The 228580-nt window shown below is 60.6% G+C and carries 201 protein-coding genes, 4 pseudogenes and 1 riboswitch (2 of these 206 cut by a window edge); of the genes and pseudogenes, 100 read left to right on the top strand and 105 right to left on the bottom strand.

Going from position 1 to position 228580, the window contains the following annotated elements; genetic code table 11:
• Window positions 1–840, bottom strand: the 5' portion of a protein-coding gene (ggt, locus tag ACP3TA_RS18230) for a gamma-glutamyltransferase (protein ID WP_164119996.1). 834 nt of this gene lie to the left of the window's left edge; the window shows 840 of its 1674 coding nt (coding positions 1–840); its start codon is at window positions 838–840; its stop codon lies off the left edge, out of view.
• 161 nt (window positions 841–1001) lie between these two features.
• Complete coding sequence (locus ACP3TA_RS18225; RefSeq protein WP_033643128.1) at window positions 1002–1865, bottom strand: LysR substrate-binding domain-containing protein; 864 nt, start codon at window positions 1863–1865, stop codon at window positions 1002–1004.
• A gap of 143 nt (window positions 1866–2008) precedes the next feature.
• Here ACP3TA_RS18225 and ACP3TA_RS18220 point away from each other — a divergent pair, with 143 nt between their 5' ends.
• The 7 genes from ACP3TA_RS18220 (at window position 2009) to ACP3TA_RS18190 (ending at window position 10972) form a co-directional block, all read left to right on the top strand.
• Complete coding sequence (locus ACP3TA_RS18220; RefSeq protein WP_033643127.1) at window positions 2009–3145, top strand: agmatine deiminase family protein; 1137 nt, start codon at window positions 2009–2011, stop codon at window positions 3143–3145.
• A gap of 79 nt (window positions 3146–3224) precedes the next feature.
• The gene (locus tag ACP3TA_RS18215) at window positions 3225–3905 is read left to right on the top strand and encodes a class I SAM-dependent methyltransferase (RefSeq protein WP_033643126.1); all 681 of its coding nucleotides are present in this window, start codon (window positions 3225–3227) and stop codon (window positions 3903–3905) included.
• A 43-nt stretch (window positions 3906–3948) separates the two neighbouring features.
• Window positions 3949–4611, top strand: coding sequence for a hypothetical protein (locus tag ACP3TA_RS18210; protein WP_127897185.1), 663 nt, complete (start codon window positions 3949–3951; stop codon window positions 4609–4611).
• A 124-nt stretch (window positions 4612–4735) separates the two neighbouring features.
• A complete protein-coding gene (locus tag ACP3TA_RS18205; RefSeq protein ID WP_047575160.1) occupies window positions 4736–5878 on the top strand; it encodes an efflux RND transporter periplasmic adaptor subunit in 1143 nt (380 codons plus the stop codon).
• Between the two features lies 1 nt (window position 5879).
• Window positions 5880–9017, top strand: a complete 3138-nt coding sequence (locus ACP3TA_RS18200) for an efflux RND transporter permease subunit (protein ID WP_164119995.1) — start codon at window positions 5880–5882, stop codon at window positions 9015–9017.
• A 1-nt stretch (window position 9018) separates the two neighbouring features.
• Complete coding sequence (locus tag ACP3TA_RS18195) at window positions 9019–10461, top strand: efflux transporter outer membrane subunit (protein WP_060660701.1); 1443 nt, start codon at window positions 9019–9021, stop codon at window positions 10459–10461.
• 157 nt (window positions 10462–10618) lie between these two features.
• Window positions 10619–10972, top strand: a complete 354-nt coding sequence (locus ACP3TA_RS18190) for a DUF1493 family protein (protein ID WP_033643122.1) — start codon at window positions 10619–10621, stop codon at window positions 10970–10972.
• Window positions 10973–10979: 7 nt separating this feature from the next.
• Here ACP3TA_RS18190 and ACP3TA_RS18185 read toward each other — a convergent pair whose 3' ends face one another.
• The gene (locus tag ACP3TA_RS18185) at window positions 10980–11549 is read right to left on the bottom strand and encodes a DJ-1/PfpI family protein (protein WP_033643121.1); all 570 of its coding nucleotides are present in this window, start codon (window positions 11547–11549) and stop codon (window positions 10980–10982) included.
• A gap of 133 nt (window positions 11550–11682) precedes the next feature.
• Between ACP3TA_RS18185 and ACP3TA_RS18180 the strand changes: the two are divergent.
• Together ACP3TA_RS18180 and ACP3TA_RS18175 are read left to right on the top strand one after the other, a co-directional pair.
• Window positions 11683–12807 (top strand): annotated as a pseudogene (locus tag ACP3TA_RS18180) (AMP-binding protein); the annotation flags it as partial.
• Window positions 12805–13221 carry an AMP-binding enzyme gene (locus ACP3TA_RS18175; protein WP_426784645.1) on the top strand — a complete coding sequence of 139 codons (417 nt, stop codon included), beginning with the start codon at window positions 12805–12807 and terminating at the stop codon, window positions 13219–13221. The pseudogene ACP3TA_RS18180 and the gene ACP3TA_RS18175, both read left to right, overlap by 3 nt.
• Before the next feature lie 39 nt (window positions 13222–13260).
• Here ACP3TA_RS18175 and ACP3TA_RS18170 read toward each other — a convergent pair whose 3' ends face one another.
• Together ACP3TA_RS18170 and ACP3TA_RS18165 are read right to left on the bottom strand one after the other, a co-directional pair.
• Window positions 13261–14535 carry a Glu/Leu/Phe/Val family dehydrogenase gene (locus ACP3TA_RS18170; protein ID WP_033643119.1) on the bottom strand — a complete coding sequence of 425 codons (1275 nt, stop codon included), beginning with the start codon at window positions 14533–14535 and terminating at the stop codon, window positions 13261–13263.
• Window positions 14536–15077: 542 nt separating this feature from the next.
• Complete coding sequence (locus ACP3TA_RS18165) at window positions 15078–15425, bottom strand: antibiotic biosynthesis monooxygenase family protein (protein WP_047575172.1); 348 nt, start codon at window positions 15423–15425, stop codon at window positions 15078–15080.
• A gap of 513 nt (window positions 15426–15938) precedes the next feature.
• Here ACP3TA_RS18165 and ACP3TA_RS18160 point away from each other — a divergent pair.
• Window positions 15939–16559, top strand: coding sequence for a helix-turn-helix transcriptional regulator (locus ACP3TA_RS18160; RefSeq protein ID WP_042784528.1), 621 nt, complete (start codon window positions 15939–15941; stop codon window positions 16557–16559).
• A gap of 50 nt (window positions 16560–16609) precedes the next feature.
• On the opposite strand, the gene ACP3TA_RS18155 is transcribed toward ACP3TA_RS18160, so the two are convergent.
• Window positions 16610–18799 carry a TonB-dependent siderophore receptor gene (locus ACP3TA_RS18155; protein WP_042784526.1) on the bottom strand — a complete coding sequence of 730 codons (2190 nt, stop codon included), beginning with the start codon at window positions 18797–18799 and terminating at the stop codon, window positions 16610–16612.
• 202 nt (window positions 18800–19001) lie between these two features.
• Here ACP3TA_RS18155 and fes point away from each other — a divergent pair, with 202 nt between their 5' ends.
• The 4 genes from fes to entS are packed head-to-tail and all read left to right on the top strand — an operon-like array spanning window position 19002 to window position 30467.
• Entirely contained in the window at window positions 19002–20309 is a 1308-nt protein-coding gene (gene fes / locus ACP3TA_RS18150) for an enterochelin esterase (RefSeq protein ID WP_426784390.1), read from the top strand.
• A gap of 29 nt (window positions 20310–20338) precedes the next feature.
• Complete coding sequence (locus tag ACP3TA_RS18145; protein WP_033643114.1) at window positions 20339–20563, top strand: MbtH family protein; 225 nt, start codon at window positions 20339–20341, stop codon at window positions 20561–20563.
• 51 nt (window positions 20564–20614) lie between these two features.
• Complete coding sequence (locus tag ACP3TA_RS18140) at window positions 20615–29125, top strand: amino acid adenylation domain-containing protein (RefSeq protein WP_164119991.1); 8511 nt, start codon at window positions 20615–20617, stop codon at window positions 29123–29125.
• A gap of 58 nt (window positions 29126–29183) precedes the next feature.
• On the top strand, window positions 29184–30467 hold the full coding sequence (gene entS, locus ACP3TA_RS18135; RefSeq protein WP_033650373.1) for an enterobactin transporter EntS: 1284 nt from the start codon (window positions 29184–29186) through the stop codon (window positions 30465–30467).
• 4 nt (window positions 30468–30471) lie between these two features.
• Here the strand turns inward: entS and ACP3TA_RS18130 are convergent, their stop codons facing one another.
• Window positions 30472–30831 carry a winged helix-turn-helix transcriptional regulator gene (locus ACP3TA_RS18130; RefSeq protein WP_033643111.1) on the bottom strand — a complete coding sequence of 120 codons (360 nt, stop codon included), beginning with the start codon at window positions 30829–30831 and terminating at the stop codon, window positions 30472–30474.
• Between the two features lie 101 nt (window positions 30832–30932).
• Between ACP3TA_RS18130 and ACP3TA_RS18125 the strand changes: the two genes are divergently transcribed.
• On the top strand, window positions 30933–31487 hold the full coding sequence (locus tag ACP3TA_RS18125) for an NAD(P)H-dependent oxidoreductase (protein ID WP_033643110.1): 555 nt from the start codon (window positions 30933–30935) through the stop codon (window positions 31485–31487).
• A gap of 37 nt (window positions 31488–31524) precedes the next feature.
• Here ACP3TA_RS18125 and ACP3TA_RS18120 read toward each other — a convergent pair whose 3' ends face one another.
• The gene (locus ACP3TA_RS18120) at window positions 31525–32301 is read right to left on the bottom strand and encodes an NAD(P)H-dependent oxidoreductase (protein WP_033643109.1); all 777 of its coding nucleotides are present in this window, start codon (window positions 32299–32301) and stop codon (window positions 31525–31527) included.
• Window positions 32302–32385: 84 nt separating this feature from the next.
• Between ACP3TA_RS18120 and ACP3TA_RS18115 the strand changes: the two genes are divergently transcribed.
• Window positions 32386–33279 (top strand): LysR family transcriptional regulator, encoded by an 894-nt coding sequence (locus ACP3TA_RS18115; RefSeq protein ID WP_033643108.1) that lies wholly within the window; start codon window positions 32386–32388, stop codon window positions 33277–33279.
• A 13-nt stretch (window positions 33280–33292) separates the two neighbouring features.
• On the opposite strand, the gene ACP3TA_RS18110 is transcribed toward ACP3TA_RS18115, so the two are convergent.
• From ACP3TA_RS18110 to ACP3TA_RS18085, 6 genes are all read right to left on the bottom strand, one after another.
• On the bottom strand, window positions 33293–33772 hold the full coding sequence (locus ACP3TA_RS18110) for a GNAT family N-acetyltransferase (RefSeq protein WP_033643107.1): 480 nt from the start codon (window positions 33770–33772) through the stop codon (window positions 33293–33295).
• Window positions 33773–33882: 110 nt separating this feature from the next.
• Window positions 33883–34044: a hypothetical protein gene (locus ACP3TA_RS18105; RefSeq protein ID WP_162997437.1), complete on the bottom strand. Its 162-nt coding sequence runs from the start codon at window positions 34042–34044 to the stop codon at window positions 33883–33885.
• A 141-nt stretch (window positions 34045–34185) separates the two neighbouring features.
• Window positions 34186–36252, bottom strand: a complete 2067-nt coding sequence (locus ACP3TA_RS18100; RefSeq protein ID WP_169539590.1) for a TonB-dependent copper receptor — start codon at window positions 36250–36252, stop codon at window positions 34186–34188.
• Window positions 36253–36475: 223 nt separating this feature from the next.
• The gene (locus tag ACP3TA_RS18095; protein ID WP_072627642.1) at window positions 36476–36883 is read right to left on the bottom strand and encodes a DUF2946 domain-containing protein; all 408 of its coding nucleotides are present in this window, start codon (window positions 36881–36883) and stop codon (window positions 36476–36478) included.
• 338 nt (window positions 36884–37221) lie between these two features.
• Window positions 37222–38523: a PQQ-dependent sugar dehydrogenase gene (locus ACP3TA_RS18090; protein WP_169539589.1), complete on the bottom strand. Its 1302-nt coding sequence runs from the start codon at window positions 38521–38523 to the stop codon at window positions 37222–37224.
• A gap of 10 nt (window positions 38524–38533) precedes the next feature.
• Window positions 38534–38959, bottom strand: coding sequence for a DUF2231 domain-containing protein (locus tag ACP3TA_RS18085; RefSeq protein WP_164119989.1), 426 nt, complete (start codon window positions 38957–38959; stop codon window positions 38534–38536).
• Between the two features lie 168 nt (window positions 38960–39127).
• Here ACP3TA_RS18085 and ACP3TA_RS18080 point away from each other — a divergent pair, with 168 nt between their 5' ends.
• Window positions 39128–39586: a YbaK/EbsC family protein gene (locus ACP3TA_RS18080; RefSeq protein ID WP_164119988.1), complete on the top strand. Its 459-nt coding sequence runs from the start codon at window positions 39128–39130 to the stop codon at window positions 39584–39586.
• Between the two features lie 80 nt (window positions 39587–39666).
• Here ACP3TA_RS18080 and ACP3TA_RS18075 read toward each other — a convergent pair whose 3' ends face one another.
• Window positions 39667–40044 carry a VOC family protein gene (locus tag ACP3TA_RS18075; protein ID WP_033643102.1) on the bottom strand — a complete coding sequence of 126 codons (378 nt, stop codon included), beginning with the start codon at window positions 40042–40044 and terminating at the stop codon, window positions 39667–39669.
• A gap of 24 nt (window positions 40045–40068) precedes the next feature.
• Here ACP3TA_RS18075 and ACP3TA_RS18070 point away from each other — a divergent pair, with 24 nt between their 5' ends.
• Window positions 40069–40284: a hypothetical protein gene (locus ACP3TA_RS18070; protein ID WP_116286841.1), complete on the top strand. Its 216-nt coding sequence runs from the start codon at window positions 40069–40071 to the stop codon at window positions 40282–40284.
• 240 nt (window positions 40285–40524) lie between these two features.
• Here the strand turns inward: ACP3TA_RS18070 and ACP3TA_RS18065 are convergent, their stop codons facing one another.
• The 3 genes from ACP3TA_RS18065 to ACP3TA_RS18055 all read right to left on the bottom strand — a co-directional run bounded on the left by ACP3TA_RS18065 (window position 40525) and on the right by ACP3TA_RS18055 (window position 42541).
• Window positions 40525–40914 carry a hypothetical protein gene (locus tag ACP3TA_RS18065; RefSeq protein WP_426784389.1) on the bottom strand — a complete coding sequence of 130 codons (390 nt, stop codon included), beginning with the start codon at window positions 40912–40914 and terminating at the stop codon, window positions 40525–40527.
• A gap of 6 nt (window positions 40915–40920) precedes the next feature.
• A complete protein-coding gene (locus tag ACP3TA_RS18060) occupies window positions 40921–41301 on the bottom strand; it encodes a DUF4440 domain-containing protein (RefSeq protein WP_033643099.1) in 381 nt (126 codons plus the stop codon).
• A 229-nt stretch (window positions 41302–41530) separates the two neighbouring features.
• Window positions 41531–42541, bottom strand: a complete 1011-nt coding sequence (locus ACP3TA_RS18055) for a LacI family DNA-binding transcriptional regulator (RefSeq protein WP_069100158.1) — start codon at window positions 42539–42541, stop codon at window positions 41531–41533.
• A 316-nt stretch (window positions 42542–42857) separates the two neighbouring features.
• Between ACP3TA_RS18055 and ACP3TA_RS18050 the strand changes: the two genes are divergently transcribed.
• From ACP3TA_RS18050 to ACP3TA_RS18040, 3 genes are all read left to right on the top strand, one after another.
• Entirely contained in the window at window positions 42858–43781 is a 924-nt protein-coding gene (locus ACP3TA_RS18050; RefSeq protein ID WP_033650386.1) for a substrate-binding domain-containing protein, read from the top strand.
• A gap of 67 nt (window positions 43782–43848) precedes the next feature.
• On the top strand, window positions 43849–45024 hold the full coding sequence (locus tag ACP3TA_RS18045; protein ID WP_169539587.1) for a Gfo/Idh/MocA family protein: 1176 nt from the start codon (window positions 43849–43851) through the stop codon (window positions 45022–45024).
• Window positions 45025–45034: 10 nt separating this feature from the next.
• Window positions 45035–45976: a sugar phosphate isomerase/epimerase family protein gene (locus ACP3TA_RS18040; RefSeq protein ID WP_033643095.1), complete on the top strand. Its 942-nt coding sequence runs from the start codon at window positions 45035–45037 to the stop codon at window positions 45974–45976.
• A gap of 53 nt (window positions 45977–46029) precedes the next feature.
• Here the strand turns inward: ACP3TA_RS18040 and ACP3TA_RS18035 are convergent, their stop codons facing one another.
• The 9 genes from ACP3TA_RS18035 to ACP3TA_RS17995 form a co-directional block, all read right to left on the bottom strand.
• Window positions 46030–47127 (bottom strand): hypothetical protein, encoded by a 1098-nt coding sequence (locus tag ACP3TA_RS18035; protein WP_101453019.1) that lies wholly within the window; start codon window positions 47125–47127, stop codon window positions 46030–46032.
• Between the two features lie 61 nt (window positions 47128–47188).
• A complete protein-coding gene (locus tag ACP3TA_RS18030; protein WP_033643093.1) occupies window positions 47189–48226 on the bottom strand; it encodes a Glu/Leu/Phe/Val dehydrogenase dimerization domain-containing protein in 1038 nt (345 codons plus the stop codon).
• Window positions 48227–48242: 16 nt separating this feature from the next.
• Window positions 48243–51122: a type I polyketide synthase gene (locus tag ACP3TA_RS18025; RefSeq protein WP_206195998.1), complete on the bottom strand. Its 2880-nt coding sequence runs from the start codon at window positions 51120–51122 to the stop codon at window positions 48243–48245.
• A 13-nt stretch (window positions 51123–51135) separates the two neighbouring features.
• Window positions 51136–52311 (bottom strand): NAD(P)/FAD-dependent oxidoreductase, encoded by a 1176-nt coding sequence (locus ACP3TA_RS18020; RefSeq protein ID WP_033643091.1) that lies wholly within the window; start codon window positions 52309–52311, stop codon window positions 51136–51138.
• Window positions 52312–52351: 40 nt separating this feature from the next.
• Entirely contained in the window at window positions 52352–52909 is a 558-nt protein-coding gene (locus ACP3TA_RS18015; protein ID WP_050440105.1) for an allene oxide cyclase barrel-like domain-containing protein, read from the bottom strand.
• Between the two features lie 22 nt (window positions 52910–52931).
• Window positions 52932–53960 (bottom strand): PLP-dependent cysteine synthase family protein, encoded by a 1029-nt coding sequence (locus tag ACP3TA_RS18010; RefSeq protein ID WP_033643090.1) that lies wholly within the window; start codon window positions 53958–53960, stop codon window positions 52932–52934.
• A gap of 42 nt (window positions 53961–54002) precedes the next feature.
• Window positions 54003–54731 carry a thioesterase II family protein gene (locus ACP3TA_RS18005; RefSeq protein ID WP_033643089.1) on the bottom strand — a complete coding sequence of 243 codons (729 nt, stop codon included), beginning with the start codon at window positions 54729–54731 and terminating at the stop codon, window positions 54003–54005.
• Window positions 54728–56332, bottom strand: coding sequence for an AMP-binding protein (locus tag ACP3TA_RS18000; protein WP_170853061.1), 1605 nt, complete (start codon window positions 56330–56332; stop codon window positions 54728–54730). The genes ACP3TA_RS18005 and ACP3TA_RS18000 overlap by 4 nt, the downstream gene beginning before the upstream one ends.
• 300 nt (window positions 56333–56632) lie before the next feature.
• Window positions 56633–56857 (bottom strand): hypothetical protein, encoded by a 225-nt coding sequence (locus tag ACP3TA_RS17995; RefSeq protein WP_033643087.1) that lies wholly within the window; start codon window positions 56855–56857, stop codon window positions 56633–56635.
• 137 nt (window positions 56858–56994) lie between these two features.
• On the opposite strand from ACP3TA_RS17995, the gene ACP3TA_RS17990 reads away from it, so the two are divergent.
• Together ACP3TA_RS17990 and ACP3TA_RS17985 are read left to right on the top strand one after the other, a co-directional pair.
• Complete coding sequence (locus ACP3TA_RS17990) at window positions 56995–59136, top strand: TonB-dependent siderophore receptor (RefSeq protein ID WP_206195999.1); 2142 nt, start codon at window positions 56995–56997, stop codon at window positions 59134–59136.
• A complete protein-coding gene (locus tag ACP3TA_RS17985; protein ID WP_033643086.1) occupies window positions 59136–60275 on the top strand; it encodes an ABC transporter substrate-binding protein in 1140 nt (379 codons plus the stop codon). The genes ACP3TA_RS17990 and ACP3TA_RS17985 overlap by 1 nt, the downstream gene beginning before the upstream one ends.
• 4 nt (window positions 60276–60279) lie before the next feature.
• Here the strand turns inward: ACP3TA_RS17985 and ACP3TA_RS17980 are convergent, their stop codons facing one another.
• Entirely contained in the window at window positions 60280–60939 is a 660-nt protein-coding gene (locus tag ACP3TA_RS17980) for a TetR/AcrR family transcriptional regulator (protein WP_228287377.1), read from the bottom strand.
• A 70-nt stretch (window positions 60940–61009) separates the two neighbouring features.
• Between ACP3TA_RS17980 and ACP3TA_RS17975 the strand changes: the two genes are divergently transcribed.
• Window positions 61010–62608: an MFS transporter gene (locus ACP3TA_RS17975; protein ID WP_426784388.1), complete on the top strand. Its 1599-nt coding sequence runs from the start codon at window positions 61010–61012 to the stop codon at window positions 62606–62608.
• Window positions 62609–62610: 2 nt separating this feature from the next.
• Window positions 62611–63996: an MmgE/PrpD family protein gene (locus ACP3TA_RS17970; protein ID WP_206196001.1), complete on the top strand. Its 1386-nt coding sequence runs from the start codon at window positions 62611–62613 to the stop codon at window positions 63994–63996.
• 45 nt (window positions 63997–64041) lie between these two features.
• On the opposite strand, the gene ACP3TA_RS17965 is transcribed toward ACP3TA_RS17970, so the two are convergent.
• Window positions 64042–64356, bottom strand: coding sequence for an ArsR/SmtB family transcription factor (locus ACP3TA_RS17965; RefSeq protein ID WP_206196002.1), 315 nt, complete (start codon window positions 64354–64356; stop codon window positions 64042–64044).
• 186 nt (window positions 64357–64542) lie between these two features.
• On the opposite strand from ACP3TA_RS17965, the gene ACP3TA_RS17960 reads away from it, so the two are divergent.
• Window positions 64543–64965 (top strand): MAPEG family protein, encoded by a 423-nt coding sequence (locus ACP3TA_RS17960; RefSeq protein ID WP_047026108.1) that lies wholly within the window; start codon window positions 64543–64545, stop codon window positions 64963–64965.
• Window positions 64962–65318: a thioredoxin family protein gene (locus ACP3TA_RS17955; protein WP_050594418.1), complete on the top strand. Its 357-nt coding sequence runs from the start codon at window positions 64962–64964 to the stop codon at window positions 65316–65318. The genes ACP3TA_RS17960 and ACP3TA_RS17955 overlap by 4 nt, the downstream gene beginning before the upstream one ends.
• Here ACP3TA_RS17955 and ACP3TA_RS17950 read toward each other — a convergent pair.
• From ACP3TA_RS17950 to ACP3TA_RS17930, 5 genes are all read right to left on the bottom strand, one after another.
• Window positions 65299–66834, bottom strand: coding sequence for a phospholipase D family protein (locus tag ACP3TA_RS17950; RefSeq protein WP_160204300.1), 1536 nt, complete (start codon window positions 66832–66834; stop codon window positions 65299–65301). The genes ACP3TA_RS17955 and ACP3TA_RS17950 overlap by 20 nt on opposite strands.
• Before the next feature lie 86 nt (window positions 66835–66920).
• Window positions 66921–67712, bottom strand: coding sequence for an AraC family transcriptional regulator (locus ACP3TA_RS17945; protein ID WP_149542430.1), 792 nt, complete (start codon window positions 67710–67712; stop codon window positions 66921–66923).
• A 357-nt stretch (window positions 67713–68069) separates the two neighbouring features.
• Window positions 68070–68387: a cupin domain-containing protein gene (locus ACP3TA_RS17940; RefSeq protein ID WP_033643078.1), complete on the bottom strand. Its 318-nt coding sequence runs from the start codon at window positions 68385–68387 to the stop codon at window positions 68070–68072.
• Between the two features lie 233 nt (window positions 68388–68620).
• Window positions 68621–70591 carry an FAD-dependent oxidoreductase gene (locus tag ACP3TA_RS17935; protein WP_147880506.1) on the bottom strand — a complete coding sequence of 657 codons (1971 nt, stop codon included), beginning with the start codon at window positions 70589–70591 and terminating at the stop codon, window positions 68621–68623.
• A 17-nt stretch (window positions 70592–70608) separates the two neighbouring features.
• Entirely contained in the window at window positions 70609–71781 is a 1173-nt protein-coding gene (locus ACP3TA_RS17930; protein ID WP_241016106.1) for an MFS transporter, read from the bottom strand.
• Between the two features lie 181 nt (window positions 71782–71962).
• Here ACP3TA_RS17930 and ACP3TA_RS17925 point away from each other — a divergent pair, with 181 nt between their 5' ends.
• On the top strand, window positions 71963–72832 hold the full coding sequence (locus ACP3TA_RS17925) for a LysR substrate-binding domain-containing protein (protein WP_033643077.1): 870 nt from the start codon (window positions 71963–71965) through the stop codon (window positions 72830–72832).
• A 90-nt stretch (window positions 72833–72922) separates the two neighbouring features.
• On the opposite strand, the gene ACP3TA_RS17920 is transcribed toward ACP3TA_RS17925, so the two are convergent.
• Both ACP3TA_RS17920 and ACP3TA_RS17915 read right to left on the bottom strand, forming a co-directional pair.
• Entirely contained in the window at window positions 72923–74701 is a 1779-nt protein-coding gene (locus ACP3TA_RS17920; protein WP_122003830.1) for a bifunctional diguanylate cyclase/phosphodiesterase, read from the bottom strand.
• A 4-nt stretch (window positions 74702–74705) separates the two neighbouring features.
• Window positions 74706–76586, bottom strand: coding sequence for a diguanylate cyclase domain-containing protein (locus ACP3TA_RS17915; RefSeq protein WP_196018310.1), 1881 nt, complete (start codon window positions 76584–76586; stop codon window positions 74706–74708).
• 180 nt (window positions 76587–76766) lie between these two features.
• A riboswitch (Fluoride riboswitch) is annotated at window positions 76767–76842 on the top strand.
• 40 nt (window positions 76843–76882) lie between these two features.
• Between ACP3TA_RS17915 and ACP3TA_RS17910 the strand changes: the two genes are divergently transcribed.
• Genes ACP3TA_RS17910 through eno form a run of 3 tightly spaced genes read left to right on the top strand, consistent with a single transcriptional unit; the run spans window position 76883 to window position 79580 of the window.
• Window positions 76883–77848 (top strand): DHH family phosphoesterase, encoded by a 966-nt coding sequence (locus ACP3TA_RS17910; protein WP_123061692.1) that lies wholly within the window; start codon window positions 76883–76885, stop codon window positions 77846–77848.
• A gap of 3 nt (window positions 77849–77851) precedes the next feature.
• Window positions 77852–78280, top strand: a complete 429-nt coding sequence (locus ACP3TA_RS17905; protein WP_197822890.1) for a universal stress protein — start codon at window positions 77852–77854, stop codon at window positions 78278–78280.
• A gap of 16 nt (window positions 78281–78296) precedes the next feature.
• On the top strand, window positions 78297–79580 hold the full coding sequence (eno, locus tag ACP3TA_RS17900; RefSeq protein ID WP_122016583.1) for a phosphopyruvate hydratase: 1284 nt from the start codon (window positions 78297–78299) through the stop codon (window positions 79578–79580).
• Here eno and ACP3TA_RS17895 read toward each other — a convergent pair.
• A complete protein-coding gene (locus ACP3TA_RS17895; RefSeq protein ID WP_033643072.1) occupies window positions 79577–79984 on the bottom strand; it encodes a MerR family transcriptional regulator in 408 nt (135 codons plus the stop codon). The two genes, eno and ACP3TA_RS17895, sit on opposite strands and share 4 nt — an antisense overlap.
• A 70-nt stretch (window positions 79985–80054) precedes the next feature.
• Here ACP3TA_RS17895 and ACP3TA_RS17890 point away from each other — a divergent pair, with 70 nt between their 5' ends.
• The 3 genes from ACP3TA_RS17890 to ACP3TA_RS17880 all read left to right on the top strand — a co-directional run bounded on the left by ACP3TA_RS17890 (window position 80055) and on the right by ACP3TA_RS17880 (window position 84651).
• On the top strand, window positions 80055–81275 hold the full coding sequence (locus ACP3TA_RS17890; protein ID WP_197749825.1) for an NADH:flavin oxidoreductase/NADH oxidase family protein: 1221 nt from the start codon (window positions 80055–80057) through the stop codon (window positions 81273–81275).
• 505 nt (window positions 81276–81780) lie between these two features.
• Window positions 81781–83163 (top strand): diaminobutyrate--2-oxoglutarate transaminase, encoded by a 1383-nt coding sequence (locus ACP3TA_RS17885; RefSeq protein WP_206196004.1) that lies wholly within the window; start codon window positions 81781–81783, stop codon window positions 83161–83163.
• Between the two features lie 18 nt (window positions 83164–83181).
• Entirely contained in the window at window positions 83182–84651 is a 1470-nt protein-coding gene (locus ACP3TA_RS17880; RefSeq protein WP_122016638.1) for a pyridoxal phosphate-dependent decarboxylase family protein, read from the top strand.
• A gap of 76 nt (window positions 84652–84727) precedes the next feature.
• Here ACP3TA_RS17880 and ACP3TA_RS17875 read toward each other — a convergent pair whose 3' ends face one another.
• Together ACP3TA_RS17875 and ACP3TA_RS17870 are read right to left on the bottom strand one after the other, a co-directional pair.
• Window positions 84728–85255, bottom strand: coding sequence for a carboxymuconolactone decarboxylase family protein (locus tag ACP3TA_RS17875; RefSeq protein WP_046687042.1), 528 nt, complete (start codon window positions 85253–85255; stop codon window positions 84728–84730).
• A gap of 3 nt (window positions 85256–85258) precedes the next feature.
• Window positions 85259–86296, bottom strand: a complete 1038-nt coding sequence (locus tag ACP3TA_RS17870) for a cyclase family protein (protein ID WP_228287379.1) — start codon at window positions 86294–86296, stop codon at window positions 85259–85261.
• Between ACP3TA_RS17870 and ACP3TA_RS17865 the strand changes: the two genes are divergently transcribed.
• The gene (locus ACP3TA_RS17865) at window positions 86286–86981 is read left to right on the top strand and encodes a helix-turn-helix domain-containing protein (protein WP_241016107.1); all 696 of its coding nucleotides are present in this window, start codon (window positions 86286–86288) and stop codon (window positions 86979–86981) included. The genes ACP3TA_RS17870 and ACP3TA_RS17865 overlap by 11 nt on opposite strands.
• 68 nt (window positions 86982–87049) lie before the next feature.
• Complete coding sequence (locus tag ACP3TA_RS17860) at window positions 87050–87955, top strand: LysR family transcriptional regulator (protein WP_089194743.1); 906 nt, start codon at window positions 87050–87052, stop codon at window positions 87953–87955.
• 37 nt (window positions 87956–87992) lie between these two features.
• Here ACP3TA_RS17860 and ACP3TA_RS17855 read toward each other — a convergent pair whose 3' ends face one another.
• Window positions 87993–88634, bottom strand: coding sequence for a TetR family transcriptional regulator (locus ACP3TA_RS17855; RefSeq protein ID WP_033643065.1), 642 nt, complete (start codon window positions 88632–88634; stop codon window positions 87993–87995).
• Window positions 88635–88727: 93 nt separating this feature from the next.
• Here ACP3TA_RS17855 and ACP3TA_RS17850 point away from each other — a divergent pair, with 93 nt between their 5' ends.
• From ACP3TA_RS17850 to ACP3TA_RS17810, 9 genes are all read left to right on the top strand, one after another.
• Window positions 88728–89390: an O-methyltransferase gene (locus ACP3TA_RS17850; RefSeq protein WP_206196006.1), complete on the top strand. Its 663-nt coding sequence runs from the start codon at window positions 88728–88730 to the stop codon at window positions 89388–89390.
• A gap of 81 nt (window positions 89391–89471) precedes the next feature.
• Window positions 89472–90521, top strand: a complete 1050-nt coding sequence (locus ACP3TA_RS17845; RefSeq protein ID WP_099783079.1) for a dipeptidase — start codon at window positions 89472–89474, stop codon at window positions 90519–90521.
• Between the two features lie 117 nt (window positions 90522–90638).
• On the top strand, window positions 90639–90716 hold the full coding sequence (gene pqqA, locus ACP3TA_RS17840) for a pyrroloquinoline quinone precursor peptide PqqA (protein WP_004937827.1): 78 nt from the start codon (window positions 90639–90641) through the stop codon (window positions 90714–90716).
• A gap of 58 nt (window positions 90717–90774) precedes the next feature.
• Window positions 90775–91686, top strand: coding sequence for a pyrroloquinoline quinone biosynthesis protein PqqB (pqqB, locus tag ACP3TA_RS17835; RefSeq protein WP_033643061.1), 912 nt, complete (start codon window positions 90775–90777; stop codon window positions 91684–91686).
• A gap of 9 nt (window positions 91687–91695) precedes the next feature.
• Complete coding sequence (pqqC, locus tag ACP3TA_RS17830; protein ID WP_089194742.1) at window positions 91696–92451, top strand: pyrroloquinoline-quinone synthase PqqC; 756 nt, start codon at window positions 91696–91698, stop codon at window positions 92449–92451.
• Window positions 92451–92729, top strand: coding sequence for a pyrroloquinoline quinone biosynthesis peptide chaperone PqqD (gene pqqD, locus ACP3TA_RS17825; protein WP_033643059.1), 279 nt, complete (start codon window positions 92451–92453; stop codon window positions 92727–92729). The genes pqqC and pqqD overlap by 1 nt, the downstream gene beginning before the upstream one ends.
• The gene (pqqE, locus tag ACP3TA_RS17820; RefSeq protein WP_033643058.1) at window positions 92722–93858 is read left to right on the top strand and encodes a pyrroloquinoline quinone biosynthesis protein PqqE; all 1137 of its coding nucleotides are present in this window, start codon (window positions 92722–92724) and stop codon (window positions 93856–93858) included. Before pqqD ends, pqqE begins: the two co-directional genes overlap by 8 nt.
• A 2-nt stretch (window positions 93859–93860) precedes the next feature.
• Entirely contained in the window at window positions 93861–96170 is a 2310-nt protein-coding gene (gene pqqF, locus ACP3TA_RS17815) for a pyrroloquinoline quinone biosynthesis protein PqqF (RefSeq protein ID WP_206196007.1), read from the top strand.
• A gap of 149 nt (window positions 96171–96319) precedes the next feature.
• Window positions 96320–98755 (top strand): glucose/quinate/shikimate family membrane-bound PQQ-dependent dehydrogenase, encoded by a 2436-nt coding sequence (locus tag ACP3TA_RS17810; protein WP_426784387.1) that lies wholly within the window; start codon window positions 96320–96322, stop codon window positions 98753–98755.
• 443 nt (window positions 98756–99198) lie between these two features.
• On the opposite strand, the gene ACP3TA_RS17805 is transcribed toward ACP3TA_RS17810, so the two are convergent.
• Window positions 99199–102129, bottom strand: a complete 2931-nt coding sequence (locus ACP3TA_RS17805) for an autotransporter domain-containing protein (protein WP_338402486.1) — start codon at window positions 102127–102129, stop codon at window positions 99199–99201.
• 1024 nt (window positions 102130–103153) lie between these two features.
• On the opposite strand from ACP3TA_RS17805, the gene ACP3TA_RS17800 reads away from it, so the two are divergent.
• From ACP3TA_RS17800 to ACP3TA_RS17770, 7 genes are all read left to right on the top strand, one after another.
• Window positions 103154–105259 (top strand): putative bifunctional diguanylate cyclase/phosphodiesterase, encoded by a 2106-nt coding sequence (locus tag ACP3TA_RS17800; RefSeq protein ID WP_169539577.1) that lies wholly within the window; start codon window positions 103154–103156, stop codon window positions 105257–105259.
• Window positions 105260–105536: 277 nt separating this feature from the next.
• On the top strand, window positions 105537–106913 hold the full coding sequence (locus ACP3TA_RS17795) for a glycosyl transferase family 2 (protein WP_089194737.1): 1377 nt from the start codon (window positions 105537–105539) through the stop codon (window positions 106911–106913).
• 76 nt (window positions 106914–106989) lie between these two features.
• Window positions 106990–108267 carry a glycosyltransferase family 2 protein gene (locus ACP3TA_RS17790; RefSeq protein ID WP_033650419.1) on the top strand — a complete coding sequence of 426 codons (1278 nt, stop codon included), beginning with the start codon at window positions 106990–106992 and terminating at the stop codon, window positions 108265–108267.
• A complete protein-coding gene (locus tag ACP3TA_RS17785; RefSeq protein WP_060660730.1) occupies window positions 108267–109715 on the top strand; it encodes a radical SAM protein in 1449 nt (482 codons plus the stop codon). The genes ACP3TA_RS17790 and ACP3TA_RS17785 overlap by 1 nt, the downstream gene beginning before the upstream one ends.
• Window positions 109716–109718: 3 nt before the next feature.
• On the top strand, window positions 109719–110528 hold the full coding sequence (locus ACP3TA_RS17780) for a hypothetical protein (protein WP_015377860.1): 810 nt from the start codon (window positions 109719–109721) through the stop codon (window positions 110526–110528).
• Window positions 110525–111697 (top strand): MFS transporter, encoded by a 1173-nt coding sequence (locus ACP3TA_RS17775; protein ID WP_089197039.1) that lies wholly within the window; start codon window positions 110525–110527, stop codon window positions 111695–111697. Before ACP3TA_RS17780 ends, ACP3TA_RS17775 begins: the two co-directional genes overlap by 4 nt.
• Window positions 111698–111719: 22 nt before the next feature.
• Window positions 111720–112532, top strand: coding sequence for a hypothetical protein (locus ACP3TA_RS17770; protein WP_069100349.1), 813 nt, complete (start codon window positions 111720–111722; stop codon window positions 112530–112532).
• 30 nt (window positions 112533–112562) lie between these two features.
• Here ACP3TA_RS17770 and ACP3TA_RS17765 read toward each other — a convergent pair whose 3' ends face one another.
• The gene (locus tag ACP3TA_RS17765; protein ID WP_069100348.1) at window positions 112563–113756 is read right to left on the bottom strand and encodes an MFS transporter; all 1194 of its coding nucleotides are present in this window, start codon (window positions 113754–113756) and stop codon (window positions 112563–112565) included.
• Between the two features lie 149 nt (window positions 113757–113905).
• On the opposite strand from ACP3TA_RS17765, the gene ACP3TA_RS17760 reads away from it, so the two are divergent.
• A complete protein-coding gene (locus tag ACP3TA_RS17760) occupies window positions 113906–114823 on the top strand; it encodes an ABC transporter substrate-binding protein (protein ID WP_089191740.1) in 918 nt (305 codons plus the stop codon).
• A gap of 57 nt (window positions 114824–114880) precedes the next feature.
• On the opposite strand, the gene ACP3TA_RS17755 is transcribed toward ACP3TA_RS17760, so the two are convergent.
• Entirely contained in the window at window positions 114881–116656 is a 1776-nt protein-coding gene (locus ACP3TA_RS17755) for a sigma-54-dependent Fis family transcriptional regulator (RefSeq protein WP_046687026.1), read from the bottom strand.
• Window positions 116657–116931: 275 nt separating this feature from the next.
• On the opposite strand from ACP3TA_RS17755, the gene exaC reads away from it, so the two are divergent.
• Window positions 116932–118452 (top strand): acetaldehyde dehydrogenase ExaC, encoded by a 1521-nt coding sequence (gene exaC, locus ACP3TA_RS17750; protein WP_033643043.1) that lies wholly within the window; start codon window positions 116932–116934, stop codon window positions 118450–118452.
• 60 nt (window positions 118453–118512) lie between these two features.
• Here the strand turns inward: exaC and adhP are convergent, their stop codons facing one another.
• The 3 genes from adhP to ACP3TA_RS17735 form a co-directional block, all read right to left on the bottom strand.
• Entirely contained in the window at window positions 118513–119529 is a 1017-nt protein-coding gene (adhP, locus tag ACP3TA_RS17745) for an alcohol dehydrogenase AdhP (RefSeq protein WP_033643042.1), read from the bottom strand.
• 197 nt (window positions 119530–119726) lie between these two features.
• Window positions 119727–121016 (bottom strand): bifunctional sulfur transferase/dioxygenase Blh, encoded by a 1290-nt coding sequence (gene blh / locus ACP3TA_RS17740; RefSeq protein WP_426784386.1) that lies wholly within the window; start codon window positions 121014–121016, stop codon window positions 119727–119729.
• Window positions 121017–121032: 16 nt separating this feature from the next.
• Window positions 121033–121818 carry a sulfite exporter TauE/SafE family protein gene (locus tag ACP3TA_RS17735; protein ID WP_083223808.1) on the bottom strand — a complete coding sequence of 262 codons (786 nt, stop codon included), beginning with the start codon at window positions 121816–121818 and terminating at the stop codon, window positions 121033–121035.
• A 191-nt stretch (window positions 121819–122009) separates the two neighbouring features.
• On the opposite strand from ACP3TA_RS17735, the gene ACP3TA_RS17730 reads away from it, so the two are divergent.
• Together ACP3TA_RS17730 and ACP3TA_RS17725 are read left to right on the top strand one after the other, a co-directional pair.
• The gene (locus ACP3TA_RS17730) at window positions 122010–123245 is read left to right on the top strand and encodes an NAD(P)/FAD-dependent oxidoreductase (protein ID WP_122003818.1); all 1236 of its coding nucleotides are present in this window, start codon (window positions 122010–122012) and stop codon (window positions 123243–123245) included.
• Between the two features lie 127 nt (window positions 123246–123372).
• The gene (locus ACP3TA_RS17725; protein WP_033643038.1) at window positions 123373–123666 is read left to right on the top strand and encodes a SelT/SelW/SelH family protein; all 294 of its coding nucleotides are present in this window, start codon (window positions 123373–123375) and stop codon (window positions 123664–123666) included.
• A gap of 6 nt (window positions 123667–123672) precedes the next feature.
• Here the strand turns inward: ACP3TA_RS17725 and ACP3TA_RS17720 are convergent, their stop codons facing one another.
• Window positions 123673–124614 (bottom strand): LysR family transcriptional regulator, encoded by a 942-nt coding sequence (locus tag ACP3TA_RS17720; protein ID WP_047575830.1) that lies wholly within the window; start codon window positions 124612–124614, stop codon window positions 123673–123675.
• 97 nt (window positions 124615–124711) lie between these two features.
• On the opposite strand from ACP3TA_RS17720, the gene ACP3TA_RS17715 reads away from it, so the two are divergent.
• The 7 genes from ACP3TA_RS17715 (at window position 124712) to ACP3TA_RS17685 (ending at window position 129327) form a co-directional block, all read left to right on the top strand.
• Window positions 124712–125911, top strand: a complete 1200-nt coding sequence (locus ACP3TA_RS17715) for an MFS transporter (protein WP_164120094.1) — start codon at window positions 124712–124714, stop codon at window positions 125909–125911.
• 94 nt (window positions 125912–126005) lie between these two features.
• Complete coding sequence (locus tag ACP3TA_RS17710; protein WP_025302805.1) at window positions 126006–126500, top strand: TIGR00645 family protein; 495 nt, start codon at window positions 126006–126008, stop codon at window positions 126498–126500.
• Between the two features lie 188 nt (window positions 126501–126688).
• On the top strand, window positions 126689–127144 hold the full coding sequence (gene fabZ, locus ACP3TA_RS17705) for a 3-hydroxyacyl-ACP dehydratase FabZ (RefSeq protein WP_033643035.1): 456 nt from the start codon (window positions 126689–126691) through the stop codon (window positions 127142–127144).
• 34 nt (window positions 127145–127178) lie between these two features.
• The gene (locus tag ACP3TA_RS17700; protein ID WP_033643034.1) at window positions 127179–127967 is read left to right on the top strand and encodes a spermidine synthase; all 789 of its coding nucleotides are present in this window, start codon (window positions 127179–127181) and stop codon (window positions 127965–127967) included.
• 80 nt (window positions 127968–128047) lie between these two features.
• Window positions 128048–128242, top strand: coding sequence for a ribbon-helix-helix protein, CopG family (locus ACP3TA_RS17695; protein ID WP_004928567.1), 195 nt, complete (start codon window positions 128048–128050; stop codon window positions 128240–128242).
• A 147-nt stretch (window positions 128243–128389) separates the two neighbouring features.
• Entirely contained in the window at window positions 128390–128791 is a 402-nt protein-coding gene (locus ACP3TA_RS17690; protein ID WP_015377846.1) for a VOC family protein, read from the top strand.
• Window positions 128791–129327: a dihydrofolate reductase family protein gene (locus tag ACP3TA_RS17685; protein WP_169539571.1), complete on the top strand. Its 537-nt coding sequence runs from the start codon at window positions 128791–128793 to the stop codon at window positions 129325–129327. The genes ACP3TA_RS17690 and ACP3TA_RS17685 overlap by 1 nt, the downstream gene beginning before the upstream one ends.
• Here ACP3TA_RS17685 and ACP3TA_RS17680 read toward each other — a convergent pair.
• The 3 genes from ACP3TA_RS17680 to ACP3TA_RS17670 all read right to left on the bottom strand — a co-directional run bounded on the left by ACP3TA_RS17680 (window position 129312) and on the right by ACP3TA_RS17670 (window position 132649).
• Window positions 129312–130706 carry an MFS transporter gene (locus ACP3TA_RS17680; RefSeq protein WP_201911137.1) on the bottom strand — a complete coding sequence of 465 codons (1395 nt, stop codon included), beginning with the start codon at window positions 130704–130706 and terminating at the stop codon, window positions 129312–129314. The genes ACP3TA_RS17685 and ACP3TA_RS17680 overlap by 16 nt on opposite strands.
• A 113-nt stretch (window positions 130707–130819) precedes the next feature.
• Window positions 130820–131887: an oxidoreductase gene (locus ACP3TA_RS17675; protein WP_142002401.1), complete on the bottom strand. Its 1068-nt coding sequence runs from the start codon at window positions 131885–131887 to the stop codon at window positions 130820–130822.
• Between the two features lie 12 nt (window positions 131888–131899).
• Window positions 131900–132649 (bottom strand): DeoR/GlpR family DNA-binding transcription regulator, encoded by a 750-nt coding sequence (locus tag ACP3TA_RS17670; RefSeq protein WP_033650433.1) that lies wholly within the window; start codon window positions 132647–132649, stop codon window positions 131900–131902.
• Between the two features lie 150 nt (window positions 132650–132799).
• Here ACP3TA_RS17670 and ACP3TA_RS17665 point away from each other — a divergent pair, with 150 nt between their 5' ends.
• Window positions 132800–133678, top strand: coding sequence for an alpha/beta hydrolase (locus tag ACP3TA_RS17665; RefSeq protein WP_046687020.1), 879 nt, complete (start codon window positions 132800–132802; stop codon window positions 133676–133678).
• Window positions 133679–133738: 60 nt separating this feature from the next.
• Here the strand turns inward: ACP3TA_RS17665 and ACP3TA_RS17660 are convergent, their stop codons facing one another.
• From ACP3TA_RS17660 to ACP3TA_RS17650, 3 genes are all read right to left on the bottom strand, one after another.
• Window positions 133739–133873, bottom strand: a complete 135-nt coding sequence (locus ACP3TA_RS17660) for an AcrZ family multidrug efflux pump-associated protein (RefSeq protein ID WP_033643027.1) — start codon at window positions 133871–133873, stop codon at window positions 133739–133741.
• Between the two features lie 193 nt (window positions 133874–134066).
• Window positions 134067–134537 carry an Rrf2 family transcriptional regulator gene (locus ACP3TA_RS17655; RefSeq protein WP_033650438.1) on the bottom strand — a complete coding sequence of 157 codons (471 nt, stop codon included), beginning with the start codon at window positions 134535–134537 and terminating at the stop codon, window positions 134067–134069.
• A 131-nt stretch (window positions 134538–134668) separates the two neighbouring features.
• Complete coding sequence (locus ACP3TA_RS17650; protein ID WP_149542901.1) at window positions 134669–135064, bottom strand: DUF427 domain-containing protein; 396 nt, start codon at window positions 135062–135064, stop codon at window positions 134669–134671.
• A gap of 231 nt (window positions 135065–135295) precedes the next feature.
• Between ACP3TA_RS17650 and osmB the strand changes: the two genes are divergently transcribed.
• Window positions 135296–135508 (top strand): osmotically-inducible lipoprotein OsmB, encoded by a 213-nt coding sequence (osmB, locus tag ACP3TA_RS17645; protein ID WP_004940700.1) that lies wholly within the window; start codon window positions 135296–135298, stop codon window positions 135506–135508.
• 154 nt (window positions 135509–135662) lie between these two features.
• Here osmB and ACP3TA_RS17640 read toward each other — a convergent pair whose 3' ends face one another.
• From ACP3TA_RS17640 to mrdA, 3 genes are all read right to left on the bottom strand, one after another.
• Window positions 135663–137288, bottom strand: a complete 1626-nt coding sequence (locus tag ACP3TA_RS17640) for a methyl-accepting chemotaxis protein (protein WP_116286868.1) — start codon at window positions 137286–137288, stop codon at window positions 135663–135665.
• Between the two features lie 332 nt (window positions 137289–137620).
• A complete protein-coding gene (locus tag ACP3TA_RS17635; RefSeq protein WP_033643023.1) occupies window positions 137621–139339 on the bottom strand; it encodes a penicillin-binding transpeptidase domain-containing protein in 1719 nt (572 codons plus the stop codon).
• Between the two features lie 107 nt (window positions 139340–139446).
• Entirely contained in the window at window positions 139447–141372 is a 1926-nt protein-coding gene (gene mrdA / locus ACP3TA_RS17630; RefSeq protein ID WP_162997223.1) for a penicillin-binding protein 2, read from the bottom strand.
• Window positions 141373–141668: 296 nt separating this feature from the next.
• Here mrdA and ACP3TA_RS17625 point away from each other — a divergent pair, with 296 nt between their 5' ends.
• Window positions 141669–141950, top strand: coding sequence for a YjcB family protein (locus tag ACP3TA_RS17625; RefSeq protein ID WP_046898399.1), 282 nt, complete (start codon window positions 141669–141671; stop codon window positions 141948–141950).
• 36 nt (window positions 141951–141986) lie between these two features.
• Here the strand turns inward: ACP3TA_RS17625 and ACP3TA_RS17620 are convergent, their stop codons facing one another.
• Window positions 141987–142436, bottom strand: a complete 450-nt coding sequence (locus ACP3TA_RS17620) for a MarR family winged helix-turn-helix transcriptional regulator (protein ID WP_116286869.1) — start codon at window positions 142434–142436, stop codon at window positions 141987–141989.
• A 261-nt stretch (window positions 142437–142697) separates the two neighbouring features.
• On the opposite strand from ACP3TA_RS17620, the gene ACP3TA_RS17615 reads away from it, so the two are divergent.
• Window positions 142698–143897, top strand: a complete 1200-nt coding sequence (locus tag ACP3TA_RS17615) for a multidrug efflux MFS transporter (RefSeq protein ID WP_033650443.1) — start codon at window positions 142698–142700, stop codon at window positions 143895–143897.
• 172 nt (window positions 143898–144069) lie between these two features.
• Here the strand turns inward: ACP3TA_RS17615 and ACP3TA_RS17610 are convergent, their stop codons facing one another.
• The 4 genes from ACP3TA_RS17610 to ACP3TA_RS17595 form a co-directional block, all read right to left on the bottom strand.
• Window positions 144070–144561, bottom strand: coding sequence for a nuclear transport factor 2 family protein (locus ACP3TA_RS17610; protein ID WP_426784385.1), 492 nt, complete (start codon window positions 144559–144561; stop codon window positions 144070–144072).
• A gap of 9 nt (window positions 144562–144570) precedes the next feature.
• Window positions 144571–145023 (bottom strand): MoaF-related domain-containing protein, encoded by a 453-nt coding sequence (locus tag ACP3TA_RS17605; RefSeq protein WP_099783007.1) that lies wholly within the window; start codon window positions 145021–145023, stop codon window positions 144571–144573.
• A gap of 311 nt (window positions 145024–145334) precedes the next feature.
• A complete protein-coding gene (locus ACP3TA_RS17600) occupies window positions 145335–145769 on the bottom strand; it encodes a glyoxalase/bleomycin resistance/dioxygenase family protein (RefSeq protein ID WP_046687014.1) in 435 nt (144 codons plus the stop codon).
• 18 nt (window positions 145770–145787) lie between these two features.
• Window positions 145788–146657, bottom strand: coding sequence for a helix-turn-helix domain-containing protein (locus ACP3TA_RS17595; protein WP_206196010.1), 870 nt, complete (start codon window positions 146655–146657; stop codon window positions 145788–145790).
• 181 nt (window positions 146658–146838) lie between these two features.
• On the opposite strand from ACP3TA_RS17595, the gene ACP3TA_RS17590 reads away from it, so the two are divergent.
• Window positions 146839–147756 (top strand): DMT family transporter, encoded by a 918-nt coding sequence (locus ACP3TA_RS17590; RefSeq protein WP_046687012.1) that lies wholly within the window; start codon window positions 146839–146841, stop codon window positions 147754–147756.
• 54 nt (window positions 147757–147810) lie between these two features.
• Window positions 147811–148707: a PhzF family phenazine biosynthesis protein gene (locus ACP3TA_RS17585; RefSeq protein ID WP_426784384.1), complete on the top strand. Its 897-nt coding sequence runs from the start codon at window positions 147811–147813 to the stop codon at window positions 148705–148707.
• Between the two features lie 48 nt (window positions 148708–148755).
• Here ACP3TA_RS17585 and ACP3TA_RS17580 read toward each other — a convergent pair whose 3' ends face one another.
• The 8 genes and pseudogenes from ACP3TA_RS17580 to ACP3TA_RS17545 form a co-directional block, all read right to left on the bottom strand.
• Window positions 148756–149109, bottom strand: coding sequence for a hypothetical protein (locus ACP3TA_RS17580; protein WP_033643013.1), 354 nt, complete (start codon window positions 149107–149109; stop codon window positions 148756–148758).
• A gap of 192 nt (window positions 149110–149301) precedes the next feature.
• Window positions 149302–149484 (bottom strand): annotated as a pseudogene (locus ACP3TA_RS17575) (RHS repeat-associated core domain-containing protein); the annotation flags it as partial.
• An 87-nt stretch (window positions 149485–149571) separates the two neighbouring features.
• Window positions 149572–149838 carry an immunity protein TriTu family protein gene (locus ACP3TA_RS17570; RefSeq protein WP_071845145.1) on the bottom strand — a complete coding sequence of 89 codons (267 nt, stop codon included), beginning with the start codon at window positions 149836–149838 and terminating at the stop codon, window positions 149572–149574.
• A pseudogene (locus ACP3TA_RS17565) lies at window positions 149823–149885 on the bottom strand (hypothetical protein); the annotation flags it as partial. The gene ACP3TA_RS17570 and the pseudogene ACP3TA_RS17565, both read right to left, overlap by 16 nt.
• A gap of 47 nt (window positions 149886–149932) precedes the next feature.
• A pseudogene (locus ACP3TA_RS17560) lies at window positions 149933–150746 on the bottom strand (RHS repeat-associated core domain-containing protein); the annotation flags it as partial.
• A gap of 378 nt (window positions 150747–151124) precedes the next feature.
• Window positions 151125–151457 carry a barstar family protein gene (locus ACP3TA_RS17555; protein WP_016927806.1) on the bottom strand — a complete coding sequence of 111 codons (333 nt, stop codon included), beginning with the start codon at window positions 151455–151457 and terminating at the stop codon, window positions 151125–151127.
• Window positions 151454–155680 carry an RHS repeat-associated core domain-containing protein gene (locus ACP3TA_RS17550; RefSeq protein ID WP_206195896.1) on the bottom strand — a complete coding sequence of 1409 codons (4227 nt, stop codon included), beginning with the start codon at window positions 155678–155680 and terminating at the stop codon, window positions 151454–151456. Before ACP3TA_RS17550 ends, ACP3TA_RS17555 begins: the two co-directional genes overlap by 4 nt.
• A 31-nt stretch (window positions 155681–155711) precedes the next feature.
• Complete coding sequence (locus ACP3TA_RS17545) at window positions 155712–156143, bottom strand: DcrB-related protein (protein ID WP_033643010.1); 432 nt, start codon at window positions 156141–156143, stop codon at window positions 155712–155714.
• A 232-nt stretch (window positions 156144–156375) separates the two neighbouring features.
• On the opposite strand from ACP3TA_RS17545, the gene ACP3TA_RS17540 reads away from it, so the two are divergent.
• Window positions 156376–157380, top strand: a complete 1005-nt coding sequence (locus ACP3TA_RS17540; protein WP_160204276.1) for an alpha/beta fold hydrolase — start codon at window positions 156376–156378, stop codon at window positions 157378–157380.
• Window positions 157381–157449: 69 nt separating this feature from the next.
• Window positions 157450–158100, top strand: coding sequence for a dihydrofolate reductase family protein (locus ACP3TA_RS17535; RefSeq protein WP_042784450.1), 651 nt, complete (start codon window positions 157450–157452; stop codon window positions 158098–158100).
• 41 nt (window positions 158101–158141) lie between these two features.
• On the opposite strand, the gene ACP3TA_RS17530 is transcribed toward ACP3TA_RS17535, so the two are convergent.
• On the bottom strand, window positions 158142–159758 hold the full coding sequence (locus ACP3TA_RS17530; RefSeq protein ID WP_206195897.1) for a serralysin family metalloprotease: 1617 nt from the start codon (window positions 159756–159758) through the stop codon (window positions 158142–158144).
• 411 nt (window positions 159759–160169) lie between these two features.
• On the opposite strand from ACP3TA_RS17530, the gene ACP3TA_RS17525 reads away from it, so the two are divergent.
• On the top strand, window positions 160170–160523 hold the full coding sequence (locus ACP3TA_RS17525; RefSeq protein ID WP_033650455.1) for a protease inhibitor Inh/omp19 family protein: 354 nt from the start codon (window positions 160170–160172) through the stop codon (window positions 160521–160523).
• A gap of 4 nt (window positions 160524–160527) precedes the next feature.
• Here ACP3TA_RS17525 and ACP3TA_RS17520 read toward each other — a convergent pair whose 3' ends face one another.
• Window positions 160528–161049 carry a chromate transporter gene (locus ACP3TA_RS17520; protein ID WP_046688471.1) on the bottom strand — a complete coding sequence of 174 codons (522 nt, stop codon included), beginning with the start codon at window positions 161047–161049 and terminating at the stop codon, window positions 160528–160530.
• Entirely contained in the window at window positions 161046–161612 is a 567-nt protein-coding gene (locus ACP3TA_RS17515; protein WP_069100536.1) for a chromate transporter, read from the bottom strand. Before ACP3TA_RS17515 ends, ACP3TA_RS17520 begins: the two co-directional genes overlap by 4 nt.
• Before the next feature lie 103 nt (window positions 161613–161715).
• Between ACP3TA_RS17515 and ACP3TA_RS17510 the strand changes: the two genes are divergently transcribed.
• Both ACP3TA_RS17510 and ACP3TA_RS17505 read left to right on the top strand, forming a co-directional pair.
• Complete coding sequence (locus tag ACP3TA_RS17510; protein ID WP_033643004.1) at window positions 161716–162627, top strand: LysR family transcriptional regulator; 912 nt, start codon at window positions 161716–161718, stop codon at window positions 162625–162627.
• Window positions 162628–162917: 290 nt separating this feature from the next.
• Window positions 162918–164087, top strand: a complete 1170-nt coding sequence (locus ACP3TA_RS17505; RefSeq protein WP_042784444.1) for a cupin domain-containing protein — start codon at window positions 162918–162920, stop codon at window positions 164085–164087.
• Window positions 164088–164123: 36 nt separating this feature from the next.
• Here ACP3TA_RS17505 and ACP3TA_RS17500 read toward each other — a convergent pair whose 3' ends face one another.
• The 9 genes from ACP3TA_RS17500 to ACP3TA_RS17460 form a co-directional block, all read right to left on the bottom strand.
• A complete protein-coding gene (locus ACP3TA_RS17500; RefSeq protein ID WP_033643003.1) occupies window positions 164124–165428 on the bottom strand; it encodes a c-type cytochrome in 1305 nt (434 codons plus the stop codon).
• Between the two features lie 11 nt (window positions 165429–165439).
• The gene (locus tag ACP3TA_RS17495) at window positions 165440–165898 is read right to left on the bottom strand and encodes a (2Fe-2S)-binding protein (protein WP_206195899.1); all 459 of its coding nucleotides are present in this window, start codon (window positions 165896–165898) and stop codon (window positions 165440–165442) included.
• Window positions 165898–168120, bottom strand: a complete 2223-nt coding sequence (locus ACP3TA_RS17490) for a xanthine dehydrogenase family protein molybdopterin-binding subunit (protein ID WP_206195900.1) — start codon at window positions 168118–168120, stop codon at window positions 165898–165900. Before ACP3TA_RS17490 ends, ACP3TA_RS17495 begins: the two co-directional genes overlap by 1 nt.
• 201 nt (window positions 168121–168321) lie before the next feature.
• On the bottom strand, window positions 168322–169146 hold the full coding sequence (locus ACP3TA_RS17485; RefSeq protein ID WP_033643001.1) for a M55 family metallopeptidase: 825 nt from the start codon (window positions 169144–169146) through the stop codon (window positions 168322–168324).
• Between the two features lie 15 nt (window positions 169147–169161).
• On the bottom strand, window positions 169162–170217 hold the full coding sequence (locus tag ACP3TA_RS17480; RefSeq protein ID WP_033650461.1) for a P1 family peptidase: 1056 nt from the start codon (window positions 170215–170217) through the stop codon (window positions 169162–169164).
• A 172-nt stretch (window positions 170218–170389) separates the two neighbouring features.
• The gene (locus ACP3TA_RS17475; protein WP_103682008.1) at window positions 170390–172489 is read right to left on the bottom strand and encodes a peptidase domain-containing ABC transporter; all 2100 of its coding nucleotides are present in this window, start codon (window positions 172487–172489) and stop codon (window positions 170390–170392) included.
• On the bottom strand, window positions 172482–173756 hold the full coding sequence (locus ACP3TA_RS17470) for an HlyD family secretion protein (RefSeq protein ID WP_033642998.1): 1275 nt from the start codon (window positions 173754–173756) through the stop codon (window positions 172482–172484). The genes ACP3TA_RS17475 and ACP3TA_RS17470 overlap by 8 nt, the downstream gene beginning before the upstream one ends.
• A gap of 261 nt (window positions 173757–174017) precedes the next feature.
• A complete protein-coding gene (locus ACP3TA_RS17465) occupies window positions 174018–174341 on the bottom strand; it encodes a hypothetical protein (protein ID WP_084710323.1) in 324 nt (107 codons plus the stop codon).
• A gap of 268 nt (window positions 174342–174609) precedes the next feature.
• On the bottom strand, window positions 174610–175353 hold the full coding sequence (locus tag ACP3TA_RS17460; RefSeq protein WP_047026166.1) for a sulfite exporter TauE/SafE family protein: 744 nt from the start codon (window positions 175351–175353) through the stop codon (window positions 174610–174612).
• Between the two features lie 107 nt (window positions 175354–175460).
• Here ACP3TA_RS17460 and ACP3TA_RS17455 point away from each other — a divergent pair, with 107 nt between their 5' ends.
• Window positions 175461–176342 carry a LysR family transcriptional regulator gene (locus tag ACP3TA_RS17455; RefSeq protein WP_033642996.1) on the top strand — a complete coding sequence of 294 codons (882 nt, stop codon included), beginning with the start codon at window positions 175461–175463 and terminating at the stop codon, window positions 176340–176342.
• A 6-nt stretch (window positions 176343–176348) separates the two neighbouring features.
• Here ACP3TA_RS17455 and ACP3TA_RS17450 read toward each other — a convergent pair whose 3' ends face one another.
• The 4 genes from ACP3TA_RS17450 to ACP3TA_RS17435 all read right to left on the bottom strand — a co-directional run bounded on the left by ACP3TA_RS17450 (window position 176349) and on the right by ACP3TA_RS17435 (window position 182137).
• Window positions 176349–179918: a molybdopterin cofactor-binding domain-containing protein gene (locus tag ACP3TA_RS17450; RefSeq protein WP_198809395.1), complete on the bottom strand. Its 3570-nt coding sequence runs from the start codon at window positions 179916–179918 to the stop codon at window positions 176349–176351.
• Window positions 179911–180453 carry a (2Fe-2S)-binding protein gene (locus tag ACP3TA_RS17445; RefSeq protein ID WP_198809394.1) on the bottom strand — a complete coding sequence of 181 codons (543 nt, stop codon included), beginning with the start codon at window positions 180451–180453 and terminating at the stop codon, window positions 179911–179913. Before ACP3TA_RS17445 ends, ACP3TA_RS17450 begins: the two co-directional genes overlap by 8 nt.
• A gap of 85 nt (window positions 180454–180538) precedes the next feature.
• Window positions 180539–181012, bottom strand: a complete 474-nt coding sequence (locus ACP3TA_RS17440; RefSeq protein WP_089180871.1) for a MarR family winged helix-turn-helix transcriptional regulator — start codon at window positions 181010–181012, stop codon at window positions 180539–180541.
• Window positions 181013–181078: 66 nt separating this feature from the next.
• Window positions 181079–182137: a 2,5-dihydroxypyridine 5,6-dioxygenase gene (locus ACP3TA_RS17435; RefSeq protein ID WP_046686996.1), complete on the bottom strand. Its 1059-nt coding sequence runs from the start codon at window positions 182135–182137 to the stop codon at window positions 181079–181081.
• Between the two features lie 326 nt (window positions 182138–182463).
• Here ACP3TA_RS17435 and ACP3TA_RS17430 point away from each other — a divergent pair, with 326 nt between their 5' ends.
• The 5 genes from ACP3TA_RS17430 (at window position 182464) to ACP3TA_RS17410 (ending at window position 187266) form a co-directional block, all read left to right on the top strand.
• On the top strand, window positions 182464–183615 hold the full coding sequence (locus tag ACP3TA_RS17430) for an FAD-dependent monooxygenase (protein ID WP_033645813.1): 1152 nt from the start codon (window positions 182464–182466) through the stop codon (window positions 183613–183615).
• Window positions 183612–184406, top strand: coding sequence for an alpha/beta fold hydrolase (locus ACP3TA_RS17425; protein WP_046686995.1), 795 nt, complete (start codon window positions 183612–183614; stop codon window positions 184404–184406). Before ACP3TA_RS17430 ends, ACP3TA_RS17425 begins: the two co-directional genes overlap by 4 nt.
• 15 nt (window positions 184407–184421) lie before the next feature.
• On the top strand, window positions 184422–185174 hold the full coding sequence (locus ACP3TA_RS17420) for a maleate cis-trans isomerase family protein (RefSeq protein WP_016927838.1): 753 nt from the start codon (window positions 184422–184424) through the stop codon (window positions 185172–185174).
• Window positions 185175–185183: 9 nt separating this feature from the next.
• Complete coding sequence (locus ACP3TA_RS17415) at window positions 185184–185813, top strand: N-carbamoylsarcosine amidohydrolase (RefSeq protein WP_033634448.1); 630 nt, start codon at window positions 185184–185186, stop codon at window positions 185811–185813.
• Window positions 185814–185955: 142 nt separating this feature from the next.
• Window positions 185956–187266, top strand: coding sequence for an MFS transporter (locus ACP3TA_RS17410; protein WP_016927840.1), 1311 nt, complete (start codon window positions 185956–185958; stop codon window positions 187264–187266).
• Between the two features lie 71 nt (window positions 187267–187337).
• On the opposite strand, the gene dcp is transcribed toward ACP3TA_RS17410, so the two are convergent.
• The 4 genes from dcp to ACP3TA_RS17390 all read right to left on the bottom strand — a co-directional run bounded on the left by dcp (window position 187338) and on the right by ACP3TA_RS17390 (window position 192223).
• Entirely contained in the window at window positions 187338–189539 is a 2202-nt protein-coding gene (gene dcp, locus ACP3TA_RS17405) for a peptidyl-dipeptidase Dcp (RefSeq protein WP_206195902.1), read from the bottom strand.
• A gap of 166 nt (window positions 189540–189705) precedes the next feature.
• Window positions 189706–190176, bottom strand: a complete 471-nt coding sequence (locus ACP3TA_RS17400) for a hypothetical protein (RefSeq protein ID WP_144236176.1) — start codon at window positions 190174–190176, stop codon at window positions 189706–189708.
• Window positions 190177–190620: 444 nt separating this feature from the next.
• Entirely contained in the window at window positions 190621–191937 is a 1317-nt protein-coding gene (guaD, locus tag ACP3TA_RS17395; protein ID WP_103682011.1) for a guanine deaminase, read from the bottom strand.
• The gene (locus ACP3TA_RS17390) at window positions 191894–192223 is read right to left on the bottom strand and encodes a hypothetical protein (protein ID WP_129993111.1); all 330 of its coding nucleotides are present in this window, start codon (window positions 192221–192223) and stop codon (window positions 191894–191896) included. Before ACP3TA_RS17390 ends, guaD begins: the two co-directional genes overlap by 44 nt.
• Window positions 192224–192365: 142 nt before the next feature.
• Here ACP3TA_RS17390 and fecI point away from each other — a divergent pair, with 142 nt between their 5' ends.
• From fecI to ydfG, 5 genes are all read left to right on the top strand, one after another.
• Entirely contained in the window at window positions 192366–192890 is a 525-nt protein-coding gene (gene fecI / locus ACP3TA_RS17385) for a ferric citrate uptake sigma factor FecI (protein ID WP_046686988.1), read from the top strand.
• The gene (fecR, locus tag ACP3TA_RS17380; protein WP_089194710.1) at window positions 192887–193843 is read left to right on the top strand and encodes a ferric citrate uptake sigma factor regulator FecR; all 957 of its coding nucleotides are present in this window, start codon (window positions 192887–192889) and stop codon (window positions 193841–193843) included. The genes fecI and fecR overlap by 4 nt, the downstream gene beginning before the upstream one ends.
• A gap of 114 nt (window positions 193844–193957) precedes the next feature.
• Window positions 193958–196309 carry a TonB-dependent Fe(3+) dicitrate receptor FecA gene (gene fecA / locus ACP3TA_RS17375; RefSeq protein ID WP_089194709.1) on the top strand — a complete coding sequence of 784 codons (2352 nt, stop codon included), beginning with the start codon at window positions 193958–193960 and terminating at the stop codon, window positions 196307–196309.
• A 199-nt stretch (window positions 196310–196508) separates the two neighbouring features.
• Window positions 196509–197030, top strand: coding sequence for a GNAT family N-acetyltransferase (locus tag ACP3TA_RS17370; protein ID WP_060660756.1), 522 nt, complete (start codon window positions 196509–196511; stop codon window positions 197028–197030).
• A gap of 125 nt (window positions 197031–197155) precedes the next feature.
• Window positions 197156–197905 carry a bifunctional NADP-dependent 3-hydroxy acid dehydrogenase/3-hydroxypropionate dehydrogenase YdfG gene (gene ydfG, locus ACP3TA_RS17365; RefSeq protein WP_033642989.1) on the top strand — a complete coding sequence of 250 codons (750 nt, stop codon included), beginning with the start codon at window positions 197156–197158 and terminating at the stop codon, window positions 197903–197905.
• A 36-nt stretch (window positions 197906–197941) separates the two neighbouring features.
• Here the strand turns inward: ydfG and ACP3TA_RS17360 are convergent, their stop codons facing one another.
• Window positions 197942–198268 (bottom strand): YnfA family protein, encoded by a 327-nt coding sequence (locus ACP3TA_RS17360; RefSeq protein WP_033650474.1) that lies wholly within the window; start codon window positions 198266–198268, stop codon window positions 197942–197944.
• 148 nt (window positions 198269–198416) lie between these two features.
• Here ACP3TA_RS17360 and ACP3TA_RS17355 point away from each other — a divergent pair, with 148 nt between their 5' ends.
• The gene (locus ACP3TA_RS17355; RefSeq protein WP_033633135.1) at window positions 198417–198785 is read left to right on the top strand and encodes a DUF1283 family protein; all 369 of its coding nucleotides are present in this window, start codon (window positions 198417–198419) and stop codon (window positions 198783–198785) included.
• Between the two features lie 89 nt (window positions 198786–198874).
• Entirely contained in the window at window positions 198875–199174 is a 300-nt protein-coding gene (locus tag ACP3TA_RS17350; protein ID WP_033642988.1) for a DUF1161 domain-containing protein, read from the top strand.
• Window positions 199175–199224: 50 nt separating this feature from the next.
• Here the strand turns inward: ACP3TA_RS17350 and ACP3TA_RS17345 are convergent, their stop codons facing one another.
• Window positions 199225–200712, bottom strand: coding sequence for an MDR family MFS transporter (locus ACP3TA_RS17345; RefSeq protein WP_033642987.1), 1488 nt, complete (start codon window positions 200710–200712; stop codon window positions 199225–199227).
• Window positions 200713–201221: 509 nt separating this feature from the next.
• Here ACP3TA_RS17345 and ACP3TA_RS17340 point away from each other — a divergent pair.
• The 5 genes from ACP3TA_RS17340 (at window position 201222) to clcB (ending at window position 206082) form a co-directional block, all read left to right on the top strand.
• The gene (locus ACP3TA_RS17340; RefSeq protein ID WP_033642986.1) at window positions 201222–201938 is read left to right on the top strand and encodes an ABC transporter permease; all 717 of its coding nucleotides are present in this window, start codon (window positions 201222–201224) and stop codon (window positions 201936–201938) included.
• A gap of 64 nt (window positions 201939–202002) precedes the next feature.
• Complete coding sequence (locus ACP3TA_RS17335; protein WP_223524993.1) at window positions 202003–202860, top strand: glycine betaine ABC transporter substrate-binding protein; 858 nt, start codon at window positions 202003–202005, stop codon at window positions 202858–202860.
• A gap of 8 nt (window positions 202861–202868) precedes the next feature.
• Complete coding sequence (osmW, locus tag ACP3TA_RS17330; RefSeq protein WP_015377782.1) at window positions 202869–203519, top strand: osmoprotectant ABC transporter permease OsmW; 651 nt, start codon at window positions 202869–202871, stop codon at window positions 203517–203519.
• A complete protein-coding gene (gene osmV, locus ACP3TA_RS17325; RefSeq protein ID WP_206195903.1) occupies window positions 203516–204655 on the top strand; it encodes an osmoprotectant ABC transporter ATP-binding protein OsmV in 1140 nt (379 codons plus the stop codon). Before osmW ends, osmV begins: the two co-directional genes overlap by 4 nt.
• Window positions 204656–204780: 125 nt before the next feature.
• Window positions 204781–206082 carry a voltage-gated ClC-type chloride channel ClcB gene (gene clcB, locus ACP3TA_RS17320; protein ID WP_047026177.1) on the top strand — a complete coding sequence of 434 codons (1302 nt, stop codon included), beginning with the start codon at window positions 204781–204783 and terminating at the stop codon, window positions 206080–206082.
• On the opposite strand, the gene ACP3TA_RS17315 is transcribed toward clcB, so the two are convergent.
• On the bottom strand, window positions 206079–206471 hold the full coding sequence (locus ACP3TA_RS17315) for a helix-turn-helix domain-containing protein (protein ID WP_072627190.1): 393 nt from the start codon (window positions 206469–206471) through the stop codon (window positions 206079–206081). The genes clcB and ACP3TA_RS17315 overlap by 4 nt on opposite strands.
• Before the next feature lie 69 nt (window positions 206472–206540).
• Between ACP3TA_RS17315 and ACP3TA_RS17310 the strand changes: the two genes are divergently transcribed.
• Window positions 206541–207035 (top strand): DUF2938 family protein, encoded by a 495-nt coding sequence (locus ACP3TA_RS17310; protein ID WP_033642981.1) that lies wholly within the window; start codon window positions 206541–206543, stop codon window positions 207033–207035.
• Window positions 207036–207040: 5 nt separating this feature from the next.
• Here the strand turns inward: ACP3TA_RS17310 and bioD are convergent, their stop codons facing one another.
• From bioD to ACP3TA_RS17295, 3 genes are all read right to left on the bottom strand, one after another.
• On the bottom strand, window positions 207041–207706 hold the full coding sequence (gene bioD, locus ACP3TA_RS17305) for a dethiobiotin synthase (protein WP_033642979.1): 666 nt from the start codon (window positions 207704–207706) through the stop codon (window positions 207041–207043).
• Window positions 207707–207850: 144 nt separating this feature from the next.
• Window positions 207851–209068: a sugar metabolism global transcriptional regulator Mlc gene (gene mlc, locus ACP3TA_RS17300; protein WP_033642978.1), complete on the bottom strand. Its 1218-nt coding sequence runs from the start codon at window positions 209066–209068 to the stop codon at window positions 207851–207853.
• A gap of 159 nt (window positions 209069–209227) precedes the next feature.
• Entirely contained in the window at window positions 209228–210118 is an 891-nt protein-coding gene (locus tag ACP3TA_RS17295) for a LysR substrate-binding domain-containing protein (RefSeq protein ID WP_033650481.1), read from the bottom strand.
• A gap of 147 nt (window positions 210119–210265) precedes the next feature.
• Here ACP3TA_RS17295 and ACP3TA_RS17290 point away from each other — a divergent pair, with 147 nt between their 5' ends.
• Window positions 210266–211534 (top strand): MFS transporter, encoded by a 1269-nt coding sequence (locus tag ACP3TA_RS17290; protein WP_169539675.1) that lies wholly within the window; start codon window positions 210266–210268, stop codon window positions 211532–211534.
• Between the two features lie 50 nt (window positions 211535–211584).
• Here the strand turns inward: ACP3TA_RS17290 and ACP3TA_RS17285 are convergent, their stop codons facing one another.
• Together ACP3TA_RS17285 and ACP3TA_RS17280 are read right to left on the bottom strand one after the other, a co-directional pair.
• Entirely contained in the window at window positions 211585–212871 is a 1287-nt protein-coding gene (locus tag ACP3TA_RS17285; RefSeq protein WP_033642975.1) for a glycoside hydrolase family 10 protein, read from the bottom strand.
• 126 nt (window positions 212872–212997) lie between these two features.
• Window positions 212998–214794 carry a glycoside hydrolase family 3 N-terminal domain-containing protein gene (locus ACP3TA_RS17280; RefSeq protein WP_206195904.1) on the bottom strand — a complete coding sequence of 599 codons (1797 nt, stop codon included), beginning with the start codon at window positions 214792–214794 and terminating at the stop codon, window positions 212998–213000.
• 366 nt (window positions 214795–215160) lie between these two features.
• Between ACP3TA_RS17280 and tus the strand changes: the two genes are divergently transcribed.
• Window positions 215161–216099, top strand: coding sequence for a DNA replication terminus site-binding protein (gene tus, locus ACP3TA_RS17275; RefSeq protein ID WP_206195905.1), 939 nt, complete (start codon window positions 215161–215163; stop codon window positions 216097–216099).
• Here the strand turns inward: tus and ACP3TA_RS17270 are convergent.
• The 5 genes from ACP3TA_RS17270 to ACP3TA_RS17250 form a co-directional block, all read right to left on the bottom strand.
• On the bottom strand, window positions 216089–216457 hold the full coding sequence (locus ACP3TA_RS17270) for a VOC family protein (RefSeq protein ID WP_028128189.1): 369 nt from the start codon (window positions 216455–216457) through the stop codon (window positions 216089–216091). The genes tus and ACP3TA_RS17270 overlap by 11 nt on opposite strands.
• Window positions 216458–216547: 90 nt before the next feature.
• Window positions 216548–217237 carry a helix-turn-helix transcriptional regulator gene (locus tag ACP3TA_RS17265; RefSeq protein WP_033642971.1) on the bottom strand — a complete coding sequence of 230 codons (690 nt, stop codon included), beginning with the start codon at window positions 217235–217237 and terminating at the stop codon, window positions 216548–216550.
• A gap of 61 nt (window positions 217238–217298) precedes the next feature.
• Window positions 217299–218696 (bottom strand): class II fumarate hydratase, encoded by a 1398-nt coding sequence (gene fumC / locus ACP3TA_RS17260; protein WP_089197008.1) that lies wholly within the window; start codon window positions 218694–218696, stop codon window positions 217299–217301.
• Between the two features lie 228 nt (window positions 218697–218924).
• Window positions 218925–219257 (bottom strand): hypothetical protein, encoded by a 333-nt coding sequence (locus ACP3TA_RS17255; protein WP_033642969.1) that lies wholly within the window; start codon window positions 219255–219257, stop codon window positions 218925–218927.
• Window positions 219258–219290: 33 nt separating this feature from the next.
• Entirely contained in the window at window positions 219291–219557 is a 267-nt protein-coding gene (locus ACP3TA_RS17250) for a hypothetical protein (protein ID WP_145957723.1), read from the bottom strand.
• Between the two features lie 176 nt (window positions 219558–219733).
• Here ACP3TA_RS17250 and manA point away from each other — a divergent pair, with 176 nt between their 5' ends.
• Entirely contained in the window at window positions 219734–220912 is a 1179-nt protein-coding gene (gene manA / locus ACP3TA_RS17245; protein ID WP_033642968.1) for a mannose-6-phosphate isomerase, read from the top strand.
• Window positions 220913–221053: 141 nt separating this feature from the next.
• A complete protein-coding gene (locus ACP3TA_RS17240) occupies window positions 221054–222586 on the top strand; it encodes a YdgA family protein (RefSeq protein ID WP_033642967.1) in 1533 nt (510 codons plus the stop codon).
• 45 nt (window positions 222587–222631) lie between these two features.
• Here the strand turns inward: ACP3TA_RS17240 and ACP3TA_RS17235 are convergent, their stop codons facing one another.
• The gene (locus tag ACP3TA_RS17235) at window positions 222632–223786 is read right to left on the bottom strand and encodes a serine hydrolase domain-containing protein (RefSeq protein ID WP_426784383.1); all 1155 of its coding nucleotides are present in this window, start codon (window positions 223784–223786) and stop codon (window positions 222632–222634) included.
• A gap of 103 nt (window positions 223787–223889) precedes the next feature.
• On the opposite strand from ACP3TA_RS17235, the gene ACP3TA_RS17230 reads away from it, so the two are divergent.
• Window positions 223890–224795, top strand: coding sequence for a LysR family transcriptional regulator (locus tag ACP3TA_RS17230; RefSeq protein ID WP_033650491.1), 906 nt, complete (start codon window positions 223890–223892; stop codon window positions 224793–224795).
• Between the two features lie 30 nt (window positions 224796–224825).
• Here the strand turns inward: ACP3TA_RS17230 and blaSRT are convergent, their stop codons facing one another.
• Window positions 224826–225962 carry an SRT/SST family class C beta-lactamase gene (gene blaSRT / locus ACP3TA_RS17225; protein WP_069100787.1) on the bottom strand — a complete coding sequence of 379 codons (1137 nt, stop codon included), beginning with the start codon at window positions 225960–225962 and terminating at the stop codon, window positions 224826–224828.
• A gap of 206 nt (window positions 225963–226168) precedes the next feature.
• On the opposite strand from blaSRT, the gene ACP3TA_RS17220 reads away from it, so the two are divergent.
• The gene (locus tag ACP3TA_RS17220; RefSeq protein WP_033650493.1) at window positions 226169–227050 is read left to right on the top strand and encodes a LysR family transcriptional regulator; all 882 of its coding nucleotides are present in this window, start codon (window positions 226169–226171) and stop codon (window positions 227048–227050) included.
• Here ACP3TA_RS17220 and ACP3TA_RS17215 read toward each other — a convergent pair.
• Window positions 227047–228078 carry a Mal regulon transcriptional regulator MalI gene (locus ACP3TA_RS17215; RefSeq protein WP_033650494.1) on the bottom strand — a complete coding sequence of 344 codons (1032 nt, stop codon included), beginning with the start codon at window positions 228076–228078 and terminating at the stop codon, window positions 227047–227049. The two genes, ACP3TA_RS17220 and ACP3TA_RS17215, sit on opposite strands and share 4 nt — an antisense overlap.
• A 223-nt stretch (window positions 228079–228301) precedes the next feature.
• On the opposite strand from ACP3TA_RS17215, the gene malX reads away from it, so the two are divergent.
• Window positions 228302–228580: the start of a maltose/glucose-specific PTS transporter subunit IIBC gene (gene malX / locus ACP3TA_RS17210; RefSeq protein WP_197775802.1), read on the top strand. Its footprint extends 1341 nt past the window's final position; only the first 279 of its 1620 coding nucleotides appear in the window; the start codon lies at window positions 228302–228304; its stop codon lies off the right edge, out of view.

Below are 228580 nucleotides of genomic sequence, written 5' to 3'. Positions count from 1 at the left end.
CCCCAGCAGCTGCGCCAGCGCGATGCCGCCGGAGCTGGGCAGCGGGGCGGTATACACGGTGTTGCCGCGCCAGCTGATGCGCATCGGTTCACGCCATTTCACCCGATAGTCGGCCAAATCCGCCGCGCCGATCAGCCCGTTGTCACGCTGCATTTGCGCCACCAGCAGGCGGGCGGTTTCGCCGTGATAAAAATCGTCGGCGCCCGATTGGGCGATGCGCTCAAGGGTGGCAGCCAGCTCCGGCTGTTTGAACACCGTGCCGGGCTTCATGGCGCCGAAATAATCGCCAAAGTTGGTTTTGCCAGCGAACAGCTTGTTGGCGTCTTCGCGGTACTGATACTGCTGTTCCGCCACGGTAAAGCCTTGCCGGGCGTAGCCGATCGCCGGCGTCAGCAGTTCGGCCCAGGGCAGTTTGCCGAAGCGTTTATGGGCTTCCCACAACCCCAGCACGGTGCCCGGCACGCCGGCGGCGCGGCTGCCCACCAGGCTGAGATTTTCGATCACTTCACCTTTCTCGTTCAGGTATAGGGTTTTGCCGGCGGCCTTGGGGGCCACTTCGCGGTAGTCGAGAAAATAGGGCTTGCCGTCGACGTACAGCGTCATAAAGCCGCCGCCGCCGATATTGCCGGCTTCAGGGTAGGTGACCGCCAGGGTAAAGGCGGTGGCGACCGCCGCATCAACCGCGTTGCCGCCGGCCTGCAGAATGTGCGCGGCGACTTTTGCGCCATACTGATCCGGAGCGGCGACCGCGCCGGCGGTCAGATCGGCGGCAAAGGCGGCGGGAACGGTGCAGGCCAGGGCTACGCTCAGAGCTATCGTTTTCAATAAACCGGCAGACATAGAAGATCCTTTTAGCGATGTTCAATTATCAGGTGAATTCAACTAATTATTTTGAAACAGCAGGTTAGCGCGTTTTCTTCGGGCTATTGCGGCGCTTTATTGAAGGTAGCAGCGGTCAGGCGGGGCCGCCTGACCAGAGTAGCAAATCGTGATGTGGCGCGTTATGCGTCGGCCGGCAGCGTCGATTGCAGCCATTGGCAGAAGTGCCGGGCGAGCGGATTGTGTTCGCTGTCGCGATGCAGCAGCCACGCCCAGTTGGCGCCACGCACGCGTTGCTCGGTTAACGGATGCAGCAACCCGGCGTCACGCGCTTGCTGCGCCAACAGCTGACTGACCAACGCGATGCCCAGCCCCTGGCAGGCGGCATCCAGCAGCAGGCCGGGATCGGAGAAATTCAGCCCGCCGTCGCGCTGGCCGACGTGCGCGCCGCCCGCCACCGTCCAGTGGCTCCAGTCCATTTCGCGTTCGCCGTGCAGCGTGACGCGCTGCTCCGCCGCCAGCGCCAATAGGCTGGGGTGGCAGGCGGGATAAAGCCGGTCGGTGCAGAGAACCTTAAAGGTGCAGTCCGCCTGCGCGCTGAGATCGTCGCGGATCGCCAAGTCGATGCTGTCCGTCGCCATATCCGGTGGCTCGAAGCTGGTGAAGAGCCACAGATCTATCTGCGGATGCCGTTGGTTGAACTCGCCCAGCCGCGGCGTCAGCCAGTGGCGGGCAAAGGCCGGCGTCGTGTTGACGATCAACTGATTGGGTTTGCGGTACTGGTCCAGACGACGAATGCCGACGGCCAATTGTTGCAGCATTACCTGCGCGGTGCTGAACAGATCGTGGCCGGCATCGGTCAGAGTCACGCTGCGGCCGGTGCGGAAAAACAGCGGCTGTTCCAGAAAAGCCTCGAGGCTGCGGATCTGCTGGCTGATTGCCGACTGGGTAAGGTGCAGCTCTTCGGCGGCCTGATGAAAACTGCCCAGACGCGCCGCCGCTTCAAAACCGCGCAATGCGCTTAACGGGGGCCAGTGTTTTAACATTATCAATAAGCCTGTCTAATCAGATATCCACTAAATATATCGTTTGTCGCAGCGGCAGGGGAAGACTAGCATGAGATTCAATTCCCGGAGAGCGAAAAAACCGGTTAACCAGTTGAATTTAAATTAATTAAAAGGGGGCATTTATGTCAACGCGCCGCACCTTTATCAAGCAGCTTTCGGCGGTGGCCGGCGTCGGCTTGACGGCATCATTGGGTATTTCGTTACGCGGTCACGCAAAAGCTGTGCTTAATCCGGCCTGGCGCTTGCCGGATGAAGGGGAACCGCAACAGCGGGCGTTTATCGCGTTCGGCGCGCAGCGCGCGATTTGGGGCGACTTCACGGCGGACGTGCGGGCGGCGCAGGGGCGTATCGCCCGCGCCATCGCCGAATTTCAGCCGTTGACGGTTTTTTGCCGCGAGCGTGAACGGCAATTGGCCGAGGTCACCTGCGGCAGTCACAACGTCAGCTATGTCGTCACCGAGCTGGATGATATCTGGATGCGCGACATCGGCGCCAATTTCGTCGTCAATGATGCCGGCGAACTGGGCGCGGTGGATTTCAACTTCAACGGCTGGGGCGATAAGCAGCAGCATGCCAGGGATGCGCGTCTGGCAGGGTTTGCCGCCAGGCGATACGGCGTCGCTCAACCGCGCCGCAGCGCACTGGTAGGCGAAGGCGGCGGCATTGAGGTGGATGGGCGCGGCACCGGCATCATGACCGAGAGCAGTTGGGTGAATGCGAACCGCAACCCGGGCTGGAGCAGGGATCGGGTTGAGCAGGAGCTGAAGGCGATGCTCGGCCTGCGTAAAATTATCTGGCTGCCGGGCATTAAAGGCCGGGACATCACCGATGCCCACGTCGATTTTTACGCCCGTTTCGTGCGGCCGGGCGTGGTGGTGGCCAATCTGGACACCGACCCGGCCTCTTACGATCATGCGGTCACCCAGACGCATCTGGCGATCCTCAAGACGGCGACCGACGCCGACGGCCGCACGCTGCAGGTGCATACGCTCTCGCCGCCGCGGGCACCGCGCGACAGCCGTTTCAGCCGCCGCAATCCCGATTTCGCGGCGGGCTACATCAACTATTTCGTTATCAACGGCGCGGTGATCGCCCCGGAGTTTGGCGACCCGCAGGCGGACAAGGCGGCGTTTGAACTGCTGTCGGCGCTCTATCCGCAGCGCAAGGTGGTGCAGTTGGAGATCGACGCGATCGCCGCCGGCGGCGGCGGCATTCACTGCGTGACCAGCCAACTGCCGGCGCCTGGCAAACCAGACTAGTGAATGTTCAAAAAATGCGCACGCGGTTGTTTGTCGCCATAGGCTGTGGTTGGCTGAGTGGAAACAGAAGGAGGCCATAATGAACGACTCATCCTTGAGCATTCCCACCTGGTATCGCGATCCGCACGCAGAGCAGGCCATGGCCGAAGGCCATGCGCCCATCTGGCGGCATCTGCTGAGCCTGGTGCCGGAACGCGAACTGTCCGGCGTCAGGGTGCTGGACTTCGGCTGCAATCAGGGCGGTTTTTTGCGCCTGTTGCATCAAATTCGGCCATTTAGTGAGGGGATCGGCGTTGATATCGCCCGCCAATCCGTCGAACAAGCCAACCGCCTGAAAGGAAACCTGCCGATCGTTTATCAGACCGACACGCGGTTGACGGGTTATGAGAACCACTTCGATATCGCCTTCAGTCATGAAGTCATCTACCTGATTGAAGATATCGCGCAGCATGCCGCCGATATGCTGCGGGTGCTGAAGCCGGGCGGCGTTTATTATGCGGTGACCGGTTGCCACACCGACAACCCGCTGTGGCCGCAATGGCGCGAAAGGGTGGCTGAACAGACGCATACCGTGGTGCAGGATCGTTCTCTGGACGATTATGCGCGTATTTTCTCCGCCGCGGGGTTCCAGGTCTCTGCCCGCAGGCTGGGTTTTTCCGGCTTCGTTCCCTATGAGCCGGACGGCTGGATGCCGACTGTTTCGGCAGCGATCGACTACTATTGGCACACCAAAACGGTGTTTAGACTGGTTAAACCCTAAAAATCCCACGCGGCGCTCGGTACGCCGCCGCTGACGAGATAAGATGACGAAATTTATGATGGACCAAGACGCTAAAACAATGGACTTTCGTTTAATCACACGGTTGTCCCTGCTTATGGGGGCGCTCTTGACGCCTGTTGGAGGGGCCACTGCGGCCATGCTTACGCTCGAGAATCAGGATCCGGCGGCGGTGTACCTTATTCAGGATGCGAAGCTGATTCAGGAGCGTGAGGGGGTGAAGATCGCCGAGCGCTCATACCGTTATTTCGAACTTAAGCTCGCCGACAATCTCCAGTATGAAGGTTATATCACCCGCTGCGCCGACGACTATGCCGATAAATTGAATGAACAAGATCGGCGTGAATTAAACCGCTGCACTGAGCAGGTGATCGACGACCTGGATCGGTTGATGGAAAAGACCGCCAACGTGACGTTCTACGATGGCGGCACGCAAAACGTTTATCGGGGCGAAGAACATTCAACGCCTTATTATTACTATTCGTTCGCCCGCGTGGCCAATTATTATCAAACCGACGATGGGCGCCATCCCCTGTATGGCCTGGTTTATCGCTGCAAGCAGCCGGCGAGCGATGCTCATCGGGAGCAAGAGCCTGATACAACTGAAGCGGCGCCGCCCCCGGCTGAAGTGGAACGCTTTATTGCATTGGCTAAAAACCGCTGCGCCAATGTGCTGAAACCACGCTGAACGAGATTGCGCCACCGTTTACCGCTTCGAAAAGATTTTACGCAATCCTTACGCAACCCTTTCAGAAGCGCATTCCGGCATTCGATATATTGAGAATAGTCATTCTCAATAGGATCGTATTGCAATGCAGAGGAAAACGCTTTTGGCGCTGGGGCTTTCGCTGTCGCTGGCCGCCTGCGATGGGCAAAACGCCGGCGCGCCGACGGGCGCAGGCGGTGAACGGGAGGTCGGCGTCGTCACGCTGCGCGGCCAGTCTGTAACCCTGAGCAGCGAGTTGACCGGCCGGGTTAACGCCACCATGACCTCCGACGTGCGGCCGCAGGTCGACGGCATCATCAAGCAGCGGCTGTTTACCGAAGGGGCCGAGGTGAAAGCCGGGCAGGTCTTGTATCAAATTGACCCCGCCAGCTATCAGGCCAGCTACGATCAGGCCGCCGCCCAGCTGAAAAACGCTCAGGCCACGGTGCAATCCACCCGGCTCAAATCGCAGCGCTATGCGGCGCTGGTGAAAGAGAACGGCGTTTCCAAACAGGACGCAGACGACGCCAAAGCCGCGTATCTGCAGGCCGTGGCGTCGGTGGCGCAGTATCAGGCGGCGCTGGAAACGGCGCGCATCAATCTCGCCTATACCCAGGTGCGGGCGCCGATCGCCGGCCGCATCGGCATTTCGTCGGTGACGCCGGGCGCGCTGGTCACCGCCGGCCAGACTGATGCGTTGGCCACCATCCGTGCGTTGGATCCGATCTATGTCGATCTGACCCAGTCCAGCGCCCAGTTGCTTAAACTGCGCCGTCAGCAGGCCGCTTTGCAGCGCGGTGCGGTCACGCCGGTCGCCATCAAGCTGGAGGACGGCACGCCTTATGCCCACGCCGGCAAGCTGGAGTTGAGCGAGGTGGCGGTGGATGAGGCCACCGGTTCGGTCACGCTGCGCGCGGTGTTCCCCAACCCCGAACATGAGCTGTTACCCGGCATGTACGTCCACGCCACGGTGGATAACGGCGTCGATCCCAAAGCCATCCTGGCGCCGCAGCAGGGCATCACCCGCAACGCCAAAGGGGAAGCCACCGCGTTGGTGGTAAACGAGCAAAACAAAGTGGCGCAACGCACCGTCAGCGCCGAACGGGTGGTGGGCAGCAACTGGCTGATCGACAGCGGGCTGAACGACGGCGATCGCCTGATCGTCGAAGGCACCAGCAAGGTGACGATCGGCGCCGCGGTGAAGCCGGTAGACGTCTCGGTCGACAAAACCCAACGCGGGGAGCAATGATATGGCGCAGTTCTTTATCCGGCGTCCGGTATTCGCCTGGGTGATCGCCATCATCATCATGCTGTGCGGTCTGATGTCGATCAATTCATTGCCCGTCTCGCAGTACCCGGACGTCTCACCGCCGCAGATCGCCATCTCCGCCACCTACCCGGGCGCGGACGCGGAAACGCTGGAAAACAGCGTCACCCAGGTGATTGAGCAGCAGCTCACCGGCCTGGACGGCCTGCTGTATTTCTCGTCGACCAGCAGCGCCAGCGGCTCGGTCAGCATCAACGTCACCTTTGAGCAGGGCACCGATCCGGATATCGCTCAGGTGCAGGTGCAAAACAAGGTGCAGCAGGCGGAAAGTCGTCTGCCGAGCGCCGTTACCGCGCAGGGCGTGACGGTCAAAAAATCCCAGAGCAGCTTTCTGCTGATCGTCGGGCTGTATGACGAAAGCGACAAGGCGACGATGGCCGATATCTCCGACTATCTGGTCAGCAACCTGCAGGATCCGCTGTCGCGCATCGAGGGCGTCGGGGACGTGCAGGTGTTCGGCTCGGAATACGCGATGCGCATCTGGCTGGATCCGACCAAACTGGCGAGCTTTTCGCTGATGCCTTCCGACGTGCAGACGGCGATCGAGGCGCAAAACACCCAGGTGTCCGCCGGCAAGATAGGCGATCTGCCGGCCGCCGCCGACCAGCAGCTGACCGCCACGGTGAAGGCGCAGTCGCGGCTGCAAACGCCGGAACAGTTCCGCAATATCATCCTGAAAAGCGACAGCAGCGGGGCGCTGGTGCGGCTGGGCGACGTGGCACGGGTTGAGCTGGGCAACGAAGACTACTCCGCCAGCGCGCACCTCAACGGCCACCCGGCGGCGGGGATCGCGGTCAAGCTGGCGGCGGGCGCCAACGCCCTGAGCACCGCCAAGCTGGTAAAGGCAAAGGTGGCGGAATACCAAAGCGCCATGCCGCAGGGCTACAAGGTGGCCTACCCGAAAGACAGCACCGACTTCATCAACATCTCGATCGAAGAGGTGGTGAAAACGCTGTTTGAAGCGGTGGCGTTAGTGGTGGTGGTGATGTTCGTGTTCCTGCAAAACCTGCGCACCACGCTGATCCCGACCATCACCGTGCCGGTGGTGTTGCTGGGCACCTTCGGCGTGTTGGCGGCGTTCGGCTATTCGATCAATACCCTGACGCTGTTCGGCATGGTGTTGGCGATCGGGCTATTGGTGGACGATGCCATCGTGGTGGTGGAAAACGTCGAACGCGTGATGCGGGAGGATAAGCTGCCGCCGCGCGAGGCGACGGAGAAATCGATGCGCGAAATCACCGGCGCGCTGGTCGGCATCGCGCTGGTGCTGTCGGCGGTGTTTCTGCCGATGGCGTTCTTCGGCGGCTCCACCGGGGTGATCTACCGTCAATTCTCGATCACCGTCGTCTCCTCGATGGTGTTGTCGGTGGTGCTGGCGTTGACGCTGGCGCCGGCCTTGTGCGCCACGTTGCTGAAACCGGCGCACGATGCGCAGACCGACAAAGGCTTGCTGGGCAAATTCAACCGCGGCTATGACCGGCTGCAGGAGAAGTACGCCGACAAAGTCGGCGCAGTGATCCACCGGCCGACGCGTTATCTGCTGCTGTACGGCCTGCTGTTGATTGCCGCGGCCGTGATGTATCTACGCTTGCCGACCGGCTTTCTGCCCAACGAGGATCAGGGCACGGTGATGGTGCAGTACACCTTACCGGCCGGTGCCACCAACGCGCGCACCTCGGCGGTGAGCGAGGCGGTGACCGCCTATTTCCTCGACCAGGAAAAGGCCAACGTCAGCACCATTTTCACCATCAACGGTTTCGGCTTCAGCGGCAGCGGGCAAAACGCCGGCATGGCGTTCGTCAGCCTCAAGGACTGGAGCCAACGCAGCGGCAGCGAAAACACCGCCGACGCCATCGCCAAACGCGCCATGGCGCACTTCGCCTCGCTGCGCGACGCCCAGGTCTTCTCCATGAGCCCGCCGGCGATCGACGGCTTTGGCCAGTCCGACGGCTTTACCTTCGAGCTGCAGGCCAAAGGGGCGACCACCCGCGCCGAGCTGCAGGCGATGCGCGACCAGATCGTCGCCGCCGCCGGCAACAATCCGGCATTGCTGGCAGTGCGCGCCAACACCTTGCCGGACACCCCGCAGCTGCAGGTGGAGATCGACAACGGCAAGCTGCAGGCGCTCGGTCTGAGCGCCGCGGACGTCAACAGCACCCTCAGCAGCGCGTTCGGCAGCACCTACATCAACGACTTTATCGATCGCAACCGGGTGAAAAAAGTCTATATGCAGGGCGACGTGCAGTACCGCGCCAAGCCGGAAGACCTCGACCGCTGGTTTGTGCGCGGCACCAACGCATCGGGCGACAGCAGCATGACGCCGTTCTCCGCCTTTGCGTCTTCGCACTGGATCTACGGCCCGGAGAACCTGTCGCGTTATAACGGGCTGTCGTCGTTCGAGATCACCGGGCAGGGCGCCGCCGGTGTCAGTTCCGGTACGGCAATGAGCGAGATGGAGAAACTGGCGGCGAAATACTCCGCCGGCAGCAGCTACTCCTGGAGCGGGCTGTCCTATCAGGAACGGCTGACCAGCGGCCAGGCGTCGTCGCTGTACGCCATTTCGCTCATCGTGGTGTTCCTGTGCCTGGCGGCGCTGTATGAGAGCTGGTCGATTCCATTCGCGGTGATGTTGGTGGTGCCGATGGGCGTGGTGGGCTCACTGCTGGCGATCACGCTGCGCGGGCTGGAAAACGACATCTACTTCCAGGTGGCGCTGCTCACCATCATCGGGCTGTCGGCGAAAAATGCCATTTTGATCGTCGAGTTCGCCGAGGAGATGCACCAGCGGGGGGAAACGCTGATTGGCGCGGCGGTCCACGCGGCGCGCATGCGCCTGCGGCCGATCCTGATGACCTCGCTGGCGTTCACCGCCGGGGTGCTGCCGCTGGCGGTATCCAGCGGCGCCGGCGCCAACAGCCGAATTGCCATCGGCACCGGCATTATCGGCGGCACGATCACCGCCACCGCCTTGGCGATCTTTTTCGTACCGCTGTTTTATGTGTTGGTGCGCCGCATGTTTACCCGTCGGCCCACCAACTCGCCGTCGCAGGCAGGAGAATAACGTGTTGCAACGAGTCATGATGTTAACTTTACCGCTGCTGCTGAGCGGATGTCTGTCGCTGGATCCGCACTACCATCGCCCGGCGGCGCCGGTGCCCGCCAACCTGCCGCAGGGCGAGGCCGCCGGCAAACAGGCGTTGAGCTACCCGGACGTCGCCTGGCGCGACTATGTGCAGGACGCCAGGCTGCGGCAGGTGGTGGCTATGGGGCTGAACAGCAGCCGCGATCTGCGTGAGGCGATCGCCAATATCGCTTCGGCGCGCGCCCTGTACGGTGAGCAGCGCTCGGCGCTGTTCCCGACGATCACCGCCACCGCCGACGGCAGCCGCGGGCGTTCGCTGACCGGCAACGGCAATGCCACCGCCATCAGCCAGAGCTACGAAGCGCAGGGCGGCGTCAGCGCGTTCGAGCTGGATCTGTTCGGCAAGAACGCCAGCCTGTCGCGGGCGGCGTTCGAAACCTATCTGGCCAACTCGGAAGCGGCGAAAAGCACCCGTCTGACGCTGATCGCCGATATCGTCACCGACTGGGTGGCGGTGGCGGCCGAGCGCAGCAATCTGGCGATAGCGCAGCAGACGATGGAAAGCGCCAAACGTTCGCTGGACGTGACGCGCAACAATCAACAGCACGGTATTTCGTCGCTGGTCGACGTGGCGTCGGCGGAAACCGTTTATCAGCAGGCGCGTTCGGACGCCGCCAGCTACGCCACCCTCGCCGCGCAGGCGAAAAACGCGCTGGATTTGGCGGTGGGGCAAAGCGTGCCGGAAAACCTGCTGCCCGGCGGTATCGATGCGCTCGGCGAAATCATGCGCAATCTGCCGGCCGGGGTGTCTTCGCAGGTGCTGCTGACGCGGCCGGACGTGCTGCAGGCCGAGCATAATCTGAAATCCGCCAACGCCAACATCGGCTCGGCGCGGGCGGCGTTCTTCCCGTCGATCAGCCTGACCGCCAGCGGCGGCGTGGGCAGCGGTGAACTCTCGTCGCTGTTCAGCCACGGCGCCGGCGTCTGGTCGTTCGCCCCGAGCATCAGCCTGCCGATCTTCAGCGGCGGCTATAACACGGCTCAGCTCAACTACACCCAGGCGCAGAAAGACCTGTATGTCGCCACCTATGAGAAAGCGGTGCAGACGGCATTTCAGGAAACCGCCGACGCGCTGGCGCGCAAAGCCACGCTGCAGGAACAGCTGGCGGCACAGACCGGCTATGTGGCGGCGGCGCAGCAATATTATCGCCTGGCCGAACTGCGTTACCGCCAGGGCGTGGACAGCTACCTGACGCTGCTGGACGCGCAGCGCACGCTGTATACGGCGCAGCAGTCGCTGATCGCCGCACAGCAGACCGCGTACGACAATCAGGCGACCCTGTATAAAGTGTTGGGCGGCGGGGTTGCCGCCGAGCGGCAGGGGGACGGCGTCATCGCCGATAAGGCGGCGCTCAGCCGCTAACCGTCGACCGCGCGCGCCAGAAGTGTGGCTGCGCGCGGTTTACTTATGGAAAGTGTAAAGAAACGGAAAACCCGCGCGGCGGCCCGAACTCGCCGCGGCGGGCAGAGTCAGACAGATAATTGCATTCACCTTTTCTTCATATCGGCTCGAGGTCGTCATGGCAGAAGACATTCAGCAACAGGTCATCGCGCTTATCGCCGCATTCAACGCACCAGGGCGGCAGAAGAAGGGGGCGGTCATCACCCCGGAAACCGAGATTAACACCGCGCTCAACCTGTCGTTCAGCGACTCCAACACGCTGATGCGCCGCTACTTCGATACCTTCGGCGTCGACAGCAGCAACTACAACCACGAGCTGTATTTCCAGCCGCCGAGCAATACCGGGCGCTGGTTTTCTCCCTCCGCCTGTAAAGAACACACCCGGCCGCTGTGCGTATCGATGCTGGTGCGCTCGGCGCGCGCCAAACGCTGGCTGTACGACATCCATTTTCTTATCGAGCAATTGCGCTAGCGCCAGGTTACTGCTCCAGCAGCTCGGCGAATTTCGCCAGCCACTGCGGATGCGCCGGCCAGGCCGGGGCGGTGACCAGATTGCCGTCGACATGCGCCTGATCGATGCCGATCTCCGCATAATGGCCACCGCCGAGCCGCACCTCCGGGGCGCAAGCCGGGTAGGCGCTGCAGGTGCGGCCCTTCAACACCCCAGCCGCCGCCAGCAGCTGCGGGCCGTGGCAAACGGCAGCGATCGGTTTTTTGGCGGCGTCGAACGCCTGCACCAGCGCGATCACGTCGGGATTCAGCCGCAGGTATTCGGGCGCCCGACCGCCGGGGATCAACAACGCGTCATAGTGCTCTTCCTTGGCGGCGGCAAAGTCGGCGTTCAGGGTGAAACGATGACCGGGTTTCTCGCTGTAGGTCTGCGCGCCGTCAAAGTCGTGGATCGCGGTCTGGATGTAGTCGCCGACGGCTTTGTCGGGGCACACGGCATCCACCCAATGGCCAAGCATTTGCAATGCCTGAAACGGCACCATGGTTTCGTAATCTTCGGCGTAGTCGCCGACCAGCATCAGGATTTTTTTCTTGCTCATGATCACAACTCCAGCAGGAGGGGGAATGCCTAAGGTATAGCCCAGCGCCCCTGGGAATGCGAACCGTAAAGCGCCTATCTATACTCGTGATACTGCGGCGCTTTCTCGCCGCTCAACCCAGGGAGGATCCCCGATGCTGAATCTGGCTACCTTGCTTGAAGAAAGTGCGCGCACCTGGCCGGAACGGCCGGCGGTGATACAGGACGATATACTGCTCAGCTATCGGGCGCTGAATGAAATGGCCAACCGGGTGGCGAATTTGTTGGTCGCGCGCGGCGTGCGGCCCGGTGAACGGGTGGCGCTGGCCTGCACAAACCGGCCGGAGTTTCCGGCTATCTATTACGGCATTCTCAAAAGTGGCGCGGTGGTGGTGCCGCTGAATATTCTGCTTAAAAGCGCAGAATTCGACTATTACCTGGCGGATTCGGCGGCGGTGGCGCTGTTCTGTTTCGAGGGCAGCAGCGGCCTGCCGTTGGGGGAAGAGGCGCTGCGGGCGGCGGCGAAGGCGGAGCAATGCCGTGAGGTGTTTATCATCGGCGATCGGCTGCCGCTCGAAGGCGAACGTTTCAGCACGGCGATAGCCGCACAGGCCACCGAGTTCGCTTCGGCCGCGACGCTCGAAAGCGACACGGCGGTGGTGCTGTATACCAGCGGCACCACCGGCCGGGCCAAAGGGGCTGAGTTGACCCACGCCAACCTGGTGCTTAACGCGCTGGGATCGGTGAGGCTGTTCGACGGCTCGGAAACGGATCCCGATCGCCATCTGGTGACGTTGCCGCTGTTCCACACGTTTGGTTCGACGGTGCAGATGAATGCCGGATTTTCCGCCGCCGCCACCCTGGTGCTGGTCGAACGCTTCGACGCCGCGTAGGCCATCGCGCTGATGCAGCGGCACGGCATTACCTTTTTTGCCGGCGTGCCGACCATGTATTGGGCGTTGTTGAATGCGCTGGATGAGCATACGGATATCGAGCGCCTGCGCAGCACGCTGCGTATGGCGGTGTCCGGCGGGGCCAGCCTGCCGGTGCAGATCCTGGAGGATTTCTCGCGCCGCTTCGGCGTCAACATTCTCGAAGGGTATGGGCTGTCGGAAACCAGCCCGGTCGCCACCTTTAACCATCCGCACCGCGTGACCAAACCCGGCTCTATCGGCCAACCGATCTGGGGCGTGGAGGTTCGCTTGCTCGACGTCACCGGGCAACCGATCGACGGTGTCGATCAGGTGGGAGAGATCGCGGTGCGCGGCTACAACATCATGAAAGGCTATCTGAACCGTCCCGAGGCGACGGCGGAAGTGCTGGAAAACGGCTGGTTCCGCACCGGCGATCTGGCGCGCCGCGATGCCGACGGCTTCTATTTCATCGTCGATCGGGCCAAGGACATGATCATTCGCGGCGGGTTCAACGTCTATCCGCGCGAGATTGAAGAGGCACTGATTCGCCATCCGGCGGTGTCGTTGGTGGCGGTGATCGGTGTCGAGCATCCTTCGCTGGGTGAAGAGATCAAAGCGGTGGTGGTGTTGAAAGAGACGGAGGAGCCGATCGAGGAAGAGGCGCTGATCGCCTGGAGCCGGGAGAGGCTGGCGGCGTTCAAGTATCCGCGTATCGTCGAGTTTGTCGAACGCTTGCCGATGACCAGTACCGGTAAGGTGTTGAAACGCTGTTTGCGCTGAGGAAAATCCGGCCTGCCGGGGCAGGCCGGGAAACGGGTATCAACCTGGGTAGATGCCACGCTCTTTACGTGCGGTCAGGATGCGCTCACAAGCCACGATATAAGCGGCGGTGCGCAGGCTGCACTCTTTCTCTGCGGCCTTGTTCCAGACGTGGACCATCGCGTCGGTCATGATCTTGTCCATACGCTCGTTGATCTCGGACTCGCTCCAGAAGTAACTCGCCATGTCCTGCACCCACTCGAAGTAACTGACCGTTACGCCGCCGGCGTTACAGATAACGTCCGGAACCACGGTGATGTTACGGGAACGCAGAATGTCGTCCGCTTCTGGGAAGGTTGGGCCGTTAGCCCCTTCCAACACCAGCTTGGCGCTGAGGATTTCGGCGCGCTGACGGGTGATCTGGCCTTCCAGCGCCGCAGGGATCAGGATGTCCATGTCAACCGACCAGAACGCTTCGCTTTCGATCTCGCTGGCGCCTGGGAAACCGGCGATCTGCTTGTGCTTGGCCTGGTATTCGGTCAGCGCGGCCAGATCGATGCCGTTGGCGTTGAACAGGGTTGCGGAGTGGTCCTGGATGGTGACGACGCGAGCGCCGACGCCGACGAACAGGCGAGCCGCTTCGCTGCCCACGTTACCGAAGCCTTGCACCGCCACTTTGGCGCCTTCGATCTGCACGCCCAGACGCTTGGCCACTTCGCTGCCGGTCACGAACACGCCGCGGCCGGTCGCTTTCTCACGGCCCAGGGAGCCGCCGAGGTGGATTGGCTTACCGGTTACCACGCCGGTGATGGTGGTGCCGTGGTTCATGGAGTAGGTATCCATCATCCAGGCCATCACTTTGGCGTTGGTGCCGACGTCCGGCGCAGGAATGTCTTTCTGTGGCCCGATGATGAAGCCGATTTCGCTGGTGTAGCGGCGGGTCAGTCGCTCCAGTTCACCTTCAGACAGTTTGAACGGATCGACGCGGATGCCGCCCTTGGCGCCGCCGTACGGCAGGTTGACCGCGGCGCACTTGATGGTCATCCAGGCGGACAGGGCCATCACTTCGTTCAGATCGACGTCAGGGTGGAAGCGGATACCGCCTTTACCCGGCCCGCGCGACAGGTTGTGCTGTACGCGGAAGCCTTCGAAGTGACGGATGGTGCCATCGTCCATCTGCAGCGGGATATCGACAATCAAAGCGCGTTTAGGGTGACGCAGCGTATCAACCCAGCGTGAGAGGTCGCCGAGGTAAGGGGCGACGCGATCGATTTGTTGCAGATATGTAGCCCAAGCGGTGGTGCTGCTGTCTGAAGCGTAGGATAGCTTTTCCATAACCAACCTTTATATTTTAGAGGTATTTATTTCGTTTAACCGTGGATTAGCAAGCGCATAACACTTTGCGCCGCTAAATTTACCACTAATTATGCCGGTTGTTAGCCCCCCGCTCATCGGGCCAGCGGACGGTTTTTCGCCGCCTGCAGGGCGGTAAATGAATAGTTAATTACTTTTCGCCGGTCGTTAGCGGGCGCATGCATACTTTATGCATATAAAACGCATAAAAACCCTTTATATCTATTTTTCAGAAGCTTGAATGTGATCAAAAAGTTTCATTTTATTTAACTGCTATGTTGACAATGGCGTTTCCCCTCGGCAGCGTTAAAATCCTGTTAAAACGCCGTCTGCCGCCGCGTTTTGCCTTGGCAGCGAGAAGCATGATTCGGGGCTGTTTTACGGTATTGCGGCAGAAGAGTGGGCTGAAAAGCGTGTTCACCTGAAACGGACGGGTGACTGCGAGCGGCCGGCCACCCGTTCTGGTTTGGCGAATCAGCGTTTAAAGAAGACCGCGCCGCGGTGGCGTGGTCATCCGATACGCATTAGGCGCCGGTATGCTGATAGCGTTGTAATTCCACCGGTTCAGCGCCGATACTCGCCAGATATTCTTTGACGGACGCCGGCGCGGAAGCTTGCGTAAATTGGTAGATGTTTTCATCCGCATCCAACAGCGTCTCCCATTTTACAATGTTCACCCAACGAGGCTCATTGTCTACGCTGATGCCCGAGTCACGCGAAATAAACCCGTTTTGGTTCGAGATAAATTCCTCTTCAACGCGCTTGTCCAATACGGCAAACGCTTCAGGGCTGAGTGAGGCCGGCAGTTTAAAACTTGAAATTTCAATAATGTAGCTGTTGGCGAAACAGTCCGCCTTGGATTCATAATTCATAATAAAAGTCCTTTAAATTAAATTGCTTATACAACTCAAATTAAGCTGCATCCTTATTGCAGTACTGCAGGTTAAATTTATTCCTGATGTCTGAAATAAATAATTAGGAATAATCTGAATTGGCGCTTTGCTTTATGCAAAACATGATGATTTGTATGAGATTTTTCTTGCATAAGGGAGTTTGCTAATCAACTCACCAACGGCCTGAGGCAATAATTCAATAACGGTGGTGCGGTTATTAATGTCATTGGCAAGGGGGGCGGTTTTTAAATAAAAAACGGTAGGTGAACGGCGTGGTTAACCTATTTCCTTTTCCACTTTGAAGGGGCGTGCGTTATTTCGCCGGCGACCGGCAATGGCCAATCATGCCCCCCCGTCGGGATAAAAGGTCACTTGCGGCGCAGCCGGTAGTGAGGGGGGAACCAACGCCATCCGCTCGGCAAGCGGCGGCAACTGCGGTATGCTAAGCGGCTGAACAACAAACCAAACCGGGCTATACGGAGACACCCCAGCGTGGCGAATTCTTCTTCTCAACTTGAACTGTTGCGGTCGGTCGCCGACGGCATCGCGGCCCTGTTTTTCCCGAATGCGGAAGTGGTGATCCACGATTTGGCCGCCAACAAGATAGCCTACCTGGCGAACAACCTGTCGAAGCGCAAACCGGGCGACGACGCGGGGCTGGAAGATTTCACGTTTGATGGCGGCGCCAACGTGACCGGCCCCTACGAAAAGCTGAACTGGGACGGCAAAAAGATGCGCTCGGTGAGCATCGCCGCGCGCGACGAGCAGGGTAACCCCAGCTATCTGCTGTGCATCAACCTGAGCACCGCGATGTTCGAGGACGCCCGCAACGCGCTGGATATGTTCCTGTCGGTCACGCGATTGCAGCCGCAGCCGCAACAGCTGTTCAAAGACGACTGGCAAGAGAAGATCAATACCTTCCTGCATGACTGGCTGCGGCGCGAGAACGCTGCGCTCGGCGCGCTGAGCCGCGAACAGAAACGGCGGCTGGTCAGCGATCTCTATCATCAGGGGGCGTTCAAGGCCAAAAGCGCGGCGGACTATATCGCCAACGTGCTGTCGATGGGGCGTGCTACGGTGTACAAGCATCTGCGGGAATTGAAGCAAGAGTAAACGCGGCGGGAAAGGTGGAAGAAAGGGGCGGCGCTGGCCGCCCCTTTTCGTTACCAGCGGTAGTTCACCGAAGCGATGACGCTGCGGCCGCTGCCGTAGAAGCAGGCGTACTCGCCGCTGCAGGATGAAACGTATTTCTTGTCCGTCAGGTTCTGCACGTTGAGCTGCAGCGCCGCACCGCGCAGCGCCGGCGAGGCCTGGCCGAGATCATATTTCACCATGGCGTCGTACAGCGTGTAGTGCGGCACGTCGTACTGGCCGGTGGCGTCGGCCGGCGCATCGCCGATGTAACGCACGCCGCTGCCGACGGTCAGGCCATTGAGCGCACCGCTCAGGAAGCTGTAGCTGCCCCAGGCGGACGCCGCGTGGCGCGGAATGCCCGCCGGGCTGTGGCCGATTTCGTCCGCCGAGTTGGAGTCTTTGGTCACCACGTCGGTGTAGGTGTAGGCGGCGATCAGCTTGATCTCCGGCGTCGGCTGAGCGTGCACTTCCGCCTCAATCCCTTTGGATTTCACCTCACCGATCTGCTCGTAGGCGGAGGTGAGACGGTTGTAAGACGCCACATTGCGTTGGGTGATGTCGAACCAGGAAAGGGTCAGCAGGGTGTTGCCGCCCGGGATCTGGTACTTCACGCCCACCTCGGTTTGTTTGCCGGTGGTCGGCTTGAGCGGGTCGGCGCCCGGCGCGCTCGGGTACAGGTTAGGATCGAACGAGGTGCTGTAGCTGACGTACGGCGAAATGCCGTTGTCGAAGGCGTAGAGCAGGCCCGCACGGCCGGTGAACTGGGCATCGTTGTAGGTCTGCTCTTTGCCGCCGCTGGTGCGATCGCGGGTGTTGACCTGCGACCAGTCCTGACGGCCGGACAGCAGCAGGTTCCAGTTATTCCACGCCAGCTGGTCCTGCAGATACACCCCGACCTGATTCAGCGTCTTCAAATCGCTGGAAGCCAGCGCCAGCGTGCTGCCATCGATGCTGGGACGAACCGGGTTGGCCCAGTCGATCGGGTAATCGTTGCCGCGATCGCGATACATCTTCGAATCGATATGGCTGTAGCGGTAATCCAATCCGCCCAGCACCGTGTGCTTCACCTCGCCGGTGTCGAACAGGCCCTTCAGCTGGTTATCCACGCCAAACTCGTTGGTCATCTGCGTTTCATGTTGCGCCATGCGGGTGACGGTGTGGTCGTTGACCTTCGAGTTTACGTTATAAACCAGATATTTATAGTCCTCATCACGGTGGGTGAAACGCAGGTTCTGGGTAAACGACAGCGCATCGCTGAAGTTGTGCTCGAGGCTGTAGCCGATCGACGCCTGCTCGCGCCGCGACTTGTTGAAGCTGGGTTCGCTGATGTTGAAGTCATAGGGCACATAGCCCGCGCTGGTCGGGAACAGCGTGCCGGCACGCGGCAGGAAGTTGCGCGATCCGGCTTTCGGATCGTTCTGGTAGCTGGTCAGCAGCGTAAAGCTGGTGTCTTCGTTCGGCAGCCAGGTGAAGGCCGGGGCAATGGCCACCCGTTGCTGCTTGCTGTCTTTGACAAACTCATGTTCGGTTCTGGCGATACCGTTCAGGCGATAGAACAGGGTGTTGTCGTCGTTGAGTTTGCCGCCGAAGTCGAACGCCGTTTCCGCCAGATGACGGTTGCCGGTGCTGAATTTAACTTCGTGAATGCTCTGGGCGGTAGGGCGTTTGCTGGTCATCACCACCACGCCGCCGGGGCTGACCTGGCCGTAAAGCACGCCGGCCGGGCCGTGCACCATTTCCACGCGCTCCAGCAACCAGGGATCGATCTGCCCGGCGCCGCCGTTTTGGCTAGAGAGGCCAAAGTGCAGGCCGTCGAGCAGCTTGGGCGCGTAGCGGAAGCCGCGGCTGATCACTTCGTCATTGCGGTTGGAATTGCCGCGATAGGTGGTGATCACCCCGCTGGTGTAGTTCAAGGCGTCGGCGACCGACGCCGGTTCCTGGTCGTTCATTTGCTCGCGCGTCACCACCGAGATGGACTGCGGGGTTTTGCTCAGCGGGGCGGCGGTTTTGGTGCCGGCGGCGCTCTCTTTGGCGACGATCCCTTTGACGGGCGCGGTCACGCTGCTCTGCGCGTCGGCGGTCACCACCATCGTCTCGTCCGCCGCGGCAAAAGCGTTTTGCGCGAAGGGCAGTAGCGCCAGCGTCGCCCCCAGCAACAGCCGGTTGGCGGACATCGCCTCTGCACTATCGTTTTCTATCCCTTTGTTTCTAATATTCATTATCTCTCCTGCATGCCTACTTTTGTGTGTAATGCCACCCTGATAAACCCCGCAATGTCGATGAATACGCTTTCCCTCGTCGACGCGGAGACGTCGCGTTTGCACGACGGCAAAAATCCGACAAATAGTATTGAAAATGATAATGAGTATCAATACGATTGTCAGGTTTTGTAAAAGTCACGCACGTTATGTAAGGGGCGCTATGGAGTTTTTGCCGGAAAAGAGGCCAGAAAACGGTCGTGAGGGATTGGCGGCGCAGTGGCTGCGTGAAGAGGCGGCAGGGCAATCCGCGTGGTGGCAGAAGGTTGCCGCTCATGGCACGCCTGTCGTCGACGCGCACGATGAACAGCACGTCAGAATGACCTGGCTATGGCGCGATCCTGCCGGCGACGAGCGGCTCTCGCCGATATGTCGCGTCTATGCCGATATCAACGGCATTACCGACCATCACAGCACGACCCCCAGCAGCCTGAAAAGGCTCCCCGGCACCGACGTTTGGTACGGTGCGGCCGTTGTCGATCGCCGCTGGCGCGGCAGTTACAGCCTAATCCCGATTACAGCGCGGGATCTTCCTCCCGTCTTCAGCGACGACGAAACGTTGCGCGATCGCCAGCAGCGCGCCTGGTGGGTATCGCTGTTCCCGTTGGCGATCGCCGATCCGCTGAATCGCACCTCGCTGGGGCCGGCTTATCGCCCGCGCGCCGTTTCCCTGGCTCAGGGGCCGGACGCGGACGACCAAAGCGCCTGGCAGGCCGCCGATCGGCCGTTGGATGAAGCGCGGCTACAGCTTTTTCACTGGCACAGCGAACGGCTGGGCACCCGGCGGCGCGTATGGCTGTATGCCGGCGGCGAGGCGGCGGACAACGCGAACCGCCCGCTGGTGCTGCTGCTCGACGGCCAGAACTGGATCGAAAGGCACGCATTGCTGCCGGTGATTGAGAACGAGACCGCAAAAGGGCATCTGCCGCCCGCGTGCTGGCTGCTGATCGATGCGATCGATGGCGAACACCGGGAAAACGAGCTGCCTTGCAACGCCGCCTTTTGGCAGGCGGTGATCGACGAACTGCTGCCGCAGGCGCAGCGGCGCGAACCGTTCAGCGAAGAGGGGGCGCGCACCGTGGTCGCCGGCCAGAGCTACGGCGGACTGGCGGCGTTATACGCCGGCCTGCACTGGCCCGAGCGCTTCGGCCATGTGCTGAGCCAGTCCGGCTCCTTCTGGTGGCCCACGGTGCAATTCGTTACCCAGTTCGAAAAACGCCATGAGTTGGAGGAAGGCTGGTTGATACGCCAGGTTCGGCAGCGCGGCGCGACCGCGCCGACGCTCACCGTGATTCAGCAAGCCGGCGATCGAGAGGCGGACATCGAATTCGTCAATCGCCAGATGCACCAGGCGCTGACGGCGGCCGGGCATCGTGCCGACTACCGCGTGTATTCCGGCGGACATGACGCGCTCTGCTGGCGCGGCGGTCTGGTGGACGGCGTGCGCCGGCTGCTTTCCGCAATGAAGTAATTCCACATTTTGACAGACAGGTAAGGCAAATGACTCAGGAACAACAAAACCCGTTCGATGACGAAAGTCTCCGTTTCTCCGTGTTGGTCAACGCGCAACAGCAGTACTCGCTGTGGCCGCAGTTTGCCGATACGCCGCCGGGATGGCGCGTGTTGATGGGGCCGGCGTCGCGCGGTGAATGTATCGACTATATCGAAGCGCACTGGCAGGACATGCGGCCGGCGTCGTTGAAAGCGGCGGATGCGCCGCGTTAATCGCCGCACAGCCACATCGCTACATTCCGTTTGAGGAAAAGGACAGACACCATGTCAGAAACGCTTTCTTTGCCGGATACTCAGGTCGAGTATCGGGATTATCCGCTGGTTGCGGCGCAACCGGGGATCTGGATCGCCGACCAAATCGCGCTGCGGCGCAACAGCTTCGCCGTGGCGCACTACACCGAACTGCACGGCGATATCGATCGTTCGGCGCTGGAGCGCGCGATTCGCCAGGGGCTGGCGGAGGCGGATACGGTTCAGGCGCGCTTCTTTGAGGCGCAGGACGGCCAGCCGGTGCAACGTTTACCGCTGAACGCGGATCCCGCGCGGGTGCTGGCGCCGGAGTGGTTTGACTTCAGCGCGCGGCCAGACGCCGAACAGGCGGCGCTGGCGCTGATGCACGACGATCTGGCGCAGGATCTGCCCGCGGACGGCGAGCGCCCGCTCTATCGCCATGCGGTGATCCGCATCAGCGCCGATCGCTGGTTCTGGTACCAGCGCTTTCATCATCTGACCCTGGACGGCTTCAGCTTCGAGGCCATCACCCGCCGGATCGCCGATATCTACCGCGCGCTGCGCCACGGGCTGTCGCCGGCGGCCTCGCCGTTTACCCCGTTCGGCAAGGTGGTGGAAGAGTTTCAGCAATGGCAAACGTCGCCCGCACGCCAGCGGGCGGCCGAATTCTGGCGGCAGCATCTGCGCGATCTGCCGTCGCCGCTGTCATTGGCGACGGAAAACCGCGAGGTCGAACCGGGCGCTCGGCCGCTCAAACAGGCGCTGGTGCTGCCGGAGTCGCTGTTTGACGAAGCGCTGCGCGATGCGGCGCTGCAGTCGTTGCAACCGGCCGATATCGTCACGGCGGCACTGGCGATGTATCTGGCGCGCATGAGCGGCGAAACCCGGCTCTCCATCGGTTTTCCTTTCATGCGCCGCATGGGCTCGCAGGCGCTGGCGGCGATCGGCCCGGTGGTTAACGTGCTGCCGCTGCTGCTGAACGTGACGCCGGAGATGTCGCTGGCGGACGTCTGCCAGGCCACCGCGGCGCAAATCAAACAGGTGCGGCGCCATCAGCGCTATGAGGCGGAGCAGATCAAACGCGATCTCGGCCTGGTCGGCGGCCATCAGGAGCTGTACGGCCCGGTGGTCAACGTCAAGGTTTACCACAGCGCCTTGTCCTTCGACGGTCAAGCGGCCGTTACCCATACGCTGGCGATGGGGCCGGTCGACGACCTCGAGTTTGAGATCGGTTTTCGAAGCGGCGTGCTGACGCTGTCGTTGGTGGCCAACCCGGCCAAATACGCGCCGCGCACCTTGCAAGGCCATGCGGAGCGCATTGGCCATTGGCTGCAGCAACTGGCGCGGCGGCCGCATCAGCCGAACGGTCAACTGGCGCTGGTCAGCGAAGGGGAGCTGCGCCAACTCGCGGCCTGGGGGCGCGGCGCTGAGCTGACGCCGCCGGCGGGCATGGTGTCGATCATGGACGCTTTCCAGCGTCAGGTTGAGCGACAGCCCGAGGCGTTGGCGGTGACCTGCGGCGATGTGCGCCTCAGCTACCGTCAACTCAGTAAACGGGTGATGCAACTGGGGCGCGTGCTGATCGAAAGCGGCATCGGCGCCGAAGACGTGGTCGCCATCGGCATTCCGCGCTCGGTGGACACGCTGGTCGCGCTGTTTGGCGTGTTGGCCAGCGGCGCGGCCTATATGCCGCTCGATCTGGATTATCCGCGTGAACGTCTGGCGCTGATGTGCGACGACGCGCGGCCGGTGATGCTGCTGACCCACAGCGACACGCGGGCCAACATGCCGGATCTGCCGCAGATCATGTGCCTCGATGAGGCGCAATGCCGGGCGCGCTGCGCGGCCGCCGAGGCCGCGCCGATATCGGACGAAGAGCGGCGCGCGCCGCTGAACGAGGCGCATCTGGCCTACATGATTTACACCTCCGGTTCGACCGGCAAACCCAAAGGCGTGATGTCCACGCACCGCGGGCTGCTGAACCTGTTCTTGTCGCATCAGGCCTCTCTATTCGGCCCGGCGATTGAAAAATTCCAGGCTCGCCGCGGGCGGCGTCTGCGCGCCGGGCATACCGCTTCGTTCTCTTTCGACTCCTCCTGGGAGCCGCTGTTCTGCATGATGATGGGCAGCGAACTGGTTATCTTCGATGAAGAGCTGCGCCGCGACCCCTGGGCGTTGCTCGAACAGACCCAACAGACCCCGATCGATCTGCTGGATATCACGCCGTCGTTCCTCTCGCAGTTGGTGGATTGCGGCCTGCTGAAGGGACAGTTTCCGCTGCCGGCGTTTGTGATGATCGGCGGCGAGGCGGCGACACCGACGCTGTGGAACCTGATGCGGCAGCATCCGGAAGTCGAGATCCATAACTATTACGGCCCGTCCGAATACACCGTCGATACCCTCGGCGCGCCGGTCACGGCCGCAGACCAGCCGGTGATCGGGCGCCCCCTGGCCAATACCGAAGTCTGGCTGCTCGACAGTCGCCTGCAGCCGGTGCCGATCGGCGCGGCGGGGGAACTGTACATTTCAGGCAAGGGCATCGCGCGCGGTTACCTGCGCCGCCCGGATCTGACGGCGGCGCGCTTTGTCGCCAATCCGTTCGCCGACGGCGAGGTGATGTACCGCAGCGGCGATCTGATGCGTTGGAGCGCGGACGGCCAGCTGGTGTTCATTGGCCGTACCGATCACCAAATCAAGGTGCGCGGCTTCCGCGTCGAGCTGGGTGAAGTGGAGAGCGCGCTGGCTGCCTTGCCGGACGTGGGGCGGGCGGTGGTGATCGCCGAGCCGATCGGCGCTACCTATCGCCTGATCGGTTACTGCTCGGTGCAGGATGACGCGCGGCGCGCCTCACCCGCGCTGCAGAGCGAGCTGCTGGCGCAGTTGGCGCAGCGTCTGCCGGATTACATGGTGCCGGCGATCCTGGTGGTGATGCCGGAGCTGCCGCTTAACGTTAACGGCAAGATTGACCGTCAGGCGCTGCCCAAACCGCAGGAGACGCTGGCGCAAAGCCTGCGCGAGCCGGCCACCGAGCAGGAAAGGCTGATTTGCCGCGCCATGGCGCAGCTGTTGGGGATGGAGCGCGTCGGTGCCGACGACGATTTCTTCGCGCTCGGCGGCGACAGCATCTCGGCGATGGGGCTGGGCACCGCCCTGCGGCGCAACGGGTATCTGCTGCGGCCGCGTGAGATCTTCGCGCTGCACACCCCCGCGCGCATGGCGCAGGCGATGCAGCCGCTGGCCGTTGGATCTCAGGCCGCGCGCAGCGTGCAGCAAGGCCCGATCGACGGGCTGCCGATCCTGCACTGGTTTGCCGAGACGGGCGACATGCATCGTCTCTTCGCGCACGGCGTTTTCCTGCGCGTGCCTGCCGAATTGCAACCGGCACAGCTGCGTTATGCGTTGGAACAGCTGCGTACGGCACACCCGGCGCTGGGCGCGCGGATCCGCGACGGCCAGTTGGTGGTTGAAACCGCCGCCGCCGGTGAATTGATGCAGCGTCATCCCGTATCCGGCGATCTGGAAACCGCGGCGGAACAGGCGTTTGATGCCGCGCTGGCGCGCCTCAATCCGGCCGAGGGCAGCATGATGCAGGCCATCTTGTTACAGCGTGACGGGCAGAGCCTCGGGCTGGTGCTGGCGATCCACCACCTGGTGGTTGACGGCGTTTCCTGGCGCATCCTGCTCGACGAACTGCGGCAAGCGGCCGACAGCGCCATGCAGGGGCAGCCGATCGCGCTGCCGCCGGAGGAAACCTCGCTCTATGAGTGGTCCGCGCGTTTACGGGCCGACGCCAAACGCCGGGAAACCGAGCTGCCGTTCTGGCGGCAGATGCTGGCGGACGGCGTGCCGCGCTTGGGGCGCCGCGCGCTGGATCCGCAGACCGATCGTCTCGCTTCGGTGAGCGAACGGCGCACGCTGCTCGACAGCCGGCTGACCGCCGCGCTGCTGGGCGCCTTGCCGCAGGGATACCGCGCTCAGGTCGAAGAGATCATGCTGTGCGCGCTGGCGCTGGCCTGCCGGCGTCATTTCCAGGCCGCTTCGCTGCGCTTTTCGCTGGAGTCGCACGGCCGCGCCGAACTGGACGATAGCCTCGATCTGGCGCGCACCGTCGGCTGGCTGACGGCGGAGTACCCGCTGTGCATCGAACTGCATGACGCCGAACACCACGAGGCCGTGCGCGCGGTGAAACGGGTGACGCGCGCGGTGGCCGATCGCGGCATCGGCTATGGTCAACTGCGCTATTTACATCCGCAGCGTGACGAACTGGCCGCGCTGGCGCAGCGCAATGCGCCGGAGATTTTGTTCAACTACCTCGGGCGCTTCGGCCAGGATGAGGGACACTGGACGCCGCAGCGCAGCCGGACCCGTTTCCGCGACGCCTTCGCAGTGGCGCAGGATACGCAGCAGGCGCTGTGTTACGGGCTGGAAGTGAACATCTTTGTCGAAGAGCGGCGCGACGGCGCGTGTCTGGCGATCAACTGGAGCTGGCTGGAGGCCATCTTCAGCGCGAGCGACATCGAGGCGCTGCATAGGGGCATCGAGCAGGCCGTGCGTGCGCTGTGCGAGTTTGCTGAACGGCATCCCGAACGCGCAGCGGCAACGTTGACGGCGGCCGAGATCGCCCAACCGAACGTCGACGATGAAACGCTGCGCGCCTGGGAGCGGGAGTATGGGCCGTTGGCCGATGCGCTACCGCTGTTGCCCTTGCAGCACGGCTTGCTGTTCCATGCCCAGACGGCGCAGCAGGGCGGCAGTTATAACTCGCTGACGCGCCTGAGCCTCTGCGGCGAACTGGACGCGCCACGGCTCCAGCAGGCGCTGGATGCGGTGATCCGCCGCCATCCGCAGCTGGCCGCCCGGTTCAACCGCGAGGGCGAACCGCTGCAGCTGATACCGCAGGAAAGCCATTGGCCGCTGGACAGCCTCAGGCTGCCGCCGCTGTCCGCCGAACAAGAAATGCAGGCGCTGAATGAGCTGGAGCAGAAAGAGCTGCAGCGCGATCTGTTTAACCAGCCGGGCGCGATGCTGCATGCGCTGTGGGTCAAACACGGCGAGAGCGAACGCTGCACGCTGTTCCTCAATGCCCACCACCTGATCGTCGATGGCTGGTCGACGCCGGTGGTGCTCAACGATCTGATGCTCGCATTGCGTGAAGGGATAACGGCGTTGCCGCCGCTGCGTTCGAACTATGCCGATATCGTGCGCCGCCTGGCCGCGCGGGATGCCGACGCCTCGCGCCGCATCTGGCGCGAGACGCTGCAGGACGTGCGGCCAACGCTGCTGTTTGGCGAGGCTCAGGACGACCGCGTGTTTGAGCTGGAAATGACGCTGCCGCCGGCGGAGGAACAGCGTTTGCTGACCCTGTGCCGCGAACGCGGGCTGACGCTCAATACCGTGATGCAGGGCATCTGGGCGCTGCAGCTGGCCGGCTGTTGCGGCCATCAGGACGTGGTGTTCGGCTCGCCGGTTTCCGGGCGGTTTGGCCAGATCGACGGCGTGGAAGAGCACGTTGGCCTGTTCAGCAACACGCTGCCGGTACGCGTACGGCTGGAAAACGGCCGGCCGTTGACGGAACAGCTGACCGCTCTGCAACACCGGCAGATTGAACTGCTGGAGCACGACGATTTGGGATTGGGTGAGATCCAGCACCTGGCCGGCGCGGGCACGCTGTTCGATACGCTGTTGGTGGTGGAGAACTACCCGGACAACGATGCCTTGCTCGGCGGCACAGGTTCCCTGCGCTGCGACGCCATCCGCAACAAAGGCTATACCCACTATCCGCTGACGTTGCTGGTGCTGCCCGGCGAGCGTCTGCGTCTGCTGATGGAGTACCGTGACTCGGTGCCGCAGCCTGAACGCTTCGCCGCGCGGCTGATGGCGCTGCTGCAACAATGGATTGCGCAACCGGATCTGCCGTTGCCGCGCTGGCAATTGCAAACCCCGCAGGAACAGGCGTTGATCGCGGCGGTCAACCGCACCGCACAGGCGGTAGCGGACACCACCTTGCATCAGGCGATCGCCGATCAAGCTCGGCGCACGCCGGAACGCATCGCGTTGCAGGATGCCGGGCACACCCTCAGCTACCGTGACATGCAGCGCCAGGCCGCGCTGTTGGCCGAACAGCTGACGGCGGCGGGCATTCAGCCGGGCGATATCGTCGCGGTGGCGTTGCCGCGTTCCGTGCGCCTCAGCCTGGCGCTGACGGCGATTGTGCAAACCGGCGCCGCCTGGCTGCCGCTGGATACCGGTTACCCGGATGAGCGTCTGGCCTACATGGTGGCAGACGCCAAGCCACGGCTGATTATCACCGAGAGCGCCTTGGATGCCCGTTTTGCCGCGCTGGCGCCGACGTTGCGGTTCGATGCGCTGGACGACAGCGGGCGCGAACCGATGCAGCGCGCACCGGCGGGGAACGGCGATTATCCCGCCTACGTCCTGTATACCTCGGGCTCTACCGGGCGGCCGAAAGGGGTGGTGGTGAACCACCGGGCGATCGTCAACCGTCTGTTCTGGATGCAGCACGAGTATGCGCTCGATGCGCAGGACGTGGTATTGCAGAAAACGCCGTGCAGCTTCGACGTTTCCGTCTGGGAGTTCTTCTGGCCGCTGATGGTCGGCGCGCGTCTGGTGATGGCGCCGCCGGAGGCGCACCGCGATCCGCAGGCGCTGACGACGTTGATCGACGACTATGGCGTAACCACGCTGCATTTCGTTCCGTCCATGTTGGCTATCTGGGTTGAGGCGCTGAACGAACGTGCGCCGCAGCGCGCCGCCGCCAGCCTGAAACGCGTGTTCTGCAGCGGTGAGGCGTTGTCGTGTGAACTGGCATCCCGCTACCAGGCGTTGGTCGCCGCGCCGCTGCATAACCTGTATGGCCCGACGGAGGCGGCGGTTGATGTCACCTATCAACCGGCGTCCGGCGAGGCATTGGCGGCGGTGAGCGGCGCCGGCGTGCCGATCGGCAAACCGGTCTGGAACACCCAACTGAGCATTCTCGACGCCATGCTGCGGCCGGTGCCCGTCGGCTGCGCCGGCGATCTCTACCTGCGCGGCATTCAGCTGGCCGACGGCTATCTGCATCGGCCGGGATTGACGGCACAGCGGTTTGTCGCCGATCCCGCCGGCAACGGGGCGCGCATGTATCGCACCGGCGATATCGCCCGCTGGCTGGAAGACGGCAGCGTCGAGTATTTGGGGCGCAGCGACGATCAGCTGAAGATCCGCGGCCAGCGCATCGAACTGGGCGAAATCGAACAGGCGCTGCTGGCGCAGCCGGGAGTAGCGCAGGCGGCGGTGCACGCCATCGAACTGGGTGAGGGCGCGACGGGGCTGGGCGGCGCCGATATGCGGCAGTTGGTCGCCTGGCTGATCGCCCAGCCGGGCGTGACGCTGGATACCGCCGTCCTGCATCAGGCGCTGGAGGCGCGTTTGCCGGCGCACATGATGCCGGTCAGCTATGTCATGACCGACAGCTTCCCGCTCAGCGCCAGCGGCAAGCTGGATCGCAAGGCGTTGCCTCGGCCGCAGCTGAGCCCGCAGAGCGGCCGCGTGCCGCACAGCGACAGCGAGCGCCTGCTGGCGGCGCTGTTCAGCGAACTGCTGGGGCGCGAGACGGTGTATGCCGACGACGACTTCTTCGCGTTGGGCGGCCACTCGCTGCTGGCGATGCGCCTGGCGGCGGAGCTGCGTCGGCGCGTCACCCGGCCGTTGAGCGTCGGGCAGATCATGTTCGCCCGCAGTCTGGAGAAAATGGCGCACCTGCTCGATGATGCGCAGGCCGCCGGCTCGGCCGAGAGCCGCGGCGTCGGCGAGTGCCTGCAGCTGCGGGCGGGCCAAGGCCCGGCGCTGTTCTGCCTGCATCCGGCTTCCGGTTTCGCCTGGCAGTACTCGGGGCTGAGCCGGTATCTGCCGGGGAGTTACCCGATCATCGGTCTGCAGTCGCCAAGACCGGACGGCGTCATCGCCACCTGTGAGGACATTGAGCAGATGGTCGATCGTCATCTCGCCACTCTGCGCCGCCTGCAGCCGCAGGGGCCTTACTACCTGCTGGGCTATTCGCTCGGCGGCACGCTGGCGCATTCGATGGCCGCGCGTCTGCAGCAGCAGGGTGAAGAGGTGGCGTTCCTCGGCATGCTGGATACCTATCCGCCGGAAGGCCAGGACTGGACCGGCCCCACCGAGGAAGAGGCGCAGAAGGAGGTGGCGCAGGAACAGGCCGAGTTTATGGCGGAAGATCATGGCGATCCGACGCTGATGGCGGAGAAGGCGGCGATGTTCGACAGCATCGTCGCCAACTATCGTGACGCGGTGCGCCTTCTTTCTCAGGCGCGCAGTCAGCGTTTCCACGGCACGGCGACGCTGTTTGTCGCCGATCGGACGCTGCCGCCATTGATGGACATCAACGCCGTGTGGGCGCCGTATCTGGATCGGCTGATCTGTCATCACCAAGGTTGCGAGCACGCGGACATTCTGTCGCCGGCCTCGCTGGAGACGCTAGGGCCGCTATTGCATTCGCTGCTGACGCGGCAATACGGGTTGGTATAACGCAACCGGGCCGGGGCGTGCGCCACGGCCCGTACTAAAACATGATATGCAGGACACTATGGCCAGACCTTCTTTTTTTCTTGATTTCAGTTTGCTGAGAAGCAATGCGCATTTTCGTGCGATTTTCTGCGCCCGCATGCTGTCGGTGTTTTCACTCGGCATGCTGGCGGTGGGGGTGCCGATTCAGATCCAGGCGATGACCGGCTCCACGTTGCAGGTGGGCGTGGCGGTGGCGCTGGACGGCGTAGGCATGTTTATCGGCCTGATGTTGGGCGGGGTGCTCGCCGATCGCTACGATCGCCGCAAGCTGATCCTGTTCGCGCGCGGCACCTGCGGGCTGGGCTTTGTCGCCCTGAGTCTGAATGCCTTCGCGCCGGCCCCGTCGCTGTGGGCGCTCTATCTGCTGGCGGCGTGGGACGGGTTCTTCGGCGCGCTCGGCATGACGGCGCTGATGGCGGTGATCCCGCTGCTGGTCGGGCGCGAAAACCTGGCGGCGGCGGGGGCCTTGAGCATGGTGACGGTGCGCATCGGCGCGATCCTGGCGCCGGCGCTGGGGGGGATCATCATCGTGTTCGGCGGCGTCGGTCTCGCTTTCGCCGTCGCGGCGGCAGGGACGCTGGGCACCCTGGTCCCGCTGGTGCGCCTGCCGACGCTGCTGCCGCAGCAGCAGGAGCCGGAACACCCGCTGCGCGCGCTCGCTAGCGGCTTCCAGTTTGTCTGGCGCAATAAGGTGGTCGGCTCGGTGGTGTTGCTGGGGATGTTGATGAGCATCGTCGGCGCCGTCAGGGTACTGTTTCCGGCGCTGGCGCAGGACGCTTACCACGTCGGCGCGTCCTCTATTGGCCTGATGTACTCCGCAGTGCCGCTCGGTGCGATGCTGGGCGCGCTGACCAGCGGCTGGGTGGGGCGTTTCCCTCGCCCTGGGGTGCTGATCCTGATCGCCGCTATCGTCGCGTTCACCGCCATCGCGTCACTGGGGCTGTTCAGCCATCTGGCGCCGGCGCTGCTGGCGCTGGTGTGCTACGGCTACGCGAATGCCATCGCCTCGCTCTTGCAGTTCATGCTGATCCAGAGCAATACGCCGGATCATCTGCTGGGGCGGGTGAATAGCCTCGGCACCGCGCAGGACGTGACCGGCGATTCGATCGGCGCGCTGGGGCTCGGCGTACTGGGCAGGGTATTTACCCCGTTGATGAGCGTGCTGTCGTTTGGCGCATTCGCCGCCTTGCTGGGCGTGCTGGTGGCCTTCAGCGTGCGCACGCTGCGCCAGTGCCGGCCGGCGGACGCGTTGGTTGAGCACGATGAGCCGGCTCCGGCAACCTCAGCAGCGGCGGACAACTGACCCCTCACGGCGCCGGCTGTTCCGGCCGGTGCCGCTCCCCCCAGTCGCACATCATGTCGATCACCGGGATCAGCGAACGCCCGCGCTCGGACAGGCTGTACTCCACCTTGGGCGGGATCTGCGGATACTCCTTTCTCACCACCAGACGGTCTTTTTCCAGCTCTTTCAACGTCGAGCTCAGCGTCTTATACGAAATTGTGCCGATGCAGCGCTGCAGTTCGTTGAAGCGCAATACCGGCTTATACAACGCCAGCCAGTAGAGAATAATCATTTTGTATTTACCGTTGATCACCGACAGGGTGTAGCCATAACCGGTGTCTTCAAGGCTGATGCCCGTAGGGCTGCAGTGGGATTCGGCGGTCATTTACACTTTCTCCAGGGTAAGTATGTGTCGTGAGTGTGCGTATTTTACATTCTGTCAGCATACCCTAAGATGCGTCGAAACACCTGACTGGAGAGATCAGTATGAAAACGTTGGTGGTAGTGACACATCCCGATATGGCGAACTCGGTGGTCAACAAACGTTGGCTGGAGGAACTGCGGCGCTATCCGGCGCTGTATACCGTGCACGAACTGCATCAGGCCTATCCGGACTGGCAGATCGACGTCGCCAAAGAACAGCAGTTGATTGAAGCGCATGACAACATCGTGCTGCAGTTCCCGATTTACTGGTTCAGCAGCCCGCCGCTGCTGAAAAAATGGCTGGACGACGTGCTCACCTACGGCTGGGCCTACGGTTCTCGCAGTGGCTATAAGATGCAGAACAAGAAACTGGCGCTGGCGGTCACGGCGGGCGTGCGCGCAGAAGATTACGCGCGTGAAGGGCGTTATCGCTACTCGCTGGAGGAGATCTTCCGGCCGTTTGAAGTGACCGCCGATTATGTGCGGGCCGACTATGCTTCGTTCTTTGCCTTTTACGGCAAGGAAGCCGCTTCGGACGGGACGGCAGAGCAGGTTCAGCAACACGAGTTGGACAGCAGCGCGCAGGGCTATCGGGCATTTCTCGCCGCCCTGAATTAAGGGCACGCCCCGGATGCGCCCGGGCGTGCGCATCCGGCTACTCGATGTGAACGCCGAAACCGTCTTGCCCCGGCGCGAGATGCGCTTTCAGCGTCAGCTGCGGGATCAGATAGTCACCGGCGTTCTGCCGCCGGAAGCGGATTGGCTCGGCGTTCCACAGATTATCCAGCCGCTGCCCGAGCTGCTCGCACAGGGCGGCAAAGCGTGCCTCATCGGTTTTGCCGGCGCGGTAGGTGACGAACGGCGGCAGCACCTCGAACCCTGGGTAGTGCAGCATGCCGTGCTGGATCGGGAACAGGATATCGTCGATCGGCCCGTTGATGCCGCGCGGGGCGTAATGGGACTCCCAGCCGCCGGCGGTGACGATCAGCATCGCCCGTTTGCCCGCCAGCGTCCCCTCGCCGTAACGGTCACCCCAATGGGTGTCGGAATGCTCACCGACGCCGTAGGCAAAACCATAGGCATAGACACGCTCGAACCAGCCTTTGAGGATCGCCGGCATCGAGAACCACCACAGCGGAAACTGCAGCAGCACCACGTCCGCCCAGCGCAATTTTTGCTGCTCCCGTTCGATATCGGCGCTCTGCACGCCGTTAGCAAACGCGCGCTGCGAATCCAGCGAAGGATCGAAACGGGGCCCTGATGCGCCTTCCAGGCTGTCGTCGGCGTCAAGCGCCGCTTTCCACTTCATGGCGTACAGATCGGACACCTGTACCTGATGGCCGGCCTGCGCCAGGCGATCAACGGCGAAGTTTTTCAGTGAGCCGGTCAGCGACAGCGGCTCCGGGTGGGCGTAAACAATCAGCACATTCATAACAGCTCTCCTTGGTGTGAGAGCTGCAGGTTAGGGCGTTAGTCGGTATATTAGAAATGAATTACCGTTATCCCAGGTATAACCATGAATAATTTAAGGCGGCTGGATCTCAACCTGCTGGTGACGCTCGACGCGCTGCTGGCGGAGCACAACGTCACGCGCGCGGCGCAGCGGCTCAATTTCTCCCAGCCGGCGGTCAGCGTGCACCTCGCCAAACTGCGGGCGATCTTTGACGATCCGCTGCTGTTACCCGGCCCGCGCGGCATGCGCCCGACCGCCAGAGCGGAGCAGCTGCGGGAACCGTTACGTCAGGCATTGGCGGCGCTCGAGTTGGCGGTGACGCCGGCGACGCCGTTCGATCCCGCCGTGGCGACCGATACCTGGCGCGTGGCCGCCTTCGACTACGGCGAATCCACCATCGTGCTGCCGGCGCTGAACGGTTTGCGCACGGCGGCGCCGGGCACCCGGCTGGCGGTGCTGGAAATCCCGCCGTCACGCATCGCCAAACGGGCGGAACAGGGGGAGATCGATCTGGCGTTTCACACCCGCGAAGGGGCGCCGCCCGGTCTGCGTCAGCGCACGCTGTTCAGTGAACGCTATGTGCTGGTGGGCCGGGTCGGCCACCCCAAGCTGCATGCCAGGCTGACGCCGGCGCAATTTTGCCAATTGGAGCAGGTGATGGTCTCGCCGGACGGCGGCGGGTTCTATGGCATGACCGACAGGGCGTTGGCGGACGTGGGGCTGACGCGGCGGGTGGTGCTTTCCGTGCCACATTTTCTGTTCGTTATCTCGGTGCTGACGCAGTCCGATTTGGTGGCGATGCTGCCGGAGCGGCTGGTGCGCAACCAGCCTTTATTACAGCGGCTCGAGCCGCCGCTGGCGGTGCCGGGCTTTGAAATGACCATGCTGTGGCACGAACGATCGCACCGGGATCCCGCTCACCGGTGGCTGCGCGAACATATCGTGCGTTCAGTGTGAGCGGGTTGGCGGGTTAAAGGGAGAAGCGTTTTTTGACTCTGTCGATCGGCGTGCCATCGCTGAGCGGCACCTGCGGCAAACGGTCGTAATCGCGAAAGCCCATTTTGTGATAGTAGGCGAGGCCACCGACGTTATCCGCCCGAATGGTGGCGTTGATGTGCTTGAAACCGTGCGACTTCGCCGCCGCTAATGTGGCAGGGAACAACGCACTGCCGACGCCGCGCACCTTCGGCGACAGGCGGGAGAAGGTGGCAATATCTGCGGTATCGGGCGGCAGGGCATCATCTGCGCTCAGCGCCTGGAAGCCCACCAACAGCCCATCCACCTCCGCGACCTGGCAGCTCAGCGCATTGCTGCCGCTGATGAACCATTCGCTGAATTCGGCGGGGGTGAGGGGCGTTTCTATCGCCGTCGTGCCGCCGGCGCCGATCACGTCATTCAATAACTGCGTCAGGGCTTCAGCGTCTTGCGGGGTTACCGTTCTGATCTTCATTGCGTTGCTATCTCCTATGATGAATCGGCTGGAACCATCGAAAGAAGATAGACGCAGGCGTCCGATAATGAAATATCAGAACGTGCCGGACAAAAAGACAGTGAGGGGAATTACATGAACAGGAAGCGGTCGGCCAGCGGAACCCCACGTTCGAGGCGCGGCGGCAACGCGTCGTCGCGATCGTCAGGCCGAGCAGCCTGCGGCGCGGCGTCTTCGGCTTTTTCAATCATCAGCTCGCCGAGCAGGGCCAGAAAACGAGTGAGCTTTTGCATATTCCCTCCGGATCCTTGATTACATTGAGAGTGATACTAATCGCCGCTCAACCGAATGGGAAAAACTTAAAACTCATATCCTAAGAACCGGATCGCATATCGCCTGACCGGGCGACGGTTGCCCATCGCCCGGTGTACGGTTTAGAAGGTGACGTTAACCTTGGCCCACAGGGTGCGGCCCGGCTCATTCACCGCGCTGTTGGCCGAATACCCGAAGGCGCTGTTGCCCGCCAGGTTGAGGTGTTCGCTGTAGGTCTTGTTCAGGATGTTATCCAGACCGGCGCTCAGCTTGACGTTTTTATTCACCTTGTAGGCGGCGTTAGCGGAAAGCACGCCGAAGCCGGCGCTTTCGGCAAAGTCTTTGCCTACCACGTTGCCTTCGTTGATCGCCACGCGGTGTTGGCTGCTGACCAAACGCCACAGGCCGGTGCCGCTCCAGTCGCCGTACTCATAGGTCAGCCCCAAGCGTGCCTCCAGCGGCGGGATCTGAGGCAGCGGGCGGCCGTCGCTGGCGTTTTTCCCCCAGGAGTAGGCCAGGCTGGCGTCGGTTTTCCAGTGCTCGCTCAGTTGATAACCCATGCCCATTTCGCCGCCCATGATGTTGGCGTTGACGTTATCGGCCTGGCTGAGACGCGCATTGTGCGGATCGTATTTGAACAGGATGAAATCATCGACGCGGCCCACATAAGCGGAGACCCAACCGTTGAAGCGCTTGCCGTTGTACTGCGCGCCGATGTCGAGCTGCGTGGTTTTCTCGTTCTTGACGCTGGAGAACGGATCCTTGTTGCCGTTCGGGCCTAGCTTCGGCGAGAACAGCTCCCAGTAATCCGGGAAGCGCTCGGTATAGCCGACGCCGGCATACAGCATCAGCGGCAGCTCGGCCAGCGTATGCTCCAGGCGCATAAAGCCGCTCGGCAGGGTATCTGAACGTTCCACATCGCGGCCGCTGCGGAAGTTCTCCACCAGGGTGCGATCGAGACGCGCGCCGCCGATCAGCTTATCCTGATCGCTGGTGGACCACGTCAGCTCACCGAAGGCGCCGTAGCTGTTGAACTGGGCGTCTTTTTCCCAGCTACCGCGGCTCATGCTGCGGTGGGTATTGGTCTGCGTGTCCAGGCCGCTTTCAAGCTTCACGTCCTGCCACTGCCAGGTGCCCATCACGCGGCCGCCGACGGTGCGGCGATCGAGCTGCATCGTCATGCCGGAAGACATCATGTGCCCGCCGTGGCCCCCCATGTTCATGCCGCCATGCCCACCATGGCCGCCCATGCCGCCGCTGCCCGGCGAGCGCAGGGTCACGTTGTCCATCACGTGGTTGGCGTAGTTGTAGTAGACCTGCGCTTCCAACTTATCCAGCACCTCGTCGATGTTGGATTTCTCCACCCGCATGCCCAGGCTTTCGCGTTTGAACTGCGAACCGTCCATGCTGCGGCCGGCATAGCGCGCTTCGCCGTTGCCGCGCCCCATCGTCACTTCCAGCAGCGTGTCGGCATCCGGCGTCCAGCCGAGCGCCAGATCGCCGTTCCATTTGTCCCAGCGCGATGGCACGCGCGTATTCGTTCCGTCCTGGTAATCGTTGGCGCGCGACTTGTTGGCCATCACCCGCAGGTAACCTTGTTCGGCGCCGAGGCTGGCGTCGATATTCTCGTCCCAGCGGCCATTGGAGCCGGTCAGCACGCTGGCGTTGCCCTTGATGCCCGGTTTGTCGAAGCGCGGACGTTCACGTTCGAAACGCACCGTGCCCGCCGACGAACCCGGCCCCCACAGCACCGTCTGCGGCCCTTTGGTGATGGTCAGCAGATCGAAGCTTTCCGGCGAGATGTAAGAGGTGGGCGCATCCATTCTCGATGGGCAGGCGCCGAGCATCTCCGAACCGTCAGTGAGAATTTTCAGCCGCGAACCGAACATGCCGCGAAATACCGGATCGCCGTTGGTGCCGCCGTTGCGGATCTGCGAAAAACCGGGAATGGTTTTCAGATAGTCCGAACCGTCGCTGGCGGGCACCGGCTGACGCGGGGTTTTCGGTGATGTCACGATGGTCAGCGGAGAGTAGAGCGGTGCGGTGACGGTGATCACGTCGCCATCATTAACCTGTGCGTCGGTAGGGTGCTGATGCGCCTGCGCCGCGTGGCCGGCCAGCAGGAACAGCGGCATGGCGGTGGTGATTGCGCGGGTGACGGCGTTCTTTTTATAAGCGGGTTTAAACATCATCTTTCCTTAAGCTAACTTTTTTCCATTATTCTCCGGCGATTTATTCAGGCGTGGGGATGCCTGGCGAAAATCACCATCGGAAAATACGGGGGTTAATTCCCTCAACGTGGAAATAACCGGGCTAATAATGTCGTCTCAATGCATAACCATTGGGCGTATTAATTCCGCCATGTTGAAACGATCAACGGCAATACAGAAACGGCAATGGGGTATTGTTAAATCAGAGGAAAGAGACGGGCGGCGCGCGCGGCTGTAATTCGGTATGAACGACGTGGGCAAACAGGGGAACGAGATAATGAGTCGGCGGCGGGCGCGAGGCCAGAGATTGAGACCAGAACAGCGGGGCGTGGCTCACGTCCAGCAGCGGCGCGTGCAGCAACAGCACGCAGTAGCCGCAGGCGCTGTCGTCCATCATCATCGCCATGTTGTGGTGGCCGCCGCCGTGCTGCATCATCGGCGATGCGGCCTTTTCCGGCGCGGCCGGCGGCGAATGCATCTCATGATGCATCGGCTTCGGCATCGCCATGCCGCAGTCCGCCATGACGGTCGTTTCAGCACTTCCGGCGCGCGCATGCTCCAGGGATCGCGAGACCACCGGCGCAATGAACAACATCAGAATGGCGAACATCCCTAACCAGGCGGCGGCCCGGTTACGTGATGCAGGGGGCTGAATTAACGACACAATCAACCTAAAAAAGGGTTAACACAGGGGAGGGAATTGTACTGGTTTATGTCGAAATGTTAAAACCTTTTATTTCTGGTCAACGGTCTGTTGATGAATATATTATCGAATGAGCGCTTTAATTCTGACCAACGGCTATTTTTTTTGCGCCAATAACGTGACGGGGACAATATTAATGACGGAAAAACTGGCGAGCACGATTATTCCGTTTTATGACGATCTGGCTGGCGCAGAGGAGTGAGTGACAATGTCACGGGCGAGTTCACCGGAACCCGCCCGTAACCTTACTTCGCGCTGACGCGCCAGACAGTGTTACCGACGTCATCCGCAACCAGCAAAGCGCCGGTCTTATCGATAGCCAACCCCACCGGGGCGCCATAGAGTTCCTTCTCATCATCGGAGACAAAACCTGTCACCACGGCCTTGAGCTTGCCGACCGGTTTGCCTTGCTCAAACGCCACATAGCTGACCCGGTAGCCGTTCAGCGGCGAGCGATCCCAACTGCCGTGCTCGCTGATAAAAGCGCCGCCGCGATAGTCGGCCGGCAGAGCGCTCGCGGTGTAGAACAGCAGCCCCAGCGGCGCGACGTGTGAGCTGAGCGCGTAGTCCGGCTTGATGGCTTTCGCCACCAGGTCCGGCCGCGGCGGCTGTACCCGTCGATCGACGTGCTGGCCGAAATAGCTGTAAGGCCAGCCGTAGAAACCGCCGTCTTGCACCGAGGTCAGGTAATCCGGCACCAGATCGGCGCCGATTTCGTCACGCTCGTTGACAATCGCCCACAGCTTGCCGCTTTGCGGCTCCCACTGCAGCCCGGTCGGGTTGCGCAGGCCGCTGGCGAAGATGCGGCTGGCGCCGGAGGCGGTGTCCACTTCCAGCACGGCGGCGCGCCGGTACTCTACGGCCAGGCCGTTTTCGGTGATGTTGCTGTTGGAACCGATGCCGACATACAGCTTTTTCCCATCCGGGCTGGCCAGCAGGGCCTTGGTCCAGTGATGGTTGATGGTGTCCGGCAAATCGGCCAGTTCTTTGCCCGGATCGCTGATGCGCGTTTCGCCAGGCTGATAGGCGTACTGCATGATATTGCCGGTATTGGCCACGAACAGCGTATTGCCAATCAGCTGGACTCCGAACGGGGAATCGAGCCCCTCGAGGAACACGTGCTTTTCCCAGTTGCCGCCGGCGGTCGGGCGCAGCAGGGTGATGCGATTGCCCCCTTTGCCGCCTTTACCGGATTGGCCTTTCACCAGGCCGGCGATCAGCTGCTTGGGCGTGCTCACCGCTTCCGTGCCCGGCCCGTTGGCCTCCACGACCAACACATCGCCATTGGGCAGCGTGAGCAACTGACGCGGATGAAGCAAATCGTCTGCCACCTTATCGATTTTCAAGCCTTCCGCCACTTTCGGCGTCTGATCTTGTTGCCAGCCAACGCCCTTAGGCACCTGCATCGGCGGCATCAGAAAGTCTTGCGCCGCCGGCAACGTCGGATCCGGGCCCATTTGTTGCTCTGGCGAAATGACGGCGCTGTTATCGCAGCCGGCCAAGGCCAAAACGGCGGAAAGGGTGAGCGCCAGAGATGAGAGCTTCATGAAAACCTCCTTATTTTGCGCGGGCGCCAAGGGCCAGCAGAATATTCGCCAGGCTGAGCAGCGCGACCACGATCGCAGACAGCACCAGGCCTTGGGGCACCACGGCATACGCATCCCGGCTATGCACGAAAGCGTTGATAATGGCGAGAACGATGGCGATCAGATTCAGCCAGAAATGGAGCTTGACCGGTGAGCCCTGCAGCCGGCCGCTGCCGAACCACACCTGAACCAGGTTAATCAGGCGGGGAATGATGGCAAAAATCAGGCCGATGGCGATCAGCCAGCTGGCACCATTGACCCACTGAATATTAGCGGTACAGGCATAAATGATGTCGAAAATCAGCGCCGCGGTGAAAAATCCGTAAGGTATCGGGTTGAGCCATTCATAGACGGCCACTGCGGCCGCTGAGGGCCTTGCTGTCGTTTGCGTGGTCATGCAGGCATCTCCATGAAAAATGATAGGTAAAAAAGGCGTAGGCCCCTTAAAGCTTTGTTCAGATTCACCGATTTGAACAATTTTGATTCTCATTTTTAGCATGCGATGTTAAAACCTGAACCCTCACTGCGGCATTATCAATGGCTTAGCAACATCGGGAGAAAGGGCATGAGTATAGAGCGCGTTCAGCGATTTCTGGCCGAGCACGCCCCGGAAACGGCGGTGACGGTGCTGACAAAGAATACCGCCACGGTGGCGCTGGCGGCAGAAGCCTTTGGCGTGGAGAGCGGGCAGATCGCCAAGACGCTTTCGTTTCGCGTTAACGGCGATGTGGTGCTGCTGGTGATGGCGGGAACTGCCAGAATCGACAACAAGAAGTACAAGCAATTCTTCGGCGTGAAGGCGCGTATGCTGCCGGCGGAAGAGGTTGAAGCATTAACCGGCTATCCGCCCGGCGGCGTTTGTCCCTTTGCCGCACCGGAGGCGGTGAGGATCTACTGCGATCATAGCCTGCGCGTTTTCGATGAAGTGCTTCCGGCAGGCGGCAGCGATAACTCTGGCGTGAGAATTGCGCCACAGCGGCTGGCCGGCATCACGGGAGCGGAGTGGATTGACGTGACGGGGTAACTAATAGTGACGCCGTCACAATGCGTTATGTTAAATACAGAGTCTTTTCTCTGTATAATTATTTGTTTTTAAATGGAAAACTAGGCTATCGCATTGTGGCAAACCGCCTCGATATTATGACCATCCGGACCAATGACAAACGCCGCATAGTAGTGGGCATGATAATTGGGGCGTAAACCGGGCGCGCCATTGTCTTTGCCGCCGGCGCTTAACGCGGCGTGATAGAACGCATCGACCTGTTCACGGCTGCTTGCGGTAAATGCCAGGTGCAGATGCGCCGGTTTTTCATCGGTCTGAAACAGGCATAATGACACGTTACCCCGATCGGGACACAGCTCAACGCCATAATCGGGTTCACCTTCGGCAACGATCTTTACGCCCAGCGGCGCCAGCGCATTAAGGAAAAACGCTTTGCTCAGAGCAAAGTCGCTGACGCCAAATTTCACATGGTCAAACATGGGGATGTCCTGGAGTGTGGAAGAATGTTCCCATTCAGTATAGCCAACGCCATGAAGGCCACCGGAAACGGTGAAGACGAACGCCAGTACGCATTTGGCAGGCAGAAGTTGTTCATTTTTATGGCGCGTTTTGGTGAAATCTGCAGTGTCGCAGTAGCCATGTTTTATCAGATTTCACGTAGCGCGATCAAAAAAGCGGGGGGATTTTGCCTCAATATCCGCAGAGATGTGTCGCTATAAGCATGTCCGGTCATCATTAATGGCAGAACGCATTTATCTATGATCCTCAGTGGGTGGAACGTGATAAAGCTGAAACTTCGCGAGATATTGGCTGGCGTGTTAACGGCAGTCCATCACATCGGCAGAGTTGGCTGACGGCCAAACCAACGATTGATAATTTTGCTGGGAGGTTAAGCGGCGTTGGAATGCCAAGTGCCGAAATCCTGGGAAGCGGCAAGCGCACGCCTCACATGCATGCATTTACTGCAGGAAGTGAACAGGCGACAGGCATTGGGTGTTCAGAGATTTTTGCGCAAACATCATGGTGTCGCTCAGCAATAAGCGGCAATGGCAATGAAGCCTGCAGCGAAAACTCGACGGCTTAAGACCAGCTGAAAAACGAATTCGTTCAACGGTATGAGCAACGGGCGTTGAAATGGTTGGCCACAGGAGAAAACCCATCATCAAGCCAGGACGCCAGAATCCACGTATAACCACACTGGTGCGCATAATGTATATTATGTTAAATTGCATTATTGGATACGCACCGCCGTTAGCCTGGCCGTCCTTTCTCACCTCACCTTCAAGCCTTATCAGGCTGCTAACCTTTTTTATGTTTAAGCCCATCATCAGCCCGTTCAGTTTCAGCACCTCAGTTTAATCCTCGGTCGGTGTGCCCTGATGAAACCGCATCTGCCAACCGGCCTTTTCCGTCAGCATCCAAATCGACGACCGTTCTGTGCAACGAATGGCGTTGCCCTGCGCGTTGCGTTGAAAACTCTTATACGTCAGCAACACGGCGCCTTCACTGATTTTCGCCAGCGTAAAACCTTCGGCAACAATCTGCGGATGCTCAGTTTCCATTTCCAGCGCCGCAACGGTCTGGCGTTTGTCATAACGCAGACCTGAGCGAGCAATCTCTTCAAAGTCTTCATGCAGCAATGCCGCGACGCGCTGCGGATCGCGGCGCACCGATGGCTGATGCAGTTCAACCTCAAGCGTCTGGATTTGGCTAAACAACTTTGCAGAATGCGTCAAAATGCCCTCCTTTTTGATCGCGCTACGTGAAATCTGGCAAACTTCGGCAGTCAATATACAACAGAATGACACTCGTGAAACCTGACTTTGCCATGGCGCCCCCAGCGGTACTCGCCACCGCTGGCTATGGGGCATCTGAAGGTAACACTTTCTCTTCTATAGAGTTTTTTTTATCGCGACGAGTTCTCATTAAACCTCCAAAGTGACGACGTCACCAAAAGGAAAAACCTCACGCCTGTTTCTCTCCCAGGTGCGACCGCCGAACCCGCAATTCCCCATGCCGCCAGGCGCCGTCTGCCGTGGTGCGATTATCGAGCAGGCGATTCAAGGCTTCTTCGACCAGCCGGTCGATGCGTTGGCTGTAGCTGGTCAGCGCCCAGTTGGCTGATCCGGCCTCGTCGATATCGTCGAAACCTACCACGGCCATTGCAGACGACGGTGCCACTTGCCTGAGCGCTTCGAGCGCCCCCAGCGCCAACACGTCGTTCTCGCAGAACAGCGCCTCAACCCGCTCGCTTTCCGGCGTTGCCTGCAGGTATTCGCTCATCAGCTGGAAACCGCGTTGGCGATCGTAGTGGCCAGCCGTGAGCACCCGATCCAGCTGAAAGCCAGAGGTTATCAGCCTATCGCGGTAGCCTTCCATGCGCAGCAAATGGCTACTTTGCGTGTCTGGCCCCTTCATGTAGCCAAAGCGCCGATGCCCTTGTTCTATCAGCAACCCAGCGATCTCTTCGCCGGCGCGGTAACCGTCGATATTGACCACATCAATGTGTTCGCTTTCCGTATTGCGGCACACCTGCACCAGCGGGATCTGATGCAGATCTTGCGCGATCGCCGCCCACTCTTGGGTTAACACCGTCGCCAGGAACAAAATGCCATCGACCTGCAGCTGATCGGCCATCGCCATCACCGCCCGGTAGTTTTCCCCCGCGGTGATGTTCAACAGCAGCGCCATATAGCCGCGGGTTTGCAGTTGTTTGGTGACCATATCGAGCATCATCATCGAATGCGGGTTCTTCATTTCGTCGATGGCCACGCCGATGATGTGCGTGCGTTTTTGCGACAGGCTGCGCGCCAGCAGATTGGGTCGATAGCCCAGCTCGGCCGCCGCCGCCAGTACGCTTTCACGCGCGCTGTCTGAGATCGACGCACCGGGCGTAAAGGCGCGCGATACCGTCCATTTAGAGACGCCGGCCTTTTCGGCGACGTCGCTGGCGGTGGCTTTGTGGTGTTTCGTCATGGTTGCGTCGATCCCTGCTTCGGTGAAGTCACACTATACCCTGCTCGCTCAGATCCCCTAAGCGCCTGCCGGCATACCTGCTGCGATTATGTCCCGTTTTTGCACCCGATTGCAATTTGTTATGCAACCGGGTGCAAAACATAAAGAGTTTGTGATCGTCCGCGCTGTTTTCACCTTTCCCCTGTTGACCAAATTTTATCCATGGCCGACATTCACGGTGGCATTCAGAGACTCATCGCCGTTTTGTCTCCTGCTTTGCACCCGGTTGCAAAACACTGTTTTTACATAACACCTCTCTTCTCAACAGGATACCGTAATGAAAAAAACCAGACTGTTGTTGATGTTAGCCTGCTCGCTGTTTGTCGTGACCGCCCAGGCCAAGACCTACCAGGTCGGCGTGGCGCTGGCCAACTTCGATCTCAACTTCGTCTCTATCCTGCGCAGCCAAATGGCGCGGGAACTGGTTGCGCAGCAGCTGCAAGGCCAGTTCGTTGATGCCAAAGGCGATGTCGCCCTGCAGGTGCAGCAGGTAGACGATCTGATTAATCAGGGCGTGGACGCCATTATCCTCAACCCGGTCGATACGCAAGGCGTTCAGCCGATGATAGCGGCCGCCCAACGCGCCGCTATCCCCCTTATCTTCGTCAACCGCAAACCCGAAGTGCCGCTGAGCGGCGCGACGGCCTACGTCGGCTCCGATTCGGCGCTCAGCGGTCGCCTGCAGATGGAGGCTCTGGCGAAAAAAATGAATTACCGCGGCAACGTGGCGATCCTGATGGGCGCCCTCTCCAACGAAGAAACCCGCGAGCGCACCCGCGCGGTGGAGGCGGTGATCGCCAAACACAAAGAGCTGAAAGTGGTAGAGAAACAGACTGCGAAATGGCAACGCAATGAAGCGGTCGACGTGGTCTCCGGCTGGTTGCTGAACGGCGTACCGATCGATGCGATCGCCGCCAACAACGATGAGATGGCCATCGGCGCGATCATGGCGCTGAAGCAGGCCAAAAAGAACGGCGTACTGGTTGCCGGTATCGATGGCACGCCCGACGGCCTGCAATTTATCAAAAACGGCGACCTGGCGGTGACCATTTTCCAGGATGCCAAAGCCCAGGCGATCGGCGCGGTGCAAGTGACCCGAGCGATGTTGGATCACGCCAAAACCGAGTCTTACAACTGGGTGCCTTATGCCACCGTGACGCGAGAAAACTACCCGCAATTTGCGCAAATGAACCAGAAATAAACCGTTGCCACTCTCTTTTTCAACCCACTTTGCACCCGAGTGCAAAACCACAGTATCAGGAGTCAGCATGTTAAATGGTGAAAGAAGCATCCCTCGCCCGCTGCGCTGGGCGATGATCGGCGGCGGCCGCCTCAGTCAGGTGGGCTACAAGCACCGTTCCGGCGCACTGCGCGACAATACCGCCTATCGGCTGGTTGCCGGCGCTTTTGATATCGACGCGGCGCGCGGGCGTGAGTTTGGCGTCAATCTCGGCGTGCCCGCTGAACGCTGCTATGACGACTATCAGCAGTTGCTGAAACAAGAGGCCTACCGCGAAGATGGTGTTGAGGTGGTGACCATCGCCACCCCTAACGGCACCCACTATAAAATCACGCGCGCCGCGCTGAATGCCGGCCTGCATGTCATCTGCGAAAAACCGCTGTTCTTCACTACGGCGGAGGCGAGAGAAATCAAGGCGCTGGCGGCGGAGAAAGGCCTGATCGTCGGCGTAACCTACGGCTTCTCCGGGCATCCGCTGCTGATGCAGATGCGCGCCATGATCGCGAACGGCGACATCGGCGAAATACGCATGGTCGAATTGCAGTACACCCATGGCTTCAACGCCAACGAAAGCGCGGACACGTTCGAGGCGCAAAAGTGGCGCGTCGATCCGAAAATCGCCGGCCCCTCCTTTGTTCTGGGTGATATTTCTACCCACACCTTCTACATCTCACAGCTGGTGATGCCCGACATGAAAATTGCCTCCCTGCTGTGCGATCGCCAGAGCTTTATCCCTTCCCGCGCCCCGCTGGAAGACAATGCCATGGTGCTGATGCACTACGAAAACGGCGCCGTCGGCCGCATGTGGGCCTCCGCCATCAACGCGGGCGCGATGGACAGCCAAAGCATTCGCGTGGTGGGCGCACGCGCCAGCCTGCAATGGAGCGATTCCACGCCCGGCGAATTGCGCTATGAGATCCAGGGGCGGCCCAACCAAACGCTGCACCACGGCATGCCCTATCTGGACGACAGCGCGCTGGCCGAAGAGCGGCTCGGCGCGCTGCATACCGAAGGGCTGGCCGAATCCTGGGCCAATATTTACCTCAAGTTCGCCATCGCCATCAGCGCCAGCCAGCACGGCGATCGGCAAACGCTGGCCACGCTGATCTATCCGGATATCGATGCCGGGTTAGAAGGCGTGCGCTGGATTGAAAACTGCGTTCGTTCCGCCGACAACGGCGCCACCTGGGTCAATTACCGATAAGGAAAGCATCATGAAACTTTCATTCTGTACCGACAGCCTGGGCCATTTGCCCTTCGAGCCGATGCTGGATCGGTTGCTGGAGCTGGGGGTGCGCGGCGTGGAAATGACCACCGGCGGCTGGTCTCCGGCGCCCCATCTGGATACCGACGATCTGCTGGCCAACCCGGCCAAACGCCGGCAGCTGCAGCAGGCCCTGGCCAGCCGCGGCATGGAGATCGCCGCGCTCAATGTCTCCGGCAATCCGCTCGATCCGGGCGAGCTGGGGCAGCGCCATCTGCGCCAAACCGACAATACGCTGGAGCTGGCCGGCCTGCTGGGGGTGAAGAAGATCGTCATGATGAGCGGCCTGCCCCCGGCCAGCCCGCATGACACCATCCCCAACTGGATCACCTATACCGTCAGCTGGCCCCCTACGGTGAAAAACTGTCTGGACTATCAATGGAATGAGGTGGCGATCCCCTATTGGCAGGCGCTGGTCGCCCGAGCCAAAGCGTGCGGCGTCGAGCGCTTTGCGCTGGAAAACTTCAGCGCCATGCTGGTGTGGAACCCGGAAACGCTGTTCCGGCTGCGAGAGGCCGTTGGCCCGATGGTGGGTCTGAACCTCGATCCCAGCCACTTGATCTGGATGGGCGCAGATCCCATCGCGGTGGCCCGCGCCCTTGGCCCCGCGATTCACCATGTGCACGGCAAGGACGTGCGCCTGGAGCGCGGTGTCGTCGAAGTTAACGGACTGCTGGAAACCAAACCGATAGACGAGGTAGCTGACCGGGCCTGGAATTATGTCGCCGTCGGCTGCGGCCGGGATCTGCAGTGGTGGAAGGAATTCTTCTCGGTGGTGCGCATGATGGGTTACAACGACTGGGTGTCACTGGAAATGGAAGACTTGACCATGTCGGTTGATGCCGGCATCGCCTCTTCCGTTCAGGCGCTGCAGCAAACCCTCAGCCAATAAATATCCTGCGCAGCGGCCACGGCCGCTGCGCCACCCAGTGAATTGCCAACCGCTTACAAACACCATACCGGCCGGGCGCCCACCGTCGCACTGGCATGCCCAGCGCCATGGCTCAGGCACAGCGTTCTCAGCCCGGCACCCGCACCGGAATACCAGGCGCCGCCTCGCATCAGCATGCGTTCGCCGTAGTTGCGCAGATAAACCTGATCGCCGTCCGCACACCGGTGATGCGGTACAACGCCGAGGATTTTCAATATATCCGGCACCGACTCTCCACTTGCCGCACCAATACGCCCGAACTCATCATCCATCAAACCTGGCGGATACCCATTGTCTTGCGGATCGCCGTTGAAATGCCGGATACGGTCCGAAATGCGCGGCGTGCCGGCATTGCCGGTAAGACTCGGCGATGAAGCATCGAATTTTGCGGTTCCCGGGCTGCCGGGAGGTAGCCACTCGCCTGTTGCCAGCTCGACCGCGCGCCAGCGTTCGTCTTCATTATCGGTCATCGGCATCGCGGCGTCATTGTCCGGTAAAAGCAGGATTTCCCCCGCGACCAATTTCAGCCCGTGTTGCCATTCCCAAAGGTTGCCGCAGAGATCGCCAATACCGTGCGGCGTACCGTCATGATACCAGGCAGCCGGACCGGATGCGGTAAACGTTGTCGGATCGCCCTGCTCATCGCCCACGACACCGCCGTCACATCGCTTGCCATACTGGCGTCGATCGCGATGCGATCGCCCACTCTCGGTATTGCCTAATTCCGGCCAGCCATGATGACGGCACCAGAACATCAACGCGGCCCATTCGGCGTTGGTGCCAATGTGCCAGCCGCGTCCATTGCGAGCCGCCGCCTGTCGAAATGCGGCCAGGTCATGCCAGCTGGCCGGGGCCGTCTCAGGTTGACTGACCAGTTCGCCATGGATCAGCGTGCCGGGGTAACAGCCGTAGAAGAAAGCCTCTTTTCGCTGACCGTTGACGATAAACGCAGGATGAACCGCCTCGCCTAACCCTGATGTGACCTCTTGCAGCGTAAAACGAGGTATCACATGCATATAGCTGGGCTGCCCACTTGCGGTGTAAAGCACGGTGCGACGCCCTTGCGATTCGGCCTCTACTTTGCAACGCAAAGCGTCTTTTACAATAATCATGGAGTTATGTGCCCGTTAAAAATGCCGAGGCCGGGAAAGCGCAGGCTCCCCGGCCCATTTCTTACGCCACCATGGCGGCGGATTTGATCGGTTGCAACAATTGTCCAATATCGCAATTGAGCAGTTGAGCGCGCTGCAGCAACTCCTCCGTCTTGGCGCCAATCACGGAGTGAACATAGGCGTTGACCTGCTCCTGGTTCATTTGGTTATAACGGTCGGTAAACGCCATTTCGATGCTGTCGCAGATCACTGCGCCGGCGTTGCTGACGTAGTCCGGCAGATAGTGAATACCGCGCGCCAACAGCCGCTGTTCAGCCTGTGGCGTATTAAACGGTGAGTTGGCGCTGCTCACCACCCAGCGGGTATTCAGCTGTTCAATATTCTGTGCATTCAATACGTTGGACATCGACGCGATGCACAGCACCTCGCTGGGTTGCGCCCAAAGTTCCTCTTCGCTCACGCGGCGCACCCCCGCAGGAAATTGCGCTGCGGGGTTGATGTCATAGGCCGTCACCTCACAACCGAACAGCAGGCTTTGTTTCGCCACTTCAGTGCCGACCTTGCCCATACCGTGAATGGCAATGCGCGCGCGAGGCAAATGATTGAGCCTCAGCGTCAACACTTTTTTCATCGAACTCCAGACGCCGTAGCCGGTTGCCACCGATGTATCGACTTGTGGGCTGTCCATGGCATTCAGGATCCACGGCGTAAACTGCCGCAGATAGTCCATCTCTCGATTGCCGGTATTGATATCGCATCCCGTAAACATGGTGCCGCCATAGCGATTGAGCAGAGCGCCTATCGCTTCAAGCACTGCCGGTTGCTCTTGGGGAGAACGTTTGCTGTTCACCACGATTTTGCCGCCGCTGAAGCCGGTATTGTACAGCCCGTGCTTCAGCGACATGCGCTGCGCCAGCATGATCGCCTCCTCTTCCTGCTGCTGCCGGGACGCATAGTTTCGCCAACGGATACCGCCATTGGCCGGTAGCAGCTTGATCTGCGACGAGTAAGCCAGGGTGAATGACGTTTCGTCATCGATTACGACCGTTTCTATCTGGTATTGGTTATGTGTATTCAGCAATTCATTGTTAACTGACATAATTTGCCATCCTGTTTTAATGAGAATCTTGCTCGAATGCTCCAGCCTGGTCCAACTGTTGTTTAATGCCCCACGGCGTAGGCCGCTTAAGAAAATCGGCCATCCCTATTGCCTTGCCAAACTCTTGCTCCAACATCGCCAGCAGGCGCAGCGCCATCAGCGACTGCCCGCCGGCGTCAAAAAAGTCACAGTGGTTAGAATCGGGGTTCACGCCGGTCACATCCCCCCAAACGCGCCAGATACGCGCCATCTGGGGATCTGACTGGCTTGTTGCCGCCGGCGTTCGCTCGGCTTGCGGCCCCTGCCTGTCCCGTTCGCCCAACCACCAGTGCGCCGGATCGAAGGGATACATCGGCAATGCGATGCGCGAAGGCGGCAGTTGCCACAGGCGGCGCCAGTTAACGTTGACGCTGGCGCGCCAGATTTTTTGCAGCGCCTGGATCCATACGGCGCCTTCATTCTGCGCTTCGTCGCGACGCGGCAAGGTTCGCACCGCGGTCACAGAACCGGCGGATTTCAGCTGTGCAACCAACGCCGTGAGCGTCGAACCCGGCCCAACTTCGATAAACAACGTCTTGCCGCGCTGCGGTAGCTGCTGCAAGGCGCGGTGGTAATTGACCGGTTCACGGGCATGACGCGCCCAATAGCGGCCGTCAAGCGCCGAACATTCGACTTCGGTCGACAGCAAGGCGGAGACGTAACGTACCCCCGTCGCCGATTCACCCGGCGGCGGCGCAATATCGGCCAGCTCGTCAAGAATGGGATCCATCAGGGTCGAATGAAACGCATGTGAAACATTCAAGGCTTTGCATCGCACGCCTCGGTCTCGCATCTGGCGTTCGAAAGCGCGAATGGCTTCAGCGGTGCCGGACAGCACGCAGCCGTCATCACTGTTTTCTGCCGCCAGCGATAGCTGATGACTCAACCAGGGCTGAACCTGTTGAACGCTCAGCTCTACCGCCAACATCATCCCGGACGGCAACCCGGCCATCAGACGCCCACGATGAGCGGCGAAAACCAGCGCCTCTTGCACCGAGAACACCCCAGCGGCCCAGGCCGCCGCAATTTCGCCGAGGCTGTGCCCAATGACCCAATCCGGCTCGACGCCGTAATGCATCAGCAGTTCGGCCATGGAGATTTCGACGGCGATCAGCGCGGGCTGCGTCAACGCGGTATCGTTAATCGACTCGGGCGCGGCCTCTCCGGTAAATAACGCCGAGAGATCCAGTGCGGCTTGCGTTTGCACTATCTGCAGTTTGTCGTTCATCAGTTTTCTGAAGGTCGCATCCTGCGCCATCAAATCGCTGGCCATACCGATAAACTGGCTTCCCTGGCCAGGGAATTGGAAAACTACCGACAAGCGCCCTTTCCCCGTATCCATCATGTTTTCTTTCACGCTCAACGCGCCCCGATCGTCTATCTGCAAGGTGCCGCGATAGCGCAGCGACTTTCTTCCGCTTTGCGCGCTCCAGGCCAAGCGTTCGTCGTTTTCGCCGTGCGGTCGCTGCAGATAGCGTTTTACCAGCCGATGCCAGGCCTGTTCTGACTGTGCGCTGATCGGTACGACGGTGGAGCACAATGAGGCCGCTGTTCGCGCCGGCGGCATGACAGGCGGCTTCGCCAGTACGACATGCGCATTCGTACCGCCAATACCGAATGCGCTGACGCCGATGGCCTGGCGCGGATCCTCGCGATCCCACCGTTGAGCGGAACAGATAAACTCAAACGGACTCTCCGCCAATGCCATTTCCGGATTCGGTGAGCCAACGTTGATCTGCGGCGTGAGCCAGCCATGCTGAATTTGCAGGGCGGCCTTAATCAATCCCGCCATGCCGGCGCAGGTTTCCAGGTGCCCGACGTTAGCCTTGACTGCGCCGATGGCGCAGAACCCCCGTCGTGTCGTATGCTCTCGGAAAACGCCGTTCAGCGCCTCGAATTCGATGGGATCGCCGGCCAGAGTGCCCGTACCGTGGGCTTCGATGGCGCGAAAATCCTCAGGCGTCAACCGGGCATCGTCCATCGCCTGGCGCAGCAGGCGTTGCTGGCCATGCAAACTGGTGGTGGTAAAACTGACTTTGCGCGCGCCGTCATTATTCATCGCCACGCCTTTGATCACCGCGACGACGTTATCGCCGGCCGCCAGCGCATCACTCAGGCGCTTCAACACCACCACACCGACGCCGCTGCCGAATACCGTACCGCTGGCATCTGCGGAAAATGGCCGGCAGTGCCCATCGGTGGAAAACACCATGCCTTGCTGCGCAAAATAGCCGTCGTTTTGCGGGATCCTTAGGGTACAAGCGCCTGCTAACGCCAGGTTGCAACGGCCGCTGCGCAAGGCGTGGACCGCTTCGTATACCGCCACCAGCGAAGTGGCGCAGGCGGCTTGCACGTTGCACACCGGCCCCCCGATGCCCAGATGCCAGGCCACCCTGCTGGTGAGGTAATCTTTATCGCTCATTATTTGCCGCTCGAACGGCGAAGGATTGAGTTTATCGAGTAGCTCGGATCCTTGCGCCTGACGTAAATAGTCAGAGCTGCTACAGCCGGCGAACAGCCCGGTATCCTCAAGTTCCCCCGGTGTCACACCGGCGCTTTCCAGCGCGTGCCAGGCGCATTCCAAAAAGAGCCGCTGCTGGGGATCCATCAGCAGCGCATCGCGCGCGCTAATACCGAAGAATCCTGCATCAAAGCGAGATATGTCGCCGGCCACAGGCGCGGCGACGGGAATATATCCCTTGTCGACGGCATCATCCCGATCGTTATCGATGCGAACCAGGGATTCGACACCGTTGATCAAATTATGCCACCAGCTTTCGATGTCCTCGGCACCCGGGAAACGGCAGGCCATGCCAACCAGGGCGATATCCCGTTCATTGCTGTTCACCTGCTGCATGAAGGTTCTCCGCTCAGAAACGCAATGCGCTGATGTCCCAACGGGGCTCTCGTTCCGCCAGCAGATCGGCGCAAATTTGCCCCATCAGAGGCGTAAATTTGAATGCCCATCCCCCTGCCGAGACCACCAGATGTTCGCCGCCGTGGCAGCGGCCCTTGGCGCTGTCGAGATAGAATTGGCGCGCCGGATCGGTGGGCAACACGGCCAGACAGCTTGCAGCGGAATGCTGTTTATCCGGTTCGAGGAACGGCATATGCCGGCGGGCAAACTCCAACGCGCGCTCCACGTGCTGCGGGTTTGCCCTATAGCCAGGCGCATTGGCTTCGGTGATCGGATCCACTTCGAAATCGGTCCCCAGCCGATCAAACCCATTGACGGACCAAGGGTTAGGCGGGAAGCCATAAAACAGGTTGCTGTCGCTCTCCACCGGCGGTTGGAAAGCAAACCAGAAGGGATCGTTGGCTCCCAGGCGCTGGCTGCGCAGCATGCTGATGCAGGCCATCTCATAGGTAGAAAGCGCAAGTTCAATATCCAACTGGCGCAGCAGTTTCTTGCTGCCCGGCCCACTGGCAACCAGGACTTTACGGGCGCGATAACGGTTTTGCGTCGTCAGCACCGTTGCGCCCCGAGCATCGGGCTCCACGGCCTTCACGCATTGCTGGAACTGGAACTCCACGCCGGCTTCGCTGGCCAGCGAGTAAAGCGACGCCAGGGTGCCTTTAACGTCGATCACGCCGCCGTCTTGCTGCAAGAAACCTTCATAGTTGCTGTCCAAGCCGGTGAAACCATAGCGCCGTTCGATTTCACGCATCGTCAGACGTTCATAAGGCAACCTCATTTCATCCATTGAAAGCATGGTTTGGCGGATTTGCCCCTCATTGGTCCAGACATCCGCATCGCCGAACCATAGGCTGCCAATGCGGTGGATCAGTTTTCTGTCCGCCTGTTGTTCCAGCTGCCGCCACAATTTGTCGGCCTCCAGGGTAAGGCGGAATATTTCCAGCTCCGAATATTGCAAACGCCAATGGCGCTCCTCCCCGCTGGTGCCGGCCAGTTGCGTAAATAGCGCATGTTGTTCCAGGACCAAAACCTTATGGTCGCGATGCTCTCGCGCATAATTCCATGCGGCGGCCAGCCCGATGGGGCCAGCGCCGATAATAATGACATCCCAGTGTACCGACGTGTGCATACCTATCCCTCGTAATGGATATTGTGTGTGTTTGATAAAATTATTTTTTAATTAAGCTTTTAATCTGATCCAGCGGCAACAGGACGATCAGCGTCAGATATTTTTCTCGCGGAATATCCTGATAGAGCTGACGAACGCCGATCTTCCCCATGACATCCCCGCTAACGCCGGCGGCGAACAACGATTGCCATTGCCCCGCCCAAATCGCACTGGAATTCCAAATGCCGGCGGTTTCGATTCGCCCCAGCGGCGTCTCGGCCGTCTCGTGGTACCAGGAAACCACGCTGTCGTCCGGCAGTGAGGCGATTTTCCACCCCTGGCCCTTCATCGTGCCGATATCATGCCCCTGCTTATCCACCAACCGATCGATATGTGAATTGGCATCGCCAACGTTAGGGACATTATCCGCTTTTGCTTTAAAGGTAATATTTGCCATTTCGATAACGGAAAGCACGGTGGCATTGTTATAGCCGTCTTTCGTCGCCAAAATATGCTCAATATCGTTGGCCTCTTTACCTGAACTTATTAACTGGCGAACATAATCGCCAAGCGCGATCAGCTCAGACAATACATTATTATTGCCCTGTATAATTTCCATGAAATATTCCTTTTAGACGTTATTAAACGGTCAAGGCTTCAGATTGTTTGAACCACTCGCGCCCTTTTTCTCGATCGATATCGGAACCGGCGTCGGCAAAGAGTGTGACAACCCGTTGATCCGCACTCAGCGTTTCTGCCAGCTTACAGGCCGTTTTCCAGTTGGCGGCGGAAGATGCGCCGATTTTAACGCCGGTCAACTGATGGAATTCGTGCATCGCGCTGAGCGCTTCCCGATAGGAAACCGGATTGAAAGGCGGTTCCTGCGGCATCAACTTACTGATGAAAGGCTGACGGAAACCGAAGCCCAACCCGCCGGCTCCGGCAAATTTAGGTTCACCGTTCGGCGCAGACAGCGTACCGTAAGGCAGTTCGCGCGGCGTGCTGCCCCACACGATCAGCTGTGGGTTATCCTGCCGCAACGCGGCGGCCACCCCCGACAAGGTCCCGCCGGTCCCTACCGCCGATACCCAACCGTCGATGCGCTCACCCTCCAGCTGCCGGCGAATCTCTGCGCCCGTCGCATGCTGATGTACGGCGGTGTTGACCAGGTTAAGATGCTGAGAAAGCAGCGTCCAACTGCCATCTTCATGCGCAATCTGCTGGCTGCGTGCAATGACGCCGAGCAGGAACTGATTGCGATCGACCAGAGTAACGATGGCTTTATCGGCTTTTAACGTGTCGATAAGCGGTTGCGGAGATGAATCCGGGATCACCACTTGCACCGCTATCCCGCACATATTGCCAAGCTTGGCCAGGGCTTTCGCCATATTGCCCCCCGAGGAATCGAGCAACTTCAATTCACCAGCGGCGAAGTCGTGTTGATTGATGGCATCGCAAAACAGACCGAACGCGGTGCGGTCTTTCACCGAGCCAAACGGATTCTCAAACTCAAACTTGGCGTAAATCGACGCCTTTCCCTTTGGCGACGGCACTTCAACCAGCGGGGTATTGCCTAACGTCGCATAGAATTTTTTCAACTGGGGGAACAGAGCGAAGGCTTTCTCCGTATCCGGTGCGCAATCCTGTGGGTTAAACAGCTCAAAATTCATCAGAGGTTCCTTTAAAGCCATACGTTGACAAATAAGCCAGCGTTACCGGAGCAGCTGGCGGAGAAACGCAGCGGTGTCCTGCGCGAAATAAAAGTGATCGCCCGCGAGGAATTGCACCCGGCTGCCGGGGAGTTCTTTTTCCCACAGCGACAGCGCGGCGCGGCTAACCAACGGATCGTTATCGCCGCCCAAAATGCGTGGCTGCATGTCGGGCAAAGGTTCTGCGCTGAGCGCGCCCAACAGCTGTAGATCTTGCTGTATCAAGCGGGTGACAAGCGGGCGAGTGATCTCATCCAGCGACAGTGCGCCGCTGCTTTCACTGAATGTCAGGATGTCGCCCAACACCTCTTGCCGCAGGCTTTCCTGTTGAAGTATTTTCAGTTCAGAGGGGGCGCGCTGGGCCGACAACACGGCGTCGATGTTAAAACGCGACGCTTGTAATGCCGCGGCAACCTGCAGGGCAAACAGCGCGCCCATGCTATGACCGAAAATCACCACCGGCGCGATGCCCAGCGAAGAATGCAACGCATCAACGCAGCGCGTAATGGCTCGCTGCGCCGTTTCCCAAGCCGGCGCGTCTTGCGCGTCTTCTCGGCCGGGGTACTGCACGATGAACAGATCCACCTCGTCCGGCAGCAGATCACGCCAGTGCTGGTAGAACGCAACGCCGCCGCCGGCATGTGGAAATACGACCAATTGTTTGCTGACCGGTGAACTGCATGGGCGGCTGAGCCTCACCACGCAACCGAGAGACGTGCGCAATGGCGTCATGAGTTCAACCCCGCCGTATTTTTGACCGTCCGTTCCTGGCGCAGCATGTCGCGCAACGTCACGCGATCTATCTTGCCGATCCCTTTCATCGGAATGGTATCGATGACAATCAGCCGCTCCGGCGCCTTGAACGCCGCCAGCCCTTCTTTCTCAAAGAAGCGGCGCAATGCGCTGAGAGTCAGAGTGGTATCCGTGCTGGTGACAAACAGACAAGGCACCTCACCGTAGAGATCGTCCGGCATACCAACGCAGGCGGCTCGCACCACGGCAGGATGCTGTTCAGCCAACTCCTCTATCTCATTGGGACTGAATTTCTCTCCCCCGCGGTTGATCGAGTCGTTTACGCGGCCGTCGATGAAAATGTTGCCCGCGGCATCGACGTGCGCCAGGTCGCCGGTACGGTAGAAGCCGTCCGCCGTAAACGCGCTACGATTAGCCTGGGGATTTTGGTAATACTCGGTGAGCGTATAAGGGCCGCGGGTGATCAGTTCGCCTGATTTGCCCACGGGCAAAGGACGGCCGTTTTCGTCGACGATCAGCACTTCATCATGCGGGCTCAACGGCCGGCCCTGAGAGCTGAATCGCAGAGTGTCATCATCGTCAATCGAGTTAAAACACAGCAGCCCTTCGCTCATGCCATAGCACTGCTGCAGGGTAATGCCGAGGTTGCGGGAGGCGGAGGCCGCTAGCTCAGGCGTCACCCTGGCGCCACCCACCTGAACATGCCACAAAGACGTCAGGTCACGCGGCGTTTGCCGCTGCAGTTCGCTCCATTGAGACAGCAACGCAGGCACCAGCGTGGTGTGCGTCACGCCGCATTGCTCGATCACGTCCAACGCCGTTTCCGCCGACGGGGCGTCGGCGAGCGCAACGGCGCCGCCGCGGGAAAGCGTACCGAGTATACCGGGGCAATTGATGACAAACCCATGCGAAACCGGCATCGCGGCGAAATAGACCGAATGGCTGTCTAAAGCAAACACGTCACAGCCGCACTCGATCATATAGCTGTAGCCGCCATTTTTACGGGCAATCGCTTTAGGTAAACCGGTGGTGCCGCTCGAGAGCAACATGACGGCGGTATCCGACGGCGTCATGGTGGCGGCGTGAAGTGGCGGCGCGGGCGTCAAAGGCGAACAGAAATGTTGCAGGTTTAGGTAACGAGTGTCGTGCCCGGCGTCATCGTAGTCTTCGACCAATATCACATCGATATTGAGACCTTCGGCCAACAGCGTCTGCAAAGCGGCAAGTGGGTTATAGCGACGGGAACCTCGCTGCAGGGCAAATACTTTTGGCGCCGTCAGATGCAGAATGTGCCTCAGCTCTTTTTCTCGATAAGAGGGTAATATCGGCACCGGGATCGCACCGAGCATCAACGAAGAGAGCATGATGACAACCGCTTCACGGGTGTTGCGCAATTGATAGGCGATCCGATCGCCCTTCACCACGCCCAATTGACACAGCTTCAAAGCGGCTGAAGCCACCGCACCGTTCAGCCAGTCGTAAGTGTAAACCTCCCCGTGTTCAAAAAGCGCCGAGCGCTGTCCATGTTGTTGAAGGGCCAGCAATAAACGTTGGTTGATCGAATCCTCAACACTAACCATAGCGACTCCATAATGAGTTAACTCACTGTTTGACTGTTATCTTTCTCAATCACAATTCGTTAAACAAACAGCTTTCGGCACCTCGGTCAGGCGGCGCCATCACTTCTGTATTGGCTCAGAATGAAAAGCAAAACGGACTCAAAAACACTTCATTTTCTGGCCGACATCAAACACCATGACCGACCGTCAGTCAATTACCTTGGCGTTAATTATTTGTAGATCTTATGTTTCACCCCTATCATGTCGTTTTAATCTCCTTTATAAACAACACATTATAAATAATACTTTTTTTATACTTGCTTATGACATTTCAGAAATAAGCTGTTCTAATGAATAGTCTCGCCCTCCCCACAGCGATGGCGCGTTAACACAGCGGGCTTTCAGCAGGGCTTGCAATGCCACCGTTTCCGCCGAACTGAGTGCTAAATCTTGACGCAACTGCCAGCTGCCATCCGCCTCTTGCAGCACATCTTCAGGTACCCCCACCTCAGCCAACAGCGCCAACAAATCATCCAGAGTCTTCATAATGTTATCCAATCGTTAAATGGTATTGATAATTATTCATATTGACCGTCAGTCGGTCAATGAGTATTTTAACGCTTGCCTGAGATGACCAGACTCCCGCCCTCGCAGCGAGACTCTTACTTAAAGAGGGATTTTTTTTGAATAAATTCAACGGATTTCGCCTGCGGAAGGCTTATCTTTGCCCGTTATTGCTGGGCATGATGCCCTGCCTGACCCTGGCGGCCGATGAAGAGTCGATCTGGGTGGTCGCAGAGGGTTCCTCCTCAGACAATGCCCCACAGGGTTATGCCGCACAGCAAGCGACGGTGGCGACCAAAACCCGGTCACCGTTGGTCGACGTGCCGCAATTTGTCTCGGTGGTCAATCGCCAGCAAATGGACGTGCAGTCGGCCGACACGGTTAGCCAGGCGTTGCGCTACAGCGCCGGCGTTGCCGTGGAACGTTTCGGCGCTTTTTCCAGCGGCGTGGACTTCGCCAAAATGCGCGGTTTTGAGGCCGACTACTACCTGGATGGATTGCGCGTCATCGGCAATACCGGCATTTGGGGACCGCAAATTGAAACCTGGGGAGTGCAAAGCGTTGAAGTCTTGCATGGCCCTTCATCCTCGTTATACGGCCAGGGGGGCGCCGGCGGCGTAATTAATATGATTTCCCGACGCCCTTCCACCGCCGAGTCGAATCAGCTTAAATGGGATGTCGGCAATGACCGCTCGCACGCCCTCAGCCTCGATTCCACCGGCGCGCTGACCGATGACGAACGGTGGGTGTACCGCTTCGATGGCCTGGCGGCCACGCGCGGTTCGCAGATCGAAGACACCAGGCAAAAGCGCCTCTTTCTGGCGCCCGCAATCACCTGGCAACCCAATGATCGCACGCGCTGGACCGTGTTGGCTCACTATCTTCGCGAACCCCAATCAGGCTATTACAACACCCTTCCCGCCCAGGTTTTGGGGCTGTTGCCCAATCTGCACGGCAAGATAGATACCGATAGAAATTACAGCGATCCCGCGCACGAGCACTCGAGCCGTACGCAATACGATATGACCTCGCTGCTTGAATTCGAATTGAACGATCGCTGGCGCCTAAAGCAAAACCTGCGCTATTCCCACGTAGACTCGACGGTGCGGCGCGATTTTACGCGCGACATCACGCCGGACGAGGGACTTTTGACGGCGGTTTATCAGGACGCACCGAGTCAGGCGGACAGTATCGTGATGGATAATCAGGCCGAGACGTCATTCGTTACCGGCGCCATCGTCCATCAGGGGTTGGCCGGGATCGACTTTCAGGCCGGTAAATTGGATAAAGACTGGTGGGGATCGCAAACCGTGACGTTTGATCCCTGGTCCGAACAGTACCGCCCTTCATTCGAACCTATCCCGGTTTCACGCACGTCGACAACGCAACGCTTCCAGCGCACGGGCTTATACGGACAGGACGAAGCCAGCTGGCGCGGATGGCATTTGTTGTTGGGCGGCCGTCATGACTGGTCACGCATGCGTACCAGTGACAATCTGGCCCATACTCAAACGCAAACCAATGACGCAGCCTGGAGCTATCGCGCCGGGTTGAGCTACCCGTTCGACAATGGCCTGGCGCCGTGGGCCAGCGTCTCTACCGCCTTCGATCCGTTGACCGGCACAAACGCTCAAGGCACGCCGTTCAAGCCAACCCATTCCACTCAGTATGAGATGGGGATGAAACTGCAGCCTCCCGGCAGCGCAACGATGACCAGCCTGGCGGTCTACCAACTGACGCAGCGCGATGTGAACACCATCGATCCCCTTAATCCCAGTTATTACACCCAAACGGGTAAAGTGCGTTCTCGCGGCGTGGAGCTGGAATCACGGGCGGCGGTGACCGATAACCTTAATCTGATGCTGTCCTATGCCTGGGTCAACAACGTCGTGACGGAGGCTAACGATAGCACGCAGGGGAAACATCCGGTGGGGGTTCCGGCGCAGACCGGCTCGATGTGGCTGGACTATCGCTTTACTAAAGGGCCGCTGCAGGGGCTGCTGATCGGTGGCGGTACCCGCTACCTGGGGGCCAGTTGGGGAGATGGCGCCAACACCTTCAAAGTGCCCGCCGTTTGGCTCGGCGATATGACCGTCCGCTATACGCCGGGTGCCTGGGATCCTCGTCTGTATAATCTGGAGCTGGGATTGACGGTCAACAACCTGACCAACAAATCTTACATCGCCAGTTGCACCAGTGCGCCTTACTGCAGCATCGGCATCGAACGCCGCATCATCGGTTCGATAAGCTGGTATTTCTGATGCACAGACGACGTTTTCTTCAGGCGGCCGCTTTGCTGGCACTTTCTTCGCCTTCACGCTCTCTGCGCGCCCAGGCTGATACACAGATCGTGACCGATATCGTCGGGCGTACGGTGACTTTACGCTATCCTCTGCGGCGTATTTTCCTGGCGGAAGGCAACCTGTTTTATACCGTTGCGGCGCTCAACCCACGCGCGCCGATGGAAAAACTGGTGGGTTGGCGAGACAATTTCCGCACCGCCGACCTGGACAGCTACCGGCTGTATCTGCGCTATTTTCCCGAACTGGCCAAGCTGCCGGCCTTCGCCGGCGTGCAGCAAATGCAATTCGATCTGGAAAGGTTGATCGCTTTGCGGCCCGAAGCCATGTTGCTCAACGCGAATACGCGTTCTGTGCTGGAAACGAGCGGCCTGATGGCTAAGCTTACGGCGGCGAATATCCCCGTGGTGTTTGTCGATATGAGCATCGGCCTGATGAACAACAGCGCCAGAAGCATCGCCATCATGGGGCAGCTGTTTGATAATCCGCAAAGTGCACATAGCCTGATTCGCTTCCGCCAGCGTCATCTCGATACGATCCGCGACACGCTGATGAAACGGGCTCCGCCGCGCCCACGCATAATGATGGAGCGCGCCGCCGGATTATACGAGGATTGCTGCCTGTCTTGGGGCAATGGCAACTACGGCGAGATGGTGGATAGCGCAGGAGGATTCAATTTGGCTCAGACGCATATTCACGGCGTTTACGGCGCATTGAGTCAGGAAACGGTGATCGCTTCCCGGCCCGATAAGATCGTCGTGACCGGCAGCAACTGGAGTCATTACTCGCCCCACGGTGACTGGATCAACCTTGGGCCAGGCGCAGATTTGACGCTGGCAAAAACGCGGCTGGAAAAATTGATGCGACGCCCGGCTTATCGCACCCTGGCCGCGGCAAAGAACGGACAGGCGTACGCCATCTGGCACCCGTTTTACGATCACCCTTTTAATTTCGTCGCGATCGAACGTCTGGCCACTTGGTTCCATCCGTCGCTGTTCGCCGGCGTTGATCCCGAAGCGACTTTTGCTGAACTCTTCGCCCGCTTTCTTCCCATTCCGTATCAGCCCGGTTACTGGGTGTCGCTCAAGGCGGCGCCGTAAACGATCAGCGACATCCCAGCAAACGCATGAATTCCTGCGCCAGCGCGGGCCCCAGCCCTTGGCGGTCGGCGTCGGGGTTGACCATGACGTCATCCACGGCACCATGCATGCCGTGATACATCAAGATGGCGGTCAGATGCGGATTCTCCAGACGCCAGGCGCCCGCCGCTGCGCCATCGTTTAAAATCGTCAGGATCTGCTCCAGCACGGCATCACGATCCTGATTGCCTCGGGTATGATAATGATGATCGTGATACAACGCATCGTGCAGTTCCATGCCTTCAAAATAGGTCGCCACGCCGGCATCACACCAGGCTCTCAGACGCGCCAACCAGTCATCCGGCGCGCATTCATCGATAGCCAGCTGAATTTTTTCGATAAAGTGATTGGTGAAACGTATACGTAAAGCGGACAACATTTCATTTTTGGACGGAAAATAGTGGTAGAAGGTCCCTTTGGCGACGTTGGCGTCGCGGACGATATCGCTGATGGTGGTCGCTTCAAACCCTTTTTCGATAAACAGCTTCTGCGCCGCATCCATCAATTCATCCAAGCGCACTTCCGCCGGTTTGGTTCGAGGCTGTGTTTCTTTCATCTTCTCTTTTGTCTTCATATCAACATCCACTAGGAGTCCAGCGGCCATCGTAACCAATGTTGTTGCCATTGACCAGCCGGCCTATCTCAGTGAAATCAATATTTACGCTCCATTGACCGACGGTCAGTCATAATATAGGATGAGAATAGTTTTCACTTTCACCCCCATCTCAATAAGGAGCCCCACTATGTCCGGTATGCGCAGGATTTCGCTCGTTGCCGCCATCTGTCTGGGTACATTTATGGCGTCGCTTGATATCAGCATTGTCAATGTGGCGCTGCCCACGATGCTGGAATCGCTGCAAACCGACATGTCGGGCCTGCAGTGGGTCGTTGACGCCTATGCCCTTTGCCTTTCCGCGTTAATCCTTTCTTCCGGTCCGCTGGGCGATAGATTTGGCCGCAAGCGTATTTGGCTGTACGGCGTTGCATTGTTTACCGTCGGTTCGCTCGTTTGCGCATTCGCCTCCTCTCTCGGCATGCTGCTGACGGGCCGGGTGATACAAGGGATCGCCGGCGCAGCCGTTATCCCTGGGGCATTGTCGTTATTGACTCATGCTTTTCCGGAGGAACAGTTGCGCACCCGCGCGATCGGGATCTGGTCTTCGGTCAATGCCCTTTCGCTGGTGATTGGCCCGGTTTTGGGCGGCTTGCTGGTGCATACCACCGGTTGGCCAGGCATCTTCTGGATCAACATTCCGGTCGGGATCGTCGCGTTGATATTGGGCGGTTGGGGGCTGCGAGAAAGCTCGCATCCTGAGCACGCTGCGCTTGACCCGCTGGGGCAAGGGTTGAGCATCTTGTGGCTTGGCGCGCTGACCTACGGGCTGATTGCCGCCGGAGAATTCGGTTGGCACAGTGTGCAATCGCGTTTTCCGTTGTACGCCGCCCTGGCGCTGTTGGCGCTGTTTCTCTGGGTGGAAACGCGGGTCAAACGCCCCTTGCTGCAGCTGAGCCTGTTTCGCAACGCCGATTTTAGCGGCTATAACCTCGCCTCTTTTGTACTCGGTTTTTCCGCTTACAGCAGCGTCTTCTTCGTCTCGCTATTTCTGCAACAGGCCCAGGGCTGGAGCCCCGCCGACACCGGTTGGCGCATGGCGCCGGAATTTCTCGCCATGGCGCTGGCCGCTTCCGGTTTTGGCCGCCTGTCCGCCAAACTGAGCGTGAACTCGCTGATGATCGTCGGTTATGGCCTGATGGGCGTTGCCCTGCTGTTGCTGACGCAGCTGCACGCCGATTCGCCTTACGCTCTGGTGGCGCTCTATTTGGCCCTGCTCGGTTTCGGCATGGGGCTGTCCATGCCGGCGACAAGCGCCTTGGTGATGCGCACCGTTGCGCCGCAACGTTCCGGGATGGCGTCGGCAACGATGAACGCGCTGCGACAAACCGGCATGACGCTGGGCATCGCCTTGCTGGGCACGCTGATGAGCATGAAAGCGGTGACCACCTTGACTGCGGCTTTGCAAACGCAAGGCGTGGAACAGGCCGCCGCAATCGCCCGGACGGCGGTCATCGAACAACAGCAAACGGCCGTTGATGCATTGAGCGCGAGCCGCATGCAAGCGCTGACGCACAGCGCCTTCGCCGATGGTTTCGGGATCGCCATGCTGTGTGCCGGATTACTCAGCATCGTGATGACCGTGTGGCTGCTGATCATGCTGCATCCGCGTTTCCGTCTGCATCCTCAGGCCGGAAACGCCGTGCTGAACAAGTCACCTGAACGACTGAACGAGGAATGAACATGACAAAATTATCGGTCGACCCGATCGAAGAATTGATCGCTTTCGCTTCGCAGGTAGATGCGTGCATGATTCCCCCCGCCGTCCTGGCATTCCAGTGTAAACGGCTCATGGATAATCTTGGCTGTCTCGCCGCCGGCTACGATCAAAGCGGCGTTGACGCGGCGCTGTCGCTGGCCAGACGCTGGAGCGGCAACGCCGAAGCCAGCATTATCGGCAGCGAAGAGCGGCTCGCCGCGCCGCAGGCGGCGTTTGTCAACGCCGTACGCGCTCGCGCGCTCGATTATTGCGACGTGCTTTCTCCTGGCTGGCACCCCAGCTCCTCGGATATTCCTGTGGCCTTGGCGGCTGCGGAACTGTCGGGTGCTTCCGGCCTCGACACCTTGGCTGCGTTGGCCGTTGGGCAAGACTTCGCTCAACGCATCAACCTCGCCGCGCAGGCGAACGGCTTTTTCTACCGCGGATTCGACTCGAACATCCTCGGCCTATTTTCCGGCGCAGCGATCGCCGCCCGCCTGTTGCGCCTGGACCTGCACGCCTTTACCGACGCTATCGGCCTGGCTTTCGATTTTGGCATCGGCACCTTCCAACACTACCAGGACAAGACGCTGGCGGTACGTATCAGCCAGGGATTGGTGGCTCGCCATGCGCTGGAAGCGGTTTTAATGGCGCAGGCTGGAATAAGTGGCCCTAAACGCGTCCTGAGCGGCGAGAACGGATTTTTCAATCTCTATGCCCCGGGCGAACCCGACCTGGGATTGCTGACCCACCAATTGGGCTCCGCCTTTCTGGGTGAAGAAGCGACCTGTTTCAAACTCTACCCGCACTGCAGCATTCTGCTGGCGCTGACCGAAGCGCTGTTGAACGACGGCCCGCATCGGCAGTTGTCCAATCCCGCACGGGCGAAGATCACTCTGCATGCCTCGCCGACCATGCGCATGGTCTGCGGCGCGCCATACGAGCCGCAGAAAACGGCCGAAATCGATGCGCAGTTCAGCGCGCGTTACATCATCGCCAATGCGCTGCTGCGCGGCCAGGCCAGCGCACGTGAATTCAGCGCGGCTTCAGCGACAGAACCTACGGTCGTTGCTCTGGCGCAGCGTATCGAAGTTCATGAACAACATGCCTTCGATAGGTTTGACCGCTTCGAACTACACATCACGCCGGAGCAGGGTGATACGCTGCGGCTCGAGGCCGAGTTTGGCCGCGGCTGGCCGGAGAATCCGGCCGACATGCAGGATATTCGTGAGAAATTTCTTCACTGCTGTGCGCAATCACCCAGTGAGGGATTACGCCTCAATGCGCGAAAACTGATGGCCTGCATCGAGAATCTGGTCGAAGCGCCTTCGTTACAAGCCTTGTTGGCCGCAACGCGAGAAGTGCGCTAGTCCCGACGCACTCCGCCGGCGTCAAAGCGGCGATCGCCGGCCCCCTCACTTCGGCGCGTAAATCTCTCTGAGCGTGGCGATCACTTTCGCCACGTTTGGGTCATCGATGCGGTAAAACAGGGTTTGCGCTTCGCGTCGGTACATTACCAGACCTTCATTGCGCATTTTCGCCAGGTGCTGCGACAGCGCCGATTGGCTGAGCGGCACCAACTGTTGTAGCTCCCCCACGGCGATCTCATCGTGTTTCAATAGCAGGCAAAGCACCAGCAAACGGTGTTCGTTGCCTATCGCTTTCAACAGCCTGGCGGCTTCAATCGCCCCTTCATTCAAAAAGGGATCCTGCTTAGCTTTTGCATTCATGGTCAATCACGGCCCCGTCATCATTCAGCCGCATTATAGCGGCTTTCAGGCGCCGGCACAGCATTACATTAGCATCTATTAAATTAGATATTGCTAATTTATACAATTCTAATATAGCCTTGTATTCAAGCCGAGCGGCTCTCCCTGAGGCCGCAGGCTCTTTCCCAACACAAGTGAGAATGCGTTATGAATATGCCAACCCTGGTGTTGCTGGCGTTTGCCGGCTGGACATTATTGATTCTATTCGGCACCGTCGGCGTTTATCGCTGGTCCCGAATTTTAACCGGCCGCGCCACGGTCAGCGAATGGCAAGCGAACAAACCGCAGGGCAGCGATGGCTACCAGCGCGCCATTGCGGCGCATCGCAACTGCATTGAAAATTTGCCGGTTTATACCGCCCTCGTTGTGGCGATAGCCGTATTTCAGGTGGAAAGCACGACGCTGAATGTCTTGTCTCTGGTCCTGCTCGGCGCGCGCATGGCGCAGAGTCTGGTTCACATCGGTTTCGAGCAGACGGAGAAAGTCGCCACCTGGCGCTTCGCTTTCTTTTTCACGCAAATCGTCACGATGATTTGGATGGGGATAGAGATCGTCAGGAGCCTGCCATGACGATCACGAACCTGGCAGAGCCCCATGAGGTGACCCGTTTCCTCTATGACGCAGACAAACCCGAGGGGCAGCGGGCCATCCTCTACTTTTCCGCCTCCTGGTGCCGCCCTTGTCAGAATATGCAGGGGATCGTTGAACAGCTGCACCGTCACGCCAACGAGATCGCCTTCGGCCGCATTGACGTCGCGCAGGCGCCGACGGTCGCCCCTGCGTTCGGCATCAAGTCCGTGCCCTCCCTCGCCCTGTTTGAGGATGCGCGCCTCATCGCAATCATCGCGGGCGAGGTTCCCTTGCAACGGCTGTTACACCGGGTGGCGACAGCCTTCGCCGGCGTTACAGCATCCACTCGATAGGCAGCCAGCCGGCCACGGTAAGAACGATGCGTTTTACCCAGCCGGCGCCGGGTTCTTGCTGGTGCACCTGGGTGTGGCCGTCTTCGAAGGCTTCTTTCCACACCATTTTGCCTTCGGGTGTCAATACCGGCCGATAGGCGGCGTATTCGAGCGGGCCATCAAACAGTTGGCGGGTGTCGGCCGCCAGCGACGGGCTATCGATCAAGAATCCCATTTCGCAGTTCAGGTGCGCCGAGCGCGGATCGAAATTGAACGAGCCGATAAACACCCGTTTGTCATCGATGGCGAAGGTTTTAGCATGCAGCGCCGCACCGGACAGCCCCAGCGGCTTGAGTTCCTTGCGCCCCGTCGGTTGCCCGGCGCGCAGCTTCAGCTCGAACAGCTCGACGCCCGCCTGCAGCAGCTCACGCCGGTATTTGGCGTAGCCGGCGTGGACCACCAGCACGTCGGTGGTGTTCATCGCGTTGGTCAGTACGCGGATGGATTTTCCCTGCTTGGCAAGCGATTCAAAGAAGGTTGCCCCTTCCCGCCCCGGCACGAAATAGGCGGAGACCAGATCCAATTGCCGGCTGACGCCGCCGATGATCTTGCCCAGCTGCGTCACCATCAAGCGATCGCGCGACGCTTTGCCCAATCCCTTCGCCGGATCGTCGGCCACCAGCTCTACCTGGGTGAATTCCGGCTGCACGGCGCCATCACGAAAGCGCACCGCACTGGTTTCCAGCTGCACCGCCAATTTACGGGCGCGCTCGCTGGTTTCGGTTGCGGCAGCCTGCGTCAGGAATGCCGAGAGGTTGCCCTGGCCCCGGATAATTTGCTCAACGCCGAATACCGAGGCGCTGTTCCAGTAGCGATCGAAGACATCGGCGGTCTCCGCCACCACGCTGCCGACGCTCAACACGTCGAGATCGAGGAAATAGTTCTCGTCGCCGACCTGGAAATACTCATCGCCAATGTTGCGGCCGCCGATGATCGCCACGGCGCCGTCGACGATGTAGGACTTGTTATGCATACGCCGGTTCATGCGCATAAAGTCGAAGGCGTAACCGGCCAGCTTCGGCGTACGTACGGTAGACGGGTTGAACAGACGGATCTCGACGTTTTTCTGCGCGTTCAGCGCCGCCAGCGTCTCATCCATGGCGACGCCGTTATCGTCCAGCAGCAGCCGCACACGCACGCCGCGTTGGGCCGCGTCATACAGGGTTTTCAGCAGGATCTGCCCGGAGGTGTCGTTATGCCAGATATAGTACTGGGCATCGATCGACCTTTCCGCCATCCGCGCCAACGCCAGGCGGCTGGCGAACGCATCGTGGCCGCTGACCAGCGGCACCACACCGCTCAGGCCGGGATGCGCCGCCATCTGTTCGGCGGCCCGCGCCGGCAATAGCGCGGCAGGATCCGCCGGCAATGCCGCCTGCGGCAGACGCTGCGAAATATCCGGCAAACGAAAGATGACTCTTGCCGCAATAATGGCGATCGTCACGGCGATAATCAGGTACACGACAATTTTTATCACGGGAAGCGGCCTCGGAGGTTGACTGCTTTGCTTTATACGTCATTAGGTTGCTTCAATCTATAGGAGAAGCGCGCTCTGCAATACGGCTATAGCGTAAAGCGCGAAGGCGAAACGCCAAACAGTTTTTTAAACGCCACCGAATAGGCGCTGTGGCTCTCATAACCGCTTTCGAAAGCGGCGTGTATGATGGAGTGGCCGGCCAACAGCAGCGGAATGGACGACAGCAGCCGCAGACGCTGTTTCCACTGGCCAAAGGTGATGCCGGTTTGTTGAGTAAAGTGACGCTGGAAGGTTTTCGCGCTGATCGACAGTGAATCCGCCCAGATCTCAATGCCGCGATCGTCGGACGGCATGATAACCAACTGCCGGCAAATGTCGGCCATTCTCGCTTCCATCGGCCAGGGGAGATGCAGCGCCAGCTGCGGCTGCAGGCTCAGTTCCTCGAGGAACAGCGCTCTGAGCAGCGCGTGGCGTTTGGTTTCCTCGCCCTCGGGCGCCAGCGTCGCCAATTGGGCGATCAGCTCCCGCAGCAGCGGTGACACCTGCAAAACGCCGTCGCGCAACGGCAACCGCGCGGCGGTGAATTCATCGACAAAAATCCCGTAAACGCAGATATTGCTCTGCATGACCAGTTGATGCTCCACCCCCGGCCGCAGCCAGACTGCGGTGGTTGGCGGCACGATCCAGCGCCCGCTGCCCGCCTCGACCGCCATCACTCCCTGTTGCGAATAGAGCAAATGGCAACGTTTATGCGAGTGGAAAGGAACGACAAAGCCTGCCGGATAGTGTTTCACCAGCCCTGTCACCTCGAACGAGGAATTCTCGTGGCTGCTCAGGTTGATGCGTTTCGTTTCGGCGTTGTCGACTTCGAATCCCATGGTCGTTTGTCCCTTTTGATAACGCGAATGTCTTTTATTTGATAGAGAGGCCGCATGATCCTCCATATAGTGACGTTCTCGCAAGCCACACCAGGGGCCTTATGCGAATAAACTCACTATGACACCCACATTTCATCGTTCTGCGTGGTAACGGGGCGATGACATTGTGCATGCGCTGCACAATGGCGGCAACGTTGCGGGGGCGACGGAGGCCGAAAGTGATGGAAAGGGAAAGCGCGGTGGATTGAATCAGGAGGTTTATGCCTAGTCAGCAGGTAGCTTAGCCTGGGGGGCGGCTCAATGCTGAAGGGATAGGGAGAGCGCCTAGGCTCTCCGCTATCCCTTCTTGTCAATACGTCAACGGGCCAGTTCGGCGCCGTCCAGCTCGGAAATCGCCAGACAAATCACTTCCGTTATGGCCTCTACCGTATAGGCGGTATTGGCAGGAATGATTAACATCTCATGAGGTTGCAGCGTCTGATCGTCAACCTTCAGTTCACCGCTCAGCACCATCAGTTTCACCCATCCCGGATGAAAACGCGCCGGTTGTCGGCTGCCCGCATCCAACTTCAGCAACGCCGTATGGCCCGGCGTCTCCCGTTTCAAAATATGAAAGCGCACCCCATCGTAAGGCATGTTTTCGTAATGCAGTGACGCCAGTGTTCTCTTATGCATGGTAAGTGTCCTCGTGACCTGTGAGTAGCTGCTCCGCCTTCGGTCGCCGTAAAAACGTTTGGCGGCTGTCCCTACCGAAAGCACCGTCTCGCAGCCTCTTGGCGAACGGATTAACTGTCGTGCTTGCAGCGGCCCGTACGGCCACCGCTTCATGCCTAACCTGCCTCAGGCATGCTAATAAATATATAAGAGCCTCGCCAACGGCGCAAAAAACCACTGCAACGTTGAGCGCATTACGGTGTTAATCCGTAGTCGGAAAGATTATCCAGCAGCCCGATCAGAGAGAAGAACAGCGCCGTTTGCCGAGGATCGCGCCAGCCATCGGCAAAGTCCGCCATCAGCCACAGGACTTCATCGAGAAACAAATGCTCTACCGCCTGATGCCAGCTTTGCACTTCGCCGGCCGTCAACGCGACAGACTCACCGTACCCCGTCAAAAACAGCCGCCATTCCCGTACGGTGAACACGCGGTCGGGCGCCGAGTCCAGCGCGTTGTGGAACAGCAGCAGGACCAGCGCCAGATCGAACACGCGCGGCAAAAACAGCGCGTTATCGGGGTCGATCAGCACTGGCCTATCCTGCGCGACATAAATCAGATTATCGGCTTTAAAGTCATAGGGCGTTTCCACGCAAGGGAGATCCCGTGCGCTAAGCGCCGTCTGCCGCCCGGCAATCTGCAGCATACGCGTTTTTAGCGCCTCGATGTCGAGCGTCAGCCCCTGGCTTGCCGCATGACTGGCGATCTCGTCCAGATCCGCTGAGATATCGTCTTCAGTCAGTGCATACTCGTCATAAACCGCCAGCCCGGCGTTATTGTCTGCCGAAGATAACGCGTGGATCCTTCCCAACAGCCTGCCCGCCGCGATAATCTGCTCATCGCGGCCCGCATATTTTTCTCCCGCCACAAAGGGATAAACCACCCACATACTGCCCGCTATCTCTTGCGGACAGGCCGTCGGCGCCACGACGTCAACGCCCTGACGATGCAACGCGGTGAGATACGCCGCCAGCGCCTGGGCTTCGCCCGACGTCGGACGGGTGCGCTTCAGGACGTGCTCCCCTATCTTATAAACCGGCGCATAGGGATAAAGACTGAGCGGCGGCTGCGCGGTATCCAGCGCGAACCGACCGGCAATCGCGATGATATCCCCCCCTTCACCCCCATCATCAATAAATCGCGCCGGGCGGTAACCGTGAGGAATGGCGGGATTAACGCCGTGCAACAGCTCGTCGCTGACCAGCCGACCCAACGTCGGAGCGCACATCACGGCCGGATGCATCACCGCCACATAGAGACAGGTGGCGCCCAGCGGCCCGAGGATGGGATAACCGTCGCGCGGCCTGGGGCGCAGCCCCAGCGAACACGCCTGCAGTTGCAATGGCGCCGAGCCGTGCAGGCGGTTTTGAATCGCCGATCGCGCGTCCTCTTCCACGCGTTTGACATCGCCGCCCGCAGGATAATCCTCCGCCGCGAGCAGATCGCCATTTTGCGCATGACGCGCTTCGATGTCGTCGCCCGCAATCAGCGTGTTCACCGCCTGCGCCGCCGCGTGATAGCGCAACAAAATTGCCGGCGACGCCTCGATCGGCAACGAGAATTCGCTGCCGTCCAGCAGCGCCGAGATCCCCGTACCGCAGGCGAGCACTACCCGTTCGGCGGCGATCGCGCCCTCCCCGGTAACGATGCCGGTTATCTGACCACCGGCCTCGCGCAGAAATCCGCTGACCGCACGTCCCAGAAGCAACTCGCCGCCCAACGCGCCTACCCGTTCGAGCAGCCGCTGTGTCACTTCTTGCGGATCGACCGCGCCATCGCGCGCCGCAAAATAGGCCTGGCTATCGGGCAGCCCGAGCGCCGGCTCCAGCGCCATCACCTCGGCGGAGGACAGACGCCGATTGTCGGGGTTTTGCGTCGCCGGCGCCTGACCATAGCTGAGCGCGCCGGACCAATTCACCCACAATTCCGGGATCTCCTGCGTCAGCCGCACCCAGTCAGCCACGATCTCGCGCCGCAGAAACGCATCGGGAGCGCCCTCTGGCACGCCTTCGCTGATCCAGCCGAACGAGCTGCCTGTGGCCCCCGCCGCGGGATGCGCCTGCTCAACGACGATAACGCGCTGCCCCTGACGCGTGAGATGATAGGCGATCGATGCCCCGACAATCCCGGCGCCCACGATAACAATGCGTGATGATGTTCCATTCATTTAATGATGTCCGTACCTCATTTCAAATGTTGTCGCCAAAGCAAGCAGGCCGCCAGACAGGCTACCCCGCCGCCGCAGGCCAATACGGCATAAGACGCGCCCCAACTGTGGGTGGTATCCATCACCACGCCAAAGGAGAAAGGGGCGAACGAACCGATGCCGAACCCCAGCAACGATCGCCAGCCCATCACGCTGCCGAGCTGTTGCGGCGGTACGTTGTCCGCCATCGCGGCCGACAGCACGCCGGAGTCGCCGAGAATAAAGAAACTGCCGATGCTGACGAGCAGCAGCGTCCAGCCCGGCCCCCAGTTCGCCGACCCTCCCATCAGCAGCGAACCCAACGCGCCGGCGGCGCCCATAAACATCAGCACCGACGCGCGATTGAAATAGTCGGAAACGGTGCCGACAATCAGCGTGGCGATCATGCCGGCCAGGTGGATCACCGCCGCGACGATCAATCCGGCGCTGAGCGGATCCAGAGAGAAACCGCTCAACGCCTCGCTGACCAGGCTGGGCGCCCAGGCCCAGTTGCCGAGCAGTTCCCAGCTGTGGGCGATATACCCGATCAGCAACAGCAGGGTCGCATAGGTGATAGCATAGCTCTCACGTTTCGTCTTCCTCCCAAGCGTGCGCGGCTGCGGTTCCCGATAACCGACCAGGGCCAACGATCCCGCCAGCGCTCCCAGTAACGCACCGGCGGCGCACAGAGAAAACGCCACGCCGGCGCCCCAGCGCATGGCGCTCCAACCGGCGATGAAAACCGACAGAAAATACCCCAACGAACTGGCCGCCAGCACCATGCCGATGGCATAACCGCGCCGCGCCGGACCGTTCATCCCCATCGCCAACAGCAGCGCCGGCGTATAAGCCCCGCCCTGCGTCAAACCGACGAAGGCCATCAACACCAACGCGCTGAGATAAGAATGGGCAAATACGGCGAACAGCATCAACGCAGCGGCGCCCAGCCAGGAGAACAGCAGATAAACCCGGCGGGCGCCCAACGAATCACACCACCAGGAGGCCACCAGCAACGCCAGGGCGTTGGTCAGGCTGAACACCGTCTGCACTGTGCCGGCCGAAGCGGCGTCGAGCTGCCACTCGCTCCTGATGGTCGGCAGCGCGCCGGCGAACATCATGGTGCCCAGACACAGACCCGCCCGGCTCACGCAAAGCAGATAAAAAGTCCGCATTTCAGCGCCGCCTCCCTGCCAACCGCAGGGGGAGAATAACGCCATTAACACGCATGACCGATAGCCAAAAGATCCGCATCATAAACTCAGCAATCAGAAGGAGATGCCTCATCATAGTGAGCAAAATCAAAGGCTGACAAACGATCTTTCTTCCCCCATTTGGTTGAGCTAGACTCAACCTATGAAAAAAATCCACTCCCTGCCGCACCTGTCCGCTTTCGAAGCCGCCGCCCGTCTCGGCAGCTTCAGCGCCGCTGCGGATGAGCTGTTTCTCACCACCGGCGCGGTCAGCCGCCATATTCGCAGTCTCGAAGCACAGCTGGGGATCACGCTGTTTTATCGCGGACACAAATCCGTGCGGCTGACGCAGGCCGGTGAGAACTTTTCCCGCACCGCGTCCCGGGTCATCGGCGAACTGTTTGCTGCGGAGAGCGCGCTGAAAGCGAGCGCCGGCCAGCAGCGGCTGGTGGTGCACAGCCTGCCGACGTTCACCATGCACTGGCTGATGCCGAAGCTGGCGGCATTCAATGAGCGTCATCCGGGGGTCGCGATTGATATCACCACCGGCATCGGCGCCGTCGATCGCAATACGCCGTTTGACGTGGCGATCCGGCGCGATCCCGCGCACTTCTCCGGGCTGAAAGCGATCCCTTTCCTGCAGGAAGACAGCCTGCTGGTCTGCAGCCAGAGCTATCTGCACGCCAGACCGGTCATTGCGCCGGACACGCTTGGCGAGCATACCGCCATCCGCATCCGTGCACGGGAAGATTTGTGGCGCAGCTGGCTGAATGCTTATCCGACGGCGCTGGACGCTTCGCCGCCGCCGCTCACGCTCGATCATACCTTCGCCGCCATTCAGGCGGCTGAAGACGGCCTGGGGCTGGCCGTTGTGCCTTATTTGTTCTGCGCCAAACACCTGTCGTCCGGCCGACTGGTGTCGCCTTTCCCGACGCTGACCATCCGAACCGGCGTCTATTCTCTGCTGCTGCGCGACCGGGACGATGACGTCGTGAGAACATTCGCCGCCTGGCTGCGCACTTACCAGGCCTGACCGGGTGACGACATTGACGGACAGTCATGGCCTGCGCCTGGGTGAGAATCGCCGGCGATTTCCGGTTGGCGCGCCATGAGCGGCGCTGCCTCAGGCATTTCGCCGCTGCTGCCCGTGAATGTCGACGAGCGCGCACAGCTTTTCCAACGTCACCGCCGGTGAAAAATAGAAGCCCTGTACGACATCGCACCGATACTCGGTCAGGTAGTGGAGTGACTCCAGGTCTTCCACCCCTTCCGCCAAGACTTCATAGTTGAGTTTATGCAGCATATCGATGATGCTTTGCACGATGATGCGGCTTTCCGCATCGCTCTTCAGCAGTCTTATCAGGGAGGCGTCCAGTTTGACGACGTCGGCGGGGATATGGCGCAGATAGTTTAAATTGCTGTAGCCGGCGCCGAAATCATCCAGCGCGATGCGATGCCCGTTGGCCTTGAGCGCATGCAGACAGGCCAACGCCGCGCTGCTTTCCTGAATGCGTTGCGACTCCAGGCACTCTATCTCAATGTCCCCCGCCTGCAGCCCGCGCCGGGTGATGGCTTCATTCAACCGCGCCGCAAAGTGCCGCTCGGCCAGATTGCCGGCCGTCACGTTGATCGAGATGGGAAACGCGATCCCCGCTTCACGCATCAACAACAACTGTTCAATCGACTGCGCGATGACAAACTCGGTCAACGGTTTGATCAGCGAGGTATTTTCCACCAGCGGAATGAACTCCCCCGCCGGGATCGCCCCCCAACGTTCATGCAGCCAACGCAGCAATGCTTCCGCGCCGACGATCCTGCCGCTCGCCAAATCAATCTGCGGTTGGTATTCCAAAAATAGCCCGCGATTATTTTCCTTCAGACTCTGCGCCAACTCATTAAAAATATTGAAATTATGCTTGCGCGCCGCATCCTTCGGCTCGCTATAGAGGGAGACGGCTCGCCCCTCGTCGATCGAATCATGCAGCGCGCTGGTCGCCTGGCGCAAAATCTCGGGAGGATCGGCATGCGGCGCGGAAAACAACGCATAACCGGCATTAAGCTCCAGGCGCAGCGGCACGGCGCCTCTCACTTCGTGATGCAAACGGTCGGCGCAACGCAACAGATCGCGCTTCGCCTGCGGCATGTGCTGCGCCTCGATAATGACGGCGAAACGTCCGGGCGCGATGCTGTACAGCATGCGCTCACTGAGAAACGTCTCTTTCAGGAAATGGCTGATATCCCCCAGCAGTAACTCTACCGTAGACAGGCCGAAAGAACGCGCCATCTCGTAGGCGTATTGGATATCTATCGTATCGAACAGCAATAACGCGTATTTGCCCGTGTCCGGTAAATTGCCGAGTTCCCCCATCAGCCGTTGTCGATTGGGCAAGCGAGTGATGGCATCGACCAGGCCGATCTCACTCTGCGCTTCGATCAGCTCGCCGACGATGGTGGCCATGCTGCGCAGCAGTTCGACCTGACGGCGAGTCAGATGCTTTGGCTGCGAACCCACGAGGCAGAACGCGCCGATCGTATAGCCTTCGCGGGTGCACAGCGGGATGGCGGCGCAGTGGCGGATCGCCGCGGCGCCGTTGACCATGGGATCCGAGGCAAAGCGTTCATCCGCATGGGTGTCCGGACAAATCAACGCCTCGCCGCTCAGACGAACGAAATTGAACAAGGGGCTGACGAAATCGATCTCCTCGAACCCGACGTCAATGTGCTCGCGGATCCAAATCTTGCGCGTTCCGTGCAGGTAAATGAGGCAGCCCTCGGCCTGTAACAGCTTGCGGGTGATCGTCAGCACCTGATGGATCGCGTCGTCATGGCCGGCGCCCAACCCCGCCAGCGCATCGATGGCCGCCAGGCGCTCGTCTTCGTTCTTACTGAGATGTCGTAACATTGGCTCATAGCTCACAGATGGCGTAAGTGCCTTTGCCGGCGGATTTCGCCTGATACATCGCGCCGTCGGCGCTGGCCAGCAGCATTTCCGGCGTCACGTCCCCACTCGCAGAGATAGCGGCGCCAATGCTGGCGGACAGGCAGACCTTCTGCTGACCGATCTGCGAAATACCGGCCAGCTCCGCCAACACCTTTTCGCAAAACGCGCTGACCTCAGGCCGCGGCGCTGTCAGCGGCCACAGGATCACCGTGAACTCGTCGCCGGCCAGGCGCGAGACGCTGTGCCGTTCGTCGGCGCAAGCGCTGAGCAATTTGGCGAACGTCTTCAGGATCAGATCGCCAAAGTCATGGCCGTAACTGTCGTTCATGCCCTTAAAACCATCGAGATCGATGAACAACAGGGCCATCTGCCGCTGATGACAGCAGACTTGCAACGTGCCCGACAACCGGCGCAGAAATGCGCGTCGGTTGGTCAACCCGGTCAGCATGTCGTGCGTGGCGTCATATTCCAATCGTTGCTGCAGCCGCTTCAACTCGGTGATATCCATGGAGAGAATGTAAAAGCCCTGAGCCTCGCACGGCACCAGCGTGGTATGGATCATCAGCAGCCCCTGCTGGGTCTGCAATTCGTTTTCGAAGCTGACCATTTCGCCCGCCAAAGCCCGCGCGATCATCGGCCGGGCCATCTGATACACGCTTTCCCCCATGAACTCGCGCACCGTCATGCCCTGCAGGCTGGCCTCTTCCAGACCAAACCAGGTCTTATAGGCGCTATTGGCGAACAGGTAGCGTTCATTGGCGTCGATTTGGCTGATTAACGCCGGCATATTGTCGGTAATGGCGCGCAGGCGTTCTTTTTCCGCACTGAGCTGAGATTCGGCGAGCACCCGGGTTTCTATCTCTTCGTTGAGCTGTTTGACCACCGCGTTAAGCTCATGCGTACGAATTTCGACGCGTTCTTCCAGCTCATGCTGCAAGGCATACAGGTCGGCCTCCGCCGCCTTGCGCTCGCTGATGTCGACGATGACCGAGATGAAATGATCCGGCTTGCCGTTCGGCAGCCGATTGAGCGCCACCGTCAGTTCCACCCATACGATCGTGCCATCGGCGCGGAAATAGCGTTTCTCCAGCGAGTAGGTGTCGATCTCGTTTCTCAGCAACTGCTGCAGTTTTTCCAGATCGGTGTTGAGATCGAGCGGATAGGTAATGTCCTGAAAGGTGCGATCCATCAGCTCGCGCTCGGAGTATTGCAGCATTTCACAGATGCGCGGATTGACCCGCAGCCAATACCCCTGCAGCGAAACCAGCGCCATGCCCACCGCCGCCTGAGAGAAAGTCTGTTCGAATAACGCCTCCGTGCGCTGCAGATCGGATTTCAGGTTTTCGGTATAGACGTTGCGTTCGATGCTCTGCAGATACTCTTCCACCACCGCGGCGAAGTCACGCAGGTCGGCCAGTTTATCTTGAGGAAACGGCTGCGGGTGACTGTCGATAATGCATAGCGTGCCGAGCGGCAACCCGTCGAGGGACAGCAGCTGTTGCCCGACGTAGAAGCCGATGCGCGGGCCACCGACCACCAGTGGGTTATCGAAAAAGCGCGGATCCTGCGCGGTATCGGGCACCACCATCGCTTCGCGTTGCAGAATGGCATGGCCGCAGAACGAGATGTTGCGCGGCGTTTCCCGGACATCCAGGCCATAGCGTGATAAAAACCATTGACGATCGCGGTCGATCAGTGACACCAGCGCAATGGTGACGCCGAAATATTTCGCAGCTAGCCGCGTGATGCGATCCAGCTTTTCTACTGAGTTCGAATCCAGCACGTTCAGCGAATCCAATACCGACAGGCGTTCGGCTTCGTTTTCGGGGAAGCATGGCTCGAGCATGTTGACTCCCATTGTGACACCCACGGATCCGGTGCAGTCGGCCGGCGTGATTCCGTTCAGCCTATCCGTCGGTTAGCGGCAAATATCCTTGTCCATCATAGACTCACTCAGTATCAATCCGATTATGCATTCTCGCCAGCTTTGCCGGGCGTTGCGTTTGCCACCGCGCTGCGCTACAGTCGTTCACAAGGTGATGGTGTTCCACCTTTCCCAACCGCCGCGTTCGCTCGAACCGGATGATGACGCCTGATATACAACTTCGCTTTATTTTTTAGGCAGGTATGTCAGGAGTCGCTATGAATGAAATCTCACGTATTACCCCTTTTCCGTCCCAGCCTGATCTCGCCGTGCGGGAAATGCCGCTGTACGTTTTCGGCCATAAAAATCCCGACAGCGACAGTATCTGCAGCGCGCTGGTGGTCGCGGACTGGCTCAATCACCTCGGCAAACCGGCCGTCGCTTTCCGCCTTGGCGAATTGACGCCGGAAACCCGCTACATACTGGCCGCCGCCGGCGTACAAGCGCCTGCGCTGCTGACAGACGATCTCCGTGACCGCAAAGTCTGGCTGGTGGATTTTACCGACGTCGAACAAGGGCCGGCCTCATTGCCCGACAGCGATGTGGTCGGCGTTATCGATCATCACCGGCTGGGCACCTTGATCACCCGCAACCCGCCCGATGTCTGGATCCGCGCTGTTGGCTGTTGCGCCACCGTGATCCTGTCCATACTGACGTCAGATACGCCGATGCCGCTTTCTTCCGCCCAGGCCACGCTGCTGCTGGGCGCGATTTTGAGCGATACCGTTGCGCTGAGCGCACCGACCACCACCGAACAGGATCGGTTGGCGGTCGCGCGGTTATGCGCAATCTCTCACGTTGACTATGACGCCTTCACCGCCGGGCTGCTGGCTGCCAAAACCGATCTTTCGGGGCAATCCGCCCCGCAGTTGCTGCACCGCGACGCCAAGAATTACCGCATCCATAGCGTCTCGCTGCTGCTGTCGCAGATAGAAGTGCGGGCCATGAGCGATATCGATCCGTTGTTGCCCTCGCTGCAACAGGCGCTCGAGCAGGCTAAGCAGGAGGCCGGGCTGGAGATGGCCGCGCTGCTGGTGACCGATATCACCCGCCGCCGCTCCACCCTGTATTTCTCGTCGAACCGGGTGCTCGCCATTCGGCAGGTGTCGCTGCCCGGCATGACGAGCCGGAAAAAAGAGGTTTTACCGTGGTTAACCCTACAGATTGCTAACGCAGGGAGATAAGTCATGTCGCTCTATCAACATGCTTTACTGCTGGTGCAGGATGAACGCGACGGCCGGCTGCTGTTACGCCATGCCGAACGCCTCAATCAGCAGATGAATACGCGCATTACCGTGGCGCACATCAGCGCCGACTATGCCGAGCTGGACTACCTCAGCGATGCACAAACCAAAGATCGCCAGTCCAGCGAGGTGATCGCTGCCAAAGCCATGCTCAGCCGGCTGGTGGAAGACTGCACAATCCCCCTGGAGGTGCGCGCAATGGTCAGCATCCATCGCTTCAAAGACGTTGAAACCCTGATTGCCCGTGAAGGCGTCGATCTGTTGCTGCTCGGCCATCAGAACCGTCCGTTCGGCGTCTTTGCCTCCTTCGGCTTCGAGTTCATTAACCATTTGTCGATCGACGTGCTGATAAAGCACGTGCCTACTCCCTAGAATGAGGTGATCATCCATGAGCTATGAAATTGAAAACGTAACCGCCAGAGAGATCCTAGATTCGCGCGGCAATCCCACCGTCGAAGTTGAAATGACTGCGGCGGGCGTCGTAGCACGGGCTTCGGTTCCCTCCGGCGCCAGCACCGGTTCGCGCGAGGCAGTGGAACACCGCGACGGCGATCCGCACCGTTACGGCGGTAAAGGCGTGCAGGAAGCGGTGCAAAGCGTCAAAACGGCAATCAATGAGGCACTGCGTGGGGTGGATGTACGCCAACAAGAGGAGATTGACCGCCGGCTGATCGCGCTGGACGGCAGCGAGAACAAGAGCCGATTGGGAGCCAACGCCCTGCTTGGCGTTTCTTTGGCGGCCGCCCGCCTCGCGGCGAAATTGTCGCAGCTGCCGCTGTATCGTTATCTGGGCGGTATCGGCGCCAACCTGCTGCCGGTGCCCTGCATGAATATCATCAACGGCGGCGTGCATGCCCGCTGGCAAGGCGCGGACTTTCAGGAGTTTATGATAGCGCCCCTGGGCGCGCCGTCGCTGCGCGAGGCCGTGCGCTGGGGCAGTGAAGTTTATCAGGCGCTGCGCCAAATCCTGTTGGAAAAAGGCCTGTCGGTCGGCGTCGGCGACGAAGGTGGTTTCGCGCCGGCGGTCGCCTCAAACCGGCAACCGCTGGAGCTGATCGTGCAAGCGATAGAGAAAGCCGGTTATCAACCGGGTGACGATATCGCCATTTGCATGGATCCGGCCTCGAGTGAATTCTACGCCAACGGCAAATATCGCCTGCGCAGCGAAAACACCGAACTGGATGCCGAACAGATGACGGCCTATTACCAGCGGCTGGTGCAAGATTTTCCCATCGTGCTGATTGAAGACGGTTTGGCCGAGGACGACTGGGCGGGCTGGCGCATTCTCAGCGACGCCCTGGGCGATCAGGTGGAACTGGTCGGTGACGATCTGTTCGTCACCAACGTGAAATACATCCAGCGCGGGATTGATGAAAGATTGGCCAATGCGGCGCTGATCAAGCTGAACCAGATTGGCACGCTGAGCGAAACTTTCGCCGCCGTGCAGCTTTGCCAGGCAAATGGCTGGGGCGCCTTTATCTCACACCGCAGCGGCGAAACCGTCGACAGCTTTATCGCCGATATGACGGTTGCGATGCGAGCTGGCCATGTGAAAACCGGCGCGCCGTGCCGCGGCGAGCGGATCGAAAAATACAATCAGCTGATGCGCATCGAAGACCAATTGGGCAGCGCGGCGGTATATGCCGGGCGCGCCGCCTTTAAACACCGTTAATCTTTGCAGGCCGGCCACGCACCGGCCTGTTTTTCATTTTTTGCGCGGCACAACCCCGCCACGCCAGATTCCAACAGAATACGCCGCGTCGCCATCAACGTCTCACGCTGCTCGTTCAGCGTCGCCATCATCCGTTCGATTTCCGCCAGCCGGCTGTCGACGCCTTGCATCAACCCATCCTGATAGGCGCTGCCCTGCAGCGCCAATACCCCGCGGATCGCCTGCAGCGAGAACCCCAGATTCTGGCCGATTTGGATCAGGTGCAGCCGCTCCAGCGCGCTTTCGCTATACACCCGATATCCGTTAACGCCGCGCACCGCTTTGGGCAGCAGACCCTGCTGTTCGTAGTAACGTATCGCCGAGGCGGCCATGCCGGCGCGCTCCGCCAACTCTCCGATTTTCATGCCCTATTGACCTTAAAGTTAACTTTAAACCTAGTATAGCGCCATTCCCCCTGCGACAGGAACGTACCCGATGTTTACCCCGCTGATTCTGCCCAATGGCAGCCGCTTACCCAACCGTTTGGCCAAAGCCGCGTTGGAAGAAAATCTGGCCGATGAAGGCCAACTGCCCGGCCCCGCGCTATGGCGTCTGTATCGCCACTGGGGTATCGGCGGCGCCGGCCTCATCATCACCGGCAACGTGATGATCGACGGACGCGCCATGACCGGCCCCGGCGGCGTGGTGCTGGAACAGGATACGCCGCTCGAGGCGTTCAAAACCTGGGCGGCGGCCTCGCGCCAGGAAGGCGCGCAGGTATGGATGCAGCTCAGCCACCCGGGCCGTCAGGTGATGGCCAACATGGGCGGCAACGCCTGGGCGCCCTCCGCCATTCCGATGGCGATGGGCAAGTACAGCAAGGCGTTCGCGCAGCCGGAAGCCATGAGCGAAGCGCAGATTGCCGAGGTGATCGCCCGCTTCGCCGCCAGCGCGCACGCCGCCGAAAAGGCCGGGTTTACCGGCGTGCAGATCCACGCGGCGCACGGCTACCTGATCTCCCAGTTCTTGTCGCCGTTGGCCAACCGGCGCAGCGATCGTTGGGGGGGCGAACTGGCGAATCGCGCCCGTCTGCTGCTGGAGGTGGTGCGCGCGGTGCGCCAGCGTGTCTCGCCAGATTTTTGCGTGGCGGTGAAGCTCAATTCAGCCGATTTTCAGCGCGGCGGCTTTTCGCCGGACGAGGCCCGACAGGTGTTGTTGATGCTCAACGAACTGCCGGTCGATCTGGTGGAGTTGTCGGGCGGGAGTTATGAAAGCCCGGCGATGCAGGGGGAAGCCGCAGACGACAGCACCCTGGCGCGCGAAGCCTATTTTCTGACCTTCGCCCGCGATCTCGCCGCAGTAGCGCGCATGCCGGTGATGACCACCGGCGGCATCGCCCGCCCGTCGGTGGCGCAACGGGTGCTGAACAGCGGCGTCGCGGTGGTCGGCATCGCCACCGCCATGGCGGAAATTCCCGATCTGCCGCGCCGCTGGCAAACCGGCGAAGCCCCTCATGCGCTGCCCGAACCGGTAAAATGGCGCGACAAAACGCTGACGCTGCTCGCCCGCATGGCGCTGATCAAGCGCCGCATGCACGCCCTGAGCCGCGATCGGACGCGCAACGTGCATTACTCCCCGCTGTGGTCGCTGCTCATCGATCGGTGGCGCACCCGCCGCACTCTGCGGCGCTATCACGCCTGGTTACGGCAACGTTAATGACCGCGGCGCCGGCAGACACGCCGGCGCCGCACAAAAATCCCGCTTTTTTGATCGCGCTACGTAAAATCTGCAAGAAATCACCACTCTGGATACTGCGCTTTTAACGCTCGACTGCTTATATTCATCACAAATTTTGTGTATATAACCGCTATAGGACTTAAGGTGGTGAATAGATGAAAATAAGCCGCTATTTTCTATTTATGTTATTAATCGGAAATTCACCTTAATAATAAATGCATTAAAGAAGCAGCCAAAGGAAAGCAGAAAAGGATTTTTACGCAATGTTAAAGAAATGTTGTTTTTTGCCGGCAAAACCAACGGTCAACAAATCAACAACATATTGATGAGCCTAAGAAAAAACTAAACAATTCAAAACAAAATCGGCTATTGAGTCCCAGGCAAAAAAGCCATATATTGGTCGCGCTTTTCACAAGGCAGTTACTTTTCTAATTCATTAATTCAATCGTTGCGTTTTGAGACCTTCGGTTGTAGGAGAGATATGATGACGGATAAAGTCCGTATTGATACTTTAGTTGCAAACTCATTAAACGGAAACAATGAAACCTATTTGGCGCGTCAAGCCGAATTTGAGTCGAATGTTAGGAGTTATCCGCGCAAATTGCCGTTGGCAATTGCGAAAGCCCAGGGCGTTTGGATCACTGATGTTGAGAATAATCAATATCTTGATTGCCTGGCCGGGGCGGGAACGTTGGCTCTTGGACATAATCACCCCGACGTCCTGCAAAGCATCCAAAATGTCATTACCAGCGGCTTGCCGTTACATACTCTCGATCTCACGACCCCGTTGAAAGATCGTTTCTCCGACTACCTGCTCTCTCTGTTGCCGGGCGAAGGCAAAGGGTACTGCCTGCAGTTCTGCGGCCCGTCCGGCGCCGATGCGGTGGAAGCCGCGCTGAAGCTGGCGAAAAAACACACCGGCCGTTCCGGCGTGATCAGCTTCTCCGGCGGCTACCACGGCATGACCCACGGCGCGCTGTCGGTCACCGGCAACCTGTCGCCGAAAGCGGCCATCAACGGCATGATGCCGGAAGTGCAATTCATGCCTTATCCGCATGAATACCGCTGCCCGCTGGGCATCGGCGGCGAAGCCGGCGTCAAGGCGCTGACCTACTACTTCGATAATCTGATTAACGACGTGGAAAGCGGCGTGCGTAAACCGGCGGCGGTGATCCTGGAAGCCGTTCAGGGCGAAGGCGGGGTTAACCCGGCCCCGGCCGAGTGGCTGCAGCGCATTCGCAAAGTGACGCAGGAACACGGCATTCTGCTGATCATCGACGAAGTTCAGGCCGGTTTCGCCCGTACGGGCAAGCTGTTCGCCTTCGAACACGCCGGCATCGAGCCGGACATCATCGTGATGTCGAAAGCGGTCGGCGGCGGCTTGCCGCTCGCGGTGCTGGGCATCAAAAAAGAGTTCGATGCCTGGGAACCGGGCCACCACACCGGCACCTTCCGCGGCAACCAGCTGGCGATGGCCACCGGCCTGACCACCCTGCAGTACCTGAAGGAGCATAAGGTCGCCGACAAAGTGGCCGCTCAGGGCGAATGGCTCAAAGGCAAGCTGGCCGAGCTGCAGAAACGTTATCCGGTGATCGGGCACGTCCGCGGTCTGGGCCTGATGATCGGCATCGAGATCGTCAAGCCGAACGAAGCGCAGGATCACATGGGCTGCTACCCGGCCGATGGCGAGCTGTCCGCGCTGCTGCAGAAAAAATGCTTCGAATCCTGCTTGATCCTGGAGCGCGGCGGGCGCAACGGCTGTGTGCTCCGTCTGTTGCCTTCCCTGCTGATCACCAATGATGAGCTGGGTATTTTCCTGGATAAATTTGAGCAGGCGCTGTTGGCCGCCGGCGTCAAGCCAGTCTGATTGGAGCGAATGACCGCGATGTCCAAGTTAAACCCGATTCTGGCTTCCTCGGCGCACAGCGCCGAGGCTTACCGCCAGGCGATCGCACAGAGCAGTGAAGCCGTCGTGCAGTGGCTGCAACAGCCCGAGATGTATCAGGGCAAAAGCGTTGCCGAACTGCGCGAGCGCATCCAGCTCGACTTTACCCCGCAAGGCCTGGGCAACCAGGCGGCGATCGAGCGCGCCATCGAGTACTTTTTGAAAGACAGCCTGTCGGTGCACCACCCGCAGTGCGTGGCGCACCTGCACTGCCCGAGCCTGGTGATTAGCCAGGCCGCTGAAGTGCTGATCAACGCCACCAACCAGAGCATGGACTCCTGGGATCAGAGCCCGTCGGCCACGCTGATCGAAATGAAGCTGATCGAGTGGCTGCGCGCCCAGGTCGGTTACCAGCCCGGCGACGCCGGGGTGTTCACCAGCGGCGGCACCCAGAGCAACCTGATGGGGCTGATGCTGGCGCGCGATGCATTCTTCGCGCGTCAGGGCCACTCCGTGCAGCAGGACGGTCTGGTGGGCGATCTGCGCAAGCTGAAAGTGTTCTGTTCTGAAAACGCCCACTTCTCGGTGCAGAAGAACATGGCGCTGATGGGCCTCGGCTACCAGTCCGTCACGCTGGTGAAAACCGATCGCTTCGCCCGCATGGACGTGAACGATCTGGCGGAAAAACTGGCGCAGGCCAAGACTAACGGCGAGCAGGTGATGGCGATCGTCGCCACCGCCGGCACCACCGATGCCGGCGCGATCGACCCGCTGCGCGATATCGCGCGGCTGGCGGCGGAGCAGAAAATTTGGGTGCACGTGGATGCGGCCTGGGGCGGCGCGCTGCTGCTCTCCGAGCAGTACCGCGACTACCTGGACGGCCTGGAGCTGGTGGACTCCATCACTCTGGACTTCCATAAGCAGTTCTTCCAGACCATCAGCTGCGGCGCCTTCCTGCTGAAAGACGAGCGCCACTACGAGCTGATGCGCTATCAGGCTGCCTACCTGAACTCCGAATTCGACGAAGCGCAAGGCGTGCCGAATCTGGTCTCCAAATCGCTGCAGACCACCCGCCGCTTCGATGCGTTGAAGCTGTGGATGGGGCTGGAAGCGCTGGGGCAGAAGCAGTATGCCGAGATCATCGATCATGGCGTCTCGCTGGCGCAACAGGTGGCGCGTTACATCGCCGACCAGGAATCGCTGGAACTGGTGATGCAGCCGCAGCTGGCAAGCGTGCTGTTCCGCTACCGTCCGGCGCAGCTGGCGGCGAAAGGCGACGCGGCCGTCGCGCTGTTCAACCAGCGCATCGGTGATGCCTTGCTGGAGTCGGGCCGCGCCAACGTCGGCGTGACCGAGTTCGATGGCGTGACCTGCCTGAAGATGACGCTGCTGAACCCGATCGTGACGCTGGAAGACATCAAGCTGCTGCTGGCGCTGGTCGAGAAAACCGCGCAGCAGCTGCCGGCGTAACCCTCCGCCACTGCGCATTAAAGCCGATAACCCCCAGGTTATCGGCTTTTTTATCGCGCTCACGCCGTGCACGCACTCAATCCGTAGACATGTTTTCCCACGACGTTGCTTGCTCGTCCAGCTCGATTTCCAGCGTTTCCAAAAAACGCGCCGTCATCATGTAGTGCCCAATAATTAATGACAGCTCAGCAAGTTGAACCTCATCGTAATAGTGCCTGACCGCGTGAAATGTGTCGGCAGAAACCTTCACCCGCTTCACGCATTCATCGACAAAATGCAAGATGGCCGTCCCTCTGGCATCGACACCAACTCCCTGCTCTATTTTCTTGATATCGTCATCGTGCCACCCTGCAAGGATCGCCAGCGGATAGTGTTGCATACGCTCATAAGCGCTGTGGCTTAACGCGCCAACCCTTAATATGATCATTTCCCGATCTTTATCGCACAGTCGCCCGGCAGGAAAGGAAGCCCCCAGGGACAGATATCCCTGCGCCGAACGGCTGGTTTTCAACAGCCCCAGCGTAAGGTTGGCGGGGAAACGGGCATATTGCTGCTGCTGTTCAGCCGTTAATTCACTCACCGTCGGCAGTTTTATTCTGGCCATCGTTTATTCTCCTGCGCGTTCATCGATAAATGCAACCGGCCGTGCCCAGCCGGCGGATGCCTTATAAACCTTGACCGGCAGGCTGATCACGTTAAATCCACAGGGCGGCAGCAATTCAAGATTGCACAGTTTTTCAATCTGGCAATAAGGATATTGACTGCCGGCATAATGCCCTTCCCAAATAAGCGAAACATCGCCGCTTTGTTCAAATTTGGTGCGCGTATGGCTGAATGGCGCGTCCCAGCTCCAGGCATCGGTGCCGACCACCCTGACGCCGCGCTCGGTAAGATACAGCGTCGCTTCACGGCCCATGCCGCAACCGCGATGAATGAAATCTTCGCTGCCGTAACGCCCGCCGGCCGCCGTGTTGACCAGGACGATATCGCCGGCGGTGATATGATGGCCGATCTTCGCTAATTCACGCTCAATATCATGCGCAGTGGCCACATAACCGTCGGGAAAATGGCGAAAATCCAATTTGACGCCAGGGCCGATACACCATTCCAACGGTATTTCATCAATGGTTTTTGACGCCGATCCGTCATCCATATGTGAATGGTAGTGATAAGGGGCGTCCATATGCGTCCCCGCGTGGGTGCTCATGCGGACAAACTCCACCGCCCAGCCCTCCTGACGCGGCAGCTCCCGGGGATCCAGGCCGGGAAATGATTCCGCCAGCTGCAACGCTCCGCGCTTGTTATCAACATACTCGATTTCCGGCAGAAAACTTTCCGGATCGGAGGCGATCCCGCTCATCAGCGGCACCGAAAGATCAATGATTTTGCCGTACATAAGGTTACCTTTATCCAGGGGAATGACCTGCCCAGAGTAAGCTTTCCCCATAGAATAGAAATGCCGATTATCAGACAACTTATTGTTATAATAGGAAGGCGCAGCCATGAGCGGACAGGAAGGCGTCATGAAACCGTCAGAATTGACCGGGGAAGCCCCAATATCGATTTGGTTCAGAAATAAATCCTGGCCGGCAGGAGCGCAATTCCCTTTACAGGCGTTGCCCTGGGGAAAACTGATGTATTCCATGAAAGGGCTGGTGGAAATAAATATTGAGAGCAATATTTATTTATCCACGCCGGAATATGCCATTTGGCTTCCCGTTAATACCGAACATGAATCCGTCGCAAAGAGTGCAATTGATTATGTCATTCTTCATGTCAGTCCCCCACTATGCCAATTCTTACCGAACAAACCGCAAACCCTGCGGCTGAATAAGGTCGTCAAAGCGGTGCTGGCCGATTTTTCAGAAAGGCGTATTGGCTATCCGCGCACGCCTCAGGACCAGACGTTGGTTACCGCGTTGCTTGAGCAGTTGGCGCTGTCGGAGCGTTTTGACAGCTATCTGCCGCTCGGCAGCGACGACGTTATCAAGATCATGACGGAAAAGATGAGCGCCGCCTCGCACCATCTCAACACGCTGGCACAATGGTCGGGCATGCTGGGCTTGAGTGAGCGTACGCTGTCTCGGCGATTTCTCGCCGCTACCGGCATCTCTTTCAATGAATGGAAGCTGAGAAGCAAAACCCTGACGGCGATGAGGCTGTTGCAGGAAGGGAAAGCCGTCAAATATGTCGCCTCTACCCTGGGGTATAACGATCCTTCCGCCTTTATCGCCATGTTCAGACGACAAACGGGCCAGTCTCCCTCCGGTTTTTTAGCGGTAAGTCATGGCACATCGAAAACAGGCTCAGGCATAATGCATGGCGACTGATGCAGCATTAGCACGCACAAACTGCATCGAACGCCTTCCCCCTATTCAGCACGACAGGATGCGCACGCATGACAGACCCTGATTTCAACCTGCTGATCGCGCTCGACGCGCTGCTGACGGCGGGCAGCGTTGCCGGCGCGGCGCGACGTCTCGGTTTAAGCGCCTCGGCGATGAGCCGTACCCTCAGCCGACTGCGCACGGCGACCGGCGATCCCCTGCTGGTGCGTGCCGGCCGTCATATGGTGCTGACGCCCTACGCCGAAACGCTGCGCGAGCGGGCGCGGCACGCGGCGTTCGAAGCGCGCGCCGTGTTGCGTCCGGCGCAGGGGACATTGGATCCCGCCGCGCTGGATCGTACCTTCACGCTGCGCGCCAACGACGGCTTTGTCGAGGCCTTCGGCCCGGCGCTGATCGCCGCCGCCGCCGAACAGGCCCCGCGAGTGCGGCTGCGCTTTGCGCCCAAGCCGGAGAAAAGCGACCGCCCCCTGCGTGAAGGTCTGGTCGATCTGGAGATAGGCGTACTGGGTGACATGGGCCCGGAAATCCGCCTGCAGGCGCTGTTTCGCGATCGCTTCGTTGGCGTGATGAGAACCACGCATCCGCTGGCGCAACAGCCGGAGATCGGCGCCGCCGACTACGCCGCCTGCGGCCACGTGGTGGCCTCGCGCAGCGGGCGCATCCTCGGGCCGGTAGATGCCGCGCTGGCGGAGCTGGGGCTGACGCGCCAGATTGCCGCCGTGGTGCCGAGCTTCCCGGCCGCGCTGGCGGTGGCGCAGGCCTCGAACCTGCTGGCGCTGTTGCCCGCCTCCTTCCTGCAGGCCCAACCGGCCGACGGCCCGCTGCGCGTCTTCGAGCTGCCGGTGAAAACGCCGCCCATTACCGTCTCGCAAATGTGGCACCCGCGCCTGGACGCCGAGGCGGATCACCGTTGGCTGCGGCAGCTGGTGCTGGCCGTTTGTCGCCAACGGGTATAGGCACTGCGCGCAGTGGGTGACAATGTCACAAAGAACCTTACCGCGCCACACGCCCGTTTAAATCGGCTAAATACGCGCAGAACATGTCCGCCATCGCATCGGCATAAGACGCGATCTCGGTATCGGTTCGCGGCGTTTCGGAGAATTGCTTGCCCGCCGCCCCCAACGTGCCGACGATCAGATCGCCCGCCAACCGACGAGTGAACGGCGGCACATCAGGCAACGCTTCGCACATGAAAACCTGCACGATACCCTTGCCGGTCGCCTTCACCGCCTGTGCCTCCGGCGCATCTCGGTAAAGCGGCGCCGCATCATTCAACGCTACGCGCATCTGCGCTTCTTCACATTCCGAACGGATAAATGCCTGCGCCAGCAACCGCAGGCGCTCGTACGGCGTTTTCTCGCGGTCGGCCAAAATACGGCTCAGCATATCGGTGGTCTGTCGCCATTCGTCGCTCTGCAAACGAAACAGGATTGCCGCCTTGTTGGGGAAATACTGATAAAGCGACCCGACGCTGACGCCGGCACGTTCAGCCACTCTGGCGGTAGTGAAACGTGCCGCCCCCTCCTGCGCCAAAACCTGAATAGCAGCGGTCAGAATGGCGGAAACCAGTTCGGCAGATCGCGCCTGTTGTGGTTGTTTTCTCGAGGAAATTTGCTTACTGCGGCGTTCAGTCATAGCGGACGGCCAATGCGAATAGAGGAATACGAATAGTTCGTCATATTATAGCGGCATGCGCTAACGCGCTCCATTTACGACAGGAAATTAGCCATGAGTACCCTGACCACTGCCCCCTTAGCGCCGCTGCTAAGCCGCCTGTTTCAACAGGCATCCCGCCGCTCGCCGGCGCTTGCCGCCCTGTTCCGCGACGTGCCGGACGCAGAGCAAAGCCGGCTGATGCAGAGCAAAACCGAGTATCGCGAACTCTACCACCGCCTGAAGGATTTCCCGCTGGCCGTGTCGCCGGCAACCGGCGCATTGCTGTATATGTTGGCGCGCGGTTGCCGGGCGCAAAACATCGTCGAATTCGGCACGTCGTTCGGCATTTCTACTCTGCACCTGGCCGCCGCACTGCGCGATAATGGCGGCGGCCGATTGATTACCTGCGAGTTTGAACCGAGCAAAGCGGTGCAGGCGCGCAACAACCTGACTGAAGGCGGCGTCGTCGATCTGGTGGAGATCCGCGTCGGCGACGCCCTGGAAACGCTGCGCGACGATCTGCCGGCCACGGTCGATCTGCTGTTGCTCGACGGCGCCAAGGGACTTTACCCCGATATCCTCGCGCTGCTGGAAAATCGTCTGCGCCCCGGCGCGCTGATCGTCGCCGATAACGCCGATGACAGCCCAGATTATCTGGCGCGCGTGCGTTCTCCGGCGTCGGGTTATCTCTCCACGCCGTTCGCGGATGACGTCGAGCTGTCGATACGCCTTTAAATCCCTCATCGCGCGGGGGTTGTTCCCCCTCGCGCGATCGTACAACATAGCGTGCATGATGCCTGACACAGTGAAACGCCCATGACGCTTCCCCCCCTTTGGCCGGTGTTCGACGGCCATAACGACCTGCTGCTCAACCTGTGGCTGCAGCACGATGACGATCCGGTCACCGCCTTTTATTCGCACGTCACGCCGGGCCACCTCGACTTTCCACGCATGCGGCGCGGCGGATTCTGCGGCGGGCTGTTCGCGGTGTTTATTCCTCCGGTCAGCTATATCGCCCAAATGCGTAATCAAACGCTGGAGGAAGCGCAGGCCGCGTTCGATCCGCTGGCGATAGCCGAACGGCAGATAGCCATCCTGCACCAGTTGGAACGTGCCTCTCAGGGGCAGTTGCGTCTCTGCCGCACGGCTACCGAGATAGAACAGTGCCGCCTCGACGGGCAAATCGCCGCGGTGCTGCATATCGAAGGTGCCGGCATGATCGACGCGGCGCTGACGCAGCTGGCGGCCTTCTATCGGCTGGGCGTGCGCAGCATCGGGCCGTTCTGGAATCTGCCGAACGCCTTCGGTACCGGCGTCAGCGGGCCGTTCCCCGGATCACCCGATACCGGCCCCGGCCTGACGCCGGCCGGTGAAGCGCTGATCCGCGCCTGCAACCAGCGCCGCATCATGATTGACGTCTCACACATGAACGAGAAAACCTTCTGGCAAACCGCCGCGTTGAGCACCGCACCGCTGGTCGCCACCCATTCCAATGCCCACGCCCTCTGCCCGCAGCCGCGCAACCTGACCGACGCGCAGCTGGACGCTATCGCCCAGAGCGACGGTATGGTCGGCGTCAATTTCGGCACCGCCTTCCTGCGGGCTGACGGAAAACGTGACAGTGCAACGACCGGCTTAACAGAAATTGTTAAACACGTTGAGTATTTGATCGCTAAACTTGGTGAAGATCGCGTGGGATTTGGCTCTGATTTTGACGGGGTTAACGTACCGCAACCGTTGGAGGACGCCGCAGGCCTGCCGCGCCTGACGCAAGCGCTCAAGCAGGCGGGGTTTGACGACCGGCTGCTGGAGAAGCTGACCTGGCGCAACTGGCTGAACGTGCTCTCCGCCACCTGGGGTGAATAACCCGGTTACGCTTTAACGGTTGCGATCTCCGTCACATTTCGTCAACATTGAGCCAGCCGAATGCGAATTTTTCTCATTGGCTTCGAACTATCACGATGCATGCAAAGGAGCACCGCTATGACTACCTGGACCAAACCTGAGTTTGTTGACCTGCGTCTGGGGCTGGAAGTGACGCTGTACATTTCCAACCGTTAATCGCCTGTCTGCCCGCCTTTCGCGCGGGCATTTCTTTCCTTCTTTTTCTGGTTCAGACATGCAGATAAAAGTTCTCGGCTCGGCAGCGGGCGGCGGCTTTCCCCAGTGGAATTGCAACTGCGACAACTGCCGGGGCGTTCGCAGCCACAGCATCAACGCCACGCGCCGCACGCAGTCTTCCATCGCCGTCAGCGACGACGGTAAAAACTGGGTGCTGTGCAACGTTTCCCCGGACATTTGCCATCAGCTGCTGGCCTCGCCCGAATTGAACAATCCCGACGTGCTGCGCGGCACCGGCATCGGCGCGATCGTGCTGACCGACAGCCAGATCGATCACAGCGCGGGCTTGCTCAATTTGCGTGAGGGCTGCCCGCATCAGGTCTGGTGCACCCCCGAAGTGCACGACGATCTCAGCACCGGTTTCCCTGTGTTTCCCATGCTCTCTCACTGGAACGGCGGGTTAATCCATCACCCTGTGACGCCCGGCGAACCGTTCCACACGGCGGTCTGCCCAAACGTGCGCTTCACCGCCATTCCGCTGCTCAGCAACGCGCCGCCCTATTCGCCGTACCGCGATCGCCCGCTGCCGGGCCACAACGTGGCGCTGTTTATCGAAGATACCGCGCGCGGGGTCGGTCTGCTGTACGCGCCGGGCCTGGGTGAGCCGGACGAGGCTTTGATGCCCTGGCTGCGCCGGGCGGATTGCCTGCTGATCGACGGCACGCTCTGGCGCGACAACGAGCTAGCCAACGCCGGCGTGGGGCGCAATACCGGCAAAGACATGGGGCACCTGGCACTGGCGGAAGAGCACGGGCTGGCGGCCTTGCTCAGCACCTTGCCCGCCAAACGCAAGATCTTGATCCACATTAACAATACCAACCCGATCCTCAATGAAGACTCCGCGGAACGGCAGAGCCTGAGCGCCGCCGGCATCGAAGTGAGCTGGGACGGCATGAATATCGAACTGTAGGGAATCGCCATGACGCAACCACTCCCCCTGACTCCGCAGGCATTTGAAGCGGCGCTGCGCGCCAAAGGCGCTTATTATCATATCCACCACCCGTATCACATCGCGATGCACAACGGCGAAGCGACCCGTGAGCAGATCCAGGGCTGGGTGGCCAACCGTTTCTACTATCAGACCAGCATTCCGATCAAGGATGCGGCGATCATGGCCAACTGCCCGCAGCCGGAAACCCGTCGCAAATGGGTGCAGCGCATTCTGGATCACGACGGTTACGGCGGCAGCGAAGGCGGCATCGAGGCCTGGCTGCGCCTCGGCGAGGCGGTTGGGCTGCAGCGCGACGCCCTGCTATCCGAGCAACTGGTGCTGCCCGGCGTGCGTTTCGCGGTGGATGCCTACGTCAACTTCGCGCGCCGCGCCTGTTGGCAGGAAGCGGCCTGCAGCTCGCTGACCGAACTGTTCGCGCCGCAGATCCACCAGTCGCGCCTCGACAGCTGGCCGCAGCACTACCCGTGGATTGACGCCGCCGGCTACGACTATTTCCGCAGTCGCCTCGGCCAGGCCAACCGCGACGTGGAGCACGGGCTGGCGCTGGCGCTGGACTATTGCGATACCGTTGAAAAACAGCAGCGCATGCTGGAAATCCTGCAGTTCAAGCTGGATATTTTGTGGAGCATGCTGGACGCCATGAGCATGGCCTATACCCTGAACCGCCCGCCTTACCACAGCGTGACCGCCGCGCGGGTCTGGCACAATCAGAGGCTGGTGTAATGACACTGAATCCTGAACACACCCCCGTCTTCCGCCGCGGCTACCGCCTGCAATGGGAGCAGGTGCAAAACAGCCACGTGATCCTCTACCCGGAAGGCATGGCCAAACTGAACGACAGCGCCGCCGCTATCCTGCAGCTGGTTGACGGTAACACCACGCTGAACGGCATCATCGCGCAGCTGAACGCCCGCTTCCCCGGCGCCGAGGGGCTGGCGGACGACGTGCTGGCGTTTTTCCAGCGCGCCTACGAACAAAAATGGGTGACCTTCCGTGACTGAGCCACGCGCGCCGGCGGTAAATCCGCCGCTCTGGCTGCTGGCGGAGCTGACCTATCGCTGCCCGCTGCAGTGCCCCTATTGCTCCAACCCGCTCGACTTTGCCGCGCAGGAAAAAGAGCTGACGACCGAGCAATGGATCGCGGTGTTTCGCCAGGCGCGGGCGATGGGCAGCGTACAGCTCGGTTTCTCCGGCGGCGAGCCGTTGGTGCGTAAAGACCTGCCCGAGCTGATCGCCGCCGCGCGCGATCTCGGGTTTTACACCAACCTGATCACCTCCGGCATCGGCCTGACCGAGAAAAAGCTGCAGACTTTCGCCGATGCCGGGCTGGATCATATTCAGATCAGTTTTCAGGCCAGCGATGAAACGCTGAACGCCGCACTGGCGGGCTCCGCCAAGGCGTTTCAGCAGAAGCTGGCGATGGCCAAGGCGGTCAAGGCGCTCGGCTATCCGATGGTGCTCAACTTCGTCTTGCATCGCCATAATATCGGCCAGATCGACCGCATCATCGAACTGGCGATCCAGCTGGATGCCGACGACGTCGAGCTGGCGACCTGCCAGTTCTACGGCTGGGCGCACCTGAACCGTGAAGGCCTGCTGCCGACCCGCGAACAGATCGCCGATGCGGAAGCCGTGGTGAAACGCTATCGCGAGCGCATGGCTGCCGACGGCAAGCTGGCCAACCTGCTGTTCGTCACGCCGGATTACTATGAGGAACGCCCCAAAGGCTGCATGGGCGGTTGGGGGGCTATTTTCATGAGCGTGACGCCGGAAGGCATGGCGTTACCCTGTCACAGCGCCCGCCAGTTGCCGATCGCCTTTCCGTCGGTGCTGGAGCACGATCTGCAGCATATCTGGTATCACTCCTTCGGCTTTAACCGCTATCGCGGCTATGACTGGATGCCTGAGCCCTGCCGTTCCTGTTCGGAGAAAGAGAAAGACTACGGCGGCTGCCGCTGCCAGGCGTTCATGCTGACCGGCGACGCCGACAACGCCGATCCGGTGTGCGGCAAGTCGCCGCACCACGGCACCATTCTGGCGGCGCGTGAAGCGGCGAATCGCTCGCAGATCGGCATCGATCAGCTGCGTTTTCGCAATCAGACCAACTCCCGATTGATCTTCAAGGGCTGACGATGACACTCGCCGCCTCGTGGCAGCTCGATAACGGTTTGGCCGTCAGGGCGATTAGCACCCCTGACGCCGAGGCCGCCGCCGCGCTGGTGCGCATCGAGGCGGGCAGCTTTCAGGCGCCTGCCGCCTGGCCGGGCCTGGCGCATCTGCTGGAGCATATGCTGTTTCGCGGCAGCGTGAACTTTAGCGCGCAGGATGGGCTGATGGGCTGGACGCCGGCGGTCGGCGGCCGGTTAAACGCCACGACCCAGGCCACGCAAACCGCGTTTTTCTTTGAGGTGGGCGCCGAACAGCTGGCGGAGGGGTTGGCCAGGCTGATCGATATGCTCGCCGTCCCACAGCTGGCGGCTGAGGCAATCGCCCAGGAGATCGAGGTCATCGACGCCGAATATCGCCTGCTGCGCGCCGACGTTGAAACCCGCTGCGAAGCGGCGCAGCGGCAGATGTTCAGCGGCATTGACGCGTTGCACCGCTTTCATATCGGCAGCCGCGCCGCTTTCGGCAGCGATATTCCCGCGTTGCAGCGGGTGCTGCGGCAGTTTCACCACTACTATTACCGCGCGCCGAACATCACGCTGTGGCTGCAAGGCCCGCAATCGCTCGAGCAGTTGCATGCGCTGGCGCAGCGCTACGGCGGCGCCTTGCCGCCGGGCAGCGTCGCGCCGCCCGAGGCATTGCCGCCGCTGGCCGCCGGGCAAGATTACACGCTGTCTCTCCCCGGCGCGCCGCAGCTGCGGTTGGTGTTTGCCCTGCCGCACTCCCGTTCACGCGGCTGGCTGCGGCGGCTGGAGCGTTTATTGCTGGACGAAGCCCCTGGCGGGCTGCTGGCACGGCTGCGCGCTCACGCGTGGGCCGACGCCGTTAGGCTGGATTACGCCCGCTGCGCTGAAAACAGCGCCCTGCTGAGTTTTATTTTTACCGTCAATCACGGCTCGGCGTCTGAAGCCGCCCACATCGAAAGCGCCTTGCTGGCCTGGTTGCAGGCGCTTATCGCGCTGACACCGGCTCAGCTTGCGCATTTCGGGCAACTGGCAAACCGCGATTTCCACCGTTTGGCGCCGCTCGATCAGTTGCGCGCCAGAGCATTTGGGCTGCCGCCGGTGGAGCCGAACGACGATTGGCCACGGCATATTTCGGCGCTGATTAGCGCGCCGCATCGCCGTCTGGCCATGCTGCCTGAGGGAGGCGGTGAAACGCGTGAAATTCAAGGGCTGCCGTTGGCGCTCGCGCCCTTCGTCCGCACCGTGCCGACGCCCACAATAGATCCTTTCCGCTTTTTCTCCACCTCGGCGGCGCTGCCGATCCCGCCCCTGCCGGCCGGCCAGGCGCCGCTGCGGCATCTGCACCCCGACGAAGCGCAGCCGGTGCTGCTGCTGCGCCCATCGCCGCATGGCGCTCTCAGCGAAGAACAGGCCTGTGGTTTGCAGGCGGCATTGCGCCCTGGAGCGGCCGAGTTAGCCCATCGGGAGGGACATTTAAGCTTCGAGCGCCACCAGGGCGTGTGGTTGTTACAGCTGGCGGGCAGCGCAGCGCTGATCTGCCACGGTCTGAACGTCGTGAATCGAGCCCTGGCGGCGCTGCCGCCGGCCGTCATCAACGAGGCGGCGAGAAACCTGCGCCACGCGCAGCTCAAAGCGCAAAACGATATCGCCATTCGCCGCCTGTTAGCCCAATTGCCGGCGGCGTTGAGCGTATCAACGGCAACGGCCCCACTCTGGCATGCCACCCTGGTCGGCGGCGACGGCGAGTTAAAACGGCGGCTGTCGCATTTGCTGTATGACTTTCCTTTTCCCATAACCGACGAGGCTCAGCGGCCGGCGCCTCTGCATCACCACCCCGTCACCCTGACGGAAAGCGGCGCAGAACACGCCTTGCTGCAATTTTACCCGCTGCCGAACGACGAAGCCGAAGGGCGTTGGGCGCTGCGCGTGCTGGCCCGGCTTTACGCGCCGCGTTACTTCCAGCAGTTGCGCGTCGAGCGCAACGTGGGTTACGTGGTGCAATGCGCCTTTCATCGCAGCGCCGATGCCGAAGGCCTGCTGTTTGCACTGCAATCCCCGACGTTCGCCGTTGCGCAGCTGCGGCAGTTAACCGACGAATTCTTGCTGCAGATGTGCCATGAACTGGCGCACCTCGGCGCCGGCGAACTGGCGCTGGCGCAACAGGCGCTGCGGCAAAGCGTGCAGCGCCTCAGCGCCGAGCCGTTGCAACGCGCCCGGGAAATCGCCCTGGAAAATCGCCACCGGGTGGCGCAGGTTGCCTCTCTGCCTGCCGCGCAGCTCGTACACTGGCAGAAACGGATATTCCTCTAAGCCAAACCGAGGTTGTGCCGATAACGTCGGCTTTTCCCTCATAAATGCAGTTACATATCCTTAACAAGCGCACCTCCATCAATGTTACAATAGTCGCCAATAACGACCTTTTCACCTTTAAGAATCAGTATGTTATTGGAGATTATTCAATGTCAGATGCCAATGCACGTTCGGGCATAAAACTTACGCTGTGGTGTTGCCTGTTGGGCATCATCCTGGCCGCCACCGGCCTGTTCTTCACCGTCGCCGGCGGCAAACTGCTCTCGCTGGGCGGCAGCGCCTACTTCCTGATTGCCGGCCTCGTCATCCTGCTGTCGGCCATTCAGTTTTTCCGCCGCAAGTCCTCAGCGGTTTGGCTGTTCCTGGCGGTGTTCATCAGCACCGTCATTTGGGCGCCGTTGGACGCCGGTTTTGATTTCTGGCCGTTGATTTCCCGCCTGATGGTGCCGACCGGCCTGATGCTGCTGGCCTTCCTCACCTGGCCGGCGCTGCGCAAGCGCGAAGGCAAAGCGCCGTTGGCCAAGCCGGCTTACCTGCTCTCCGCCTTGCTGGCGGTCGGCATGGTCGGCGCCTTTATCCAAATGTTCCAGCCGCATCCCACCGTTGCCTTCAGCGGCCAGCCGCTGCCGCTGATCCCGGTTGATAAAGCGCAACAGCAGAAAGATTGGGATAACTACGGCAATACGCCGGGCGGCAGCCGTTTCGTCGCGCTGAATCAGATCACCCGCGATAACGTGCGGGAGCTGAAAGTCGCCTGGACGTTCCATACGGGTGACATCCCTATCAGTCCCGATGGCAACGGCGCGGAAGATCAGCAAACGCCGCTGCAAATCGGCAACCGCATTTTCCTGTGCACGCCGCATAACAATGTGATCGCCGTCGACGCCGACAGCGGCAAAGAAATTTGGCGGCGAGAAGTCAACGCCAAGTCGCAGGTATGGAACCGCTGTCGCGGCCTGGCCTACTTCGATATCAACAAGCCGTTGCCCGCGCCGAGCGTGCCGGGTTCAACCCCCGCCGCGCCCGTCGCGCTGGCGGCCGGCGACAGCTGCCAACGGCGCATATTGATGAACACCATCGACGCGCGCCTGATGGCGATTAACGCCGACAACGGCGAATTCTGCCAACACTTCGGCAACCAGGGCGTGGTGGACCTGAAGGCCGGTCTGGGCGACGCCGCCGATCCTAAATATCAACTGACGTCAGCGCCGACGCTGGCCGGCACCACCGTGGTGGTCGGCGGGCGCGTTGCCGATAACGTGCAAACCGATATGCCCGGCGGCGTGCTGCGCGGCTTCAACGTGATCACCGGCGAAATGCGCTGGGCGTTTGACCCGGGCAATCCGCAGCCGAACGCTGCCCTGAAACCGGATCAACACTTCGTGCGCAGCACCCCGAACTCCTGGGCGCCGATGTCGTACGATCCGGCGATGAACACGGTCTTCCTGCCGATGGGCAGCTCCTCCGTCGATCTGTGGGGCGCCAACCGCAACGCGCTGGATCACCGATACGGCGCCTCGGTGCTGGCGCTCGACGCGACCACCGGCAAAGAGAAATGGGTCTATCAGACCGTGCATAACGATCTGTGGGACTTCGATCTGCCGATGCAGCCCAGCCTGCTCGACTTCCCGATGCAGGACGGCACCACCCGCCCTGCGCTGGTTATCGGCACCAAAAGCGGGCAGATCTTTGTGCTGGATCGCCATACCGGCAAACCGCTGACCGAAGTGAAGGAACTGCCGGTGAAGACCCGCACCATTCCGGGCGAGCAATATTCCGCCACGCAGCCGTTCTCCGTCGGCATGCCGCAGATTGGCGCGCAGAAGCTCAGCGAGTCCGACATGTGGGGCGCTACGCCATTCGATCAATTGATGTGCCGCATCAGCTTTAAATCGATGCGTTATGACGGCCTGTTCACCGCGCCGGACACCGACGTTTCCCTCAGCTTCCCCGGCTCGCTGTGCGGCATGAACTGGGGCGGTCTCTCTACCGATCCGAACAACCGTTATATTTTCGCCAACGATATGCGTCTGGGCCTGTGGGTGCAGATGATCCCGCAGAAAGCCGACGCAGGCGCGCCGGCCGGCAACGGCGGTGAAGCCGTGAATACCGGCATGGGCGCGGTCCCGCTCAAAGGCACGCCGTATGCCGTCAATAAGAATCGCTTCATGTCGCCGCTGGGCATTCCTTGCCAAAAACCGCCGTTCGGCACCCTCTCCGCCATCGATTTGCAGACGCGCAAAGTGGTGTGGCAGGTTCCGGTAGGAACGGTGCAGGATACCGGGCCGTTCGGCATCAAAATGCGCGCGCAGATGCCGATCGGCATGCCGACGCTGGGCGGCACGCTGGCGACTCAAGGCGGCCTGGTGTTTATCGCCGGTACGCAGGATTATTATCTGCGCGCCTTTGACTCATCCACCGGGCAAGAGCTGTGGAAAGCGCGCTTGCCGGTCGGCAGCGGCGGCACGCCGATGAGTTACGTCTCGCCGACCACCGGTAAGCAGTATGTCGTCATTTCCGCCGGCGGCGCACGTCAGTCGCCGGATCGCGGTGATTACGTCATCGCCTACGCGCTGGATAAATAATCGCCGGAACGCCGGTTAAATAAAGCGGCGCACCGCGCTCAATGGGCATTTAGAGGGAGACGTTGCATGACGTCTCCTTTTTTTGGGTTTATTGCCTGAACAGCAGAATATTAACCATCCGTTTCATTTTCATGCCTTTTCTTTTATTTCTCTTACGGCGATACAGCGCGCGCCACCGGCGCCGGTGATACTCACAGGCAATTGATATGTATAAGGTAAAAAATAATAAAATGAAGAGAAATTCCATGTTTCGGCCTAAATCCTTTTAGTCATTTCAGATGATTATCATCAATTTTTCTAACCAAAAGAATTAGAAACATCCTGTTCTAACGCGCCTTTATCCTGTGAAGACACCGCCGCCCGGCCTGTCGCTTCCGCGCGCCCCATAAAAAACCCCCATCGTTGCGATGGGGGCTGAGTAGCGTGAAACGGATCAACGGCTATCAGAAGCGCCAGGTCAGACCGGCATTGACGCTGTTGTCCTGATGGTTGGACGACAATTGCCCGCCGTAACCGAGGGACAACACGGCGTTTTTGTTAACCCAAACATCGACGCCCGCCTTCAGAACCGCCCCGTCACGGGAAACGGGGACGCTGTTCACGTCGAACGCCGCATCGCTGCGTTTGAACATCAGCTGTATTTTACGCTCCAGCGTGCCGTACTGATGTTGCCAACCCAGCTCGCCGCGCAGCGCGATCGCCACGCTGTCGGTCTGCCATTGCGTATCGGCGCGCAGGCCCAGCGTCGAAGCGGTGGCGGACTGACTTTGCTTATCGCCGCGCAGCGCCGCCGCTCCGCCTTGCTCGTTGATCCCCTCGTTGCGATAGTGGGTGTACGCCAGGTTGGCGAACGGCTCAAGATTGACCACGTCGTTGCTCCAATCGTAACCGCTTTCGATAAACAGCTGACCGGTGCGCGCGTTATAGCGGGCCTTTTCGCGATCCGCCTGCGCGCCGTAGTTTACCGAGCGCGACGTGTCGATGCGATGCCAGGTATAGGTGCCGCCCGCTCGCAGCGCCAACGCGCCGAAACGTTTGTCGCCGTACAGCCCCAGATGGTAGTTGTCGCTGTGAGCATCTGACTGATAGCCGCCATCCAGCGACGTGCGGGTATACCCGGTCATCACGCCCAGCCGGCCGTCGTCAAACAGTTCACTGTCCAGACCCAACAGCACGCCATAGGTGGATGTCTGGTAACCGGTGGCGTTGTCGTTGCCGGAAGCATGCCCCCAGTTGCCCAGCAGTTTCGCCCAGGCGCCATTATCATCCGCTTTGATATCGGAAGCGGTGCGGCGGCCTTCAGCCTGGCGCAATCGCTCGGTGGCGGTATCGCGCAAATTACGGCTTTCGTTGATCTGGGCGGAAGCCATATCCGCGTGAATCTGGCCGGACAGTTGACGGGTCGCCTGCTGCAATTCTCTGGCCGAAGTGAAGCCGAGGAAGCTTTCATAAACCGGATGGCCGGCCACGGGGCTCGTCGCTTCGGTAACGGCTGTCGCCTCGCCTTCAACGCCCTGCAGTGCGGTTAGCGCTTCAGCGGTAGGCGCCGCGACGCTGCGTTTGGCCGTTTCCGTGACCGGTTCCGTGGCGTTGAGCGTTTCCACCGCGCGGGCGACCGCTTTCTCGTTCTCGGTGCTGGCCAGGCTGTCAAAACGGGCGGCGGTGCGCGTGATCCCAAGGCCAACGTCATTGCCCTGATAGTCCAGCGTCACGTTGACAAACGGATACGAAGGATTGGCGTTTTCGAAGCGGCCGGTCACGCCATCCGTCGTCGTCAGGATGGTGTATTTGTTGCCCAGCAGGCTTTGCGCCTCATTTTGCGACAGCAGGTTTTTGCTGTGCTCCAGGCTGACGTTCACACTGCCGCCGTAGAGGAAAGCGCGCCGCGCTTCGATTTTATCGCTGCGGCCATTGTCTGCGACCTCCACGTTATACTGCGAGCCGCGATCAAACACGGCGTCATGCAACACGTGCAGCGTACCGATGCCATTTCCCGGCGTCACGCTGCCGCCCCGAACCGCTCTGAACGCCCCCACCGTGCCGTCGCCGGCCAGCGTGCCGCTATTTTCGATATAGACATTGGACGCCACCGAACCGTTGATCGCCAGTACGCCCTGTTTCACCCAGGTGTCACCGCTGTAAGTATTATTGCCTAACAGCGCCAGCGTACCGGCGCCCGTTTTGGTCAACCCGCCGTGGCCGCGGATGTCATTGCTCCACGAATCGAAGTCGCATTCGCCCGACGTGCAACGCCGCTCAACCGGGGTTCCGGCTTCGACGATATTCCCCAGACCGGGGATATTCACCACAAACTGTTTTTCACTGTAGGAACCCGGCACATAGAATTCCTGCGGAATATCCTCTTGGGTGATAAACATCTTCGGCCCGTTGATCGCATCGCGTAAATTGACGCGGCCCCAGCCGAATAAATGATCAATGCCGGCCTCGCCTAAATCGGTGGCGGTGGTTTTGATGACCGCGGATATTTGAGCGGCGCTCATATAAGGGAAGCGCTGCATCAATACGGCGGCAAATCCGGTGACGTGCGGCGCCGCCATTGAGGTGCCCGACATATTTCCGTAATCGGGTTTAACCGTCAGCTCGCCCTTATTATAGGCTTCGCGGTTCACCGCCCCGCCGGTATTGGAAACCAGCTCCCCTACGCTGCTGTAAATACTGCTGCCTGGCGCTGACACGCAAAAACTGGCCGTATGTCCGCAGCTGGTTGAGGAAACGCTTAACTTATCGTTATTACTCAGATTGGTCACGATCAGATAATTGTTTAATACCTCAGGGAAAGCATAGGGAAGTGACTTTTGCGCCTCAGGAATATTGTAGTTATTGTAATTGCCTGCCGAGAAAACGATCAGTTTGCCATGCTTGGCGGCGCGCAGCAGCGTCGCCATGGCGCTGTGCCCGCCGGTGGGCACGGGTTGCTCGCTGCCCCATTCCAGGTTGGACTTATTGCGCATCACTTCATTGATGACGTCGGTTTTCACCCACGCCACATAGTCAGGCCGCCCGTTCGGCAGCCAAATGGTGTTGCCATTGGCATCCTTTCTGACCGCCGGTGGGATCCCCCAGCTGTTATTGATAACCCGGGCTGGGCTCTGGATCAGTTCTTCGCGGCCGTTGCGGTTGCCGAAGTCGTTCAACTTGGCGCCGATAATGTCCGCGTCGTAGGCGACGCCATGCATACCGGAGCCGTCTCTTTTGGCGGCTGCAATACCGGCGACATGCGTGCCATGCGTGCCGAATGACATATTATCTTGTTTATCATACGAGAAATTATAGCTGCCGTTATCCAGCCGCGTCAGTTTACCGGCAAATTCCGGATGAGAGAGAATGGCATCATCAATAACGCCAATCGTCACGCCTTTTCCGGTATAGCCTCTGGCATAGGCGAACTCGGCGGAAATAGCCTCAAGCCCCCATTGGCGATTAAATTCTGCGGTTTTCCAACTGTCGGGCGAACCTAATTGCCCTGGTTCCCGATAAGCAGCAAGAGATGAATGAAGAGATAAGCCATAACAACCCAGAAACACGCAATACGCTAACTTCAATTTTTTATTAAGTATCATTTTACGCTCCATGTTTATTTATACCCAGAAGAAAACTGACGTTTTAACTGCGCTGAAACCTCCTATGATCGTGAAACGACAGATAACGCATGCCTGCCCGACGCGGGCCGCATAAAACAGGCTGAGTGATAAAAATTCGGGCGTGCGGACATGAAGATGTCACCACGCCATACGCTTAGGGCGCAGAAGTGCAGACAGGTGGCGAATGTACGTTTGCCGGCGATAAACCCGGCGCCGTTATACCGGCACGGCTCGGCCATCCGGCCGAAGCGCGAGAATCAGGCTGTGAGTGCATCCCGCTCAATCATCCAGTTTTGTTAATGATTTTCATTCGCGAGGCTATCTTATACGTAAGCAAAGTGTCAACAGATGAAACAAAACATTTCTTGATTTGCATCATAACTTTCACCGCAAACGTCGGCGACAAGTGCGTCGGCCACCGCTGAGCCGGGCATAACATGGCGCTTTTTACCGCCCGGCATGCGGATTTTGTCAGTCATGATGCATAAGAGAGGCGGTATGACGAGTGAAAGAGCAGCAGAAAGACTGAACATTTCCTCAAAAAGAAACATCAGGTTTGATTACTTTTTTGCGATTATTAAACCGCCTGGTCGGAGCACTTATTTTTCGATGCAATATAAGAGGGGCTTATAAATAACAGGAGTATTCCTAATGCGTTCTTGCGTAATCTATTTCATGCTACCAGGCCGATTTTTAGCCGCGCCCGCTGGCTATTCCCATTTTCATTGGCAAGACTATATTGAAAGAGGCTCTGCTATAGAGCAAGAATATGGGTAATTTTCCGAGGAAATACCGCATGAGCCTGTTGCCCGAGCAGAAAAATAACAAAAATCCGATCGACCTCTACAGCGAAATCGTAGACGACTTGCCGGGTCTGATTTGCTTCGGCAACCGCCTTGGCGGTTACTTCAACAAGCAGTGGCGCGACTATACCGGCGCAATCGCCGGTGAGCACGGCGCCGCAGACTGGCTCGAGGCCCTGCACCCTGACGATCGCGAACGCCTGGCCGCGCAATGGCGCCAGGCCATCGTTGCCCTCTCCTCGTTCGCCGGCGAAGCCCGTCTGCGCGAGCGCAGCGGCGCCTACCGGTGGTTTATGCTGGCGTTTAACACCCGCCAGGACGGCAAGGCGCTGGAGCCCAGCTGGTACCTCACCGCCACCGACATCCATCCGCAAATGCTGCAACGCCAGCAAAACGTTCAGGCGCTCTCTATCCAGCAAGACATGCTGGACGCCAGCGTCGACTGCATCAAAGTGATCAATCGCGACGGCACGCTGCGCCACATGAACCGCTCCGGCAGCCTGGCGCTCGGCCTCGATCCGGCGCAAAAAGAGTTTGGCATGCCCTGGCTGGGGCTGTTGTCGCCCGAAGTTCGCCGCCGCGGCAGCAAAGCGTTGCGCAGCGTCAAAGCCGGTAAGAATGCGCGTTTCGCGGGATTGAGCGTGACGCCTCAGGGCAAAAAACAGCATTGGGACAACATCCTCTCTCCCGTCAGCGATGAGCACGGCGCCGTGGCCGAGATCTTGTGCGTCTCACGGGATGTGACGTCGCAGCGCGTGATGGAGCAACGCCTGCTGCTTGCCAGCGAGTATGACGAACTGACCGGCCTGCCCAACCGGCGCCTCTTCAAGAAAAAGCTGAAGCAAGAGATGAAGCGCGCCCTGCACGGCAACAAGTCGCTCGGGCTGATGCTGCTGGATCTTGACCATTTCAAACTGGTGAACGATACGCTGGGCCACGCGGCGGGCGATCATCTGCTGCGGGTGCTGGGCAAAAGGCTCAGCGCCTGCATGAATACCCATTCGTTCGTCTCTCGCCTCGGCGGCGACGAGTTCGCCGTCGTGATCAGCGACGTCGAAAACGAGCAGGATATTTTCCGCATCGCCAACAAGTTTCTGCTGCAGCTGGAGACGCCGATCACCCACGGCGGCAAGACGTTGCATTGCGGCATGAGCATCGGTGGCGCCATCTATCCCAAAGATGCCCGCGATGCGTCAGAGCTGATGAAGTGCGCCGATACCGCGCTGTATGAACTGAAAGAAGGCGGCCGCGGCGGCGTCTACATGTTCGACAGCAAGATGATGGACAAAGCCCGCGCCCGCGCCAGTCAGCTCAACTACGCGCGCCAGATCGTGCGCGATAATTGCATTCGCCCCAACTACCAGCCGAAGGTCAGCCTCGCCGATGGCAGCATCGTCGGCTTCGAAGCGCTGCTGCGCTGGCATTGCCCGCAAAACGGCATACAGCTGCCGGCGACGGTCAGCGAGGCCTTCAACGACTATGAACTGGCGACCAAAATCAGCGAAGCCATGCAGCTGAAAGTCTTCGCCGATATCGCCCGCTGGCGCGCGGCCGGCGTGGCAGTGCGGCCCGTTTCGCTGAACGTGTCGCCGATCGAGTTTTTACGCGACAACTACGCCGAAACCTTCCTGCAACGCCTGCTGAAGTTCCACATTCCCCACCACCTGATCGAACTGGAAGTGACCGAACACGCGTTCAACAAGCACGGTTCGAAATACGTACTGCGCGCGCTGCACATGCTCAAAGAGATGGGTATCCGTATCGCGCTGGACGACTTCGGCACCGGCCACTCCTCGTTCAGCCATATCATGGACTACCCGCTGGACTGCATTAAGCTGGACTGCGACTTCATTCAACGCATGAACACCGAACCGGCGATCCTGGCGATCGTGGAAAGCATCGGCATTCTCGGTCAAAAGCTGTCGATCGATATCATCGCCGAAGGCGTGGAAACCGAGCAGCAGCGCCAAACGCTGTGCGAAGCCGGTTTCCATATCGGCCAGGGGTTTTTGTTCAGCCCGGCGGTGGGATCCCAGCAGGTGCCGACGCTGCTGCAGGCGATACTTCAGCCAGCCGAAGGCGGCATGGCGAATCGTTAAATCGGCATCGCATGCCCCACATTCGGGGGGCTTGGTCCCCCCTCTTTTCCTCTGCTTGTTTCACGCCTCCCGCACCGGAATATTTGTGAGAGCCCTCACAAAGCATAAACGTATCTTTACATTTTTGAACGGTTAAGCTTCCGTTCTGTCAGATTTGAGTGTATTCCAGAGCGTCAAAACGATTCTTTTTCCACTCAATTGGGAACGTTACCGGAGACTTGTTAAGAAATAGTTAATTTAAATCAATGCACTACAAATAATAGCAGGAGGTACTGCGATGCACGAAAGGCAAGAGAAGAATGCAATGTTCATTTCGTTCGATGCCGTCTCGGTCTCGGGGATCACGGTGGAAGCAATGAAGATTGCCAAACGACTGCAAGCCTGTGGATTTCGCTCTTATCTTGATTTGGGATACGACATCAAGATTGATAAGGGAAACTTTAATAAACCCTATCAGCATGAGCATGACATCTACCGCGATGTCTTTACGCTGGTCCGCCTGGACGACATCACGTCGATTCCAGATTACCACCCCGCCTTTCTCGAGTACGCGCACGCGGCGTTGATCGGCCAGAAAACGCCCATTGACGAGCAAGAAAAAGCCGCTTTGTTGCATACCATCGCGTTGACGGCGCGGCAGCTGGCGGATCGCCTCATCGCCCAATGGGAAGCGCTCGCAATCAGCCATGTGGTGGTGGAAAACGGCACGCTGCCGGAAAACATCATCTATACCAAAGCGCTGTATCTGGCGATCGAAGATTATGGCCGACGTTATCGACTGACGCGTTTCGTCATCTGGCGCGATCATGACCTGATGTGGAACAGCGAAAAAAAGGTGCTCAAATACGGCCCGCCACCTTATTCTCACGCCATCAAACCTATCCCTTCAAAATACATTACCTATGTCACGCTCAATCACGATCTGAAGCAAAAGCTGGAGGCCTGGTGCAATCATGATGTCCATGTCGAGGTAAAGAAAAATACCTATGACTTCTCGGACAGTCACGAAAGAACGAATGTCAGAAAGCAGATGAATATTCGCGACAATGATCTTCTCATTGCCAGAACCACCCGCATCATCCCTCAGAAAAGATTGGACCGTGATATTATTCTGATCAGCCGGCTGAACGATTTATTTATCCGCGACCACAACACGCGACGCGCCTATTTGGCGATCGCCGGCAATGAATATGAAAATCCGTCATGTTATCTGCAACTCGCCAAATTGGCGCAGGAACTGAATGTTCTCCCCTATGTCAAATTCGTCGGCATGCTTCCTCATGTCGATATGCGCTCGGAAAACGACGCGTTTTGCATAGAGGACCTCTATCACTCTTGCGACCTGGTCTCTTTTCTCACCTCGTATGATTATGATAGCTATGGCAATCCTATCGGCGAAGCGATCAGTTGCCGCCGTTGCTATATCACCACTCGCTACGAATATTATCACGAAGTCTACGGCCGGCATGGGTTTGAAGCGCCCGTCATGCCGATCTCCGAGTTACAGGATGGGCCGCCGAACGACGAATTCATCCAGGAAGTCTACCGGTTCATTAATAACAAGGAGAAGATGAAGCGCGTGGCGGAAAAGAATTACGCGCTGGGCAAGCGGATTTTATCCAACAACGTCATGGAGTTCTTAAATATCAGCTAATCATCGAATGACGTGAAATTTAACTTTCAGACAAGCCATTTCTAACTGTGGACTTTCATTAGCTCTTGGAGGATCTATGCGTGATACTGTTTTTGTGTCTGTCGTACTGCCCGTTTATAATGAAAGCGACCGTATTGAGGCGGTTTTACTTTCGCTGTTCAATCAGCACACCAAGAATGAATTAATCACCCACGACACTTACGAACTGATTGTCGTTGATAACAACTCCACCGATGATTCCGTCGCTAAAATAAACGCGTTTAGTGAAAGGCATCCGGCTATGGCCATTCATGTTATCGCCGAAACGGTGCAGGGTGTCTCCTCGGCCAGAAAACGCGGCATGGACTATGCGTCGCTGCGTTCTAAAGCCCGCGACAGCCGGCTGGGAAATAAACGCAAGCACTATATCGTTTCCGCCGATGCCGATTGCACCGTGGATGCATTTTGGCTTTACGAGCTGGTGAATACCATGATCGAGCAACAAGGCGACCTGGGCACCTGCAACTATTACTACCCTCCCGCAGAGTTTGAGCACCGCCCCAACCTGTTCCGCGAGATCCAAAAAACGCTGCGTCTGCGCGAATTTTCGTTCTCCCTGTTCGGCGGCTTCCCCGACGGCAAAGGGTTCGGGGTGGAGCGCAGCCTGTATGACGCGGTAGGCGGCATCGAAATCTTCTACCAGCTCAACCATGGCCGCTTTGTGGAACACCTGTCCGACGACTGGGACTTCGGCATTAAGGTCATCGCCTACGGCGGCAAGCCGGTTTACGCTCGCCATGCTTACGTTGAGATCAACAGCCGCCGGGTGGACACCATTCTCGATGAGGTGATCAACGGCATCGCCTACGGCAAGGACGGCATCATTATCATGAAGGACGTCCGGCCGGACGTTGAGCGGCAGAAAACCGCGCTGGCGGACGCCACGCCGGCGGAGGCGAAACTGGCCTGGGACTACTCGGTCAAGGACTACACGCCAAAGAATATCTTACTGCCGGTGCTGCTCAATCCGTATCTGCTGTTGGAAAACAGCGAAGTGCGCGATTTCTTCTCCGGCCCGCTGGCCGACAGCCTCTACCGCCGCATTCACGAGCTGAAACACGAGATGCGCCTCATCGATTTCAAACCGATCCATGCCTATAAAACCCCCGCCTATCGGCTCTACCTCGAATTTCGCGATGCGCTGTTTGCCGCCATGCGGCGCGCCGTCGGTGACGATATCGGCTTCCCGCCCGCATTGCCGGCCTGCTTCGATACGGTCAAAGACGAGGATTTCACCCGCTTTGTTTATTACTTCTGTGAAGACCGCGAGTCCGGCGAAGCCCACAACTATTTCGGCAACGGGGGGGTCTTCTGATGAACGACGAAGCCTTGCACTCATTGCTGGATATCGATGAAAACTATCCCACGCCGCGGGTGAACGCGTTCCTGGCGCAACCGGAAAACCGGGCCTTTCTGGAGTACGTCCATAAGGATCCGTTCGGCTGTCACGTGTTCCCCGGCGATCTCGTCGACTACCCGCTGGCCGCGTTTTTTGCCGATATGGAGGCTGACATTCGCCAGGCGGGCAAAATCCACCTCTGGGCCTATATCCCGACCTGCCGCTATCGCTGCCATTTTTGTCAGTACCCCACGGTGATCCTCAATCCCAAGGCGCCCGCCTCTCAGGCGGTATTCCGCGATTTGGTCGATTTCAACATCAAGGAGGCGCAAATGTGGCTGGCGCGCGTGCCCAGCCTGGCCGAAGTGGAAATCGGTGAATTCAACGTCTTTGGCGGCACGCCGTCCTTGCTGCCGGAGCCGGAACTGCGCCGCATGATGGCCTTCTACTTCAGCCACTTTAACTTCACCAACGCCACCCTGCGCTTCGAAGGGGAGCCCGGCACCCTGAACAAAGCCTATCTGGCGCTGCTGAAAGAGCTCGGCTTCAGCAAAATCAGTTTCGGCACCCAATCCTTTAATGACGACATCATCACCGCCTGCGGGCGCATGCACTCGGCCGAAGAGTGCGTGGAGACCATTCATCATGCGCGCGCGCTCGGCATTGATTGGGTCAGCGTGGATCTCATTTACGGCATGCTGGGCCAAAGCGTGGACGACGTGAAATACGACATGGAAAAAACCCTCGAGCTGAATCTGTCGCACGTCGTCTGCACCAAGCTGCACATGGATGAGTTTATTAAAAATCGCACCGGCGTCTCGGGCGAGCGCGAAAGCCTGTGGCAGAAAAAGGGGCTGATCAGCATCAACAACCTGCGCTTCCCTGGGCTGGGCAAGCAGTACCAAATGCGCGAGCTGGTCGAGAACTACCTGAATGGCGGCTATACCGAACACCCCACCATGTACTTTCACCGCAATGATCAACAGCCGGAAAAGTGGAAATCGCTCATCACCGATCTCGACAAGCAGTATCCGGAAGTGGCGATCGGTTTGGGCGGCAGCTCCAAATCGACGCGATCCGAAGCCATCAACATCACCGGTTACAAGAAGTACAAGGAGGCGCTCAACCAAGACCGCCTGCCCATCGAGGAAAGCCGCGGTTTCTCCCCGATCCAGCGTGAAGTGAACGCCTTCAAAATGGCGCTCTCCACCTTGCTGCCGGTGGACGATCGGGTGTTTAAACGGCGCTTTGACGGCAACAGCCTGTTTGCTAACCCGGTCATCCGCCGCACGTTGAAAATCCTGGTAGATAAAGCGCTGGTCACCGTCGATGGTCCGTGCGTGACGCTCACGCCCATCGGCGTCACGCTGGTCGAAGCCATTATCAATACCCAATTTTCCGCCGCATTCGCCAATCAGGAGTGAAAGATGACGACGACAGTCTCCGATCCCAAACCGGTATTCAGCTTCTATTACATCGGCATCGATACCGAAGCCGGCGTCACGCCACAACAGTTTGAAACCTTCGTGCGCGAACAAGGCGTGCATATCCCCTGTTATCCCGGCTGGCGCTGGACGTTGCTGCGCGGCCTGCGCGGCGAACGCGTCGGGCAATACCTGATGCTGTACGAGATTGACAGCGCCGAGCAGCGCGATCGTTACGTCACCGCCACCGGGCAGCGAACGGCGCACGCGCACGAATTCTGGCGGCGGCATGCCGCCGCGCAGGAAATCCTCGCCGAGTGGCGAAAACTGGGCACCTACAGCCTGCTGCCGACGCTGTTCAGCGATTATCGCCTGCTGGCTGAGAACAGAAAAAGCGACGTGCCGCCCGGCCCGCGCTACCGGGAACGGCCGGGCGAACCGCCCGAGGCGCGCATTATCGGCATCCACAATCTGGCGCTGCGCGAAGGCGTGACCCCGGCGCAATTCGAACGCTTTATCGCCGAAAATCACCATCGCATTGAGGATTATCCGGGCTGGAAGTTTCACTTGCTGAAGGGAGAGCGCGGCAATCGGCTCGATCAGTACGCGGTGATGATGGAAATCGTCAGCCTGGCGGCGCTGGACGTGTTCTATCCGGAGCCCGATATCGCCACCGCCGAAGCGGCAACCTTCGCCAAAGCGCATCGCGACACCAAGCAAATGTATGAAGAGTGGAAGCAACTGGCGTCATTTTCCGGTTCACCGCAGATTTATACCGATTATCTGTCCGTCGCGCAGAGCCGATCGTCATGATGCTACCTTGGCTAACCGGCGAGGCCGCAGAGAATCATCGCCGGCAAATCGCCACCCGAGCGATCTTCTTCCTCGCCGGGTTGGGCATGGCCGCCTGGGCGCCGTTGATCCCTTTCGTGAAAGCGCGATTGGGCATCGATGACGGCGCGCTCGGTTTGCTGCTGTTTTGCCTCGCCGCCGGCTCCATGGCGATCATGCCCTTCGCCGGGTATCTGATCGCCAAACTGGGGTGCCGCGCCGTGTTGCTGGGCGCTGGCGCCTTGCTGTGCATCGACTTGCCGCTGTTGGCGTTACTCGATGCTCCGCTGTTGATGGGGGCGGCATTGGGGGTATTTGGCGCCGTCAACGGCATCATGGATGTGGCGATGAACTCACAGGCGATAATCGTCGAGCGGGAGAGCGGCCAGGCGAAAATGTCCGGTTTTCATGGCTTCTACAGCCTTGGCGGCATTGCCGGCGCCGGCGGCGTCAGTCTGTTGCTGCTGGCGGGCCTCGCCCCGGTCCAGGCCATCGGCCTGATCGCCCTCCTCATCGCGATCCTGCTGCTGATCGTCGCCGGCGATTTACTGGCGCACGGCGGCATCGGCGAGCGGCGACGGGGCGGCGCGCGGTGGGCGCTGGCCCACGGCAAGATCCTGTTTATCGCCCTGCTCTGTTTCTTCGTGTTCCTGACCGAGGGGGCGATGCTCGACTGGTCGGCATTATTCCTGCATGCCGAGCGCGGCGTGGCCAAATCGCAGGCGGGGATCGGGTTCACGCTGTACGCCGTCGCCGTGGCCTGCGGGCGGCTGTATGGCGACAGGCTGATCGGCGCCGTCGGGCGCTACCGCACTCTGCTGCTCGGCAGCCTGTGCGCCGCGGCAGGCGTGCTGTTGACCGTCACCGTCCCTCTGGCATCGGCCGCCTTTGGCGGGTTGATGCTCGCCGGCCTGGGCATCGCCAACATCGTTCCCATTCTGTTCAACGCCGTCGGCAATCAAAAACAGGTACCGCCCGGCCAGGCGTTTCCGGCCGTGACGCTGGTCGGCTATCTCGGCTTATTAACCGGCCCGGCGCTGATCGGTTTTATCGCCAATTACACCAGCCTGGCCCTGGCGTTCGGCTGCACGCTGCTGTGCCTGTTGCTGGTCAGCATCAGCGCCAAAGCCGTGACGAACACATCTCACTAACTTAACTTGCGAGGATCGTTTAATGCATGCATCAACCACGCCGGTTTTCTCCCTGCACTACGTGGGAATCAACCTGAAACGGGGCGTCGCCTCGGATCGTTTCGAAGCGTTCGTTCGCCGTAAAGGCGTCGCCATCCCGGCCTATCCCGGCTGGCGATGGACGCTGCTGCGCGGCCTGCGCGGCGAGCGTGAAAATCAGTACCTGATGGTTTATCAGGCTAAAGACGCCGCCACCTACGCGCGCTATATCGACGGCAACGGCGAGCTGACCGACGAGGCGCACGCCTTTTGGCGGCAGCGTCCGGAGGCCGCCGCGCTGATTGAGGAGTGGAAAACCTTCGCGACCTTCGCCGAACTGCCGACCCTTTACACCTGTTACCGTCTGGTGGCCGAGAATAGCCGCAGTTCATTGCCGCCCGGCCCCAATTACCGCAGCGAACCAGGTAAGGAAAGCATTCAGCGTGTCATCGGCATTCATAACCTGGCGCTTAAAGCGGGCGTCTCGCCCGAGCGGTTTGAACGGTTCATTACCGACAACATCCACCGCGTGGAAGACTACCCGGGCTGGAAGTTTCACCTGCTGAAGGGCCAGAGCGGCAATCGGCTGGACCAATACGCGGTGATGCTGATCATTGAAAGTCTGGCGTCGCTCAACGCGTTCCATCCGGAGCTCGATGTCTCAACCGAGCAAGCGCTCAGGTTCGTGGCCGAGCATCAGGACACCGAACGCATGTACGACGAGTGGAAAACACTGGCGTCGTTCTCCGGCGCGCCGCAAATCTACACGGATTACCTGGCGATTGGCGGCAACGAGAATGACGCCCATCCGGCGTAAACCGCGCGGCGGCGTTCAGCGCCGCCGCTTTCACGGCCGCCGTTCGCCGAACGGCGCCAGTTTCATGCCGATAAGCGTCACCACGCAGATGAGCGCCCCGGCGTAGAAGGTGGAGGCGGAACCGAACAGCTCCCACAGGGTTCCGGCCCCGAGACTCGCCAGCAGCAGCGCCACGCCGCTGATCAGATTGAACATGCCGAACGCGGTGCCGCGCAGGTGCGCCGGCGCGGTATGTGCCACCATCGCCGCCAGTAGCCCCTGGGTCATGCCCATGTGCACGCCCCACAGCGCGACGCCAAAAAGCACCCCGCCCCAATGATCGCTCAGCGCCAATACCAGGTCAGCGGCGATCAGCACCAGCAACCCGGCTTTCAGCAATCCTTCATGGCTCATGCGGTCGGACAGTTTTCCGAACGGATAGGCCGAGCAGGCGTAGACCAGATTCATGGCGACCATCACCAGCGGGATCAGCGCCAGCGGCGTGCCGCCCTGCTGCGCCTTCAACACCAGGAACGCTTCACTGAAGCGCGCCAGCGTGAAGATCGCGCCGATGCTCACCACCCACCAATAGCTGCGCCCCAGCAGCCGCAGGTTGGCGCGAGTGATCGGGTTGGTGCGCTTGTGGATTATCGCGGCGGCCGGCTCTTTCAGGCCGAAAAACAGCAGCGCAATCGCCAGCGCCGCCGGGATCGCCGCCACCCAGAAGATGGCGCGAAAATCGTTGTGCCACAGCAGCATCAGACCGACGGCCAGCAGCGGCCCTAAAAAGGCGCCGACGGTATCCAGCGACTGGCGCAGCCCGAAAGCCGCGCCGCGAATTTCCGGCGGCGTCACGTCGGCCACCAGGGCATCACGCGGCGCCCCGCGAATGCCTTTGCCCACGCGATCCAGCAGGCGCGCGCTCATCACCATGCCGGACGACGACGCGATGGCGAAAAACGGTTTGCTGATGGCGCCCAACCCGTAGCCCAGCAGCGCCAGCCCTTTACGTTTGCCGAGGTAATCGCTGAGCACGCCGGAGAACACCTTGACGATCAACGCCGTCGCCTCCGCCAGCCCTTCGATCAGACCGATGACAATCACGCTGGCGCCGAGCGTCGTCGCCATAAACAGCGGCAACAGGCTATGGATCATTTCCGAGGAAACGTCCATCAGCAGGCTCACGCCACCCAATACCCACACGCCGCGCGGTATGCGGCCCAACGTAGCGAAACGCGACGGCATGGTTCATCCTCGATCGATTCAGCGCCGCCAGAGGCGCCTCATGATTTTTCCAAGATTGGTTAGTTGATTTTGTTCGTTCACAGATCTGCAGCCTTTAGAGATAGTGCAACGACCGTGTGACATCCATAATAATGAAGGTAATTAACATAATGATATATAGCAAAAAGATGATAGTGATTGCGGCGCTGCTGAGTTTTTCCGCCGCCGCCGCACCGGGCGTGGATCTCGTCGCCAACGAAACGCCGATCCACACGGTGAAGAGCGCCGAAGCCGTGGCCAAAATCCCCGCCGGCTTCCGGTTCGTGGAACCCGGCACGCTGACGGTGGCCATTTCCCTGCTGGGCAGCGGCCCGCCGTTCGGCCTGTACGCCCGCGACAATAAAACGGTGATCGGCAGCGAGGCGGACATCGCGCGCCTGGTGGCCGATGGTTTGGGGCTGAAACTCAGGCTGGTGCCCACGTCGTGGGAAGACTGGCCGCTGGGGGTGGCCTCCGGCAAATATGACGCCGCGGTTTACAACATCACCGTGACCAACGAACGCAAGACTAAATTCGATTTCGCCACCTATCGGCAGGATACGCTGGGCTTCTACGTCAAGTCCGACAGTAAAATCACCCAGATCAAAACGGCGCCGGATATCGCCGGTAAAAAGATCATCGTCGATTCCGGCACCAATCAGGAAGCGGTACTGCTGGCCTGGGACAAGGAGAACCGCGCCAAGGGATTAGCGCCGCTGCAGCCGGTGTACGTCACCGATAAGGCCGCCTCCACGCTGGCCATTCAGTCCGGCCGCGCCGACGCCACCTTCGGGCCCAACGTCTCCGGCGCTTATCAGGCGCGGCTGACCGGTAAAACCCGGCTGGTGGGCATCGTGCCCGGCGGCTGGCCGAAGACCGCCAACATCGCCGTCACGCTGAAGAAAGGCAACGGCCTGGTGGACGCGGTGCAGGCTTCGCTCAACAGCGCCATCGCCAACGGCAGTTATCTGCAGGTGTTGGATCGCTGGGCGGAGAGCGACGAGAAGATTGCCCACTCCGAGATTAACCCGCCGGGACTGGGGGATTGAGAGAGCAACAAACAGGCCCCGCGCAGCGGGGCCTTATCGCCCGTCAATCGATAAGCGTCATTCCTCTGCCGCTCTTCGCCTCCCCAGCTTGCGGTACAGCGTGCTGCGCGAAACGCCGAGCGCCTTCGCCGCCCGGCTGAGATTGCCGCCCGCCCTGTCGATCGCCGCCTGCAGATCCTCGCCGCCGGCGTCGGCGCATGCCTGGCGCGGCGACAGTACCGCGATCGACTGCGGCAGATCGTCCAGGGTGATCACCGCGCGATCGTCCGCCAGCGCCAGCAGCACCTTGAGCGTACTTAACAATTGCCGCACGTTGCCGGGCCACGGATAGCGCGCCAGCATCGCCAGCACCTCCGGCAACAGGCGAATGTCGCGCCGTTCGCCGCCCAGCTCCCGCCACAGCTGCAGAATGAACGCCTCCAATTGCGCCCGCTCTCTGAGCGGCGGGATGCGCAGGCTGTATTCCTGTATGCGATACAATAAATCTTCGCGAAACGCCCCCGTTTGCACCTGCCGATGCAGATCGTGGTGCGTCGCGCAAACCAGCGCGAAATCGACCGCATAGGCGCTGCGGCTGCCGAGCGGCGTGACCGTTTTCTCCTGCAACACCCGCAGCAGGCGCGTTTGAAGGCCCGCCGGCATGTCGCCGATTTCATCGAGGAACAGCACGCCGCCGTCCGCCTCGCGGATCTTGCCGATATAGCCTTTGGGGTTGGCACCGGTAAACGCCCCCGGCGCATAGCCGAACAGTTCGGACTCGATCAGCGGTTCCGGCAGCGCCGCGCAGTTGATCGCCACAAAGTTGCCGTTGCGCCAGCGACTTTCCTGAAACAGGCGGCGGCTGAAGTGCTCCTTGCCGCAGCCGGTTTCGCCGGTCACGCACAGAGAAAGGCCGGCGTTGAGAATACGCAACGCTTTCTGATGCTGCTCGTCGTGCCGTTCCGCCGGCGGCGTCGAACGCAGAGCGCTAACGCGGCGTTGGGGCGCCTCGAGCAGCGAATAATAGTGCCGTTGATTGCCGGCCAGCGTCTGGCGCGGCGCGCCGGAGGGTTGCCGCAACAGATCGGGGAACAGCTGAGCGAATTCAAGCGAGCCGAATGCGGCCGGCGAGAGTTGGAACTCGACCATCGCCAGCCGATTGGCGGCGATCAGCACTTCGTCGTGAAACACCAGCAGCAGTTCCTGCGCGCTGCCCAGGCGCCCAGCGTCGGCGTGCAGGCGCAGCGTCCAGTGACGATCGGCGATCGCGCTTCTGACCCAGCGGTGTTCGATATGGCGCACCGCCTGCATGATCAGACGCTGCGCATCAGGATACGGGCGCTGGGCCGGGGCAGAGAGATCCAGTATGCCGGCAATATGGCCATCCGGCCGGTAGATCGGCGCGGCGGTGCAGTTCAATCCGGCGTTTTGGTTGAGAAAATGCTGATCGCCGCGCACTTCGCAGAAAGCGCCCAGCGCCAGCGCAGTGCCGATGGCGTTAGTGCCCCGCTCCGCTTCTCCCCACTGGTTGCCCGGCGCCAGCGCAAAGCGCGACGCCTTGTGCAGAAAATCGTGATTGCCACGGGTTTCCAACACCAGCCCGTCGGCGTCGGCGATCACCACGATGGCCGGTTGACGCGTAATTTGCGCGCCCAACTGTTCGATCAGCGGCTGTACCCGTTGCGGCACCCAGTCGTTGCGGCTGCGCAGTTCTTCGAGCAGACCGGCTTTGATAAACGGGATATGTTGATCGGCGCGCGTCAGGCCGTAACTGCGGCTGCGCTGCCAGGATTCCGCCAGCGGGTGGGTCAGCAAACTGGCGCTCTCAGTGAGCAAGCGATCGTCAGGCAACATGCGTTTCTCCCCCGGCTGCAAGTGTTGCAAATATGTATCATGGATGTGTATCAGGCGTTGCGACACGGAACACAAAAAATCATCGGCGGCAGCGGCATCGCTCGATTGGCTTACCCACATCAGTGCTTAACGTTTTAATAAATAGCCATTTTTTAAATAACGCTACGTCCGTCGCTAATCTGGCACGGGGCGTGCTTCTCTGTGCTGCGGCGACAGGCCGCACTCACAGGCGCAGCGCAATAGCGCCGGTTATCATCTGCAGAGAGGTGCTTCACATGAAATATGTTCACCCCGGTTTGCCTGGCTCGCTGGTTTCGTTCCGTCAACGCTATGGCAACTACATTGGCGGCAAATTTGTCGAACCGGTATCCGGCAACTACTTCACCAACACCTCGCCGGTGACCGGCCAGCCGATCGCCGAATTCCCGCGTTCCGACGCCAAAGACATCGAGCTGGCGCTTGACGCGGCGCATGCGGCGGCGGACGCCTGGGGTAAAACCAGCGTGCAGGAACGCGCCAATGTGCTGTTGGCCATCGCCGATCGCATCGAGTCGCGGCTGGAGATGCTGGCGCTGACCGAAACCTGGGACAACGGCAAACCGATCCGCGAAACCCTGAATGCCGATCTGCCGCTGGCGGTCGACCATTTCCGCTACTTCGCCGGCTGCCTGCGCGCGCAGGAAGGCACCGCGGCGGAGATCGACCAAAATACCGTGGCCTACCATATCTATGAACCGCTGGGCGTGGTCGGCCAGATTATCCCGTGGAACTTCCCGCTGCTGATGGCCGCCTGGAAACTGGCGCCGGCGCTGGCGGGCGGTAACTGCGTGGTGCTGAAACCGGCGGAACAGACGCCGCTCGGCATCAGCGTGCTGATGGAAGAGATCGGCGATCTGCTGCCGCCGGGGGTGCTCAACGTGGTGCAAGGTTTCGGCGCCGAGGCCGGCGAAGCGCTGGCGCGCAGCAAACGCATCGAAAAAATCGCCTTCACCGGCTCCACGCCGGTCGGCCGCCACATTCTCGCCTGTGCGGCGGAGAACATCATCCCCAGCACCGTCGAGCTGGGCGGCAAATCGCCGAACATTTATTTTGAAGACATCATGCAGGCGGAGCCGGCGTTTATCGACAAGGCGGTTGAGGGGTTGGTGCTGGGCTTTTTCAACCAGGGAGAGGTTTGCACCTGCCCTTCACGCGCGCTGATCCAGGAGTCCATCTACCCGCAGTTCATGGAGAAAGTGCTGGCGCGTATCGCCACCATCCGCCAGGGCGATCCCTTCGACACCGAGACCATGATCGGCGCCCAGGCGTCAAAACAGCAGTACGACAAGATCCTGTCCTACATCGACATCGCTAAAAACGAGGGCGGCAAAATCGTTGCGGGCGGCGAGCCCGCTCAGCGCGGCGACGAAGTGCAAAACGGTTTCTACCTGCAGCCGACGCTGATCACCGGCGACAACAGCATGCGTTTCTTCCGCGAGGAGATCTTCGGGCCGGTGATTGGCGTCACCACCTTCAAGGATGAGGCCGAAGCCCTGGCGCTGGCCAACGACACCGAGTTCGGGCTGGGCGCCGGGCTGTGGACCCGCGACATCAACCGCGCCTACCGCATGGGACGTGCGATCAAGGCCGGCCGCGTATGGACCAACTGCTACCACCTGTACCCTGCGCACGCCGCGTTCGGCGGCTACAAAAACTCCGGCATCGGGCGCGAGACCCACAAGGCGGCGCTGTCGCACTATCAGCAGGTGAAAAACCTGCTGGTCAGCTACGACGCCAAACCGCTGGGCCTGTTCTGAAGCCGGCGTAATGAGATAACAAGAAGGCCACCCGCAGGTGGCCTTCTTTTTTCGCGTGGCCTACTTCGCCATGCCGAGATCGATCACCATGCGACCGCGAATGGTGCCCGCCTTCATCTCCTCGAAGATGGCGTTGATATCGCCCAATGGCCGTTTGGTCACTTTCGGCGTCACTTTGCCTTCGGCGGCGAACTGGAACGCCTCTTTCAGATCTTCGCGCGTGCCCACCAGCGAACCCACCACCTGAATGCCGTCCAGCACCAGGCGCGGAATGCTCAGATCCATACTCTCCGGCGGCAGCCCCACGGCCACCACTTTACCGCCGGCGCGCACCGCATTGACCGCCGAGTTGAAGGCGGCTTTCGCCACCGCCGTCACCACCGCCGCGTGAGCGCCGCCGGTTTGCTGCTGAATGATCTCCTCCGCGTTTTGCGTTTTGGAGTTGATAGTCAGATCGGCGCCGATCTGTTTGGCGAACTCCAGCTGGCCATCATTGACGTCGATGGCGATCACTTTGGCGTTAAACACGTTCTTGGCGTACTGCAACGCCAGGTTGCCCAGCCCGCCCAGGCCATAGATGGCGATCCACTGCCCCGGCTTGATATCGGAAATCTTCACCGCCTTGTAGGTGGTGACGCCGGCGCAGGTGATGCTGCTGGCGGCGAAAGAATCGAGCCCGTCCGGCACTTTCACCGCGTAGTCCGCCACCACGATGCACTCTTCCGCCATGCCGCCGTCAACGCTGTAGCCGGCGTTTTTCACCGAGCGGCACAGGGTCTCGTTGCCGCTGACGCAGTATTCGCAGTGGCCGCAACCCTGGTAAAACCAGGCGACGCTGGCGCGGTCACCCACTTTTAACGAGGTGACGCCCTCACCGACGGCGGAGACCACGCCGATGCCCTCATGCCCCAACGTAATGCCCGGCACCTCGCCGAAATCGCCGTTTTTCACGTGCAAATCGGTGTGGCACACCCCGCAACACTCCATTTTCAACGCCGCTTCGCCGTGCTTCAGCGGGCGCAGCACTTTATCCTGAATGTCTACGGTATGGTTTTTCGTCACTACGGCAGCTTTCATGGTGTTTTCCTTAGCAGTGTGGGAAGTACAGTTGTTAATGTAGTGACTGTATTCGGCGAGGGCAAGCGCCGCGTGTTTTGTGTAAAAACAAATAATTAAATATGAATCAGTCTGATTATTTCATAAAAAACCATTAACAGACGGCGCGATCGCCTTGAGATTGGCAGCCGTGAACGATCGCGCCTCTCTGGCTTGATTTACCCCTTGAAGCTATTAACAGGGATTTTGAGGTAGTGCCGCCCATCATCTTCGCAATCAGGCAGAACGCCGCCGCGAATGTTGACCTGCAGCGCCATCAGCATCAATTCCGGATGCGGCAACGTGGCGTCTCGCTGCTTCCTTTGCGCGATAAATTGGGCTTTATCCATGTTGGCCACCCAGGGGTTGTTCTCGCGCTGCTCTCGCACGGTGCTTTCCCAGCGGGCCTCACGCCCCGCCGGGCGATAATCGTGGCCGGTAAACAGGCGGGTATCCGCTGGCAGGCTCAAGATCCGCTGCAACGAATCCCACAGGGCTTCCGCATTTCCGCCGGGGAAATCGGCCCTTGCGGTGCCGCTGTCAGGCATGAAAAACGTATCGTGAATAAACGCCGCATCGGCAATGTGATACGTGACGGAAGCCAGGGTGTGGCCAGGAGACAGCAAGACTTCAGCGCGCAGGTTGCCGATAAAAAAGACGTCCCCATCCGCAAACAGCGCATCCCACACGGTCTCGGCGGGAGGCAGTTCCTTCAAATTATAGATGTCTTGCCACAGCCCCTGCACGGCGGTGATTTTTTCGCCTATGCCGCTGAGGGCGCCGGTTTTCTGCGCCAGCCAGGTTGCGGCAGAAAAATGGTCGGCATGCGGGTGCGTATCCAGCACCCAGGCCACGCCCCATCCTTGCTGCCGGATAAAGCTCAAAATGGTGTGCGCCTGCTGATGCGATACCGTGCCCGATCGGCGGTCAAAATCCAGTACCGGGTCGATGATGGCGCAGCGACGCGCCTCGGGATCGGCGACGACATACTGCAGGCTGCCGCTTTCCGGCTCATAAAATGCGTGCACTTGCGCATGAGACTGAACGGACTGATGCCGGCGATACCAGCTGAGCGCCTTATCGGCATCCGCGCCATATTCTTCGCATTGGCTGCGGAATCGCGCTTCATCGATCCGCCCTTCGCGCAGCGCATGCAGCAGAGCAAGGCAGGCTGAGCGCGCCCCGCTCCGGCAGTGCGCCAGGGTCTTCTTGCCTCGCCGCAACAGGTAATGGAAGGTATAAACGGTCTCCCAGGTCAGCGTGTCGAACGTGTAAGGAAGATAGACGTAGTCTATGCCCATGCCTTCAGCCAGCGTTTTCTCTTGCTGATGGGATAGATGCTCCCCCGGTTCTTCATCTGGCCGGTTGTTGACAATAAGCCGGTAGCCTTGTTGATGCAGGGTAGCGAAATCACTCGCTGCGGGCGCCCCCGAAAAGGAGAGCTGATGATGGTATGTACGGATGCGCATATTTTTTCCTTCTGTCTTATAAGCTTTTAAAAAGCATATAAAGGGCCAGCACCAAGAGCATGGCGGCGTAGAGCACACGGATAATGTCCTCGCGTTTCTTCAGGCGCTCGGTGAGCGCAACCCCCACGACGCCCCCCAGAACACCGCCGACGATCAGCCAGCACGTGATGACGAGCGACACCTTGCCGGACAAGGCATAGCTTGCGCTCGTCGATAAACCCATGGCAGAAACCACCACCAGCGAGGTGGCCACCGCTTCAAGCAGCGAAAAGCGGAAAAACCAGAGCAGCGCCGGCACCACTAAAAATCCGCCGCCGATACCCAGAAAGCCGGCCACCGCGCCGAGCGCCAACACGCTGGGCCACACGATGGCGGGATGAAAGGTTGCATCCGGGGAAGCCAACCCGTTGCCGGCCCGGTGATTTTTTTTCAGCGTTAATCCGGCGACAATCAGCATCAGCAAAGCGAAAGGCAGGGTTAGATAGCGCCCGTCCGTGATTTTTCCCATCTGTGAACCTGCCAGCGTCCCGACCACCGCGACCAGTGACACGACAATGCCGGTTCGCCACCGGACGTTTCCTTTGGCGGCGTGCGCAAAAAGGTTGAGCAGCGCGCTGACGGCGACGGCCATGGCGCTGGTGCCTATCACCAAATGCGTATCCGGGATTTGCACCATATACAGCAGCAGCGGCACACAAACGATGGAGCCGCCTCCGCCTGTCAGGGCCAAGAGAAATCCGACTATTCCTCCGGTTATCACCAATAACATCAGGGTATAAAAAGTAAAATGGAAAAAATCCAATGCGTTAATTCCTGAACGGTGTTTGTGGCATTTATTAACGATCAGTTCGCATTGATTGTCAAATAACTTATTACATTTAGCTATTACATATAGCTAAATCGAATATGTGATTTTCAATATAACCATAAGTTCTATGAATTTCCTTTTAATCTGGGCATTAACCCCCTACTTTCTTATGAAAGGAGGCCTGCATGAAACCGGAAAAAATAAACACCCAGAAAAAAGTTGTTGTTATTGGCGGTGGTTCATCTGGAATAAGCGTCGTGGCAAGCATAAGGAAGCGAGTTAAAGGCATTGATATAACGGTAATTGAACCTGGCGACTGTCATTATTATCAACCGGCATGGACCTTGGTGGGCGGCGGGCTTTTTGATATCAATAAAACGCGGCGTTCCATGCGCGCCGTCATCCCCCCAGGAACCGCATGGATTCAGGATAGCGTGGTCAGAGTGGAGCCCGGCCAAAAATATGTCGAGACCCGCCAAGGGCAGAAAATAAACTACGACTTCCTTATTGTTGCCTGCGGCCTCGTTTTACGTTGGGATAAAATAGAGGGTCTTGAAGAAACGTTGGGAATGAATGGCGTCACCTCTAATTATCGTTTTGATCTTGCGGAATACACCTGGAAACTGGTTCGTGAAATGCAAGGCGGCGAGGCGATATTTTCTCAACCACCAATTCCGATAAAATGCGCCGGCGCGCCGCAAAAAGCCTTATACCTTTCATGCGATCACTGGCGGCGACAAGGTGTCCTTAATAATATTAACGTCAATTTTTGCCTGGCGGGCGCGGCGGTATTCGGCGTGCCGCAATTTGTTCCTCCGCTGACCGATTACTTGAAAAAATACCGCGCACAGGTCAACTTCCGGCATAATTTAGTTCGCGTTGATGGGCAGCGTCGGCAAGCGACCTTTTCTCTGGACGGTGATGAAGAAGGCAAACGCGAAGTGACACTGCCCTTCGATATGCTGCACGTAGTGCCGCCGCAATCTGCGCCGGCGTTCATTTCACAAAGTGGGTTGTCTGACGAGTCAGGTTGGTGCGACGTGGATAAATTCACCCTACGGCATAAGCAGTGGCAGACGATTTTTGCGGTTGGCGACTGTTGCGCCACGCCAAATGCCAAAACCCTGGCGGCGGCTCGCAAACAGGTGGTGGTGGTGGCAGAGAACATCGCGGCGCAGCTTAACGGCGCCCCTGATGCGGCACGGTATGATGGTTATGGCTCCTGCCCATTGACGGTAGAGAAAGGCAAGGTTGTTCTGGCGGAGTTTGGTTACGACAGTAAATTGCTCCCCACCTTTCCTCTGTTCGACAACACGCATCCCAGCCGTATGGCATGGTGGCTGAAGGCCTGGTTTTTACCCAAATTTTACTGGGCGGGCATGTTGCGCGGGGTCGAATGGTTTGCCAAAAGCAAGCCATAGCGACCGTCATCGTTATCCGCGCCTCGCGGCTTCCGCAGGCGCTTGACTATTTGGCGATACACAGCCACCATCGCTTGCGAGCCATCAGGCTGATTGCAAGCCGTCACCACTAACCGGTCGATCAACGATGAAAAATGCCCCCGCCGTTACGATTCACTACTGTTCACAATGCAATTGGTTGCTGCGCGCCGGCTGGATGGCGCAAGAGCTGCTCAATACCTTCGGCGACGATCTCGCCTCCGTCACCCTGATGCCGGGCACCGGCGGGGTGTATCAAATCAGCGTCGATGGCGTGATGATTTGGGATCGCAAAATTGACGGCGGCTTCCCCGATGCGGCGCAGTTAAAGCAGCGGCTGCGCGATCACAGCTTTCCCGAGCGTTCCCTCGGCCACAACGACGGCAAAAAAGCCCGGCACTGAACGGCGTCAGCCCGCCGCCGGCGGCCGCGCGCCGAGAATGCGCGGCATCACTTCTTTCATCATTTCCATGAACTTGCGCAGGCGAGCCGGGTAATAGCTGGCGTAGGGATACAGCAGGTAGATAGGCAGCGGCGCGGCGCGCCAGGCCGGCAACACGGTTTGCAGCGCCCCGTCGGCCACATCGTCCCGCACCAGCCAGGAGGAGACAATCGCGACGCCCAGCCCCTCCAGCGCCGCCTTGCGTACCGCGTACAGGCTGTCGGTGCTCAACCTCGGCGTGATATCGAACCGCCCCTGCTCGCCGCGCTCAACATGGGTCAGCACCACTTCATTGCGATAAAAACTGTTCAACGCCAGCCACGGCAACCGCGCCAAATCGTCAAGACAGCGAACCGGCTCTCGGCTCGTCAGCAGCGCCGGTGACGCTACCGTGCTGCGAGGCACCTCCGCCAGCAACACCGCCACGACCGACGGATCGGTCACCGCACCGACGTGAATGGCGCAATCCACGCCTTCGGGAATAAAGTCCGGAGAATGATCGTTCAGCGTCCACTCAACGTAAGTTTGCGGGTAGCGCCGCAAGTACTCGCCCAACGGACCGATCAGCTGATCCTGGCCGAAAGCGTGCGGCGCCCGCACGCGCAACACCCCGACCGGTTCGTCGCGCGCGCCGCCCAGCCCTTCTTCCAGGCTTTGCCATTGCTCGATCAGCCCCCGCGCCTGGCGGTAACAGCGCTCGCCGTCGTCGGTCAGTTTGAGGGCGTGAGTCGTCCGCTGGATCAGTTTGGCGCCCAGCAGCTGCTCCAACGCCTGCAGACGCCGACTGATCGTCGGTTGTGAGGTGCCCAGCTGCTGCGCCGCCGCCGACAGGCTGCCGCTTTCGACGATGCGCACCAGCGTATGCAGCAAAGTTATGCGGTCGCCGTTGGGTAAATTAATTTTATTCATACGTTAAGTGTATAACAGTTTTACCTGCGAGGGGGCTACAGCGGAATGAAGCAAGCGGTAAAAATGGCCGCACATTCACTTTGCAGGGATCTTTGCCATGAGCACCACCGCCACCAACGGCGCCCCGTCCACCAACGTCGTGTTTCTGCTGGCCGCCGGCGCCGGCCTCAGCGTCGCTTCAATCTATTACAGCCAGCCCATGCTCGGCATGATGGGCGCCGATTTCCACACCGGCGTCGCCGATGCCGGCATGGTGCCGACGCTGACCCAGTTGGGTTATGCGTTGGGCATTTTACTGTTGGCGCCGCTGGGCGACCGGTACGATCGCCGGCGGATCATTCTGATCAAAGGCGCGCTGCTGACGCTGACGCTGCTGTTTTGCGCGTTTGCCGCCTCATTCCCGCTGTTGTTGCTCAGCAGCCTGGCGATAGGCCTGACCGCCACCGTCGCCCAGGACATTATCCCCGCCGCCGCCACGCTGGCGCCGGAGGCCAGCCGCGGCAAAACCGTCGGCGCGGTGATGACCGGGCTATTGGCCGGTATTCTGCTGTCGCGCGTGTTCAGCGGTGCGCTCGCCGAGTTCGCCGGCTGGCGCAGCGTTTACGCGCTGGCGGCGCTGGGCGTTTTGCCGATCACGCTGGCTATCTGGCGCATGTTGCCGCGTCTTCGCCCCCATAACGCGCTGAGTTACCCCGTGCTGCTGCGCTCGCTGGGGCATCTGTGGGCCGCGTATCCCGAGCTGCAGCGTGCAACGCTGGCGCAAGGCTTTCTGTCATTGGGCTTCAGCGCTTTCTGGTCAACGCTGGCGTTGATGCTGGCGGAGCGCTACCAGATCGGCAGCACGGCGGCCGGCGCGTTTGGTCTGGCGGGGGCGGCGGGGGCGCTGGCGGCGCCGTTGGCGGGAAGCCTGGCCGATCGGCACGGCCCTGACGCCGTGACCCGCATCGGCGCGGCACTGGTCCTGGCCGCCTTCGCCCTGATGTTTCTGCTTCCGCTGTTGCCGCTCCCGGCGCAGCTGGCGCTCATTGCGCTGAGCACCGTCGGATTTGATCTGGGCATCCAGGCGACGCTGATCGCACACCAGACCATCGTCTACGGTCTTGATCCGGCGGCCCGCAGCCGCTTGAACGCCCTCTTGTTCACCGGCGTATTCATCGGCATGGCGACCGGCGCCGCCCTCGGCAGCCGCATTCTGGCAAGCGCGGGCTGGCCGGGCGTCGTGGCGCTGGCAACCGCGGCGGGGGCCGTGGCGCTGTGGATCCGCTGCGGGCGCAAAACGGCACGCGTAGCGGCCTGATATCGCCCTCTACTGGCGCAAGCGGTTGATTTCACCCAGGCCTCTTGCGCTATACTGAGCGCCCTTTTTGCTACGCATTCAAAACAATTTTATGATGGAACGCTTGCTAGAAAACGCGATGTACGCCTCCCGCTGGCTGCTCGCGCCGGTTTATTTCGGCCTTTCACTGGCCCTGGTCGCCCTGTCTATCAAATTTTTTCAGGAGATCCTGCACGTCCTGCCCAACATTTTCTCCGTCGCTGAAGCCGATCTGATCCTGACCCTGCTGTCGTTGGTCGACATGGCGCTGGTCGGCGGGCTGCTGGTGATGGTGATGTTCTCCGGGTACGAAAATTTCGTCTCGCAGTTGGATATCACCGAAGGAAAAGAAAAGCTGAGCTGGCTGGGCAAAATGGACGCCACCTCGCTGAAAAACAAAGTCGCCGCGTCTATCGTCGCCATCTCGTCCATCCATCTGCTGCGGGTGTTTATGGACGCCAAGAACGTGCCAGACAACAAGCTGATGTGGTATGTGATCATCCACCTCACCTTCGTGCTCTCCGCCTTCGTGATGGGTTATTTGGACAAGGTGACCCGCTCCAAGCACTAAACGCGCCGCCACGCCCGATCGTCAGGATCGGGTGTCTTCCCCTCCTTCGCTGTTTCCCAACCGTCGCCGCCATCATGTCTTTCATCTGGCACATCTGATGATAATTTTATTATAATGTCATTACACTCATTATGGACCGAACGCCGGCCATCGCGCCGGATTCGCCGCAGACAGGATCACGCTCCCCCATGCCATTACATGGTCACCCCCTGCAATTCCACGATATTCAGGCGATTCTGCCTCATCGCTATCCCTGTCTGTTGGTCGATCGCGTGCTGCCCGCCGGCACCTGCATCGCCGAAGGGCGACTGAGCGCCATCAAGAACATCACCGCCAATGAGCCGACGTTCTGGAGCGGCCATGCGCGCTTCGCCGGTTTTCCTGGCGTGCTGTTGGTGGAAGCGCTGGCGCAAAGCACCGGTCTGCTGGCGCATTACTATCTCGGGGCGCTTAACGAAGGGGAACATTACTACTTCGCTTCCATTCAGCGGGCGCGGTTTTATCGCGCCGCCCGTCCCGGCGACCAGGTGTTGATGGAGGTCGCCTTTGTACGCCGGCGCGGCGCGATCGCCCGCTTCACCGGCCGTGCCAGCATCGATGGCCGGCGCATTTGCACCGCCGATTTCATGTGCGCCCGTAAGTAAACAGGCCGCTTGCCAAAGGAGCCCTGCGAATACCATGTCTCTGGTTGACAGCTTACTCAGAACCCTCGATTTCTCCCCGCGTGGCCAGGTGATCGCTCGCGAAGCCGACGCCTGGGGCGAAATCATCGTTTCCGATCACAAGGACTACCGCACGCTGCGGTTTGACGGCATCTGCGAGCAAAGCAAGATGAGCCTCAGCAACCCCGCGCAGCCGATCCACAACTACATCAAAGCGATGCTGATGGCGGTGGCCTGGCAGCCGCCGACGTCGGCGTTGATCCTGGGGTTAGGCGGCGGCAGCCTGCTGCGTGCGCTGCACGCGCTCGATCCGGCTATGCGCCTGGAGGTCGTCGAGCTGCGCGCCGCGGTGATCGCGGTCGCGCGCCGCTATTTTACGCTGCCGGCCACCGACACCATCAGCCTGCGCACCGCCGACGCCATGGACTTCGTGCGCCCGCCCGCCGAAACGCGTTACGATCTGATTTTCTCCGATCTTTATTCGGCGTTCGCCATGGATCCGCAGCAAGGCACCCAGACATTCCTGGAGAACTGCGCCGCGCGGCTGAATGACGGGGGCTGGCTGGTGCTGAATTACCACGATCTGCCCGACGAAAACAGCCTGCTGTACCACAGCCTGCACCGGATATTCGCCACCGTGCTGTTTTGCATCGCCCCCAGCGGCAACGTGATCATTTATGCTACGCCGGCCCAGGTGTCGCTGCCGCTCAGCACGCTGCGCACGCTGGCCGCCGGCAGCGGCGAGCTGTTCAACTGCGAACTCGGCTACCTGTCACGCAAGATAGAGCGGCTGCATTTCCGCTAAAGACGAGCGGCGGCGCGGTCTGGCTGGCCGCTTCGCTCACATGGTATTATCATTCAGTCATCATTCTCTGGAGGATCCTGATGGAAAAGAAAACGGCGCGGCTAACGGTGCTGATTGACCCGGACAAAAAGAAAGCCCTGGAAGAGCTGTGCCTGCAGCAGGACGTCACCCCTTCCCAGGTGGTGCGCCAGCTGATACGCGATTATCTGCACAAGCATCAGGTGGATTATCCCAGCCAGCCGACCCACGCCAATCCTCGCGTCGAGAGCAATTGAGGCGGCCCGCCCCACAAACCGTGAAGCGCGCTTTGCCCCCCTGCGCGCGTCCCTAATCCGAATCCTCCACCGCGGTCTGTCCATCCTGCGCTATCGCTGCTACTGTTTTATCCGTTCATTATTCTCTCTTGGGAAAGGAAACGCGCCATGTTCAGCCATATTACCGTCGGCGTCAGCGATCTGGACGCCGCCGCCGCGTTCTACGACGCCATTTTGTTGCCATTGGGTTTACAACGGCGGGAAGTGACGCCGGACGGCGGCCCCGCCGCCCGCTGCTGGGTGATGCCGGGCCAAACGCTGCCGCGGTTTTATGCCTACCAACCCTTCGACAGACAGCCCGCCAGCGCCGGCAACGGCAGCATGTTGGCCTTTCTCGCCGCCGACGAGCTGGCGGTTAAACGCGCCTACGCCGCCGGCCTGCTGGCGGGTGGCAGCAGTGAAGGCGAACCCGGCGAGCGCGCGCACTACGGCAAAGGCTATTTCGGCGCTTACCTGCGCGATCCCGACGGCAACAAGGTCCATGTGGTTTACCGCGGAGATCTCGCCTGATGAAATGCTCGGTTTACATCGCCACCAGCGTAGACGGATTCATTGCCGGCCCCGACGGCGACATCGATTGGCTGCTGCGGCCCGAGTACGCGGTGTCGTTGCTCAATGGCCTGAGTTTTGAAGCGTTTATCGCCGACATCGACGCGCTGGTGATGGGCCGCCATACCTATGAAAAAGTCCGCGCCTTTCCCGAATGGCCCTATGGAGAACTGCCGGTGGTGGTACTGTCGACGCAATCCGCACCGCACGGCGCAGAGCCTGTCCGCTGGATGAGCGGCGAACCGGCCAGCGTCGTGGCGCGGTTGGCCGAGGCCGGCTGCCGTCACCTGTATATCGACGGCGGCCAGACCGTGCAGCGTTTCCTGCAGGCCGGGTTGATCGACGAATTGACGATTACGCGCGTGCCGCTGCTGCTGGGCGGCGGCATTCCCTTGTTCGGCGCCGATGCCCCTGAGCAGCGCCTGCGTCTGCTCGCCGTCACCCAGTCGGACAACGGTTTCGTGCAAGAACGCTACGCCGTTCAGCGCGCGTCATAACGCAGCGCCAGTCGGCGGCCGCCGAAGGCGATAAGCAATGCCGCCAACGCCAGCAACGCCGCCGCGCCGTAGGTGACGCGCATGCCGTAAGCCGCGGCCGCCGCGGCGCCCGCCACCCGCTGCGAGGCCAGATAAAACAGCGCCCCCATCGCCGACGCGCCGGTGATCGCCCCCAGATTGCGCGCCAGATTGACCATGCCGGCGATCAACCCGCGTCGTTCGGGAAACAGATCCTTCATCAGCACCGTGTTGTTGGCCACCTGAAACAGCGCATAACCGGCGGTCAACAGCGCGATCGGCGCGACATAGCCGAGTACGCCCCAGCGGCCCAGCAGCGACAGCAATCCCGCCCCGGCGGCCACTGCCGCCAGCCCAAGCTGGGCGATGCGTTGCGATCCAAAGCGATCCACCAGATAACCCGCCGGAATACCGGTCAGGATCGCCACCGCCGGCCCTGCCGACATCACCAGCCCCACCTGCGCGGCGCTTAACCCCAGCGCGCGCGCCAGATAAAACGGCCCGACCACCAGCGTGACGGTCATCACCGTCATGACCAACGCGCTGGCCGCCAGCCCCGCCGTCAGGGCCGGATGGCGGAACATCGTCGGCGCCAACAGCGGCGACACGGCGCGGCGCTCCACGCGGATAAACAACCCTGCCGCCAACAGAGCGCCCAACATCAACGCCAGGTTAAGCGCGCCGAAATCGCCGCGTCCCAGAGTCATCGCCAGCGAGTAGCAAAGCAATGCGCCGCCCAGCAGCAGCGTGCCGGCGCGGTCGAACGGTTCAGGGCGCGTCGCCGCCCGCGCCCCATTCGGCAAGTATCGCCAGGCGAGCCACAGCGCCAGCAGCCCCAGCGGCAGGTTGATCAGGAATATCGTTCGCCAGCCGAAGCCGGCGATCAGCGCGCCGCCCAACGACGGCCCCAGCGCGGTGCCCACGGCCGACATAGTGCCGAGCAGCCCCATCGCGCGGCCGATCTTTTCCGTGCCCAGCGCCTCGCCCGCCAGCGCCATGGTGATTGACATCATGACTGCGCCCCCCAGCCCCTGCGCCAGGCGCGCCGCCAGCAGCAGCCACAGCTGCGGAGCCAACGCACAAGCCAGCGAAGCGGCGGTAAACAGCGTGATGCCCGCCAGCAGCAGGCGGCGACGATTGAGGCTGTCGCCCAAGCGGCCGATGCCGATGATGCAGGTGGTGACGGCCAACAAATAGCAGAGCAGCACCCACTGCACTGCCTGGAACGAGGCATGGAATGCGTTGGCGAGCACCGGCAGCCCGACGTTGGCGATGCTGATGCCGAGCGATGACAGCAGCATACACAGAGAAAGTGCGGCCAGTATGCCGCGGACGCCCTGCGGCGAAGGATGGGATAACATGATAAGCACTCCTGACATAGACTGAGGCTTAGCCTATGTCAGGGGCTGGGATGGCGGAAGACGCATGCGATGCACTGTATCAATGCATCTGACGCCTTATCTGGCGCGATGCGTTACCAGGCGGCGATCTCCGCCTCGGTGAGCGGCAGCGTTTGGGTTACGCCGGTTTCCGCCGCCAGCGTGGCCGCTTCCAGCACCGCCATCACCGCCAACGCCTGCGATGCGGTGACCGGGTTGGCGCCGGCGCCGCGCAGCGCGTCACGCACCTGGACGTAATATTGGCGCTGATCGCCATCCGGCGTCGGCAACGTACGCACCGGTTCCGTGCCGATAAACAAGCTCATCGCGTCGTCGTCTTTACCCCACTCAGCCGAACCCGGCGTTACGCCGGTCAGCAGTTGGCTCTCCTGCCCGTCGGCGCGCGCTTTGACCACGCTGCCTTTATCGCCGTGCACGGTAAAGCGCGACACGCCGCCCGCCACCAGCATGCTGCCATGCAAAATCACGCGGTGCGTCGGGTAGTTCAGCACCACATGCGCCCAGTCATTGATCTGCGCATTGGCGCGCAGCGTGGCGATGTTGGCCTGCACGCTGTGCGGCAAACCGAACAGCTGCAGCGCCTGATCGACCATGTGCGGCCCCAGATCGAACCACAGCCCGCTGCCCGGCAGATTCTGCTCGCGCCAGCGCACCCGCACTTCTGGGCGGTAACGATCGATGTGCGACTCAAAGTGCGTCACCTTGCCGATCAGTCCCTGCTCGATCACCTGCTTCACGCCCAGGAAATCGCTGTCCCAGCGGCGATTCTGGAATACCGACAGCAGACGGCCGTGCTTCTCCGCCGCCGCAATCAGCGTGCGCGCCTGCGCCAAATCCAGCGTAAACGGCTTATCCACCACCACGTGCTTGCCCGCTTCCAGCGCAGCCAGCGCCAGCGGCGCATGGGTGGCGTTCGGCGAAGCAATCACCACCAGGTCCACTTCCGGCAAGCGGATCGCCTCCAGCGGGTCGGCGATCACGCGCACGTGCGGCAGATCGGCATGGACTTTGGCGGCATCGCGCGAAGCCACCACGCTCAGCGCCAGACCCGGCACCGCGTTAATCAGCGGCGCATGAAACGCCTTGCCGACAAAGCCGTAACCAATCAGCGCCACCTGCAACGGTTGAGCGTTATCGTTCATCAGTGTTCTCCTCTAGCGGTCGTCGGCGACGACACAAAGTTCAATCATTGATTGCTCGTCCAGGTTATCCCACGGGCGATCGGTAAACAGGCGTTGGATCTGCGCCAGATCCGCCACGTGATGCGGCTCGCAGCGATCCAGCTTCATATGGTCGGCCACCAGCCAGCGCTCGCCGCTGTTGGCCAGCATGGCGCGTTTGACCTCTGCATCGGCCTCTTCGCCGGCGCTCAGCCCCAGCTGAGAATGCACCGCACAGGCGCCCAGCAAAGCGATGTCCGCGCGGTAGCGTTCCAGCAACGCCAGCGTCGCGCTGCCGGCGAACAGCCGTTGGCGCGCGTCCCACTGGCCGCCGAGCAGGATCAGTTGGATCTCCGGCTTATCGCTCAGGCACTGCGCGATATCCAGCGAGGCGGTGATCACCGTCGCCGGGCCGCGCAACGCTTGCGCCACCGCCAACAGCGTACTGCCCGCATCCAGCATCAGGGTGCTGCCGGGCGGGATCTGTGCGGCCACCGCGCGGCCGAGCCGCTGCTTGACCTGCGGCAACAGCGCCGCGCGCGCCTGGCGCGGCATGCCGGACGGTTCGAGCGCTATCGCGCCGCCGTGATGTTTCTGCGCCAACCCCTGCCGCTCGAGATCGGCCAAGTCGCGGCGCACGGTATCGACCGAAACACCGATGGCGCTGGCCAATTCCGCCACCGCCGCCTGCCCGCGTTCGCTGAGCAAATCCAGTAAATGGCGCTGTCGTGCCGCTTTGTGCATGGGATTATTCCGCATTAAAAAAGCATAAAACAGCAATATACAGCAGATAACAGCATTGGAGAAGCCGCAATTGTGCGCACCGGAGATCAAACATCTTTTCCCCTGCGGGACGATGATGAAGACATAACGCATAACAATCCGGAGAAACGCATGAACATCGATCTGACGTTTGAAGACCTGAGCGCCCGCGCCGCGCAATACAACGCCCGCGCTTCGGTGGAGGATTTTGACGCCTGCATGGCGGACTATGCCGCGCTGGCGCAGCGCGCCAAAGCGCAGACGCCGGGCATTTACGATCTGCGCTACGGCATGAGCGCCGCCGAGCGTCTCGATCTGTTCCCGGCCAGCGCACAGCCCGCACCGCTGCTGATCTTTATTCATGGCGGCTACTGGCATTCACAGCGCAAAGAGGAAGCCTGCTCGATGGCCGCCGCGTTCGCCCGCCGCGGTGTGGCGGTCGCCACGCTGGAATATACGCTGGCGCCGGAAGCGACGCTGGCGGAGATCGTGCATGAGGTGCGCAGCGCCATCGCCTGGCTTTATCATCACGGGGCACCGTTCGGCATCGATCCGGCGCGCATTTTCGTCAGCGGCAGTTCGGCCGGCGGCCACCTGTGCGGCATGCTGATCGCCGACGGCTGGCAGCAACGCTATCGCCTGCCGCCCGATGCAATCAAAGGCGCGCTGGCGCTGAGCGGCCTCTACGATCTGCGCCCGCTGTGCGATATCTACATCAACGACTGGCTGCACCTGACGCCCGAACAGGCGCAAACTCTCAGCCCGCTGTTTTTGCTGCCGGCGAAAGCGCATGCGCCGCAGATCCTGCTCGACGTCGGCCACCGCGAAACCCAGGGGTTCAAAAACCAGACGCAGGCCTATTATGACGCCTGCCTGGCGCGCGGTCTCGACGTCCACCTGCTGGCCGACCGCCACTGCAATCACTTTACGCTGGTCAACGAGCTGGCCGATGCGGAAAGCGCGATGTTCCGGCAGGTGATGGCGATGATCGACGCAACGGCGCGTTCATAGAGAGAAAGGGGGAAATAAGGGAGTTATAGCCGGGGGCCGATAGCCCCCAAGCATACAGATTCAGCCGTTTTTGCGGCCGATAGCGGAAAAGACGTTGAACACTTCACCCAGGCCGTAAATCGCGCCGAGCAAGACGGCCACCATTACCGGCACCAGGACCACCACGGTGGCCAAGCTTTCAATCATTTCTAACATCGTTCTCTCCTGGTTTATAAGCACAGCGAATCTGCGCCGGAAGAAAAGGTTTCCGGCCAAACGGTCGATTATCGTGGGGAGGCAGTCTAAAACGTGAGCTACATCACACTTGATGCGAGCTAATGTAACTTACACAATTACATTAACGCAATGCAAAAAATGCTCTGCGCGGAACGGGGTTTGGCGTGATTTTTTATTGCGTATCTGCTTGATATTGCGGTGAACAAGGGACGAAGGGATAGCCGGCGCGCAGCTCAACCTGCCCGGCCATTTCGGCGATGCTGGTCTGTGCCAGGCTGGCTTCCAGCGCGTGGCCGACGCGCGCAAACTCTTGCTCCAGCACCGGGGTAATGGCGTGGCCGATATAGCACGCCTCGTTAGGCCGGGTGCGATGCAGCGTGAAATAAGGTTGATCCTCCACCGCGCGATACACGTCCAGCAAAGAAATCGCTTCCGCCGGCCGCGCCAACAGCGCCCCGCCGCCTTGCCCCATCTGCGAATAGGTCAGCCCCGCCTCCGCCAACGCCCCGAGAATGCGCCGCACCACCGTCGGATTGGTGTTGACGCTGCGGGCGATATCTTCGGAACGCACCGTCTGGCCGCGACACAGCGTGATGTTGGTCAGAATATGGATGGCAACGGCAAATCGCGTAGAGGTAGACACCTTGGCACCTGCTCAGAGTTTCGCTTATGTCGGATTGAAACATAAGGAAAGCGTATCAATTTCCGGTAATACACATAATGAGTAGGGATAAGTGGAATGTCAACCTGCCCCCGCCCGAAGGCGGCGGCGGCTCAGGCTTCGGTACGGATCGCCGTGACTTTGTCGGGATAAAATGCCAGATGATCCTTGATCGCCACCACGGCGTTGTAAGGCATTTCATAGCTCCAGGCCGCATTGTCCCCCTGCGGGCCGTTCAGCGTGAGGGAGAAATAACTGCAGTCGCCCTTATAAGGGCAGTAGCTCACGTGCGTGCTTTTATGCAGCAGCCGCATATTCACATCCTCACGCGGAAAGTAAAACACCGGCGGATAGTTGGCTTCCTGCAAGATGAGCACATGGCGGCTGTCGGCCAGGATTTGGCCGGCGCCGCGCACCACGACCCGCGTCGGATGGCGGGTCAGCGTAATCGGATGGTCCGGGCCGGGAATTTTCACCGGTTTGCCGGATGCGGAAACGAGCTCGGACATGGCGGCCTCCAGCGTGTGCGCCCCGCCCCTCATGAGGCGTCTTCCCAGTATAGCCGAACGGTTTTGCCGACGGCCGCACATTCGGCGAGCGATCGCTTTTCACCGCGCCAAAATTAAGAATTTTTACCTGTTCGATTTTCTTTCGGAGGAATACATTCATCCCAACTTCTACCGGCGAGTTAATCGGATTATTTTTAATCCATTAATTAGCCAATTTACCAGGAACTCATTATGAATATTAAACGTGCCGCGGGTGTGTTGGTGGTGGTAATGGCGACGCTTTCCGTTACCGCATGTGGGCATATGTCCAATCGCGATCGCAACACGGCGATCGGTGCGGGCGTCGGCGCCGTGGGCGGCGCGGTATTGACCGACGGCAGCACGCTGGGCACCCTCGGCGGCGCAGCGCTGGGCGGCATCATCGGCCACCAGACCAGCCGTTAATTCTCCCGCCAAAAATAACCTCCGCAGGCCGACGCTTTTTTAATCCACACGCGCCGGCCTGCTTTATTTACTCCGCTGAAATTCCTCAGGGAGCGAACCTAAATAAATAACGTTAAGCGTGGCTTTATTATTCATTAACCTGCGCCAGGGTTATTTATTGCGCCGGCAGCCTGAAACGCGCCATCGCTTTTTCCAATCGTTCCGATTCGCCCTGCAGCAACTGCGAAGCCTCGGTCACCGCGTTCACCACGGCGCCGGTTTGCCGCGCCACCTGATTCAGCCCGGCGATGCGCGCCGTCACGTCCTGAATGCTCTCCCCCTGATTGAGCGACGCCAGCGAGATCTCCCCCATCAGTGCGCTAAACGTGTTCACCAGATCAATAATTTGACGCAAATTGCCCGCCAGCAGATCCACCGCTTGCGACCCCTGATCGATTTGCTGCAACGAGCGGTTGATCAGCTGCTGAATATCGCGCGTAGAATGGCTGCTCTTCTGCGCCAGCAGGCCCACTTCTTTAGCGACAATGGCGAAACCGCGGCCGTGAACGCCGGCGTGCGCGGCCTCGATCGCCGCATTCAGCGCCAGAATATTGGTCTGAAACGCCACACTGTCGATCAGCGCCACAATGCCGCGCATCTCGGCCGATTGGTTGACGATCCCTTGCATCGAGACGTTGACGGTTTGCATCATCTTTTCACCGGCGCCGGCGCACTGCCTGGCCTGTTCGGTGCGTTGATTGGCCAGCTGCGCGTATTGGCCGTTTTCTTCCACCCGCGCCGCCAACTGCTGCACGTGCTCGGTCGCCAACTGCAATTCGCCGTCCTGCTTCGCCGACTGCGCCGTCAACTGTCGATTGCCGTCCGCCAGCCGCCCGACGCCGTTCAGGATCCCGCTCGCCGCATCGCGCACCTCACTCACCAGCCGCTGCAGGCCGTTTTGCATGTGGCCAATGCTGGTTTGCAACTGACGCATTTCGCGGTTAACCGCCCGTTCAGGCGGCAACGGCCGCGAAAGGTCGCCGGCGGCCAGCACGTTGAGATGGGCGATCGCCCTTTGCAACGGTGCAATCACCCAACGAGCAACGCCGAACCACACGCCCAAGGCGATCAGCGCCAACGCCGCGAGCGCGCCGAGCGCATAGGTTTTGGCCTGCTCCAGCGCCGCCAATTGCCGCACGTTGACGTCATCGCCGCGTCGTTCGTTCAGCGCCTGATAAGCGAGATACTTCTCGTTGAAATCCGCCTGAAAAGCCTGGATCGGCACGGCGAAAAACGCATCGATGCTGTCGCTGCGTTGCAGCCCTTGCGCCTGCTCCTTCAGACCGTCATAGAACAGGCGATAACTGCCTTTCAGGGCGTCAGCGGCCTCGGGCGCCGTCGCGCTCAGGCGCTCAAACCGGGCGAAGGCCTGCTCTGAAGCCTGCAACGCCGCCAGCGATTCATCCAGCAGGCTATGCCAGCTGCCGTCGGAGCCGGTGGCTTTATCCTGCAGATAGTAAATGCCCGCACGGTTCAGGGTATCGCTGGCCGTCAGCAGCGACAGCCTGGCGCGATCCATCGCCGCCTGCTGGCGATGCAAGGCGTCGCCCGTCACCAGGTTAATCTTGGCGTCGCGCAGAATATTGGAAATAAATACGGTGGAAAACAATTGCAGCAGAGAAAATAGCGCGATAACGCAAATTACGCCGCTTAATAACCCCATGCTTTTGCCGAAGCCAAACGCGCGCGGCAGCGCGGGCGCAGGTTTTGCCCCGCGGCCAAGTGTCAGTTTTATGTTCATGATTTTTAGTCGGTAATACCAGGATGCCGCGAGTCTAACGAGCATTGATGACACGACGATTACAGCCCCCATAGACGGGTGTTGCCGGGTTCGGAATGCGTTGAAATCATGTTAAGGCGTGAACGAAAGAGGGAATTGTCTTGGTGAGAAAATAAGCTTCTCTGCGAATCGCCAAATAAGAAATATTATTTTAGAAACAGAGAAATTCATTCAAGTCGAATATCAATCAATATTTCAAGGCATATCCATAATAAATACTGCCGTAGGTTAAACTCGTTGTATTGAAGCGTGGGTCAGACATTTTCTGACCCACTCACTTCCCGCTTAAATCCTCACCCTTTAACCGACGACACCACATTGAGCGGCTGGGCATCCGGCAGGATATTCATGTGCTCCAGCACCTGGGCCATGATCTTGCCGAACACCGGCCCGGCTACCGAGCCGCCGAAGTGCTTGCCGGCTTTCGGGTTGTTGACCATCACCACCAGCGCTACCTGCGGATCGCTGGCCGGCGCCACGCCGGCGGTATAGTTGATATAGCCGCCGTCGTATTTGCCGCTGGGGCCCATTTTCTCGGCGGTACCGGTTTTGATCGCCAAACGGTAGCCGGGCACCGCAGCGCTCACCCCACTGCCGCCCGGCAAGGCGTCGCTTTCCATCATATGCACCACGGACCTGACCGTATCGGCCGGCAAAATGCGTTGCCCCATCACCGGCGGCGTCACCTTAGTGATCGACAGCGGCCGATAAATGCCGAAGGAACCGATCGCGGCATACTCGCGCGCCATTTGCAGCGGCGTCACGCGCAGCCCATAGCCGAAGGAGAACGTGGCGCGTTCGATATCGGCCCAGCGCTCGCGATGCTGCGGCAGGTAGCCGCTGCTCTCGTTGCCGATGCCAAGCTCGGTCGGCCGCCCCAGGCCAAAGCTGCGGTAGACCGCCGGCAGCACCGTGGCCGGCAGCGCCAGCGCAATGTGCGATACCGCGATGTCGCTCGATTTTTGCAGCACGCCGGTGATGGTCAGCTTCGACCAGTGGCCGACGTCCTTAATCAGGTGACCGTTCACCCGATACGGCGTGGTGTCCAACACGGTATCCGGCCGAATCAGCTTATGTTCCAGCCCCACCATCACCACGACCGGTTTCACCGTCGAACCCGGTTCGAAGCTGTCGCTGCTGCACACGTTGCGGATATCTTTCGCCGGCGTGCTGCCATAGTTGTTCGGGTTGAACGACGGGTAGCTGGCCATGCCGAGGATTTCGCCGGTGTCGATTTTCACCAGCACCGCGCAGCCGGAGTCGGCCTGGTTAGCCACCACGCCGTCGCGGATCTGCGCATAGAGCACGTACTGGATAAATTTGTCGATGCTGAGCGTCACATTCGGCGGTGGAACCGGATCCACGCTTTTAATCACGCCGATCACCGCACCGCTGCCGTCCTTCTGGTAGACCCGCAGGCCGTTTTTACCCTGCAGCAACGGGTTGAAGCCCAGCTCGATGCCCTCCAGCCCCTGATTGTCCTGGCCGACGATGCCGATCAGGCCGGCCGCATCCTGGCCCATCGGATAGAAGCGGCTGAAATCCTGCTCGGTGCTGACGCCGGTCAGGTGCAGTTTGCTGATATAAGCGGCGTTGTCGTCCTCCACCTTGCGCGCCAGGTAGACAAAGCGTTTGTGCGCGTTGCTCTGGATCAGATGCTGCACGTCCGCCAGCGGGATCTTCAGCACGTTGGCCATGCTCTGCCAGCGTTCGTTGCCGGTATCAGTCTGGGTATCGAGAATATGCTTCGGATCCAGCACGATGTCTTTCGACGACACGCTGACCGCCAGCGCCTCATTGTTGCGATCGGTGATCATGGCGCGGTTGGTCGGCACTACCTGGGTGCGAATCGAGCGCTGATCTGCCTGGTTCGCCAACTGCTGGTGTTCCAGCAGTTGCAGGTAACCGACCCTGAACGCCAACAGAAAAAAACAGACCAGCATGCCGGCGCAAATCCAGCCGAAACGAACTGTGGAATAGGTTTTACCGCTCTTTTTGGTCGATGGCGCCACTGTTGTGTTAACCCTGCGTTTTTATTCGGTTTATCGTGTTATTTCAGTCTACCTTGCCGGAAATGGTCAGGAGATTGCAGTTTGTAAGAAAGTAAAAACAAACCGCATCACCGTTGCACATCCGCACTGTCGTTTAACTGCGGTTTAGTTTGCGCCGCGTCGCCGGGCTGGGGCGCGTTGGCCGGATCGAAAATGTGGTCGAGGATCGCGCGCGCGGTCGGCCCCGCCACCACGCCGTCGCCGCCGCCGTTTTCCAGGATCAGCGCCATCGCCACCCGGGGGTTTTTGTAGGGGGCGAACAGCGTATAAAAGATGTGATCGCGCAGCCGCACCGGAATCATTTTGGCGTTGTAAGTTTGGTTTTGCTTCAGGCTGAATACCTGCGAGGTGCCGGATTTAGCGGCAATCTGGTACGGCGCGGTATGGAACAGCTTGTATCCGGTGCCGTTCGGCAGGTTGGCCATGCCATACATGCCGTTGCGCACAATGCCCCAGTAAGGCGAACGGGGATCGCCAATCTGCAGCGCCTGCGTCGGCGGCTGATAACGCGTGACCCGGTTGCCCTGCTGCAGCGAATACAGCAGGTGCGGCGTTTTCACCTTACCGTTGTTGATCAGCGTAGTCAGCGCTTTCACCATCTGAATAGGCGTCGCCACCCAATATCCCTGGCCGATGCCGACCGATACCGTATCCCCCTGATACCAGACTTTTTTGTGCACCTTCAGCTTCCAGTCGCGGCTTGGCAGCACGCCGCGGTACTCTTCGTTCAGATCGATGCCGGTCGACTGGCCGTAACCAAACTGGCTCAGCCAATGGTGAATGCGATCGATGCCCATCTCATACGCCACCTGATAAAAGAAGGTATCGGCGGACTCTTCTATCGCTTTGGTGACGTTGAGCATGCCGTGACCGGTCTTCAGCCAGTCGCGATAGCGCCGCTCGGTGCCGGGCAGCGTCCAGGTCGGCGCGCCGAAAAAGGTGGTGGTGGGCGTGATCACCCCGGCAAACAGCGCCGAAACCGCCATGTAGGGCTTCACCGTCGACGCCGGCGGGTACAGCCCCTGGGTGACGCGGTTGATGAGCGGCAAATCCGGGTTGCGGAGCAGCGCCTTATAGGCCTGATAGCCGATGCCTTTGACGAAGGGATTGGGATCGTAACTGGGGCTGGAGACCATCGCCAGAATGCCGCCGTCGCGCGGATCTTCCACCACCACCGCGGCGCGTTGCCCCTTCAGCACCGATTCGATGTACTGCTGCAGCGGCAGATCCAGCGTCAGGTAGATGTTTTTGCCGGCCTGCGGCGGCTGCTCCTTCAGCAAGCGGATCACCCGCCCGTGGTTATCCACCTCCACCTCCTGATAGCCGGTGGTGCCGTGCAGCTCGGACTCGTAATAGGCCTCGATGCCCTGTTTGCCGATGTTGCGATCGGCGGCATAGTTCTCGCTCAACCCGGCCTTGTCCAGGCGCTTGAGATCGCTGTCGTTGATCTTCGACACGTAGCCCAGCACGTGCGCCAGCTGCGCGCCGTAAGGATATTCGCGCTGCTGATAGGTATCGATAGTCACCCCGTCGAAACGGTATTGATTGACGGCGAAACGCGCCACCTCGGTGTCGTTCAGCCCCGCTTTTAGCGTTATCGGCTTGTAGCGGCTGTTGTGGTGCATGTCGTCGCGAAACGCGCTGATATCTTCCGGCGTCAGATCGACGATCGGCGTCAACGCCTGCAGCAGCGCGGCCATGTCGGTGATTTTGCTGGGCGTGATCTCGATGCGATACAGTGTCACGTTTCGTACCAGCGGAATGCCGTTGCGATCGAAGATCAGCCCGCGGCTCGGGGCGATCGGCAACATCTTGATGTCATTCTGGTTGGAGCGCGTCTGGTAAAAGCCGTGCTGGCGAATTTGCAGCCGGTAGAGGTTGACGACCAGCGCGCCGAAACAGACCACCACCAGCGCCAGCGCCACGGCCGCCCGGCGGATAAACAGCATCTCTTCCGCGGAGTGGTCGCGAATTTTTTCTTTTAACAGGGCCATGCGGAGCCGATACCTTTTGCGTCACATTTCCCCGCAAAATCAGGGAACTGAAAAGCCGGCAAGCATAGCGTTATCGGGCGCGACGCCCCATGAAAAGGTTGCTAATGAAATGGCATAACTGTTTCAGCATATTGGAATGTTACCGGCGGCGATTTTTTCACCGCGCGCCCCATTGAGCCGCCGTTCCTCTCAATGCTACAATGTGATCCTTATCACACTATTACCGTTATTCTCCTCCGCATTTTCCTGTCGGCGCCCTGCCGGATGCGGCTTTTTGTTACATAGGATCGAGTTCGATGAGTACCATTGCCACCGGTTTAATCATGATGCGCTGGGAGTTGCTGAGCGCCGTGATGATGTTCTTCGCCAGCCAGTTAAACGTCGTTTGCCGTAAAACCAGCCGCAATGGCATGGCGTTCATGTTCAGCAGCCTGGGCCTGTTTACCGCCTGCTGGTTCGTGATGGGCCTGATGGGCATTCACTTCACCCTCGAAGCCTTCGCCCAATTCTGGTCATCGGCCTGGGATCGCTACGTGGACGTGGTCAGCACCATGCCGGTCGATTGGCCGATGCCGTAATCTCGCCGCAGGGGGCAACTCAGGCCGCCCCTGCAATCAGTCCGCTTCCGCAGACGGCGCCGCCGCCAGCCGCGCCATCAGCGCCCCCGCTTCGAGCAACAGCGCCTGCTCCCGCTCGGACAGACAGCTTTCCATCGCCGCCAGCAACCACGCCTCACGTCGGACGCGGCTTTGCTGCAGCAAACCCAGCCCGGCGGACGTCAGCCGCACCCGCACCCGGCGTTTGTCTTCGGCATCCGGCGTGCGCACCAGCAGCCCCTCGGCTTCCAGCTCGCGCAACGCGGCCGCCAGGTTTGAGGAGCGCATACGCTCCGACTCCGCCAGCAACGACGGCGTCGCCTCGCCGCCATGGCGATCGATAGCCCCCAACAGCATCAGCTGGGCCCAGGATTTTTCGTCGCTGCGCGACTCGCGCCGCATGCGGCGCACCAGCGACATTAACTGCGTGCGCAGCAGCGTCACGTCTTCAGGATGATCTTTTTTCATTGGCATCAGTCGATAACGTTCAGTTTGTCCCTACTTTCACATCGCCGGATCGCGCAGTCAATGGCGCCCCGTTCGGCCACCGCGCACTTCTGGCTTAACCCATTTATCTATGATAATATAGCTATTAATATATAGCAAAAAGACACTGCAGCCGGCAGGGTTACGTTTGCTCACGCATTTGCCCCCTCGCTGACTAATTTGCAGTGTTATTATTATTTTGCTTAACAAATCCCTCCTCATTCAACGTGGTACGATAAGCCGATGGAAGCGTGGAAAGTCAATCTGATCTCGGTCTGGCTCGGGTGTTTCTTCACCGGGCTGGCGATGAGCCAAATCCTCCCTTTTCTGCCGCTGTACGTCGAACAACTCGGCGTCAGCGATCATCAATCCCTCAGCCTGTGGTCCGGGCTGGTATTCAGCGGCACCTTTTTGGTCTCGGCGGTGGTGTCGCCGCTGTGGGGCAGCCTGGCCGACCGTAAAGGCCGTAAGCTGATGCTGCTGCGCGCTTCGCTGGGCATGGCGATCGTCATCGCGCTGCAGGGGCTGGCCACCAACGTGTGGCAGCTGTTCGCGCTGCGCGCCCTGATGGGGCTGACGTCCGGCTATATTCCCAACGCCATGGCGCTGGTCGCCTCGCAGGCGCCGCGCGATAAAAGCGGCTGGGCGCTGGGCACGCTCTCGACCGGGCAGATCTCCGGCGTGATCGCCGGGCCGCTGCTGGGCGGGCTGATGGCCGACCATCTGGGGTTGCGGGTGGTGTTTTTCGTCACTTCCGGGCTGATGTTCGTCAGCTTCCTGGTGACGCTGTTCCTGATTAAAGAGCGGCGCATCACGGTGAAAAAAGCGGATCAGCTGAGCGGCAAGGCGGTATTCCGGTCGCTGCCCTATCCGGCGCTGATCGTCACCCTGTTCGTTTGCACCCTGATGATCCAGCTGGCCAACTCCTCCATCAGCCCGATCCTGACGCTGTTCATTCGCGAACTGTCGGGCAACGTCAGCAATATCGCCTTCGTCAGCGGCATGATCGCCGCCGTGCCCGGCATCGCGGCGCTGATCTCCGCGCCGCGCCTCGGGCGGCTCGGCGATCGCATCGGCACCGCGCGCATTCTGATCGCCGCGCTGCTGTTCACCACCGGCCTGTTCGCCGTGATGGCCTGGGTGAATACGCCGCTGCAGCTGGGCATTCTGCGTTTTCTGCTGGGCTTCGCCGATGGCGCGCTGATGCCGGCGGTGCAGGCGCTGCTGCTGAAGTATTCCTCCGATCAGGTGACCGGGCGCATCTTCGGCTATAACCAGTCATTTATGTATCTGGGCAACGTGGTCGGCCCGCTGCTGGGTTCGGGCATTTCGGCGATGATGGGGTTCCGTTGGGTGTTCGCCGTGACGGCGGTATTGGTGCTGTTCAATGCGCTGCAGCTGCGCCATCAGTTCAAAAAAGTGCAGCCTAAACGCGCGGGATAGCGGGGAATGCGAGGGAAGCGCCTCAAGCAGTGGCGGGACAATGACGCCCATCAACCGTGCCGCCACTGCCAAAGGCGGCCGTAGCCTACTCGACGCGATGAACGTTTGGTATTTATGTAAGTAAATAAAGTGTTGCAGGCGCGTAGAGGGCCGCCGCAGCGGCCCTTTTGCATCAGAACATGGTGTTGTCGTTGGCCGATCTTTCCGGCACATCCTGATTGACGTCCCAATGCTCGGTGATTTTCCCCTGATCGTTCACCCGATAAATATCCACGCTGGCAGTGCCGCGATCCTGCGGGTTATTTTGATATTTGACGTGAACGTAGACCAGATCGCCGTTGACCGCGCTGCGGTATATTTTAGCGCTGTACTGCGGGTTGTCTTTGAAGGTCTGGCTGAAGAAATCGAGGAACGGCTTGATGCCGTCGCCGACGAACGGGTTATGCTGCTTGTAGTTTTCCACAATCAGCTTCCGCGCCACGCCGATGTCATGGCGGTTGAAGAAGCCCGCGTACAGATCTTCCACCACCTTCAGCTTTTGCTGAGCATGATGATAACCGCCCTTGCCGGCCGATTTGTAAGACGCCGCCTGATCCGTTGACAGCGCCGGGTAACTCGCCAGCAGGCCGCCGACGATCGCACAGGTGATCAATGCCTTTTTCATAACTGCTCCTTAGTTTCCTGAGTGACCTACAATTTTCAGCTGCCCTTTCAGATGGGTGAAGCTGCCGTCCTTGGCGGCGATGTTGGTGTACACCTCGCCGCGCTCGAAGTCCTCGATATGCGTCACGTTGTCACCGGACTGCGGCTCATGCCAGTAGACCATGTAGACCTTCGGCCGAATTTCCACCGCGGTGTACTGCACGGTATCGGTGATGCCCTGCGACGCCTCGCCGATGCCGGTGAAGGTCATGGTCTTGTCATCGGTAAAATCCAGCTTGAAGGCGAAATCGCCAAAGGTCACCTGCACCACTTTACCAACCGCAATAAACTGCCCGTGTTTTTCCGTCATCGTCGCCGCCTTACTGTTTGTCAGGGAGGTTTGCGCCGCCGTAGCGGCAGGCAATGCCAGGGGGAAAGTCAGGGCTATCGCCAGCGCGATACCCGTTCGCTTCACTGTTTTCATCGTTCCTTCTCCTTTCCGTGGTTGAAAACGAGAATCATTATTATTTCTTAACGGTTAGCGGAAATATAAGAATAATCTCTATTCCCATCAGGCACCTGACGACGCCAAAAGAGGGTGAAAAATCGCCGTGAAATGGCGTGGCAATAGCGCGTTCTGACCCTTGGTTTTTACGCAATGAACGGGATTACTGTTTTCAGGATGAGGGATAGCTCGGGGATTCGGTAGGTCTATAGCGCAGATAGCTTTAAGCTAATGCGAATTTGTTCTTAAGCCGCCCGCCGCAGGGAGAACGGCGGCGAACGGCGCGGCGTTTAACGCAGCCAGGGCGTATAGGTGACGCCAACCAGCAATCCTTCCGGGCTGAGCAACCGGGTAACGCTTTGCCCCCACGGCTCTTCACGGTTGGCGACCAGCAGCCGATAACCGCGATCGATTAGCCCTTGGGTGGCTATCGCCATGTCGGCCACGTCAAATTCGATCCACGCCTGCGGCGCCGCGAGATCCGCCGGCCAGCGCTCGTCGCCAAAGCAGGACTGCGCCGCCTGCGCCAGCGGCCACAGGGCGAAGTGTTTCACCCCGTCCAGCGCACCCTGCTCGGCCAGCAGATAGCTCTCGTTGCCCGGCATCGGCTTGAGCGGCAGCCCCAGCGCCTCGACATAAAACGCCTTGCTCGCGTCGCTCTCACGCGTGATGGGCCCGAATCCGGCGACAAACAACACGCCCAGGCCCGCAAATTGTTGTTCCATGCTTACACTCCCATCCGGTTAGCGCCCCTGCCGCATCTGCAGCGGAGCAAATCCATAGGCCGCCTTGAAGCGGTTGCTGAAATGGCTGGCGGAGCTGAAGCCGCACGCCAGCGCGATCTCGGTGATCGGCTGTTGGCTATGCCGCAACAGCTGTTCCGCCCGTTGCAGCCGCGCGCGCATCACGAACTGGTGCGGCGCCAGGCCGGTGGCGTGCTTGAACATGCGGGCGAAGTGGTACTCGCTCAATCCGGCCTGCGCCGCCAGATCGGCCAGCAGCAGCGGCCGATCGAGATGGCTTGCGATATATTCCCGCACCCGCCTGGCTACCGCGGGGGCCAGGCCGCCGCGCGCCTGCGGCAGCGTCCACTGCAGCTGGCTGTAGCGTTGGATCAGGTGCGACATCAGCAGGTTCGACGCGCTGCTGAGCGCCAGCAGATTGGCGCTGTCACGCCAGTCGCAGTTAAGCAAAAACTGGCGATACAGCAGCGTAATTTGCGGATCTTCGCCAAAGCTGCGCGGCTCTACGTTGATCGCCGCCGGGCTGCGATCCCAGGTTTGCTCCGCCAGCCGGCGCAAATGCCCGTCGGTGCAATACAGATGCACGAACGACAGATCGCTGCGCACATCCCAGGTAGATGCATACTGGCGCGGCATGATGCAGAACCGATCCGGCCCGCCGCCGTTGCGCCAGCCGCCCGGCACCTGCTGGTAGCACTCATAGCCATCGGCGACGTACAGGCTCAGGGTATGGTGGTCGGCGCTCTCCTGCGTGACGCGATCGTTACAGTTGGACCAGGCCGCCAGCTCCACGCCGGTGCCCAGCAGCACGCGGCCGTGCAACCGCGCTTTATGCTCACGCAGTGTTTCAAACGCCTGATAGTTGGACATCGCCGGCCCCGTTGTTCGACATGCCGACAGTGTAAAGAGTGGCGCCGCCGCATACCAGCCGCCGCCCCGCGCTTTTGGCAAAAAAAGCGCAAGAATATGCAACTGAGCGCAAAGCGCTGCAAGCGCCGCCGCGCGCCAAAGCGGATACTGCGCCATCGGTTTTTTCGGAGTAACAAATAGAATGAATGCGCTGTTGTACCTCGCCGTGGTGCTGATTTGGGGCACCACCTGGATTGCGATCACCCTGCAACAGGAAGGGCCGGTGGCCATTCCCGTCTCGATCGCTTACCGCTTCGCCATTTCCGCCGCGGTGATGTTCGTCGTCTTGGTGTTGCTGCGGCGTCTGCGCCGCATCGCCCCGCGCGATCATTTGTTCTGCGTGTTGCAGGGCTGCTGCGTGTTCGGTTTCAACTTCTTCTGCTTTTACCACGCGGCGGCTTATATCAGCAGCGGGCTGGAATCGGTGATCTTCTCGATGGCGGTGCTGTTCAATGCCCTCAACAGCCTGCTGTTTTTCCGCCAGCGCCCCAGCCCCAACCTGCTGCCGGCGGCGCTGCTGGGGTTGACCGGCATCGTGGCGCTGTTCTGGCAAGACCTGGCCGCCACCCGCATGGCGCCGGAGCTGCTCAAAGGCATCGGTCTGAGCGCGCTCGGCACCTACGGCTTCTCGCTGGGCAATATGATCAGCGCGCGTCATCAGCGCCGCGGGCTGGATATCTTTTCCACCAACACCTACGCCATGACCTACGGCGCGATGCTGATGGCGCTGATCGCCCTGGCGCAAGGCGCATCGTTCCAGATCGAATTCAGCAGCCGCTATATCGGCTCCCTGCTGTACCTGGCTGTCTTCGGATCGGTGATCGCCTTCGCCGCCTACTTCAGCCTGCTCGGCCGCATCGGCGCCGGCGCGGCGGCTTACAGCACCCTGCTGTTCCCGCTGGTGGCGCTGACCATCTCGACGATCTACGAAGGCTACCAGTGGCACTTCAACGCCGTGCTGGGGCTGTGCCTGATTCTGCTGGGCAACCTGGTGATGTTCGCCAAGCCGGGGCTGAGGTGGCGACGGGCTGGAATGCCAAAACAAAATTCAACCCTTTGAAGCCATTGGCGAATATCGTTATCATCAGGTTTTGTTGATAACGGATGATGGCCAATGCTCAGAAGCGATGATGTGACACCCCGCGCCTACAAACAGGTGGACGTTTTCACCGCCACGCCGCTGCTCGGCAATCCTGTGGCGGTGGTGCTGGAAGCCGAAGGGCTGAACGACGCGCAGATGCTGGCATTGGCCCGTTGGACCAACCTTTCGGAAACCACCTTTGTGCTTAAACCGACGCACCCGGCGGCGGATTATAAGGTGCGCATCTTCACTACCGAAAAAGAGCTGCCCTTCGCCGGCCACCCGACGCTGGGCACCGCACACGCCCTGCTGGAAGCCGGATTGGCGCCTAAACGCCCCGGAACGGTGATGCAGGAATGCGGCGTCGGCCTGGTGGCGATCAATATCCTGCCGGAAGGCGCATTGGCGTTCGCCGCGCCCGAAGTCAGTTTTCGCGCGATGGCGGTTGAGGAAACAGAACGGCTGATGGCCGCTTTACAGCCGGCGGTGATTGAAGCCGATACCCTGCCGGTTATTGTCGACATGGGCATCCGCTGGCTGATGATGCGCCTGCCGGATGCGCAATCTTGCCTGGCGGTGATGCCGGATCAGGCTATGATCGAACAGTTGCAAACCGCCTGTGATGTGGATGGCGTAGTGATTTATGGCGCCTGTTCTGCGGCCGAACCGGCAGATTACGAAATGCGCGCATTTATGGTGGAATGCGGCGCCTTGATCGAAGATCCGGTAACGGGCAGCGCCAACGCCTGCCTGGCGCGCTTACTGAAGGCCAACCGCTTCCCCGACGGCGATTGGACCGCGCATGGCTATCTGGTGCGCCAGGGCACCCAACTGAAGCGAGATGGCCGCGTGAGCGTGCGCTTTATTGACGGCGAGCCCTGGATCGGCGGGCAGTGCTGCACCCTGATTAACGGCACATTGGATATTTAGTATGCCTCCTACCGTTTCGAACTTTTTCTGCGGCACAAAATGCCGCCATTATTCATACAATATTTTAAAACTACCTGTAACATCGAAAACATGATCATAGGTACTTAACGCAACCCTTGCTTTTCCTGAACTGTATTCCTCCAGCAGGTCAAAGCTTGACTCTGAATACTTCTCATAAGGATAGTCATCGACTTTATAGATAGACATCCTTTCTATATCACTAAAAAAGAACTCTATTTTCACATCAGCCTCATTCAAAACCTCTAACTCGCATGCCGATGACGAAAGCAACGCTTTAATTTTAAATGTGAAAGGAGAAAGACTCACTTCATGTTCAGAGATAATCAAGGCATCTCGCCCTTGAATGATCCCATACTTAGTCTTTATTGCTTGCACCTTCATCTTTAGCTCACTCTCTACTTAAATGATAACTAAGAAAGACATTGCGCTGTATATTCCAGACAAGCTAGTCGTCATATCGGTTAATTTCAATACCGCACTTTTCAGAAGCATTTTATCCCCTGGGAGTTGGTCTCTTCTGCTACTCAATCCCAGCGGATCCACCCACATCCGCGGGTTCGTAGTAGCTGAACTGTAGTGCAGACCGCTTTCGTCGTCCTGATATTGCCCGGCGTAGCACAGCGGCTTCTGGTATTGCGCGCCCTGTCGCTTCGCCGCGTTGGTTACCTCCAGCGGCGCGCTATTCAGATCGGTTTGATACCAGTAAATATCCGCCGAGCGGCTGTCACCCGCCTGCTCCAACGCCGCCAGCGGGCTCTCCGCATCGTTATTTAAAAGTCCATCAGTGCATAAAGCCGAGCATTTAAAATTAGTATATCAAAATCAGATCAATAATCTTTATAACTAAGTTCTAAGCAACGATACAAACTCTTTAAATGCTTCTATTACAGTTTCCTCGTCTGATAATTCTCTTCGTTCATTAATTATATAGTTCCCGGTTTCAACATCAATGATCTCCAACATACAAGATGCATCATCCCACACCGTAAAACGCGCAATCTTCGTATCGTCATCTATATCAACAACCAGACTATCTGTAAAATCATTAGCATTGTACTTAACTTCATAATGGCTATTGGATAAGATACAATCACTTATTTTTTTGAGCATGTTGAAGTTCCCGTTGTGCTTTGCACAACCTTACCTGTGGAAACCTTTTTTTCATATTCTGCCGGTCCCATCCAGCGACCAACAGTAACCTCAGTCAACCCATACGGGTCCATCCACATCAGCGGGTTCGGCGCATACTGATACAGGTTCAACCCGCCGCGCAGCCCTATCGGATCCTGCGTGGTGAAACGCCCCACCTCGGGTTCGTAGTAACGGAACAGGTTGTAGTGCAGGCCGCTTTCGTCGTCCTGATATTGCCCGGCGTAGCGCAGCGGTTGCTGATATTTCGCGCCCTGCCGCTTCGCCGCGCCGGCCACCGTCTGGCCCTGCAGCTTGCCGAAGGTGTCGTATTGCCCGGACCAGCACAGGTTGCCCGCCGCGTCGGTCACCTCCAGCGGCGCGCTGTTCAGATCGGTGTGATACCAGTAAATATCCGCCGAGCGGCTGTCGCCCGCCTGCTCCAGCGCCGCCAGCGGGCTCCACGGGCTGGCCGGATCGTAGCTCCAGCTGCGGCGGCTGCCGTCGTCGCGCTGCTCCTGCAGCAACCGGTAGCCCTGCCACAGGAAACGGGTCGTCTGTTCGGTTCTGCCCTTGTAGCGCACCGCCTTGCGGCTGCGGCGGCCCAGCGCGTCGTAATGATACTGCGCCTCGAATTCGCCCTGCGGGCCGCGACCGTGCGCCTGCACCTGCCGGTTGTCGGCGTCGTAGCGGTAGTGCTGTTCGTACAGGCCGTTGCGCCGGCTGATCAGGCTGCCCCAGGCGTCGTAACGGTAAAACAGTTTTTGCCAGTGCGTCAGGCGGTTGTCGGCAATCGGCGCCAGCGGCAGGTGCGCGTCGATGTCGTTCTGCGGGCTGCGTTCGCCCAGCAGGTTATCCGCCAGATCGTACACCAGGGTTTTCCCTGATTGGGCTCACGGTGTTACAGCAGACTGCCTGCTCTACAATAAATACTTGGAATATTAATTTTCTATGATTCTTTATTTTTAAAGAGCTGAAGATTATCTATTCACATTTTAATTCTTTCATATAAACCAGGTATTATCTGAAAGCAGACCATTATAAAAAAGTTACTCATTAGCCACCGATAGACAACACTCAGCACAAAAAACCTTGATTTAGTGAATTCATTGCTTCCAATGAAAACCCGAAAAAAATGAGTGTGCGGTTGCGGCTAAACAGAGCGTCGCAATGGTCTGACATGCCAACTCACCTCTAAAGAACGCTCTATTTAAATTATTAAAAAAGCGTCCATTAATTCAAAGTCGAGCACCTTTTTAGTACATTTTTCATTTAACCAAAAGTAATAGAATCAATGCTTCGTCACCAAACGAGATAGCACCCCTATTGACAGCCTCTACCGCCAATAAAAAATTATATCTAATATCGTCAGGCAGCGAATTTATTCCATTGATTTTCATCAGCAAATACTCATCCTTATCTAAGTGTATGCTAGTCATCCCATCATCAGGAAATCTAAGACTATTTAAACAGTCAACAAAAGCGTTGAAGTTATTCCCATAAAAATCTGGAAAACCAAAAACCCTATTCATTTCATCATGAAATTCATCATCCGTATTTATTTCTGAAAAATCAACAACTACTCGTTTAAACTTCATCATTTCCACCCTGAAAGATCTATTTCTATAAAGGAATCGTAATGATCATGACTGTAGTAAGCTTTCCCTGTCGCTTTATCAACAACAATACGTCTTGTACCTCGATTACCAACACCAGGGGTCTTAACTGTCCATTCTCTATATGGCCCACTACCTGTATCTAGTCGTTGGCTATTCGGTGATATACGATAACTATTTTCAAATTCAATACCATCCCTTGCATAAGCTGGCCTATTCAATTTGATATTGTCTACCGTTTTATGTAACTCCTTCATTTCTTTAGGAGTCATATCGTGTCCCCATTTATCCTTTATAGCAGCGTGAGCCTGCTTAGGATTCTTAGCAGAATGGCTACATGTCAACCCAAACGGATCCACCCACATCAGCGGGTTCGGCGCATACTGATACAGGTTCAACCCGCCACGCAGTCCTATCGGATCCTGCGTGGTGAAACGCCCCACCTCGGGCTCGTAGTAGCGGAACAGGTTGTAGTGCAGGCCGCTTTCGTCGTCCTGATATTGCCCGGCGTAGCGCAGCGGCTGCTGGTATTGCGCACCCTGCCGCTTCGCCGCGCCGGCCACCGTCTGGCCCTGCAGCTTGCCGAAGGTGTCGTATTGCCCAGACCAGCACAGGTTGCCCGCCGCGTCGGTCACTTCCAGCGGCGCGCTGTTCAGATCGGTGTGATACCAGTAGATATCCGCCGAGCGGCTGTCGCCCGCCTGCTCCAGCGCCGCCAGCGGGCTCCACGGGCTGGCCGGATCGTAGCTCCAGCTGCGGCGGCTGCCGTCGTCGCGCTGCTCCTGCAGCAAGCGGTAACCCTGCCACAGGAAACGGGTCGTCTGTTCGGTTTTGCCCTTGTAGCGCACCGCCTTGCGGCTGCGGCGGCCCAGCGCATCGTAATGATACTGCGCCTCGAACTCGCCCTGCGGGCCGCGGCCGCGCGCCTGCACCAGCCGGTTGTCGGCGTCGTAGCGGTAGTGCTGTTCATACAGGCCGTTGCGCCGGCTGATCAGGTTGCCCCAGGCGTCGTAACGGTAAAACAGTTTTTGCCAGTGCGTCAGGCGGTTGTCGGCGATCGGCGCCAGCGGCAGGTGCGCGTCGATGTCGTTCTGCGGGCTGCGCTCACCCAGTAGGTTATCCGCCAGATCGTACACCAGCCGCGCGCCCGGTTTGCCCTGATTGGGTTCGCGGTGTTGCAGCAGGCGGCCCTCGGCGTCGTAACCGTAGTGCACTTCGCCGCGCAGCGCGTCGCTCACCCCGGCCAGCTCGCCGCGGCCGGTGTAACGATAGGCGCGCCACAGCACGCCGTCTTCCGGCCGGGTCAGTTTGTCGTGGCCGAAGGCGCTGCTCTGCCAGCTGCGGCGGCCCATGGCGTCGTAACGCCGCTGCTGCTGCAGCGCGCCCTGGCTGCGGCCGGTTTCCCGGTGCAGGCGATCGCGGGTGAATTCGCTCACCACCTGCTGGTTGAATTTAATGGCGCTGGCGTGGCCGGAGCCGTAATACAGCCACTGCAGGCGATCGCCCTGCGGCAGCGTCAGCGCCTGCAGGTTGGCCAGCGCATCCCACTGGTATTGCAGCTCGCCGTTCACGCCCTGCTCGCCGAGCAGCCGCCCGGCGGCGTCATAGCGCATCTGTACGCTGTCCGGCTCGATGCCCAGCGCCGCGCCGCTCGCCGTCGGCAGGCGGTTCAGCTCGCGCAGCCGCCCCATGGCGTCGAAGCGGTAATGCCATTCCGCGCTGGCGTTGCCGCGCCAGACCAGTTGCCCGGCCTCGTCGAAGCGGAAGCGCTGTTCGCGCTGCGTCAGCTCGCCCGCGCTGCCCGGCAATCCGACCTCACGGTGCTCCTCCAGCAGCCCGGCCGCGCCGTAGCGATAATAATGGCGGGTGTCGTCCGGGCGCTCTTCGGTCAGCACGCGGCCCACCGCATCGTAGCTGAAGCGGTAGTCGCCGCCGTTGCCGTTCTCCAGCCGCGTCAGCCAGCCCTGCGGGCTGTAGTGATAGCGCCGGGTGCGGTTGATGCGATCGGTGATGCTGACCGGTAGCCCCAGGGCGTTGTACTGCCAGCGGGTCAGGCTGCCCAGCGCGTCCTGATGTTCGGCCAGCTGGCCGTGCGCGTTCCAGTTAAAGCGCTCTTCGCCGCCGTCCGGGTGGATCAGGGTATGCAGGCGGCCGCCGTTATCCCACCGGTAGCGCGTCTGGTGGCCTTCGGCATCGGTCTGCGCCGTCAGTTGCCCCAGCGCATCGTAGGTATAAGCCGTGACGCTGCCGGAACAGTCGGTGTAGCGCGTCAGCTGGCCACGGGCGTCCCACTCCAGCTTCACTTCCCCGCCCAGCGCGTCGATCACGCTGGCCGGCAGGCTCTCTTCGTCATCCGGATAGCGGTACAGCGTGGCATTGCCCAGCGCATCGACATAGCGCGTCGGGCGCCCCAGCGTGTCCCAGTGCTGCGCTTCGCTGCTGCCGTCCGGGTATGCGACGGCGAACAGCCGGCCGCTGTTGCGCGAATATTGATAGCGCGTCACGCGGCCGAGCGGATCGGTCTCCGACAGCAGGCGGCCGTAAGGATCCCATTCGCTCCGGCGCTGCGCGCCGCCGGGCAGCAGCACGCTGCACAGTTCGCCGCGTTGGTAGATAAAGCCGTAGCGGCGCTGGTCGAAATCGGTGTACTGCGCCACGTTGTCGTCGTCATCCAGCCGCCACTCCGCCCGTTTGCCGTCGCCGCGCACCGCGCTGCGGCGCCCGCCGGCGAAGTCATAGCCGAACTCAAGGGATTCTCCGGCGCTGTTGCGATAGGCCGTCACGCGCGGCACGCCGTCGATCTCTTGCCATTGGTATTCGTTCAGCAGTCCGGCGGCGTCCTGGTGGCTGATCATCAGGCCGTCGCGCCAGCCAAAGCGGCGCGTCACCTCACCGGCGCGGTTGCTCACCGTCGTCAGTTGGCCCTGCTCATCGTAACCGTAGCGCGCCAGCGTCCGTTCGCCTTCGGCGGTTTGCAGCGCCACTTCGCACAGGCGGCCCTGCGCATAGCGGCACATCAGGCGCTGCCCGGCGCTGTCCACCAGTTCATTCAGCAGCCCCTCGTCGTCGTAGAACAGCGAGGTGGCGTTGCCGATGGCGTCGGTGATCATGCTGAGCCGGCTCGGCCGATCGCCCGCCAGCGGCGGATAGTGGAAAATCTGTTCGCCGACGTCAAACAGCTGCCAGCTGCCGTCGTCGTTGTGCATCAGCCAGCATTTTTCGGCTTCGCAATAGGTTTTGTGGCCGCGCGGCACCCTAGGGAAAGCGACGAAGTCGCCGGAAGGCGCGCGCCACACCAGGCCGTCCTGATACGGCTGCAGGCTGCTCTCCCAGAACAGGTTCCAGCCGCGGCCCAGCACGCCGTCGCCGGGGTTACCGCTGCGCCAATAGCGCTGCCAGGCGACCGGCAGGCGCGATGGCAGCACGAAATCGAGATCGTCTTCGCCGTCGAGGAATTTCTGGCCGCTGACGATATCCACCGGCCGGGCGATAATGCCGACCGCGGCGGTCGCGGTCATCAGGGTGCCGGCTCGGCAGGCGATGCGCGCCAGTTTGTTGATGCCGGGCAGTTTGCCCAGCAGTTTGCCGAGCGCCCCCAGCTTGCCGGCGGCGCCGCCCACGCCGCCCACCAGGCCTGCGAACAGCAGCGTCAGATCGGAGACCTTATACAGCCAATCCGGCACTTCGGGCTTGATCGGCAAGGTGGTGACGGTGCCGCCGCCGATAAACACGTTGGGCGAACCTTCCATCACCTGCGCGTCGCAGTTGGTTTTGTCCCCCACGCGCGAGGCGGGCTGGCCGTTGATGCTGACCTTGTCGGAGCCCTGCGCCATCTGCATGCTCGGGCCGTCGTCGCTGCAGGCCACCTGGCTGTTGGTGGCGAGCGCGGCGGGTTTGCCGTTGATGAAGACGTTGGGGGAGCCGGTGACGATATTGCCTTTGGGGGTCAGGCTACCGGCACCGGCGTCGGCAATGCCGTCGCGCGCCGCGCTGGCCGCCTCCCCGGTGAGATACCCCACAGCCAGGCTGGCGCCGATAAGCAGCACGCCGACGCCGATACAGGAAGCCGCCAGGCCGGCGACGAACAGCGCACCCGCCGCCAATGCGCCTGCGGCGGCGATCAGGCCGCCGACAAGGGTGCCGGCAATCATGCCGGCCAGGGCATGGGAGTGCCCGATGGTATCGCCGACGCGGGCCGCTTCGGTCATCGTAAGTTCCTTTTACGCAAAGAGTTCATCGTTAGGCCGCCCGGTAGCTGTTCAGCACCTGCTGCAGCAGCGCGTCATCTTGCGGCGTCAGCTTGCGCGCCATCGCCAGGGTGAACACCAGCACCCGGCCTTCCGCCAGCGCGAACACCGCCTGGTTCTGCCAGATGCGTTTGCCGTCGCGCAGGTAGCTGGCGCGTACCCACTCACCGGCGGCCAGCCCATCGCCCAGCGACGCCGGCTCGCGGCTTTTGAACGCCCAGCCTTTCAGCCCCTGCGCCAGCGCATCAAGCTGGCGAGTGACGTAGCTTTCCAGATTCTCCGCCGGCTGCAGCGCATCGCGGGAAATATTGACTGAGGGGGAAACATCATCACCGGCCAACAGCACGTTGACGGTGCGATCGGCATAGCCTTCCGGCAAAGCGACGCTGCCTTCGCTGAAAGCGCAGCGGGATAAAGCGGACATGCGAGGATCCTTTTGCATAAATAATGCTTAAGCATCGCATAACTTAGCCTTGAAATAAAACCATCAGATACTGCGAATGTTGCACGGCGTGACCCCGTTCACTGTGAAAAAGACCGTTGTCGGAATCTTGCCGGGAATCAAACCTTAATATTACAGAATTATCTGAAACCACTGGCGCGCCAGCGCGCCGATTGTGGCTATACTCGGCTATCGCCCTTTTCAGGAGATCAGGATGCTGAGATTAACCCGCCGCGCGCTGTTGTGCGCCACGTTGGCCGCGTTCACCGCCGGCGCTACCGAAACGCCGAAATTCGGCCCGGAGCTGCAGGGCTTTCACTACCCCTACCCGTTGCAACAATTCAGCTTCACCTCGCAGGGGCAGTCGTTAAAAATGGGCTATATGGACGTGCCGCCGGAAGGCGCCGCCAACGGCCGCACCGCGCTGCTGCTGCACGGTAAAAACTTCTGCGCCGCCACCTGGCAGGACACCATCAAGGCGCTGAGCAAGGCCGGTTACCGCGTCATCGCGCCCGATCAAATCGGCTTTTGCTCCTCCACCAAGCCGGCGCATTACCAGTACAGCTTCCAACAGCTGGCGCAAAATACCCACGGCCTGCTGCAGAATCTGAACATCAGCAAGGCCATCGTCATCGGCCACTCCACCGGCGGCATGCTGGCCACGCGCTATAGCCTGATGTATCCGCAGGCGGTGGAACGGCTGGTGATGGTCAACCCGATCGGTCTTGAGGACTGGAAGGCGAAAGGCGTACCGTGGCGCAGCGTCGATCGGTGGTTCGAGCGCGAGCTGAACACCACCGCCGAGGGCATCCGCAACTATGAGCAGCGCACCTACTACGGCGGCCGCTGGAAGCCGGAGTACGATCGCTGGGTGGATATGCTGGCCGGGCTGAACAACGGGCCGGGCCACCGCCTGGTGGCGTGGAACTCGGCGCTGATCTACGACATGATCTTCACCCAGCCGGTGTATTACGAGTTCAAGGATCTGCAAACGCCCACCACGCTGATGATCGGCACCGCCGACACCACCGCCATCGGCAGCGATATCGCCCCGCCGGCAGTCAAGGCCAAGATCGGGCACTACGCGGTGCTGGGCAAGCAGGCGGCGAAACTGATCCCGCACGCCACGCTGATCGAATTCGCCGGGCTGGGCCATGCGCCGCAAATGGAGGAGCCGGCGCGCTTCCATCAGGCGTTGCTCAAGGCGCTGCAACCCTGAGCGGCCGGTTGGCGCAGCCGGCGCGCGGCGGCTAAACTTTCAGCTGGCACTCAATTGCAGGAGACAGCCATGCGACAGATTATTGCCAGCGCGTTCGTCAGCCTCGACGGCGTGATGCAGGCGCCCGGCGGGCAGGACGAAGACCGCAGCGGCGGCTTTCGCTTCGGCGGTTGGACCGCCCCCTACTGGGATGACGCCGTCGCGGAAACGATGGGCGAACTTTTCTCTGCGCCTTTCGATCTGCTGCTCGGGCGGCGCACCTACGATATCTTCGCCGGCTACTGGCCGCATATCACCGACGAGGCCGACCCGTTTTCCGCCGACATCGCCCGCACGTTCAATCAGGCGGCCAAGTACGTCGCCACCCACCACGGCGAGACGCTGACGTGGGAGAACAGCCAGTGGCTGGGGCAAGACATCCTCGCCCGGCTGCGCGAGCTGAAGCGCACCCAGGGGCCGGTGCTGCTGGTGCAGGGCAGCAGCACGCTGATGCAACAGCTGCTGGCCAACGATCTGGTGGATGAACTGCGCTTGCTCACCTACCCGGTGCTGCTCGGCGGCGGCAAGCGGCTGTTCGATGACAACGCGGCGCCGGCGGCCTTCACGCTGACCCACTCGGTGGTCTCGCCCGGCGGCGTCATTGTGGCTCACTACCGCCGCGCCGGCGCGGTGAAAACCGGCTCTTTCGTGGCGGAAAGCGCCGCGGCGGCCCAGTCGTAAAAAAAGGGCCGGTCGGCCCTTTTCTCTTCCCCTTCCTCACCTCAGGCAAACAAAATATCGCTCTGCTCCACCTGCCCGACCACGTGGATCTTGAAGTCGGCGGCATAGCTGTTGCTCTGGGTGTTCATCAACAGATCGGTGGTGCCGTTGAAGGCGTCGAAGTTGAGCTGGATCTCGCCTTTCTGGCCGCTGAAGGCGCTGCCGCTGTCGATAAAGCGCAGCTCGCTCAGGCTATTGTTGAAGCGCAGGCCGGAGAGATCGATCTTGTCGATGCCGTGCTCAAAGTCTTCAATCACGTCGAACGCCGCCACCGTCGACTCTTTGGCGTTGAGATAGACGAAATAGTCGGTGAAGTTGTTGGCGTCTTTGCCGCCCCACAGATGGTCCGCCCCCCGCCCGCCGTACAGGATGTCGGAACCGGCGTTGCCCGCCAGCAGGTTGTCCTGATCGTTGCCGATGAGCAGATCGCGCCCGCTGCCGCCGATGGCGTTCTCGATGATCGCCCCGCGCGCGATGGCGACGTTCTGCGTGCCGCCGCCGACGCTGGAGAACGCGCCGTCGTTCAGGTTGATCATCTGCTGCTGGCTGTAGCCGGAGAAGTCCAGCGTGTCGTTGCCGCCGGCGTCCCACACCGCGAAGTTGACCGGTTTGCCGTTGTCCGCCGTGGCGGTCAGGAAATCACGGCCGGTGTTGGAGTTGAAGCCGTACACCGTGTCGCCGGTGCGGGTGTTCATGTTGGCGCCGTACAGCTTCTGGATCGCGGCGATGTCATCCACCATCGGCCCATAGCCATACACCCCTTTGGTGTCGGCGCCGGTGTAACCGGCGTTGAAATAGCTCATGATCGAGTATTGCAGCGAATCCTGATAATAAGCCGCGTCATTCTGATAACTCGGGTTGCCTAACGATGCGTCATAAGATCCCGGATGCGCCAGCCCCAGGGCGTGTCCCAGTTCGTGGGTGAAGGTCTGGCTGCTGAAGTCGCCGCTAACCGGCGCCTTATGGGTGGCGAAATTTTTGTTGAACCACACCGTGCCCACAAAGGCGTTATCGCTGCCCGATTTGGAACTCGGCGGGTAATAGGCGTAAGCGTTGATGGCATTCGGGCCGCTGCCGGCGGCGGTGCTGCCGTCGGCGCGCTGCGTGAAGTAGGCGAAGGTGATATCCGCGCGGTGGTTGATATCGGTGGACGCCGCCTCGGTGAAGGTTACGTTCGCCACGTCGGCCCACGCCTGCATCGATTTCAGCGCCTGAGCCTGCGCCGCCTGGGTCAACGGCTGCAGCCCCTTGTCGCCGTCACCGGTCTGGCCGATGCGGTTCAGCGCGCTTTGCGTCAGGAAGGAATAGGTCAGCGCGACCGGCTGGTGATACACCTGGTCGCCGTTGTGCGTCAGGCCCGGCCGCGTCAACTGATCGGCGGCGCGATCGAAGCTGAAGTTATCACGGATTTTACCCAAATTATTAATCGCCGCCCCGCCGCGCTGGTTACTGTACAGGTTAGCGTTGTCCAGCGTGAACAGCGCGCCGTAGCCCAATCCGTCATAGGGGCTGCCGGGCTGGTGATAGTAAAACTGATAGTTATGATCGTTGGGGGATGTGGCGGCCAGGCTGGTGAACTCATCGTCATCTTGCAAAATGTCGTTGTGGCGACTGCTCATTGCATTCTCCTTTTACACACTAGGAATCCACTCGATTTGTAAGACTATTCATCAGTCGTTCTTATCTAAGCCGAGGCTTAGGATTGACCAGTATAGTGACTCACTCCGGCGGCGCGAGCCCGCCCAGCCTGGCTTCACCGCGCCGGGCGTTAAGAAGGAGATAACCATAACAATTTGTATTCTCACTATATTAATGAGAAAAATAAGCGCAATAACAGGTTAATCACTCGTCTTTTCGCGCCTTTTAGCGACGGTTAGATCAGAATAATCGAGGATTAAAAAACCTAATCCTTGCCTCATCATCCCGCCGGGAACGTGCTAAGGTGTGAACGGACAGCCGAAAGGAGTGACCCGATGCCAACCCATTTCCTTATGCGCGCCTTGCGCCGCGCCAGCCTGACAGGAGTCGTTATGAGCGTATTGTGCAGCAGTGCCCTGGGCAGTTCACTGCCGTTGCTGGAACCCGCCGCGCTGAAGGGCGACTGGCAGCTCGCCGCCATCGGCGACGGTAAAGCCGTCTGCGAGGTGCAGCTGAGCGACGAAACGGTAGCCAACACCAACGCTTTCCGCTTCAGCGCCTCCGCCGAGTGCCTGCAGCCGCTGGCGCTGCACGCGCTGCCAGTCGCCTGGCGGCCGACGCCGGACGGCATGACGCTGACCGACGCTGAAGGGAGCATGGTGGCGTTTCTGGCCCTGACCGCGCCGAAGCGCTATGAGCTGATCGACCGCAACGGCCCTTCACGCTTTGTGCTGATCCCGCGCTAATCCTTCAGGCAAACAGCAGGCCGAGCAGCGCGCCGCCCGCCAGCACCCACAGCGGATGGAGGCGCTTGCTCATGCTTAATCCCGTCGCCAGCGCCACGATCGCCGCCAGCCGCCAATTGGGCGCGGAAGCCTCGGCGATCAAAAGGCCGCTGGCCACCACCAGCCCCACGGTCAGCGGCACCAGCCCGGCCTGCACGATGCGGCGCCACGGACGATCCTTAAAGCGCCGCCAGGCGCCCATCACCAATAGCGTAACGATGGAAGACGGCCCGAACTTGGCGATCGAAGAAACCAGCAGCCCCGCCCAGCCGGCCACGTGCCAACCGACCAGCGGTACGATCATCATGTTCGGCCCCGGCGCGGCCTGCGCCATGGCGAACAGCGCGCTGAACTCCTGGGCGCTCATCCACTGATGCACCTCTACCACTTGCCGCTGCATCTCCGGCAGAATGGTCATGCCACCGCCGAACGCCAATAAAGAGAGCTCGGTGAAGATCAGCGCCAACGCCATCAACACCCCGCTCATGACGGCCACCGCCACATCAGCAGAATGCTCAGCGGCGCCAGCACCAGCATGGTCGGCAACAGCGGCAGGCGCAGCCAGGCAATGGCGATCAGCGCCAGCGCGACGATCGCCAGCGCCGGCCATTTGCCGCGCAGCGGCAGCAGCATCTTGATCCCGGTCGAGAGCAGCAGCCCGGCGGCGGCGGCGGCCAGCCCGGCGAACACATGCTGCACATGGGGATCGTTTTGGAAGCGGGTGTACACCACGCCCAGTCCCACCACGATCGCCGTCGGCGCGCTGATGAGGCCCAGCAAGGCGCACAGCGCGCCGCGCAGCCCGCGAAATTCCATCCCCACCGCCACCGACAGGTTGATCACATTGCCGCCGGGCAAAAACTGGCACAGGCCGAGCAGCTCGGTGAACTGTTCCGCGTTCAGCCAGCGCCGGCGTTCCACCAACATGCTGCGCGCCATCGGCAGTACGCCGCCGAAGCCGATCAGCCCCAGCCACAGAAAGCCCAAAAACAGCGCCGCGTTGCCCGGCGCTACCGCCGGGTGCGGTTTTAACGTATTGATATCTGACATGACATTGCCGTTCCACATCGCTTGTTTTGATGTCTGGTATCATGCGCGTCGCCGTGCCATGATGTCTAATGCATTCCGGAACAAAGAAAGATACCTTTGAGGTATGGCTATGATTGAACTGCGTCGCCTGCGGGCGTTCGTCACCGTGGTGGAAGAAGGCAACATCACCCGCGCCGCCGAGCGGCTGTTTATCCAGCAGCCGCCGCTGACCCGCCTGTTGCAGGGGTTGGAAGACGAATTGGGCGTGAAGTTGTTACAGCGATTGCCGCGCGGCGTGCGCGTCACCGAAGCGGGCGGCGTGCTGTTCGAAGAAGCCCGCGCCCTGCTGGCGCGCGCCGAACGCCTGCGCGAAGCGGTGCAGCGCGCCGCCCGCGGCGAGCAGGGCCACATCGCCATCGGTTTCACCAGTTCCGCCGCGCTGCACCCGTTCGTGCCCAACCTGCTGCGCCGCTACCGCGACATCCTGCCGGGCATCACCACTCAACTGGAAGAAGCCGGCAGCGGCGAACTGATGGAGGCGTTGCTGGAACAGCGCCTCGACGCGGCCTTCGTGCGCTCGCCGGCCAACGGCATTCCCGGCCTGAGCGTCGAGCCGGTGCTCAGCGAGCCGATGATCGTCGCCCTGCCGCTGGGCCATCGGCTGGCGCAAGAAACGCAGCAACCGCTGCCGTTGGCCGAACTGGCCCACGAGGCGTTTATTCTCTATCGCCGCCCGGCCGGCCAGGGGCTGTACGACGCCATCCTGGCCGCCTGCCACCGCGCCGGTTTCAGCCCGCGCATCGTGCAGGAAGCGCCGCGCCTGCCGGCCACCCTCAGCCTGGTGGGCGCCGGATTAGGGGTGTCAATCGTGCCCGGTTCCATGCGGCGGCTGGGCGGCGACGGCATCGTCTACCGCACTCTCGCCGCAGAAGCGCAGCTCAGCGCCCCGCTTTACCTGGCGCTGCGCCGCAGCCCGGCTTCGCCGATCGTCGAGCGCTTTCGTCAGTTGGTGCTGGAGACCGTGGGGCAGTCATAAAAAGCCCGAACGGCCAATAAAAAATGACGTTCGTTTATTATTTATTTAAGCCTGTGAGCGGTGAAAATTAATTCCAATCCATGACTATTCAACTTCCGGTTAATTAATTAAACCCGCTCTCACTTAGTAACAAACGCAAACAAATAAGCGCCTACGCAATACATTCCAGCCGCTAGGATTTAAGGGTCACAGCCTATTCCCGCCGATGACAAAAAATCATTTCAATGGCGATCGCGCCTTCCCTGTCGCCTGCTGCTGCAGGCGCACGGTTTTATATTGGAGAAAACGCTATGCTATCACGTCGTGATATATTGAAAGTCTCCGCCGTCAGCGCGGCCGCCGCCGGCATGATCGGCGGCATCGCCAAAAATGCCGCTGCCGACGACCATCGCAATATCGTGCCCCCCAGCAGCTATCAGCCGCCTGCCGATGCGCAGCATCTCTATAAATACAAATTCACCGACAGCAAAAAGCGCAGCCTGCCCAACGGCTGGGCGCGCGAAGCCACCGTCGAGCAATTCCCGATCTCCGAAGGCGTGGCGGGCGTCGACATGACGCTGGAGCCGGGCGGCGTGCGCGAACTGCACTGGCACGCCATCGCCGCCGAATGGGCGTTTATGCTGGAAGGCCATGCGCGCATCACCATCCTCGATCCCGAAGGCAAATGTGAGGTGGCGGACTTCGGCCCCGGCGACGTCTGGTATTTCCCGAAAGGCTATGGCCATTCCATTCAGGCGCTGGCGGACGGCGCGCATTTTATTCTGGCGTTTGATAACGGCCACTTCTCCGAATTCGGCACCTTCAGCATTACCGATTGGGTGGCGCATATGCCGAAAGAAGTATTGGAAAAAAGCGTCGACATGCCGGCGGCGGTATTTTCCAAGGCCAAACAGGGCGAGGCTTATATTGTCGGCGGCGCCGTTCCGCCCACATTGCCATTGCCGAAAAGCGACGGCGGATTAAATAACGCCCCGCTGACCCACCGCTATGAATTAATGAAGCAAAAGCCGTTCTTTGAAAATGACGCCGGCAGCGTCCATTTGGTGTCGTCGAAAGAATTTCCCATTTCCACCACCATGACCGGCATCATCGAGATCGTGAAACCCGGCGCAATCCGGGAATTGCACTGGCACCCCAATGCCAACGAATGGCAATACTATATTGCCGGCAAAGGCCGCATGACGGTGTTCAGTTCGCACGGCCACGCGCAGACGGAAGAGTACGCCCCTTCGGACGTCGGTTACGTGCCGCAGGGCTTCGGCCATTACATCGAGAACATCGGCGATGAGGATTTGAAGGTACTGATCGTGATGGACAACGGTATTTATCAGGATATTTCGTTGTCCGACTGGCTGGCGAAAACCCCGGCCTACCTGCTGGCGGACAACTTCAATAATCAGGTTGAGGACTGGCAGGATAGACCGAAAGACAAACGGGTGATGTCGCGGCGCAGCCGCTGACGCCGCGGCGAGGGAGAATCTCCCTCGCCGCTTTCTTTACTGCTTGCGCTGCTCCGCCACCTGTTTGGCGGTGACCTTGCCCTGCTTGTCGCCGAAATGGCCGACCACAAAGTTGGCGACCGCCGCCACTTCCTCGTCGGAATACGCGCTGCCGAACGCCGGCATCATCTCATGCCGCTCGCCGACGCTGATGCTCGTCCCCTTCAGGATGGCCTGCACCACGCTGCGCCCCTGCGGATCGTTCACCGCCGTGCTGCCGACCAGCGACGCATACTCGCTCTGGCGGCCCGGCCCATTCCACTGGTGGCAGCCGCTGCAGTCGTTGGCGAACACCCGGCGCCCGAGCGAGCTGTCTTGCCCGCCCGGCAGGATCGGTGTGGAAGCCCCCGCGCCCTTCGGCTGCAAGTTCACCGCTGCGGCGCCGTCGCCGGCGATCGGCTCGATATCGCGCAGGTATTTCACCAGCGCCATATTATCTTCCGGCGTCAGGAACTGCAGGCTGTTTTCCACCGCTTCCGCCATCGGGCCGCCGGCGCTGCTGCGCCCCGGCGCATGACCGGTGGCCAGATATTGCGACAGCTGCTGGTCGCTCCAGCCGCCGATGCCGGTCTGTTTGTCCGGCGTGATGTTGGCGGCGAACCAGCCTTGCACCACTTCACCGCTCAGGTGCTTGCTCTGGTTGAGGCCGAACCCCAGATTGCGCGGCGTGTGACACTCGCCGCAGTGGCCCAGCGCCGTCGCCAGATAAGCGCCGCGGTTCCACTGCTCGTCCTTGTTGAGATCCGGCGCGAAGCGTTGCTCATGGAAGAACGCCAGGTTCCAGAATTTCATGCCCCAACGCTGGTTGAACGGGAACGACAGATCGTTTTGCGGGTTGGCCTGTTTCACCGGCGGCAGGCTGAACAGATAATCCTTGATCGCCAGCACGTCGTCGCGGCTCAGTTCGGTGTACGAGGTATAAGGCATCGCCGGATACAGGTTGCCCTGCGGGCCGATGCCCTCACGCACCGCGCGCACGAACTGATCGTCGCTCCAGTTGCCGATGCCGGTTTCCTTGTCGGCGGTGATGTTGGTGCCGTAAATGGTGCCGAACGGCAGCTTGAAAGCGAAACCGCCCGCATAAGGCGCGCCGCCCGGCGCGGTGTGGCACGCCACGCAGTCGGCGGCGCGCGCCAGGTACTCGCCGCGCGCCAGTTTGTCGGTCATGCCGGCCGGCGCCCCGGCGATCGGCGCCGCAGGCTCCGCGCCGGTGGGCCGCAGCAGCGAGTACAGCGCGTATCCTCCCGCCAACACCACCACGGCGATAATCAGCCATAACAGCCCTTTCAAGGCATTGCTCATCGCATCTCTCCCTAACCCAATGCCTTGGCGGCCTGGTGGATGGCGGCGCGAATGCGCACATAGGTGGCGCAGCGGCAGACGTTGCCGCCCATCGCCGCGTCGATGTCCGCATCGCTCGGGTTCTTGCTTTGCGCCAGCAGCGCGCTGGCGCTCATGATCTGGCCGGACTGGCAGTAGCCGCACTGCACCACGTCCAGGTTGAGCCAGGCCTCCTGCACCGCCTTGCCTTCCGGCGTGGCGCCCACGGCTTCGATGGTAGTGATTTTTTTGCCGACGGCGGCGGAGACCGGCGTCATGCACGAACGCACCGGTACGCCGTCCAGATGCACGGTGCAAGCGCCGCACATGGCGATGCCGCAGCCGAACTTGGTGCCGGTCAGGCCGGCTTCGTCACGCAGAAACCACAGCAGCGGCATGTGCGGATCACCCTCGAAGGTCAGCGGCTGATCGTTTACGGTTAAATGAATCATCAGGTTCTCTCCTTGTCAGACGCCGGATTCGCAGTGGGATTATGCAGTGGCAGGCTCAGCGAGCTACGCGGCCGCCCGAGCAGCGCCAGCGCGTTGCCGACCGCCGGAGCGATAGTCGGCACCCCCAGCTCGCCCACGCCGGTCGGTTTTTCGCTCGAGGGCACGATGATCACCTCGATCTCCGGCATCTCATCGATGCGCAGTGGGCGGAAGTTATTGAAGTTGGACTGTTCGACCACGCCGTCTTTCAGCGTGATATTGCCGTACAGCGCCAGGCTCAGGCCGTAGCCGATGCCGCCCTCGATCTGCGCGCGGATCACATCGGGATTCACCGCCACGCCGCAGTCCACCGCGCACCACACTTTATGCACTTTCGGGATGCCGCCTTCGCCGATCGATACCTCGGCCACCTGCGCCACATAGGTATCGAACGCCTTGGCGACGCCCACGCCGCGCGCGCGTCCGTCCACCACCTTGGCGCCCTGCCAATCAGCGGCTTTGGCCACCGCCCGCAACACGCCCGCCGCGCGCGGCGCGTCGCCCATCAGCGCCAGCCGCCCTTCGACCGGATCCTGCCCGGTTTCCTGCAGCAGTTGATCGATAAAGCTCTCCACCGCGTGGCCGGTGTGGGTGCTGGCGACCGACCGCAGCGAGGTGGTCGGCACCTTGCCGGGCACGATATGTGCATCGCAGCGGAAGGCTTCGAAGGTATAAGGCACCTCGCTGGCGCCCTCGACCATCATCTGATCGAGGCCGTTGACCACCAACGCATCCATCGCGCTGTGGCGCGTCCAGGAGTGGCCGACCACGGTATCGGTCCAGCCCACCACCTTGCCGCCGCGAATGGCGCCGCGCAGGCGGTGCAGGATCATCGGGCGATACCAGCCGTTGCGGATGTCGTCCTCGCGCGTCCACACCACTTTCACGCCGTGGCCGGGGCCGATGCCCTTGGCCGCCGCCGCCATGTCGGCCGCCAGATCCGGCCCCAGCGTCGGGTTGCCTAAATCGATGCGACGGCCGAAGCTGCCGCCCGCCAGAATGGTTTCAATCTGTACCTTGTCCGGCGGCAACTCGAACAGATCGCACAGCTGCTTATGGTCGAGCGTCTGAATTTGGCAGCCGTAGCGCGCCTTGACGCTCTCGCCGTCCCAGAACAGATAGCCGTCCAGCGGCTCCATCGGCGCGTGCGCGACGTAGGGGAAGGTGTATTCGGCCTCGATCACCTTATCGGCCTTGTCGAACACCTCGTCCGGCTTACCGAGACTCTTCGCCACTACGCCGGTTTTCTGCGCCACCTGGCGGAATTCGGCGTAGATTTCCTCGGTGTTGCGTCGCTCCGCCTGCGCATCGTCCCAGGTGACCCTAAGCCGATCCCGCCCCTGGATCGCCGCCCAGGTGTTTTTGGCGTAAACCGCCACGCCGGTGGCAACCTGTTTCACCGCCACCACGCCCGGCACCGCCAACGCACGTTCGGCGTCAAACGTCGCCACCTTGCCGCCGAAGCGCGGCGGTTTCTTGAGGGTGACGGTCAGCATGTCCGGCTCGTGGATATCCTGCGAGAACTGCGCGCTGCCGTTGGTTTTCGCCAGTGAATCGACGCGGTGCAGACCGCGCGTTTTGCCGATCAGGGTGAAATTGGCCGGATCCTTCAGCGCCAGGCTGGCGGGATCGGGCGGCGGCAGCGTGGCGGCCAACTCGGCGAACTCGCCGAAACCCGCTTCGCGCCCGCTGGCGGCATGGCGGATCTTGCCCGCCTGCACGGTGATTTCCTGCGCGGAGGTTTTCCAGCTCTGCGCGGCGGCCTGCACCAGCAGCGCGCGCGCCATGGCGCCCATGCGCCGCATCTGTTCATAGGCGTTGGCCACCGAGCTGGAACCGCCGGTGCCCTGGAATCCGAACGCCAGGTTCTTGTAGACGGCGGTGTCCACCGGCGCGGCCACGACCCGCACCTGCGCCCAGTCGGCGTCGAGCTCTTCGGCGACCAGCGTCGCCATGCCGGTATAGACCCCCTGGCCCACTTCGGTGTGTTTACTGATGACGGTGACGATGCCGTCGGCGCCGATCTGGACGAAGGCGTTGGCGTCAAACGCCGTCGCGCCGGCGGCGGCCGGGGCGTTCGAGCGCGCCAGCGCGCCGGTGGACGGCAGATAGGCGCCGATCACCAACGCCCCGGCGCCGACGATAAACCGCCGCCGCGAAAGCGGAACTTGGGATATGCTCATTGCTCATGACTCCAAAAAAACCGAAGGCGTCACTGCCTTCGGCGAAACAGCGCTAATTATGGGAATGGCTTGCCGCGCCGGTCAGGTGACATAGCACAACAGAGCAATAATTAGCGTAGCCTATTATCCAGTAGGCTTAATGTTGAAGAGGGATTTTCTATTGGAGAATCGTGCGGTGCGGGCGGGAACCCGCACCGGGGGTCAGCTCTGCGTCGTCGCCAGATAGGAGAAGACGCTGAGCAGGCGGATTGGCGCCGCCATGTTGTCGCTGTCGAAGGCCACGGTGAGCGCATCCTGGCGCTCCACGCCGGGCACCAGGCTGAACAGATCCGCCAGCACCGGTTTGGCCGCCATCAGCGTCAGCCGGTAAGGCGGCATAAAACGGCGCTCCACCGGCAGTCTGGCGCCCTGGCGCACCTGTTGCATCGCGCGCTCGCGGATCTCGGCGCGTGCCCGCTGTGGGCTGAGCGATTCGGCGGCGGTTTGCGAGAGGGCGCGTTTCACGCAAACATAGCCGGATTGCGGATAACGTTCAGCGATCCAGCGTTGCAGCTCGTCGTCACCGCTCACCAGCCACAGCGGCACGTTCAACTCGGCCGCCGCCGCCGCATACAGATCGCTTTCGCCTACCGCCTCGCCGTTCAGGCTGACGCGATAAAAGGCCCGGCCGTTGATGGTATGCGCCAGCACGCCGCGCTCGCCGGCGGCGCTGTGATAACCGATAAACATCAGGCCGTCGTAACGTTGATGCTGCAGCCCTTCCACCATCGACAGCCCGCGCGGTTTGCCCTGCACCAGGCGCGCCCGCGCATCGATGCGTTCGGCGCGCAGGTTCTGCATCATCGCGTGGCTGTCGGCCACCGTCACCTCGGTGGCGCCGCCGGCAAAAGCGCCGTCGATGGCGGCGTTGACCTCCTGCTCCATCAGCTCGCGCGCCGCCGCATAGTCGGCGTGGGCCGGGTTGCACTGCTCCGGCCGCATCACGCCGGCGATCCCCTCGATATCCGCAGAGATAAAGACTTTCACATCAGGCTCCTGTATTTAATTTGCCGCCAGCCGATCGAGCAGCGGGCCCAGCGCCACGCGCGCATGCTGCTCGAAGCCGCTGACGCCTTCGGCGCTGAGCAACGCATCCAGCACCGCGTATTCGGTGGCGTCCGCCGCCGCCGCGAACAGCGGCTCCAGCCGTTCGTCCGGCAGCGTCGCCCCCAGTAACCGAGTGGAGAACGCCAGCGCGATGTCGCCGGAGCCGTGCCCCCAATGGCTGCCCACCCGCCCCAGGCCCGCGCCCGCGCGGCGGGCGATGCGGTTCAGCTGGCGGCTGTCCAGCGCCCGATCGCAGGCGATGATGATGATGACCGAACCGGCGTCCACCTGCGGCGGCGGATCCGCCAACAGCTTGCCCAGCGCCTGGCCGACGCGCACGCCGCTCAGCGTCAGCGAGTCGAGGGTGCCGAAGTTGGCCAACACCAGCACGCCGAGCGTGGTGCCGAGCCCCGGGCAATAGCGCGAGGCGGTGCCGATGCCCCCTTTCAAGCCGAAACTGCTCATGCCGCGCCCGGCGCCGACGCTGCCGCGCGCAAAGCGGGTGGAATGGTTATCCAGCGCGCTGAAGACGTGTTCCTCACGCACCGCCATCGCCTGAATATCGTTGAGGTAGCCGTCGTTGCACTCCAGCACCAGCGGGTTGATGGTGGCGCTGCCGCGGCCGATCTGCGGGTAGCGCCGGCAGCTGCGCCGCACCATGGCGTTGAACAGCGTGCCGACCGCGAAGGTGTTGCTCAGCAGGATCGGCGTTTGCAGCACCCCCAGTTCGTTCAGCTGCACCAGCCCCAGCGGCTTGGCGAAGCCGTTGAGCACCGCGCTGCCGCACGGCAGCGGCTGGTTGAACAGATCGCCCGGCGGCACGATGGCGGTGACGCCGGTCTGACATTCGCCGTCGGCCAGCGTGTGATGCCCGACGCTGACGCCCGGCACGTCGCACAGGGTGTCGGTCGGGCCGGCCGGATAACGCGCGCCCGGCAGGCGGCGGTGGCGCCGCCAATAGCTCAGCAGATTATCGAGGCTTTGTTGTTCAAATGCCTGGCTGTCTGTCATGGTTCCCTCATCCGCCGTTAGCCCATCAGAAAACCAGAATATCGCGCAATGCGCCGCGCCGTAAATTGAAAGCGGAAGCGAGCAGTAAAAATAGCCTTGCCCCATCGCCACTTATTGGGTTTTTAGGGAGAAAAGCAATGTAAATGGCTTGTGGCGCGGGTGATATCCCCCCTTATCCAAGATGTATAACCCGATCTGCCGACGCAATGGTCGTTTCACGGTGGGCAATGATCAGCTTAGTGATATTGAGTCTCTTAATTGCCTGATTCACGGCAGCTTCGCTCTCCTTATCCAGCGCACTGGTGGCCTCATCCAGGAACAAAATAGCCGGTTTCTTGTAGATTGCCCGGGCTATGAATAGCCGTTGTTTTTGCCCGCCGGACAACCCTTCCCCCAACTCGCCGATCGGGGTTTCATACCCCATCGGCATGCGCATGATCACCTCATGCAGATAGCTGGCACGGGCACAGGCTTCCATCCAGGCATCATCCATCTTGTCCGCGAACCCGCAAATATTTTCGCGGATTGAGCCGGAGAACAGTTTGTCGTCCTGCATCACGCAGGCAATCATTTTGTGGTAGTTGTTGATGCCGAGCTGCCGGATATCGACGCCGTTCACCTCAACCCGCCCTGCAGCCGGGGTAAACAGTCCGCACAACACCTTCATCAGCGTGGTCTTGCCGGCACCGGACGAGCCCACGATAGCCACGCTTTCGCCCGGCGCAATACTGATGTCCAGGCCATCAAAGATAGCCGGTGACTGGCTGTCGTAACGATAGCTCAGGGCATGGGTCGTCAATCCCAAAGGTTGCAGGCCCGCCGTGTAAGGGTGATCGGGTTTACGCTCCTCCCGCGGATGCAGGGCAATATCGGCAATGCGCTCGTTATGCAGGCTCATCATGCGCAGCTGAAGCAAAAATTCCGTCAGCGACCCGATGCGGTCGGAGAACTGCCCCCGAAAGGCGCCGAACGCCACGAACATACCGAGGGTCATCTGGTTATCGATCACCAGGCTAGTTCCCAACCACAGAATGACGATCTGGTCACACGCCGCTATAAAGGTGTTGATCCCGCCAAACAGCATGTCCATTCGGGTGACGCGGATCCCCGTGTTGATGGTGTCGATTTCAAGGTTTAGCCAGTGAGCGATGCGGCGTTCTGCCATGCCCTGCATCTTGACGGTAGCGATACCGTACAGCGTTTCCATAAAATACGAGCCGGCCCGAGCCTCTCTCACCAGCGCCTCCTCGGACAGCTGACGGTAATAGCCGTAGGTCAGCAGTCGCATCAACACATAAAGCGCAGTGAAAGTGAGCACTACCCAGGTCAGCCAGCCGCCATACAGCGCCATCATCACCAGCACACCGATCACCATGATGCCGTCCATGATGGCGCCGACGATGCTGGTGGTGAAAGTGCTGCGCAGCGTATCCAGTGAACCGAAGCGTGACTGAATGTCCCCCAGCTTACGACGTTCAAAGTAACCGAGCGGCAGGCGCAGCAGATGGGTGAACAACCCGGACTGCCACTGAACGTTGATAAGCGTCGCCATGACCAATCCTGACCATGCCCGCACCATGCCGATGGCGGCCCGCAACAAGATAAACAGCATCAATCCGGCGCAGATGAGCGACAGTAACCCGCGATCTCCGGCAGGAATAGCATGATCCATCACCAGCTGCGTGCCGATGGGCATCACCAGGTTGATGGTTTCGAATACCAGAGACAGGCAAAAAATTTTGCCGAGCGCCCCCTTGAGGCCATGCACGCTGCCGATCAGCGTGCGAAGATGAATGCGATGGCGGACGCTGTCGGCGGTGAATTCGCTGCCGGGCCAGGCCTCAAGCGCTACGCCGGTGAAACTGTGCGACAGTTCCGTCAGGCTGACGGCCCGGCGCCCGCGCGCCGGATCATGCAGCACTGCGCGGTGGCCTTTGACGCTGACCAGCACCACAAAATGGTTGAATTCCCAGTGCAAAATGCAGGGCAGTTTTAGCGCGCCGAGTTCGTCCAGATCCAGCGACAGGGGACGGGTACTCAACCCCAATTGCTCGGCGATACCGGTCAGTCCAACCAGCGTTGCACCGCGGGTTGACAGGTTGAACTGCCGGCGCAGCGCGATCATGTCGATATTTTTGCCGTAATAACCGCAGATCATCGCCAGACAGGCCAGCCCGCATTCCGACGACTCGGTCTGGTGCACCATCGAAACCCGGTGGCGCAACCGCAGATCCAGTTGGCTGACCCGTTGTTTGAATGAGGTCCTACTCATTGACTGGCCCCGTCGCGCTGTGTTTCATGTCGTAGAACGGCGACAGCATCCATTGATAAATCTTCCTTTTTTCCAGAAACAGGGTGCTTTGCGCTTTCATGCCGTTTTCCAGGCTCAGACGTTTACCGTCATAGGCAATGGCCTGTTTCTCCGGCATGACGATCACCTTGTAGTACGGCACGGCGGCGGTCAGCGCCGCTTTGGGCGCTCCCTGATAGGTCAGCATTTCCTGCGGCGAGGCCGGGGCTTTGGAGATGACGGCCACCGTACCGGCAAACTGGCCAAATTTCTCCGCCGGAAAAGCGTCATAGCGCACATTGACCTTATCGCCGGCGACGATGTAGGGGATAGCGTCGTTGGGCACCCACAGTACCAGGGCATAGCGATCGATGTTTTGCGGGATAATCTGCAGCAGACTGTCGCCGACGTTGACCATTTGGCCAACCGTGACGCTCAGCGAATCGATACGGCCGCCGGCCAGCGCGCGAACGATAATATCGCCAGTGGCATCTATGTTTTGCCGCTCCTTTTGCAGCTCGTAGCGCTGCAGCTCCATCTGGTAAATCTGGTTGTCGAATTCGGCAGCCTGGATATGGATCTGGCTTTCCAGCGCGGTGATCTGCAGCGCATTCTGTTCGTTCTGGCCGGACAGGCCCAGCAGGTTGTTCTGCTGCTGGTAATACAGCGCCACCTGGTTGGTGAGCTGATCCTTATTGATCAGCCCTTTGGTCTGATAGTGCCGGTAGTTCTCCATGTTTTCCTTCATGATGCGAATCCCTTCCTGGGCGCGTTTGAGGATATCGGTGGAACGGGTGAATGCGGCGGTGTATTGCGCCTTCTGTTGTTCCAGCATGATAAGCGTGGCCTGCTTGCTGCTTTCCAGTCGGTTGATGATTTGCGCAATGCGTGCCAGCTGGCCATCGATATCCCGGCGCTGGTTGTCGCTGATCACACCGCTACGGGTACTCTTGCTGACGTCGATCTGGTAAATGGGGGCACCAGCGGCAATCACCTGCCCTTCGGTGACGAATTGCTTGACCACTATCCCCTGGACGGCGGAATAAACGTTGGCGGCGCGCGGATAAGTGCTGATCTCGCCGGTCACGTTGACCCGCCGGGTATAAGTACCGGCGATCGCGAAGGTGAGAAAAGCGATGAAGAAAAACAGGCAGAGCCCTGTCGTGCCCCAAACGGGAATACCGGGTAGCAGGAGCGCCCTGCCACGCCATTTCATTTTCTGATTCTCGATCGCTTCCTGGCGAAACATGAGCAGCGTCCCTTAGTGATAGCTAACATTCAAATTCACAGACTACTGTATTGACATTAAAATAAGCAGAAGGTCAGTTAATTTTGGTGAGAGGACATGAAACTATTAAAATAAACACCTTTAAATCTTCTGAGTGATCCTAACGCCAATAAATTTTTATGAACGTATGTTTCACCCAATGACAGCAACATATCCAGAGAAAAATCAGAGAGTTCCAGTTCGACAAGCCTTTTTGTTTTTTAAATCCTACAGCATCTACTTCTAACTCATTTTCATCGTGGCAAAATAGACGATCGTCATAACAATAACAAAAATAGAACAGAACAATAAATCACCTGAAAAATTTCTCAATGAATCCAAATAATCATTGCTGTTCTTATTTAATTTTTTAATGGCATCGCTTTCGTTCTCAGCCTCTACTTCAACATAATGCTTTCTGAACCCCTTCTGCTTCATGTCTTTAATTATTTCTCGCGTAACCACTTCCTTTCTTAGCACTTTTGATTCATCACTCTTTATAAAAACAACATATCTATTCATCATATACCCCATCTCCGTTATCAGACGCTCTTTTTCCACTCCCATCTCGATCCTGCCATCCACCCGACATCGCATAGAATTGGCTGCTTAAAATTTCCTTCATCAATGTTCCCCTATGCATTCACTGGGGTTATCCCATTTTAAAAGGGTTATAGTTGAAAAAGTAAAACACACTAATGACAATACATAACCACTCTGTATTTCATAAAAAATCCAATAAGAAAGTCCATTTTAAACATTGAAAACAATCATATTAGAATAAAACCAAGAATAATATACCGAACCTGATTACACGCACATGCTATCGATTCAATTAATTGAATCGCCAAATAATCTCAACGCCCAAGATTAATAGCCCAATAAAGAAGAGGCGGCGGAACAGCTGCGGGCGACAATGACGGCGCACCCTCTCCCCCAGCCACATGCCGCCCAACGCCGGCAACAGCGCCAACAGCGAACCGCCGAGCAGCGTGGCGGGCAGCGCCTGATGCCAGGCTAAACCGGCGGCCAGCGCCAGCGTCGAGACGGTGAACGACAGCCCCAGCGCCTGCACCAGATCGTCGCGCGCCAGGCCCAACGCATTCAGGTAAGGCACCGCCGGAATGACGAACACTCCGGTGGTGCCGGTCAGCGCACCGGTCACCAGGCCGCACAGCGGCCCCAACCAGGGTTCCGCCGCAGCGGAAACGCGCCAGTCGAAACGGGTAAAACCCAGCAGCGCATAACCGATCAGACACACGCCCAGCGCCAGCGGCGCCAGGCGGCCGTCGCCGGCAGTGAGCGCCCCCGCGCTCAACACCGTGCCAAGCGTGACGCACAGCATCATCGGCCAGAGCCGGCGGCACAGCGCCCCCAGCCGCGCCCCGCGCAGCAACTGCCACAGGTTGGTGATCAGCGAAGGCAGCAACAGCAACGCGGCGGCCTGACCCGGCGGCATCATCAGGCTGAGCAGCCCCATCGACACGGTCGGCAGCCCCAGACCGATCGCTCCTTTGACCGTGCCGGCCAGTGTAAAAATGCCCGTCAGGGCGATAATCTCGAGTAGCGTCAGCGACATGCGTCTATCCTTATGGCGAATCAACGGCTCGATTGTGGCCGGCGGTATGGCGCGGCACAATGCGGCAATGGCAGAGCCTGCCTGCGGCAAAGACAGAGGGAAAACGCATGCATTTTGACTTTATCGATCTGCGGCTGTTGGCGGCGGTGCTCGAGACCGGCAGCATCACCGCCGGCGCCGAGCGCGTTGGGCTGTCGCTGGCCGCCGCCAGCGCCCGCATGCGCGGGCTAGAGCAACAGGCCGGCGTAGCGCTGCTGACGCGCAATCCGCGCGGCGTCCAGGCGACGCCCGCCGGTGAGCGCCTGTTGCATCACGCGCGAGTGCTCTTACAGCAGCGTGAGCGGTTGCGCGGCGACCTGGCCGAGTTCGCGCCGGGCCAGCGCAGCCGACTGCGCATCGTCGCCAATACCGTCGCCGCCGACGCTTTTCTGCCGGAGCTGTTGGCGGATTTTCTGGTGCTGCACCCGCATACCGATATTGTACTGGAGGAGCTGCCCAGCCCGGCCATCGCGCAGGCGATCGCTGAACAGGCAGCGGATATCGGCATCGCGGCGGATCACGCCGATCTGCGTGGGCTGGCAAGCTACCCTTTTCGCCAGGATCGTCTGGTGCTGGCGTTGCCGCCGGGGCATGCGCTCAGCGGCCGCCGCACGCTCAGCTTTGCGGACGCCCTGCCTTTTGATTTCATCGGCCTGCCGGAAGAGAGTGCGCTGCAACAGCATCTGGAACAGCTGGCGATACGCAGCGGCGGCCCGATGCGGCTGCGGGCGCGCGCGGCTCATTTCGACGCCATCTGCCGCATGGTGCTGCGCGGTGCCGGGCTGGCGGTGGTGCCGGAAGAGAGCGCCCAACGCCATCCGCAAATTCGGCACAGCGCACTGACGTTGACAGACGAGTGGGCGACCCGGCGCCTGTCGATCGCGGTGCGTGACCTGGCGCAGCTGCCGCTGCCGGCGCAGCGGCTGGTGGCATTCCTGCGCCAAGCCTGAGGCGGCTCAGTGCGTGCCCGGCTCTGCGCGCAGCCGCGCCACCTGAGCCTCCACGTCGCGCCAGGCCGGTTTGTCGCCGGCATAGCGATGGCGCAGATAATTCACCAGCGCCGTCACCTGCCGATCGGAAAAGCTGTCCTTAAAGCCCGGCATAAAGCCCAATTCGGCGGTGGCCGGTTTGGGGATCCCTTGCAGGATCACCTTGATCAGGTTATCGGGACGATCGCTGAAGATATTGGTGTTATTGGCCAGATCCGGGCTGACGCCGAACAGCTGCGGCCCGCCGGCGGCGGCGCTGTGACAGGCCTGGCAAGCGCCCTGAAACAACCGCTCGCCCGCCAGTTGACCCGCAGGCAACGCGCGGGCCGCCAACTGCGCCTGCGGTTCCACATTCAGCGTCGCCTTGGCGCTCAGCGACATCACATAGTTGGCCATCGCCCGCAGATCGCTCTGCGGCAACGTCGCCAGTTCGCTGACCACCGGCCCCATCGGCCCGGCCGCCACGCCGTGCTCGGCGGAATGCCCGCTGCGGAAGTACTGAAACAGCTGTTCCTCGGTCCAGGGTTTGTCCGCGTTGGCCAATTGATTCAGCGCCGGCGCTTCCCACCCGTCCACCATCCCCCCCGCCAGGAAAGCCGCGCCGCCCTTTTCCGCCCCCAGCAGATTGCGTGGCGAATGGCAGGCGGCACAGTGACCAAGGCCGTTGACCAGATAGGCGCCGCGGTTCCACTGCGCGCTTTGTTGCGGATCGGGTTGATATTCCCCCTGGCGCAGGAACAGCGCGTTCCAGCCGGCCATCAGCGGCCGCAGGTTAAACGGGAAACGCATCTGATTGGCCGGATTGCTCTGGCGCACCGCCGGTTGCGACATCAGATAAGCGTACAGCGCCTGCATGTCGCCGTCGGTCATTTTACTGAAGGCGGTGTAAGGAAATGCCGGATACAGATGGCGGCCGTCGCGGGCGATGCCCTGGCGCATCGCCCGATCGAACGCGGTAAATGACCAGTTGCCGATGCCGGTTGCCACGTCCGGGGTAATGTTGGTGCTGTAGAGCGTGCCGAACGGCGTCGCCATCGCCAGCCCGCCGGCGTTGGTCGCCCCTTCCGACGCGGTATGGCAAACCGCGCAGTCTCCGGCGGCGGCCAGCTGGCGGCCGCGCTCCAGCGTGGTGGCCGACCAGGTGCCGGCGCCGGGCGTCGCCACCGGCGCGATCTCCGCCCGCCACGGCAAGGCACTGCCGGCGATGCCCAGCACCGCGCCGAACAGCCCCGCCGCGCCGCCGAACCACCATTTGCCGCGTTTCTTTTTCTTGGGCGGCGCGGCCTGCCGCTCGGCATCCGGCCCGTTCAGCGCCTCACGCAGCTTGTCCGAGGTGATCGGCAGCTCGCGAAAACGAATGCCGGTGGCGTCGAACACCGCGTTGGCGATGGCCGCCGCGCTGGGCACCGACGCCGACTCCCCGGCGCCCAGCGGCGGATCGTAAGGGCGCGGCATCATCACCACGTCCACCTCCGGCACTTCCGGGAAGGTCAGGATCGGGTAAGCCCCCCACTCTTTGGCGGAGACCGTCGATTCCTCAAAGGTCACGCGCTCTTTCAACACCCGGCTGGTCGATTGCAATACGTTGCCATGGATTTGGTGACGCACGCCGTCCGGGTTAACCATCATGCCCGCGTCGTGGCCGACCACGATGCGCGTCACCGCCACTTCGCCGCTGGCTTTGTCGATCGCCACGTCGGCCACCCAGGCGGCCCAGGCCGCGCCAAAGCCGGGAAACTTGCTGTGGATGTAACGGGCATAGGCAAAGCCGCGCCCGCGCAGCACACCGTCCTCCGCCGGGGTCTGCATCGGTTCGGTGTGCGGCGTCCAGCCGGCGCGTTCTGCGGTGCTGCGCATCAGTTCACTGGCGCGTTCATCATGGATGTAGCGCAGCCGATACTCCAGCGGATCGACGCCGGCGGCGTGGGCCAGCTCATCGATATAAGACTCGTGGGCGAAGGTGTTGGGCAAGGCGGAAACGCCGCGCATCCAGGAGGCGCGCACGATCGGCGCCATGTCCTCGATGCTGACGCGCAGCGCCGGATACGCATAAGGCGGCACCGAGGTGCGGTCGCCCATCTCATAGGCCACCGGCAGCGGTTCGACGCGGCCGGTCAGCAACAGCGCCAGCGTCGGCGCGCCGTTGGAAGGATAATAGGTGCGAAAGTCGTAGGCGACCGGGTGCCCGGCGGCGTCCAGCCCGCCGTCCACCTCCATCAGTTGCGCCGTGCCCTTCGGTTCCCACACATGCTCTTGCTCGCGGGTCAGCTGCACCCGCACCGGCCTGCCCGCCGCGCGCGACAGCAGCGCCGCGTCGGCGCAGACGTCATCGGCGCAATTGCGGCCATAGCAACCGGCCGCCTCCATGCGAACGATCTCGATCTGCGCTTCCGGGTACTCCAGCAGCCAGGCCAGATCGGCGCGCAGCAGGTGCGGATTCTGGCTGCCTGACCAGACCTGCAGGCGCTCCGGCCGGTAGTCCGCCAGCGCGCAGGAAGGGCCGATCGAGGCATGCAGCTGATACGGCCACAGGTAGCTGCGGGTGAAACGCCTGTCGGCCGCCGCCAGCGCCGCGTCCACATCACCGGTATCGTGCACCACCCGGGTCGAGTGCGGATTGTCGCGCAGCGCCTGCGCCACGTCGGTCATCTGCGGCAAATTGCGGCGCCAGTCTTTCCAACTGACCTGCAGCGCCTGCGCCGCCTTGATCGCCTGCTCTTCGCGTTCGGCGACGATGCCGATGAAATCGCCGATCACCACCAGTTTGACGATGCCGGGAATATGCGCGATCGAGGTTTCGTCCACCGCCAGCAGGCTGGTGCCGACAAATTCGCCGCTGTCGTACCCGGCATAGGGCGGCCGCACTACCCGGCCGTGCAGCATGTTCGGCAGGCGCATATCGTGTACGTAGGTGGTTTCGCCGGTCGCCTTGGCCGGAATATCGACGCGCGCGGCGCTGGTGCCCACCAGGCGATACTCCGCCTGCGGTTTCAGCGGCGCGTCGCCGGAAATCGACAGCTCGACATGCGCGCCGGCCACCAGCTCGGCGTAGCTGAGCGCCTGCCCCTGCGGGCTGCGGATCACGCCCTCCTCCAGCGTCAGCTGTTCCACCGACGCATCGAAGCGCTGCGCCGCCTGGCGCAACAGCCAACGGCGCGCTTCAGCGGCGGCGTTGCGCAGCGGCACGGCGGAGATCTGCAGCGTGGCGCTGGCGATGGTGGCGCCCTGATTCGGCGCGCGTTCGGTATCGCCCAACACCATTTGCACCTGATCCATGCGCAGGTACAGCTCTTCGGCGACGATCTGCCCGAGCGCGGTGCGCACGCCGGTGCCAAGATCGACATGGCCGTTAAAGGCATAGATTTCGCCGCTGCCGCACAGGGCGATAAACAGCCCCTGCTCTTTGGGCTTCAGCACCGGCGTTTGCCCTTTGGGCACCAGCCCCGGCGGCGGTTGCACGCTGTCGACGATCAGCAGCACGCCGTCGCGCTGCAGCAAGTCGGCCTGGCTCGGCGATGGGACACGGGAATCAGTCATGGGCGTGGGCGTCCTCATCGCGGCAGAGAATGATGGCGCGCTGAACCGCACGCAGGATTTCGAGATGGGTGCCGCAGCGGCACAGGTTGCCGGACAGCGCCTGACGGATCTCCGCCTCGCTCGGGGCGGGATTGCGATCCAACAGGGCTTTGGTGGTCATGATCATGCCATTGAGGCAGTAGCCGCATTGCGCCGCCTGCTCTTCGATAAAGGCACGCTGCACTGGGTGCAGGCGCTGGCGATCGCCAAGGCCTTCCAGGGTCACAATCGCCCGTCCGGACACGCCGAGCGCCGGGATCACGCAGGAGCGCGCCGCCACGCCGTCGATCAACACGGTACACGCGCCGCATTCGCCCAGGCCGCAGCCGTATTTCGGGCCGTTGAGCGCCAGATCGTTGCGCAGCACCAGCAAGAGCGGCGTATCCGCCATCACCTGCGCATGAAGCTGTTCGCCGTTCACCGACAGCATCAGCGGATGCTCCGTCAGCGTGGTTTTCGCGCCTTCCTTGGGCGATTGCACTTCAGATATCGCCATTATTCGCGTCTCCGCCTGCACGTGATGGTCTTATGGGCTGTCTCCTCGCCACCGACCACCAGGCAACCGACGTTGCGCGGGCGAATCAGCCGGTGGGCGGATCTTCCAGCATTTTATTCAGCAGGAATATCAGCGCTATCCGTTCGGCCGGGTTGAGCGTTCCGAACGTCAGCTCTGTGATTTTCGCCGCCTGCGGCACCGTTTCCGTCAGCAGCACGGCACCGGCGTCGGTGAGGCCGACTACCACCTTGCGCCGATCGATCGGATCCGGCGTCACCGTGATCAGATCGCGCGCCTTCAGCCGTTCGACGATACCGCGTATGGTGGCCTGATCCACCGCCGTCACCTGCACCAGTTCGGTCAGCGAGCTCGGCCCCATATCGCGCACCGCGCACAGGGTGATGAACTGCACCGCCGTCAGCTGCGAATCGCCGACGTTTTGCTGGAAAATCGCCACGTGGCGCTGATAAACCTTGCGCAGCAGGTGCCCGACTTGCTCGGTAAAATGATAATTTTCGGGTTGGCCGCTCACGGCTGACGGGTATTCGGGGGGCGTCATTGCGTTACTCTCACCATCTATGGAATCCACGAGAATAGTACAAACCCCCGCCGTTGGCAGCAACGATTACGCCCGGCGCACGCGCGACGCCTCCGGCGCCACCACTTCACCGTCCGCCACCACCGTTTGCCCGTCGAGGCGAATGTCGCAGCGGCGCAGCGCGATATCCATATGGCAAGGCGTTTTGCGCGTGCCGCCCACTTCGGTGTTCGGCCCGGTGGAGAACAGGAAGTTGCCGTAGAACGCGCGCGCGTCCATGCACATACCGTCGTTCTTGTCGTGCAGGCCCATCGCCGTCCACTGGGCGCGCGGCTGCAGGCCCCAGCCGATGTGCGAGATGCCGTACACCTCCGGATCGTCGAAGTATTTCATATATTCGCGCAGGTATTCCGCCTCGAAGCCGCCGTGAATGCGGGTGACGAACCCTTTTTCGATCTCCAGCGTGATGCGTTCGCGCGCATAGCTTTTGAACGGCAGCAAAATATCGCCGACCTCCAGCACCAGCACCCCTTCCGCCTGCTCCTCATTTGGCCAGGTGAACAGGAAACCGCTCGGCCAGTGATCCCAGCGCCCCGGTTCATCGGCATAGCCGTACTCGGTCACCGTCGGGTATTGCCCGAGCGGCGCGCGGAAATCGCTGCCGGCGGCGGAGGTTACCTGCATCAGCTTCGCCTGCTCCAGCACGGCGGCGGCGGCCAGCACCCGCGCCTTGTCCTCCGCGTTGGGCAACATGCGCGCCAGCACCTCCGGCGGCTCCACCGCCAGCAGGATGCGGGTGCCGGTTTTCAGGATCTGTTCCTGCTCCGGCGAATGCAGCAGCATCATGGTATCGACGATCAGGTCGGCGGCCTCCAGCGCACGCTGCGCCGCCAGATTGCCGGTCAGCGCGGTATCGCCGCAATAGGCGGTCATGTCGTTGCCCATCGCTCGCGGATGGTTGAACGCCGGCAGTTCGACGGCATACACCTTGGCGCCCAGCCGCAGCGCCGCGTCGGTCGCGGCGCGCACCGTGCGCGCATCGGAATAATGGCTTTTCAAAATCGCCACGCTCTGCGAAGCATCGACCTTCGACAGCGTAAGCACCTGCTCGAACAGCTGTACCAACTGGGTTTCATTGACCGCCATGGCCTGTCTCCTGTCTCGTCAAGGGTGACCGACGCCCGCAAGGCGGCGGTTATTTTTCAAACAATTTAAAGTGAACACACTCGTTTTATCTAAGTCAAAAAAGCAAAGGAAAGCAAGCTGCGAATATCCACCATAAGAAAGTCCTATTTCATCCCGCGTCAATCCTGTGATTAACATGAGTTTAACAGTAATACGCCGTCAATTAGCGTGAGCAAGATCTGATTTAACACTTTTGCAACTTTGCGTTATCTAGCGTGTGCACTATAAATCGATCGTCCAGCCATGCGTTGGACCTACGCTGAAAAAAGCCAACAGACAGGGGAAACATGATGAGCAAACAACCACGCATCGCCGTCGTCGGCGCCGGGCTGGGGGGCGCCGCTGCCGCCGGGCTGCTGCAAAAAGCCGGCTTTACCGTCGATCTGTATGAACAGAGCCCGGCGTTCTCACGCCTCGGCGCGGGCATTCACATGGGGCCGAACGTACTGAAGATTTTCCGCCGCCTCGGTATTGAGCAGCGGTTGGAGCAGATGGCGTCTCATCCCGATTTCTGGTTCAGCCGCGACGCCGAAAGCGGCGACTACCTGTCGCGCATCGAACTGGGCGCCTTCGCCCGCCGGGAGTACGGCGCCGCCTATGTGACGGTACACCGCGGCGATTTGCAGGCGTTGCAGCTCTCCGCGCTGCAGCCCGGCACCCTGCACTTCGGCAAATGCCTGAGCAAAATTGAAGATCGCGGTGACGAGGTGGTGCTGAACTTCGTCGACGGCACCTCGGCCCACGCCGACATCGTGATCGGCGCCGACGGCATCAATTCGCGCATTCGTGAGCACCTGCTGGGCGCTGAAGCGCCGACCTACAGCGGCTGGGTGGCCCACCGCGCGCTGATCCGCGGCGAGAAGCTGGCGAAATACAATCTGACGTTCGAAGACTGCGTAAAGTGGTGGTCGGCGGATCGCCATCTGATGGTCTACTACACCACCCAACGGCGCGACGAGTATTACTACGTCAGCGGCGTCCCGCACCCAGCCTGGGATTTCCAGGGCAGCTTCATCGACAGCAGCCGCGAAGAGATGTTCGAGACCTTCGCCGGCTACCACCCGATCGTGCAGGCGCTGATCGAATCCAGCGAGCAGGTCACCAAATGGCCATTGCTGAATCGCAAACCGCTGCCGCTGTGGAGCGAAGGCCGCCTGGTGCTGCTCGGCGATGCCTGCCATCCGATGAAACCGCACATGGCGCAGGGCGCGGCGATGGCGATCGAAGACGCCGCCATGCTGACCCGCTGTCTGCAGGAAACCGGCCTCGGCGACTACCGCACCGCCTTCCAGCTGTATGAAGCCAACCGCAAGGAGCGCGCATCAAGGGTGCAGGCGGTGTCCAACGCCAACACCTTCCTGCGCACCCAGGAAGATCCGGCCTGGGTCTACGGCTATGACCTGTACGCGCAAGCGCTGAAATCGGAGAACGCCGCATGAGCACCTTCCTCTACGGCGCCCACGTTCACGCCAACGACATTCGCCAACATTACCTGCGCTACGGCGGCCACGGCCCGGCGCTGATCCTGGTCCCCGGCATCACCAGCCCAGCGATCACCTGGGGCTTCGTCGCCGAGCGACTGGGGGAAAAATACGACGTCTACGTGCTCGACGTGCGCGGCCGCGGTTTGTCGTCCAGCGGCCCGGAGTTGGCTTATGACGCAGAGACCTGCGCACAGGACGTCAACGCCTTCGCCGCCGCGCTGAACCTGGGCAGTTACGCCCTGCTCGGCCATTCGATGGGCGCCCGCTTCGCCCTGCGCGCCGCCGCTTTGCAGCCCGACGGCGTGCGACGGCTGGTGCTGGTCGATCCGCCGGTTTCCGGCCCCGGCCGCCGCGCCTATCCCGGCCAATGGCCGTGGTACGCCGACTCCATCCGGCAGTCGCTGCCGGGCATGAGCGCCGAGCAGATGCGCGCCTTTTGCCCAACCTGGAGCGAAGAACAGCGCCAGCTGCGCGCCGAGTGGCTGCACACCTGCTACGAGCCGGCGATCCAACGCGCCTACGACGATTTTCATCAGGTGGACAGCCACCGCGACTACCCGCAGCTGACCATGCCGACGCTGCTGATGGCCGCGGGCAAAGGCGGCGTCATTCAGCCCGAAGACCGGGCGGAGATCCGCGCGCTGCAGCCGGAGATCGCCATCGTCGAGGTCGAGAACGCCGGACACATGATCCCGTGGGACGATTTCGACGGCTTCTTCCGCGCCCTGGGCGATTTTCTGGATTAACTGAGGAACACCGACATGAGCAACCACTACCGCATCGGCCAGATCGTGCCCAGCTCCAACACCACGATGGAAACCGAGATCCCGGCAATGCTGGGCGCGCGCCAACTGATACGCCCGGAGCGTTTCACCTTTCACTCCAGCCGCATGCGCATGAAACACGTCAATAAAGAAGAATTGGCGGCGATGGACGCCGAGTCCGATCGCTGCGCGCTGGAGCTGTCCGACGCGCGGGTCGACGTGCTCGGCTACGCCTGCCTGGTGGCCATCATGGCGATGGGGCTGGGTTACCACCGCGAATCGCAGGCCCGGCTGGCGCAGGTGACGAAAGACAATCAGGCCGCCGCGCCGGTCATCAGCAGCGCCGGCGCGCTGGTCAACGGCCTGAAGGTGATCGGCGCCAAACGCATCGCGCTGGTGGCGCCCTACATGAAACCGCTGACCCAGCTGGTGGTGGACTACATCCAGCACGAAGGCATCGAGGTCAAAGTATGGCGCGCGCTGGAGATCCCGGACAACCTCGACGTCGGCCGGCACGATCCGGCCAGGCTGCCGGGGATCGTCGCCGAGATGGACTTACGCGAGGTCGATGCTATCGTGCTGTCCGCCTGCGTGCAGATGCCTTCGCTGCCGGCCGTCCCGACGGTGGAGGCCCAAACCGGCAAACCGGTGATCACCGCCGCCATCGCCACCACTTACGCGATGCTGACCGCGCTGGAGCTGGAACCGATCGTTCCCGGCGCCGGCGCCCTGCTGTCCGGCGCTTATTGAGGAGGCAGAATGAACGACACCCTCAGCGACAACTATCGCGGCGTCTGGGGCCAGCGCATCGGCTTCGGCCGGCGCCCGGCGCTGCTGGCGATCGACTTTATGCAGGCCTACACCACCGAAGGCGCGCCGCTGTTCGCGCCGGGCGTGGTGAGCGCGGTCGAGGAAAGCCGCGAGCTGCTGGCCTGCGCGCGCCGAACGGGAATTCCGGTGATCCACACCCATATCCGCTATCATGCAGGCCATTTTGCCGATGGCGGCTTGTGGGTGAAGAAAGCGCCGGTGATGAAAGACATGGTGGCGGGCAACCCGCTGGCGGCGTTCTGCCCGCCGGTGGCGCCGCTGGCCGATGAGGTGGTGCTGAGCAAGCAATACGCCAGCGCCTTCTTCGGCACCGCGCTGGCGCCGCTGCTGGTGGCGCAAGGGATCGACACGCTGCTGATGATCGGCTGCTCCACCAGCGGCTGCATCCGCGCCAGCGCGGTGGATGCGGTGCAGCACGGCTTTCGCGCCATGGTGGTGCGCGAGTGCGTCGGCGATCGTCACCCCGGCCCGCACGAAGCCAACCTGTTCGACATCGACAGCAAATACGGCGATGTGGTGCACAAACGGGAGGCGCTCGACTACCTGAACCGGTTATGAGTCAACGATTCACCTGCAACGACAATAACGAAGGCGCAAACAGCGCCTCACGCGACCGCCCGAAACAGGGCGGCGCCCATGCAACGCAAACACAACAGGCGCCTCCTGCGGAGGCCAACACGCACCACCTGGAGACAACATCATGGCCATTGTCGACACCCCGCTGGCGGGGAAAGCGGACGCAGAATCGCTGCTGCTGTACCGCAAAATCACCTGGAAACTGATCCCGTTTCTTTGCCTGTGCTACCTGGCGGCCTACCTCGATCGCATCAACGTCGGGCTGGCCAAGCTGCAGATGGCCGACGCGCTGCAGCTGAGCGAAGCGGCCTTTGGTCTGGGCGCCGGGCTGTTCTTCGTCGGCTATATTCTGTTCGAGGTGCCGAGCAACCTGATCCTGCAGCGCGTCGGCGCCAAGATGTGGATCGCCCGCATCATGATCACCTGGGGGCTGCTGTCCACCGCCACCATGTTCGTCACCACGCCGACCCAGTTCTACGTCATTCGCTTTTTGCTCGGCGTGGCGGAGGCCGGTTTCCTGCCCGGCGTGCTCTTTTACCTGACGCTGTGGTTCCCGACCTATCGCCGCGGCCGCATCATCGCGCTGTTCATGATCGGCCTGCCGCTCTCCAGCGTGATCGGCGGGCCGCTCTCCGGCTGGATCATGGGCCATTTCGACATGCGCCACGGGCTGCACGGTTGGCAGTGGTTGTTTTTGCTGGAGGGCATTCCCAGCGTGCTGTTGGGCGTGCTGACCTTCTGGCTGTTGCCTAACACTTATCAGCAGGCCAAGTGGCTGACGCCCGAGGAAAAACAGCGCATCGCCGACGATTTGGCGCGTGACGACGCCGAGGCCGATCACGGCAAGCACAGCTTCCGCGACGGCTTCTTCAACCTGAAAGTGTGGATGCTCGGCGGCATCGACTTCGCTATTCTGCTCAGCGCCTACGCCATGGGCTTTTGGATGCCGACCTTCATCAAAACCGCCGGCGTCACCGACATCACCACCATCGGCTACCTGACGGCGATCCCCAGCGTCGCCGCCCTGCTCGGCATGCTGCTGATCGGCAGCAGTTCGGACCGGCTGCGCGAACGGCGCTGGCATATCATCGTGCCGTTTATCATCGGCGCGCTGGCGATGGCCGGCAGCACCTTCTTCACCCACAATGCGTTGGCCACGGTGCTGCTGTTTTCCATCGCCCAGGCGGCGATCATCGGCGCGGTGCCAGTGTTCTTCAGCCTGCCGGCCACCTTCCTGCGCGGCACGGCGGCGGCGACCGGCTTCGCGCTGGCCTGTTCGCTGGCCAACATCGCCGGGCTGGTTAGCAATTCGCTGATGGGGTTGGCGCTGGATCTGACCGGCAAGAGCGGCGGCGCGCTCTGGGCCTTCGCCGGCTGCCTGCTGCTCAGCTCGCTGCTGGTGGTGGCCCTGCCGGCCAAGGTGGTGAACCGCTGAGCGTCGGCCACGCCAAAAAGACGAAGGGCGCATAATGCGCCCTTCTTTTTGCTTACCGGGAATGGACGAACTTACTCGTCCTTCAGCCCGCGGTTGATCAGCATCGGCTCGATGCTCGGCTCTTTGCCGCGCCAGTCGATGTACAGCTTCTCCAGATCCTGACTGTTGCCGCGCGACAGGATCATGTCGCGGAAGCGCTGGCCGTTCTCGGCGGTCAGGCCACCGTGTTCGGTGAACCACTGGAAGGCGTCGTCCGCCAGCATTTCCGTCCACAGATAGGCGTAATAGCCCGCGGCGTAGCCGTTACCCCAGATGTGCTGGAAGTAGCTGGAACGGTAACGCGGCGGCACGTAGCTGAGATCCACCTTGTCTTTTTGCAGCGACTCGGCCTCGAACTTGTCCACATCCTGCTGCGGCTGATCGGCGGTCAGCATGTGCCAGTGCATATCCAGCAGCGCGGCGGACAGCAGCTCGGTCATGCTGTAGCCCTTGTTGAACTTGTCGGCCTTCTTGATCTTGTCGACCAGTTCCTGCGGCATCGCCTCGCCGGTCTGGTAGTGCTTGGCGAAGTGGCTGAACACTTTCGGATCGCTGACCCAGTGCTCGTTGAACTGCGACGGGAACTCGACGAAGTCGCGCGCGGTGTTGGTGCCCGACAGGCTCGGGTATTCCTGATCGGCGAACATGCCGTGCAGCGCATGGCCGAACTCGTGGAACATGGTGATCACGTCGTCATACGACAGCAGCGCCGGCTGCTCCGGCGCCGGTTTGGTGAAGTTGGCGACGTTGTAGATCACCGGCTTGGTGCCATTGAGCTTCGACTGATCGACGAAGTTGCTCATCCAGGCGCCGCCGCCCTTGTTGTCGCGCTTGAAGTAGTCGGTATAGAACAGCGCCAGCGATTTGCCGTCCTTGTCGAACACTTCATACACCTTAACGTCCGGCTGGTAGACCGGAATGTCCTTGCGCTCTTTGAAGCTGATGCCGTACAGCAGGTTGGCGGCGTAGAACACGCCGTTGTTCAGCACGTTGTTCAGCTCGAAGTAAGGTTTGATCTGCGACTCGTCCAGATCGTACTTGGCCTTGCGCACCTGTTCGGCGTAGAACTGCCAGTCCCAGGCCTGCACCTTGAAATCGCCTTTCTGCTGGTCGATCACCGCCTGAATGTCTTTGGCTTCACGTTCGGCGCGCGCGGTGGCCGCCGGCACGATGTTGCGCATAAAGCTCAGCGCGGCATCCGGCGTCTTGGCCATCTGGTTTTGCAGTTTCCAGGCGGCGTAGTTCGGGTAACCCAACAGCTTGGCCTGCTCGGCGCGCACCTTGGCCAGTCGGGAAATGGTCTGGCGGGTATCGTTGCCGTCGCCCTTCTCCGCACGCGTCCAGGAGGCGTCGAACAGCGCTTTGCGGGTATCGCGATCTTTCAGGCTCTGCAGCAGCGGCTGCTGGGTGGTGTTCTGCAGCACCAACAGCCACTGTTTCTCCAGCTTGCGCTCGGCGGCCGCCTGCGCTGCCGCGGCCAGCTCACCTTCGGACAGACCGTCCAGCTTCGCCTGGTCGGTTATCGCCAGCGCGCCGTTTTTGCTCGCCGCCAGCAGTTTGTTGGTGAACTGGGTGCTCAGCGTCGCCGCTTCCTGGTTCAGCGCCTTCAGCTTGGCCTTGTCGGCGTCCGACAGGTTGGCGCCCGCCAGCTCGAAGTTCTTATAGGTGACTTCCACCAGCCGACGTGACTCCGGATCCAGCTTTAGCGCATCGCGATCTTGATAGATGGCCTTGATGCGCGCGAACAGCTTGCCGTTGAGCATGATGTCGTCGTTCAGCGCCGCCAGCTTCGGCGAGGTTTCTTCATCCAGCTTCTGCAGCGCATCGCTGGTATTGGCCGAGGTCATGGCGCCGAACACGTTCATCACCCGCGTCAGCAGCGAACCGGCCTGCTCCAGCGCCACGAAGGTATTTTTAAAGTTAGGCTTGGCCGGGTTGTTGGCGATCTTCTCCACCTCTTCCCGCTTTTGCTTGATGCCCGCTTCGATCGCCGGCGCGTAGTCGCTTTCCTTGATCAGGTTGAATGGCGGCGCCTGGAACGGCAGACGGCTTTGATAGAAGAACGGATTTTGGGTCTTTTGCTTGTCGTGCTGATTGGCTTCACCGGTCACGGTAGCCTCCTTCGCCTGGCCGCTGGGCAGCGCGCTATGGTCGGCGTGAGGTTGGGTTTCTGCTGCCTGTGCCTGCGAGCCCAGCGCCATGCCGATCGCCAGCACCAATGTGGATAAACGCATCAAATCGAAACTCCTCCATGTTCACGGAATAAGGTCTCGGGGAATGGCTCCCTCTGAGTCACCTCCTAGCTTAGGCGCAGTTGGCAGTTTGAGCAAAAACAAGTGATTAGAATACTCCTCCCTCGATGATTTGCTCCCTGTGGCGTATAGCAGTGCGTTAACTCGATTAGATATAACCTATAAACGCTTGAATGCGCCGACCGGGCACCGGACGATCGTATGACCTGATTATTTTCCCCACTGCCGCCTCGAAGGTTGCCGAAGTATATAATCCGCTACGGGTTTCAAGCGAAATTTGCCACAGAAACAACTCCCTCATATTACTGATACGTGTCACATCAAGCCGTGCGAAAACAAAGGGGTCTTTTGAGCTATGTTGATATTTTTCCATCCAAGCCGTGAGCCTTGAGTTACTCGGTGAATGCGTAAGCAAATCATGCCGGTGAGAGATATTATTCTCCTTTGGATAATCCTCAGATACGCTGGTATGTATAAGGATCTGTACGATATTGTACGCATAACCATTGAGCCTGTTACTGGGGTGCTTGCGCCAAACGGAAGGTTGCTCTTCAACTTTCCACGCCTTCTCGATCACGCGAGCAAGATAAATCAGCTTGTCGGCAGCTTGCAGATCCAACTTACGTCTGCCACTTATGAGCCAAGACCTTAGCTCATAAGTGGCGCGAGGATAAACATGCCCCACCGATTGCAAAAACTCACTTGACGACTCTGGCGATATGCTTGGCAGTGGTGATGTCCAACAGCTCCGCCAAAGAACAGCATCAAACGCTAGCGGTTCTAGTTTATCGCGAGCACAGATCCTTTCAGCTACAGCGCGCAGATGCTGAGCGCTGCAGACGGCTAACAAGTGATAACGGGGGTCAGACACAAGCATGAGCAATAAATCCTTTATATAATTTTTAATTAAAAATACGCGCAGAGTTATTCCTGATAAAGAGTATCCGCTCAACGGTGTTAACCCTGTGCCAATGACTTCACGTCTCTCCGCCCTTTCCCGCTCAATAATCAGATAAAGACAACGACGTTGGACGCTTCGATACTGGTAATGAATACGGCTGCGTCAGCGCGACGCCTCATAAACCACCTTGCCGTCCACATAGGTGCGATAAATATTGCGATCGTCCCCCAGGGTCATCAGCACGAACCCTTGTTCCGCCGTCGTGGCGCTGTTGGCGTAGCGCAACTGCTGCAGCGGCGTGACCGCCGGATCGAGCACCACGAAATCCGCCTCTTTGCCGACGTTGAAGTTACCGATTTTGTCGTCCAGCGACAGCGCGCGGGCGCCGCCCAGGGTGGCATGATAGAACGCTTCTACGGCGGAGAGCCGGTAATGCTGCAGCTGGCCGACCTTGTACGCCTCGCCTAACGTGCGCAGCATATTGAAGGTGGTGCCGGCCCCCACGTCGGTGCCGATGCCGAGCTTCACCCGCTTGCGCCAGGCCTGCTGCAGGTCAAACAGCCCACTGCCGAGAAACAGGTTGGAGGTGGGACAAAAGGCGATCGCCGAGCGGGTATCGCACAAGCAGTCCCACTCCTGCTCCTCCAGATGCAGGCAATGGGCGAATACGCTTTTATCGCCGGTCATGCCGTAGCGGTGGTAAACATCCAGATAGCTGCGGTGTTGCGGGAACAGCGCTTTTACCCAGGCCACTTCCTGCGGGTTCTCGCTCAGGTGCGTCTGCAGCCAAACGTCGGGATATTCTTCACGTAGCCGCTGCACCTGCGCCAGCAGCGCCGGCGTACTGGTGGGCGCAAAGCGCGGCGTAATGGCGTAACCGAGGCGGCCTTTGCCGTGCCAGCGTTCGATCAGTTCGCGCGTCTGGCGATAACTCTGCTCCGGCGTTTCCAGCAGCGCCTCCGGCGCATGGCGATCCATCATGACCTTGCCGGCGATCAGGCGCATGTTCAGCGCTGCCGCCTGGCTGAACAGCGCATCGACCGACTGTGGATGCACGGTGCCGAACACCAGCGCGGTGGTGGTGCCGTTACTCAGCAACTGCTGCAGAAAGAAAGCCGACATCGCGTCGGTGTGCTGCTCACAGTCGTAACGGCTTTCGGTCGGGAAGGTGTAATTGTTTAACCAGTCCAGCAGTTGATCGCCATAGGCGCCAATCATTTCGGTTTGCGGATAATGGATATGGGTATCGATAAAACCCGGCACGATCAGCTTGTCGCGATACTCCGTGACCGCGAAGCCCGGCGGCAGCAGCGCCTCGCCCTGCCGCCAGCTGCCGAACCAGACGATGACGCCGTCGTTCAGCAGCAGCAAACCGTCGGGAACATGCCGCAGGCGTTCTTCGAGCTGTTGCGGCGCCTCCACACAGGCTGCGATATCAAAAAAATTGCCACGAATAGCCGTGGTGAATTGCAGTGCCATTATTTTCTTCCTTGTGACGACCGGCCAAGCCCATCCGCATAATAAATTGCGATGATGAAACAAGGCCCTTTTTACCCAAACGCAAAGACCGGATTAAGCATAGCAAGCCGTGTGCCAACAGGCGGCGATAAAATACATTTTTAAATAAAAACAATTGATTGGTAATTAACCTAAAAGCATAGACCGGCGAAAGAGAATAAGACCCACGCTCAGTCTTCGACGGCGGATAAATAGCAACCGTTTGCTTGCCGAAATAACACCGCGCCGCTGCACCTTTAATGGGCAAACGACGCTCTTTACGACCGTCCGCTTTATTTCAACGCCGCGTCCGGGGGCGGAACTCCAGCCTGGAGGCAACGGCTAAACTTGAAACGATAACTATTCTCAATTATCATCCGCGCATCTTTTTGACCAGCAATGCGAAAACCATGTCCGCCACCGCCTCTGCCCCGCACGCCGCGCTGTCGCGCCTTTACGCCACCCACCACGCCTGGTTGCAGGGATGGTTGCGTCGGCGGCTGGGCTGCGCTTTCGACGCGGACGATGTGGCGCAGGACACCTTTATGCGCCTGCTGAAAAGCGACGCCGCGGCGACCCTGCGCGAGCCGAAAGATTTTCTGGTCACCGTCGCCAAGCGGGTGATGGTCGATCTGTTCCGCCGCAGAACGCTGGAGCGCGCCTATCTTGAGATGCTGGCGCTGATCCCGGAAGGCTACGCCCCGTCGCCGGAGCAGCGCCAGAGCCTGCTGGAAAGCCTGCAGCAGATCGACGCCATGCTCGACGGCCTGGGGCCGAAGGTAAAACAGGCCTTTCTGTTGTCGCAGCTCGAAGGCCTGGGCTATGCGGACATCGCCGCGCGCCTCGGCGTGTCGGTCAGTTCGGTTAAAAAATACATGGCCAAAGCCACCGAGCATTGCCTGCTGTTCATCCTCGAAAACGACGTTTATTCATGAGCAACGCCATCACCCCCGAGCAGCGCCAGGCGCTGAAAATGGCCGCACACTGGTATGCCCTGCTGTGCGACGAGCACGTCACCGAACGCCAGCGCCAACAGTGGCAAGCCTGGCACCAGCAGCATGACGATCACCGCTGGGCCTGGCAGCGCGTCGAAGCGTTGCAGAGCCAGCTGCAGGGCGTGCCGGGCAAATTCAGCTATCGCGCGCTCGATCGCGCCGGCCGTCAATCGACGATCGATCGCCGCACCCTGCTGAAAAGCCTGCTGCTGTTGCTCGGCGTGGGCGGCGGCGGCTTCTTCTACCGGTCGCCGCTCGGCCAGGAGCTGCGCGCCGACTACTGCACCGCCACCGGCGAAATCAAACCCATTGTGTTAAGCGACGGCACCCAGCTGGTGCTGAACACCGCCAGCGCGGTGGACGTGCATTACGACGATCGCCAACGGCTGATCCGCTTGCACGCCGGGGAAATCAGCCTGGTTACCGGACGCGATGCCCGGCCGCTGTGGGTGCAGAGCCCGCAAGGGGCGATGCGCGCGCTCGGCACCCGTTTTTTGGTGCGCGAGAGCGGCGGCGAAACGCGCCTGACGGTGCTGGAGCATGCAGTCGAAGCGCAGCTGGCGCAAGACGCGCAACAAAAGCGCCGGGTGAACGCCGGCGAACAGATAAGCTTCAGCGCGGCGGCCTTCAGCGATAAGCAACCGGCTACGGCGGAAGACGGCTGGCTACACGGGGTGCTGAGCGTCAGCCAGTGGCGGCTGGACCGGGTGATCGCCGAACTGGCGCGCTATCGGCGCGGCCACCTGAGCTGCGATCCGGCCGTTGCCGGCCTGCGCGTCAGCGGCAGTTTCCCGCTCAACGATACCGATCGCGCCCTCGCCCTGCTCAGCCAGACGCTGCCGGTACGCCTGCAAAGCTTTACCCGCTATTGGTTGCAAATCGTCCCCGCCTGAATTTTTTAAATGAAAATGATAAAAAATCGCATTCTTGATTGTCCCTTTTGCTTTGCTCATCCGACTCCCAGGAAAACACTGCAGCAATAAATAAAAAATGATTCAGGAGAAGGTATGAACAACGCTTGGGGAAAGGTCGCTCCGGCTTCGCTTTGGGGAAAACGGGCCACGCCGCTGGCCGTGGCCATTGGCCTGGTCTTCGCTGCACCGCAGATGGCGAACGCCGCCAGCGCCGCTGCCGCCTATCATATTCCGGCCGGTGAGCTGGACGGCGCGCTGAACGCTTTCGCCGCGCGCGCCGGCATCGCGCTCTCGGTGGACGGCGCACTAACCGCCGGTAAACGTTCGCCGGGCCTGAGCGGCAGCTACGGCGTCGATGACGGCCTGAACGCCCTGCTGGCGGGCAGCGGCCTGCAGGCTAAAGCGCTCGGCAACAACGGCTACACGCTGGCCAAACTGCCGCAGCCGCAGAAAGAAGAAGACATCACCGTGGTCGGCGACTGGCTGGCGGAAGGCCGTCAGGCAGACGTGTTCGAACACCCCGGCGCGCGCGACGTAGTGCGCCGCGAAGACTTCGTCAAAACCGGCACCACCACCGTGCGTGAAGCGTTGAACCGCGTGCCGGGCGTGGTGGCCCCGGAAAACAACGGCACCGGCAGCCACGATATGGCGCTGAACTTCGGCATACGCGGCCTCAACCCGCGCCTCGCCAGCCGCTCCACCGTGCTGATGGACGGCATCCCGGTGCCCTTCGCCCCTTACGGCCAGCCGCAGCTGTCGCTGGCACCGGTCTCGCTCGGCAATATGGATGCGATTGACGTGGTGCGCGGCGGCGGCGCGGTGCGCTATGGGCCGCAGAGCGTCGGCGGCGTCGTCAACTTCGTTACCCGCGCCATCCCGAAAACCTTCGGCCTGGAGGCCGGCATGCAGGGGCAGCTCAGCCCGACCTCGCGCCAGGATCACCCGAAAGGCACCGGCAACCTGATGATCGGCGGCACCGCCGACAACGGCTTCGGCGCGGCGCTGCTTTACTCCGGCACCCGCGGCAGCGACTGGCGCGAGCACAGCGCGACCAAGATAGACGACGTGATGCTGAAAAGCCGCTACGCCCCGAACGAGGTGCACACCTTCAACAGCCTGCTGCAATACTACGAAGGCGAAGCGAACATGCCGGGCGGCCTGAGCCGGGCGGACTACAACGCCAACCCGTTCCAGTCTACGCGCCCGTACGACAAGTTCTGGGGCCGCCGCCAGTTGGCGAACTTCGGCTACCAATATCAGCCTGATCAGCAGCATAAGTTCGACGTGCAGAGCTTCTACACCTACACCCTGCGCAGCGGCTATCTGGATCAGGGCAAGAACCTGACGCTGTCGCCGCGCGAATACTGGGTGCGCGGCGTAGAACCGCGCTACAGCCAGAGTTTCCGCTGGGGAGATTCCGCCCATGAGGTCGGCGTCGGCTACCGTTACGTCAGTGAGTCCACCCATGAGCTGCGCTACACCAGCAAGGCCAGCACCGGCAGGCTGCCGTCCACCGCCAGCCCGTACGATCGCGACACCCAGTCCGGCACCGAGGCGCACGCCTTCTATCTCGACGATCGCATCGACATCGGCGACTGGACCATCACGCCGGGCATGCGCTACGAGTACATCAAGTCGTATCAGAACAACTACATCAAGAATAACCGCCTCGACGTCAGCTATAACGCGCCGCTGCCGGCGTTGAACGTGATGTATCACCTGAACGAATACTGGAACCTGTACGCCAACACCGAAGGCTCCTTCGGCACCGTACAATACAGCCAGATGGGCAAAGCGGTCGACAGCGGCAAGATTGAACCGGAGAAGGCGCGCACCTGGGAACTGGGCACCCGCTACGCCGGCGATGCGCTGACCGGCGAGATCGGGCTGTTCCTGATCAACTTCAACAACCAGTACGATTCCAACCAGGTGACCGACAGCGTGACCGCGCGCGGCAAAACCCGCCACGCCGGGCTGGAAGGCAGCCTGCGTTACGATCTGTCGCAGCTGACGCCGAAACTGGACGACCTGACCGCCTACGCCAGCTACGCCTACGTCAACGCCACCATCCGCGAAGACGGCAGCTACAAGGGCAACCAGGTGCCGTTCTCGCCGAAGCATAAAGGCACCCTGGGGCTGGACTACACGCCGGGCAACTGGGCGTTTAACCTTAACGGCGAGTTCCAATCCAGCCAGTTCGCCGACAACGCCAACACCGTGGCGGAAAGCGCCGACGGCAGCACCGGCCGCATTCCCGGCTATATGCTGTGGGGCGTGCGCGCCGCCTATGATTTCGGCCCGGAAATGGCCGGCCTGAATCTGGGCGTCGGCGTGAAAAACCTGTTCAACCACGAGTATTTCACCCGCGCCTATGACGACAACAACAAAGGTCTGTACATCGGCCAGCCGCGCACGATCTATCTGCAAGGTTCGGTGAAGTTCTGATCCTCAACGGCGGGTGCGGTTAACCGTGCCCGCCGCCTTTCCTGTCAACGTGACAATGTCACATAAAACCGTTCCTCCGCGTCGCCGCAGCGGCGAAAAATAAGTCGCTTCTGACGCCAATACGCGTAATATCGACGATCCGCCCCGATTTATGTGCGCGGATTTTTTGCCGTTATGGCCTGAAAAGCGAGGAAATAAAATGAATCACAATGACCTTTCTCAGTGCCGCGTTGACACCGACCGTTTGTTGATTGCCCCCTTTACCGCAGCAGACGCCGACGATGTTTACCAGGCGATCACCCCCACGCTGACGCGCTTTATGACCTTTGAGCCGGAGGCGTCGCCGGAAGATTTCGCCAACGTTTGGCAAAGCTGGCTGCCGCTGATGCGCGAAGGCGAAGAAGTGATCTTCGTCGCCCGCCGGCGCGAAGACCGGCAGTTTGTCGGCGTCGGCGGCGCGCACAACCTGCGCAGCCCCACCCCGGAGCTGGGCATCTGGGTGAAAGAGAGCCTGCATGGCCAGGGCTACGGCCGCGAAATCGTGCAGGGCATCGCGCGCTGGGCCAGCGAGCGCTTTCAGCCGCCGCACTTTCTCTACCCGGTGGCCGAGCAGAATACCGCCAGCCGCCGTCTCGTCGAGTCGCTGGGCGGCGTGCTGGCAGGCCGTTGCGAACGCATCAAGTATGACGCCGTGGTCTACCACCTGCCGCCTCAGCGCTAATCAGCATCGGGCCGCTGGCCCGGTGTGACCTTTTTTCCTTTCCGCCGTGATAACCGCTGCCACTGCCTGCGGGTTTGTGCTAATGATAGAGGCATGTAGGGTAAAAACAGTTGAGGAACAGCAACATGATTATTTTTGTTACCGGCGCCACCTCCGGTTTCGGCGAGGCCATTGCGCGCCGTTTTATCCGTGAAGGCCACCAGGTGATCGCCGCCGGGCGCCGCCTTGAGCGTCTCGAAGCGCTGCAGGAAGAATTGGGGGAAGCGCTGCACATCGTGCGGCTCGACGTGCGCAACCGCGCCGCCATTCAGCAGGTGATAGAAGCGCTGCCGGCCGAGCTGCGCCAGATCGACGTGCTGGTGAACAACGCCGGGCTGGCGCTGGGGCTGGAGCCGGCGCACAAGGCCAACGCCGATGACTGGGAAACCATGATCGACACCAACGCCAAAGGGCTGGTGAACATGACCCGCGCGCTGCTGCCCGCCATGGTCGAGCGCAACGTCGGCCACGTGATCAACATCGGTTCCACCGCCGCCAACTGGCCCTATGCCGGCGGCAACGTGTACGGCGCCACCAAGGCGTTCGTCAAGCAGTTCAGTCTGGGCCTGCGCGCCGATCTGCACGGCACGCGCATCCGCGTGACCGATATCGAGCCGGGCCTGGTGGGCGGCACCGAATTCTCCAACGTGCGCTTCAAGGGCGATGACGGCAAGGTCAATAAAACCTACGAAGGCGCCGATGCGCTGACGCCGGAAGACATCGCCGAGTCGGTATTCTGGGTCGCCACGTTGCCGGCGCGCGTCAACATCAACACGCTGGAAATGATGCCGGTCAGCCAGTCCTTCGCCGGGCTGAACATCCACCGCGGCGCCTGAGCCCTGTCGGCGGGAGGCGACTCCCGCCGTGTTTCCTCAGGCCGCGCGCCAGCCGGAAACAATAATCAGCATGCCCGCCAGCGCCACCCCGGCGCCGACCCAATCCAGCGTAGACAGCTTCACGCCGTCCACCACTCGCAGCCACAGCAGCGCCGTCGCCACATACACGCCGCCATAGGCCGCGTAGACCCGCCCGCTGGCCGCAGGATGCAGCGTCAACAGCCAGACGAACAGCATCAGGCTCAAGGCCGCCGGCAGCAGCAGCCAGGCGCTGCCCTGCTTCTTGAGCCACAGGTAAGGCAGGAAACAGCCGATAATTTCAGCGAGCGCAGTGGCGAAAAACAACAGCGTAGTTTTTAACATCGGTCGCAGTTTTCTCTCGATAAAGTAAACGAATCGGCGCTTGGCTGGTGAATTCCAGGAGCGCAGTGGTATATTTGTCACCACGCCTGCGGGCGAGGTAACGCCAGTGCCGCCTTCATCAGGCGCACTCACTCATAAGGATGAAACGATGAAAACATTTTCGACCCAACGACTGCTGCGCGGGATGCTGCCGGTCGCCATGCTGGCCGTAATGGGCGCCTGGCAGGCGCCGGCGCTGGCTGCCACCTGCACTCAGGGCAGTACCTGCGTCACCGTCGATGGCAAAGGCAGCGGCGCGATGAGCACCGAAGAAGCGCGCCAGAGCAAAGAGCAGTGGAATGATACCAAATCCCTGCGCCACAAGGTTAACACCCGCGTCGAGAAAGAATTCGACAAGATCGATCGCGCGGCGGATGACGAAGATCGCTGCAACGACAGCAACAACGTCAACGCCTACTGGGAGCCGGACACCCGTAAATGTCTGGATCGCCAGACCGGGCGTCGGATTAATCCTTAATCCGCCTGCGGCGGGCGGGCAAGCGTGAAACCCGGCCGCCGTTGCTGCTATCCTGTTACAGGAAGTCCATTGTCTAAAAGGATGACGTGATGAAAAAAACGCTGATATTAACCGCTGTGTTGCTGGCCGGCGCGCCGATAGCGGCCCTGGCCTCCTGCGAAAGCGTGAAAGCGGACATTTCGCAAAAAATCGTCAATAACGGCGTGCCGGAGTCCGGCTTCAAACTGGAGATCGTGCCAAACGATCAGGCCGATCAAGCGGGCGGCCAGGTGGTCGGCCACTGCGAAAACGACACCCAGAAGATCGTCTACACCCGCCTGAACAACGGCGACGATCGCGGTGATGCGGCGCAGACCGGCACCAGCCAGGATACCTCCAACACGCAGTAAGCCGCACCGGCTACCAGGGCGCTCTGCAGCAGCGCCCGCTCCTTCTTTCCTTACGCCTGTTCCGCCTCTTCCTCTTCGCCCTGCGGCCGACAACGCGCCGGGATCAGCATCGCCGCCGCCAGCGCCAGCAACGACACCAGCGCCGAAACCAGAAACACCCAATGCAGCGAAGCCGCCACTTGCTGGGTCAGCTGCGCCAACGCCTCGCTCCCCATGCTCTGGCGCACCGCCGGTTCCATCAGCCGCTGCACCGGATCGTCAATCTCCGGCAAACGCCACTGCAGGTTGAGATTCAGCGTCGCGCCCAAAATCGCGGTGCCGATGGCCGAGCCCACCATGCGGGTAAACACCGTACAGGCGGTGGCGATGCCGCGAATGCTGTAATGCGCCGCGTTCTGCACCGAAACCAGAAACGTAGTATTGCACAGCCCCATGCCGGCGCCGACCATAAACGCCGCCACCCGCCCCCACAGCAAGCCGCCCTCCGGCTGCAGCAGCAGCAAGATCAGGCCGCCCGCCACCAACAACAGCGCGCCCAGCAGCGCCGTGGCGCGGTACGAGGTCATCAGCATCAAGCGGCCGCTCAGCGTGCTGGCCAGCGGCCACCCGATCGACATCAGCGCCAGCGTGGTGCCCGCCTCCAGCGGCGAGCCCCCCATCACGCCCTGAATGAAGGTCGGCAGAAAGGCGCTGATGCCCATCATCGCCGCGCCGATCACCAGCCCGCCGATGTTACCGGCGACGATCACCCGGCTTTGCCACAGCGCCAACGGGAACAGCGGTTCGACCGCGCGCCGCTCCTGGCGGACAAGCAGCGCCAGCGCCGCCGCCGCCAGCGCAAACAGCGGCACCACCCACCAGCCCAGGCTTTCCATCTGCAACAGCGCCAGCAGCAGCGCCGAAACGAACAGCGTCAGCCAGGCGGTGCCGGCCAGATCCAGCGCGTGCTGGCGCAATGGCTGATGCGCCGGCAGATAGCGCCAGAGGAAGAACATCGCCAACAGGCCGATCGGCAGGTTGACCCAGAACACCAACGCCCACGGCAAATGTTGCACGATAAACGCCCCCAACAGCGGGCCGATGATCGCCGACACGCCCCACACGCTCGACAGGTATCCCATCACCTTCGGCCGTTCGGTGGCGCTGTAGATATCGCCGATGATGGTAGAGGCGATCGGCATGATGGCGCCGGCGCCCAGCCCCTGCAGCAGACGAAAGCCGATCAGCCAATACATGTCGGGGGCGAAACCGCACAGTACCGATCCCAACAGGAACAGCGTGGCGCCGAAGAAGAACACCCGTTTGCGGCCGTAGAGATCCGCCAGCCGCCCGTAGATGGGAATGGTGATCGCCTGCGACAGCAAATAGACCGCGAACACCCAGCCCAGCAGCGAGAAACCGCCGAGATCGCCGATGATGGTCGGCATGGCGGTGGCGACGATGGTGGCTTCGATCGCCGACATGAACATCGCCAGCATGCAGGCGATCAGAATCAGCGGGCGGTGAGCGATGGGTGCGGGTGAAACGTTATTTGTCATGGCGTTATGCAGGTTTCCTGGCGTTTTTGTTTTCCCTGAGTATATCAGCAAGCGCCTACACCGAGTCTATCCGCCCTCACATCCCGTCTTCGCCGACGGCGGATCGCACCATTTGGACTTGTTGTTACAGCGTAACGTTATGCGGCGGATTTTTTTCACTTTCCCCCCATCCCAGCGCTGACGCGGGCTGACACGCCGATTGGCGCAAACTCAATCACCTGATTTTGTTCATAAAACTTGGCACGGTCAACGACAGAGTGCTATACCTTCCCTAGCCGGGGTCGTTGGGCTTCGTGCTTTCTCGGGTTTAAATATCAGTATCTTATGCTGATTAACTCACGTATTGAGCCTACGTTCAGCACGCTGTGCCGAACGCACCCTTCGCTCAATGTCGCTAACCTCATGCGAAACGCCCGTTTTGTACCGCCACGCCCGCCGGGCCGTGGGTAACAATCAGAGCGGAATGCGCCGTCTCGTCGGCCGCTCCGCGCAACGGAGGACGCAACATCATGCACAAGTCAGCGCCATACCGGCGCCTGCTCCTCGGGAGCCTGTTGTTTATCGCCGTCATCGCACTGCTGGTTTACGGCATCGGTTGGGACACCCTCAAGTCGCGCCGGGAAGATTTGATCTACCTCGGCCAACAACACATGTTCCTGGTGGCCTGCTCCATGCTGCTGTCGCTGCTGGTCGGTATTCCCAGCGGTATCTTGCTGAGCCGCCCTTTCGCCCGCCGCTGGGCGGAACACGTGATGCAAATCTTCAACGTCGGCAACACCCTGCCGCCGCTGGCGGTGCTGGCGCTGGCGATGGTGATCATCGGCATCGGCGATCGGCCGGCGGTGGTGGCGCTGTTCCTCGCCTCGCTGCTGCCCATCGTGCGCAATACCTATGCCGGCCTGCGTTCGGTGCCGCCGGCGCTGGTCGAGGCCGCCAACGGTATTGGCATGACCGCCGGGCAGCGGCTGCGCCAGGTCGAACTCCCCAACGCCCTGCCAGTGATCTTCGCCGGGATACGCATCGCGATGGCGATTAACGTCGGCACCGCGCCGCTGGCGTTTTTAATCGGCGCCAGCAGCTACGGCGAGCTGATTTTCCCCGGCATCTACCTGAACGACTTCCCGACGCTGATCCTCGGCGCCGCCGCCACCGCGCTGATCGCCCTGCTGCTCGATCTGGCGCTGGCCGGTCTCGGCCGCCGGCTCAGCCCGCACACCGCATCCTGATGGGAGAAACGCGATGACTCGATGGTTACAACGACTCCGCCACGCGCTGCTGTTCTCCTTGCTGATGACCGGCGCGGCCGCCTGGGCCGCCCCGCTGACGCTGGCGAGCAAGAACTTTACCGAACAGCGCATTCTGTCGGCGATCACCGTGCAATACCTGCGGGCCAAAGGTTTTCAGGTCGAACCCAAGACCAACCTGGCCACGGTGATCACCCGCAACGCCATGATCAACAAGCAGATCGACATGACCTGGGAATACACCGGCACCTCGCTGATCATCTTTAACCACATCAATAAGCGCATGACGCCGCAGGAAACCTACGACACGGTGAAAAAGCTCGACGCCAAACTCGGCCTGGTGTGGCTGCAGCCGGCGGACATGAACAACACCTACGCCTTCGCCATGCAGCGCCGGCGCGCGGAAAAAGAGCAGATTCGCACGATGTCGCAGCTGGTGGCCAAAGTGGAACAGGTGCGTAAAACCGACCCTAAACACAACTGGCTGCTGGGGTTGGATCTGGAGTTTGCCGGCCGCTCGGACGGCCTGAAACCGATGCAGGCGCTGTACGACATGCCGCTCGATCGCCCGCAAATCCGCCAGATGGATCCCGGCCTGGTCTACAACGCCATCCGCGACGGCTTCGTCGACGCCGGGCTGGTGTACACCACCGATGGCCGGGTGAAAGGGTTCGATCTGCAGGTGCTGGAAGACGACAAAGGCTATTTCCCGAGCTATGCGGTCACGCCGGTAGTGCGCGCCGACGTATTGCAAAACACGCCGGGGCTGGAAGCGGCGCTGAACACGCTGTCGAAACAGTTCAACAATCAGGTGATCACCGAGCTGAACGCTAAGGTGGATATCGACTATCAGACGCCGCAACAGGTCGCCGACGCGTTCCTCAAGCAGCGCGGCCTGATTTAGGAGGCATGATGAATACCTTACTTTACGCCTGGCAAAACTGGGCCTATATCGCCGGATTGACGCTGGAACACCTGCTGCTGGTCGGCGTCGCCGTCGGCCTGGCGATCCTGATCGGCGTGCCGCTTGGCGTGCTGATCGTCCGCCACAAATGGCTGGCGACGCCGGTGCTGAGCCTGGCCACGCTGGTGCTGACCGTGCCCTCCATCGCCCTGTTCGGGCTGATGATCCCGCTGTTTTCATTGATTGGCCACGGCATCGGCTACGTGCCGGCGATCACCGCGGTGTTCCTCTACTCGCTGCTGCCGATCGTGCGCAATACCCACACCGCGCTCGACAATCTGCCCGGCGGGCTGCGCGAAGCCGGCCGCGGCATCGGCATGACCTTCTGGCAACGGCTGCGCTGGGTGGAGATCCCGGTGGCGCTGCCGGTGATTTTCGGCGGCATCCGCACCGCCGTGGTGATGAATATCGGCGTAATGGCGATCGCCGCGGTGATCGGCGCCGGCGGCCTCGGCCTGCTGCTGCTCAACGGCATCAGCAGCAGTGACATTCGCCAGTTGATTACCGGCGCCGTGATGATCAGCCTGCTGGCGATCGTCCTCGATTGGTTATTGCACCGCTTGCAAATTGCGCTAACGCCCAAGGGGATCCGCTCATGATTAAATTGGAAAATCTGACCAAACAGTTCATGCAAAAGAACGGCACGCCGTTCAACGCCGTCGACAACATCAATCTGGACGTGCCGGAAGGTGAAATCTGCGTGCTGCTCGGCCCTTCCGGCTGCGGCAAAACCACCACGCTGAAGATGATCAACCGCCTGATCGAACCCACCGGCGGCACCATTCTGATCAACGGCGAAGACACCAGCGCGCTGGATACCGTCAGCCTGCGCCGTAAAATCGGCTACGTCATCCAACAGATCGGTCTGTTCCCCAACATGACCATCGAGGAGAACATCACCGTGGTGCCGCGCATGCTGGGCTGGGACAAAAAACGCTGCCACGCCCGCGCCGAGGAGCTGATGAGTATGGTGGCGCTGGACCCCAAACGCTTTTTGCACCGCTACCCGAAAGAGATGTCGGGCGGGCAGCAACAGCGCATCGGCGTGATCCGCGCGCTGGCGGCCGATCCGCCTGTGCTGCTGATGGATGAACCCTTCGGCGCGGTAGATCCGATCAACCGCGAAACCATCCAGAACGAGTTTCTCGACATGCAGCGCCAGCTGAAAAAGACCGTGATGCTGGTCAGCCACGACATCGACGAAGCACTGAAGCTCGGCGATCGCATTGCGGTGTTCCGCCAGGGTAAAATCGTGCAGAACGCCAGCGCCGATGAGCTGCTGGCGCGGCCGGCGAACGAGTTCGTCGCCTCCTTTGTCGGCCAGGATCGCACGCTGAAGCGCCTGCTGCTGGTGCAGGCCGGAGACGTGGCAGGCCAACAAGAGACGGTGACGGTGCGCCGGGAAACGCCGCTGGTGGAGGCGTTCGGGCTGATGGACGATATCGACGCCCGTTCAGTGACGGTAGTGGACGCCGACGGCAAGCCGCTGGGCTACGTCAAACGCCGTGAGGCGCGCGACGCGCCGGGGGTGTGCGCCGACAGCCTGCACCGTTTCCGCGTCACCGCCCGCGCGGAAGAGAACCTGCGCGTGGTGCTGTCGAAGCTGTACGAACACAACACTTCCTGGATGCCGATCGTCGATGAAGACGGCCGCTACAGCGGCGAAATCTCGCAGGATTATATCGCCGACTACCTCAGTTCCGGCCGCACACGCCGGGTGTTGACGCCGCAATAACCCACGCCGGGGCGCTCGCCGCCCCGCCCATGCCGCAGTTTGCTAAAGATTCACTGGTCATCGGCCGGAGCGCCAAGCACAATGCGCTGATGACCCTTTGATTTTTCTCACGACGCCGCCCACGCATGAAAAGATTGGTCCATCTGCACCACTATCGCGCCCTGCTGCGCAGCCTGTTTATCGCCGTGTTTATCGGCGTCGCCGCCGCCCTGGCGGTGTGGCTGTTCCACCGTTCGATGATTGGCCTCGAGTGGCTGCTGCTCGGCAATGCCGACGGCAGCCTGGTGGCCGCCGCCGCCGCGCTGCCCGGCTGGCGACGCGCGCTGACGCCCGCGCTGGGCGGTCTGGCGGCGGGCCTGCTGCTGTACATTCACCAGCGCTACCGCCACCAGCGCCCGGCGGCGCCCACCGACTATATGGAAGCGATTGAGACCGGCAACGGCAAGCTGGATACCGGCGCCAGCCTGGTGAAGTGTCTGGCGTCGCTGCTGGTGGTGTCGAGCGGCAGCGCCATCGGCCGCGAAGGCGCGATGATCCTGCTGGCGGCGCTGGTGGGATCGCTCTTCGCCCAGCGCTTTACGCACGAGAAAGAATGGAAACTGTGGGTGGCCTGCGCCGCCGCCGCCGGGATGGCCAGCGCCTACCATGCGCCGTTGGCGGGCAGCCTGTTTATCGCCGAGATCCTGTTCGGCACCCTGATGCTGGCCTCACTCGGCCCGGTGGTGATCGCCGCAGTGAGCGCTCTGCTGATGACCAACCTGCTCAACGGCGGCCAGGCGCCGCTCTACCTGGTGACGCCGCTCGCCGCCCCCTTGCCGACGCAATACCTGCTGATGGCGCTGGTCGGCGTGGTGGCCGGCGCCGGCGGGCCGCTGTTTTTGTGGTTGATGACCGCCAGCGGTCGCGCCTTCCGATCGCTGCGCCTGAAGCCGCCGTTGCAGCTGGCGTTGGGCGGCCTGATCGTCGGGCTGCTTTCGCTGCTGTTTCCGCAAGTGTGGGGCAATGGCTACAGCGTGGTGCAGGCGCTGCTGATCGCGCCGCCGGGGGTGTTGCTGCTGGGCGCGATCCTGGTGTGTAAACTGTTGGCGATCCTCGCCAGCAGCGGCTCGGGCGCGCCCGGCGGGGTCTTCACCCCGACGCTGTTCGTCGGCGCCGCGCTCGGATCGATAATCGGTCAGCTGTTCGGCCTGTGGCCGGGCATGGATGCGGCGGTGCCGCTGCTGCTGGCGCTGACCGGCATGGCCACCCTGCTGGCCGCCACCACCCATGCGCCGATCATGGCGGCGCTGATGGTGTTTGAAATGACCGGCGAATACGCGCTGCTGCCCGGCATTCTGCTCGCCTGCGTGATCGCCACCACCGTGTCGCGCGGCCTGCGGCCGATCTCGGTGTACCACACGGCGCCGCTGCCCAAACGCGAGGTTTAGAACTCACCCTGCTGCAATATTTTCCTGAACTGCGGGCACTGCAGGTGCTCGGGTTCAGGGCAATCGACCATGTGCCGCAGCCCGTCGCGCACCTGCATCAGGCGCTGGATATGGCGATCCAACTCATCCGCCCGCGCCGCCAGCAACACGCGATCGAGCGCGATTTTGCCCCGTTCGTCAAACAAGGCGCTCATCTCATCCAACGTAAAACCGGCCAGGCGCGCGAGGGCGATCAACCGCAGTTGATCGAGCACCCCGGCGGCGTATTGACGGCGCAAACCGTGGCGACCTATCGACGCGATCAGCCCCTTTTTCTCGTAATGCCGCAGCGCAGAAGGCGCGACTCCGCTCAGGCGCGCCACCGCGCCGATATCCAGCTCTTTTGCCATTGACTTGAAGCCGACTTTAAGTTGCACACTGTGCGCACCTTATCACGTCACTGAGCCAGGGACACCCCTATGACCCCCGATTTGTTATTGCGCATTCTGTTAACCGGCGCCGGCGCCACCCTCTGCATGGATTTGTGGGCGTTGCTGCTGAAGCGGCGCTTCGGCATCCCTTCCCTCGATTACGCGCTGGTGGGCCGCTGGTTTCTCGGCATGTTCGACGGCCGCTGGTTTCACGCCACCATCGTCACGGCGCCGCCGCGCCAGGGTGAGAGAAAAATCGGCTGGATACTGCACTACGCCATCGGCTTGGCGTTCGCCTTTATCCCGCTCGGTTTGGCGGGCATCGAGTGGTATGCGGCGCCGGAACCGCGCATCGCGCTGTTGAGCGGCTGGCTGAGCCTGGCGGCGCCGTTTCTGGTGATGCAGCCCGCGCTGGGCTTTGGCGTGGCGGCGGCGAAAACCGCCAATCCGCGCAGAGCGCGGCTCCTCAGCCTGCTCACCCACACGGTGTATGGGCTGGGCCTGCTGATCGCCGCCCGATTGTTGGCGACGTTCTGCGCCTGAATGGGCTACAGCAACGTGGAAATATCGAGGTAGTGCGCCAGTTCGCGCTGCTCCGCGCGCGGCAGATACGGAATTTCACCCAGCAGCGGCGCGGAAATGCGCTGCTGCAGCGCCGTGATGGTTTCGGCATAGTGTGCCAACCCCGGATTGATGCGGTTGGCCACCCAGCCCAGCAGCGGCAAGCCGTCGTTGATGATCGACTGCGCGGTCAGCAGCGCGTGGCTGACGCAGCCCAGCTTGATGCCCACCACCAACACCACCGGCAGTTGCTCCTGCACCACCCATTCGGCGTACGGCCGCAGATCGTTCATCAGCACGCGCCAGCCGCCGCTGCCCTCTACCACCACCGTATCGGCTTTGGCGGACAGATCGCGCAGGCCGCTGCTCATCAGGCCGTAGTTGATGTCCTCGGTGGCATGCGCATGAAACACCTCATCCAGACAGGTGATGGGATTGATCTCCTCATAGCACAGCGGCAAGGTGGAAGATGCCTGCAACACCAAAGCGTCTTTATTGCGGATGCCCTCGCTGGTTTCCTGGCAGCGCGCGGCGATCGGCTTGTAGCCCGCGACCGAGCGGCCATCGGCGGCCAGCGCCTGCATCAACCCGCGGGAAACCACGGTTTTACCGACGTCGGTATCCGTGCCTGTCACAAATAAACGCTTCAACATGAATAAAATGCCCCAGAATGCCCCGTTAACAATGTATCGCCGCACCGGCGGCGAAGAAGTCTTGCGGAAAAATTCTAGGGGATGCCGCCACGTAGGGGCTTGAGGTAGCTCAATCTTTTGCGGGATTAATAAGAAGTTCTGATGTTAGCCTTGCAGCAGCTGCACCAGCAATGAACCATTGTACAGCGCCTCTTTCACCAGCGCCGCGCCGGGCATGGTGCCCTGATTGAAGAACTGCGTGGATTCAACCTTGACCTGCTCGCTGTAGGCCGGCAGCGCCTGCTGGCGAATGCAGGAGGCGATGGCCGGGTGCAGGATCTCCGCCGCGCGGTTGAGCGGCGAACCCACCAGGATCTTCTCCGGATTGAACAGGTTGACCATGATAGCCAGAATGCGCCCCACGCTGTGGCCGACGCCGAGGATGATGTCCCGTGCCAGTTGATCGCCCGCCAGCGCGGCGTCGCACAGCGATTCAACGGTCAGCGGCGCGCCGTGCAGGCTGGAGCTCATCGAGCCGCTCAGCCGCTGCTGGGCGATCTCCAGCATGTTCTCGATGCTGGCCACGGTCTCGAGGCAGCCGTGGTTGCCGCAGTAGCAGCGTTTGCCGTAAGGATCGACCTGGGTGTGGCCGATCTCCACCACGCTGTGGCTGCCGGCATGCAGCACGTGGCCGCCGGTGATCACGCCGGCGCCGACGTTGTGGTCGATCACCACCTGAATCACGTTCTGGCTGCCGCGCGAGGCGCCGTACAACGCCTCGGCCATGGTCCAGGCGCTGATGTCGTGTTGCAAATAGACGGGCAGACCGGTCCGGGTTTCCAGCGCCGGGCCGAGCGGCATCTCCAGCACGTCGTAAAACGGCATGCGGTGCACCACGCCGGACTGCACGTCGATAATGCCCGGCAGCGTAATGGCGATCGCCGTCAACCGTTCCAGCTTGCTTTGGTGGCGAATAAAGAATTGATCGACTTCGGTCAGGATGCGTTTCAGCAGCGGTTCGGGATCTTCGGCCGCCAGCGGCAGCAGCTCTTCCACCACCAGTTTGCTGCTCAGATCGCGCAGCGCCAGCGTGATGCTGCCGCGGCTGATGCGGGCGGACAGGTAGTGCCAGGCCTCGGTGTCCAGCACCAGCCCCACCGCCGGGCGGCCCCGGCTGCCGATTTCCTGGTACTCGGTTTCCTTGACCAGATGGGCTTCCAGCAGTTCGCGCACGATCTTGGTGATGCTGGCGGGCGCCAGCTGTGCGCGTTTTGACAGTTCGATGCGCGAAATCGGGCCCAGTTGATCGATTAGCCGATAAACCGCCCCCGCATTGGTCTGTTTGATTTGATCAATATGCCCAGGCTGCCCAACCGCAATCACAAACCGGCTCCTACTATTTTTCGCGCTTCTAAATAAAGACTAGGGGTTATGGTGGGGCTTTTGTCATACAGCGTCAACTATTTGATTCGTTATGTGATTTGCTGCACAAATTCCTCGCAATTTCAGCGCGAATTGATTTTTATTTGCCCAATCTCAACGTCATTTCAGCATCAACGCCATCAGCGCCTGCGCCGCAGCGGTCAGCGGCCGTCGGCGGTGATGCACCAGCCACACTTCGGTCGTGGCGTCCGGCTCCGCCAGCGGCAAATAACGCACGCCGTCCACCCGCACCCGGGCGAAAGATGCCGGCAGAATCGAGACCCCCAATCCGGCGGAGACCAAACCGATGATGGTCATCGCTTCCCCCACTTCCTGAGTGATATACGGGGTAATGCCGGCCTTGCCGAGCAGCAGCAGAATTTCGTCATACAGCGCCGTGCCCACTTCGCGCGAGAAGAACACGAACGGCTCCTGCGCCAGGTGTTGAAAACGCAGCGCGCCGCCGGGCGTTTCCGCCAGCGGATGCCCCTCCGGCACCACCGCCACCAGCGGTTCGCGCAGCAGCAGCTGATAGTGCAGCGCTTCCGGCAGCCGCGTGTTGCGCATTACCCCCAGATCCAGCTCACCGTTCAGCAGCGGTTCGATCTGCTGTTTGGTGTTGATTTCGCGCATCTTGATGTGCACCTGCGGAGAATGCTGACGGAAAGCGCGCAGGCTGCGCGCCACCACGCCGATAAACGGTGCGGAAGAGGTAAAGCCGATGGTCATTTCCCCCAGTTCGCCGCGATCCAGGCGCGCCGCCTTTTCCGCCGCGCGGCCGACCTGATCGAGCACCTGATAGGCTTCTTTGAGGAACATCTCCCCGGCCTGCGTCAAGCTGACGTTGCGATTGTTGCGCGCCAGCAGCCGCGCGCCGACCATATCCTCCAGCGCCTGGATTTGCTGGCTGAGCGGCGGCTGGGAGATACGCAGCCGCTCCGCGGCGCGGCCAAAATGCAGCTCTTCCGCCACGGCGATAAAGTAACGCAGGTGTCTCAACTCGATATTCATATTTAAAAAGTCTTAATTGTAATTATTAATATATTAGACAAAAAAATCGCCGCTCCCTATCATTTTGTTATCTGCAAAGTGTCTGTTTATCTCCCCGAAGTTCGGTAAGGAAACGCTGTGACAACCCCTGTGCGTTCTGCGGCCGTGATGCCGTCGACGCTGGCCGCCAACGATGACGCGGCCGCTGCGCCAAAAGTAAAACGCTCCACCCTCAACAACAAACTCCCCTATATCGAACGCGGCACGCCGCAGTTTATGCGCGTAACGCTGGCGCTGTTTTCCGCCGGGCTGGCGACCTTCGCGTTGCTTTACTGCGTGCAGCCGATCCTGCCGGTGCTGTCGCAAGATTTCGGCGTCTCGCCGGCCGAAAGCAGCCTGTCGCTCTCGGTCTCTACCGGCCTGCTGGCGATCGGCCTGATGTTCACCGGGCCGCTGTCCGACGCCATCGGCCGTAAGTCGGTGATGGTGGTGGCGCTGTTGCTGGCGGCAGTCTGCACGCTGATTTGCGCCTTTATGACCAGCTGGCACGGCATTTTGCTGATGCGCGCGTTGATCGGCCTGTCGCTGAGCGGCGTGGCGGCGGTCGGCATGACCTATCTCAGCGAAGAGATCCATCCCAGCTTCGTCGCCTTCTCGATGGGGTTGTACATCAGCGGCAATTCGATCGGCGGCATGAGCGGCCGCCTGGTGACCGGGGTGTTGACCGACTTCTTCTCCTGGCGCGTCTCACTCGGGGTCATCGGTCTGTTCGCCCTCGCCGCCGCCTTCATGTTCTGGCGCATCCTGCCAGCTTCGCGGCATTTTCGCGCCAGCTCACTGCGCCCCCGCACGCTGCTGATCAACTTCAAACTGCATTGGCACGATAAGGGGCTGCCGCTGCTGTTCGCGGAAGGCTTTCTGCTGATGGGCAGCTTCGTCACCCTGTTCAACTACATCGGTTATCGCCTGCTGGCGGATCCTTATCATCTGAGCCAGGCGATCGTCGGCCTGCTGTCGGTGGTCTACCTCACCGGCTCCTACAGCTCGCCCAAGGCCGGCGCGCTCACCTCGCGCTTCGGGCGCGGCCCGGTGCTGCTGGCGTCGATCGTGATTATGCTGATCGGGATTCTGATTACCGCGTTGCCGCAGGTGCCGGCGATCTTTATCGGCATGATGCTGTTCACCGCCGGTTTCTTCGCCGCCCACTCGGTGGCCAGCAGCTGGATCGGCCGCCGTGCGCGCCGCGCCAAAGGCCAGGCGTCGTCGCTGTATCTGTTCTGTTATTACGTCGGCTCAAGCGTGGCCGGGACCCTCGGCGGCGTGTTCTGGCACAGTTTCGGCTGGAATGGCGTGGCGGCGTTCATCAGCCTGATGCTGTTGCTGGCGCTGCTGGTGGTGCATTACCTGAAGCGCCTGCCGGAAGCGGCGCGCCTGTGAATAAAAAAGCCGCGGTGGAATACCGCGGCTCGCTATGCCAATGCCGGTGATTATTGACCGGTTTTCCAGCGGGTGCGCAGGTACTCCACGGCCTTATCCGTTTGCGGCTCGGTCAGATAACGTTGCCGGAACAGGATGGTTCCCCCCATCCCCGGCAAGCTCTCGTTGAGATCCAACTGCCTTTTCAGCTCGGGAACGCCGCCGTCGACGGTCCATGCCGGTTCGCTCGCCGATGGCGTGCCCACTTTATACAGCGCCACCCCGGCATAAAGCCGAACCGGCGTGTCTTTCACCACCTCGGCCCACCAGTTGGCCAGCACGTCGTAGCGAACTATTTCACGATCGAAGGGCCAGTACAGCTGCGGTGCTATGTAGTCGAGCAGCCCCAGTTTGACCCACTGGCGCGTATCGGCATAGGCCGCATCGTACGATGGCGCGCCGGCCTGAGTCGCCGAGCCGGCGGGATCGTCCGCTTTGTTTCGCCAGACGCCCGCCGGGCTGACGCCAAACGCGACAGCGGGCTTTAGCGCCCTGACGGTGGCTGAAACCTGTTTTATCAATTGCAGCGTATTGTCTCTTCGCCAACTGGCCTTGTCTGCAAACCCTTTGCCGTATTCGCGATACGTCTTTTCATCATCCAGCGGCGATTGCGGCGTCTCATAATAGAAATAATCGTCAAATTGAATGCCGTCGACGTCATAGTTTTTGACGACTTCAGCCACCACGCCGGTGATCCAGTTGCGCACATCGGGTAAGCCAGGATCGAGCGCAAAGCGGTCGTTGGCCGTACGTATCCAGTCGGGATGCAGCGCATAGACGCTGGCCGGCGGGGACTGCAGCGTTTGATTAAGCGCATCAATCGTTTGCTGCCGGGTATTCATGGAAACCCGATAAGGATTCAGCCAGGCGTGCACTTTGATGCCGCGCCGGTGCGCTTCTTTCAGCATAAAGGCCAGCGGATCGTAACCCGGATCCTGGCCCACGGTGCCGGTCAATACCTCCGACCAGGGCAAGATGTCAGAACGCCACAGGGCCGTTCCGTCCGGTTTAACCTGAAAATACACCGTGTTAATCCCGGTTTTCACCATGTCGTCCAGTGCGTCCGTCAGTGCCTGCTGCTGCAGGCGAATTCGCTCTGGTGCGGTTTCCGCTTTCAGGGAGGCCGCCGGCGGCCAGTCCAGCCCCATGACGGTGGCCAGCCAGATGCCCCGCATCGGTGTGACCGGCGGTGCAGGCTGCGGAGGCTTTTCCGGCTCAGGGGGTTTGGCGCATCCGCTCACGCCCAGCATGGCGGCCATCAACAGCCATCCGCCTAATTTTGTTGCGCCTGTCGGCATAAATATTCTCCTTCCGTGAGTGACGGTTATCCCATGTCGTATCGTGCAGAGCAAGAAACCGCCCGCTTTATCAACGCTATCCCGCGACCAGCGTCGCCCTTTCTGACGACGCCGGTACTTGTCCCATTACCAGCTCAGCCCCGTCCCGCGAGGGAACGCCACCTTGCCCGTATTGGTTTCCTCATCGTAGTCATGCCAGGTGTTGACCGGCAGTTTGCCCTGCGGTTTGATTTTCCCCGTCAGCACCTGTGCCAGAGATATCATCGAGGGACCGCGCCATACGCCGCTGTCATACCCGTAGTAAGAATAGGTGGCGACGGCTGCATCCACGTCTGCGGCATAGTTCACGATATCGTAAGGCGCGCGCAATGAGAGGTGAACGCGTTTTTTCCCCTGCTCGGCGGCGTATTTCAACCAGCCCGGATAAGGACTGGTATCATTAGCCGCCCCGGTTGCGGAGGTCACGACCCCATCCTGCTCGGCAGGCGTAAAGCGAGTCGAAAGCGTGCCGAGCAGGAACACGTCGCAATCGGCAATATGCGCCCTGATTTGGGCATCGCTCAGTTCCGTTTCCTTCGCGGCAACGACGTTCTGGTAGCCCTCCTGCGCCATCACGTTAGCGATGCCTTTGGCCTGCTCACCCCACGGGGTCAGGATAAAATAGCGCAGCGCCTTGTCTTTCAACGGCAGCAGGCTGTGGCGGTTAATGACCACGGTAATGGAGCGATCGGCGATGCGTTTTTCCAGCTTATGCGCTGAGGACGAAACGCTGCTGGAACAAGGGGCCTCGCGATGCCCCATCAGGTGATGGCGTAATTTGAGGCGCAAAATGCGCTCGACCGAAGCATCGATATCGGCCTCGTTGAGATGCCCTGTTTTCACCCGGTCCGCGAGGTAACGAATCAGGTCCGGCAGCAGGTTAGCCTGGGCCGGCGAAGCGATGCTGACAGGCATCAGGGCGATATCCACCCCGGCGGCAAAGACGTTTTCAGCCGCCCCTTGCTGGCTGAAATGCTCGGCAATCGCACCCATATCCAGCGCATCTGAAATCGTTACGCCGGCATAACCCAGCTCATCGCGCAGGATGCGGGTCTGAATTTCATGCGACATGGTGGCCGGCACCGTGATTTTTTCGCCGCTGCGGGTGTCGATCTGGCGGTTATCCAGCGCGGGGTACTGAATATGCGCGGTCATGACCATGTCCGGCACCGCACAGCGGTCAATGGCCTGTTTGTAAGGCGCGATATCGATGGCAAACGCCTCTTCCCGCGTACGATCGACGCGCGGCAAACCGGTATGCGAGTCGGTGGAGGTGCTGCCATGGCCAGGGAAGTGTTTGTAAGCGGTGATAAGCCCTTGCTGCTTCATCCCCGCCACCATTTTCTCGGCCAGGTGGGAAACGGCGTTCTTATCATCGCTGAAGGCGCGAACGTTAATCACCGGGTTGAACGGGTTGGTGTTGACGTCCACAACCGGGGCAAAGTTGGTATTGATATGCAACGCGCGCATATCCTGGGCCATCAGTTTGCCCTGTTCAACGGCGAGCTGTTTATCCGCGCCGCCCTCAATCGCCGCGGCGAGCGCCATATTGCCGGGGAATGAGGCATAGTCGCCGCGCGGCAGCCGGAAAACGTTACCGCCCTCGTTATCCGTGCCAATGAACAGGCGGATGCCAGCGTGGGTTTTCATCGCGGCATACCAGGCCGTTAACGTATTGATCTGCTGCTTATCTTTCAGATTATTGGCAAACAGGATCACCCCGCCCACATGGTTATCGGTGATCAGCTTGCCAATGGCTTCATCGGGAACGGTCATATCCTGATTGCTGCTACCGTTCCGATCCCAGTAGCGAAAATCCAGCATGATTTTTTGCCCGATCTTCTCTTCCAGCGTCATGTTTTTGACTTTCTGTTTAATATCCACAGTAAACCTCCTGTTAAAGCACCCGTTAATGACAGAAGAAAAGATAACCCCAAGAGCTCATAGCGTCCTGCCATTCTGTTTGTTCCAGCGTTTGGACAACGGCAAACGGGAAATGGATTAAACAGAAGACAAACGAACAGCAAAAAATCCATCAATGAATCAAAACCATAAGAAGAGCAGGTTTATTTTCGACAATCACACTTGCCCGCATGCGTAGCAGACGAGCGAGAGAATTCCCCCTGCTGCCCGCCCTATTTCCCCCTGGTAAGCCGGGCGGGCAGTTAAGCCGAGTATTGTCCCATTGCCGATGTTGCCCCCAGTCCGCTACTCTCCTATAGTATGTTGTAACTAAAATAGGGGCATATGATGAGCAAATACGATGTGATTGGCCGGATGAACGCCTGCTTTGCCGAACTGGAGCAAGCCCTCGGCGCATTGCAGCAGCAGATAACCCCGCTGCGGCTGCTGGCGGCGCGGGTGTTCAGCCTGCCGGAGGTAGAAAAAGGCCAGGAACATCAGGCCATTTCGCATATCGCGGTCGAGCAGCATGTGGGGCAAGCGGCGCGCGATCTGGCGCTGGAACACTATCAGCGGCTCTTCATCCACCATAACCGTGAGAATGTCAGCAGCAAGGCCGCCGTGCGCCTGCCCGGCGTCATCTGTCTGGCGGTGGAGCAACCGGAGTATCAGGCGCTGCAGGCGCAGCTGGCGCTGATCAACCGCCTGAAAGGCGAACTGGAGCAGATTATCACCGTCGATTCCGGCCTGGCGCCGGAGCAGCGTTTCGAATTCGTGCACACCCATTTGCACGGGCTGATTACCCTCAGCGCCTACCGCACCCTCACCGCCCTGACCAATCCCGACTCGGTGCGCTTCGGCTGGGCCAACAAGCACATCATCAAAAACGTCAAACGGGACGACATCCTGGCGCAGCTGGAGAAAAGTCTGAAAGCCGGCCGCGCGGTGCCGCCGCACAGCCGTGAACAGTGGGCCGCCCTGGTCAGCCGCGAAATAGACGATGTCAGCCGTCTGCCGCAGCATGCGACGTTGAAAATCAAGCGGCCGGTCAAAGTGCAGCCGATCGCCCGCGTGTGGTATCAGCAGCTGCAAAAGCAGGTGCAACACCCCTGCCCGCTGCCGCTGATCGCCCTGTGTCAGGTTGAAAGCGGCGCTGCGGTGCCGAAGATCGGCGAACTGCTCAACTACGACGCCGACGCAGTAAAGCATCGCTACAAACCCGACGCCAGGCCGCTGCGGCTGCTGGTGCCGCGCCTGCACCTGTATACCGACGGCACTACTCGCTGAGGGCATATACCCGCAGGCGATGACCGTCCGGATCCCGCGCCACAAAGGTGTAGCCGAATTCCATTTCGGTTGGCGTTTGCTCGATAGGCAGCCCGAGCTCGCGCCACTGGTTATAGCGCGCCTCCACCTCTTGCGGATCCTGGCATAAAAAGCCCAGTTCACCGCCGCCGCCGGTCAGCGTGGCGGCGGGTTTTACCCCCTGTTTGGCCCACATCCCGAGCTTGAAGCCGTTGTTGAGCACGAACAGGGCAAAGCCGGGAGAAAGCTCTACCGGCGCCTGCCCCAGCAGGCGTTGATAAAAGGCGGCGCTGTTGAGCGGGTTATCGACGTAAAGCAGGGTCATGCTGGGAAGGGTCATCGGTCTGTCCTCTGGGTGATGGGAACCGGTTGGTTCCCGATAGGCACAGACTAAAGGAGGCGACTGACAGTTTATGGCAGCAGCGTGTCGTTATTGTTCCGCAATGCCTTCGCTCAACCGCCACTCTTTCAACAGTCGCCGCCGGCCATGCGGATAACGCTGTTCAAGCGGCGTGGCGGCCTGAATGCGATCGAGGCGAAAATGACGAAAGGCCTGACGCAACTCACACCAGGCAACCAGCATCTGGAACTGGTCGAAAAAGCCCAGCGCAAAGGGCCACAGCAGGCGTTCGCTGCGCTGCCCCGCCAGGTCGAGATAGTCGATATGCAGCTTGCGCTCGCGGCGGATGCTGTCACGGATTAACACCCGCATCTCATCCGCCACCGGCGGCGACTGAGCCGGTGCGATAAGCAGCGTGTTGGCCTCCAGCTCCTCCCGCAGCGCCGTCGGCAGCACCGCGGCGATCTTGGCGAGCGCCTGGCCCGCGGCGCTCGCCAACTGGCTGTCGCCGCGGCGGCTGACCCAGCGCATGCCCAGCACCAGCGCTTCTATTTCCGCTTGCGAGAACATCAGCGGCGGCAGCATAAAACCGGGGCGCAGCACATAGCCGAGCCCCGCTTCGCCGACGATCTCCGCTCCCTGCTGCTGCAGCGTAGCGATATCGCGGTAAAGCGTACGCATGCTGATGCCCAGCGTCTGCGCCAACGCATGGCCCGCCACCGGATAGCGGTGGCTGCGCAACAGCTGCATCAGATCGAGTAAACGTTGTGCGCGCGACATCTTAATTTCTCCATAAAAAAGGGGCTTACCTCAGTAAGCCCCCGGTTGCCTCACAGATCAATTATTTCTGCATGCTGCCGACCATCGCCTCCGGGCGCACCCATTCATCGAACTGCGCTTCGGTCAGATAGCCGAGCTTCAGCGCCGCGGCTTTCAACGTCAGCCCTTCCTTGTGCGCTTTCTTGGCGATTTCCGCCGCTTTGTCATAACCGATATGGGTGTTGAGCGCCGTCACCAGCATCAGCGATTCATTCAGCAACTGGGTGATGCGATCGCGGTTCGGTTCGATGCCCACCGCGCAGTGCTCGTTGAAGCCCTGCATACCGTCGGCCAGCAGGCGGATCGACTGCAGGTAGTTGTGGATCACCATCGGGCGGAACACGTTCAGCTCGAAGTTGCCGGAAGCGCCGCCGATATTCACCGCCACGTCGTTGCCCAGCACCTGCGCGCACAGCATGGTCATCGCTTCGCACTGGGTCGGGTTGACCTTGCCCGGCATGATGGAGCTGCCCGGCTCGTTCTCCGGGATAGAAATCTCGCCGATGCCGCAGCGCGGGCCGGACGCTAGCCAGCGCACGTCGTTGGCGATCTTCATCAGCGAAGCCGCCAGCCCTTTCAGCGCGCCGTGCCCCTGCACCAGCGCATCGCAGGTCGCCAACGCTTCGAACTTGTTCGGCGCGGTGACGAACGGCTGATGGGTCAATTCCGCCAGCGCTTTAGCGACGCGCACCGCGTACTCCGGATGGGTATTCAGGCCAGTGCCGACCGCCGTGCCGCCCAGCGCCAGCTCGGCGATGTGCGGGATGCTGTCTTCGATGTGTTTCAGATTGTGCGCCAGCATCGCCGCCCAGCCGGAGATTTCCTGGCCCAGCGTCAGCGGCGTGGCGTCCTGCAGGTGTGTGCGGCCGATTTTGACGATGTCGCGGTAGGCTTCGGCCTTGTCGCTCAGCGTCTTGTGCAGCACTTTCAGCTCGGGGATCAGGTGCTCGCGCAGCGCAATCACCGCCGCCACGTGCATCGCGGTGGGAAACACGTCGTTGGAGCTCTGGCTTTTATTGACGTCGTCGTTCGGATGCACCTTGCGCTCTTCACCTCGCACGCCGCCCAGCAGCTCGCTGGCTCGGTTGGCCAACACTTCGTTCATGTTCATGTTGGTCTGGGTGCCGGAGCCGGTTTGCCAGATGGACAGCGGGAACTGGTCGGCATGGCTGCCCGCCAGCACTTCGTCGGCAGCGTTGATGATGGCGGCGCCCCGCTCGGCCGGCAGCAGCCCCAGGTCCACGTTCACCTGCGCGGCGGCGCGCTTGGTCAACGCCAGCGCATGGATCAGCGCGGTCGGCATCTTTTCGGAGGAAATGCGGAAATGCGCCAATGAGCGCTGGGTCTGTGCGCCCCACAGCTTGTCGGCCGGTACTTCGATGGGGCCCATGGAGTCTTTTTCGATACGAACGCCTGCCATCATTGTCTCCTTAGCATAATTCCTAAAATTGTAGGGTTAGGCCGACGCGCTACCCCCCGTCGGCACGCATTCCCAGTATAGTGACATAATAACTATTCGCATTAAGAGAGTTATCTCACAGCACGATTCATCTCTTTTACCCATTCATGACGCGGTTATTTGCCGTCGGTTAACCCGCGCCGAAATAAAGGCGAAGAAAGAACCGGGATAATAAACGCGGAGATGAAATTAACGCGCGTGACGCGAATTAAAATTATTGATGCGCTGCGCCTGTAAGTGATTGAGTTCATCGATCCGCTGCTGTTGCAAATGATTGATCTCATCGTAGGCATCCTGCCGTTCATTATGGCGATACGCCCCGGTCGCCACCGCGCCGGCGGTGAGCGCCAGCGGATGTGCCACGGGTGCAGTCACGGCGGGAAGCGCGACCGGTGCGGGCGCAACGACGATCGGCGCCGGCGTTACCACCACGGCGCGCGGGGCCGCGTAGGGATAGGTGACGATCACCGCCCCCTGGGCCGCCCCGGTGCAAAGCCCCAACAACAGCAACCATTTTTTCATGCAACAGACCTCTCATTTCGTTAAATCGACTCGTTAACGGCTACGGTAAAGCGGTCTGTCGTTCAGGTTTAAGCTCGGCGTGTGATCGCCCGACTTGGCGCAAAAATAATAATAAGGGAATGGCTCATAAGGTAAAAAATAAATTCCGCCGACATACTTTGACATGCCGATAAATAAATAATGACGTAGAAAGCCTGCGCTGTCGGCAATAATTTCTTTCCCTACAATCAACGATCGATTGGCGGATTTATCGGGCCCTCTTGAGGCCGGTGAGCCATTTGAGACGCCGATCGTTATCACGCTATACTCTGGCCGCGTGGCCGGACGCAACCTTATCCGGCGTTGTTTTGATCGCGCCCATGAGGGTTCCTGCCGACGCGGGCGTATGATGGTTGTCGGCACAGATGAAGCGAATCGTATAAAATCAGTAAGTTATTGCCATTAGTGCGGCAATGACGCAAAGGACGTTTATCGACATGCAAAAAATGACCAACGCGGTACAGAATTACGCCTGGGGCAGCCACGATGCGCTGACCCGTCTTTACGGCATCGCCAACCCGGATAATCAGCCGATGGCCGAACTGTGGATGGGCGCGCATCCCAAGAGCCCTTCCCGCGTGCCCGGCGCCGATGGCGCACTGCGTTCGCTGCGCTGTCTTATCGATGAAGACCAGCCAAAGCAGCTGGGCGCTGACGTCGCCAGCCGCTTTGGCGAGTTGCCGTTCCTGTTTAAAGTGCTCTGCGCCGATCAACCGCTGTCTATCCAGGTCCACCCGAGCAAAGCGGCGGCCGAGATCGGCTTCGCGAAAGAGAACGCCGCCGGCATCCCGCTGAGCGCCGCCGAACGCAACTATAAAGATCCCAATCACAAGCCCGAGCTGGTCTTCGCCCTGACGCCGTTCCTGGCGATGAACGGCTTTCGCGAACTGACCGATATCGTCTCCCTGCTGCAGCCGATCGCCGGCGCGCACCACGATATCGCCACCTTCCTGCAGCAGCCGGACACCGCCCATCTGTCTACCCTGTTCGCCAGCCTGTTGACGATGAGCGGCGAGCAAAAGTCGCTGGCGCTCGGCGTGCTGAAAGCCGCGCTCAACAACCAGCAGGGTGAACCCTGGGATACCGTGCGCTTCATCGCCGGTTTCTATCCGGACGACAGCGGTCTGTTCTCACCGCTGCTGCTGAACGTGGTGCAGCTCGCGCCGGGCGAGGCGATGTTCCTGTATGCCGAAACGCCGCACGCCTATCTGAAAGGCGTGGCGCTGGAGGTGATGGCCAACTCGGACAACGTGCTGCGCGCCGGCCTGACGCCGAAATTTATCGACGTGCCCGAGCTGCTGGCCAACCTGCAGTTCCGCCCGCAGCCGGCGTCCGGCCTGCTGACCCAACCGGAGCGGCGCGGCAACGAACTGTTCTTCCCGATCCCGGTGGAAGATTTCGCCTTCTCGCTGCACGATTTGACCGCCGCGCCGCAGGCGCTCGCGCAACGGAGCGCGGCTATCGTGTTCTGCGTCAGCGGCGAAGCGACGCTGGAAAAATCCGGGCAGCGCCTGACGCTCAAACCGGGTGAATCCTGCTTTATCGGCGCCTTCGAATCGCCGGTCAACGTCAGCGGCAGCGGCCGCATCGCCCGGGTTTATAACCAACTGGCCTAACCGTTGATAAATTTCAGCAAATTGCTTGCTGAAAGCGAGAGCTGCCCCCACAATTAAACGCCTGCGGGCGTTTTTTGTCGGCCCACATTTGCCCCCTCCCTCGCAACGGAGGGTTATAAGAAAAAAGGATGAAACAGAGCTATGAAAAAATCGTTAGTCGCTGTCAGCGTCATTGTCGTTCTTGGCGCAGCATGGACCGGGGCATCCTGGTACACCGGGAAACAGATCGAGCAGCACATGGGCGAAGTCGTCGACAACGCCAACGGCCAACTGAAAGCCTATCTGCCGAAAGCCGGCGTCAAGCTGAGCTATGAAAATTACCAGCGCGGCCTGTTCAGCAGCAAAGTGCGTTATGTGCTGCGCTCCGACGGCACGGATACCAGCGAAAACGCGGCGCTGAAAGCCGGTGAAGAAGTGGCGTTCCTGGAAACCATCGATCACGGTCCGTTCCCGTTCGCGCAGCTGAAAAAATTCAACCTGCTGCCGAGCATGGCGTCGGTGCATACCGAGCTGGAAAACACCCCGGCGGTGAAAGGCCTGTTTGAAACCACCAAAGGCAAATCGCTGTTTACCGCCGATTCGCGCATCTCCTACAGCGGCGATACTGCGTCCACCATCGACTTTATCCCACTGGACTACCAGAAGGATAAGTCTTCGCTGAAATTCAGCGGCGCCACCATTGACGCCGACGTGTCCCGCGATCTGAAAAAAATCGCGCTGGACGCCAACAGCGACAACATCGTGTTCGCCAGCCCGAACGAATTCGGCCAAAACGAGCAGATTACCTTCCAGGGCTTCAACCTGAAAGGCAACAGCAACGAAAGCAAGTTCGGCGTGAAGCTCGGCGATCAGACGATGACCCTGAAGCAGTTCAAACTGACGATCGACGGTAAAGACACCGTGGCGTTGGACGGTTTCAATCTGGTGAGCAAGTTCGGCGAGCAAGGCAGCAGCAATATCGGCGGCCAGATCGATTACACCATGGACGCGCTCAAGGTGCAGGGCAACGACTTCGGCGCCGGTAAACTGACGCTGAAAATCGACAACGTCGACGGCAAGGCGCTGAAAGACTTCTCCGACAGCTACAACCGCCAAACCATGGCGCTGCTGCAGCAGGGCGAGAACCTGGATCCGGACGTCTACGAACAGCAGACCTCCGAGATGCTGCAAAAGAACCTGCCGATGCTGCTGAAAGGCAACCCAAGCCTCAGCATCGCCCCGCTGAGCTGGAAAAACAGCAAGGGTGAGAGCATCTTCACGCTGGATCTGGCGATGACCGATCCGAGCAAGGCCGCCTCCCCGGCACAGTCGCCGGATCAAGTGATCGCTCAGGCGGTTAAAAAGCTGGATCTCAGCCTGACCATTCCGGAAGCGATGGCTACCGAAGTGACCGCGAAGACCGCCTTGTTGCAGGGTTACAATGAGGAAGACGCGCAGAAACTGGCGCAGCAGCAAGTGCAGGGCCTGGCTGCCATGGGTCAGATGTTCAAGCTGACCACCCAGAAAGACGGCGTGATCGCGAGCAAGTTCCACTACGCTGACAATCAGGTTGACCTGAACGGCAACAAAATGTCGCTGCAGGAGTTCATCAGCCAGTTCGCCATGCTGGGCGCCCCGGCGGAAGACGCTGAACCGGCGCAGGAAGCGGAACCCGCTCCGGCACCGGCGCAGTAATCGCCTGAAAGCCTTAACAAGGGCCCCCTGCGGGGCCCTTTTTATTTACGCCGCATAAACCGCATCGCGGATCTGCTGCGGGTAGCGGCCACACATGCCCTCAAATGCGGTATTGGTCAAGACAACCACGCTCAGCTGCGCCTCTGGATCAAAGAACCAGCTGTGGCCGTAAACGCCGCCCCAGGTCAGGGTACCGGCATGCTGCGGCGTCTGCGCAGCGTCTGGATCCACCAGCAGCGCGCCACCAAAGCCGAAGCCCCAGCCCGGCCCTTGCGTTTGCGCCTCGTCGCCGACGTGCGGGTGACGCAGCAACGCCACCGTATCCGGTTGCAAAATGCCCTGCCCGCCGCTGCGCAGCGCCTCCACCAGCCGCAGCACGTCGTCGGCATCACCGACCATGCCCGCGCCGCCGGAGGGATAGGCTCCGACGTTAAGCGCGCGCGCCGGCGAGAACGTCACTTCTCCCCCCGCCATACCTTCCGGCAAGGCGATCCGCACGCCTTCCGGCATGCGCCGCGGCCCCTGCGGCGTATTGTAATAAGGCGTCGCCAGGTTAGCGGCATGGGTCGCATGGAACGCGGTATTGCCGAGCCCCAGCGGCCGCGCCACCCATTCGACAAACAGCTGCGGCAGCGGCATGCCCGTCACTCGCTCCAGCACCGCGCCGAGCACGTCGATCGCCAGCGAATAGTTGAAGCGCGCGCCCGGTTCCGATAGCAACGGCGCCTGCGCCAACAGCCGCAGGTTTTGCTCCTGCGTCAACGCCGACAGCTCCACGCCGTCCTGGATCCCCAACTGATGGTAAACGCCTGCTGGCGGTTGGTTCAGCCGATAGTCGAGCCCGGCGGTATGACTCAGCAAATGACGAATCTTGATCGTCGGGCGCCGGCCGTCGGCCAGCGCCGGGGTAAACCACGGCAGCCAATCGCTGACCGCATCGTCGAGGCTCAGCTTGCCTCGTTCAATCAGGCGCAGCGCCGCCAGCGTGGTATAGGGTTTGGAAACCGACGACAGCCGAAACTGCGTTTCTCGCCGCATCGGTTGCCGCGCTTCGCGATCGGCATAACCGGCCGCACCGGCGTAGCAAATTTCACCCCGCCGCGCCACCAGCACCACGCTGCCCACGATGCGCCCTTCGGCCATCGCCTGTTGATCGATCGCCGCGATCCGTTCTGTTAACGCCCGTTGTTCTGCCGACATGATTTTTATCTCGCTGAGGGAAAGTAAAAATCAGTCTAAAACGTTCGTCATAAATTAAAATAAGGCATAATTTAATGAATCATTAAGCACAGGTTATTGATAGATGAGTTCACTCCTGCAGCTGCTGCCCTATTTCGAAGCCGTCGCGCGGCTGGGCAACTTCACCCGCGCGGCCAACCAACTGGGCGTCACGCCGCCGGCGGTGTCGCAAAACATTCAGGCGCTGGAGAATCAGCTGGGGGTGCGCTTATTCCACCGCACCAGCCGCTCGGTGCGCCTCAGCGACGAGGGCCGACTGTTTTACCAGAAGGTCTCGCCGGCGATGAACCAGATCGACGTGGCGGCGGACGACGTGCGCGCCCTGGGCGCGCAGCCGGCGGGCCTGCTGCGCATCACGTTGCCGCAGTTGGCCGCTTCGCTGCTGGTGATGCCGCACCTGGCGGAGTTTCAGCGGCGCTATCCCGAAGTGCAGCTGGAGCTGTTTACCGAAGACCGCTTTTCCGATCTGGTGCTGGGCAGTTTCGATGCCGGCATTCGCATGCACGCCATGCTGCAAAAGGACATGATCGCCGTGCCGATCGACAACGGCCAGCGCCGGGTGCTGGTTGCCTCACCCGATTATCTGACGCGTTGCGGCGCGCCGGCCACGCCGGACGATCTGCTCGCGCACCATTGCCTGCGCTACCGTTTTCCCGGCAGCGGCAAATTGGAGCCCTGGTATTTCAGTCGGCACGGCGATGAGCGGGCGCTGGACGTCAGCGGCAGTTTGATCTTTAACGAAGACAGGCTGATCAAGGATGCGGCGTTGGCGGGCCTGGGGATCGCGCAACGTTTTCAGGGCACGGTGGTGCAGGAACTGGCGCAGGGCGATCTGGTGGAAGTGCTGCCGGAGTATGCCAGCGAGGCATCGGGATTTTTCATCTACTTTCCCGCCGGCAGGCATCTGCCGCTCAAGCTGCGCGCCTTTATCGATTTCATGCGCGAGCGGCGAGAGCGACAGCACCGGTAACAGGGGCGCCCCGACGGCGCCCCCCCGCGATCAGCGCTTATCCAGCGCTTGCACGATGCGGTAAGCCGCCTCGACCCGATCGTCGTTCGGGAACCATTTGTTGGCCAGCATCACCACGGCGATATTTTTCGCCGGGATAAACACCGCGTAGGTGGAGAAACCGCCGGTCGAACCGGTTTTGTTATACCAACCGGCGCGCAGCTCCGGCTGCGGCGGTGTGATGGCGGTGGCCGGCGTGCCGTTCATGATCATCCCGGCGTTGTTGCCCTCGATCAGCCGCGACAGTTTCACCGGGTACGCGTAGTTCTCCCACATCAGATCCTGCGTGAACACGCCCGCTTTATAATAGCCGACGTGCGTGGCGGCCAGCGCCTCGCGCCACGGCTGCGCGACCTTCGCCTGCTGCAGGTTGGCGTCCAGGTAACGAATCAGATCGCGGGCGTTGGATTTGATGCCGTAAGATTCGGCGTCCAGCGGGCCGGGATTGACGCGCACCGGCTTATCGTCCTTGTTGTAACCCTGGGCATAGTTGGCCATCTGCGCCGCCGGCACCTGAATGTAGGTGTGGCTCATGCCCAGCGCCGGCAGCATGCCCTGCTCCATGGCCTGGATAAACGGCCGATCGAGGCTCTTGGCGGCGATCATGCCCAGCATGCCGATACCGAGGTTGGAATAGACGCGGTAGCTGCCCGCCGGGTGCTTCGGCTGCCAGGCCCGGTAGTAAGCCATCAGTTGGGCGTTGTCGGTCACGTCGTCCGGCACGAACAGCGGCAGGCCGGATGTGTGGGTCGCCAGATTCAGCAGGCTGACGCCGTCGAAGGCGCTGCCGCGCAGCTCAGGCAGATAATGGCTGGCCGGATCGCTGAACGACAGCTTGCCCTGCTGCTGCGCATAGACCGCCAGCGTCGCGGTGAAGGTTTTGCTCAGCGACCCCACTTCGAACAGCGTCTGCTCGGTGATCGGTTTGCCGGTCTGTTTCGAGGCGACGCCATACGGGTAAATCTGCTGTTTGCCATCGACCGATACGGCGATCGCCATGCCCGGCACGCCGTATTTTTTCATCAGCGGCTGAATAACGGCGTCGATATCCTGCTGCTGCGCGGCGTGCGCGGTCGGCAAGATCAGTGCGGCGATCAGCGCGGCCGCCAGGCGGTTCATTTTCGTCATGATAGAGGCTCTTCGGTTGCAGGGCATCGGCCGCGGCCAAAAGTTTTTATTGGCGTTGCGCACGGCGCACTCCCTGATGGATGATGTCATTCCTTTACGGGCTCCGCCAATTTTGCGGCAGCCGCGCCAAATATCGGTTTTTGCCGCCGGGTTGACAAGCGATAATAATTTCAGCCAGCATAAAGAAAAACTTATGGCTATCAACAATGCGCAACCGACTTCCCCTCAACGCCCTGCGGGCGTTCGAATCCTCCGCCCGCCACCTGAACTTCACCCGCGCCGGTCTGGAGCTGCGAGTCACTCAGGCCGCCGTCAGCCAGCAGGTGCGCATGCTGGAAGAACAACTGGGCATTCAGCTGTTCCGCCGCCTGCCGCGCGGGTTGGATCTGACCGAAGAGGGCCAGGCGCTGCTGCCGGTGTTGAGCGACGCTTTCGATCGCATCGAGGCGGTGTTACAGCAGTTCGAAGGCGGGCATTTCCACGAAGTGCTGACGGTGGCGGTGGTCGGCACCTTCGCGGTCGGCTGGCTGATGCCGCGGCTGGCGGCGTTCCGCGCGGCGCATCCGTTCATCGATCTGCGGGTGCTGACCCACAACAACCTGGTCAATCTGTCGGCCGATGGCATGGATTTCGCCATCCGTTTCGGCGAAGGTTTATGGCCCGCCACCCGCAATATTAAGCTGTTCGACGCGCCGCTGACGGTGCTCTGCTCGCCGGCGGTCGCCGCGCGGCTGCATACGCCGCAGGATCTGCAGCACGAACTGCTGATGCGCACTTACCGCCAGGATGAATGGGAACGCTGGTTCACGGCTGCGCAGGTGACGCCGTGGCGAATCAACGGCCCGGTGTTCGACTCATCGAGGCTGATGGTGGAAGGCGCGCTCCAGTGCGACGGCGTGGCGCTGGCGCCGGTCAGCATGTTCCGCCGCGAACTGGCCGCCGGCGCGCTGCAGCGGCCGTTCGCCGCCGAGGCCGCGCTCGGCGCCTACTGGCTGACCCATTTGAAATCGCGGGATCTGACGCCGGCGATGAAGGCTTTTATCGGCTGGATTTGCCGCGAAGCGGAAGAGGAACAGCGGCGGGACTAAGCGGAGCCGCGCCGGATCAGCGTCGGCGGCAAAATGACGTTCTGCGCCGGCAGATCGGCGTCATTGATGCGCTGCAGCAGGCGCGCGGCGGCGCTGCGCCCCACTTCCCGCGCCGAGCTGGAGACAAAGGTCAGCGGCGGTTCGGTCAGCTCGGCCTCCGGCACGTCGCCGAAACCGATCAGCGCCACCTGCCGGCCGTAGTAGGCGTCGACCCCGTCCGAACCGATGCTGCGGCCGCTGCGCGTCAGGCCAAAATAGGCGCCAAGCGCCACCGACGCCTTGTGGCAAACGACAGCGGTGATATTCGGGTAGTGGCGCAGCAGCTGTTCCGCCGCTTCCGCCGCCTCACGCTGCCGGCAATCGCACTCGACGATCCATTCGCTGCGAAACGGCAGGCCGTACTGCAACAGCGTGGCGCAAAATCCGCCCAACCTTTCGGCGCGCGTCAACGAGTCGCTCTGGCCGCCGAGATAAGCAATCTGGCTGTGGCCGCGTTTGATCAAAAATTCGGTGGCCAGCTTGGCGGCCTGCATATTGTCCGGCCGCACCACGTCCACGCCCTCGAGACCGCTGGAGCGCGCCACGCATACCAGCGGCACGCCCTGCTCGGCCGCCTTTTCCTTCAGCCCGGCCGCCGCGCGGATGCCGCCCGCCAGCACAATGCCGTCGACGCCCTGCGCCAGCAGCGCGTCAAACGCCCGCTGCAGCCCCTGACCATCGCGCCCGCTCTGGGTTAAAAACAGCAGTTTGTCGTGCGCCTCCAGCGCTTCGCTCAGCCCGGCGGTCATTTCGGCATAGAAAGGTTCGCAAATGTCGCGCAGGATCAGGCCGATTACCCCGGATTCGCCGCCGCGCAGCGTCGCCGCCTGGCGATTGCGCACGTAGCCCAACTGCTCTATCGCCTGATTGACCTTCTCGACGGTGGTCGGCGAAATCCGCCCCTTGCCGCTCAATACCAGAGAAACCGTGGTGACCGAAACGCCCGCCTGTTGCGCCACATCGGTAATGGTGATCTTTTTGATGCTCATAGTCTCTGCGAACCCGTTCCTGGGCAACCCGCGCCGTAGTGATCAAGGGTATACCGAATCCGTCAATGCAGTAAAACGTTTTACTGCCCGCCGCATTGTCGCCAAAAACCGGGCGACAGATTTGTGATTGGCGGCGCATTTTTGCTAGGTAAAACGTTTTATCTTCTTTTTACCTAATCAGAAGTCCCCTTTTTGCTCGTCTTTTCGCCAGGAGAAGTCGGTTATGTCAGCAGCCAATAAACCCAAAATCACCCTCTGGGAGTTCTTCCAGAGCCTGGGCAAAACATTCATGTTGCCCGTCGCCTTGCTCTCTTTCTGCGGCATCATGCTGGGGATCGGCAGCTCGCTGAGCAGCCGCGACGTGATTACCCTGATGCCGTTTATCGGCCATCCGATCTTCCAGCTGATCTTCACCTGGATGAGCAAGGTAGGCTCCTTCGCCTTCAGCTTCCTGCCGGTGATGTTCGCCATCGCCATTCCGCTGGGCATGGCGCGCGACAAC

The organism is Serratia sp. 2C06 (assembly GCF_050037615.1).
In the GTDB taxonomy this organism is placed as follows: Bacteria; Pseudomonadota; Gammaproteobacteria; order Enterobacterales; family Enterobacteriaceae; genus Serratia; species Serratia ureilytica.
Note: the sequence above shows the minus strand (reverse complement) of the source record. Positions and strands in the feature narration are given on the sequence as shown.

Coding starts and splice junctions, on each gene's coding strand:
- ACP3TA_RS18225 (WP_033643128.1), bottom strand. CDS start 1,865: ATGTTAAAACACTGGCCCCCGTTAAGCGCATTGCGCGGTTTTGAAGCG.
- ACP3TA_RS18220 (WP_033643127.1), top strand. CDS start 2,009: ATGTCAACGCGCCGCACCTTTATCAAGCAGCTTTCGGCGGTGGCCGGC.
- ACP3TA_RS18215 (WP_033643126.1), top strand. CDS start 3,225: ATGAACGACTCATCCTTGAGCATTCCCACCTGGTATCGCGATCCGCAC.
- ACP3TA_RS18210 (WP_127897185.1), top strand. CDS start 3,949: ATGACGAAATTTATGATGGACCAAGACGCTAAAACAATGGACTTTCGT.
- ACP3TA_RS18205 (WP_047575160.1), top strand. CDS start 4,736: ATGCAGAGGAAAACGCTTTTGGCGCTGGGGCTTTCGCTGTCGCTGGCC.
- ACP3TA_RS18200 (WP_164119995.1), top strand. CDS start 5,880: ATGGCGCAGTTCTTTATCCGGCGTCCGGTATTCGCCTGGGTGATCGCC.
- ACP3TA_RS18190 (WP_033643122.1), top strand. CDS start 10,619: ATGGCAGAAGACATTCAGCAACAGGTCATCGCGCTTATCGCCGCATTC.
- ACP3TA_RS18185 (WP_033643121.1), bottom strand. CDS start 11,549: ATGAGCAAGAAAAAAATCCTGATGCTGGTCGGCGACTACGCCGAAGAT.
- ACP3TA_RS18175 (WP_426784645.1), top strand. CDS start 12,805: ATGAAAGGCTATCTGAACCGTCCCGAGGCGACGGCGGAAGTGCTGGAA.
- ACP3TA_RS18170 (WP_033643119.1), bottom strand. CDS start 14,535: ATGGAAAAGCTATCCTACGCTTCAGACAGCAGCACCACCGCTTGGGCT.
- ACP3TA_RS18165 (WP_047575172.1), bottom strand. CDS start 15,425: ATGAATTATGAATCCAAGGCGGACTGTTTCGCCAACAGCTACATTATT.
- ACP3TA_RS18155 (WP_042784526.1), bottom strand. CDS start 18,799: ATGAATATTAGAAACAAAGGGATAGAAAACGATAGTGCAGAGGCGATG.
- fes (WP_426784390.1), top strand. CDS start 19,002: ATGGAGTTTTTGCCGGAAAAGAGGCCAGAAAACGGTCGTGAGGGATTG.
- ACP3TA_RS18145 (WP_033643114.1), top strand. CDS start 20,339: ATGACTCAGGAACAACAAAACCCGTTCGATGACGAAAGTCTCCGTTTC.
- ACP3TA_RS18140 (WP_164119991.1), top strand. CDS start 20,615: ATGTCAGAAACGCTTTCTTTGCCGGATACTCAGGTCGAGTATCGGGAT.
- entS (WP_033650373.1), top strand. CDS start 29,184: ATGGCCAGACCTTCTTTTTTTCTTGATTTCAGTTTGCTGAGAAGCAAT.
- ACP3TA_RS18130 (WP_033643111.1), bottom strand. CDS start 30,831: ATGACCGCCGAATCCCACTGCAGCCCTACGGGCATCAGCCTTGAAGAC.
- ACP3TA_RS18125 (WP_033643110.1), top strand. CDS start 30,933: ATGAAAACGTTGGTGGTAGTGACACATCCCGATATGGCGAACTCGGTG.
- ACP3TA_RS18120 (WP_033643109.1), bottom strand. CDS start 32,301: ATGAATGTGCTGATTGTTTACGCCCACCCGGAGCCGCTGTCGCTGACC.
- ACP3TA_RS18115 (WP_033643108.1), top strand. CDS start 32,386: ATGAATAATTTAAGGCGGCTGGATCTCAACCTGCTGGTGACGCTCGAC.
- ACP3TA_RS18110 (WP_033643107.1), bottom strand. CDS start 33,772: ATGAAGATCAGAACGGTAACCCCGCAAGACGCTGAAGCCCTGACGCAG.
- ACP3TA_RS18105 (WP_162997437.1), bottom strand. CDS start 34,044: ATGCAAAAGCTCACTCGTTTTCTGGCCCTGCTCGGCGAGCTGATGATT.
- ACP3TA_RS18100 (WP_169539590.1), bottom strand. CDS start 36,252: ATGTTTAAACCCGCTTATAAAAAGAACGCCGTCACCCGCGCAATCACC.
- ACP3TA_RS18095 (WP_072627642.1), bottom strand. CDS start 36,883: ATGTTCGCCATTCTGATGTTGTTCATTGCGCCGGTGGTCTCGCGATCC.
- ACP3TA_RS18090 (WP_169539589.1), bottom strand. CDS start 38,523: ATGAAGCTCTCATCTCTGGCGCTCACCCTTTCCGCCGTTTTGGCCTTG.
- ACP3TA_RS18085 (WP_164119989.1), bottom strand. CDS start 38,959: ATGACCACGCAAACGACAGCAAGGCCCTCAGCGGCCGCAGTGGCCGTC.
- ACP3TA_RS18080 (WP_164119988.1), top strand. CDS start 39,128: ATGAGTATAGAGCGCGTTCAGCGATTTCTGGCCGAGCACGCCCCGGAA.
- ACP3TA_RS18075 (WP_033643102.1), bottom strand. CDS start 40,044: ATGTTTGACCATGTGAAATTTGGCGTCAGCGACTTTGCTCTGAGCAAA.
- ACP3TA_RS18070 (WP_116286841.1), top strand. CDS start 40,069: ATGTTCCCATTCAGTATAGCCAACGCCATGAAGGCCACCGGAAACGGT.
- ACP3TA_RS18055 (WP_069100158.1), bottom strand. CDS start 42,541: ATGACGAAACACCACAAAGCCACCGCCAGCGACGTCGCCGAAAAGGCC.
- ACP3TA_RS18050 (WP_033650386.1), top strand. CDS start 42,858: ATGAAAAAAACCAGACTGTTGTTGATGTTAGCCTGCTCGCTGTTTGTC.
- ACP3TA_RS18045 (WP_169539587.1), top strand. CDS start 43,849: ATGTTAAATGGTGAAAGAAGCATCCCTCGCCCGCTGCGCTGGGCGATG.
- ACP3TA_RS18040 (WP_033643095.1), top strand. CDS start 45,035: ATGAAACTTTCATTCTGTACCGACAGCCTGGGCCATTTGCCCTTCGAG.
- ACP3TA_RS18035 (WP_101453019.1), bottom strand. CDS start 47,127: ATGATTATTGTAAAAGACGCTTTGCGTTGCAAAGTAGAGGCCGAATCG.
- ACP3TA_RS18030 (WP_033643093.1), bottom strand. CDS start 48,226: ATGTCAGTTAACAATGAATTGCTGAATACACATAACCAATACCAGATA.
- ACP3TA_RS18025 (WP_206195998.1), bottom strand. CDS start 51,122: ATGCAGCAGGTGAACAGCAATGAACGGGATATCGCCCTGGTTGGCATG.
- ACP3TA_RS18020 (WP_033643091.1), bottom strand. CDS start 52,311: ATGCACACGTCGGTACACTGGGATGTCATTATTATCGGCGCTGGCCCC.
- ACP3TA_RS18015 (WP_050440105.1), bottom strand. CDS start 52,909: ATGGAAATTATACAGGGCAATAATAATGTATTGTCTGAGCTGATCGCG.
- ACP3TA_RS18010 (WP_033643090.1), bottom strand. CDS start 53,960: ATGAATTTTGAGCTGTTTAACCCACAGGATTGCGCACCGGATACGGAG.
- ACP3TA_RS18005 (WP_033643089.1), bottom strand. CDS start 54,731: ATGACGCCATTGCGCACGTCTCTCGGTTGCGTGGTGAGGCTCAGCCGC.
- ACP3TA_RS18000 (WP_170853061.1), bottom strand. CDS start 56,332: ATGGTTAGTGTTGAGGATTCGATCAACCAACGTTTATTGCTGGCCCTT.
- ACP3TA_RS17995 (WP_033643087.1), bottom strand. CDS start 56,857: ATGAAGACTCTGGATGATTTGTTGGCGCTGTTGGCTGAGGTGGGGGTA.
- ACP3TA_RS17985 (WP_033643086.1), top strand. CDS start 59,136: ATGCACAGACGACGTTTTCTTCAGGCGGCCGCTTTGCTGGCACTTTCT.
- ACP3TA_RS17980 (WP_228287377.1), bottom strand. CDS start 60,939: ATGGCAACAACATTGGTTACGATGGCCGCTGGACTCCTAGTGGATGTT.
- ACP3TA_RS17975 (WP_426784388.1), top strand. CDS start 61,010: ATGAGAATAGTTTTCACTTTCACCCCCATCTCAATAAGGAGCCCCACT.
- ACP3TA_RS17970 (WP_206196001.1), top strand. CDS start 62,611: ATGACAAAATTATCGGTCGACCCGATCGAAGAATTGATCGCTTTCGCT.
- ACP3TA_RS17965 (WP_206196002.1), bottom strand. CDS start 64,356: ATGAATGCAAAAGCTAAGCAGGATCCCTTTTTGAATGAAGGGGCGATT.
- ACP3TA_RS17960 (WP_047026108.1), top strand. CDS start 64,543: ATGAATATGCCAACCCTGGTGTTGCTGGCGTTTGCCGGCTGGACATTA.
- ACP3TA_RS17955 (WP_050594418.1), top strand. CDS start 64,962: ATGACGATCACGAACCTGGCAGAGCCCCATGAGGTGACCCGTTTCCTC.
- ACP3TA_RS17945 (WP_149542430.1), bottom strand. CDS start 67,712: ATGGGATTCGAAGTCGACAACGCCGAAACGAAACGCATCAACCTGAGC.
- ACP3TA_RS17940 (WP_033643078.1), bottom strand. CDS start 68,387: ATGCATAAGAGAACACTGGCGTCACTGCATTACGAAAACATGCCTTAC.
- ACP3TA_RS17935 (WP_147880506.1), bottom strand. CDS start 70,591: ATGAATGGAACATCATCACGCATTGTTATCGTGGGCGCCGGGATTGTC.
- ACP3TA_RS17930 (WP_241016106.1), bottom strand. CDS start 71,781: ATGCGGACTTTTTATCTGCTTTGCGTGAGCCGGGCGGGTCTGTGTCTG.
- ACP3TA_RS17925 (WP_033643077.1), top strand. CDS start 71,963: ATGAAAAAAATCCACTCCCTGCCGCACCTGTCCGCTTTCGAAGCCGCC.
- ACP3TA_RS17920 (WP_122003830.1), bottom strand. CDS start 74,701: ATGTTACGACATCTCAGTAAGAACGAAGACGAGCGCCTGGCGGCCATC.
- ACP3TA_RS17915 (WP_196018310.1), bottom strand. CDS start 76,586: ATGCTCGAGCCATGCTTCCCCGAAAACGAAGCCGAACGCCTGTCGGTA.
- ACP3TA_RS17910 (WP_123061692.1), top strand. CDS start 76,883: ATGAATGAAATCTCACGTATTACCCCTTTTCCGTCCCAGCCTGATCTC.
- ACP3TA_RS17905 (WP_197822890.1), top strand. CDS start 77,852: ATGTCGCTCTATCAACATGCTTTACTGCTGGTGCAGGATGAACGCGAC.
- eno (WP_122016583.1), top strand. CDS start 78,297: ATGAGCTATGAAATTGAAAACGTAACCGCCAGAGAGATCCTAGATTCG.
- ACP3TA_RS17895 (WP_033643072.1), bottom strand. CDS start 79,984: ATGAAAATCGGAGAGTTGGCGGAGCGCGCCGGCATGGCCGCCTCGGCG.
- ACP3TA_RS17890 (WP_197749825.1), top strand. CDS start 80,055: ATGTTTACCCCGCTGATTCTGCCCAATGGCAGCCGCTTACCCAACCGT.
- ACP3TA_RS17885 (WP_206196004.1), top strand. CDS start 81,781: ATGACGGATAAAGTCCGTATTGATACTTTAGTTGCAAACTCATTAAAC.
- ACP3TA_RS17880 (WP_122016638.1), top strand. CDS start 83,182: ATGTCCAAGTTAAACCCGATTCTGGCTTCCTCGGCGCACAGCGCCGAG.
- ACP3TA_RS17875 (WP_046687042.1), bottom strand. CDS start 85,255: ATGGCCAGAATAAAACTGCCGACGGTGAGTGAATTAACGGCTGAACAG.
- ACP3TA_RS17865 (WP_241016107.1), top strand. CDS start 86,286: ATGTATTCCATGAAAGGGCTGGTGGAAATAAATATTGAGAGCAATATT.
- ACP3TA_RS17870 (WP_228287379.1), bottom strand. CDS start 86,296: ATGGAATACATCAGTTTTCCCCAGGGCAACGCCTGTAAAGGGAATTGC.
- ACP3TA_RS17860 (WP_089194743.1), top strand. CDS start 87,050: ATGACAGACCCTGATTTCAACCTGCTGATCGCGCTCGACGCGCTGCTG.
- ACP3TA_RS17855 (WP_033643065.1), bottom strand. CDS start 88,634: ATGACTGAACGCCGCAGTAAGCAAATTTCCTCGAGAAAACAACCACAA.
- ACP3TA_RS17850 (WP_206196006.1), top strand. CDS start 88,728: ATGAGTACCCTGACCACTGCCCCCTTAGCGCCGCTGCTAAGCCGCCTG.
- ACP3TA_RS17845 (WP_099783079.1), top strand. CDS start 89,472: ATGACGCTTCCCCCCCTTTGGCCGGTGTTCGACGGCCATAACGACCTG.
- pqqA (WP_004937827.1), top strand. CDS start 90,639: ATGACTACCTGGACCAAACCTGAGTTTGTTGACCTGCGTCTGGGGCTG.
- pqqB (WP_033643061.1), top strand. CDS start 90,775: ATGCAGATAAAAGTTCTCGGCTCGGCAGCGGGCGGCGGCTTTCCCCAG.
- pqqC (WP_089194742.1), top strand. CDS start 91,696: ATGACGCAACCACTCCCCCTGACTCCGCAGGCATTTGAAGCGGCGCTG.
- pqqD (WP_033643059.1), top strand. CDS start 92,451: ATGACACTGAATCCTGAACACACCCCCGTCTTCCGCCGCGGCTACCGC.
- pqqF (WP_206196007.1), top strand. CDS start 93,861: ATGACACTCGCCGCCTCGTGGCAGCTCGATAACGGTTTGGCCGTCAGG.
- ACP3TA_RS17810 (WP_426784387.1), top strand. CDS start 96,320: ATGTCAGATGCCAATGCACGTTCGGGCATAAAACTTACGCTGTGGTGT.
- ACP3TA_RS17800 (WP_169539577.1), top strand. CDS start 103,154: ATGAGCCTGTTGCCCGAGCAGAAAAATAACAAAAATCCGATCGACCTC.
- ACP3TA_RS17795 (WP_089194737.1), top strand. CDS start 105,537: ATGCACGAAAGGCAAGAGAAGAATGCAATGTTCATTTCGTTCGATGCC.
- ACP3TA_RS17790 (WP_033650419.1), top strand. CDS start 106,990: ATGCGTGATACTGTTTTTGTGTCTGTCGTACTGCCCGTTTATAATGAA.
- ACP3TA_RS17785 (WP_060660730.1), top strand. CDS start 108,267: ATGAACGACGAAGCCTTGCACTCATTGCTGGATATCGATGAAAACTAT.
- ACP3TA_RS17780 (WP_015377860.1), top strand. CDS start 109,719: ATGACGACGACAGTCTCCGATCCCAAACCGGTATTCAGCTTCTATTAC.
- ACP3TA_RS17775 (WP_089197039.1), top strand. CDS start 110,525: ATGATGCTACCTTGGCTAACCGGCGAGGCCGCAGAGAATCATCGCCGG.
- ACP3TA_RS17770 (WP_069100349.1), top strand. CDS start 111,720: ATGCATGCATCAACCACGCCGGTTTTCTCCCTGCACTACGTGGGAATC.
- ACP3TA_RS17765 (WP_069100348.1), bottom strand. CDS start 113,756: ATGCCGTCGCGTTTCGCTACGTTGGGCCGCATACCGCGCGGCGTGTGG.
- ACP3TA_RS17760 (WP_089191740.1), top strand. CDS start 113,906: ATGATATATAGCAAAAAGATGATAGTGATTGCGGCGCTGCTGAGTTTT.
- ACP3TA_RS17755 (WP_046687026.1), bottom strand. CDS start 116,656: ATGTTGCCTGACGATCGCTTGCTCACTGAGAGCGCCAGTTTGCTGACC.
- exaC (WP_033643043.1), top strand. CDS start 116,932: ATGAAATATGTTCACCCCGGTTTGCCTGGCTCGCTGGTTTCGTTCCGT.
- adhP (WP_033643042.1), bottom strand. CDS start 119,529: ATGAAAGCTGCCGTAGTGACGAAAAACCATACCGTAGACATTCAGGAT.
- blh (WP_426784386.1), bottom strand. CDS start 121,016: ATGCGCATCCGTACATACCATCATCAGCTCTCCTTTTCGGGGGCGCCC.
- ACP3TA_RS17730 (WP_122003818.1), top strand. CDS start 122,010: ATGAAACCGGAAAAAATAAACACCCAGAAAAAAGTTGTTGTTATTGGC.
- ACP3TA_RS17725 (WP_033643038.1), top strand. CDS start 123,373: ATGAAAAATGCCCCCGCCGTTACGATTCACTACTGTTCACAATGCAAT.
- ACP3TA_RS17720 (WP_047575830.1), bottom strand. CDS start 124,614: ATGAATAAAATTAATTTACCCAACGGCGACCGCATAACTTTGCTGCAT.
- ACP3TA_RS17715 (WP_164120094.1), top strand. CDS start 124,712: ATGAGCACCACCGCCACCAACGGCGCCCCGTCCACCAACGTCGTGTTT.
- ACP3TA_RS17710 (WP_025302805.1), top strand. CDS start 126,006: ATGGAACGCTTGCTAGAAAACGCGATGTACGCCTCCCGCTGGCTGCTC.
- fabZ (WP_033643035.1), top strand. CDS start 126,689: ATGCCATTACATGGTCACCCCCTGCAATTCCACGATATTCAGGCGATT.
- ACP3TA_RS17700 (WP_033643034.1), top strand. CDS start 127,179: ATGTCTCTGGTTGACAGCTTACTCAGAACCCTCGATTTCTCCCCGCGT.
- ACP3TA_RS17695 (WP_004928567.1), top strand. CDS start 128,048: ATGGAAAAGAAAACGGCGCGGCTAACGGTGCTGATTGACCCGGACAAA.
- ACP3TA_RS17690 (WP_015377846.1), top strand. CDS start 128,390: ATGTTCAGCCATATTACCGTCGGCGTCAGCGATCTGGACGCCGCCGCC.
- ACP3TA_RS17685 (WP_169539571.1), top strand. CDS start 128,791: ATGAAATGCTCGGTTTACATCGCCACCAGCGTAGACGGATTCATTGCC.
- ACP3TA_RS17680 (WP_201911137.1), bottom strand. CDS start 130,706: ATGTTATCCCATCCTTCGCCGCAGGGCGTCCGCGGCATACTGGCCGCA.
- ACP3TA_RS17675 (WP_142002401.1), bottom strand. CDS start 131,887: ATGAACGATAACGCTCAACCGTTGCAGGTGGCGCTGATTGGTTACGGC.
- ACP3TA_RS17670 (WP_033650433.1), bottom strand. CDS start 132,649: ATGCACAAAGCGGCACGACAGCGCCATTTACTGGATTTGCTCAGCGAA.
- ACP3TA_RS17665 (WP_046687020.1), top strand. CDS start 132,800: ATGAACATCGATCTGACGTTTGAAGACCTGAGCGCCCGCGCCGCGCAA.
- ACP3TA_RS17660 (WP_033643027.1), bottom strand. CDS start 133,873: ATGTTAGAAATGATTGAAAGCTTGGCCACCGTGGTGGTCCTGGTGCCG.
- ACP3TA_RS17650 (WP_149542901.1), bottom strand. CDS start 135,064: ATGTCCGAGCTCGTTTCCGCATCCGGCAAACCGGTGAAAATTCCCGGC.
- osmB (WP_004940700.1), top strand. CDS start 135,296: ATGAATATTAAACGTGCCGCGGGTGTGTTGGTGGTGGTAATGGCGACG.
- ACP3TA_RS17640 (WP_116286868.1), bottom strand. CDS start 137,288: ATGAACATAAAACTGACACTTGGCCGCGGGGCAAAACCTGCGCCCGCG.
- mrdA (WP_162997223.1), bottom strand. CDS start 141,372: ATGGCCCTGTTAAAAGAAAAAATTCGCGACCACTCCGCGGAAGAGATG.
- ACP3TA_RS17625 (WP_046898399.1), top strand. CDS start 141,669: ATGAGTACCATTGCCACCGGTTTAATCATGATGCGCTGGGAGTTGCTG.
- ACP3TA_RS17620 (WP_116286869.1), bottom strand. CDS start 142,436: ATGAAAAAAGATCATCCTGAAGACGTGACGCTGCTGCGCACGCAGTTA.
- ACP3TA_RS17615 (WP_033650443.1), top strand. CDS start 142,698: ATGGAAGCGTGGAAAGTCAATCTGATCTCGGTCTGGCTCGGGTGTTTC.
- ACP3TA_RS17610 (WP_426784385.1), bottom strand. CDS start 144,561: ATGAAAAAGGCATTGATCACCTGTGCGATCGTCGGCGGCCTGCTGGCG.
- ACP3TA_RS17605 (WP_099783007.1), bottom strand. CDS start 145,023: ATGAAAACAGTGAAGCGAACGGGTATCGCGCTGGCGATAGCCCTGACT.
- ACP3TA_RS17600 (WP_046687014.1), bottom strand. CDS start 145,769: ATGGAACAACAATTTGCGGGCCTGGGCGTGTTGTTTGTCGCCGGATTC.
- ACP3TA_RS17595 (WP_206196010.1), bottom strand. CDS start 146,657: ATGTCCAACTATCAGGCGTTTGAAACACTGCGTGAGCATAAAGCGCGG.
- ACP3TA_RS17590 (WP_046687012.1), top strand. CDS start 146,839: ATGAATGCGCTGTTGTACCTCGCCGTGGTGCTGATTTGGGGCACCACC.
- ACP3TA_RS17585 (WP_426784384.1), top strand. CDS start 147,811: ATGCTCAGAAGCGATGATGTGACACCCCGCGCCTACAAACAGGTGGAC.
- ACP3TA_RS17580 (WP_033643013.1), bottom strand. CDS start 149,109: ATGAAGGTGCAAGCAATAAAGACTAAGTATGGGATCATTCAAGGGCGA.
- ACP3TA_RS17570 (WP_071845145.1), bottom strand. CDS start 149,838: ATGCTCAAAAAAATAAGTGATTGTATCTTATCCAATAGCCATTATGAA.
- ACP3TA_RS17555 (WP_016927806.1), bottom strand. CDS start 151,457: ATGATGAAGTTTAAACGAGTAGTTGTTGATTTTTCAGAAATAAATACG.
- ACP3TA_RS17550 (WP_206195896.1), bottom strand. CDS start 155,680: ATGACCGAAGCGGCCCGCGTCGGCGATACCATCGGGCACTCCCATGCC.
- ACP3TA_RS17545 (WP_033643010.1), bottom strand. CDS start 156,143: ATGTCCGCTTTATCCCGCTGCGCTTTCAGCGAAGGCAGCGTCGCTTTG.
- ACP3TA_RS17540 (WP_160204276.1), top strand. CDS start 156,376: ATGCTGAGATTAACCCGCCGCGCGCTGTTGTGCGCCACGTTGGCCGCG.
- ACP3TA_RS17535 (WP_042784450.1), top strand. CDS start 157,450: ATGCGACAGATTATTGCCAGCGCGTTCGTCAGCCTCGACGGCGTGATG.
- ACP3TA_RS17530 (WP_206195897.1), bottom strand. CDS start 159,758: ATGAGCAGTCGCCACAACGACATTTTGCAAGATGACGATGAGTTCACC.
- ACP3TA_RS17525 (WP_033650455.1), top strand. CDS start 160,170: ATGAGCGTATTGTGCAGCAGTGCCCTGGGCAGTTCACTGCCGTTGCTG.
- ACP3TA_RS17520 (WP_046688471.1), bottom strand. CDS start 161,049: ATGAGCGGGGTGTTGATGGCGTTGGCGCTGATCTTCACCGAGCTCTCT.
- ACP3TA_RS17515 (WP_069100536.1), bottom strand. CDS start 161,612: ATGTCAGATATCAATACGTTAAAACCGCACCCGGCGGTAGCGCCGGGC.
- ACP3TA_RS17510 (WP_033643004.1), top strand. CDS start 161,716: ATGGCTATGATTGAACTGCGTCGCCTGCGGGCGTTCGTCACCGTGGTG.
- ACP3TA_RS17505 (WP_042784444.1), top strand. CDS start 162,918: ATGCTATCACGTCGTGATATATTGAAAGTCTCCGCCGTCAGCGCGGCC.
- ACP3TA_RS17500 (WP_033643003.1), bottom strand. CDS start 165,428: ATGAGCAATGCCTTGAAAGGGCTGTTATGGCTGATTATCGCCGTGGTG.
- ACP3TA_RS17495 (WP_206195899.1), bottom strand. CDS start 165,898: ATGATTCATTTAACCGTAAACGATCAGCCGCTGACCTTCGAGGGTGAT.
- ACP3TA_RS17490 (WP_206195900.1), bottom strand. CDS start 168,120: ATGAGCATATCCCAAGTTCCGCTTTCGCGGCGGCGGTTTATCGTCGGC.
- ACP3TA_RS17480 (WP_033650461.1), bottom strand. CDS start 170,217: ATGACAGACAGCCAGGCATTTGAACAACAAAGCCTCGATAATCTGCTG.
- ACP3TA_RS17475 (WP_103682008.1), bottom strand. CDS start 172,489: ATGAGTAGGACCTCATTCAAACAACGGGTCAGCCAACTGGATCTGCGG.
- ACP3TA_RS17470 (WP_033642998.1), bottom strand. CDS start 173,756: ATGTTTCGCCAGGAAGCGATCGAGAATCAGAAAATGAAATGGCGTGGC.
- ACP3TA_RS17465 (WP_084710323.1), bottom strand. CDS start 174,341: ATGGGAGTGGAAAAAGAGCGTCTGATAACGGAGATGGGGTATATGATG.
- ACP3TA_RS17460 (WP_047026166.1), bottom strand. CDS start 175,353: ATGTCGCTGACGCTACTCGAGATTATCGCCCTGACGGGCATTTTTACA.
- ACP3TA_RS17455 (WP_033642996.1), top strand. CDS start 175,461: ATGCATTTTGACTTTATCGATCTGCGGCTGTTGGCGGCGGTGCTCGAG.
- ACP3TA_RS17450 (WP_198809395.1), bottom strand. CDS start 179,918: ATGACTGATTCCCGTGTCCCATCGCCGAGCCAGGCCGACTTGCTGCAG.
- ACP3TA_RS17445 (WP_198809394.1), bottom strand. CDS start 180,453: ATGGCGATATCTGAAGTGCAATCGCCCAAGGAAGGCGCGAAAACCACG.
- ACP3TA_RS17440 (WP_089180871.1), bottom strand. CDS start 181,012: ATGACGCCCCCCGAATACCCGTCAGCCGTGAGCGGCCAACCCGAAAAT.
- ACP3TA_RS17435 (WP_046686996.1), bottom strand. CDS start 182,137: ATGGCGGTCAATGAAACCCAGTTGGTACAGCTGTTCGAGCAGGTGCTT.
- ACP3TA_RS17430 (WP_033645813.1), top strand. CDS start 182,464: ATGATGAGCAAACAACCACGCATCGCCGTCGTCGGCGCCGGGCTGGGG.
- ACP3TA_RS17425 (WP_046686995.1), top strand. CDS start 183,612: ATGAGCACCTTCCTCTACGGCGCCCACGTTCACGCCAACGACATTCGC.
- ACP3TA_RS17420 (WP_016927838.1), top strand. CDS start 184,422: ATGAGCAACCACTACCGCATCGGCCAGATCGTGCCCAGCTCCAACACC.
- ACP3TA_RS17415 (WP_033634448.1), top strand. CDS start 185,184: ATGAACGACACCCTCAGCGACAACTATCGCGGCGTCTGGGGCCAGCGC.
- ACP3TA_RS17410 (WP_016927840.1), top strand. CDS start 185,956: ATGGCCATTGTCGACACCCCGCTGGCGGGGAAAGCGGACGCAGAATCG.
- dcp (WP_206195902.1), bottom strand. CDS start 189,539: ATGCGTTTATCCACATTGGTGCTGGCGATCGGCATGGCGCTGGGCTCG.
- guaD (WP_103682011.1), bottom strand. CDS start 191,937: ATGGCACTGCAATTCACCACGGCTATTCGTGGCAATTTTTTTGATATC.
- fecI (WP_046686988.1), top strand. CDS start 192,366: ATGTCCGCCACCGCCTCTGCCCCGCACGCCGCGCTGTCGCGCCTTTAC.
- fecR (WP_089194710.1), top strand. CDS start 192,887: ATGAGCAACGCCATCACCCCCGAGCAGCGCCAGGCGCTGAAAATGGCC.
- fecA (WP_089194709.1), top strand. CDS start 193,958: ATGAACAACGCTTGGGGAAAGGTCGCTCCGGCTTCGCTTTGGGGAAAA.
- ACP3TA_RS17370 (WP_060660756.1), top strand. CDS start 196,509: ATGAATCACAATGACCTTTCTCAGTGCCGCGTTGACACCGACCGTTTG.
- ydfG (WP_033642989.1), top strand. CDS start 197,156: ATGATTATTTTTGTTACCGGCGCCACCTCCGGTTTCGGCGAGGCCATT.
- ACP3TA_RS17360 (WP_033650474.1), bottom strand. CDS start 198,268: ATGTTAAAAACTACGCTGTTGTTTTTCGCCACTGCGCTCGCTGAAATT.
- ACP3TA_RS17355 (WP_033633135.1), top strand. CDS start 198,417: ATGAAAACATTTTCGACCCAACGACTGCTGCGCGGGATGCTGCCGGTC.
- ACP3TA_RS17350 (WP_033642988.1), top strand. CDS start 198,875: ATGAAAAAAACGCTGATATTAACCGCTGTGTTGCTGGCCGGCGCGCCG.
- ACP3TA_RS17345 (WP_033642987.1), bottom strand. CDS start 200,712: ATGACAAATAACGTTTCACCCGCACCCATCGCTCACCGCCCGCTGATT.
- ACP3TA_RS17340 (WP_033642986.1), top strand. CDS start 201,222: ATGCACAAGTCAGCGCCATACCGGCGCCTGCTCCTCGGGAGCCTGTTG.
- ACP3TA_RS17335 (WP_223524993.1), top strand. CDS start 202,003: ATGACCGGCGCGGCCGCCTGGGCCGCCCCGCTGACGCTGGCGAGCAAG.
- osmW (WP_015377782.1), top strand. CDS start 202,869: ATGAATACCTTACTTTACGCCTGGCAAAACTGGGCCTATATCGCCGGA.
- osmV (WP_206195903.1), top strand. CDS start 203,516: ATGATTAAATTGGAAAATCTGACCAAACAGTTCATGCAAAAGAACGGC.
- clcB (WP_047026177.1), top strand. CDS start 204,781: ATGAAAAGATTGGTCCATCTGCACCACTATCGCGCCCTGCTGCGCAGC.
- ACP3TA_RS17315 (WP_072627190.1), bottom strand. CDS start 206,471: ATGGCAAAAGAGCTGGATATCGGCGCGGTGGCGCGCCTGAGCGGAGTC.
- ACP3TA_RS17310 (WP_033642981.1), top strand. CDS start 206,541: ATGACCCCCGATTTGTTATTGCGCATTCTGTTAACCGGCGCCGGCGCC.
- bioD (WP_033642979.1), bottom strand. CDS start 207,706: ATGTTGAAGCGTTTATTTGTGACAGGCACGGATACCGACGTCGGTAAA.
- ACP3TA_RS17295 (WP_033650481.1), bottom strand. CDS start 210,118: ATGAATATCGAGTTGAGACACCTGCGTTACTTTATCGCCGTGGCGGAA.
- ACP3TA_RS17290 (WP_169539675.1), top strand. CDS start 210,266: ATGCCGTCGACGCTGGCCGCCAACGATGACGCGGCCGCTGCGCCAAAA.
- ACP3TA_RS17285 (WP_033642975.1), bottom strand. CDS start 212,871: ATGCCGACAGGCGCAACAAAATTAGGCGGATGGCTGTTGATGGCCGCC.
- tus (WP_206195905.1), top strand. CDS start 215,161: ATGAGCAAATACGATGTGATTGGCCGGATGAACGCCTGCTTTGCCGAA.
- ACP3TA_RS17270 (WP_028128189.1), bottom strand. CDS start 216,457: ATGACCCTTCCCAGCATGACCCTGCTTTACGTCGATAACCCGCTCAAC.
- ACP3TA_RS17265 (WP_033642971.1), bottom strand. CDS start 217,237: ATGTCGCGCGCACAACGTTTACTCGATCTGATGCAGCTGTTGCGCAGC.
- fumC (WP_089197008.1), bottom strand. CDS start 218,696: ATGGCAGGCGTTCGTATCGAAAAAGACTCCATGGGCCCCATCGAAGTA.
- ACP3TA_RS17255 (WP_033642969.1), bottom strand. CDS start 219,257: ATGAAAAAATGGTTGCTGTTGTTGGGGCTTTGCACCGGGGCGGCCCAG.
- manA (WP_033642968.1), top strand. CDS start 219,734: ATGCAAAAAATGACCAACGCGGTACAGAATTACGCCTGGGGCAGCCAC.
- ACP3TA_RS17240 (WP_033642967.1), top strand. CDS start 221,054: ATGAAAAAATCGTTAGTCGCTGTCAGCGTCATTGTCGTTCTTGGCGCA.
- ACP3TA_RS17235 (WP_426784383.1), bottom strand. CDS start 223,786: ATGTCGGCAGAACAACGGGCGTTAACAGAACGGATCGCGGCGATCGAT.
- ACP3TA_RS17230 (WP_033650491.1), top strand. CDS start 223,890: ATGAGTTCACTCCTGCAGCTGCTGCCCTATTTCGAAGCCGTCGCGCGG.
- blaSRT (WP_069100787.1), bottom strand. CDS start 225,962: ATGACGAAAATGAACCGCCTGGCGGCCGCGCTGATCGCCGCACTGATC.
- ACP3TA_RS17220 (WP_033650493.1), top strand. CDS start 226,169: ATGCGCAACCGACTTCCCCTCAACGCCCTGCGGGCGTTCGAATCCTCC.
- ACP3TA_RS17215 (WP_033650494.1), bottom strand. CDS start 228,078: ATGAGCATCAAAAAGATCACCATTACCGATGTGGCGCAACAGGCGGGC.